Below are 228319 nucleotides of genomic sequence, written 5' to 3'. Positions count from 1 at the left end.
GGCCGAGGTCTGCGCCTGGTCGAGGCGTTGGCCCTGGAGTGGGGGAGTAGGCCACTGGCGGGCGAACTGCTGGTGTGGGCCATGATCGCGCGTGTCGACGCCGCGCGGCCGGCCTGACCGAGGACGCGGTCGGTGGTGGCGCGGGTTCGCGCGCCATCGGGTGACCGCCTGCCACGCGGGCTCACGTTCGCCCGACGGCCCGCGGCGCGGGTAGTGCCCGCCCGGGATGACGGTCTGCGGCGCGTTCGGCCATCGGCGCGAACGAGGCCGGATGGGAAGACGCGCCGGTGCTGTGACACCGGACCGGGGCGGTGCCGAAGTGCACGGTGCCGATCAGGGTCGTGCTCGGCGCCGGGCCCATGCGATCGCCACGCCCGACAACACGGCCCGGGCGGGGAACGTGCTCATCGCCCGCCGCGCTCGTGCTCGATCCGGCGGGCGAGTTCGCGCAGGTCCTCCAGCTCCGATACCTCCAGCCCGCCGACGAGTTGGGCGAGGGCCACCCGTCGGGCCGGTGCGGACGCCGCGGCGAGCGCCGAACTCACCGAGGAGGAGACGTAGTCGGCCTCGGTCACGGTCGGCCGGTACACGAACGCCTGCCCCTCCCGGGCCCTGGCCAACAGGCCGCGCTCGGCCAGCCGATTGCACACGGTCTGCACGGTCGTATAGGCGCCACGCGAGGGCTCGGCCAACTCGGCGCGGATGCGCTCGACGGTACCGGCTTCGATCCGCCACAACACGGACATGATCTCCGCCTGCAACTCCCCCTGCACCCGGGGCGACTCGTGCACCGCGTCCCTCCGTCCTCCGTGTCCGGGCATACCCGGCTCCCGGTCGGCTGCGGATCCCGACGGTACCTGTTCGCGGGCGTGGATCGATGCCCCCGGCTTGCCGTAAGTCGCGGATGTTGCGGTGTTTTACGTCGATTCACGGATGTCGGGTGCCAGAGCGCGGCCATCGGCGGGAGTGCGCGTCGGGCTCGCCGACACGGCCGCGGGATCGGTGTTCCCGAAGGTTCTTCGGCGCCGGCCTGCATCGGTGTCGGCACCGGCGAGTACGCACGCCTTCACCTCCGACAACCGGGACACCTCGCGTGCCCCGGCAAAAACCCCGTTCCACGTGCGTGCGCCGCGAGGCGATCGTGGAGATCGGCGTTCGCGGCGGCGCCGACGACTTCGGGCTGATCCGGTTGCTGACGGGCACCGGCCGCCTCGCTCCCCCCGACTGAGCGGGTGGGGCGGGCGGCCGGGTGGTTCGGGCCTCGGTGCCTCGGGCTTCGGGGCTCGGGTCGGCGACTCGGGGGCTCGGCCCGGTGGGTCAACGCGCGGCCGGGGCCGGGATCCGGGTCGCGACGGGGGAGGAGGTCACGGGCGAGGTCGCCGGGGCGGGGCGCTCACGCAGCAGCAGGCCGGCGGTCAGCGCGACCAGGACGGCGGTGAGGCCGTGGATGCCGAGAGCCTTCGCCGCCGAACCGTCGTTTGCCAGCACGATCACCATGTCGCCGGCGGGCACGAAGGTGATGGCCGCCAGCGCCCAGCCCAGTGCCCGCCGGTGGCCGGTCAGCAGCAGCGCGAAGACGACCAGCCCGGAGCCCAAATCACGCACACCCTTGACGGCCAGGAACGCGGTGCCCTCGTGCTCGGGCCAACTCGGCAGGCCGAACCCGGACGCGGTGGACTGCGGGGCGATCAGGTAGGCGAGCGCGATGTAGACGATGAACAGGCCACCGAGAGCGGCGAGGGTCGTGGTGAGGTTCCTGATGTTCATGAGATCTCCCGAATGAAGTGATGGTCCCGGTCGAGCGGTTCGTGAGCGAACCCGCCTTTCGGGAAGCGGTCTTCGTCTGCCTGGAAGAACTCTCGCCGGGGACTCCTGGAAGGCACATGGAGGCGACTTGGAGCGCGTTCGAGGACCCGGGGCAGTACCCGGGCAGTGCCCGGGGACCATGTTGGGGATCATCCGGCGCACCCACGACCGCGTGGCTTGACCGGCAAGTAGTTAGGGGCCATATTAGTTGCTGTGGAACATGAACCGATGCCTGAGGAAACCCCCACGCTCGACCAGGCGGCGTATCAGATCCGGCGCTACGGGCTCGATGTCGACCCGCAGGCGGTGCTGGTCGCCGTGCGTTTGATGGCGGCGGGGGCGCGGCTGGGCCAGGCGGTCGAGGTGCACTTCTCCAGGTTCGGCCTGTCCGCGGGGCGATATCGGCTGCTGGCGGCCCTGGAGGACGCAGACGGGGAGATGTCCCCTTCGGGCCTGGCGGACGTGCTCGGGGTGTCCCGGGCCACTGTGACGGGACTGCTCGGCGGTCTGGAGCGGGAAGGGTTGCTGCTTCGCCGACCCTCCGCCGAGGACGGCCGCTCCGCCGTGGCCGTGTTGACCGCGCGAGGGGCGCGGAAGATGCGTGACCTGGCCCCGGAGCACTTCGGTCGACTCCAGGAGATGGTCGGCGCGCTCGATCCCGAGGAGCGCGCCGTCTTCCTGGAGTTGCTCGGTCGTCTCGTCCGTGGGATCCCGGCGCTGACGCGGGAGTAGCGGGACCACGAGGCATCCCTGTTCGACGCCGTCCCGGCGTGTCGCGTCCGTGCGACGCGCCGCCGGGACGGCTTTTGTTCGGCCATATAATTAGGGAGCTAATCAAATGTCTGAAACGGAGACCGAAAACCGTATGGGACAAGGCCGTTCGTCCGCCCGGGGCTCCGGTCCGCCGCCGTTCACGCTGTGGCGCGAGGTGCTCGTCGCCTACCTCGCCCCCGCACTGACCGCCGGCGCCGGCGGCGTGGCCACCGGGCAGCGCGACCTGACCATCGCGGCCTGCACCTCGATCGCGGGCACCTCGGCGATCGTGGCCGCGCTGGTCGGCGCCCGCCTTCGGCGCCGCGGCGCGAGGCGCACGTGGCTGACCACGACGCCGCGCCTGGTCCCGACCGTCGTCCTGGCCGTCGCGGTCGCCACCCTCGCGGGCCTGGTCGGCTGGTTCGTCGGCGGCCACATACCGGAGCGGATCATCCCGCACCACGGCTCGTGGCCCGAACGCCTCCGTCTGGACCTGCCCATTTCGGCGGCCCTGGCCACCACCATCATCACGTGGCGCTGGCGCGGGGCGTCGAAACAGCGGCGACCGGGCCCGTAGCCCATCCGCAAACCCCGCCCGAACTCCCGCACCACCACCGACCAGGAAAGACGGAACACATGATCGTCGTCATGGGCGCCACCGGCGCCACCGGAAGCGCCCTCCTGCACCGCCTCGTCACCCTCGGCATACCGAGCCGGGCGCTCAGCCGCGACCCCGAACGGCTGTGGGCGGGCCTCGACGATACGGCGCGCCGCCTCGTCGAGGCCCGAGCGGCCGACGCGGGCGACCCGCAATCGTTGCGCGATGCCTTCCACGGTGCGAGTCGACTGTTCCTGGCCATGGCGAACAGCCCCGAACAGCCCGCGCTGGAGACCCGCGCCATCCACGCCGCCGCGGCGGTCGGCATCGAACACGTCGTCAAACTCTCCGCCCCGGCCGCGACCGCGGACTCCCCGGTCGCCGTCTCCCGATGGCACCACGCCATCGAGGAGACCCTGCGTGACTCCGGTCTGTCCCACACCGTGCTGCGCCCCTACGCGTTCATGCAGAAACTGCTCACCCTCGCACCGGCGGTCGCCGCTCAAAGCGTCGTCCACGGGGCGATGGCGGACGCGGCCTGCAACTACGTCGACTGTCGCGACATCGCGGACGTGGCCGCCGAGGTGCTGACCCGCCCCGAACTCACCGGGCGGACCTACACCCTCACCGGGAGTCGAACCTTCAGCCATCCGCAACTCGTCGAACTGCTCGGCCTCCTGCTGGGTCGGCCGATCCGCCACGTCGACCTGCCGCCCCGGGTCATGCGCGACCACCTGATCGAACGCGCCGGCCTGCCGGCCTGGCTCGCCGACCATGTGGTGGAGATCCAGCAACTGGCCGTGACCAGGCCGGAGGAACCCACCGACACCGTGGCGAGCCTGCTCGGCCGACCGCCCCGGACGCTGGAGGCCTTCCTCGGCGAGAACATCGAACAATTCCGCTGAGCCCGCTTCGCGACCCGCGCGTGCGCCCGCGCCGCAGAAAGCCCCGGGGGACGCCGGATGCCCGTTTCCGCCCCACATGCCGGCCAGGGCGTGCCGAAGCCGGGGGTCAGACGCCGTCGGGCGGCGGGTTCTGCCCTCGGTCGGGGTCGTGCAGGGCGGCGAAGTGCACGTTGGCGGTCAAGGACTGGAACGCGTAGGTGAGTTGCTCGTAGTCCTCGCGTCGGACTTCGAGCTGTTTGGTGACCTGCACGGTGCGCCGCCCGGTACCGGTGGCGGTGTTGGCGTCGGTGTCGGGGAAGAGCATCGCGGTGTGTACCGTGCCCGGTTCGCGGGGGTCGCCGGAGCGGGTGAAGACGATGAAGTCCCAGGTCTGGGCGCCGCCCGCGGCCGTGCCCGGGTCGCGCAGTCGCAATGCGTAGGCCGGCGGTTGTCGCCATACCTGGAGCGGTGCGAGAACGGTGAGCGTGGGGCCGACCGCGCGCCAGGTCGGCACCGGCCGGCCGATGTGGTGCATGTCGCCGAACAGGTCGCGGCGCAGTTCCGCGTAGCGGGGCGCGATGGCGGCCAGGCCCTCGACCGCGGCGGCGAGGTCCATCCGGCTGTCGCAATAACTCAGGCTGTGTTCACGGGATTCGAGTTGCCCGCGAAGCCACGGCTTGAGGACCGAGTCCAGTGCGCCGAGGCGGTACGCGTCCTCGGCGCACTCCGCGGTGAACAGGGCCGCGTGGTACAGACCTCGATACTGCGCCGCCAGATCCATGTGCTCCCCTTGGCCCGTCGCGGGATCGCCGGTGCCGTGGCCGGAACGTTTTCGCGTCCCGGTCCCGGCATCGGAGATCAGGCTATGCCTGTTCGCGAGGGCCGCCGGGGGCGGCGGTTGTCAGCGACCCAGTTGGGTGTAGGTCTTGAACGTGTACAGGCCGTCCAGCGTGACCGAGTTCGCACCGCCGGGCGAGGGCAGGTTGTTGCGGTGGTTGAGGACGGCGCCGAGCGGGCCACAGTCGGTCGCGGCGGGAATCGCGACGGTGTTGTCCCACAGCGTGCCCTTGAGAATGGGCGGGTCCTTGGAGATCCATTCGTTGGGGCCCTTGCGCATCATGGTCAGCCGGATCGGCTGCTCGGCGGTGCCGATCGAGCAGTGCTCGGGCAGGAGCGGACCGCTCAGGGCGAAGGTGACGTCCAGACCGCCGGCCGAGGTGCCGTGCGACAGGAAGTCGAACCAACCGCCGTACTTCGTCTCGACGTTCACCCCGAGCATCGGCGCGCGCTCGGGCAGTCCGGGAATGTTGGGCAGGCCGCCGGTCGCCGGGCTGGGCGTCGCGTGCATCGCGCCGAAGACCTGTCCGGTCGAGCCGTCCGGCAGCGGACCCTCCGCGTGCGTGATGGTCATCGGACGCAGCGGCACGGTGAGCCCGCCGAGCTTCATGTCGCCGGTGGCGACGTGTACTTCGCAGCGCCACTTGTCCGGATCCGCGCCTGCGGGCAGGGTCGGACAGTCGGTGAAGTCGAAGGTGGGCAGCGGTGCGGCGGCCGAGGCGGGCGCCGCCCGAGCCGCGGCCCGCCCGTCGGCGAGGGCGGGTGCGGCGGACAGTCCCAGGGCACCGAGTGCGAGCCCGGCACAGGCGGCGGTCCGGGCCCATCGACGGTTCCTCTTGCGATCCACAACGATCGTCCCCTTGATCGGTATGCACGACTGAGTCCCCTCGAAGGTAGGGAAGTCGACCCGCACGCAGAATCCGGCTACCCCCAGGGCAGGCACTGGTGCCGGCCCCATCCCGCGCCTGCCGCCTGCGCCATGGGCGTCAGGTGATCGGGGCGCCGGGCCGGAGCGGGGCGCCGGTGGGGGAGGTGGGAACGGCGGGACGGGGGAGCCGTTTGTAGTAGAACGTGCAGTCCCGGAGCGTGCCGTCCGGGGTGGCCGCGTATTCGGAGACCACGCCGTAGCGGGTCCAGCCGGCCCGGCGATAGAGGTGGTCGGCGGTGCTCTCGGCCTCGGTGTCCAGGAGCAGGAGGGGGTGGCTCCGGCGTGCGCGGCGGCCTGTTCGGCCGACTCCGGCTCGCTGCGGTGGCGCTCCTGGGTCCGCGTCGTGCGCAGCACCTCGGCGATCAACTCGTCCTTGCCGCCGAAGTGTTGGTACAGCGAGCGGCGGGCCACGTCCGCCTTCTTGAGGATCGCGTCGACGCCGACGTGGACGCCGTGCTCGTAGGTGAGGTCGCGAGCGGCGTCGAGCAGGCGTTCGCGCGGGCCGGCGATAGGCGCGGACCGTCCTCGACGCCGCCGGCCACGAGGTCGACGCGGGTCGTGCGGTGTCGCCGATCGGGGCCGCCGTCTCAGCGGCCGCGATGCCGGCCCCGGGCGGCGGGCATCGGCACCGGGGCGGCCCCGCCCTTGCCGGGCCCGCCCTTGCCGGGCCTGCCGTGATCGGCCGCCGCCAGGATCGCCGCCAGCGCGGTGGTCACCGGGACCGAGGCGACCAGGCCGATGCTGCCGACCAGGGTGCGGGCGATCTCCTCCGCGACGATCTCGCTGGTGGCCACGTCCAGGACGTCCCGACGGGCGATCGAGAACAGCAGCATCAGCGGCAACGCCGCGCCCGCGTAGGCCAATACCAGGGTGTTGACGGTGGACGCGATGTGATCGCGACCGATCCGGATGCCCGCCCGATACAACCGACGGGCCGTCATGGTCGGGTCGGCCTGCTTGAGTTCCCATACCGCCGACGTCTGAGTGACCGTCACATCGTCCAGGACGCCCAACGATCCGATGATGAACCCGGCCAACAACAGACCGTGCAACTCGATGTCGGGATACAACGCGTGCACCAGGCCGGTCTCGTCGGAGGTGTTGCCGGTCAGATGCGCCCAACCGATGAACAGCGAGCCCAGGACCCCGATCAGGGACAGCGATACCAGGGTGCCGACCACCGCGACCGAGGTCCGCGCGGATATCCCGTGGCACAGGTACAGGGCCACGAACATGATCGCACTGCCGCCGACGACCGCGACCAGGAGCGGATCGGACCCGTGCAGGATCGCGGGCAGGATGAAGAACGACAGGACCGCGAAGCTGATCGCCAAAGCGATCAGCGCGGTCAGGCCGCGCAGACGCCCGACCACGATCACCGCGACCGCGAACAGGCCGGCGAGCAGCAACATCGGCGGACCGCGCCGGACGTCGATCACCGAGTACCTCAGGTCCTCGGGCGCGTTGGGAGCGTACGCGAGCACCACCCCCTGCCCGACCGAGAACCGGCGCAACTCGGTCGGCCGGACCAGTTCGGTGACCGAGCGACCCTTGTCGGCGCCCGAGGTGACCTCGATCGTGGCCCGGTGGCAGTCGGCGCGCGCGGCGCCCGAGCCGGGCGCGGTGGAGGCGCCGGGGGAGGGCGGGGGCCAGGGCACGCCGCCCGGTTCGGCGGCGGGGTCGCCGGGCGGCGCGGCGTGCCCGTCGGCCGATCCGGGCGGGTCGGACGCGGCATCGGGGGCGGACGGGCCCGCCGCGCCGGCGAAGGCCTCGGCGTCGGCCCGGGCGCAGGGCAGTTCCTCGACCTTGGTGACCCGTCCGTCGCGGGTCTCCTGGTCGAAGCCCACCCCGGTACGCGGATGCGCCGGTGTGCTGCCCGGCCACAGCATCACCAGGCCCACCACCACGGCCGCCGCGAACGGGATCAGGACGGCGGCCACCAGGCGGCGCAGCCGGGCCGAGACGGGCGAGGGTGGTCCGTGCGCGTGACTGTGCCCGTGTGCGTGGCCGTGGCCGGCCGCGTGGTGTCGGTGGCCCGGCGCGTCGTCGGATGCGTCGGGGGCATCGTCCGTACCGCCGCGATGCGTTCGTGTGCCGCCCATGCCGCGTCCCCTCCCGGTCCGGTCGACGGGTCATCGTGCCGGAGTCCCGGCCGGAAGCGTATCGGGCCGGGCGCCCGGCTCCGGTGCCGCTCACCGCCGCGGCCCGGCGCGAGCATCCGGGTGATCGGCGCAAGCCCCTTGCGCGGAATCGGTTCGAAGCCGCAAGATTCTTGCCTGCCGGCCAGGTTCCGGGCCTGGAGTTTTGCGTGGGCAGTGCCGAGGAGTGGAGCGCCGAGCATGGCCGAGATCGACAGCATCGACCACAACATCCTGCGCATGCTGCGCGAGGACGGACGGCGGACCTTCTCCGAGATGGCGGGCCAGATCGGCCTGTCCGTCGCGGCGGTCAAGCGCCGTGTGGACCGGATGCGCGAGGAGGGTGTGATCACCGGCTTCACGGTCCAGATCGACCACGCCAAGCTCGGCTGGGGGGTGGAGGCGTTCACCGAGCTGCGCTACCCCGGCAGCATGCCGGTCAGCGAGATCGTCCGCACCGCGACGGACACGCCCGAGGTGCAGGCCGTGTACACGATCGCCGGCGACCCGGACGCCCTCATCCACGTCCGTGTTCGCGACATCACCCACCTCCAACAGGTCATCGACCACCTGCGCCGCAACGGCAACGTCACGGGCACCAAGACGCTCATGGTGCTCGGCTCCTGGACCAAGGAGAGCTGACGAGGAGGGCATCCGGGCCGGCCCACCCCACCCTCACCCGCGTCCGCGTCGTGCCGGCCCTCGAAACCGGTTGAGGGGATGTCCAGGGTTCGAGGCATGAGTGAGCGCGGTTTTCGCATCACGGTTCGCGGTGCCTTCGATGGACTGAGTGACGCGCAGCGGGCCGAGTTGCTCGCACGGGCGGCCGAGCACGACGTGCTGCGGGCCGCCTTCACCACGGAGGGGCAGCTGACCTACGATCCGGCGGCGCGGCCCTTCTTCACGTGCCGCTTCCTGGACTCCGGGGAGGCGGAAGAGGACATCGTCCCGGCGACCGCCCGGGCGCCGGCCGGCGCACAGGCGCGGCTGGACGAGCGCGGCTACGGCTACAAGAACCTCAAGACGCAGGCCGTGGACGTCTCCCAGGCGGCCCTGTCCGAGCGCCAACGCAAGGCCCGCGCGGCCGGCCGGGTCGGCGGTGGGCCGCTCTCGTAAGCCGGCCGGTCCCGCGATCGGCCGCGATCGACCGGTCCGGCAACCGGTCGGTCCCGGCAACCGGTCGGTTCGCGCGCGGCTAGGACGCGGTGGCGACACCGGTGTTCGTATCGGGTTCGGTGGTGCGCGGCGCGAACGGGAACGCCTCGCGGAGGACCCAGTTGCCGTCGTCGTCGCCGACGACCAGGTCGAGCCGGTCGACCCGGGCGGTCAACGGCAGTCGGCCGCTCACCTCCTGCGCCAGCGCCCGCAGTTCGTCGGGGCCCTGCCCCAGGGCGACGGTCAGGTGCGGACCGACGTCGTCGGGGTCGTCCAGGTACGCGCCGCCATAGGGGAGATGGTCCGGCCAGCGGTCGGATACCGCCTCGATCAGGCGCGACACCGGCTCGGCCGGATCGGGCGCGAGCCACAACCCGCGGTGGAACTGGCCGACCCGGGCGAAGACCAGGTCCAGCGCGGGGCACCCGGCGGCGATGTCGGCGAGCGCGGCCAGGTCCGCGGGCCCGATGTCGGAGGGCGGTAGCCAGGGATAGAGCACCGTGACATGCGCCGGGATGCCCTCGGCGCTGCGTGGGTCGTAGCGCTCGCGCCAGGGCTCGACGACCTGCTCGACGTCGGGGACCAGCAACACCAGGGCACTCGCCGCGTTCCGTTGGGCCATTCCCGCAGTGTACGGTCCGCGTCCGGGCATACGGGCGGATCGTCGGATCACCGGCCGAGGTGTTTCGCCGACCGGGAGTCGCCTCCGGCAGGGGTGGGTTCGAGGCGCGCGTTCCGGGGGCACTCGTCCCGGCATGGCTGTGTTGAGAACCTTCGCGCGTCCCATGCTGGCCTCGATCTACGTGCTGCAGGGGTACGACGCCGTGCTGCGTCCGGACCGCGTGGTGCCGGTCGCCGAACCGGTGGTGCGGCGGATCGCCGGGCTGGTGCCGATCGTGCCGGCCGACATCCGTACGGCGGTACGCCTGAACGGCGGCGTGCAACTGGTCGCCGGCACGCTGCTCGCCCTCGGCCGGGTGCCGCGCCTGTCCGCGCTCGCGCTCGCCGCCACCCTGGTGCCCACCACTCTTGCCGGACATCGCTTCTGGGATGCCGAGGACAAGCAGGAACGGGCGGGTCAGCGCGTCCACTTCCTCAAGAACGTGTCGATGCTCGGGGGTCTGCTGATCGCCTCCGCCGACACCGGCGGCAAGCCCTCACTCGCGTGGCGCAGCCGGCACCGGGCGCACGCCCTCCGGCACGACGTCGGCCTCGCCCGCCGAACCGCCCAGGCCGGCGCGGCGTCCACGAGCGTGGCTCATCGCCTGGGTGATCTGGTTCCCGGCCACTAGGGAGCCCCCACGTCCCCCTGGGCGGGCCGATGGGCGAGGTGGCGTGCCCTTCGGCACGTTGGTCCACCTCGCCCGTGTTCGGCGTGAGGGCGGCTCGCCCGCGCCGCGCTTCCCCCCGGTCGGCGCAGCGCGGGCGAACCGGCCCGATCAGCCCAGTGCGCGAGCGTCCGAGGCGATCAACCCGGCCCGGGGGGCCGGGATGGTGCGGCCGGCCTGGTTGTCGGCCCAGCGGGCGAGTGCCTGGTACTGGTCGTGGGCGAGCATCGTGGTCAGGGTCGCGATCGCGTTGCGGTCGGCGGCGGAGGTCAGGATCAGGTGGGCGAGGCCGGTCCGCGAGGCGGTGACGGTGAAGGTCGACTCCGTGACCGTGCTGCCGCCCGGGCCCTTGGCCTCGGCCCGCAGCGTGTGCGCGCCGAGCGGCAGCGTGCCCGAGTCGATCGGCGTACCGGCGGCGAATTCCCGCCCGTCCAGCGTGAGTCGGACCGTTTCGGCGCCTGTGGTGCGGAGCGAGGGGACCGGGTTGCTCGCGCGCTCGACCTGGGCGCCGGCGGCCGGTGCGAGCACCTCGACGGTGGGTGCGGCGGGCGGCTCGGGAGTGCCGGTCTGGCGCCAGGCGGCGTTCCAGCCGGCCAGCTCGGCGGGACGGTTGGTGATGATCGCGTCCGCGCCGCCCGCCTCCAGGGTCTTCCACCCGGTCGCGTCGTCGACCGTCCAGACCATGACCGCGACGCCGGCGCGGTGCAGGTCGGCGACCACACCGGGGCGCTTGGCCAGGCCGGCGGCCGAGGGGTTGTAGGCCTTGAGGTCGAGCTGTTTGGCGAGCGCGACCGGATCCGCGTCCAGGTTGCCGCGCAGCAGACCGAGCGGCAGATCGGGGGCCAGTTCGTGGGTGAGGGTGAGCGCGTCGACCTCGAAGCTCTGGACGAAGACCCGGCCGCTCATGCCGGTGTCGCGGATGTCCTCGACGATCCGGGAGACCTCGTCCTTGCTGTGCTTGCCCTTGATCTCCAGGAGCAGGTTGCCGCCGCGCGTGCGCAGGTCCTCCAGTTGCGCGCGCAGGGTCGGCACTCGGGCCCCGGTGTGCAGCGGGGAGAACCACGAGCCGGCGTCCAGGGCGGCGAGTTGAGCGGCCGTCAGGTTGCGGATCCGGCCCTTGCCGTCGGTGGTCCGGTCGACCGTGTCGTCGTGCAGGATGTGCGGGATGCCGTCCTTGCTGGGCTGGACGTCGTTCTCGATCCAGTCGGCACCGGCCCGGCGGGCGGTCTCGTCGGAGATCAGCGTGTTCTCCGGCGCGGCGGAGGACGCGCCGCGGTGCGCGATCACGGTGAGCGGGGCGCCGGGCGCGCGCAGGTAGGCGTTCGCCTCCGGGGCCAGTCGGGTGACCTTGACGTCGTCGAAGGAGACCCGCGAACCGTTGACGAGCAGCGCCTGTGCGCCGTCGGCGGAGCGCTGGACCCGGGTGCTGCGCAACGCCTCGCGGCCGTCCACGACCAGTCGTGCCCGGCTGCCGTGCACCTCCACCGCGACTCGCACGTCCCGGCCGGTCCCGGCGGCGGCCGGCGCCGAACCGGTGTCGGTCACATTCCACGCGTCGCCGGTGGTGCGCTGGGCGAACTCCAGGCCGTTGGCGGCGGTGGTACCGGTGCGCATGGTCGCGATGGACCACGGGGTCGTGCCGGCGGCGGGCACGTCCAGGCCGAACGCGGTCCAGCGTGCGGCGTCGACGGCGCTCTCGAAGCGGACGACCGCCTCGAAGCGGAAGTCGTCCAGATGCCGGCCGAAGGTGATCCGGCTCTGTTGGCCGGAGTTCGCCGAGGTGCCGACCAGGCGGCCGTTCTCGACCTTCCAAGCACCCTCGACCGCCCGCCACCCGGTGGGTAGCGCGGAGCCGGTGAAGTCCTCGGACACGACTACGTCGCCGGCGGGCGGCGCGGCGGGGGCGTCCGGGGCGGCTACCGAGACGCCGGTCAGGGTGGCGGTGGCGCCGATCCCGAGGGCGGCGACCACGGCGCCGACGCGGAGTCGGGAGCGATGCCGCCGAGGCAGCCGGAACGGGGACGAAGTTGTCTGCGAAGGCATGTTCGAAACGCTAGGGAGCGTGGGCGAACCCCCGATCACGCGACGCTGAAGCTCTGCCCAACGGTCGGGTACGCGCGGTGGTCGGCCGGTGGTTGTGCGTAGGTCGCCCGGGTGGCTCTCCGCCGCCACGAGGGGTGTCCGTGCCCCGGGAGCAGGCCCGAGCCAAGCGGGATGCAAGCCCGGGGCGGTACTTCTTGATGCACGGGCCGACGCGGCCCGCCGGCACGCAAGATCCACCGGCGCATGAGATCCACCGCACACGAGATCGACCGGCACGTGACACCCCTCGGGGCGTCGACCCACCGGCCCGAGTCAGGGGCGGCACACCCGCCGTACCGAAGCCACCGTCCGGGACGGCCGGGCCGCGCTCCCGATCGCCCGACCCGGGCGCGTCCGGACCGGCCCCGGCCCGACCGGACCGGACGCGACCAGCCCAGGCACGACCCGGCCGGCCGCACGCGGCCCGACCGGGCCCGATCCGATGCGGTCGGATCCAATCCGAAGCAGTCCGAAGCAACCGAAGCAATGCGCTTCCAATCCCGCTCAACCCCGTGCCCACAGCCCGCGACGGCGGCTTTCGGCCAACCCGAAGTAGTGGGGGACAGATGCTAGGCACAGTCAACTCTTTCCTCCACGATCTCCCCGGGAGTACATCGTCTGCGCCGCCGACCACGAATCGGCATCAGGACACCTCAGGAGAGTCGATGAGTCCAACCGCCCACCCAGTACTGGATCCGACCGCGTCCCTGGCCGCTCTGGTCGATGCCCGGATCGAGCACTCGCCCACGCTCATCGCCTTGATCGCCGGGGAACATCGGCTCTCCTATCGCGAGTTGGGTGCCATGGCCGATCGGGTCGGGGCGCGCCTGGCCGAGGCGGGCGTGGCCGCGGGCGACCTGGTCGGTGTCTGCCTGCCGCGCACCCCGTACCTGGTCGCGACGTTGGTCGCGGTCCTGCGCGCGGGTGCCGCGTACGTCCCGTTGGACCCCGAGTACCCGCGGGAGCGACTGGAGTGGGTGATCGGTGACGCACGGGCTCCCGTCGTGGTCACCGACCGCGCGCACGAACACCTGCTCGCCGACGCGTCGGCCGACCTGGTGTATGTCGACGCCGATGCCCCGGCCGATTCGGTACGTCCGGCCCGCGCGCACACCGGGCCGGACGAACTCGCCTACGTGCTCTACACGTCCGGGTCCACCGGGCGCCCCAAGGGGGTCCGGGTGACCCACCGAGGGGTCACCGCGATGCTGCGCTGGGCGGCCGACACCTATCGGCCCGACCAGACCCACAGGGTGCTGTTCTCCACCTCGGTGTGCTTCGACATCTCGGTGTACGAGCTGTTCCTCCCGCTCGTGGTGGGTGCGGGCGTCGTTATGGTGGACAACGTGCTCGCGCTCGCGGACGCGCCCGCGCGGGACGAGGTCACCCTGATCAACACCGTGCCCAGCGCGATGGCCGCGCTCTTACGCGGGCCCGGACTGCCGCCCGGGGCGTGCACGATCAACCTGGTCGGCGAGGCGCTCTCGCGTCGGGTCGCGGACCAGGTATACGCGTGTCCGCAGGTCGAGCAGCTCTACAACCTGTACGGGCCGACCGAGGACACCGTGTACTCCACCTGGGCCGTGGTCGACCGCACCGACCGGGCCGAACCGCTGATCGGCATACCGCTGCCCGGCACCACCGCGCACGTGCACGACGAGAGCGGCGAACCGATCGCCCCCGGCGAGCTCGGCGAGCTGTACCTGGCGGGCGATGGTCTCGCGCAGGGATATCACGGCCGCCCCGACCTGACCGCCGAGCGGTTCGTCACCGTGGCGGGGGAGCGTCGGTATCGCACCGGCGACCTGGTCCGCCGTCGACCCGACGGCGCGCTGGAGTATCACGGGCGGGTCGACCAGCAGGTCAAACTGCGCGGCTTCCGCATCGAACTCGGGGAGATCGAGGCGGTGTTGACCGGGCACCCCGGCGTCCAGGCGGCCGCCGTGGTGTTGCGCGAGGACGCGCTGGGGCCGTATCTGGCGGCGTTCGTGCAGGGCGCCGCACGCGGTCCCGAACCCACCCCGGCCGAGTTGCGCGCGCACTGTCTGACCCGACTCCCGGCCTACATGCTGCCGGACGCGGTGGCGCTGCTGAGCCCACTGCCGCTCACCCTCAACGGCAAGATCGACCGCAACGCGCTGCCCGTCGCGACCCGGACCCGTTTCCGGGACGTCGATTTCGTCGCGCCCGGGACGCCGACCGAGACCACCATCACCGACCTGTTCCGTGAGGTCCTCGGCGCCGATCGCATCGGCGTGCACGACCCGTTTCTGGAGTCCGGCGGCAACTCCCTGCTCGCCGTGGGGCTGTTGGCTCGGGTGCAGCGGGCCTGCGGAGTGCGGATCCCGCTCGACGTGTTCTTCGCCGACCCCACACCGGCCGCCCTCGCCGAGCATGTGCGGCAGGCCGACGCGTCCCCCGGGTCGGCCCGGCCCACGGTGTCGCCACCGTGCCGCGAACCGCACGCGCCGGCAACGGTCGGCACCGTGCAGGGCGAGTTCACAATGCACGAGATGGTCCGGCCGGGCAGCGCGCTGTACCACGTGCCGCTGCGGATCCAGGCCTGCGGCGACCTGGACGTGGCCGCGTTGGGCCGGGCACTGGGCGAGGTGGTTCGCCGGCACGAGGTGTTGCGCACCGCGCTGGTACACCGGGGCGGCCAACCGGTGGTGGAGATCCGGCCGCCCTACCCGGTCGAGCCGACCCTGCTGGATCTGCCGGGCGCGGACGAGGAGCGCCTGGACGCGGTCCTGCGGGCCGAGGCGCTGCGGCCGCTGGACCGGGCGGAGGGCCGGCTGTTGCGCGCGCTGGCCGTGCGGGTCGCCCCGGACCGGCACGAACTGCTGCTCACCGTGCACCACATCGCGATGGACGGCTGGTCGATCGGCCTGCTGCTGCGCGATCTGGCGCACGCCTACCAGGGGTTGCCGCTCGCCGAACCGGCCCTGCAGTACTCCGACGTGGCCCGCTGGGAACGACGGCACGCGGACGCCGAACACGACGAGGCGCGGCGCTGGGCGGGCCGACTCCGGGGTCTGGCCACCGAACAGCACCTGCCCGGCGACCGCACTCGGCCCGACCCGTTCGATCCGAGCGGAGCCCGGTTGACGCGCCGGCTGGATCCCGACCTCCTGCGCGCCGCCGAGGAATGGGCGGCGGGTGAGGGCGCCAGCCTGTACATGACCCTGCTCGCCGCGCTCGGCACGCTGGTGCACCGCTACACCGGCCGCACCGATCAGGCGGTGCTCAGTCCGTTCGCGGTCCGCCCGCTGCCCGAACTCGAAAACGTCATCGGTCCGTTGCTGAACACGGTTCCGCTGCGCTTCCGGGTCGAGGGCACCGACACGTTCCGGGAACTGGTGCGCCGACTGCGCCCGGTGGTGCTCGACGCGCTCGACCACAGCGCGCTGCCGTACCTGGAGCAGCTCCGCTTCGCCGGCGTCTCGGGTGCGGAGACCTCGACCCCCGTCTCGCAGATCCTGCTCGCGGTCCAGAACCACCCGGGCGCTTCGGTGGAACTGCCGGGCCTGACCCTGGAGTTCGTGAACGAGGTGTGCAACGGCGGGGCCAAGACCGATGTGTCGATGTTCGTCGAGTTCCCGGCGGCCGGACCGCTGTTGTCCGTGGAGTACCGCACCGGACGCTACGACGCCGCGTCGATCGAGACCATCGTGGACCACCTGCTGGCGGTGCTGGCCGAGGTCCTGACCGCGCCGGACCGGCCGATCGGCGAAACGATCATGCTCGACCCGGCCGAACGACACCGGCTGATCGAGGCCGTCAACCCGGCCCCGATCGCCCGGCCCGACCTGCGGCTGCCCGACCTGGTCGCGGCGCGGATCGCCCGCACCCCGAACGAGATCGCCGTCGTGGCGGACACCGGCAGCCTCACCTACGCCGAACTGGACGCCACCGCGAACCGGTTGGCACACGTCCTGCGCCGGCGCGGCGCCGATCGCGGCACCCTGGTCGCGATCGCCATGCCACGCACCCACCTGTTGCCCGCCGCCCTGCTGGGCGTGCTCCGCACCGGCGCGGCCTACCTGCCGATCGACACCGACCAGCCGATCGCCCGCAACCGGGCCCTGCTCGACGACGCCAAGGTCACCCTGATCGTCGGCCCGAGCGCGCCCGCCGCCGACATCCCGCTGTTGGCCGACCCCGGCTACGACGTGATCGCGGTGGACGGCACCGAGGTCGGCGCGGCCGACGAGAGCCCGCTCGACGGGCGGGCCGAGGCGGAGGACCCGGCGTACCTGATCCACACCTCCGGCTCCACCGGCCGTCCCAAGGCGGTCGCCGTACCGCACCGGGCGATCGTCAACTTCCTGCTCTCGATGGCCGAGGAACCCGGACTGACCGCCGCCGACACGATGGCCGCGGTCACCACGCTCACCTTCGACATCGCCGCGCTGGAGTTGTGGCTGCCGCTGGTGGTCGGCGCCCGGGTGGTGATCGCCGACCGGGCCACCGCCGCCGACGGCCGACGGCTCGCCGACTGGCTCGCGCAGCACCGGGTGACGGTCTGTCAGGCGACGCCGGCCACGTGGCGGATGTTGCTGGACGCGAACGGGACCTGGCCGGCCGCGCTGGTCGCGCTCTGCGGCGGCGAGGCGCTCACCGGGGACCTGGCCGGCGCGCTGCTGGATCGCTGCGCGCGGGTGTGGAACATGTACGGCCCCACCGAGACCACCGTGTGGTCCACCGTCCTGCGCGTCGACCGCTCGCACGCCGCGCTGCCCGTGGTCCCGCTCGGCGCACCTATCGCCAACACCCGCGTCTATGTACTGGACCCGGCCGGGCGTCCCGCGCCGGTCAACGCTCCCGGCGAACTGTGCATCGCGGGCGCCGGGGTCGCGCTGGGCTACCTCGGCCGGGCCGAACAGACCGCCGAACGCTTCGTCCAGGACCCGATGGGCCCACCCGGAACACTGATGTACCGCACCGGCGACCTCGCCCGCCGCCGACGCGACGGCACCCTCGAGTACCACGGGCGCGCCGACCATCAGGTCAAACTGCGCGGATTCCGGATCGAGTTGGGCGAGATCGAGGCGGAACTGACCGCGCTCGCGGGCGTCACGGCCGCGGTCGCGACCCTGTGGGACGGACCGGCCGGACCGACCCTGGTCGGCTACGTCGTCCCGGACGGCCCGTTCGACCCGACGGACCTGATCGCCGCGCTCGGCGAGCGGTTGCCCCGACACATGGTGCCCGGTGTGCTCGTCCCGCTCGACGCGCTGCCGCTGACCCCCGCCGGCAAGGTCGACCGGGCCGCCCTGCCCGAACCCCGGCCCGGCGGCAGCGGAGCGCCCCCCGAGGGCGATTGCGAGGAGATCCTGGCCGAGATCTGGTACGAACTGCTCGGCCCGGACCGGATCGGCCGCGACGACACCTTCCTCGCGCTGGGCGGCAACTCGCTGCTCGGGCTGCGCCTGATGGCCCTGGTGAGCGAGCGCTTCGAGATCGACTTCCCGCTGCGCGTGGTCTTCGAGGCGCCGACACTGGCCGCGATGGCCCGCCGCATCGAGGACATCCTGCTGAGCGAACTCGACGAACCCGAGTCCGACTTCGGCCACCCCAGCGGCCCGAACGTCGCGAACGGGCACACCGACTCGATCGACTCGACCGACCTGGAGGCGCGATGACCGACTCCGAGGAGATCCTGACCACGCGCCCCGAACCCGAACCCGACCGCGCACGCCGTGACCTGCTCCGCAGCCGGCTCGCCCGGGCCCGAGTCGCCGCACCCCGTGCCGACCTGGTGCCCAGGCCCGCCGACGTGCCCGCGCCGCTCTCCGCCGCGCAACGCCGGATGTGGTTCCTCGCCCAGTACGAACCCGACGGCGCCGCCTACAACATGCCGCTCGTGCTGCGCCTGACCGGTCGACCGGACCGGAACGCGCTGGTGACCGCGCTGAGCGACGTGGTCGCCCGGCACGAGGTGCTGCGCACGGTGTATCCCAGCGTGGACGGACATGTCCTGCCCACCGTGCACGACATCGACCAGTTCCGGGTGTCCGTGCTCGACGTGTCCGAGGCGGAGGTGACCGCCCGGCTCGCCGTCGAGGCCCGCCGCCCCTTCGACGTGTCCCACGAACTCCCGATCCGGGCAGTTCTGTTCCGTACGGGCGATAGGCACGTGCTGAGCCTGGTGCTGCACCACATCGCCGCCGACGCCTGGTCGGTGGGCGTGCTGTTCGACGACCTGGCCGCCGCGTACACCGCGCGTTGTGCCGGTCATCCACCCGAACTCGCGCCGTTGCCGGTCCAATACGCGGACGTCGCGTACCGGCAGCAGACCACCCTGGCCGCCGAACTCGACCGCCAGCAGACCTGGTGGCGGGCCCGGTTGCGGGGCGCGCCGGCCACGGTGAGCGTGCCGGTGGACCGGCCACGTCCGGCCGTCGCGGACACCCGGGGCGAGCGGATCGAGGTCTGCTTCGGCAGGGACCGCTCGCGCCGCATCCGGGCCCTGGCCGAACGCACCGGCGGTACCACGTACATGGTGCTGCTCAGCGCGCTGCAGGTCGTGCTGGCCCGGTACAACGGCGTCACCGACGTCACCGTGGGCAGCCCGGTCGCGGGGCGCACGCACCGCAGCACGGATGCCCTAATAGGCTGTTTCGTGAACACTTTGGCGATGCGTACCGACCTGTCCGGCGACCCGACGGTACGCGAGTTGCTCGGCCGGGTCCGCGAGGACACCCTCGCCGCCTTCGCGCGCCAGGAACTCCCGTTCGACCGGCTGATCGACGCGCTCGACCTGGATCGTGAACTCGCCTACACACCGCTGTTCCAAGTCCTGTTGAACGTGCACAACCAGGCGCCGGCCCGGCCCACGCTGCCCGGCGTCGAGGTCGAGTGGTGCGACACGCACACCGGCGCGGCGAAGTTCGACCTGTCGCTCGCCGTGCTCGACACCGGGCCCGCCGACGAACTCGTCGCCGACCTGGTGTGGCGCAGCGTGCTCTACGACGAGGCGAGCATCCGGCGGGTGTTCGGGCACCTGATCACCGTGCTGGACGCGATGATCGCCGACCCGGACCGCCCGGTGACCGAACTGCCGCTGCTCACCGCCGGCGAAAGGCGGCAGCTCGCGGGCTGGAACGACACCGCCCGGGACTGGGACACCGACGGCACCCTGCACGGCCTGATCGAGGAGCAGGCCCGCCGCACGCCGCACGCACCCGCCGTGCGCGGCGTGGACGGCGAGCTGAGCTATGCCGAACTCGACAGCCGTGCCGACGTGTTGGCGCATCGGCTGCGCGACCTCGGGGTGGGGCCGGATCGCATCGTCGGGCTGTTCGCGGAGCGCTCGACCGCGCTGATCGTCGGCATGCTCGGCATCCTCAAGGCCGGTGGCGCGTATCTGCCACTGGACCCGCTGTATCCCGACGAGCGGGTTCGCGCGCTGCTCACGGCCGCCGACGCGGTCGCGGTGGTCACGACGGAGGAACTGCGGTCCCGGGTGGCCGGGGTGCTGCCCGTGGTGGTGCCCGAGGAGGCGCCCGCGGACGCGGATCCGGGACCTCCGGTCGTGGACGTGCGGCCGGACCACCTGTGCTACGTGTTGTTCACGTCCGGATCCACCGGCGCGCCCAAGGCGGTCGCCGTCGAGCACCGCAACTACCGCAACTACCTGCACGGCCTGCGGGAACGGGTGGGCCCCGGACGGACGGCCGACGGGCGGCCGTGGAACTGGGCGCTGGTCTCCACGTTCGCCGCCGACCTGGGCACCACCAATGTGTTCGGCGCGCTCACCGGCGGTGGCTGCCTGCACCTGCTCACCCGGGATCAGGCCACCGATCCGGACGCGTTCGCCCGGTACCTGGGCACGCATCGCGTCGACGCGATGAAACTGGTGCCCAGCCACCTGGAGGGCCTGGCCGCGCTCGGCGATCGGCTCGCCGACGTGCTTCCGCGCGCGTTGCTGATCTGCGCGGGCGAGCCGTTGCGCGCGGACGCGGTGGACCGCCTGCGGGCGGCCCGGCCACAGTTGGCGCTGCACAACCACTACGGGCCGACCGAGACCACCGTGTCGATGCTCGGCACGCCGGTGACCGCGGTGCCGGCCGGTGCGGCGAGCGCGCCGCTGGGGCTGCCGTTCGGCAACGTCGGCGCGTACGTGCTGGACCCGCACGGGCGCGAGCTGCCGATCGGCGTGCCGGGGGAACTGTACGTGACGGGAGCGGGGTTGGCGCGCGGCTATCTCGCGCGCGCGGACCTGACCGCCGAGCGCTTCGTCGAGTGGGCCGGGCGGCGCGCGTATCGCACCGGGGACCTGGTCCGGCGTCGTGCGGACGGAGCGATCGAGTTCCTGGGCCGGGCCGATCAGCAGGTCAAGATCCGCGGTTTCCGGGTCGAGATCGGCGAGGTCGAGGTGGAACTCGGCGCGCAGCCGGGGGTGCGCGAGGCGATCGTGGTGGCCCGGGGCGAGGGCGCCGCACGCAAGCTGGTGGGGTACGTGGTCGCGGACGCCACGGCGGCGGTGGACGGGGGCACGATCCGGGCGGCCCTGCGAACCCGGTTGCCGGACTACATGGTGCCCTCGGCGGTGCTCGTCCTGGCCGCGCTGCCGTTGACCGGCGCCGGCAAGGTGGACCGGGCGGCACTGCCCGCGCCCGAACTCGCGCCGGCGGAGGAGGGCCGCGCCGAGCCGTCCACGCCCACCGAGGTGGCGGTGGCCGCGACCTTCGCCGACGTCCTGGCCACGACCGGGGTCGGCGCGGCGGACGACTTCTTCGCGCTCGGCGGAGACAGCTTCTCCGCCGTGCGCGCGGTCCGCACGATCGGCCGGGGCCTGTCCATCATCGACCTGTTCCAACACCCCACCGTGCGTGAACTCGCCGCCCTGCTCGACGAGCGCGCCGGTGCGGGCGGCCCGGCCGAGCGACCGCGCCCGCTGCTGCACCGGCTCACCAAGGACGCCGGACCGACCACGCTGACCCTGGTCTGTGTGCCGTACGGCGGCGGCAGCCCGATCACCTTCCAACCACTCGCGGACGCGCTACCCGCGGGACATCGGTTGTACGCGGTGGAGTTGCCCGGTCACGACCCCAGTCGGCCGGACGAGGAACCCGAGGATCTGGAGCAACTCGCCGACCGGCTCGCGGTACGGATCACCGAGCGGATCAGCGGGCCGATCCTGCTCTACGGACACTGTCTGGGCGGCGCGCTGGCCACCGCGCTGGCCGGGCGCCTGGAGGCGGCGGGCGCCGAACTGCGCGGTGTCGCACTGGGCGGGACCTTCCCGGCGGCTCGGCTTCCGGGTCGGTTCGCCGAGTGGGTGGCCAGGCGGCTGCCCGGCGACCGGTTGCTCTCGGACCGGGCCTACCTCGACTACCTGCGCGCGATGGGTGGTTTCACCGATGTCTACGACGAGGCCGAACAGCGTTTCCTGATCCGGGCGTTGCGGCACGACGTGCGCCAGGCGGAGGACTTCTACACGCGTGCCTACGGCGACGCGCGCCCGATGCCGGTGGCCGCGCCGATCCTGTGTGTGGTGGGCGACAAGGACCGCGCGACGTTGTTGTACGAGGAACGCTACGCGGAGTGGGAGCACTTCGGCCCCAGGGTCGAACTGGCGGTGATCCCGCGCGCGGGGCACTACTTCCTCAAACACCAGGCCGTCGAGCTGGCCGAGGTGCTGAGCCGCTGGTCGGCCGGTCCCGGCCCCGGGGCCGCCGACCCGCCTCCCGACCCGCGGGCCGCCTCGGCCCGGCCGAATCTGGCCACCTTCGCCAAGGTGGCGGGCGGCCAGTTCGTGTCGATGATCGGCACCGCGCTGTCCACCTTCGCGCTGGGGGTGTGGGTCTATCTGCGGACCGGTTCGGCCTTCGACTTCGCGATGATCTCGGTCGCCGCGGTGCTGCCCGCGGTGTTGTTGTTGCCGATCGCGGGCGCGGTCGCGGACCGGGTGGACCGGCGGCGGATCATGATCGTCACCGACACGGTGGCCGCCGCCGCGATGTTGTCGCTGGGCGTGCTGTTGTGGACCGACCATCTACAGCTCTGGCACGTGTACGTGGTCGCCTGCGTCGGCTCGGTGTGCAACGCCTTCCAACGGCCCGCCTACATCGCGGCGATCGCCCAGCTGGTGCCCAAGCGTTACCTGGGTCAGGCCAACGGCCTGGCCCAACTGGGCACCGGTTCCGGGGACATGCTGGCCGCGCTGGCCGGCGGCGTACTGGTCGCGGCGGTCGGCCTGCACGGCGTGGTGCTGTTCGACATGGCCACGTTCCTGATCGGGGTGAGCGTACTGCTGCGGGTGCGCTTCCCGGACACGCTGTTCGAGAAGCGCGAGGAGCCGCTGCTGCGCGAAGTGGTCACCGGGTGGCGCTACATCGTGCGCCGGCGCGGTCTGGTGGCGATGGTGGTCTTCTTCGTGGTGTTCAACTACCTCTTCGCGGTGGCCACCGTGCTGGTCACCCCGATGGTGTTGGCCGACGGCTCCGCGGTGACACTGGGCGTGGTCACCGCGGTCGGCGGGGTCGGCGCGGTGCTGGGCGCGCTGGTGATGGCGCTGTGGGGCGGGACCGCCCGGCGGGCGACCGGCATGATCGGCTTCACCTCGGTGGTGGGGGTGGCCGCGGTGTTCGCGGGCAGCCGGCCCGAGCCGGTGTTCGTGGCGATCGGGCTGTTCGTGTTGTGGGCGGCGCTGATGATCCTGAACTCGCACTGGATGGCTCTGATCCAGACCAAGGTCGGGATGGAGTTGCAGGGGCGGGTGCTGGCCACCAATCAGATGCTGGCGATGTCGATGATGCCGCTCGGCTTCCTGACCGCGGGACCGCTGGCGGACCGGGTGTTCGAGCCGCTGCTGCGCCCGGACGGCGCGCTCGCCGACTCGGTGGGCGTGGTGCTGGGCACCGGGCCCGGGCGCGGAACCGGCCTGTTGCTGGTCCTGGTCGGCCTCGCACTGGGTGTCTGGGGCCTGGTGGGGTTGTTGTACCGGCCGCTGAGTCGGATGGAGGACGTGCTGCCGGACGCGATCCCGGATGTGGAGATCGGCGACAAGGACACCATCCAGGCCGAGGCGGACCGGCGGCTGGCCCGCGCGGGCGAGGCGGGGGTGCCGGTGGCCTGACGGCACGCGTGCGCGGTGTGGGGGCGGGGCACGGAGTCCTCACACCGCGCGCCGCCGGGCTCGCGAACGATCGGCCCCACCTCGCGTGGCGGGGAGGCCGAGATGCCGGCGGCCGAGGCCCCGCCGGCGGCCCAGGGCTGCGGCGCCGAGGCCGCCGGCGGCAGCAGGATCTCGTCGATGTGGCGGGTCGACACGGCGGCCTCCACCGGGTGTTCGGCGAAGACCGTCGGCCTCGTGCTCGTCGCCCGCGCGCTACCGCCGGAGGCGGTCACCGGAGTGGCGGGTGTACCGCCTTCGCGGGCCGGGTGTGGGACGGTCGCGCGGGGGCGCGGACCGTCCCACACCCGGTCAGGACCGACCTGTCGGGTGCACCTCCACGGTGGTGCGCAGCGGCAGGTCGGCGCTGGATCCGCCCACGCGCAGGGTGTAGGTGCCGGGCTCGCTCTCGCGGCGGCCCGTCTCCTCGGACCAGTACTCGAAGGCGCGGGCCGGCACCCGCAGGTCGACGGTGACCTCGGCGCCGGCCGCGGCGGTCGCCGACGCGTGGCCGGCCAGCCACAGGACGGGGCGCTCGACACCGCCGTCGGCGCGACCGAGATAGGCCTGGAGTACGTGCCGGCCCGCGCGTGCGCCGGTGTTGCGCACCGTCACCCGGGCCACGAAACCGGCATCGGACGCGAGCGTTTCCATCCCGACGTGCTCCCACGTGGTCCAACCCAGGCCGTGCCCGAACGGGTAGGCCGGCGTGGCGCCCGCCCGCGCCCAGCCGCGGTAGCCGAGGTGGATGCCCTCGGCGTACTCCAGACGCCCCTCGGTCGGGATCGTGGACAACACCGCCGGGTCGTCCTCGTGCCCGGGCCAGGTCATCGGCAGTCGGCCGCCCGGCTCGGCGCGCCCGAGCAGCACGTCGGCCAGCGCCGCGCCGAACTCCTGTCCCGGGAACCACGAGACCAGGATCGCCGCGACGTCCTCGCGCCAGGGCAGCAGCACGGGTGAGCCGGCGTTGACCACCACCACCGTGTTCGGGTTGACCGCGGCGACCCGGCGGATCAACTCGTCCTGCCGGCCCGGTAGGGACAGGTGCGCCCGGTCGCGGCCCTCGCTGTCGCTCTCCTCGGTGCTGCCCACCACGACGATCGCCACTTCGGCGTCCGCCGCGAGCGCGACGGCGTGCTCCAGGTCCGCGTCCTCGTGCGCCGCCGGCCGATCGACGCCGAGCACGAACCCGGTGCCCGGGCGCTCCGCCTCGAAGTCGTGGCGCAGGTGCAACTCGACCTCCCCACCGGCCTTCAGGTCCACGACGGCCCACCGCTCGGGTGGGGTGAGGATGCCGCCGAGCGGGTCGTCGGTGACCAGGTCGTCGTCCACGAGCGGGACGCCGTCGGCCAGCAGTCGGAAGCGGCCCACGCCGGCCACGCCGATCCGGTGCGGCCCGTCCTCGCGGACCTCCAACACGCCGATCGCCTCGATCGCCACGGCCCGCGCGACGATCGGATCGTCGAGCCACAACAGCCGCCCACCGCCGCGTGCCTCCTCGTGCAGCACCTCGCCGCCGGGACCGATGAAGCGCACCCACAGACCGCGCTCGCCGGTCTTGGGATCGTGCACGTCCGCGCCGGTGACCGCGGGCAGCCGATGACGGATCCGGGCGCCGACGCCATGGGTGACCTCGATGTCGGGTCCCAGCGCGGCGCGCAGACCGGCCAGCGGGCCGATCGTGTACGGCGGTACGACCGTCGCGCTGCCGCCGCCCTGGATCCGCGCCGTGTCGGCGTTGGGTCCCAGCACCGCGACCCGGCGCAGGGTGCCGGGATCCAGCGGCAGCGCCGCGCCGGTGTCGCGCAGCAGCACCATGCCCGCCGCGGCGGCCTCGCGCAGCAGTACGGCGGGCTCGGACGCCAGGGGCGCCGGCGCGGGCGGTGCGATGTCGGCGAGCGCGCCGACCCGGGCGGCGAGCAACAACAGCCGGCGCACCTTGCGGTCGACCGCCTCCCGCGGGACCAGACCCGCGCGTACGGCGGCCACCAGTGCCGCGCCCCACGGCCGGTCCGGACCCGGGCCCGGCATCGCCAGGTCCAGCTCGGCGCTCGCGGCGCCCTCGGTCGAGCGGGTCGCGAACCAGTCCGAGACGGCCGGCCCGTCGAAGCCCCACTCGGTCCGCAACGGCGTCTCCAGCAGCGGGCTTTCGGTCATGGTGACGCCGTCCACGCTGTTGTAGGCGGCCATCAGCGCCCATACGCCGCCCGCGCGCACGATCTCCTCGAACGGCGCGAGATGGACCTCGTGCAGCGCCCGCCGCGACATCCGCACATCGACGGAGTACCGCTCGGTCTCCGAGTCGTTGGCGGTGAAGTGCTTGACGCAGGCGGCCACGCCGCCCGCCTGGACCCCGCGCACCAGCGCCGCGCCGATCCGACCGGACAGCAGCGGATCCTCCGAGTAGCACTCGAAGTGCCGGCCGGCGTACGGGCTGCGCTGGAGGTTGACGGTCGGGCCCAGCACGACGTCCACCTGCTTGCGGCGTGCCTCGACGGCGAGCAGGCCGCCGAGCCGCTCGACCAGGTCCTCGTCCCAGGACGCGGCGAGCGCGGTCGGACAGGGCAGGGACGCGGACGGCTCGCGTTCGTCGAAGCGCTCGCCGCGCACGCCCGCCGGGCCGTCGCACAACACCATCTCGCGCAGTCCGATCGCGGGTTCCGCGGCGGTTCGCCAGAATCCCGAACCGGTGAGCAGCCGGACCTTGCGTTCGAGGTCGAGTCCGGCCAGGGCCGCCTCGATGTGCTCGAGGATGTGGGCGTCCGGCGCCCTGGGACTGTGCATGGGGGTGGTTTCGAGCGGCTCGAAGGCGCCGGACGCCTCTTCGACCGAGGACAGGGGAAGGGTGCGGTCATCATGACCGTTGGCCTGCGACACGCGGGGCACACTACATTCAATATATTCCAGGTGGAATGCTTTCACGAGGGGAGCCGGACGGATGTCGGATCGCACGGGGGCACGGGGCCCGTACGCGCGCGGTGTCGCGCGGCGGCAGGAGATCGTGCACGCGGCGCTCGAGGTGTTCGCCACGCGCGGCTACGACGCGGTCTCGTTGCGCGAGATCGCCGCTCAGGTAGGCCTGTCGCACACCGGCCTGCGGCACCACTTCGCGTCGAAGGAGGAGCTGCTCACCGCCGTGCTGCGGTACAAGGACGAACTGACGCTGACCCCCGACGAGCCGGTGGACGTGTCCGGCATCGCGTGGGTGCGGGCCAGCCGGGACGTGGTCGCGCTCAACGCCCGACAGCCGTTGCTGATCCGGCTGTTCGCGACGCTGTCCGTGCAGGCCACCGATCCCGCGCATCCGGCGCACGCGTACTTCGTCGAGCGCTACCGGATCGCGCGCGAGATCGCCGCCGGGCACCTGGCCCGGGCGCGGGACGACGGTGACATCGCCGCCGACGTGGACGCCGAGCACTGCGCCGAGTTGATGCTGGCCGCGATGGACGGCCTCCAGGTGCAGTGGCTGCTGGAGCCGGACCGGGTGGACATGGTGGCCGCCTACGGCCAGTTCCTGGACCGCTTTCTGGCGGTGCTCGCCGTCCCGCTGCCGGAGGCGGGCGGGACGGCGAGGCAATGACCGGGCGGTGACCTCGTGCCGGGCGCCGGGATCCGGTGCCTCGGTGGCCGGCGGCCCCGCGCCGGCCCCGGGATCCGGTGCGCGTTCGCGGCTACGGGGCCGGTGGGTCCGCCCGGTGGATGGTGTGCCGTCCGGCGGGTCGGCGCCGACCGGCGTGCACGAACGGCACCGGGCTGTCCACCGTCAACAGGCTTGGCGTCACCACGACCTCGATCCGGCCCGCCGGGCACGGCACCGCGCCCGCGGCCCGGGTCAGGTAGCCGAGTTCGGGATCGATCCGGGCCACCGCGAACCCCGGTTCGGCCGGTTCCACGCCCAGGACGCGCGTCATCAGATCGCGCGTGGGCGTCGAGGACCAGCCGTGGCTGACCGTGCCGCCGTACCAGGTCTCGCTCCACGAGGTGTCGCTGCGCGCGAGCAGCGCGACCCAGTCCAGGCACAGGCCGGCGATCAGGTCGGCGCGGCCGGCCCGGGCCAGCGCGTCGTGCACCACGTAGCGGAAGAACGGCTGGGCGCGCACCACTTGACGTCCGGTGTCCCACCACGGCTTCGGCGGCCCGGCGCGCAGGTGCGCGCCGCCGACCTCGGTGTCCGAGCCGGGGTCGGCGGGGCCGTCCGGGGCGCTGAAGGCGGCGTGGACCAGGTCGTCCTCGGCGGTGAGCACCCGCACCAGCCGCTCGATCCGCTCGGCCGGCACCAGGCCGCCCACGATCGCCGCCGCCTGGCCGTGCTGGGACGCCATCGGACGGCGTTCGCCGTCCGCGATCGAGTCCGCGTAGCGCTCCCGCTCCGGGTCCCACAGCCGCTCGAAGCCCGCCACGAGCCGGGCGTGCGCGGCGCGTGCCCAGTCCGCCCGGCCCCGATCGCCGAGCCAGTCGGCCAGTTCGGCGAACTCCAGCAGGCCCCGGCCCCACAGACCGCACAGCGCCGCCGAGACGCCCTCGGTGTGCACCGCGGACCAGTCGATGATCACCCAGCCGAACACGTCGGTGGGCAGGCCGGTGTCGTCCAGGAACGGGACGAACCAGCGCAGCACGCGCTCGGCCACCGGCAGCAGTTCGGCGATCTCCTCCCGATCGCCCACGTAGCGGTACAGGTTCCACACCGAGTGCACCCAGTGCAGCGCCCAATCCGGGATCACCGTGAAGTCGGCCCACTCGGCGTCCCCGGCCACCGCCATCGGCAACATGCCGTCCGAGCGCGGGGAGGCGGCCAACCTCGGGTGCCAACGGGCCAACCGCCAGTCGGCGTTGGTGGTCAGGTCGACCAACTGGTGCACCACCGCGTCGCCGGTCCAGGCCCGCTGCTCGCGGGTGGGGCAGTCGACGTAGGCGTCCGCCGAGCACAGCGTCACCGTGCGTCGGCCGACCCGCCAGATTTGTTCCAGGCGAGGATCCGAGCAGGTGAACCACGCGCCGCCGGTGACCGGGTAGGTGCGTTCGCGGACGGCCACGCGGTGCACGGTGACGTCGTCCGGGGCCTCGACAAGGACGCCGCGCAGGCCGTAGGAGTCGAGCGATTCGAGCACGCGCCGGCCGCCGTCGGCGGTCACCGCCAGGCTCGCGTCGTGCTCGCCGGGCGCGGGTCGTCCGCTCGGGTCGAGGAACTCGGCGGTGTGCAGCACGACTTCGGCGCCGGCCGGGCCGTGGGCGTCGACGACCAGGGTGCCCGAGAGCACCTGCGCCGCGGTGTACCCGCCGCCGGGGCCCGGGGTCAGGACCGTCTCGCGCGGTTGCGGCCAGGTGATCGGCCGGCCGCCGAACGGGCCGCCCGGGTAGCTGGGCGGTTCGGGCCGGCCCGGTTCGCCGGTGGTCATCGCGCGTCGCAGCACGGCCGCCGGCCAGCCCGGATCGTGGTCCGGTAGCTGCCAGTCGGCGGGCAGCGCCCGGGCGTCCAGCAGTTCGCGGCCACGCCCGGAGACGGTGCCGCCTCCGGCGGTTGCGGTCCAGCCGTCCAGCAGGTGGGCCTGCCACCGCTCGTCGGTGACGAACCAGGTGTCCGGGCCCAGCCGGGCCTCCAGCACGAACGCGCCGTGCACCAGGTCGTTGGCGAACGGCGACGGCGGCAACCACCACGGGTTCGGCCCGTCGTAGACCCAGGCGAGCGCGGTCACCACGTTGGCCCCGGGCCGCAGCCGGCCGGCCAGATCGAGGTCGTCGTACGGCCGCACGCGCGGATTCGCGCGCACCGGCCCGCGGGCCACCTCGACGCCGTTCACGGACAGCGCGTATCCGGAGAGCGCGACCACTCGGGTGGGCACCCGCTCGGGGACGGCGTCGAGGTGGAGCTCGGCCCGCAACGCGACGGCGTGCCGGCCGGGCGGGCGGTCGTCCCGCGGCTCGGCCCAGATCCATCGGGCCCGCCACCGTCCGGGCGGAAAGTCGGTCTTGGCGATCACGCGATCGTTCCTTCGTATCGGGGAAGCGGGCGACTCGCGGCCGGGCGCGACTTCGCCCGGCCGGTGTTCGAGGCGCTACCGGGTCAGGTGCTCGTGAATCGCGTGCAGCCACGCCTGGGGTCGCTCCGTCTGCGGACTGTGTTTGGCTCCCGGGATCACCCGGAGCTCCGCTCCCGGGATGTCGGCGGCGAACCGGTCGGCCGCGCCCCGCAACCGCCGGTCGTGTTCGCCGACGACGACGGTGACCGGGCAGGACAGCTCGGCCAACCGGCCGACCAGGGACGGATACGCGCCGAGCGCCTCGGCGCAGCCGACGAAGGCGGCGCGGTCCATCCCGGTGAGCGCGCGGGTCTGTCGCTCGCGGCGGGCCAGGACGTCGGGGTCGGCGTCCGCCGGGGTGCGGGTGAACGGCTTCAGGACGGTCAGCAGCGGGGTCAGGCCGAACCGGCCGACCACCGCGTTCATGCCCTTGCCGAGCGCCCGCGACAGCGGCGTGCCGGTGGGTTCGGCGGCGGTGTCCATCAGGACCAGCGACCGCACCCGGTCCGGGTGGGCCAGCGTGTAGCGCAGCGCCAGGACGCCGCCCATCGAGTGGCCGAGCAGATCGATCGGCTTGGGCAGCAGGCGCTCGACGAAACCCGCCAGGTCGGCGGAGAGCAGGTCGAAGGTGTACGCGGATCGGTCGGCGAACTTGGTGCTGCCGCCGTGCCCGCGGTGGTCGTACGCCAGCACCCGCCGATCCCGGGCCAGGAGCGGCGCGACGCCGTCCCAGTCGGCCAGGCTGCCCGCGAATCCGTGCAGCAGGAGCAGGGGTGCCGTACCCGGTCGGGGGTCGGCCGGGGGCAGGTCGCAGTAGCGCAGATCCGCCCGCGAAAAGGGGGGACGAGAGGGGTCGAAGGTGTGCGATTCGGCCTCGCCGAGCGTACCGCCGGCGAGGAGTCGGGATGATGCCGTCCACGAAAGCCTTCCATCTGGCATGTATTCGATGTTAGCGTCCCGCCGTCGTGATGTGACACACAAATCCCCCCGGATTCGCCGGGGCCAGGGCCTCCCCGGCCGCCATTCCCACACTTCCTTCGAAGGACAGGTGAGCCGCTGTGTTGCTCCGAGGAGACCGACCCGCTCCGGCGCGACGTATCGCCGCAGGCGTCCTGCTCGTCGCTTTCGGCCTGACCGCGTCGGTCGGCTGCTCGGTCGAGAAGAAGTCGGACGACAAGAAGCCCACCGGGCCGGCCGCCGCCCCGAGCGGCCCCGCCAGGGGCGTCACCGACACCACCGTCAAGCTCGGCGTCGCGGCCACCGACCCCGCGCAACTCAAGGCCTTCGGCGTGCCGAGCGAGGGCCCGGCGAGCAAGGACCTGTACGCCGCCTGGATCGCCGCGCAGAACAAGCGCGGCGGCGTCCAGGGCCGCACCATCGAACTCGCCTTCCGCCCGTTCCTGCCCACCGGCCCGGCCGAGGCGCAGGCCGCGTGCGTGGAACTGAGCGAGGACAAGAAGGTGTTCCTGGCCATCGGCATCCTCACCGGGGACACCCCGCTGTGCTTCACCGAGACGCACGGCACGCCCTACCTCGGCCAATGGGGCCAGTCCGCCGAACGCGACCGCCGCTCCAAGGCACCGTTCGTCGCGCTGGAGATGGCCGACGACCGCCAGCGGGCCGCCGCCGTCAAGGCGCTGCTCGACCAGAAGCTGCTCCAGGGCAAGAAGGTCGCGCTGTACTGGGAGGCCCAGGACGCGGCCGTCACCAAGAACACCGTCAAACCGCTCCTGGACGCGGCGGGCGTCGACGTGGTCACGCAGACCCCGCTCGACGACTACGGCACCGACCAGGCGGCCGGCGACCAGGCGTTGGACACCCTGGTCCAGAAGATGCGCTCCTCGGGCGCCGACACGATCCTCAACACTTCCAACTTCTCCAACCTGATGATCGCGCTGCAACGCGCGAACTGGCTGCCCGAGCAGGTGTACGCGACCTCGGCCCAGGCGCTCAGCCCGGCGGTGGTCAAGACCACCGGGATCAAGCCGACGACGATGCAGCGGGTGACGGTGGCCGCGCCGTACATCCCGACCAAGGCCGAACTGCTCGCCGACCCGGCGGTGACGGCGTGCGTGGACGAGTACAACGCGGGCGGCGTCGGGGAGCGCTTCGACGCGGCGTCGGCCGGTCGGGAGGCGCTGAGCGCGGTGGCCAACTCGTGCGCCGCCTTCCGGCTGTTCGTCCAGGCGGCCGACGCCGCCGGGCGGGACCTGACCGCGGCGTCCTGGCAGCGCGGCGCCGAGTCGCTGACCAAGCTCACGCTGCCCGGTATGCCGCTCGCCTCGCTCGCACCCGGCAAGCACAGCGCCGGCGACGCGGTGGGCGTGTACCGATGGGACCCGGCCCAGAACCAGATGCTCCCGGCCGGGCCGCCGATCTCCGCGACGAAGTGATCGCACGCGTCGCGACGAACCGAGCACGCGGACCGCGATGACGTGAAGGCGTGCTCCGCGACGAAGTGGCGGCACGCGCGGTGCCGGAGTGACGGCACACGAACCACGAGAAAGGCCGATCAGATATGGACGGCGGCACCGCCGCACCCCAGCGGGACGACACCGGAGGCGAGCCCGGCAACCTGGCGGATCTCGCCGGTGCGGTCCTGGACGAGACACCCCGGGCGGCCGGGCGCACGTCGTCCGGCCGACGCAGGCCGACGAACCGGCCCGAGAACCCCGCCGCCGACGCCGATACCGCCGTCCCCGGCGTCGGCGGCGGCCCCGACCCGGCCGACCGGAAACCGCCCGCCGAACCGTTGACCCTGCGTCAGGGGCTGCGCAGGGGTGGCACCTCCGTGTTCACCGTGCTGCTGATCCTGACCGCGCTCGACGAACTCGAAGGCGCCGCGCTCGCGGTGCTCGCCCCCGACATCCGGGACAGCCTGGGCGTGGGCAACGGCACGATCGTCTTCCTCGGCGTCGCCGCGGGCGCGTTCACCGTACTCGGCGCGGTACCGATGGGCTGGATCGCGGACCGCTTCCGGCGCGGTCCGGTGATCGGCATCTCCACGGCGTTCTTCGCCGCGATGGTGTTCCTCTCCGGCTTCGCGATGAACGCGTTCATGTTCTTTTGGACCCGGTTCGGCGCGGGCGTGGCCAAGTCCAACAGCGGCCCCGTGCAGGGGTCGTTGCTGGCCGACACCTACCCGATCGGAATCCGCGGCCGGCTGGGTGCCTCGATCGGTGTGGGCGGCCGACTCTGCGCGGTGCTCAGCCCGCTGGTGGTCGGCGGGATCGCCGCGGCGGTCGGCGGACCCGACGGCTGGCGCTGGGCGTACTACCTGCTCGGCCTGCCGGTGCTGATCTTCGCCGCATTCGCCTTCTTCCTGCCCGAACCCCCGCGCGGGCAATGGGAGAAGGCCGACGTGCTCGGCGAGGTGATCGAGGACGAGAACCCGCCGCCGATCTCGATCGAGGCGGCGTTCGCCCGGCTCGGCCGGATCCGCACGCTCAAGACGGTGATCCTGGCCTTCGCCGCGATGGGCTTCGGCCTGTTCACCACGCCCGTGCTGGGCAACCTGTTCCTGGAACAGGAGTACGGCCTCGGCGCGTTCGAACGGGGCCTGGTCGGCACCGCCGGCGGGATCGGCGGACTGCTCGTGCTGCCGTTCATCGGCCGCTACTACGACCGCCGCTTCCGCGAGGACCCGGCGCAGGCGCTGCGCCTGATCGGGATGCTGATCGTGCCCTCGGCACTGTTCGCGCCGTTGCAGTACTTCTCGCCCAACCCGGTGCTCTACACCGTCTTCGGCGTGCCGCAGATCGTGCTCCTGTCCTGCGCGTTCGCGCTGATGGGTCCGCTGATGCAGACGATCGTCCCCTACCGGCTGCGCGGGCTGGGCACCGCGATGGCCTCCATCTACGTGTTCTTCATCGGCGCCACCGGCGGCGGCCTGGTCTCCGCGCCGCTGATCGACAGCTTCGGCCCGCGCACCGCGGTGCTGGTCACCCTGGTCCCGGCCACCGTCATCGGCGGCCTGCTGATCATCCGCGGCGCCGGCTACGTGCACGACGACCTCGCGCTGATCGTGGCCGAACTGCACGAGGAGCACGAGGAACACGAGCGCCGGCGGGCCCGGCCCGATCAGGTCCCGGTGCTCCAGCTCAACCACGTGGACTTCTCCTACGGCCAGGTGCAGGTCCTGTTCGACGTCGGCCTCGAGGTGCGGCGCGGCGAGGTGCTGGCGCTGCTCGGCACCAACGGCGCGGGCAAGTCCACCATCCTGCGGCTGATCGCGGGCCTGGCCACTCCCGAGCGCGGAGTGATCCGACTGGACGGACGCACCGTCACCTTCGTCGCCCCCGAGCAGCGGATCCGGCTCGGCATCGTGTCGTTGGCCGGCGGCGCGGGCGTGTTCCCCGGGATGAGTGTGCGGGAGAACCTGGAGATGGGCGCGTACATCCACCGCGCCGATCCCGAACAGGTGCGGGCCAGGATCGAGCGTTCGCTCGCGCTGTTCCCGCAGTTGGTCGAACGGGCGGGCGAGCCGGCGTCGGCGCTGTCGGGCGGGCAGCAGCAGATGCTCGCGCTGGCGATGGCACTGCTGCACGACCCCGAGGTGTTGTTGATCGACGAACTCTCGCTGGGCCTCGCGCCGGCGATGGTGGCCGAGCTGCTCGCGGTGATCGAGCGGCTCAGGGCCGAGGGGCTGGCGATGATCGTGGTGGAGCAGTCGCTGAACGTGGCGATGTCGATCGCGGATCGGGCGATCTTCCTGGAGAAGGGCCGGATCCGGTTCGAGGGGGCGGCGGCCGACCTGGCCGAACGCGACTTCGTGCGAGCGGTGTTCCTGGGCGGTGACGCGGAGGCGGGCGCCGCGGACGGGACCGCGGGTTCCTTCGACGCGGCACGGTCCGTCGGCTCGGCCGGGCCGGCCGGGCCGATCGGCTCCGTCGGCTCTGCCGGCTCTGCCGGCTCTGCCGGAAAGGGTGCCGACCATGGCTGATCTGATGACTCGCCAGATCGCTTTCGACGGCCTGGTCAACGGCCTCGCGATCGGCCTGATCGCACTCGGCATCGTGTTGGTGTACCGCTCCGGTCGGGTGATCAACTTCGCGGTCGGCAACCTGGGCGTGATCGGTGCGGCGCTGCTGCCGCTCGCGGTGATCAACTACGGTGTGCCGTTCTGGGCCGCGTTGACCGGCTCGCTCCTGGTCGGCACCCTGGCCGGGACGATCGTCGAACTCGCGGTAATTCGAAGGTTGTTCGACTCGGCTCGGGTGACCGTACTGATCGCCACCATCGGTGTCGCCCAGGCGTGTGTGGCGGCGGTGCGCGCGCTGCCCGACGTGGACGGCGCGGTCCGCGCGAGCTACCCGGTGGCGATCGACGCGCAATGGCAGCTCGCCGGCGTCCGGGTGACCGGCGCGCAGGTGTGCGTCCTGGTCGTGGTTCCCGTCGTGGCCGGCGCGCTGACCTGGTTCCTCGGCCGCACCACCCAGGGACGCGCGGTCACCGCCGCCGCCGAGAACCCGAATCTCGCCCGCACGGTCGGGATCAGCCCCAAGGTCGTGTCCACCGTGGTCTGGACGCTCGCCGGCCTGCTCTCCACGCTCGCGATGATCCTGATCGCCGGCCAGTCCGGCCGGGTCTCGGCCACCGCCGACCTGGGCCCCAACACCATGGTCCGGGCGATGGCCGCCGCGGTGATCGCGGGACTGACCTCGTTCCGCTGGTCGATGCTCGCCGGCGTGCTGATCGGCGTGCTCCAGGCGGCCATTCGATTCAACTTCGTCGAACAGACCGGCCTGGTGGACTTCCTGCTGCTGTGCGCGGTGGTCGTCGCGGTCTGGGTGCGGGCCCGACGCGACGCCCGCACCGACAGCCGGGGCGACGTGCGCACCTTCGCCACCGGGCCGCGCCCGGCACCGATCCCGGAACGGCTGCGCGGCGTGTGGTGGATCCGGCACCTGAACCGACTCGCCCTGGTCGTCCCTCTCCTGGTCGCCGCGCTACTGCCGCTCGTGGTCACCCAGGCGTCCCGGCATCTGCTCTACGGCACGATCCTGGCCTTCGCGATCTGCGCCTGCTCGCTCACCGTGCTCACCGGCTGGGCCGGCCAACTCTCACTCGGCCAGATGGCGTTCGCCGGGCTAGGCGCGTTGACCACCGCCGCGCTCACCCGAGGCGTGTCGATCGATATCGGCGGGGATCGTACGATCGCCTTCCAGGCGCTGCCGTTCGCGCTCTCCGCGCTGCTCGCCGCCCTGGTCACGGCCGCGCTGGCGGCGGTCGTCGGCGCCGGCGCGCTGCGGGTGGACGGCATGCTTCTGGCGGTCAGTACCTTCGCGCTCGGCGTCGCCGCGGCCGGCTACCTCTACCGGCGGCCGTTCCTCAGCGACGGCAACGCGTCCTCGGTGCCGCTGCCCCGAGGTGACCTGCTCGGTCTGGACCTCGCCGACGAACGCACCTACTACTACGTGTTGTTGGTCGTGCTGATGGTGGTCCTGGCGCTGATCGCCCGGCTGCGCGCGCACGGTACCGGGCGGCGCACCATCGCCGTTCGGGACAACCCGGAGGCCGCCGCCGCGTGTACCGTCCCGCCGCTGCGTACCAAGGTCACCGCGTTCGCGCTGTCCGGGGCGATCGCCGGGCTCGGTGGATCGCTGCTCGCGGGCTGTGTGCAGAGCGTGCCGCTGACCGAACGCTTCTTCCAGGTGTCGGATTCGCTGACCCTGGTGGCCATCGTGGTGATCGGCGGCCTCGGCTCCACGGTCGGCCCGGTGATCGGCGCGGTGTGGGTGATCGGCCTGCCCGCGTTCTTCCCCGGCAACTCGCTGGTGCCGATCTTCGCCTCCAGCATCGGACTGCTGGTGCTGCTGCTGTACTTCCCGGGAGGACTGACTCAGATCGCGAACGCGGCGCGCGCGGCCCTGCTGCGCTGGGCCGAGGGCAGACTGCCGGCCGAGAGCACGCCGTCGACGCCCGCGCCGAAACCGGAACGCGCCCTGCGAGTTCGGGAGCGCCGCGAGGCGGTCCCCTCCGACGCGCCGGTCCTGGCCACGCGCGACGTGTCGGTGCGCTACGGAGGCAACACCGCGGTCGACGCCGTGTCGATCCAGCTTCGCCCCGGCGAGATCCTCGGCCTGATCGGCACCAACGGCGCGGGCAAATCGACCCTGCTCAACGCGATCGGCGGCTTCGCGCCGGCCACCGGTACGGTCGAACTCCTCGGCCGGGACGTCTCGCGCCTGGCCCCCGCCCGGCGAGCCGCACTCGGCCTCGGCCGGACCTTCCAGGCCGCCCGCCTGTTTCCCGAACTCACGGTCCGGGAAACGGTGTTGGTCGCCCTGGAGGCGCGCCGCCGCTCGGGCCTGGTGTCCACCGCGCTCCTGCTGCCCGCCGCCACGCGCGCCGAACGACACCGCCGGGCGGAGGCCGTGGACCTGATCGACCTGGTCGGCCTGGGCCGCTACGCGGACACCCCGGTCGCGCGCCTGTCCACCGGCACCCGGCGGATCGTGGAACTGGCCAACCTGATCGCCCTGGACGCGCGCGTGTTGTGCCTGGACGAGCCGACCGCCGGCGTCGCACAGCGCGAGACCGAGGCCCTGGGTCCGCTGCTGCTGCGCCTTCGCCAGGAACTGGACGCCGCGATGATCGTGATCGAGCACGACATGCCGTTCATGATGTCGATCAGCGACCGGCTGTACTGCCTGGGCGCCGGGCGCGTGATCAGTGAGGGCACGCCCGAGCAGGTGCGCTCCGACCCGGCCGTGATCGCCGGCTATCTCGGCACCGACGTGCGCGCGATCGACCGATCGGGAGCGGCGACCGCCGATGCCGGGCCGACCGCCGGTACGACCCGCGCCGACACCCCGGTCCTGGCAGCATCCGCCGCCACCCCGCCGCACCCCGTGCCCGACCCCGCGATGGAGAGCTGACCCATGCCCCTGGACCCGCCGATTCAGCGCATCATCGACCTGCTCGCCGCCCACCGCGACACGAACGAGCCGCCCGGGACCCTGGACGAGCGGCGCAAGCTCGCCAACGCGACCATGCGACTCGCCTTCACCGGACGGCCCGACGACGTCACCGCCACCGACCACCAGGTGCCGGTCGCCGACGGCGAGATCACCGTGCGCATCCTGCGTCCGGCCGGACTGCCCGCCGCGGCACCGGTGTTCTACTTCATCCACGGCGGCGGCTGGTTCCAGGGCGACCTGGACACCGCCGAGGTGGAACTGGGGCCGATCACCTCGCTGGTGCCGTGCGCGGTCGCCCTGGTCGACTATCGGCTCGCGCCCGAACACCCCTACCCGGTGCCGCTGGAGGACTGCGTCGCGGGCTACACGTGGCTGCACGCCAACCACGCGGAGCTCGGGCTCGACCCCGAGCGGATCGCCGTCGGCGGGTGCAGCGCGGGCGGCAACCTGGCCGCCGCACTGTGCCTGATCGTTCGCGACCGCGAACTGCCTATGCCGTGCGCCCAGTTGCTTGACGTACCGTGCCTGGACCTGACCCGGATGGACACCGACGCCGACCCGGAGGCGATCCTCGACTTCGGCGGATTGACCCCCGAGGCTTGCAACGAGTTCTTCGGCCTCTACCTGGCCGGCGTCACCGACCCGCGTGATCCGCGGGTCTCGCCGATGTACGAGGCCGACCTGAGCGGCCTGCCGCCGGCCGTGATCACGGTCGCCGAATACGACCCGGTCCGCGACCAGGGCGAGCGCTACCTGACCCGACTGCACGAAGCGGGCGTGCCCGGCGCGGCCTTCCGCGTGCTGGCCCACCTGCACGGCGGCTGGGTCATTCCCGGCACCGTCACCCACGCCCTCGTCGGCGACCTCCGCGCCGCCTCCGTGCGCAGAGCCCTGACCGGGACACTCGCCCCCTGACCCACCCCTGAGACGGTCGTTTCGAACGCAGTCCGGCCTTGCCGAGGTTCGCTCCACCGAGCGGCCGCGGACCCGGCCGGGCGCGTTCGAGGACGACACCGGCCGCCGGTCGGGCTTCGAGAGCCGAACCGCCACGCGGCCATCCCGGCACGCCCGCCTCGCGGTCGTGCCCACCGCGCGTCGTCGAACCCACCCGGGCCCGACGCGATCCGACCACCCGTCCCACCCACCGCACTTCGCGCCACCGTCCCCCTCGTATGCGTGACCTTTTGGAGGTCAGGGTGTCCGTCCGCATCCCCATCCCCGTTCCCATTCCCCCGCGACGAACAGCACAAAGAGCGGCGCGCCGGCGTGTCGGCGTGGCCCTCGCCTCGACCCTCGCCCTGCTCGCCGCGCTCTTCGGCGCGGTACCGGCGACCTCGACGCCCGCCGGCGCGACGCCGCTCGTGCAGGGCAGCGTCGCGCAGTACGGCGTCGCCAAGCAGCAGAACCTGCCCGTCACGATGGCCGACGGCACGGTCCTGCGGGTCGACGTCTACACACCGGCCGCCGCCGGCACCACCACGCCGGCGACCGGGTCGTTCCCGGTGCTGCTGACCCAGACCCCCTACGGCAAGGGGTCCACCGAGGCCGAGTTGTCCTGGTTCGTGCAACGCGGCTACATCGCGGTGGCGGCCGACGTGCGCGGAACCGGCACATCCGCCGGTTCGTGGTCGCCGTGGGCGCCGAAGGAGGCCCAGGATGGCGCCGAACTGGTCGCCTGGGCAGCCGCGTTGCCGCACGCCGACGGCAAGGTCGGCCTCAACGGCGGCTCGTACGCCGGCATCAACCAGATCATGACGGCCGCGTCCGTCGGCCCGAACTCGCCGGTCAAGGCCATCTTCCCGCTGGTTGCGGGCAACGACCTGTACCGCGAACTGGCCACGATGGGCGGCATCCCGGACGCCGAGTTCATGTCCTTCTGGCTGACCTACACCGGCATCGCGCACCTGAGCGCACCGCTGGCCGAGGCACTGCGCCAGGGCTCGACGCAGAACATCCTGGACACCCTGGCCCTGGAGCTGCAGCACCTCGGCGGGGTCGCCTCGGCCAACCTGCCGATCCTGACCGGCCTGCTCGGCGGCGGCGAGCAGGCGTACGACGGCACGTTCTGGCAGCAGCGCCGCCCGGCGGACCTGCTCGCCGGCGTGGTCGCCAACGGCGTGCCCGCGTTCCTGGTCGGCGGCTGGTACGACCTGTTCCAGCGCGGCGCGTTGATGAACTACGCCGGTCTGCAGAACGCGTGGGCAGGCCGCCCGGTCGGCGCGCCGATGATCGCCGGCCAGCCGGTCACCGACCGCTACCAACTCCTGATGGGCCCGTGGTACCACGACCCGCGCCAGGACCCCACCTTGGACCTGCCCGGGCTGCAACTGCGCTGGTACGACAAGTGGTTGAAGGGCATCGACACCGGCATCACCGGCGGAGCCAACCCCAACCCGCTGCACGTGAAGGAACTGGGCAGCAACCGTTGGCTGGACACCCGCACCTACCCGTTCACGGGCGCCGACCCCACCCGCCTCTACCTGGACCAGGGCCGCACCGGCAGCGCCCCGGCGTCCGCCAACGACGGCCTGCTCACCCCGAACGCGCCCACCGGCAACGGCAGCGAGTGGATCAGTTGGACGGCGAACAACAGCCCGTGCACCCGCTCGACCGCGCAATGGCTCGGCGGCTTCCTCAAGGACCCCGCCTGCACCGACAGCAACACCGCCCGCGAGAGCGGCCCGAACTCGCTCGTCTACACGACCGCCCCGATGACCGAGACCAAGGTGCTCGCCGGCCCGATCGGCGCCACCCTGTACGCGCAGTCCAACACCCCGGAGACGCACTGGGTGGTGACCGTCACCGACGTCGCCCCCGACGGCTCCTCGGTCCCGCTCAGCTCCGGCGCCCTGGCCGGCTCGCACCGAGCCCTCGACCCGGCCCGTACGTGGTACGCGCCGGACGGCAGCACGCTGATGCCGTACCACCCGTCCACCCAGACCACCACGACCTCGGTACAGCCGAACCAGGTCACCCGCTACGACATCGAGGTCTTCCCGACCTTCGCCTCGATCGCCCCCGGGCACCGGATCCGGGTCAACGTGACCACGGCCGACACCCCGCACCTGGCCGCGACGCTGACCCAGACACCGGGCCTGCTGGCCGGCATCTGGCAGCTCAAGTCCGGTCCGGCCAATCCGTCCTCGGTCACCATCCCGCTCGCTTCGGCCACGACGTTCGGCACGCCGTGCACGAGCGTGTGCCCGTGACCGGGTGACGCACGGGTAACCCCCAGGGGCGCCCGGCCGGGGGTCGACACCCTCGGCCGGGCGCCCGCCTGCGTGCCTCGCGGCGCCGCGGCCCGCCGACCCGGGTCCGCGACGTCCGGGCCCCCGCCCGCCGGGCGGCGCCCCCGCCTGTCGCCCGCCGGCCCGGCGCCCGCCACCTGCCGCCCGCGGGCCCGGCGCCCGCCACCTGCCGCCCGCCGGCCCCCGGTGGGGCTCTGCGATCCTGGCGCCATGCAGGTTGCGCTGCTCGGAGGGGTCCGGGCCCAGGTCGATGACGGCACGCCGATCGAGATCGGTGGGGTGCGGCTGCGCATGCTGCTGGCCCGGCTGGCGTTGGACGCGGGGAACGTGGTGTCGATCGACGCCCTGGTGGACGGGCTGTGGGGTGCGGAGCCGCTCGCGGACGCCGGGAACGCGGTACAGACGTTGGTGTCGCGGTTGCGCAAGGTGCTGCGGCCGGCCGGCGTGTCGGTGGACCTGATCGGCGGCGGCTACCGGCTCGATGTGCGGGCCGAGAACGTGGACGCGCACCGGTTCGAGGAGCTGGCCGCGCGAGGGCGGCGGGAGCTGGCGGCGGACCGGGCGGACGAGGCTGCCGCGGTGCTGGCCGAGGCGCTCGCGTTGTGGCGCGGGCCGGCGCTGGCGGACCTGGTGGAGGCGCCGTTCGCCCGGACCTACGCCGCGCGGTTGGACGGGCTGCGGGTGGATGCCGCCGAGGACCGGTTCGAGGCCGAGCTGCGCTCGGGCCGGCACGCCGAGGTGCTGGCCGATCTGACCGCGGCCTGCGCGGCGCACCCGCTGCGCGAACGCACCGCGGCGATGCGGATGCGCGCGCTGTACGCGGCGGGACGCCAGGCCGACGCGCTGGCGGTGTACGAGGACATCCGGGGCCGACTGGCCGGGGAACTGGGTGTGGACCCCTCGGCCGAGCTGCGGGAGACCCATCTAGCGGTGCTGCGCGGCGAGTTGGCCCCACCCGCGGCGCGCCCCGAACCGGCCGCCGCGCCGCTGCCGGCCCGATTGACCGGCTTCTTCGGCCGGGACGACGAACTGCGGTTGCTCGCCGACCTGATGGCAGGCTCCCGGCTGGTCACGCTGGTCGGCGCCGGCGGTGCGGGTAAGACCAGGTTGTCCGTGGAGGCGGTGACCCGGCATCAGGCCTATCGGCGCGGGCGGGTGTGGTTCGTGCCGCTGGCCGGCGTGGGCACGCCGGACGGAGTGGCCGACGCCGTGCTGGCCGCGCTCGGTTCGTGGGAACTGCGCTCCTCGGACGGGCGACCGCGCCGCGCCGGCACCCCGGTGGACCGGGTCGCCGAACTGCTCGACGTCGGCGAGGCGGTGCTGATCCTGGACAACTGCGAGCATCTGGTGGAGGCGGCGGCGGAGCTGGCGTACCGCCTCCTGGACCGGTTGCCACAGCTCACCATCGTCGCCACCACCCGGGAGCCGCTGGGCATCACCGGTGAGGCGCTGTGTCGGGTCGGCCCGCTGCCGGTGCCGACGCCGGTCGGCGATCCGCGCGCGGATCTCGCCGCGGCGGGCGAGGCGGCGTCGGTGCGGCTGTTCTTGGACCGGGCCGCCGCGGTGCGGCCCGGGTTCACGCTGGACGCCGGCACGATCGAACCGGTGGTGGAGATCTGCCGACGACTGGACGGGATGCCGCTCGCACTGGAATTGGCCGCCGCGCGACTGCGTGCGATGAGCGTCGAGCAGATCGCCCGCCGCCTCGACGACCGCTTCCGGCTGCTCAGCTCCGGCAGTCGCGCCGAGGCACCGCGTCGGCGCACCCTGCTGGCGGTCGTCGAGTGGAGCTGGGACCTGCTGGTCGAGTCGGAACAGCAGCTCGCCCGGCGGTTGTCGGTGTTCCCGGGCGGTGCGACGGTGGCCGCGCTGGAGGCCGTGTGCGCCGACGAAATGTTGCCGGTGGACGACGTGTTCTACGTACTCGGCTCCCTGGTGGAGAAATCCATCGTGGACGCGGTCGGCGACGGCGAACCGCGCTACCGGATGCTGGAGACGGTGCGCGCCTACGCGGCGGATCGGTTGGTCCGGGCCGGGGAACGCGACGAGTTCGCCGGCCGCTTCGAGCGGTACTGCCTGGCGTTGGCCTGCGAACACGACCCGCTCCTGCGCACCGCCGCGCAGCTCACCTCGATCGCGCTCCTGGACGCCGAGTACGACAACCTGATGGCCGCGTTGCGGGCGTTCGTCGACGGCGGGGACGCGGCGGACGCGGCCCGGTTCGCCGGTGCGATGTTCTGGTACTGGGGGATGCGCGGGATCGGTGCGCCGTTCGAGACCATCGTGCCCGAGGTGCTGCGCTTCGGCGACGCGTTGCCCGAGCATGCGCGAGCCGCGTTCGCCGCGATGCACGTGCTGGCCGGGATCAACGCCCCACGTCTCGCGGACGGCGAGGAACTGCGCTCGGTGCTGCGGGCGTGCGCCATGGCCGACGTGTACGCGCACTATCCGGCACTGGTGGTGGGACTGCCGCTGGCCGCCTTCCTGTCCGGGAACACCGAGGTGGGTGAGCAGGAGCTGGCCCGGATGTCGGCCGGATCGGATCCGTGGGTCCGGGCGTGCGCGCACTGGATGACCGACTTCGTGTACACCGATCGCGGCGACTGGCAGGGCGGAGCGCCGGCGCGGAACGAAGCGCTGTCCGGGTTCGCGGCGGTGGGCGATCGATGGGGCCTGGGGATGGCGTTGATGGCCATCGGCGCGCACCACTCGATCCGGGGTGAACACCCGGCGGCGATCGCCGCGTTCGAGCGGGCGGTGGCACTGGCGAGTGAACTGGGCGCGGTGGACGATCTGTCGCTGTACCGGGGCACGCTGGCTGCCGAGCGCATGCGGGCCGGGGACCTGGCCGGCGCGCGGAGCGAACTGCACGCCGCGGAGCGGCAGGCGTGGGCGCGTGGGCATCGTTATCTGGAGATCGGCGTACTCACCGGGCGTGCCGAACTACACCGTCGAGAAGGGGAGTTCGCTACGGCCGAGGACATCCTCGACCGGGTGGGAGCACTCGCCGAGAGTCTGTCGTTGCCCGCCGAGATGGTCGGCGACCTGATCGCGCAGGGGCGGTTGGCGACACTGCTCGCAAGCGCCGCCGAGGGCCCCGATGTGCTCTCGCGGGCGCGGGAGTTGCTGCCGGCCACATCGGCGGCGGCGGTGTCCCGCCGTGACCTGGCGGATGTGGCGCCGACGGCGGAGCTGCTGGCCGCGGTGCTGGGGCGCGAGGGCGATCCGGTCGGCGCGGCCGAGGCGCTGGGGCTGAGCGCGGCGCTTCGCGGCATCTTCGACGCGGGTAGCCCGGAGCTGCGGGTGCTGGTGGACCGGCTCGTCACCGAGCTGGGCGAGGCGGGCTACCACGAGGCTTATGCTCGATGCGTCACGTTGTCCCGGGAGGAGGCACTCGGCGCCGTACTGGCCCGACTCGAACCGGCCGGGGTGCCGAACACGCCGTAGTTCGGGGGCAGATGCGTGGTGGCGGCGACAGCCGACCGACCCGGCCCGATCGGATTTTGCATTTGCCGGCCGAATGTCCATCATTGGGTAGCAAATGTGAACGAGAAGACCAGATTTGGCTTGCAGATGTATTTTGTGTTCCGGTCCGTCGGCATGGGCATGATCCGGAGCAGTGGCTGAACGGGTGATCACGCGATCGGAAGGGGAACCGGTGAACGATCGCGGGATCCGGGAGTTCGGGCTGGATCGGGAATTGACCCGGGTGGCGGGCGTCGAGGTCCGTATCGTCGTCGACGGCATCGCGGCCTGGGGCATCGAGTGGGTCGACGGCCCGACGGTGGACCGGATGCGTGGCCGGGTCGCCGCCGTGCGCCGCGAACGACGCCACGTGGCGCCGCCCGACCACCGGCTCGACTACCGTCGCCGGCAGAGCCCGCGCGCGTGGGCGGCGCGCGCGATATCGGCGATGCGCGACCCGAGTTCGGCCCGCGCGGTGGCGGCGGGCGCGGCGATGCGCCGAAACCATCCGGCCGCCCAGGGCCGTCGGGCCGGCGATCTGACGCCCGAGGACCACGCGCTGCTGGATCTGGTGCGTCGGTTGTCCGAGGGCATAGCCAATCCCGAGCGCGCGGACCGGCCGGAGGACGAGCCGCTGATCCGTCGATTGCTCGACGAGGGCAACCACTCCACGGAGGCGATGTGCCGTCTCCTCAACGAGGCACCCGGCGGCCTGGGCTTCGCTTTCGGCATCGGGGTCGCCGACGAGGGCGAGCGGGCGCGGCGGCGGTCGCGTCTGCGGCTGGTCTCGGGGGACTCCGGCCGCTGAATACGGCGGTCCGGATCGACGCGAAGGCGGCCGATCCGGTCGCGGCCGGTGGTTCCGTCGCACGAGCACCCGGCGGATCAACCGCCCGGCGGGTCAGCCTACGGATCAGCCGAACGCCGCGGCGAACCGGTCGCGCAGGTCGCCCAGACGCTCGACCGGTTCATTGGCGAAGACCAACCGCAGATACGAACTGCCCTGCGGTCCCCAGCCGTTCATCGGCGTGGCGGCGACCCGCCCGAGCCGGAAGAGCCGTTCGGCGGCTGTCTCGGGGGTCAGGCCCAGCGCGGTGGTGTCGATCAGCAGCGACCAGCCGCCGTGTGGACGCACGCACGGGTAGTCGGCGAGCCGATCCAGGATCCTCGCGCAGCGCTCGCGCCAGATCGCGGTCGCCGCGGCGACGTCGGCGTCCGCGTCGGGTGCGGACAGCGCGGCGGCGACGGCCGCCTGACCGATGCCCACCGGGCAGACCACGTTGCTCAGGCCCACGAGTTTGACGTCGGCCATGATCTCGGCGGGACCGACCACCCAGCCCACCCGCCAGCCGATCATGCGCAGTTCCTTGGACGCCGCGCCGCACGTGATGGTGCGGTGGGCCAGCCCGGGATGCGCGGCCGGATGGTCGGGGGCCTTGCCGTCGAAGCGGATGCGCTCCATCGCCGCGTCGTAGACGACCCAGCAGTCGTGCTCGGCGACCGCGCGGGCCAGTGCGTCCCAGTGGCTGCCGTCGAGCAGCGCGCCGGTGGGCATCGCCGGGGCCATCACCAGCACGGCGGCGGTGTTCGGGCCGACGGCGGCGGCGAGTTCGTCCGGATCGGTGCTCCAGCCGGCGGGGCCCGGGGTGGCCCGCACGTGGCGCGGGACGCCGCCGGCGAGGCGGATGCGATTGACCAGGCCGGCGTAGATCGGGTCGGCGATCACCACCTCGCGGCCCGGTTCGACGGTGGCGAGCAGGACGTTCAGGACGCCGTTGAGCCCGCCGGCCGCATTGACCACCTCGCCACCGGGGTCGTACCCGCGCCCGGCGAGTCGGCCCACGTGTGCGGCGGCGGCCTCCCGCAAAGCGAGCGAACCGTGGAAGGGCAGGTAGCTGTTCGCGGTGTCGTCGTCGATCGCGGCCCGGGTCGCGGCGAGCGCGACGGCCGGCGGGCGAAGGTCGGTATCGAGGTTCTCCAGGCGCAGCAGGTCCGGATCGTGCGCGGCGTCGGCGGCGTCGCCGACCTTGTCCACGCCGATGCCCGGGATGTGCTGGAGGCGGGAGACGCGCATGGTCGTGATCTCCATCCCTGGGGCGCGGTGCCGAGCGGTGCGGGGTGCTGTCGGCGGTGCCGGGGAACAGCGCATCGCGTGCCGCCCGTACCGGTAAACTGATACGTGGAGCCAGCATAATGAACGCCATGACCATCGCAAGGGATATCGGACACAACATCCGGACGCTCCGCGAAGCGGCGGGCCGCTCCCTGGCCGATCTCGCCACGAGCGCGGGCCTGAGCAAGACCACGCTGCACGGCATCGAACAGGGCGAGGCCAATCCGACGCTGAGCACGCTGTGGGCACTCGCGGGCGCGCTCGACGTCCCGCTGGGCGGCTTGCTCGAAGCCGGCGCGCCGGCGGTCACGGTGGTGCGGGCCGATCAGGGACCGCGGGTGAGCGGCGAGGCGGTGCGGGCCCGGCTGCTGCACCGGGTGCACGTACGCGGCTGGGTGGAGCTGTACGAGCTCGACGTGACCGAGGACGAACAGGTGTCCGAGCCGCACCGCCCCGGCGTCGAGGAGTGCCTGCTGGTCACCGCCGGCCGGATCGAGACGGGCCCGGTCGCCGACCGTCGGGACCTGTCGAGCGGCGACTCGATCCGCTTCGACGCGACCCGACCACACGTCTACCGGGGACTGGACGAGAGCAACCGGGCCGTGTTGCTGATGGTCCATCAATGACCGGAGGGGAACCGGGCCGCGGCGCACGTCGAGCCGCCGGGCGGATTCCCCGTTCGGGTTGCCGGAATCCCACCACTGTGACCGGAGTCTCCATTCTTTGGCCAAGTATTGCCCTGCCAAAGCGAGTTGGACAACGATTGACTCCACTCATGGCAACCACACTCGTACCCGAGAGTCCGGTGCGACCGGACCAGCCCGGTCACTTCAACATCGGCACCATCGAGTTCCCGTTCTGGACCGGTGGCCCCGGGTTCACGCTCGCCAAGATCAGCTACCCGGCGGAGTACGACGGCTGGCTGGCCCCGGCGGACAAATCCGAGGGCCCGTATCCGTCGATCGTCCTGGCGCCCGCGACCTGGACCGGTTCGAACATGTACGACTGGTTCACCGACTACGTGGTGCGGCACGGGTACATCGTCTTTCGCTACTTCCCGGAGAACATCCTCGCGCTCGACCCGCATGTGCACGCCGACACCGTCAGCGACGCCATCGACAAGCTGATCGACATCGACGACGACCGGTTCAACCCGCTGCGCGGCCTGATCAAGCAGGACGCGTTCGCGGCGGTCGGGGTGTCCCTGGGCGGGGCCGGCGCGCTGCTGGCGGCGGCCCGGGACAAGCGCATCCGCGCGGTCCTGGGTTTCGCGCCCGGTCGCAACGTCAAGGAACCCGACCTGTACGCGCGGATCGACGCCGAGGTCTGCAAGGTGGCCACGCCGACGCTGATCGTGTCCGGGCAGAACGACAGGATCTCGCCCGGATCCGGCGTGCACTACCTGGACCTGGTCCCGAAGGGCTACAAGGCGTACGTGGAGATCACCGGCGGCAATCACGTCCAGTTCCTCGACCCCAGCGACGTGGACATCCACCTGCCCGGCCTGCCCCGGGACGGCAAGCCCGGCATCACCTTCGCGGAGCAGCACGCGATCACCAACGTGTACGCGACCGCGTTCCTGCACGCGGCGCTGAAGGGGCACGGTCACTGCGAGGGGCTGGTGTCCGGCGAGGACGCGTTGATGGCGCTGAAGAACGGCCAACTCTCCGACCTGCGTTCGGAGTCCGGCCCGTTGCCCCTGCCGTTCCCGGCGGCGACGACCGGCGTACGCGGCGCGGCGGCCGCGGCAGTGCCCGCGGCGGCGTCCGGGAACCTGATCGAGGCGGCGACCACGGTCGCCTCGGCGGTGCTGCTGCGGGTCAACGGCCTCGTGCGGGACGTGGCTCGGGGCGTTGAGCGGGCGACGGTTGAGGTGGAGAAGCGCATCGTGAGGTAGGGGCGCGCCGTCCCGATAGGTCAGCCGTCCGCGTCGCGGCCGAAGGATTCGGCGGCGGCGCGGGCGAGTTCATCCTCGAACTCCGCCGCGTCCCCGCTGACTCCGACCCCGCCCACCGGGCGACCGTCGATCAGGAGTGGATGGCCGCCGCGCCCGAGATACCAACTCCCCTGTGCGACAAAGCTCTGCGCGAACACGGGCCGATCGCCGAGCAGTTCCTCCATGGCTGCGGTGGGCCGCCCGAACGCCGCCGCCGTGCGGGCCTTGGCCGCGGCGAGATCCGCGCTGAACCGCAGCGCGCCGTCCATGCGTTCGAACGCGACCGGTACGCCCGCGCCGTCCACCACCGCGACGCTCACCGCACGCCCGGCCGCCGACGCCGCGGCCACCACATCGCGCACGATCGCCCGCGCGGCGGAAGCGGCCACATCGTGGTGGGCAACGACCCAATCGACCCGGTCACGGTTCACCATCGCTGCTCCCGCGTCGAAGAAGTCGAGCCGCGCGTCCCGGCCGGACCGCGCGAGGCCGTCCCAAGAGTGCCGGCGCCGTACCGATCGTGGAAGGGCCGACGCCGGGCGGTCGCGATCGTGTCCGGACCGGGAGACTCGCCCATTCGGTGTGGTTCGGCGCGGTGCGCGTTTCCGGCTGTCGGCCCGCGTCGACCCTGAACTCATGGCCGACCGTGAACTTGTGAACCAAGCCGTGCTCGTACCTCCCGGCGCCGACCTTGTCGGTGCGCAGGGCATCCGGATCAGCGAACGTGTGTCCGCCGCGACGGTGGGCGCCGGACGCCTGTGCGGCTTCTTCGCCACCCTGGGACCGGGTGAGCGGACGGCGGTGCATCACCACGAGGACGAGGAGACGATCGTGCTGCTCACCGCGGGGAGCTGCGACGTGTTCTCCGGCGAGGGGTTGACCGGCGGGGTGCGCATGCGGGTGGGCGACGTGGTGTTCATCCCGTCCGGCTGTGTGCACCAGGTGTTGGCCGGGCCGCACGGCTTCACCGTTTTCGAGGTCCGCTCCGGCGCCACGGACCGCACGGTGGTGGTCGGTCCGCCGTGACCGGGGCGGACCCGGGTTTCGAGCGGTGCCGAGCCGACCCCGGGTCTCCGGCGGAGCCGAGCATGACCCGGGCTGGCGGTGGTGCCGAGCACGCTCCCGTCATCGATAACCATCGGCTATCACCGTCGGTCTTGGACGGCGGGCCGGCCCGCGCGGCAAGGTGATCACACGGGAAGCGCCGCCGACTCGCCGAGTCGGCGGCGCGATGCCGAGGGGAACCACACGATGAGCATCCTGGCCGCGCTCGCCGCCGAGGTCACGCCGCTGCGGCTGCCGCTGGGCGCGGACGCGGTGGACGCGGTCGTCGGGCACCTCGACAGCGTGCGGTCCGAGATCGACACGTGGGAGAAGGTCGCACGCGCCACCACGTTCGACTCCTGAGCCGGGTCCTGAGCCGGGTCCTGAGCCGGACCCCGAGCCGGGACCGCCGGGCCGATCCGGGTTGCCGACTCGGGCCGACCCGGGCCGACCCGGGCCGGTCGGGAGGCCCACGGGTCGCGGGCGGGCTCCTGGCGGTCGATACGGTGAGGATCCGGGTCGTACGTCCCGGTCCCGGACCAGGAGGCAGCATGCAAACGCGCGTGGTCGACAACCCGGCGCAGTCCCGCTTCGAGATCCATGCGGGCGGCGAGCCCGCCGAGCTCGCCGGGTTCGCCGAGTACTTCCTCGGCGACGATCTGATCGCGTTCATCCACACCGAGGTCGATCCGCGCTTCGCGGAGCGCGGTTTGGGCGACGTGCTGGTCCGGTCCGCGCTGGACGTCGCCCGCGAGCGCAAGGTCGGCGTGGTGCCCAACTGCGCCTATCTGCGGGCCTGGATGATCGAGCACCCGGAGTACCTCGACCTGGTTCCCGAGTGGCATCGGCCCACGCTGGGCCTGTGACCCGGCCGGGGGTGTCGGGGTCGGGGCCGTCCTGGCAATCTTGGCGTGTGAACGCCGCGGTTCGATCCGGGCCGTCGCCCGACGTCGGGAGGGGTCGATGACGAAATCCTTGCGGGACGAGATCGGACCGGAGCGGTTCGACGAGTTGATCGCCGAAGGGGTCCGGAAGGCGGTCGCGGAGTTGCACGCGGCGGGGCTGCCCGCGGTCGGCGGCGAGAACGGGCGCGTGTACAAGGTGTACGCGGACGGTACCAAGGTGTACGCCGACGAGGAGGAAGAGGGCGCGCGCGAATACCGGATATTCGCCGACGGAACCAAGGTGTACGTCGACGAAGCTCCGGCGTGATCCGCAGCACGTGCGGCGGGCGGCACGCGGTTCGGGCGGGTGGTGCCGGGGCGATCCGGGCGATGTGTCGGCCGGATACGGTGGGGTGCGCGGGCACGGTCGGCGGTGGGATCGACGTGCGTACGTGTGGACAGGAATGCCCGGGCCGCAAGTCCCGATCGTGACCCAGGAGGCAGCAGCATGGAAACGCGTGTGACGGACAACCCGGCGCAGTCCCGCTACGAGATATTCGTCGGTGTCGAGGCCGCCCCCGGAGCGTCCGTGGCTCCGCCGCTGCGGGCCACCGAACTCGCGGGCTTCGCGGACTACTTCGTCAGCGGCGACGAGGTCGCCTTCACGCACACCGAGATCGACCCGCGGTTCGGCGGCCGGGGTCTGGGCGGTCGGCTCGCGCGCGCGGCGCTGGACGCGGTCCGGGAGCGGGGTCTCGCGGTGCTGCCCTACTGCTCGTTCATCCGGGACTGGATCGCCAAGCACCCGGAGTACGTCGACCTGGTCCCGGAGGACCGCCGCGACGCGTTCGGCCTGTGATCCCGCCGGCGTCGGCTCACGACTCGACGGCCATCCGGATGCCCAGCGCGACCATGACCCCGCCGGATGTCTGTTCCAACCTGCGCCGGACCTTGGCACGGCTCAGCACGGTGCGCATCCGGCCGACGAACCAGACGTACAGGCCGTAGTAGCCGATCTCGTACACCGCCCAGATCGCGGCCAGCGCCACCATCGTGGGCAACTGCGGCGCGCCGTGCGGGACGAACTGGGGGAGGAAGGACATCGCGAAGACGGCGGCCTTGGGGTTGGCCAGGTTCAGGGTCAGCGCGGCACGGTAGGCGCGTCGGCCGCTGCCCGGCTCGCGCTCGGCGCCCGCCTCGGCCCCCGCCCGGGCACCGGCGTCGGTCGAGCCGGCCGCGGTGAATCCGGTCAGGCCGTCCCGGCGGGCCGCGCGGATGGCCTGGACGCCGAAGCCCACCAGGACGACGGCGCCGACGATGCGCATGATGTCGTAGGCGAGTTGGGAGGCGGCCAGCAGACCGGTCAACCCGAAGGCCGCGGCGAGGCCCCAGACGAAGACCCCGGTCTCGTTGCCGAGCACCGCCAGGAAACCGGCCCTACGGCTCTGCAACGAATGTCGGATGATCAGCACCGAACTCGGCCCGGGACTTGCCGCGATGAGGGTGCAGGCGCCGAGGAACGCCAGAAGAGTGTGCGTCATGCCCGCATCCTGGCCCTCCACCAGTCCTCGATGCCATCGAATTCGGGCGGACGGCCCGGTCCGGCGCCCGCCACCGGCCGCCGAACCGGCACTACCGTGCGGTGACCGGCTCGACCTGCTCGGCCGGCTCGACCGGCAGCCAACCACGCGGGTCGGCCACGACCTGCTCGCCGGAGGCGAGTTCCTTCACCCGATGCGTTTCGCCGCGGTCCGCGCCCGCGCCCGCGTTCGCCTCGGCCCAGGGGAACCACACGTATGCGATGCCCTTGCGCAGCGCGTACCGCAGTTGCTTCTGCAGCTTGTCCGGCTGGTGGTAGACCTCGGTGCGGATTCCGCGAGCGCGCAGCGTCGCGGCGGTCCGCACCGACAGCGCGAACGACTCGGCGTCGAGCACCGCGACCAGCACCTGGGTGGGGCACTTCGGTCCGATCGGCAGCCGGCCCTCGGCGACCAGCTTGGCGAAGATCCGGGTGAGGCCGATGGAGATGCCCACGCCGGGCAGGGCGCGCCGGATGAACGACCCGGCGAGGTTGTCGTAGCGGCCACCCGAGCAGATGCTGCCGTAATCCGGGAATTCGACGAACTTGGCCTCGTACACCGTGCCCGTGTAGTAGTCGAGGCCGCGTGCGATGGACAGGTCAGCGACGACCGAGCCGGGCGACAGGTCGGCCAACGCGTCCAGTACGAAAGCCAGTTCCGTGAGCCCTTCGTCGAGCAACGAGTGTTCGACGCCCAGCGCGCGGACCTCGGTCACCACCGACGCGTCGGTGCCGCGAATCCCGGCCAACTTCAGGCAGTTCGCCACCTGGACGGCGTCCAGGCCGAGTTCGCCGGCGAGCAGGTCGCCGACCCGGCCGAGGCCCACCTTGTCCAGCCGGTCGACGATGCGGATCGCGGCCACCGGGTCCGCAATCCCGAGCCCGGCGTAGAAGCCCTCGAGGATCTTGCGGTTGTTGAGGTGGATCGTGAACGGGCCGATCCGCAACGCGGTGAGGATTTCGTGTGCGATGCGCGGCATTTCGGCATCGAAGTACAGCGGAACCCGGTCGACGTTGATCACGTCGATATCGCATTGCACGAATTCCCGGTATCGGCCGGCCTGCGGGCGCTCGCCGCGCCAGACGCGCTGGATCTGATAGCGCTTGAACGGGAAGACCAGGTCGTTGAAATTCTGCGCGGTATAACGCGCGAACGGCACGGTGAGGTCGAAGTGCAGGCCGAGACGGGCATCGCTGTCGTCGCCCGGGTCCGCCTGGAGTCGGTGCAGCGTGTACACCTCCTGCGAGGTCTCACCCTTCTTGAGCAGGACGTCGAGCGCCTCCACGGCGGGCGTCTCGACGGAGGTGAAACCGTACGACTCGAACGTGTGCCGAATGTGGTCGAGCCACCGCGTCTCGACCAGACGGACCTCCGGAAGCCATTCCGGAAAGCCGCTCAGCGGAGTCGGACGCAGTGGCGGGTCAGCGCGCACGATGGACACCATTTCCGGTCGGGGGCGCGAATCCGGGGTTCGGATCCGAGGTCGGGATCCGGCCTCGAATCCGGGCTCCGGATTCCGATTCGAGATTCCGATTCGAGATTCGGGTTCGAGATTCGGGTTCGGTAACCCTCACAGGACCGACCGGGGTTGGGCAAGGCAATTCATGGGCCGCGACCGTCGGTCGACGGGGGTCAGGAGGAGGTGGTGGTTGGCTGGGGAAGGCCTTCGCGTACCACGTCGAGGTATTCGGCGATCGCGTCCCGGTTGCGGATGAGGCAGTTGACGCGTTCGGTCATGCGATCGCGTTCGTGCTCCAGGGTGGCGATCATCTCCGGTGTCGCGTCCGGGAAATGGATGATGCGAGGCTTGTCGAGGCAGGGCAGGATCTGTTTGATGATCCGGGTCGGCAGACCGGCGTCGAGCAGGCCCCTGATCTGCAGCACCCGGTCGACGAAGAACTCGTCGTAGTCCCGATAGCCGTTGGGCGAGCGGTTCGCGACGATCAGGCCCTGCTCCTCGTAGTAGCGCAGTAGTCGGCGGGGGGTGCCGGTGCGCTCGGACAACTCTCCGATACGCATGTGATCCACCTCACGTCTCGTCGCTTGACCTTCACATCAATGTGAGGGTTCGAGCATACGCGGCATGACAAGTCAAAGTACGGCACCAGGCCCCTCCCACACGGAAACCGACGACCGCAAGTTGCCGATGGCGGCGCTGTTGGCACTGGCCACGGCGGTCTTCGTGACCAGCCTGACCGAGACCCTGCCGGCGGGCGTCCTGCCCGCGATGAGTTCCGACCTGGGGGTCGGCGAGTCCGCGATGGGACAGTCGGTGACGATCTACGCGGTCGGCACCGCGCTTACCGCGATCCCGCTCTCCAGGGCGACCGCCGGGTGGCGCCGCAAGCGGTTGCTGCTCGCCGCGATGGCCGGCTTCGCGGCGGCCAACACGGTCACCGCCGTCTCCGGCAACTACCCGCTGACCATGGTGGCCCGCTTCGTCGCCGGCGTGGCGGCGGGCGTGGCCTGGGCGTTGCTGGCCGGGTACGCCCGCCGGATGGCACCCGCGCATCTTCAGGGCAAGGCGATCGCGATCGTAATGGCGGGTATTCCGATCGCACTGTCGCTGGGGGTGCCGGCGGGGACGTTCCTCGGCGACGAGTTCGGCTGGCGGGTCACCTTCTCGTTGATGACCGTGCTCGCCCTGATCCTGATCGGCTGGATCGTCGCGACCGTCCCCGAACACCCCGGACAACGACCGGAGGAACGAACGCCCCTGCTGCGCACACTGGCCATCCCCGGCGTGGCCCCGGTCCTGTTCGTCACCCTGGTCTTCGTCCTGGCGCACACCATCCTCTACACCTATATCGCCTCCTACCTGGACCGGCTCGACATGGGCGGCTCCACCGACGTGGTGCTGCTCGCCTTCGGCGGCGCGTCGCTGGTGAGCATCTGGCTGGTGGGCGTGTTGATCCACCAACGACTGCGGGCGCTCACCATCGCGGCCACGTTGTCGTTCGGCGCGGCGGCGGCCGTGCTGGCGGTGTTCTCGGACAGCCATGTCCTGGTCTACGGCGCGGTCGTGCTGTGGGGGCTCGGCTGGGGCGGCGTGCCCACTCTCCTGCAGACCGCCGTCGGCGACGCGGGCGGCGCCGACGCGGACGCCGCGCAGGCGATGCTGGTCACGCTGTGGAACGCGGCGATGGCCGGTGGCGGCGTGGCCGGAGCGATCCTGCTGGACCTGGTCGGCACCGGCTCCTTCCCCTGGAGCGTGCTGGTCCTGCTGGTACCCGTACTCGTGGTGGTCCTCACCGCCCGCTCGCACGGGTTCCCGGCCCGGCGCCCGAGCACGGCTTCCTGACCACCCGAGGCGAGACACGGCGACGCGGGGCGACGCGGGCCCCGGGGCGATGCGGGGCGCCCGGTGGCCGTGGTAGGGCGAGGTGGTGGGCGAGGTGGATCGGTGGCGCGGCGCGATTGCCGGCGATGCGGCCGGCCGCGGTCCGTCTAGGGTTCCGTCATGAGCACGCACGCATACCTTTCCGAACTGTTCTCGCTGGAGGGTCGGGTCGCCGTGGTGACCGGCGGGAGTTCCGGCATCGGCCGAGCGATCACCCGGGCGCTGGCGCGGGCCGGGGCGAGCGTGGTGATCATTGCCCGACGCGAGGTGGAACTCGCGGCCACCGTTGACGAGTTGACCGCCCTGGGTGGCAAGGCGGCCTGGGTGAGCGCCGATCTGGGCAGCAGGGACGCCGTGCGCACGGCGGCCGACACGGCGGCCGAGGTGTACGGCGAGCCCGACATCCTGGTCAACTCCGCCGGGATCAACCTGCGTCCGCCGATGAACGAACTCGGCGACGACGTGTGGGCCGCCACGATGGCGGTGAACCTGGAGGCGCCCTACCTGCTGGGGCAGCGGTTCGGGCCCGGCATGGCCGAGCGCGGCTACGGGCGCATCATTCACGTCTCCTCGCAGCAGGCGCATCGCGCGTTCGTCCAGAGCGGCGCCTACGGCGTATCCAAGGGCGGCCTGGAGTCGCTGGCCCGATCCCAGGCGGAGGCTTGGTCGCAGTACGGGGTCACCAGCAACACGCTCGTGCCCGGGTTCGTGATGACCCCGCTCAACGCGAGGCTGGCCTCCGACCCGGAGAAGTCGGCTGCGCTGGCCGCGCGCACGATGGTCGGACGCAATGGCCTGGCCGAGGACTTCGAGGCTGCGGCGCTGTTCCTGGCGAGCCCGGGATCGGGCTACGTGACCGGCCAGTCGATCTTCGTGGACGGTGGGCTCTCGGTCCACTGACACGCGGAGTAGCCGGGCCGGCCGGTGCACCGCCGGCCCGGCTACGACGATCGGGCGCCTCCCCGACACCCCGACACCCCGGAAATGGTGTGGACGACCGGTCGGTTGTCGCCGATGATCCCGGGATGACAGATCCTCTCGATACCTCCGCCGCGCGCCCGTCGTCCGCCCCCTCGGAGCGGCAGGTTCGCTGGGTCTACCTGGTCGGTCGACCCCTCGGCGCGCTGGTGGCAGGCGACCTGGCCGAGGCCCGCCGGCAAACCGGCCTGGACCTCCCCGAGTTCTTCGTGTCCGACCGGGCGCGCGGCCTCTGGCGTCGCCGCTTCGACCAGGTGACGGCCGAACCCGAGAGCGCTCCGTGGCTCGCCCGGGCCGCGGTGTCCGAACCGGACGGCGCGGTGGTCGGCTATGCCGGTTTCCACGGGCCACCGGACGAGTCGGGCATGGTGGAGATCGGCTACACCGTGGTGCCCGAGGCGCGCCGCCGAGGATATGCTCGCGCGATGCTCGCGTCGCTGCTGGAGCGCGCGGCGCACGAACCCGACGTGTCCACCGTCCGGGTCACCATCTCACCGGACAACGCCGCGTCGCTCGCGACCATCCAGGGCTTCGGATTCGTCGAGACGGGCGAACAGATGGACGAGGAGGACGGCCTGGAGATCATCTTCGAGGTACCGGCCGACCACATCCTGGGATCCTGACCGCCGTGGGGCCGTGACGGCTGCGAGGCCGCGACCTTCCGTCAGTTCGGCCGGGGCCCGGATCGGTCGGTTGAGATGAGGGCGCGATGGAGGCGCTCGATGCCCTCGACCGGGCGCGCGGGGCCCTCGGCGCAGGCGTAGCCGACCCGCAGGTGTGGCGCGGGCGGCTCGGCGATGAAGTACGCGTGCCCGGGGGGCACCGCGACACCGGCTCGCAGCGCGGCCGAGGTGAGCTCTCGTACGTCCCGGCCGTCGGGCAGCCGCAGCCAGCAGTGGTGGCCGCCGTACGGCAGTCGCTCCGGCAGCAACTCGGGCGACAGCCGGGCCGGCGCGCCGGCCACCACCTGCCGCCGATCGCCCAGCGCGGCGCGGCGCCCAGCGTGCGCTTCCCGGCGACCGTGGGGCGCTGGACGGATTCGGCCCGTGGACGGTCACCGGTCTGCGCGGTCTGCTCGCGGCCGGGTTCGCCGGGGCCGCCCTGCTGGTCGTGCGGGCACCGCTGCCCACTCGGGTGGACCGGTTCGCTTTCGCCGTGGTCGCGGTCGGGTGCGTGCTCGGCTTCCCGCTGCCCACCACGCCCGCGTCGCAGACCTCGTCGACGGCGCACTCGGCGGCGTGATCGGCCTGCTGCCGCTTGCCACCACGGTCTGCTCGGTGCTGCGCACCGGCGAGCGGTCGAGCCGGACGTTCTGGGCGGCGGCGGTCGCGGGCGCGGTCGTGGTGTTCGCGTTCGCCGTGCGGCAGAGCAGCGGCGGCATCGGGCTCGCGGATGTGTACCTGTTCGGCGCGCTGGTGTTGTGTGCGGCCGGCTACGCGGAAGGCGGCCGACTGGCCCGGCACATGCCCGGGATGGCAGGTGATCGCGTGGGGCGTGGCGGCGGCGCCGGTCACCGCGCTGATCTCGGTGTCGGGGTTGGCCATCGAGCCGGTACACCTCGATACCCGCGGGGTGAGCGGGCTGCTGTATCTCGCGGCGGTATCGCAGTTCCTCGGCTTCGTCGTGTGGTGCCGGGGCATGGCGGCGATCGGCGTGCCGGCCGCGAGTCGGCTGCAACTCGCCCAGCTGTTGCCGACGTTGGGCTGGGCGGTGCTGATCCCGGGCGAATCGTTGACGCCCGCGATGCCGATGGCCGCGCTCGGCGTGCTCGCCTGCATCCTGCTGACCCAGCGGACCAGGACCGCGCGCCCTTGACCCATCGCGGCCCGAACGCGAGCCGGTTCCGGGCGGGTTCGGCGGAACCGGTCGGGGCGACGGTGCGTCACATCCGCGTTGCGCCGTTCGGCGCGCGGGTGTGAGGGGCGACGTGAGGTGGGGCGCGTGTTCGGAGCGGAAGCAGGACGGGGCGGCGGGCCCGCGTCGGTAGCCTCGGCTCTTGCGGGGGTGTTGCTGGTGGCCGGGTGCGGTGCCGGCGATGGTGGCGGCGAACCGCGTGTGATGAGCGACCCCGCGTCCCTGCTGTACGCGCCCGCCGCACCGGGCGCCCAGGAGGCGGGCGCCCGGGCCAGGACGGCCCAGGCGGCGCATCGATGGATCCGGGAGCGGCGGATGGACGCACCGCGCCCCTTCACGGTGACCGGCGGCTACCGGGACCAGGTCGGGGACCGGGAACCGGACCGGGGTGGCCTCGAGCCATCCCCGGTCGGCGGATGCATCGCCGTGGCACCGGAGTTGCTCCCCGCCCGGTCCCGCGACGCGGAAATCCGCTGGGCGGACGGGACGGTCGTGCACCGCACGTTGCTGCCGCCGGAACGGGCGTACGGGGAAAGGAGCATGCCGGGCCGACGCGACGGCGGGTGCGACCGCGGGAGCACGGCGGTGCCGACCGTGACCTCGGTCACGGCGGTGACGCTGGAGGTGGACACCACGTGGGGTCGGGCGACCGTGCCCGGATGGGAACTGGCCTTCGCGGATACGACGGTTCGCGCCGTGCGGATCGCGGTGGCGACGGATCCGTCGCCGCGCCGGGCCGGGGTCTCGGGTCCGGCGCCCGACCTGGTCACCGTCTCGGCCGACGGGCGCGAACTGACCCTGCGGTTCGCCGGCGCGCCCGACGTGCCGGGCCGGTGCGGCGCGGACTACCGGGTGGAGAGCACCCAACGTCCCGACGTGGTCGCGGTGGAGGTCGTCGCACGGGCGCGAGCGGCCACGCCCGGTGCGAAGGACGCGGCCTGCCCCCTGAACGAGGTTGCCCGCACGGTGACGACGACCCTGGCCGCGCCACTCGGCGACCGCCCGGTGATCGACACCACGGCGACGGCGATCCGACGCTGAACGGCTCGAATCCGGCCACGCGCGAGCCGGCCCGAAGCTCGGCGCACCGAAAGCCTCCGAGGCACGGCTTCCTCAGGCGGCAGTCCCCGTGCCGAGGCCCCGTCCGGCGCCGCCCCCCGGCGCCCTGATCTCCCCGCACGAGGGCTTCCGTGCCCGGAGCCCTCGTGCGGGGGCTGACACCGACGCTTTCGGCTCGCGGGGCCGCTCGGCCCGGTCCGCCCCGGCTTCCCGGTCCCTCGGGCGACCCAGCCCCGGGGATGCCGGTTGGTACCCGGTCGCAGGGGTGTCGCGCGATCCTCTCGGCCGGGTCAGGCCACCGGGCGGATGCGGTCGACGCCGGCTCGGCGCAGTGCCGTCGCCAGGTTGTTCCGGGCCTCGGTCTGGGCCGCGATGCGGGCGTCCAGTACGGCCAGTCGGTCCAGCGCGATCCGCACGGCGGCGGCGGACGGCGGGCGGGCGACGACGTCCAGGCAGGGCAGGAAGGCGCGTACGTCGTCCAGGGTGAGACCGACGCCGAGCAGGTCACGGATCGAGCGGACCCGGGCCACGTCGCGCTCGTCGTAGACCCGATAGCCGTTCGCCGACCGGGCCGACTCGATCAGCCCCGCCTGCTCGTAGTGGCGCAACGCACGCGGCGTCGCGCCGGTCGCCTTCGCCAGTTCACCGATCCGCATCCGGACACCTCCGCTGCAACCACACCTATCACGAGCGCGCGCCGCGCATCCCACCCGGCACGGTGCGGGGAGTGAGCGCCCACCCGCCGCCCCCGCCTCGAACCGCCGCCGACTAGGAGATCACCGCACCCCCGTCGACGGGCAGGATCACGCCCGTGACGAAGGACGCGCCCGGTGCGGTCAGAGCCGTGACGGCCCAGGCGACCTCCTCGGGGTCGCCGATCCGGCCCAGCGGGGTGTGGGCGAGTTGCCAGGCGCGGATCGCGGCGCGTCGTTCGGGGCTCCAGCCCTGGTGGTCGGCGATCGGCGTGGTGATCGCGCCGGGTGCGACCGCGACGACCCGCACGCCGCGCGGAGCCAGCTCGACCGCCCAACTGCGGGTGAGCAGTTCGAGGGCGGACTTGCTCGCCGCGTACAACGAATTCCCCGGCCACGCGCGCTGCCCGACCGAGGTGGTGATGTTGACGATCATCCCGCCGGAGCTCTCCAGCACCGGCAGTGCGGCCTGGGTCAGCAGCACCGGCGCGACCAGATTGGTGGCGAGCAGCGGGTCGATCATCTCGCGCGTGTACGTGCCCAGATTGCCGGTGCCCACGATGCCCGCGTTGTTGACGAGCACATCGAGCCGCCCGTGGGTCTCGGCGACGGTACGCACGATCCGCTCCGGCTCGCCCTCGGCGGTGATGTCGGCGGCCAGCGGCGTGATGCGCTCGTACCCGTCCGCGGTCTCGCCGAGCGGCTCGGCCCGGCGCCCCACCGCGATCACCCAGGCGCCCTCGGCGGCGAAGGCTCGTGCGGTGGCCCGTCCGATCCCGGTGCCGGCACCGGTGACCAGGACGACGCGGGCGGGGCGGGAGTCGTTGTCGTTCGAGTTCATGCCGTGATGCTCCAACCCTGCCGCCAACGACAGGGTCAAGCAGCCGAGCCCGGGCCACGCCGTTCGGTCTCGCGACCAGCGCGAACCGCCGCGATCACCGCGGACGCCGCGACCGGACTCGACCTCGAGGTCGGCTCCTCGGTGACGGCACTGCTCGAGTCGACCGAGGTCTCGCCCGCCACCGTCCGACCCACGGCAGGACGCCCGCCGCCGGTGCACGGCGGCGGTACCGTTGCCGAAGTCGGCGGTGCCGACCGCGAGCTCGAAGCGCGCTCCCCCGTCGCCGATTTCCCCGGTGCGTCCCGCCCACGACGTTGCCTTGCGGCCGGGGGATCCGGGCCTGTGCGGCGTCCGGCGCCCTGCCGGAGAGCCCGCGGATGTTCCTCGACCACAACGGCTCCCGGACCCGCACCGCACGTGACCCGCACGTACACATCGACACCGTGCATCACCGCGCCGTGCACAACCGCGCCGTGCACAACCGCGTCGCCCGGGCAGAGCGCCCGGCCGACCGCGACCTCACCCGCCTCGACCTGCGTGCGGCGCTGCCGTTCCTGCGTTGCCGCCGCGCGCGGCGGGCGCGGGTGGTCGGGGCCGGAGGCATCGAACGTGGGTGCGGGTGGGGACGTAGGCTTGCGGATCGGTTCGATGGCTGATTCATCCGTAGGCGGAGGCTGTACATGTCCCAACCCGCTCCACGTTCGCGGACCCGGCCCCGGGTCGCGGTCTTCGGTGCCGGCAGTGTCGGCTGCCAGCTCGGTGGTCGGCTCGCCGCGTTCGCCGATGTCACGCTGATCGGCCGGCCGTCCGTGCTGGACGCGCTGGCGGACGGGTTGACCGTGACCGGCGCGGGCCGCCCGCCGACCGTGGTCGCGCCGGAGCTGTTGACCCTGGCCGAGTCGCCGGACGCGGTGGCAGGCACCGACTTCGTACTGGTCACCGTCAAGTCGGCGGCGACCGAAGAGGCCGGGCGGGCCCTGGCCGGGCGGCTCGATCCGGCCGCGATCGTGGTCAGCCTGCAGAACGGCGTCCGCAATCCGGCCGTACTGCGGGCCGCGTTGCCCGGGCACACGGTGTTGGCCGGCATGGTCCCGTACAACGTGCTGCGCACCGAGCCCGCCGTCTTCCATCAGGGCACGTCAGGCGCGTTGATGATCGACGCGAACCCCCGGGTGATCCCGCTCGTGGACGTGTTGGTCGAGGCCGGCATCCCGGTGCAGGTGCGCGAGGACATGCCCGAGGTGCAACACGCGAAGCTGCTGATGAACCTGAACAACGCGGTCAACGCGCTGTCCGGACTGCCGCTGCGCGATCAACTCGGTCAACGCGACTACCGCACCTGCCTGGCGCTGTGCCAGGGCGAGGCGCTGGCGGCGTTCCGGGCGGAGGGCATCCGGCCGGCCAAGCTCGGGCCCGCGTCCGCCGCGCGCAATCGGCAACTGCTCGCGCTGCCCGATCCGCTGTTCCGCCGGCTGGCGGGTTCGACGCTGCGCATCGACGCGAAGGCCCGGTCGTCGATGTGGGAGGACCTGCAGCGGGGCCGGCGGACCGAGGTCGACAGTGTGCAGGGCGAGATATTGGCGATCGCCGAACGCAACGGGCTGACCGCGCCCGCCAACGCGCGCATGATCGAACTGATCCGCGAGGCGGAGGCCGCGCCGGCGGGGCAGGCCCGACAGTGGAGCGGTCCGGACCTGCTGGCCGAACTCACCACGGCGGTCGCCGCCGGTTGACCCGGGTGTCCGCGCCCGTGGGGGTCGGCGGTGTCACCACGTGCGGGCCGCCCGGACCAGATGTTCGTGGACCATGGTCAGGTGCGGGTGGTCCGCGGTGCCCGCGCGGCGGACCAGAAAGCCGGTGTTGATGGGTGGGTCGTCGGGCGTGAGCAGCGGGACCAGCGCGCCGGAGGCGAGTTCCGCCGCGCACAGGTAGCGGGGGAGTACGGTCAGGCCCGCGCCGGCGACCACCGCGGTCAGCACGCCGCGCAGGTCCGGGACCGTGATGGCGGCTCGTTCGGTGAGCCGGGTGCCGAACACGTGACGCCAGTAGCGGCGGGCGATCGGCAGGTCCTCGGCGTAGCTGATCACCGGTACGCCGCGCAGCGCGACCGGGCCCTCGGCGGCGACTCGATCCGGCCCGATCCGCTCGGCCCAGGTCGGCGCCGCGACCAACACGAACTCCTCGTCCATCAGCGGTACGGCCGCCAGCGTGCGTCCGCGCGGCCGGATCGTGGCCAGGACCAGGTCGTGTCGACCGGCGCGGAGTCCGTCGAGCAGGTCGTCGGTCATTCCGGTGGTGATCCGCAACAACACGCCGCGCTCGATCAGCGGCGCGAGCGCGGGCAACGCGCGCACGCACAGGATCTCGGCGGGACCGGCCAGGTGCACCGGCTCCGCGGGAGTGTCCGCGCCGAACCGGTCCCGCTCGGCGACCTCGGCCAGCGCGTCCAGCGGGTCCGCGACCCGGATCGCCAGGTCGTCCGCGATCGGTGTGGCGGCCACGCCCCTGGGCAACCGCTCGAAGAGCGCCCGGCCCAGTCGGCGCTCGAGCGCGCGGATCTGGGTGGTGACCGTGGGCTGGGACAGGCCGAGGACGCGTGCGGCGCCGGTGAACGAGCCGGCGCGGTGCACCGCCAGGAAGGTGCGCAGCAGGGTCAGATCCAGCGGGCCGCGCGCGACCGGGTCCGGTATCGACGCCGACCCGGTGTCCGAAGGCAACCCATCGGAATCTTCATGGCTCATGGTGGAGAGCCTATTTGAATCCCGATGGGTCGGCGATCTAGGTTCGAGTCCGACGGCGCGACGCCACCGACGGCGGGTCGCACCAGAGGGCGCCGCACCGACGCGCCGCACCGACGCGCCGCACCGACGCGACGCACCGGGGCCGCCGCACCGGCCGCGACGACCGACCGGGTGGATTCGACGGCGAACATCCGACGATCCGAACGCCGCGACGATCCGACGCCGCGACGCACCCACACACCGACGAAGCGATCACATGATGGCTCCCGAGCGCACCCGCTCGGCGGCGCCGAATGGAGAGACTCATGGCGAAGATCCTGTTCGTGCTCACCGGTTCGGACCACTGGACGCTGGCCGACGGCACGCGGCACCCGACCGGCTTCTGGGCCGAGGAGGCAGCCGCCCCGTTCGAGGCGTTCACCGCGGCCGGCCACGAGGTCGTGGTCGCCACCCCGGGAGGCGTGGAACCCACCGTCGACCGGGCGAGCCTGGCGCCCGAGGTGAACGGCGGCCCCGACGGGGTGGCCGCGGTGACCTCCGCGCTGGAGCGGTTCACCGCGCTGCGCACGCCGATCGACCTGGCCGACGTCGACCTCGCCGACTACGCCGCCGTCTTCTACCCCGGCGGCCACGGGCCGATGGAGGATCTCGCGGTGGACGCGACCTCCGGTGCGCTGCTCACCGCGGCTCTCGACTCGGGCAAGCCGCTGGGGGTGGTCTGCCATGGGCCGGCCGCGCTGCTCGCCGCGAAGCGCGCCGACGGCACCTCGCCGTTCGCCGGCTACCGGCTGACCGCGTTCACCAACGCCGAGGAGACCCAGGCCGACTTCGCGGACCGGGCCGAGTGGCTGCTCCAGGACCGCCTGACCGAACTGGGAGTCGATTTCCGGGAGGGCACTCCCTGGGCGCCCTACGTGGTCGTCGACCGCAACCTGTACACCGGCCAGAACCCCTCCTCCTCCGCCCCGTTGGCCGCCGAACTGGTCAAGGCCCTGGGCTGACCCGAGCGCCGACCGGCGCCGCCCACGTGCGGCGGCGCCGGTCGGTTCCGTGCTCGGGTGTCACCGGCCGTCCGTCGGAAGGGGTGACACCGAGGTCACCGCGCCCGAGGTGGACGTGCCGACCAGGGCGGGCGGCGCCAGGTTGCCCGGAACGGAGGGTGCGTCGCCCGGGCCGGCCGGCCCGGTGTCCGTGCCGCGCGGGGCGGCCGTGGGACCGAGCATGCGGGCGGCCGGGATCAGGATCGCGGTGAGCACGGCGACCACCGCGAACGAGGCGCTCAGCGACGCGCGGTCGGCGATGCCGCCGACGAGGGCGGGGGCGATCAGGCCGGACGTGTAGGTGACCGTGGCCACGCCCGCGATGGACTGACTCGGGTCGTCACCGATCCGCCCGGCCGCCGCGAAGGTCAGCGGGAGGACGGCGGACACGCCGACGCCGAGCAGCGCGAAGCCGAGCGCGGCGGGCAGGGGGGAGTGCGCGGTCGCCACCAGGATCGCGCCGATCGTGGCCAGCACCGCGCCGGCCCGGACCGTACGGGTCACCCCGAACCGGTCCACGACCGTGCCGGAGGCCAGCCGGGCGATGGCCATCGTGCAGGCGAAGCCGGTGTAGGCGAGGGCCGCGACACCGGGGGAGGCGTCCGCGACCTCCCTGAGGTGTACCGCGCTCCAGTTCATCCCGGCGCCCTCGGCGAAGATCGCGCAGAAGCCGACCGCGCCGATCACGAGCACCGGGCGGGACGGCAGCGCGAAGCGTGGCGGGGCCTTCGCGCCGGCGGTGGGACGCGCGTCGAGCAGGTTGCGGCCGGCGAACCAACCCGCCGACGCGAGCAGCAGGGCCAGGATGGCGAGGTGTACGCGGGCGTCGAGCCCGGCGAACGCGGCGGCCGCGCCCAGGCCGGCGCCGATCAGCGCGCCCGCGCTCCACATTCCGTGCAGCAGCGGGAGCGTCGAGCGACCGAGCCGCCGTTCGACCACGAGTCCTTGCGTGTTCATCGCCACGTCGGACATGCCCGCGCCCACGCCGAACACCAGCAACGCCGCGCACAGCCACGGCAGACCCGGCGCGGAAGCGGGCAGCAGCGGCACCGCGCACCACAGCGCGATCAGGCAGCGCAGCGCGGTCCGGCCGCCGTGTCGGTGCACCAGCGACGCGGCCAACGGCATCGCCAGCGAGGCACCGACGGCGGGCGCGGCCAGCGCGAGTCCCAATTGGCCCGGGCTCAGATCGAGGTGGTCCTGAAGCCAGGGCAGGCGGGACGCGAAGCCGCCGCCGACCGCACCGTGCACGGCGAAGATCAGGCTTGCCGCGATCCGGGCCCGACCGGCCTCGGCGACCTCGGTGGTGGACGGATCGGGCGGTGGCGGTGGTGCCTCCGTTGCCGTGGGCGGCGGGGCGGAGGAGGCGAGCGGCGAGACGTCGGGCGTGTGCGACGGCGATCGCGGCGGTGTCGGTGAGGTTGCCGGCGCAGGCGTCTGCGAACTCGCCTGCGCGGGCTTCTGCGAAGGCGGGGTCGAGGGCAGGCCGGCGGTGTTCGGCGACATGGAAGTCTGCGTCATGGTGCGATAAATTATCAGGCAGGGTTCCTGAAAGAAAGAGTCTGCGAGGATCGCTATCCATGACAGCCGCCCACACCGCGACGCCGAGCACCGCCCGTGCGATCAACGACCGCCTGGCGCTCGATCTGCTGATCGAGCACGGCCCGTTGACCGCCTCCCAGCTCAAGACCCTCACCGGACTGTCCCGGCCCACGGTCGCGGATCTGGTCGAACGCCTCGGCGGCGCGGGCCTGATCCACCTGGTCGGCGAGGCGGGCGAGCGACAGCGCGGCCCGAACGCGCGGCTGTACGGCATCGTCGCCGAGCGCGCCCACATCGCCGGCCTGGACGTGCGTGTGGGCGGGGTGGAGGTGGCCGTCGCCGACCTGGCCGGCCGGACCGTCGCGACCGGCGCGCTGGCGATACCGCCGGATCGCGATCCCGTACAAGCCCTCGCCGATGTGCTCGAACTGCTCGACGACGCGGCGACCCGGGCCGGCGCCGACACCCTGCACACCTTCGGGATCGGCGCTCCCGGCCTGATCGACCCGGTCTCCGGCAACCAGCGCTCGGCCGACTTCCTGCCGGGCTGGCACGCCCTCCTGGTGACCGCGCTGCGCGAGCGCGGGCGAGTGGTCCTGGAGAACGAGGTCAACCTCGCCGCCATCGCCGAACAGCGCCTGGGCGCGGCCCAAGGTCTGGACACGTTCGTGCTGGTCTGGCTCGGTCAGGGCATCGGCGCCGGCGTGATGCTGGACGGGCGGCTGCGTCGGGGAGCGTCGGGCGGCAGCGGTGAACTGGGCTTCCTCCCGGTCCCGGGCACCGATCACCTGCCCTCGCGCACCGACTGCAAGGGCGGTTTCCACACGCTGGTCTCCGGTGTCGCGATCGAGGAACTGGCCGCCCGACACGGCTTCACCGGCAATGCCGTGGAATGCGTCCGGGCGGCGGCCGAGCAGGAGGGTTCGACGCGGCAGGCGGAGGCGGGTGCGGCGTTCCTGGACGAACTCACCGGCCGGGTGGTGCTCGGGGTCGCCGCGCTGGCGGTCATCCTCGACCCGGGTTGCGTGGTGCTGGGCGGCGAGACCGGACGGGCCGGCGGCACGGTGCTGGCCGATCGGGTGGAGGCCGCACTCGCCGAGGCGACTCCGCTGACCACCCGGGTACTGGCGGGCACGGTGCCCGGCAACGCGATTCTGGACGGTGCCGTGCTGATCGCCCTCGACGAGGCGCGCGACGACCTGTTCGGCCGACCTCGGCGCTGAGTCCGCCGGATGTCACGCCTTCCGGTGGGCGCCCGAAGTGCCGGACGTGCCCGAGGCGTCCGGGGCTCGCGTACTCACACCCGGTGGGAGCCGGAGAGCAGACCGGCGGGCGCGACCGCGCACCACGCGTCGAAGAGTTCGGTGACGTTCGGGTAGCGCTCGGCCGGGTCGCGTCGGGTCGCCCGCTCGACCACGGCGAGTTGCGCCAGCGTGCCGCGCCACGCGCGTTCCTCGTCGCCCGCGTCCAGCAGCAGGCGCAGCGTGCGGCCGAGCAGGAACACGGTGCCGGTGCGGGTGACCAGCGCGCCGCGCCTACTGTGCTCGGGCGGCATGTACCGGGTGGACCCGGACAGCCGCGCGCAGTCGAGCACGAACGGCGCGCTGCGGTATTCGTCCAGGTCGATCAGGTGCACGCGACGCGCGTCGAAGTCGTACAACACGCACCCGTCGTACCAGTCCACGCCCACATAGCCGGCCGCGTCGATCAGCCGGTGTGCGTCGAGGATCGCGTCCAGGGCGGCGTGTACGTCGTCCAACGGCAGCGCCCGGAAGCGGGCGAGCGGCGAGGCCGCACCGGTGCGCAACTGCTTGCCCGCGCGCTTGACCGTCGAGTGGTACAGCACCTCGCCCGTGCGCCACGGCCCCACCGTCACCGGAACACCATTGGCGCTGAACGTGTGCAGCACCGGCACGATCGCCGGGTGTCGTACGTGCGCGTGCAGGTCGATCGCGCGGCGCAGGCTGAGCGCGGACGCGGGGTTGGGGCCGGTCTTGACGAACCAGTTCCCCTCGGCGTGCACGCCGTAGGAGACCGCGCCGGAGTCCTGGTCGCCGAAAGTGGTGTGCACGGTCCCGATCGAGCGCAGGAAGTCGGCAGGGTCCTGCGCGGTGTCGATGGCGTCGAGCAATGGGTGCGGCACGGCGGTGGGCCTTTCCTGGCGGGTGTTCCGGACCCGCCGCCCGGGTGTCGGCAGCGTGGAGACGGATCGAGCCTGTGGGCATCGGGTCCTTGTAGGCGACGGTAGCGCCCTCGGGAAGGGCGATGGGGCGTTTTCGGTGGAAGCCCCGCAGATGAGGGGCCTGCCAGGGGTGCCAGGAAGGCGGAAAGGAACACGAATTCGGGGGACTGTGTCAGCAAGCGCGGCAATTGCGCGGCCGCTCCCCGGAGCGACCTCGCACCGTCTCGCGGCCTCGGTTTCCATGCCGGATCGGCCCGAGGAGGCGGAGCGCGGTGGGCCCGCCACATCCGCCTCGTCCGCCGTGCCGCGGATGGATACCTCCCCAAAGGTTCTCCACAGCGCTCTCGGATCGGTTCGGGTGGTTCCCGGGCCGACAGACGATTATCGGACACAACCACCAACTCCGCTGCCCCACCCGCCGCTGCGAACGAGCGGGGACCGAAGTCAGGCTCCCTGAAACGAGGTTCGGCACACTGCAACGAGGTTCGCCACGTCGAGCCGCGCTTGCCGACGCCCGATACCGCTTGACGGGCGAGGGGCCGCCGATGCGCCTCCGACAGCGGGCGGTCGTCGTTGCGTCGGTTGGGGACCCGGGGAGTTGCCCGCGGGTGTGTGGGGGGCGGGGTATGGTTGGGGGATGCGGTTTACAGCGGGTCAGAGTTGGTGGCGCTCCACTTAGGGGCGACCACCATTCGTGCATGACCAGGGTCGTTCGGACGGACGGCCCTTTTTTGTGCCCTGGATCAGGGATGGGTGCCGTCGGGACGGCGATCCGCCCACAGACCAGGAGACAGATCATGACCGGCACGCCGAACACCACGATGCACACCTCCGTTTCGGTCCTCCCGACCGAGTCGGCAGTGCCCACCGCCCCTACTGTCCCGATCGATCCGATCGACCCGATCGACCCGATGGGCACGAACGCCGCGCAGGCTCGAAGTGCCGTTGTAGAAGAGCGGATTCGTCGCGAACCGGGGCGCTTTCGAGTGCTCACCGGGGACCGCCCGACCGGACGGCTGCATCTGGGCCACTACTTCGGCACCCTGCACAATCGGGTGCGCCTGCAGAATCTGGGTGTCGAGCAATACCTGGTCATCGCCGATTACCAGGTGCTCACCGACCGCGACGTGGCCGACCGGCTGATGGAGCACGTCGACGGGCTGCTGCTCGACTACCTGGCGGTCGGGATCGACCCGGACCGGACCACGATCTTCACGCACAGCGCCATCCCGGCTCTCAACCAACTGCTGCTGCCCTTCCTGAGCCTGGTCTCGGTCGCGGAGCTGGGCCGCAATCCGACGGTCAAGGACGAGATCGCGCACTCGCGGCAGGCGGCGGTGAGCGGGCTGATGTTCACCTATCCCGCGCACCAGGCGGCCGACATCCTGTTCTGCAAGGGCAATCTGGTCCCGGTCGGCCAGGACCAGCTGCCGCACCTGGAGCTGACCCGCACCATCGCCCGCCGCTTCAACGACCGTTACCCGGCCGGTGGGCATCCCGTCTTCCCCGAACCCGAGGCGCTGTTGTCGGCCGCGCCGCTGCTGCTCGGCACCGACGGCACCAAGATGAGCAAGAGCCGGGGCAACGCGATCGCACTGGCGGCGACGGCGGACGAGACGGCGAAACTGATCCGCGGGGCCAGGACCGACGCCGACCGGCACATCACCTACGACCCGGAGGCTCGCCCGGAGGTGTCCGGCCTGGTCCTGCTGGCCGCGCTCTGCCAGGGCCGCGATCCGCGTCGGGTGGCGGAGGAGATCGGTACGGCGGGCGCCGCCGCGCTCAAGCGGACGGTCACCGAGGCGGTGAACGAGTTCCTGGCTCCGATCCGGGCCCGCCGCGCCGAGTACGCGCGCGACCCGGCCCAGGTCCGCCGCATCCTGCGCGCGGGCAACGAACGCGCGGACACGGTGGGCCGGGCGACGTTGCGCGAGGTGCGCGAGGCGATGATGAGCCTCTACTGAGCACAGGCCGTCCCACGGATACGACCGATGCACACCGACGGTGACCCGCCGGCCGCGTGCTCGGCGGGTCACCGGTCGGTGTGGAGGATGAGGAGGTGGTCCCGGTGATCCGGGATTCGTACGCGGTGCGACCCATCGGCAGGGTCGAATCGGTGCTCGTGGACCGGCGTTCGGCGCCCCGGCAGGCGGACGAGGGGGCGCCGGACGCGTGGTTGGTGTTCGCGGAGGAGGTGCGCGCGGGACTCGGCGACCTGCGCGCGGGCGACGAGGCGGTGCTGCTGACCTGGCTGGACCGCGCCGCCCGGGACGTACTGACCGTGCATCCGCGCGGCGACCGGGAGCGGCCGGCCACCGGCGTGTTCAGCACCCGCTCACCGGACCGGCCGAACCCGATCGGGCTGCACCGGATCGTGATCGTGCGGGTGGAGGGCCTCAGGGTGCACGTACGCAACCTGGAGGCGATCGACGGCACTCCGATCCTGGACCTCAAGCCCGTCCTGGGCCCGACATCCGAACGCTGAGGACGCCGACACACCCCCGGCGTACCCGCCGGGACGGGGTCCTGCACCGCGTACCCGGCCGGCCTGCGGTCAGCCGACGAGGTTCGCGATCCGGGCCGGGTCCTTCGCGGCCGGCCGCTTCGGCCGATCCCGCATCAGGTACGCCACCAGCACCGCGGATACCAGCAGCATCGCCGAGCCCGTCCACAGCGCCAGGTGCAGGCCGTCCATGAACGCGGTCGTCGTGGCGTCGCGCACGACCGCTCGACGATGCGGCGCGCGTCGTCCGCCGGGACCCGCGCGTCGGCCAACACCAACACGAAGGCGATCAGCGCACCGGCGGCCCGCGTGGCCGCGGCGAGCACCCGGACCGAGCCCCAGCCCTGGGTCGGGCCCTCGATCAGCGCGAACACCAGCGCGCCGATGGCCGGCACGCCCAGGACGAGCCCCGGCACATCGAACCGGCCGCGACGCTCGGCGAATTCGGGCAGGACCACGGCGCCGACCAGGATTCCGGCGACGCCGATCGGTACGTTGATCCAGAACACACTGGCCCAGCCGAACGCGTCCACCAGCGGGCCGCCGATCACCGGGCCGAGCGCGAGTCCGGCGCCGGACACCCCCGACCAGATTCCGATCGCCCGAGCCCGCTCGCGATCGTCGGCGAACACGTGTCGGATGATCGACATGCTGCCGGGCAGCAGCAGCGCGCCGCCCACGCCCTGCACCGCGCGACCGGCGATCAGCGCCGTGAGCGATCCGGCCGGTGCGCACCCGATCGAGCCCGCGGTGACAGCGAACAGCGGCCGGTCTCGGCCGCGGCCGCCGCCGGAGTGCCGATCGGCGAGGCGGTGGGCGCGATCGGCGACACCATCGAGGCATTGCCCGCGGACACCTACCCGAACCTGGTGGCGACCGCGCGTGAACTCACCGGGCCGGGCATCGACGCACGCTTCGAGTTCGTCCTCGAACGTTTTCTGGACGGCCCGGCCATGCTGCCCCGGACGACGAGGGCCGACCCGGACCCAACCGACCCGACCGGTTCGCCGGAACCAACCAACCGACTCGACCGACTCGACCGGCAAGACCTGACGACGAGCCACGAGGACCGGACGGTAGGCTCGCGTGCCCACTCCGTCATGATTCGACGGTGAATCACGCCTCTAATTCGGCGAGTTCACCAGGAATTAACCCGCCCTGTGCCCAACTGGGCGGTATTGGGTGGACGGTAGTGCCATCCATCCAGGACAATCCGCCGTCGGGCTGTCGGCAAGCGATGAGTTTCGGGGCGCCGCGCAGTCTGAACTCCTGTATGCAACACAACTATTTCGACACCGTCCGGTTGGCTCCGGACGGTGTCGTGGACAGTCTCGATCACCGGCCGTCAAACCCGGCGTCGAGCTGACTCCATGTTGTCGATCGACCGCTGCTTCCTTGGAATCAGCCCATCAGCTGGGGGAAACATGAACCGGATCAAGGCGCTTGCGGCGTTGCCGTGCGGGCGTCGATCCAAGTGGGTCGTGCTGGCCTTGTGGGTGGTGTTGCTCGTCGTGGCAATGCCGCTCTCGAGCAAGCTGACCGACGCTCAGAACAACGAGGTCTCGTCCTGGCTGCCCGCCGAGGCCGAATCCACGAAGGTCATTCACGAACAGAAGGACTTCCGTCCGGACACGACGGTTCCCGCCGTCGTGGTCTACGAGCGGGAGTCCGGTCTGACGCCGGACGACACGAAGGCGATAGCCGAGGACCAGGCCAAGTTCGGCACCGCCAAGGGTGTCACGAGCCAGGTCGAGCAGCCGACGTTCGATCCGCTGAACAAGGCCGCGCAGACCCTGGTCCCGATCACCGTCAAGGACGGCGGCTGGAACGACCTCGGGGACGCGGTCGATCAACTCAAGGAAGCCCTGAAGGACAATCCGGAGGGCCTGAAGTCGTACGTCACCGGCCCGGCCGGACTCGGCTCGGACCAGGCCTCCGCGTTCGAGGGCATCGACGGGACGCTGCTGTACGCGACGCTGGGCGTGGTCGTCCTGATCCTGCTGTTCACCTACCGCAGCCCGGTGTTGTGGCTGCTCCCGGTGATCTCGGCGGTCGCGGCGCTGTTCATGGCGCAGGCCGTGGTGTACCTGTTCACCAAGGCCGGTCTGGTCGTCAACGGGCAGAGCGCGGCCATCCTGACCGTGTTGATCTTCGGCGCCGGCACCGACTACGCGTTGTTGCTGATCGCGCGCTATCGCGAGGAGCTGCACCGGTACGAGGACCGGCACGACGCGATGGCGGCCGCGCTGCTTCGCGCCGGTCCGGCGATCGTGGCCAGCGCCGCGACGGTCGGCGTCGGCATGTTGTGCCTGATGGCCGCCGAGATGCAGTCCACCAAGGGCCTGGGGCCGGTCTGCGCGCTCGGTGTGCTGGTCGCCTTGGTCGCGATGACCACGCTGCTGCCCGCGCTGCTGGTGATCGTTGGCCGCTGGGTGTTCTGGCCGATCCGCCCGGCGTACGAGCCGGACGCCGTCACGCACGACGAGAACGGCATCTGGGCCAAGGTCGGCCGGCAGATCGCCCGCGGTCCGCGTGTGGTGTGGATCGTGACCGCGGTCATCCTCGGCGTGATGACCATCGGTCTGACCAACCTCAACGGCGACGGCATCGCCAACAAGGACTCGTTCACCAACAAGCCGCAGTCGATCAGCGGCCAGGAGGTCTCCGAGCGCTACTTCCCGGCGGGCTCCGGCGACCCGATCGTGGTGATCGGCCGGGAGTCGGCCGGGGCGACGCTGATGCAGACGCTTCAGGCGACCCCCGGGATCGCCCCCAACGGCGTGCGCCAGACCGGCGCGGCGAACGGGCGGGTGCAGATCGAGGGCGTGATGAGCGACTCGCCCGACTCGGCGGCGGCCAAGGCGACCGTCAACCGGGTCCGCACCGCGATGCACGCGGTACCGGACGGCGCGGCCAAGGTCGGCGGCGGCACGGCGACCCAGATGGACATCGCCAAGGCGTCCGAGCACGACGACAAGGTGATCATCCCGCTCATCCTCCTCGTGGTGCTGATCGTGCTCGGCCTGCTGCTGCGGGCGGTGATCGCACCGCTGGTGCTGATCGCCACCGTGGTGTTGTCCTTCGCCGCGGCCCTGGGTATCAGCGTGTTCCTCTTCGAGCACCTGTTCGGCTTCAAGGGCACGGACGTGAGCTTCCCGCTGTTCGTGTTCGTGTTCCTGGTGGCGCTGGGCATCGACTACAACGTGTTCCTGATGAGTCGGGTGCACGAGGAGTCGAAGAGGCACGGGACCCGGCGCGGCGTGCTGATCGGGCTGTCCGCGACCGGTGGTGTGATCACCTCGGCCGGCCTGGTGCTGGCCGCCACGTTCGCGGTGCTCGGCACGCTGCCGATCGTCTCGTTCGCCGAGATGGGCTTCACCGTCGCGCTGGGCGTATTGCTGGACACCTTCATCGTGCGCTCGGTCCTGGTCACCGCGCTGGGTCTGGACATCGGCCGCAAGATCTGGTGGCCGAGCAAGCTCGCGCAGCGCCCGGACGAGGAGGACGAGCCGAAGGCCGGCGGCGACGGCGACCGGGAAGGCGTCCTGGTGAGCTGATCCATCGCGGGGCCGGTTCCACCGGCACCGGATGATCGAGGGTGGTGGGCGGATCGCATTCGCCCACCACCCTCTTCGTGTTCGTACGGGGAATCCGTCGCGCCCGGGCAGGCAACGCGCGGGTCCGCCCACGGTGAGGCCGAACGCCGCGAACCTGCGCCGCCCGCGGCGTGCCGGGGACTAGGCGGTGCCGTTCCGGGCGCGGAGCGCGGCGAGGAACCAGGTGAAGACCGGCGTCATGCTCGGCCAGGACGGCCATCCGTTCATCACGCCCAGCAACTGCCAATAGCGTTCGGCGCGCGGGTCGGTGCCGATCTCGAAGCGCTCGACCAGCCAGGCGACGAAGGCCGCGTCGGGAGTGCGACCGAACGTGCCGGCGTACCGCGCGAGCAGGTCGGCGACCACCGGTTCGGCCTCGGGCGAGGTCGGCTCGACGCCGGCCGTACGGGCCGCCTCGACCAGTTCGCGGGTGATGGCGGTCAGCCGCTCGTGCGCGTCCGGCGCGACGTCGTCGCCGCGGCCGCGCGCCTGCGCCTGGTACTCGGCCATCCGCCGAATCGACGCGCGGAAGTCGGGATCGGCGACCAACTCGCCGAGCTCGACCCACGCCTCGAGCTGCTCGGAGGTCGGGTCGTCGGGCAGGTTCGGCAATCCGCAGCGCATCTTGGCCAGGAAATCCGGGTCGACGTCCAGGTCGGCGAAGGTCGCGTCGAGGAAGTCGGTGACGATCTTCCGGCGCTCCTCGTCGGACAGTTTCGCGAGCTTGTGCATCAGTTCCAACTCCTCGGGACTCGATCCCCGCCGAGCCACCGCGCGCAGCACGGCCCGACGCAGCCGTAGGGTGCGGATCTGCGTGTCCACCGCGTTCGCGTGCGCCCGCGCGACCTCGCCGACGGTGACCTCGCGCGCCAACACGCGACGAATGGTCTCCAGATCGATGTCGAGGTCGCGCAGCGTGCGTACGAGTTCGAGGCGGACCAGCGCGTCGAGGTCGTACAGCCGGTAGCCGGCGGGACTTCGTTGAGTGGGCGGCACGACACCCGCGTCCGCGTAGAACCGGATCGTGCGAACCGACAGGCCGGTCCGCCGCGCCAGGTCGCCGATCGAATACAGGGTCGCGCCGTCCATGTCCCTCACCGTGCCGTCTCCACCGGGTGGAGACTCAAGTCCGGAGCCCGAGCCTACGAGTTCGCGGCCCGGGGAGCGGCCCTGATCAGCCCTTGAGCCCGATCCGGTCCATCAGCACCATGCCGTCGTTGGTGAGCACCATGCCCACCACCGTCGACCGGTGGAACCCGGTGACCACGGACGACTGGTACGTCCACAGTGGCGCGTCCTGCTTGAGCTGCGCGGCGACCGCCGTGTACGCGGCCTTGCGCTGGGCCGGGTCGTTGGTGGTCCGGGCCTTGTCCAGGTTCTGGTCCACGGTGGGGTTGGCGTACAGCAGGTAGTTGTTCGGGCTGGTGCTGTACAGGTTCACGTACAGCCCGGGTTCGGCGTCCGAGAGGTAGTAGCTGAACATCGCGGCCTGGTAGTTCTTGTTGATCACGATGTCGGTCTGGAACGCGGCGATGGGCATCGGCGCGATCTTGACGCCGATGTTCTTCAGGCCCTGGAGCGAGGTCATGATGTACTCGGCGGTCCGCTGCGCGTTCGCGTTCTGCGGGATCGAGTACGTGAAGTCCAGCGGCTTACCCTCGGCCGCCAACTCGTTCAGCAGCCGCTGCGCCTCCGCACGGTCGGTGCGCTGAACGGTCTCGGTACCCGGCTCCACCAGCGGGCTGTCCGGCGGGAAGATGCTGTGCGTGGGCGTGCCGTTGCCGCTGAAGGAGATCTTGTTCACCTCGTTCGCGTCCAGCGCGAGCTGCACCGCGCGGCGGGCCCGGACGTCGTCGAACGGAGCACGCTTGTTGTTGAAGTAGAGCGACTCGCCGCCGATGATCGTGACGACCTTGGTCTCCAGGCCCTTCTGCTTGGCCTTGACCGGGTCCTCCGCGTTGACCGAGACCTTCAGGTCGGCGCCGCCGGAGTAGACCGTCTCCAGCGCCTGCGTGCTGTCCTGGATGATCTTGAACACCACGGTGTCCGCGTACGGCTTGGCCGCGCCCTGCCAGTAGCCCGGGTTCTTGACGAACGTCATGTGGTCGCCGTTGGTCCACTCCTTGAACGTGTACGGACCGGCGCCGACCGGGTTGCGGGCGAAGCCGGCCGGGTCCTTGCGGTACGCGGTGGGCGAGACGATGAAGGACAGATTGGACGCGACGATGTGGTCGAAGTTGGCGTTCGGGCCGCTCAGCGTGATCTTGAGCGTGGTGGGGTCGACCACCTCGGTGGCCTTGACCGCCTGGATCGTGCCCGCCTGGTACGACTTGCGCGCGGGCGCGGCGTGCTCGTCCCAGGTGAACTTCACCGCCGCCGCGTCGTAGGGCGTGCCGTCGGAGAACTTGACGTTCGGCTTGAGCTTGAGCGTCCACGAGGCGTTGCCCGGGTCCGGAGTCAGGCTCTCGCCGATTTGCGGCATCACCTTGCCGGTCTTTGCCTCGTGCCAGAAGAGCGAGTCGTAGACCGCGTTGAGCCGGGTGTTGTCGGTATAGGAGTTGCTCAGCGCGCCGAACGGGTCCATCGAGCGCATGTCGCTCGCCATCGCCACGGTCAGCGTCCCACCACTCTTGGGCATGACCGTGGAGGTGTCCGTGTCCTTGGCCGCCTTGTCCTCGCCGCCGCCGCACGCGCCCAGCAGCAGGCACGCGGCGACGGCGGGGATCACGGTACGGAAGGCGCGCCCGCCGGCGGGGCCCCGGGCCGGGGCGTCGGGGCCCGGTATAACGCGTTTCGTGTCCATGTCTGTGCCTCGCTTCGATCTGTGCGTCGACCCCCGAGGGGCAACCGGTGGCGGAGCATAATCGAAGCCGTGAACGATCTTTGTCGCGCTTTTTCGGGTACTGATGGATGTTTCGCCCGGCGCGGCTCCGGCGCGGTCTCGGCGGGGCCCCGACGGTGCTCGCGGGCAAGTTCCTTATCGCCTGGTCCGGTTGATCGACCGCGCCCGGAAGCCCTCGTCCGTGCGAGGGCTTCCGGGCGGTGTGCCGAGGTCGGGTGCCTGATGTCTGTCGGGTGCCCGGTGCCCGGTGCCCGGTGCCCGGTGCCAGGTGCCAGGTGCCGGATGCGCGGCGCCGCGGGTGTCAGCGCACCGGCCGCAGGGTCTTGCTCCACAGCACGGTGGAGGCGCCGTCGCGCAGATTGATCGTCAGATCGCCCGAGGGGCCGTCGATCTCGACCTCGCCGAAGTGCTGGAAGCCTTCCAGCGGCGAGTAGTTCGCGCGCGGCGGCGCGTGCACGAACTCGGCCTTCGGGCCGAACGTGCCGTCCAGCGCGTTGGGGCCGAACGCGCCCGCGTTCAACGGACCCGAGACGAACTCCCAGAACGGGTCGAAGTCCTTGAACGCCGCCCGCGCGGGGTCGTAGTGGTGCGCCGCGGTGTAGTGCACGTCGGCGGTCAGGAAGACGATGCCGCGCACGCCGCGTCGTTGCGCGGTGCGCAGGATCGTGGCGAACTCCATCTCCCGACCCAGCGGCTTGCCCGGGTCGCCCTGCGCGACGCCCTCCTGCGCGGCGGCGCCGTCCGGCACCACCAGGCCCAGCGGCAGGTCGTTGGCGATCACCTTCCAGGTGGCCCGGCTCTGCGACAGGCCCTCGATCAGCCACCGCCGCTGCCGGTCGCCGAGCAGCCCGCGCTCGGGGTCGGCGTAGCGGTTGTCGCCGTTGGGGTCCTTGTAGGTGCGCATGTCCAGGACGAACACGTCCAGGTGCCGGCCGTAGGAGAGCTTGCGGTAGACCCGGTCGTTACCGATCGGTACCCACTCGCGGAACGCCTGCCTGGCGCGTGCGGCGAGCACGTCGACGCGCTTCTCGGTGTAGCGCGCGTCGTCCAGGATCTGGCCCGGGTACCAGTTGTTGCGCACCTCGTGGTCGTCCCACTGGACGATCTGGGCGACCTCGGCGGCGAACGCCCGGTAGTTGCGGTCGAGCAGGTTGTAGGCGAACTGGCCCCGGTACTCGGTCAGCGACTCGGCGACCTTGGACTTCTCCGGGGTGACCACGTTGTGCCAGATCCGGCCGTCGGGCAGTGGGACGCTCTCCACCAGCGGGCCGTCCGAATAGACCGTGTCGCCGCTGTTGAGGAAGAAGTCCGGACGCAGGCGGCGCATCTGCTCGAAGATGGTCATGCCGCCGATGTCCGGGTTGCTTCCCCAGCCCTGGCCGACGGTGTCGCCGGACCACACGAACCGCACGCCGGAACGGCTGCGCTCGCTCGGCGCGGTGAGCAGCGAACCGGTCACCGCCTCGCCCGCCGCGCCGCGCTCGCCCTCGACCCGGACACGGTAGTGGATCCGCCGCCCCGCCGGCAGGTCGCGCAGACGAACCCGGCCGGTGAGGTCACCGGCCGCAGTCAGCCACGGACCCCGCACACGGTGCGCGTCGCGCAGGTCGGGCCGGGTGCCGTACTCGACGATCAGCCGACCCGGCCGATCAGCGCGGCCCCACACGATCGCCGAGGACGCGGTGGCGTCGCCGCTCTGCACACCGTGGCTCAGGCTCGGCCGGCCGGAGGCCACGTACGCGGGCGCGTCCGACGTCGAGGCCGAGGCCGCGCCCATAACCGGGGCGATCGCCAGGCCCGCGCCGACGACGGAACCGGTGCGCAGGAGGGTCCTTCTGTCCACTGAGGTCATGGACATGTGTGTAGTGGCGCCGGGCGACGTACCGGCGAACGCCGGCTTGCCGGCTCGTCAAGTCTGGTCGGCGGGCCGGGGGCGACCGAGCGGTCCGGCGCGCGGGCGGCGGCCCGGGCGAAGGGTCTCTTGTTTCCGTCGGCCGCTGCGCCGATGATCCGTTCCACGCGGGCGCCGGCCGCGGCGGGTGGCCGGCCGTGACGAAGGGTGGGCCACGGCATGGGCGCACGGTTCGACGGACAGCGGGTGCTCGTGACCGGCGCGTCCTCCGGGATCGGCGCGGCGACCGCACGCGCGTTCGCTCGCGAGGGCGCGGTGGTCGGGCTGTGCGCGCGCCGGACCGATCGGCTGACGCGGGCGCTGGCCGACCTTCGCGAGGACAGCCCCGACTCGCGGATGTGGCCGTTGGACCTGGCCGCGTTGGAGGCCCTCCCGGACTTCGCGGCGACGGTGGAGCGGGAACTCGGCGGGGTGGACATCCTGGTGAACAACGCCGGCATCCCCAAGCGGCGGCGCAGCGCGAAGTTGTCCGGCGAGGATCTGCGCGAGGTGATGACGGTCAACTACGAGGCGCCGGTCCGGCTGACCGCCGCGCTGCTGCCCGCGATGTTGGCCCGCGGCACCGGACACGTGGTCAACGTGTCGTCGATGGGCGTGCACATGTTCAGCTACGGCGTCGGCGCCTACGCCGCCTCCAAGGCGGCCCTCGAACTGTGGACCGAGGCGCTCTATCTGGAACTGGCCGGCACCGGCGTGGCCGCGCACCTGTTCGTGCCCGGTACCACGCTCACCGAGTTCAGCACCGAACGCGAGGGCAACGACCCGCCGTTCCCGGCCGACCCGAGGAGCGCCGCGACGCCGGAGCAGGTGGCCGCCGCACTCCTGGACTGCGTGGGCGACGACGCGTTCGTCACCTACGCCACCGCCGGGGACGCCGAGACGGCGCGGACCAAGAACGCCGACCCGAACGCCTTCCTGCGCGCGATGCGCGACCGTCTGACACCGCGCTGACCGGGGGATCGAAGACACGTCCCAGGCACGCGCTACCCGGGTTCGTCGGTGGTGCCGTGCTCGCGCCAGGGGTAACCGTGTGCTCGGAACGCCCGGGCCACCGCACGCCGTCCGACCCGCGGCAGGCCCCCGCCGAGCGGGTGGGCGTCGTGGTCGAACAGGACCACCCGCTTGCCGTCGGGCCGGACCGCGCCTATCCCGGTCCGCTCGATCGTGGTGGTCCGGTCGTTGTGCTCGAGCAGGACCCGGGTGTCGGTGAGGGTGAAGCGGGTCGACTCGGCGACGGCGACGAACGCGACGCCCAGGCCCAGGATCAAGCCGAGGGCCGCGCCAATGGCGACCTGCGACGGCTGCTCCGCCGTGCCGACGAGGCGCACGACCGAGCGCATCGGCAGGACCGGCAGTTCAAGCGCCAACCGCGCCAGCGGCGGCAGTACGAACCCGAGCAACAGTCCGAGCGCCGGTAGCCCGCCGAAGATCGCCACCCGATCCGCGCGCGAGTAGCCCAGGACCGTGCGCCTCTCGGCGGCCTGCGCCGCCCACCCGCCCGTGTGGGCGGATCGCTCCTCGGCCATGGCGTGCCCTTCCCTTTTCCCGGTGGGCGGCCGGATCGGTCCGCCTCCACCTCGATGCTAGGGAGACCCGGTCGGCGCCCGCAGCGGCCGAAGGTCGATCACGCGCAGACTTATGTCGAGAGCGCCGAGCCGAACCGCCGCGCACGTCGCCCGGCGGCCCCGCGCCGAGCGGGGTGCGGCGTGCGTGGGGGCCGATCGGCTCGGCCCCGGTGGCCCGACTACTCCACCACGGTCAGCACGATCTTTCCCGAGGTGCGCCCGCCCTCGCCCAGTTCGTGCGCCTTGCCCGCCTGCTCCAGCGGCAGCACCGCGTCGATCACCGGCCGCAGCAGACCCGCCTCGACCAGTGCCGCGATCTCCTTGAGCCCACCCTGATCCGGCTCCACGATGGTGAACCCCGCGCGCAGCCCCGCCGCCTCCGCGACCGGCACCAGGCCCACCTCCGCCGGCGACGCCAGCGAGACCACCAAGCCGCCCGGCCGCAGCGTGCGCAGCGAGCGCGGCCCGTACTCGCCGCCGATCGTGTCCAGCACCACGTCCACGTCGCGTACCGTCTCGGCGAAGTCGACGGCCGTGTAGTCGATCACCTCGTCCGCGCCGAGCCCGCGCACCAACTCGTGCTTGGCCGCGCGGGCGGTGCCGATCACGTACGCGCCGCGCGCCTTGGCGATCTGGACCGCGAGGTGGCCCACGCCACCCGCCGCGGCGTGGATCAGCACCCGTTGACCGGGGCGTACCCCGGCCGCGTCCACCAGCGACTGCCACGCGGTGAGCGCGGCCAGCGGCAGCGCCGCGGCCTGCACGTGCGACAGGCCGGCCGGCTTGCGGGCCAGGTGGCGCGCCGGGGACGTGACGAACTCGGCGTAGGCACCGGCCGGCAGCGGCAGTCGGGGCATCCCGAACACCTCGTCGCCGGGCCGGAAGACGCTGACGCCCAGGCCGACCTCCTCGACCACGCCCGATACGTCCCAGCCCAGCGGGACGGGAGTGTCGCCGATCAGCCCGCCGCTCGCCCGGTGCCAGTAGTCGGTCGGATTCACCCCGGCCGCGTGCACCCGGACCAGGACCTCGGCCGGCCCGGGCGACGGGCGCTCCACCGCGACCACCCTCAGCACCTCGGGTCCGCCCAACGTCTCCTGTCGAATGGCGCGCATCGTCATCACATTCCCCTGCCGTGTTCGGGTCGATCGTGCCCGGCGCGGTGACCGGGACCGTTCGCCGGTTCTCCGCGCCCGGCGTGGGACCAACCCTGTCGGGGCTGCCGGAGCCCATCGAGTGGCCCGATGGCCAATATGTGCAAGGATCAGGCCATGCATCGCGTCGTGGTCCTGGCCCTGGAAAACGTCTATCCCTTCGAACTGGGCATCCCGGTCCGGATCTTCGGCACCGCCACCGGCACCGACGGGGAACCGCTGTACGAGGTGATCACGTGCAGCCTCGACGGCCGACCGGTGCGCACCAGCGCCGACTTCACCATCGCCGTCGAGCACGGGATCGAGGCACTGGCGACCGCGGACACACTGGTACTGCCGCCCTTCGTGTGCGGCGTGGACGAGAACGACGAACCGGACTGGCTCCCCGAACCGCTGGGCCGGGCCCTGGCCGGGCTGCGCCCGGGAGTGCGGATCGTGTCCATCTGCACCGCGTCCTACGTGCTCGCCGCCGCCGGCCTGCTGGACGGTCGCCCGGCGACCACGCACTGGAACGAGGCCGACCGGTTCCGCAAGCGTTTCCCCCGGGTCGACCTCGACCCGGACGTGCTGTTCGTCGACGACGGCGACATCCTCACCGCCGCCGGCGTGGTCGCCGGCATCGACCTGTGCATGCACCTGCTGCGCCGCGACCACGGCAGCGAGGTGGCCAACCGGGTCGCACGGCGCTGCGTGGTGCCGCCGTGGCGCGAGGGCGGCCAGGCGCAGTTCATCGAACGCCCGGTGCCGGAGCCGTCCTCGGCGGCCACCTCGGCGACCCGGGAATGGGCGCTCGAACACCTGCACCGCCCGCTGTCGTTGGCCGAGTTGGCGGACCACGCGCGGATGAGCGTACGCACCTTCACCCGGCGTTTCCGGGACGAGGTGGGCATGACGCCGGGCCAGTGGTTGACCCGGCAACGCGTCGAGCACGCGCGGCGGCTCCTGGAGACCACCGACCTGACCGTGGACCGGATCGCCGACCGGGCCGGCTTCGGCACCGGCGCCTCGCTGCGTCAACACCTGGTCGCCACCATCGGGGTGCCGCCGATGACCTACCGCCAGACCTTCCGCACCCACGACCGGGCGCCCGCCGATCAGGTGCCCGCACGCGGGTGAGGGACCGTCCGCCCGCGTCGCCCCGACCGCGAGCGGGGTGGTCGGGGCGTCCTTCCGACGGGTGACCGGGATCAAGTCGGCCGACCGGGCGGCCGATACCTCCGACAACGTGCATACGTTCCGGAGGAGATCCACTCGTGCCGTCGCCGTCCCGTGTCGCCGTCTCCCTCGCCGCCGCCGCGACCCTCGCGCTCGCGGGGATCGCCGCGCCCTCGGCCGCGGCACCCGCCGCCGTCACGGCGCCCGAGGGCGGTTACGCGGCACTGGGCGACTCGTACAGCTCGGGCGTCGGCGCGGGCGGATACCTCGCGGGCGGCGGCGATTGCAAGCGCAGCGCGAACGCCTACCCCGCGCTGTGGCAACAGGCGCACGCGGTGGCCGCGTTCGACTTCGTCGCGTGCTCCGGGGCGACCACGGCGGAGGTGCGCGCACGGCAACTGTCCGTGTTGGACGGCGACACCACGCTCGTGACGATCAGCGCGGGCGGCAACGACGTCGGCTTCGCCGAGACGATCAGGACCTGCGTCCTGGGCGGGGACCGGGACTGCTCGGACGCGGTGGCCCGGTCGATGGCGTACACGCGCGACCGGCTTCCCGCGGACCTGGACGACACCTACGCGCGGATCCGCCGGCAGGCGCCGAACGCACGGCTCGTGGTGCTGGGCTATCCGCGCCTGTTCGAACTCGGCACCTGCCTCCTGGGGTTGAGCGAGAGCAAGCGACGCGTGCTGGACCAGGCGGCCGACACCTTGGTGGAGACCACGGCGGGTCGCGCGGCGGCCGGCGGCGCCGATTTCGCGGACGTCCGGGATCGGTTCGCGGGGCACGGGGTGTGCGGCGCGCAGGAGTGGCTGCACGGGCTGACGTTGCCGGTCGACGAGTCGTACCACCCGACCGTCACGGGGCAATCCCGGGGATACCTCCCGAGCCTGGTGGCGATCACCGGCTGAGTGTCCCGCCGGGTCGGTCCGAACCCGCGGCCAACACCTCGCCGAGGGCGGTCTGTTGGTAGTGCACCGAGCGGCCCACCCGGATGCCGGTGATCAGATCGGCGCGGCGCAGCACGGCCAGGTGGTCGCCGACCGTTCCCAGGCCGAGGCCGAGCCGGGCCGCGAGCTGGGTGGTGGTGGCCCGGGTGGCCAGCGCGCGCAGGATCATCGCCCGCGTGGTGCCCAGCAGATCGGCCAGCGCGGCGTCGTCGGCGCGGGCCGGAGCACCCAGGAGTTCGGCCACGCCGCGCGCCGGATACACGATGGCGTACGGCCACGGCGGCTCCACGTAGGCGATGAACGCACCGAACGCCGACGGGACGAACAGCAGTCCGGCGCCGTCGAGCTTCACCGTGTCGGCCGCGTGGCCGGTCACCTCGATCACGCCCTCGTCGCGCCACCGCAGCCGCGGCGAGAGATCGCTCAGCGCCGCACCCCAGCCGTACGCCGCCAACCGCCCGGCGGTACGCACCAGATCGCGCTCCAACACCGCGCGCAGCGCCGGCCACCGCGGCTCCAGCAGCGTCGTCCACGCGGCCTCGATCGCGTCCGCCAATCGGGCGACCACGTCGGGGGAGTCGAGCAGCGCCCGGACCGAGGCCGAGGGCGGGCGCAACCCTTCCAGGTTGCGCGCGATCTCGCCGTGGGCGCGGGCCGCCGACGTGGCCCGCACCGCGGCGAGCTCGTCCCCGATCCCGGCCGGGGTCCCCGAGGGCGGCGGGTGCAGGAAGTCCGCGTTGTAGGCGCCGCGCCGATACAGCGTCGTCATCGCCGCGACCGCCGGCAGCTCCCGCCGCAGTCGCTCGTACGCCGGCCGCAGCCGCTCGATCCACGGCCGCAGCGGCCCGGCCTGATGGTTTCCCGACAACGTCCGCAGCACCATCACCGTCTCGCCCAGCGGGGAGATGCCGAACCTGCTGCGGGCCACGTCGGCCGGCCCGACCTCGATCCTGAGCATGCCTGGCCTCCCACTCGGCAGCCTGCCAGGTTTCGGTGCTGCCCGAAAGGTTGGCCGGCGCGCGGCGTGGCGCGGCACGCTCGCCCCCATGATCGGCGACGACGTCAAACCGGCGACCTACCGCGAGGTCTTCGCGGTGGGCGCCTTCCGGGTGCTGTTCGGTTCCTATGTCCTGCTGCTGATCGGCGACACCGTGCGGATGCTCGCGCTCGCGGTGCTCGTCTACGAACGGACCGGGTCGCCGGCGCTGTCCGCGCTCGCGTACGTCGCCGGGTTCGTTCCGCAGGCGCTCGGCGGTGCGCTGCTGCTCTCGCTCACCGACCGGGTGCCGGTGCGCGCGGCGATGGCCGGGTACGACCTGATCCGCTGCGCGCTCGCGCTGGTGCTCGCGCTCGACGTACTGCCGGTGTGGACGGTCCTGTTGCTGCTCGCGAGCGTCGGACTGGTCAGCCCGGTCGCGGGCGCCGCGCGCCAGCGCACACTGCCCGAACTGCTGCACGGCGACGCCTACGTACTGGGGCGCTCGGTGTTCGGGATGACCGCCGGCGCGACGCAGGTGCTCGGCTTCGCGGTCGGCGGCCTGCTGCTCGCGCTGGTCGGGTCGAGCGGCGCGCTGCTGTTCGCGGCGGCGACCGCGCTGGCTTCCGCCGTGGTCGTGCGCCTGGGCCTGGCGCCGGGGCCGCGCACCGAGCGCACCGGGTCGACCCGGGCCGAGGGCACGGTGCGCGCGACGCTGCGGGTCAATCGCGAACTGCTCGGCGATCGCACGGTGCGCGGCCTGCTGCTGGCCCAGTGGATCCCGGCCAACCTGGCCGTCGCCGCCGAGGGCGTGGTCGTCCCGTACTCCCCCGGTCACGCCGGTGTCCTGTACGGCTCGGCCGCCACCGGGATGTTGCTCGGCGACCTGGTGGTGGGGCGCTTCGTACGCCCGGCCCGCCGCGAGCGCCTGGCGCTGTGGCTCGCCCTGCAACTCGGCGTCCCGCTGCTGTTCTTCGCCGCGGGTCCGCCGCTGTGGGTGAGTGCCGGCCTGTTCGTCCTGTCCAGCGCGGGTCTGTCCTACCAACTCGGCCTGCAACGCCGCTTCCTGGAGGCTGTCCCGAAGGCCGGCACCGGCCAGGCGATGGGTCTGGCGATGACCGGCACGATGACCCTCCAGGGCCTCACGATGGCGGGCGCCGGAGCACTGGCCGGGGTGCTGGAACCGGCTCATGTGATCGTGCTGGTCGGGGCGGCGTCGATCGCCGGCACGCTGGCGATTCACCGGGTGCTGTTGCCGGGCCGGGTCGCGCGGGCGGTGATACCGGCTCCGGTGGCCGAACCGGGTCGGGTCGCCTGACCCCCGGACCCCACTCCCGATCGGGACCCGGGTCGATGAGGATCCCGGGTCCGGCCTTCGGCCGGAGCCCGGTGCGTTCGGGGGCATCCGGGGGCGGCGTGGGAGGTGGTCGTTCGGGGAACCCCGGAGGGGTCCGGGAGGGCGGAACTCCGGAGGTTCCGGGAGGGCGCGAGCGTCCTCGGCGCATCGATCCGACATTCTGTGCGCCGGGATGTCGAGAACCGTCGGCCGGCTCCGACCCGGTTGCGAGTGGCCCGCCGGGGGGATTCGGGAGACCGACCCCGAGCACCCCCGATCGGGCCGCCGCCCGGATCGGACCGAGCGGGGGCGCGGACCGCGTGGATCGTGTGCACCGTGTGGGCCGACCCGAACAGACCAGAGCGACCAGGAGGCACCCGATGAAGTTCATGCTGCTGATCCACAACCGCCCGGGATTCGTGGAGGAACTCTCCGAGGCGGAGCGCACCGAGTTGTTCGGCGGGGTCGACGCCCTGATGGCGGAGCTGACCGCGTCCGGGGAACTGCTCGGCGGCGAGGCGCTCGCCGATCCGGCGCAGACCCGGACGGTCCGGGTCCGTGACGGTGTACCGGCGGTCACCGATGGCCCGTTCGTCGAGGCCAAGGAGCACTTCGCCGGCTACCTGCTGGTCGAGTGCGAGAGCACCGAGCGAGCCGTCGAGATCGCCGCACGCTGGCCGGACGCCCGGTACTGGGCGATGGAGGTACGCCCGGTGATGACGGATTCCGGGACGGAGATGTGAGCCCGGACGCGCACGTCGAGGGCCTGCTGCGGGAACTGACCCCGCAGGTCCTCGGCGTGCTCGTCCGCCGGCACGGCCAGTTCGACGCCTGCGAGGACGCGGTCCAGGAGGCGCTGCTGGCCGCCACCGTGCAGTGGCCCGAGGAGGGGATCCCGGACAGTCCGTGGGGCTGGCTGCTCACCGTGGCCGACCGGCGGCTGATCGACCACTGGCGCAGCGAGCGGGCGCGGCGCAACCGCGAGGAGCGGCTCGCCGCGCGAGCCCCGGCCGACGAGCACGTCTCGCCCGCACCCGACGACGACGCGCCCGGCAACCGCGACGACACGCTGACCCTGCTGTTTTTGTGTTGTCACCCCGCGCTGACGGGGGCCTCGCAGGTCGCCTTGACGCTGCGCGCGGTCGGCGGCCTGACCACCGCGCAGATCGCCGACGCGTTCCTGGTGCCCGAGTCCACCATGGCGCAGCGCATCAGTCGGGCCAAACAGCGGATCAAGGCCGCCGGCGGTCGGTTCGGCGGTGCGGTCGGGCCCGAGTCGATCGAGCGCCTGGGCGCGGTGCTGCACGTGCTCTATCTGATCTTCAACGAGGGCTACACCGCCGGCTCGGGCCCCGATCTGCTGCGCACCGACCTGACCGGCGAGGCGATCCGGCTGACCCGCGCGCTGCGCCGGTTGCGGCCGGACGACGGCGAGGTGTCCGGCTTGCTCGCGCTGATGTTGCTGACCGATGCCCGCCGGGCCGCGCGTACCGCCCGGGACGGCGGACTGATCCCGCTGGCCGAGCAGGACCGGAGCCGCTGGAACGCGGAGGCGATCCGCGAGGGCACCGAGTTGGTCACCGACGCGCTCACGTGGGGACCGCCGGGGCCGTACCAGGTGCAGGCCGCGATCGCCGCGGTGCACGCGGAGGCGGCGCACGCCGACGATACGGACTGGCCGCAGATCCTCGCGCTGTACCGACTGCTCGCGCACCTGTCGCCGGGCCCGATGGTCACCCTCAACCAGAGCGTCGCGGCGGCGATGGTGCACGGCCCCCGAGCCGGCCTGGATCTGCTCGACACACTGGCCGAGGACGAGCGGATGACCGGCCACCACCGTTTCTGGGCGGTCCGCGGCCATCTGCTCGAACTGGCGGGCGACGGCGAAGCGGCCCGGGAGGCGTACCGCACGGCTGCCCGCCGGACCACCAGCCTGCCGGAGCGGCGCTACCTGGAGATACGCGCGGCGCGGATGACCGGCGAGGGGTGATCCCGATGACCGGCGGGGTACCCGGGCACGGGGCACCTTCGCCCGCCCGTGCACCCGTTCGTGCAGGGGTTCGAAAACTTTTCCCGGGAATCCGCCGGGAGGTGTCGAGGACCGCGACCCGGCTCCGACCTCTCCGTGAGAACACCGAAGACCGACACTGCGGGAGCCCGACATGCGCAAGATCCTCTACATGGTCCACCAGTCGCTCGACGGTTACATCGAGGGCCCCAGGGGCGAATTCGACTGGCCGGTGATGGGCCCGGAGCTGTCCGACTTCGGGCAGACGCTGAACGCGGGGGTCGACACGTTCCTGTACGGCCGGGTCGTGTGGGAGATGATGGCCGGCTACTGGCCGAACGTCGAGACGATCTCCACCGACCCGCACGACCTGCGGTTCGCGCCGGTCTGGCGGGCGACCCGGAAGGTCGTCGTCTCGGCCACGCTGGAGCGGGCCGAGTGGGGCGCCGAGGTGATCGGCGCGAACCTCGCCGAGGACATCGCCGCGCTCAAGCGGGAGCCCGGCAAGGACATCCTGCTCACCGGCGGGGCCGGACTGGCCAACGCGCTCACCGGGCTCGGCGAGATCGACGAATACCTGGTCTTCGTGCACCCGGTGATCCTCGGCGGCGGCAAGCCGGTCTTCCGAGCCGACGAGACCCGGCACCCGCTGGCGCTGGTCGAGTCGCGGACGTTCGACGCGCGCACCGTCCTGCTGCGCTACGAACGAGTGGGCGAGTAGCGGTCGTTCCCGTTTCGGCGGCGGCCCCCGGCGGTTCGGCCCGGGAGCCGGCGGGCCGCGGCCCCCAGTCCTCGGCCCCCAGTCCTCAGCCCTCAGCCCGGAAGATTGCCGGCCGCGCGGTCGGCGAGCCAGCCGTCCAAGGCGGTTCGGGCCTCGGCGGCGTCCTGTTCGGTCAACGGGCGGGACTGGTGGGTGATTTCCAGGTGCACGCCGTTGGGGTCGAAGCAGTACACCGAGTACCAGACGCCTTCGTGGTCGATCGGGCCCCGGACCTCGACCCCGTGTCGACGGATCTGCTCGGCCATCGCGTCGACTTCGGCGACGGAGTCCACGGCGAGCGCGACGTGCCGGGTCCACCATTCGAGACCGTCGGGCACGGGCGCGTACGCCTTCGCCACGTCGAAGAACGCGATGCACTCACCGCTCGCGAGCGCGTAGAAGACGTGCAGGAAGGGCGCGGTGACCTCGCCGCTGCTGGTGGTCCGGGACTCTTCGCGGACCGCGCCCACGAGTTCGGCACCGACCGCCTCGGTCCAGAAGCGGTGTGTCGCGACCAGATCGCGGGTCTGGTAGGCGAGGTGGTTCAGCGCTACCGGTACGGCCATGCCGTGCTCCTGTTCGCCCGACGGTGAGCAACTTCGGTGCACCATGCACGATATCGAGAACACGGCCGTCCCGACACCGCGTCGACGACGACAACGGCGCGCCCGCCGCACCCGACGTCGCTTCCTCGAGTCGCCCGAACTCAGGGCGGCCCGCCGGCGGGCACGAGACCTTCCGGGTGATCGCCGAGGTGCTGGACTGCGGGGACCCGACCCGATAGCGGCCGACGCTTCCGGCGAACACCCACCGGTCCTGCCGGCGGTGCGCCGGAACCCTGTAGCCACCGCCCTCCGCCCGCCACCTGCCACCGGTCGGCGGTGGATCGGGGGGAGGCGCCGGCGCGTGGTTGTCGCACCCCTGGGTAGGTTTCGATCATGACTGCCTCAGCCGCCCGCCCGACACCGGGTCAGGATTCCGGCGGCCCCCGACCACCCGTCGGGACCGTCCCGTTGGCCCCGCGCCTGGCCTGGGCCGGAATCGCGCTACCCGTCTTCATCGTGGCCGCCACGCTGTGCGCCGTGGCCGCCGACATCGACTTGGCCGCCGCCCGAGCGTTGTGGATCCTTGCCGCGGCCCTCTGCGCGACCGCGGCCCTGATCGCCTGGGCCGACATCCTGGTCGTCGTACATCGTCGCCGCCCGGACCCCCGTGCCACCACGTCCGCCCCGCCGGTCGAGAACGCCGGACCCGCCTCGACGGCCGATTGAGAATGACCACCGCGGTTCGAAGCAAGCAGACGGCTCACCCGGGACGCGTCTGCCGGATCGGCGTGCGACTTCGCTGTGGCCGGCCGCGTGGTTGTGGGCCCGCGCGGTTGGCGCGGTGGGCCGCTACGCGTACGTGGGTGGCGCAGCGGGTGGTGCGGTAGCGCTGGGGGCTCGGCGGCCGGCGCCTTCTCGCTCGGGATGCCGGCCCCCGCCGAAGCGCCGGCCCCGGCCGAAGCCCCGCCTCAGCGCCGGGGCCGGCCCTCCTTCGGCTCCAGCAACTGCGCCCGCAGGGCCGTCAGTTGATGGGAGTGCTCGACCGAGCGGGTCTCGTCCAACGAGGCGACCGCCAGCAGCAGCGCGTCGCTGAGCACGATCGCGGACAGTGACTCGGCGGTTATGCCGGTCGGGGTGTGCGGCGCGTACAGGACCGCGTCCGCGGTGTCGGCCAGGCGTTCGACCAGTTCGTCGGTGACCACCACGATGCGGGCGCCGACCACCCGGGCGTGGTCCAGGAGCACCTCCATGTCGCGCAGGAAGCGGCCCGGGACGAACATCACCACCACATCCGCGTGGCGCAGCGTGAGTAGTTCGTCGGCCAGTCCGAAGCCCGTGGTGCCGACGAAGCGGGCCCGGCGGCCCATCCGGTTGAGCTTGAGCGCGAGGTGGCGGCCGGCCAGTTCGGAGGCGCCGACGCCGTACGCGAGCACCTCGCTCGCGTCGGCGAGCAACTGGGTGGCCAGCCGGAAGGCGTCCGCGTCGAGGTTGGCCCGGCCGTGCTCCAGTCGCTCGATCGCCTCGTCGTAGACCCGGGCCCGGATTCCGTCGAGGTCCTGGCCGACCTGGCTGATCCGCTGCCGGAGCCTGACCTCGGGGGCCACGTCCGTGCTGAAGTCGGCGGCGATGTCGCGCTTGAGCGCGGAGAGTCCGCCCAGGCCCAGTCGTTGCAGAGTGCGCACCACCGTGGCGTTGCTGACGCCGATGCTCGCGCCCAGGTCCTGCGCGCTGGCGAAGAGCACCTGCTCGGGGGAGCAGTTGGTCAGATAGCGGGCCACGTTCCGCTCGGCCGGCGACAGGTCGGCCCACTGATCGCGGATCGCCGCCCGGAGCCGAGCCAGCGCCGGATTCTGCGGTTGTTGTTCGCTCACGCCTCTTGACTCCCCGGTATCAACCATTACTCTCCTCATGCAACGTGCAATACATGTTACCGCGAACTCGTAATGAACATTACGACACGTGGTGCGACGAGCAGTGCGACGAGCGTTACGACACGTGTCACGACACGCGTCGCGGCGATCGTCACCGGACTCGCGGACCCCAGGACAGCGTGCAGCACCCGCAACGCTGCCGAACCCCCAGCACCCCAGGAGACGACGTGAGTGGCGTGTCCCTTCCCACCATCGAGATCGCCGGCGAGCCTCGAACCCGCGGTCGCCAGTACGGCGAAGGGGCGAGCGCGCTGATTCGTACCGCCGTCGACTACTACACCGAGGCCTTCGGCGCGGCCGGTGGCCTGACCTGGCGCCAGGTCACCGAGCGGGCCGAACACTGGCTCGCCCCCTCCCGCGCCTTCGCCCCCGACCTGGTCGAGGAGATGGCCGGGATCGCCGAGGGCGCCGGCCTCGACCTGCTCGACATCCTCGCGCTCAACGCCCGAGGCGAGATCATCTACGACGACACCTTCGCCGAGATGGGAGTACCCGCGCCGGCGGAGAATCCCGACGGCTGCACCTCCTTCGCGTTGCTCGACCAGGCCTCCGGTGACGGCCACGTGTACGCGGGCCAGAACTGGGACTGGCGCTACGGCGTGCGCGAGACGGTCATGGTCGTGCGTGTCGTGCAGCCCGGCAAGCCCACCGTGGTGATGCAGGTCGAGGCGGGCCAGATCGGCCGGCAGGGTGCCAACTCGGCCGGCATCGCGCTCAACGCCAACGGCCTCGGCGGGCGCTTCGACCACGCCGTCGGCATCCCGCAGACGCTGATCCGCCGCCGGGTGCTGGACTGCGCCAACCCGGCCGAGGCGCTCGACGTGCTCTTCCGCACCCGCGCGCACATCGCCAGCAACGCCCTGCTCACCCACCGCGAGGGTTTCGCGATCGACATCGAGACCACCCCCGGCGCGAACGGCTGGATGTACCCCACCGACGGCCTGCTCGTGCACGGCAACCACTACCAGGCCTTCATGCCGGCGCAACTGGCCGCGAGCTACCGTCCCTCGGCTCCGGATTCGCTGCTTCGCGTACCGCGCGCCGAGGCCGGACTGCGGCGCTGCCGGGACGCCGGCGACCCGGCCGAGACCCGCAAGCTGATCCACGCCGCGATGTCCGACCACCTCGGCTACCCCGAATCGTTGTGCACCCACCCGGATCCGGCCCGACCGGCGGTCCGGCAGTGGGCGACGCTGCTCTCCAGTTGCGTCGACCTGACCACGGGCGAATACCGCGTCACCGCCGGCACCCCGTGCGACCACGAATACGAACTCCTGCCCTGGAACCTGCACGACGGACCCGGCGGCGCCTGAAGGCCCCGCCCCGGCGGCGCCCGGAGGCCACCCGCCCCGACAGCGCCCGGAAGCCACCGGCTCCCGTGGCGCCCGAAGCCCACACCCGTCCCGGGCCGCGCCCGAAGCACGCCCGCCCCGGCGCCCCACCCCACCCTCCCCCCGCATCCCCCGGAGAGTCGCATGTCCCGCACTCGCACCCTCACCGCGCTCGGACTGGCCGCCCTGCTCGGCCTGACCACCGCCTGTTCCGCCAAGAACGCCGGCGGCAACAACGCGGCCGGCGCCCCCGGCAAGCCCGCCGACCTCGCGCTGACCGACACCACCGCCAAGGCCGCCGGCGCGGTGGACAACGTCAAATGGCTGCTGGCCAAGGAACCCAAGTCACTGGACCTGGACGTCAGATCCGACAGCGACTCCAACGCGGTGCTCGCCAACGTCTGCGAACGACTGTTCCAGACCCAGCCCGATCTGAGCATGCGCCCGCACCTGGCCGACTCGGGCATCTACACCGACCCCACGACGCTCGTGCTCAAGCTGCGCGCCGGCGTCACCTTCCACGACGGTTCGCCGATGACCGCCGACGACGTGGTGTGGAGCCTGCGCCGGCACGCGGCCGACGGCAACAACGAGTCGGACGAGTTCGAGCGCGTGCAGTCCATCGAGCGCACCGGCGACGCCGAGGTCACCGTGCGGCTCAAGGAGCCCGACGCGCTGTTCACCAAGGCGCTGGCGGGCAACGCGGGCATCGTGCTCGACCGCGAGCAGGCCGAGCCCGCGGGCAAGGACTACGGCACGCCCGGGCGCACCGACGCCTGCTCGGGGCCGTACACGCTCAAGGAGTGGAAGGCCGGCAGCCGGATCACCCTGGAGCGCTACGACGCCTACTGGGACAAGTCCCGCAAGCCGCTGGTGCGTTCGGCCACCTTCGGTTGGGCGGACGAGAACGCCATGGTCAACAGCATGACCACCGGCGCCGCCGACGGCACCTACCTCACCACGATGAGCGCGGTGCCGCCGCTGGCCGGCAACGGCGCGCTCACCGTCTCCTACGGCTCCTCCTCACGTGCCTGGACGCTGATCCCCACCGAGCGCGGCGGGATGAAGGACCCGCGCGTGCGGCGCGCGCTCTCGCTCGCGCTGGACCGCCAGGGCATCGCCAAGGCCGCCTTCGCCGGACTCGCCACGCCGTGGAAGACCCCGCTGGGACCGGGCGCGTGGGGCTACGAGAAGGCCACCTTCCAGGCCGGCTACGACGCTCTGCAAGGCGCTCCGGCGCAGCCCACCGCCGCCGACCTGGACGCGGCGAAGAAGCTGATCGCCGAGGTCGGCCCCGCCGCGCCGACCCTGGTGGTCGCCAACGACGGCACGCCCACCCGCAACCTGATCGCCAACGCGGTGGTGGACGCCGCCCGCAGAATCGGCCTCAAGGCCGAGATCAAGACCATGTCGGGCGCGGACTTCACCTCGCTGTACACCGACCAGGCGCTGCGCAAGAGCGTCGACATGTTCGCCGACGACTGGTACATCTCCAAGGCCGACCCGGCCGGCTTCTACGACAACGCGCTCACCGGCTCGAACAACAACTGGGTCGGCTTCAGCTCGCCCGAGTACGACAAGGTCGTCAACGAGGCACTGCGTACCACCGACGACGCGGCCCGGGCCAAGCTGCTGGTGGAGGCCGAGCGCCGGTTCACCGCGGACGCGGTGTGGTTGTCGCTGGTCCAGGTGCCCAACGTGCTGATCACCAGCGCCAAGCTGACCGGCGCGCCGGCCTCGATGGCCAACGTCGCCTACCCGTGGCTGGCCGACCTCGGCGCCAAGGGCTGATCCCACCAAGCCCGTTCCCGTCGCCTTCGGAGGTGTCACCACCATGCCCGCCCGCGCCCTGCGCATCACCCTTGGGCTGCTCGTCACCCTGTTCGCCGCGTCCTTCGTGATCTTCGGCGCGATCTACGCCGCCCCCGGCGATCCGGCCGCGTTCCTGGTCGGCGGACAGGAGGACGCGACGCCGGAGAAACTGGCCGCCGTCCGGGCCGCCTACCACCTCGACGACCCGCTGTGGGTGCAGTACGGGGACTGGATCGGCGGCGTCCTGCACGGCGACCTCGGCCGCTCGATGCAGTACCACGACCAGGTTGCGGACCTGGTGTCCTCGCGCGTGCCCACCACGCTGTTCCTGGTCTGCTATTCCGCCGTGCTGTTCGTGGTGGTCGGGATCGCCCTCGGCGTGTTGTCCGCGGTGCGCGGCGGGCGGGTCGACTCGATCATCGTCGCCGTCACCACGCTGCTCGCGTCCATCCCCAAGTTCGTCAAGGCCCTGGCCCTGGTCGCCTTCCTCGGCGTGCAGTTGGGCTGGTTCCCGGTCACCGGCGCCGGTGAGGGCTTCGGCGACCGGCTCTACCACCTCACGCTGCCGGCGCTCTCGCTCGCGCTGGGCGAACTCGCCGTGGTCAGCCGGGTGACCCGGCAGAGCATGCTGGAGCAGTACGCGCAGGACCATGTCACCGTGGCCCGTGCGGCGGGCCTGTCCGAGTTCAAGGTGATCCGTCGACATGTGCTGCGCAACGCGCTGGCGCCGGTGGTCACCATGTGCGGCCTGATCACCGCGAGCCTGTTCGCGGGCACCGTGGTGGTGGAGACCGCGTTCGGGATCAGCGGGATGGGCTCGCTGCTGGTCCAGGCGATCAACACGCACGACTTCCCGGTCACCCAGGCCGTGCTGCTGCTCATGGTGCTCGCGTACATGCTCGTCACCACGCTCGTCGACCTCGTCCACCCGCTGATCGATCCGCGGGTGCGCCTCGAAGGAAGCGCCGCATGACTCTTCTCCAAGCCGGCGCGCGGCCCGTCCCGGCGGCGCCCTCGAAGCCGGCCCGTCCCAGAAAGCGGACTTGGCCGATCTCGTTCCGGATCGCGGCCGGATTCCTGCTGCTGACCGCGTTGGCGGCGGTCCTGGCGCCGCTGGTGGCGCCGTACGAACCGGACGCGATCGACCTGAACGCCTCGCTCGCGGTGCCGGACGGCGCGCACGTGTTGGGCACCGACCAGTCCGGGCGGGACCTGCTCTCGCGGGTGCTGCACGGCGCCGGGCCGAGCCTGGTGGCGCCGCTGGCGCTGCTCGCGCTCGCGTCGGTGATCGGCATCGCGCTGGGCACGCTGGCCGCGTGGCACGGCGGCTGGGTGGACGCGTTCGTCTCGCGCGTCACCGACGTGATGTTCGCCTTTCCCGGGCTGTTGTTCGTGATCCTGATCGTGTCGGTGTTCGGCGACGGGCTGACCACCGCGGTGATCGCGCTCGCGCTGGCCTATTCGCCGGTGGTGGCGAAGTACACCCGCAGCATCGCGCTGGCCGAGCGGGCCAAACCGTACATCGACGCCTACCGGGTGCAGGGCATGGGCGGATTCGCGATCTGCGTACGGCGGTTGGTGCCCAACCTGGCGCCGTCGCTGATCGGCTACCTGGTGCTGATGTTCGGTCAGGTACTGATGGGCATGGCCACGCTCAGCTACCTGGGCTTCGGCGCCCAGCCGCCGAGCTCGGAATGGGGCCTGATGGTCAAGGAGGGGCAGGCCGCGCTGGTGCAGGGCGCGTTGTGGCCTGCCCTGGTGCCCGGCACCGCGATCGCCCTGGTCGTGGTGGCCTTCAATGTCGTCGGCGTGCGGATCTCCGACCGCCTGGGGGTGAGGGAACGTTGATGGTCGAAAACAAGACGGACGCGGTGGACGAACTGCTGGAGATCCGGGACCTGACGGTCGAACTCCCGGGCACGGGCGCGCGACGCCCGGTGCTGGACGGGGTGGACCTGCGGGTGCGCCGGGGCGAGGTGGTCGGCCTGGTCGGCGAGTCCGGATCGGGCAAGTCCACCACCGCCAAGGCAGTGTTGCGGATGCTCCCGCGCGACGCGCACGTCCACGGCCGGGTGGACGTGGCCGGGCGTGACGCGCTCACCCTCGACACCGGCGAACTGCGCGAACTGCGGGCCCATCGGGTGGCTATGGTGCACCAGGACCCGCGCTCCTCGCTCAACCCGGTGCGCCGGATCGGCGACTTCCTGACCGAACGACTGATCCACACCCTGGACCGGCCGAAGGCGCAGGCGTATGCCGAGGCGCTGCGCCTGCTGGAGGCGGTCGGCATCGTGCGCCCGGCCGAGCGGTTGCGGCAGTTCCCGCACGAACTGTCCGGCGGGATGCTCCAGCGGGTGGTGATCGCGGCGGCGCTCGCGGGCGATCCGGAACTGCTGCTCGCGGACGAGGCGACCAGCGCGCTGGACGTGACCACGCAGGCCGAGATCCTGGCCATCCTGCGCGAGCACCGGACCGGGCGCGGCCTGGGTCTGCTGTTCATCACGCACGACCTGCACCTGGCGGCGGCCTACTGCGACCGGGTGTACGTGATGTACGCGGGGCGCGTGGTCGAGGAGCGCACCGCCGCGAGCCTGTTCGAGGATCCGCGTCACCCGTACACCGCCGGTCTGTTGGCCTGCACGCCCGAGCTGGGCGACCCGCGCCCGATCCGGCCCATCCCCGGCCGGCCGCCGTCGCTGGACGACGCCTTCCCCGGCTGCCCGTTCGTGGCGCGTTGTCCGGTGGCGGAGACCGCGTGCGAGACCTGGCGGCCGGTCGCCCGCGAACTTCCCGACGGCGGCCGGGTGACGTGCCGCAGCACCGACCTGGACCACCCCGCGGAGAAGGTGCTCGGATGACCACCCCTGCTCTTGAAGTACACGGCCTGTGCCGCGAGTTCGCGCTCCCGGGTCGGCGCGCAGAGCGCACGGTCGCGGCGTCCGACATCTCCTTCACCGTGCCGCCGGGCGGCTCGCTCGGCCTGGTCGGCGAGTCCGGTTCGGGCAAGACCACGATCGCGCGGATGCTGGTCGGGCTGATCCGTCCGGACGCGGGCACCATCGCGGTGGACGGGCGCCCGCGAGCGGCGCGGGCCAAGGGCGGTCCGGAACGACTGCGTCGGGCCCGGGAGATCCAGATGGTCTTCCAGGACCCGTACGTCTCGCTGGACCCCAGGCTCACCGCCGCCCAGTGCGTGGCCGGCGTCCTGCGGCTGCACGGCGAGGCGGATCGCGATCGACGAGTGCGCGAACTGCTGGACCAGGTCGGTCTGGGCACCCGCGAGGCCGACGCCCGGCCGCACCGACTCAGCGGCGGGCAGCGGCAACGGTTGTCCATCGCCCGGGCGTTGGCGGCCCGGCCCAGGGTGCTGGTGCTGGACGAGGCGGTCTCCGCGCTGGACGTGTCGATCCAGGCGCAGATCCTGCACCTGCTCACCGAACTGCGCAAGGAGACGAACGTCGCGTTGGTCTTCGTCAGTCACGATCTCGCGGTGGTTCAGCAGGTCACCGACGACATCCTGGTGCTGTATCGGGGGGTCGCGGTGGAACAGGGACCCACCGCCGACATCCTGACCGACCCGCGCCACGCGTACACCCGCCTCCTGGTCGGATCCGCCCCGCGTCCGGGCTGGGACCCGGCCTCGGTGGCCGGATTGCGCAAGGCACTCACCGTGTGAGCAGGGTGCGCGGAGAGCGGTGAAAAACGGGCGTGGGGACGGGAATCGGACCGCTGCGGAGCGTAACCGGTTGGGGACGGCGAGGTAAACGGAGTCGGATCGCGGGGAAAACCTTGACACGCTCTATTGGTCTGGACCACTTTGGCCTAGACCATTAGCGCGCAGGGCGGGCTGACGCGCACGCGGTCGCACGACTTCCACCTACATCGCTTCTCCACGCACGGAGGCAGTAGTGGCACGCGTTTCGCACGTTCCGCGAGCGAAGTCCCCTCGCCGCGGACACCCCACCCTCGCCGCACTCGCGGCGCTCACCCTGGCCGGCGCCGGACTGACCGTCGCGGTCGCCGGCAGCGCGCAGGCCGCGGACAACCTGGTGAGCAACCCCGGCTTCGAGAACGGCCTCGCCGGCTGGACCTGTTCGGCCGGTTCCGGGGCCTCGGTGAGCACTCCGACGCATGCCGGCACCGGCGCGCTCAAGGCCACTCCGGCGGGCTCCGACAACGCCCGTTGCGCACAGACGGTCACGGTGCTGCCCAACTCGGCCTACACGCTGAGCGCCTGGGTCCAGGGCAGCTACGTGTACCTGGGGGCAACGGGCACCGGCACCACCGACCCGTCCACCTGGACGCCGGGTGCCGGAACGTATCAGCAACTCACCACCACGTTCCGCACCGGCGCCTCGACCACCTCGGTCACCGTCTACACGCACGGCTGGTACGGCCAACCGGCCTACTTCGCCGACGACATCGTGCTCTCCGGCCCCGGCGGCAGCACCCAGATCCCGGCGGTGCCCACCGGCCTGGCCGCCGGCGCGCCGACCTCGTCGAGCGTGCCGCTGTCGTGGAACCCCGTTCCCGGCGCCACCGGTTACAACGTGTACCAGAACGGCACCAAGGTGCAGTCGGTGACCGGGACCACCGCGAACATCACCGGGTTGACCCCCTCGACCGCGTACGGCTTCCAGGTCAGCGCGACCAACTCGGCGGGCGAGTCGGCCAAGTCGGCGACGGTCACCGCGACCACCACCGGCGGCGGCACCCAGATCCCGGCCACCCCCACCGGCCTCGCGGCCGGCGCGCCGACCGCCTCCAGCGTCCCGCTGTCGTGGAACTCCGTTCCCGGTGCCACCGGTTACAACCTCTATCAGGACGGCACCAAAGTGCAGTCCGTGACCGGGACCGGCGCGACCGCCGGCGGTCTGACCGCGTCCACCTCCTACAGCTTCCAGGTCAGCGCGACCAACGCGGCGGGCGAGTCGGCCAAGTCGGCCGCGGTGACCGCGACCACCACCGGCGGCGGGGGCGGCGGCCAACTGCCCAAGCACGTACTCACCGGCTACTGGCAGAACTTCAACAACGGCGCGACCGTGCAGACCATCGCCCAGGTGCCCGCCGAGTACGACATCATCGCCGTCTCCTTCGCGGACGCCACCGGCACCCCGGGCGGCGTCTCGTTCACCCTGGACCCGGCGCTGAACTACTCCGAGGCGGCGTTCAAGGCCGACATCGCGGCCAAGAAGGCGGCCGGCAAAAAGGTGATCATCTCGGTCGGCGGCGAGAAGGGCACCGTCTCGGTCAACAGCTCCGCGTCGGCGACCAACTTCGCCAACACGTTGTACACACTGATCCAGAACTACGGGTTCGACGGTGTGGACATCGACCTGGAGAACGGCATCAACTCCACCTACATGACCCAGGCGCTGCGCTCGCTGTCCGGCAAGGTCGGCGCGGGCCTGGTGATCACCATGGCGCCGCAGACGCTGGACATGCAGTCCACCGGCACCGAGTACTTCAAGACCGCGCTGGCGATCAAGGACATCCTGACCGTCGTCAACACCCAGTACTACAACAGCGGCGCGATGCTCGGCTGTGACGGCAAGGTGTACAGCCAGGGCACGGTCGACTTCATGACCGGCCTCGCCTGCATCCAGCTCGAAGGCGGCCTGGCCCCCTCGCAGGTCGGCCTCGGTCTGCCCGCGTCGCCGCGCGGCGCCGGATCCGGCTACGTGCCCCCGAGCGTGGTCAACAACGCGCTCGACTGCCTGACCAAGGGCACCGGCTGCGGCACGTTCAAGCCGAGCAAGACCTACCCGGGTCTGCGCGGTGCGATGACCTGGTCGACCAACTGGGACGCCCTGAACGGCAACCAGTTCTCCAACACGGTCGGCCCGCACCTCGACACGCTCCCGTAGCGCGTCGCGCCCGGGCCGGACCACGCGACCGGCCCGGGCGCGGCCCCATCCCGCTCGGCCCGGGCCGGCCCCCGCTCGGCCGGCCCGGCTCAGCTCAACCACGCTCGGTCCCGCCCCGCCCAGTCCCGTTCCGACCACGCGAGGATTCCCATGTCCGGATCCACCAGCGTTCGTCCCCCCAAACGGCTGCGCCCCCTCGTGGCCGCGGCAAGCACCGCCCTGTTGACCGCCGCCATGCTCACCGCCGCCGGCGGCACCGCCGACGCGGTCGATGCCGCCGAACTCGTCCGCAACGGCGGCTTCGAGTCCGGCATGTCCGACTGGACCTGTAGCGCCGGCAGCGGAGCCACCGTCAGCACCCCAGTGCACGGCGGCACTTCCGCCCTGAAGGCGACCCCGGCCGGCAGCGACAACGCGCGCTGCGTCCAGACCGTCACCGTGCAACCCTCCTCCGACTACGTGATCTCCGGCTGGGTACGCGGCAGTTACGTATACATCGGCGCGAGTGGCACCGGCACCACCGACCCGGCCACCTGGACCGGCTCCGCGCCGGACTGGACCCGGCTGACCACCACGTTCCGCACCGGCCCCAACACCACGTCGGTGACCCTGTACACGCATGGCTGGTACGGCACCGGCGCCTACTACGCCGACGACCTGGCCCTGACCGGCCCCGGCGGCGGCACCCAGATCCCGGCGGTGCCCACCGGGCTCGCGGCGGGCACGCCGACCGCCTCCAGCGTGCCGCTGTCGTGGACCGCGGTGCCCGGCGCGACCGGCTACAAGGTCTACCGCGACGGGGTGTTGGCCCAGACGGTCACCGGCACGAGCGCGACCGTCACCGGCCTGACCCAGGCGACGACGTACGGCTTCCAGGTCAGCGCCACCAATTCGGCCGGCGAATCGGCCAAGTCGGCGACCGTGAGCGCGACCACCTCCGGCGTCGTCGTGGTCCCGGCCACCCCCACCGGCCTGGCCGCCGGTACGCCGACCGCCACGACCGTGCCGCTGTCGTGGACCGCGGTGCCCGGCGCGACCGGCTACAACGTCTACCGCAACGGCACGTTGGCCCAGACGGCGACCGGGCCCAGTGCCACGGTGACCGGACTCACCCCGGCCACCGCCTACAACTTCCAAGTCAGCGCGACCAACTCGGCGGGCGAGTCGGCCAAGTCGGCGGCCGTCACGGCGACCACCGGCACCGACGGCGGAGGCGGCCAACTGCCCCCGCACGCGCTGGTCGGCTACCTGCACGCGAGCTTCGCCAACGGGGCGGGCTACACGAAAATGGCCGACGTACCCGCGAGTTGGGACGTGATCAACCTGTCCTTCGGCGAGCCGACGTCGGTCACCTCCGGCGACATCCGGTTCGTGCGCTGCCCGGTCACCGAGTGCCCGAGCGTGGAGAGCGACGCCGACTTCAAGGCCGCCATCAGGGCCAAGCAGGCGGCCGGCAAGAAGGTGCTGATCTCGATCGGCGGGCAGAACGGCCAGGTGCAACTGTCCACCACCGCCGCGCGGGACAAGTTCGTCGAATCGGTCGGCAGGATCATCGACGAATACGGACTGGACGGCCTGGACATCGACTTCGAGGGCCACTCGCTGTCGCTGAACACCGGCGACACCGACTTCAAGAACCCGACCACACCGGTGATCGTCAACCTGATCTCGGCGGTCAAGACGCTCAAGGCCAAGTACGGCAGCCGATTCGTGCTCACCATGGCGCCCGAGACGTTCTTCGTGCAGATGGGTTACCAGTACTACGGGTCGGGACAGTGGGGCGGCCAGGACCCGCGCTGTGGTTCCTACCTGCCGGTCATCTACGCCCTGCGCGACGACCTGACCCTGCTGCACGTCCAGGACTACAACTCCGGCTCGATCATGGGCCTGGACAACCAGTACCACAGCATGGGCGGTGCCGACTTCCACATCGCGATGACGGACATGCTGCTCGCCGGCTTCCCGGTCGCGGGCAACACCAACAACGTGTTCCCGGCACTGCGGCCCGAACAGGTCGCGATCGGCATGCCGGCCTCGGTCCAGGCGGGCAACGGCTGGGTGTCCACCACCGAGGTGAACAAGGCACTCGACTGCCTGACCAAGGGCAGCAACTGCGGAAGCTACACGCCACGCGGCGGCGTACGGCCGAACCTGCGCGGGCTGATGAGCTGGTCGATCAACTGGGACCGATTCAACAACCTCGAGTTCTCCCGCAACTTCGACAACTACTTCGGTAGCTGACCGGAGCACGGTTCCGCCGCTGGGGCGTGCCCCGGCCCGATCCACCCGATGCGACTCGGCTGCCGCCGTCCCCCGGCAGCCGAGTCTCCCGAAGCGACCCCCGCCGCCGGCACCCACGAGAGACCGGCGGCGGGCCGGTCCACCCCGCGTCCGGCGCGCCGGCCATTGTTCCCGTCGACCCGATGCGGCACCATCCGGCGGCATGGACATAGCGATGACCCTGCCGACCATGCTGCCCCACGGACGCGACGAGGTACTGCGCTGGTGTCGCGGCATCGACGAGGGTCCGTGGTCGAGCCTCGCGGTACCGGAGCGCATCACCTACACCAGCCACTCGCTCACCGTGCAACTCGCCGCGGCCGCCGCGCTGACGGAGCGGGTCCGGCTGTGGACCACGATCGTGATCCTGCCGTCGCACAACGCGGTCCGGATGGCCAAGGACCTGGCCTCGGTGGACCGACTGAGCGCGGGACGACTGACCGTCGGGATCGGGGTCGGCGGTCGTGAACAGGACTACCGCGCGGTCGGCGCCCCGTTCGAGCGGCGTTGGCAACGCATGGACGACCAGGTCGCGACGATGCGCTCGATCTGGGCCGGCGAGCCGCCCGCACCCGACCTGGAACCGGTCGGACCGCCCCCGATCCAGGCGGGCGGACCGCCGCTGGTCGCCGGGGCCATGGGCCCGATGGCGACCGCCCGGGCGGCGCGTTGGGCCGCCGGCGTCGACGACGGCTCCGCCGTGGCGGCACCGGATCCCGACACGCTGCGCGACGTCGCCGAGCGGGTCCGGGGCGCGTGGCGCGACGCGGGCCGCACCGACCGACCACACCTGTCCACGAGCCTGTGGTACGCCCTGGGTACCGACGCCGAATCCCGGCTGCGCGCCTACGCGTTCGACTATCTGAAGGTCTTCGGTGAGCAGATCGGCGAGGCCGTCGCCGAGAACGTCACCGCGTACACGCCCGAGGCGCTGCGCAAGGCCGTCGACACCGTCCGCGAGGCCGGTTTCGACGAACTCTTCCTGGTCCCCACCACGGCGGACCCCGACGAACTCGAGCGCACGCGCGAGGCGTTGGAGTCCTAGGACACGCCCCGGACGCACGGACCGCGAAGTGCCGGGATCCCACCGGCGGGAGCACTCCGGCCGGTGGGTGCCCGCGGCGGTGCCGGCTACGGAACGAGCCAGGTGCCGTCGCGCAGGAGGTCGCGGCCCTTGATCTCGTTGGCCTCGCGCCAGGCCTGGACCAGACGCGGACGGACCCGGAAGTAGTGGTAGGACGTGGTGAGTACACGCGGATCGAAACCGATCCTGGCGGCGAACGTGTCGCCGAGGTCGTCGGCGATGTCCGCCGCCGGGAACGCCTCGGCGGTGGCCTCGATCAGCACTACGTCCCGAGTGGGTCCGATACCGAGCCGCAGGGTGCCGCCGGCCAGCAGGTTGCGAGCGGTGGGGCTCGCCGAGGCGGTGGCCATCAGCAGCGTTTCGCCCTCCCACAGGAAGGACAGCGGTACCAGGTACGGCGTTCCGGTCTGCGCGTCGGCGGTGGCCACCCACGCGTCGACGTCGTTCTCGAGCCGATCGAGGGTGTCCTGCTTGCGCTGCTCGGCGGTACGGGCGGAGGGTGGCGGTGGGGTCACGATGACGGTGCCTCCGGATCGGTGCTCTCGGCTGTCGGGCGGTTCTCGCGAGTGATCGTCGCGGGTGGCCGAACTCGGTCGCGAGCGCGTCGAGTTCGGGCGTACCGAACTCCGCCTTCAGCGCCTCGAACGTGACCACCTTGTCGTCCCCGAAGCGGCGGATCCTGGCCGCGAACGTGTCGGGGCGCAGGAAGCGCGGCGGATTCGACTTGCTGTGGAACTTGTCCGCGTACATCACCAGCCGCTCCTCGGCGGACTCCGCGACGTAGTCGTCGACCGGGATCGGCAACTGTTGGCTCACCACGTCGTGTCGGGTCAATCCGACACCCGTGTGGCACGAGCAGAAGCGGTGCAGCGAGTCGTCCAGGCCCTCCTTGCGCAGGATCTCCGCACCGAGCAGCCCGTGGCGCACGTAGTTGGCGCCGTCCAGTCGGCCGTTCTCGTCGTAGAGGCGGTAGACCCCGATGTCGTGCAGCAGACACCCGGCCCGGACCAGATCGCGGTCCACGTCCGCGCCGCCGGGGCCGGCCGTCAGGTGATCGGCGATCCGCCAGACGATGTGGCAGTGCGTGTGCACCTTCTCGAAGATCGCCCGGCTCGGTGCGTAGGCCTTGTGCAGTGCGGTGATCTCGGCGACCGTCGGAAGTTGTGCCATTCGGGGAGCCTAACCGAGAGGCCGTCGGGTTTGTCCCCATGGGCGGCGGGCCCGCGTGGCGGCAACTGCCCGCGGCGCGACCGGCCGTCCCGTCGCGGGCTCGGCGCCGTGCCGGGAACGGTCCCGGAATGCGCCGTGTGCCCGTGTGAACGTGGCTTCACGCAGCGCGAGTTCGATGTTCGGCCGCCCCGACGGGTACCCTCGTGGTTGCCTGATGTTCGCCCGGTCGATCCTGCGGGGGCATCCCGGGATCGGGCAACGTGGAGGGGCGACGGCCGGCGACGTGCTCGCACGCTCGGGCGGGTCCGTCCGCGACCGACGGCCATCCCAGCGAACCAGGACACCGCGATGACCCCGACCACGCTCGCAGGGCGCGCTCCCGCCGGGCGCACCGACCACCACACGTTCATCGCGATCGAGGGACCGCCCGGAGCCGGCGGCGCCGCGCTGGCGGACACCCTCGGCACCGCGCTCGGTTGTACGCCGATCGCCGGGCGCGCCGAATCGATCCGCCTGGATGCCCGACCCGGCTACGGCCTGGGCCTGGCCGGGCTGCTCCGGGCCGACGCGCTCGTCAAGCGGCAGCGGCCGGCCGGGCCGGTGGTCGTGCACACCTGGGCGGCCGGAGTCGCCGCCGACGGTGCGGCGATCTACCGCGCCGACGGGACCCGGCTCAGTGCCCAGGTCGCCGAGTACCGGGCCGTGTTGGAGCAGCCGACCGTCACCGTCCACCTCACCGGGTCGGCCCGCACGCTGCGCGACCGGTTGTCCGCGCAGCAGGTGCTGTCCGCCGACGACCGGGGCTGGCTCACCCGCCGGGGCGCGCTCGAACGGGTCGCGGAGGCGCACGTCGCGCTCGCGCTCGAGGCAGATCCCCGGCACGCGATCGTGGTCGACATCGACGGATGCGGTTCGCGGTCGGTGGCGGACGTGGTGTTCGCCGGACTGCACGCGCGCGAGATCGGGGTCGTGGACGCGGCATAGGTCGTCGCGGGCCCGGCCGGCGATGGTGCCCCGGACCCCGGGGGAGTGCGCGTCGCCCGGCGCAGCACCCGACGCCCACCGCGGCGGTCTCCCGTAAGGTGCCGCGCATGAGCGGTGAGATGGGGCTGCGGGAGCGGAAGCGGTTGCGGATGGCGGCGAACATCTCCGACGTCGCGATCGGATTGTTCCTGGCCAGGGGCTTCGACGCGGTGTCGGTGGCCGAGGTCGCCGAGGCCGCGGAGGTCTCCAAACCGACGCTGTTCCGGTACTTCCCGACCAAGGAGGACCTGGTGCTGCATCGGTTCGCCGACCACCAGGACGAGGCCGGCCGGGTGGTGGCCGGGCGACCCGAGGACGTCTCCGCGCTGACGGCGCTGCGCCGCCACTTCCTGGCCGGGCTGGATCGGCACGATCCGGTGACCGGACTCAGCGACGACCCGCAGGTACTGGCCTTCCACCGACTGCTGTACGGAACCCCCGCGCTGCTCGCCCGCGTGTTCGCGTACACCGAGGGCGCCGAGGAGGCGCTGGCCGCCGCGCTGGGCGGCCCGGACGAGGTCGAGGCGCGCCTGGCGGCCGGCCAGATCATCGCGGTGCAACGGATCCTGGCCCGGGAGAACTGGCGGCGGATCGCGGCGGGCGAGCGCGCGGCGGACCTGCGCGCGGTGGCCGGCGCGACCGCGGAACGGGCCTTCGACCAACTGGAGGCGGGGCTGACCCGCTACGGAAGCGTTACTCGGTAACATATTTAACCGAGTTGCATTACCCTGGTCGGTATGACGTCACTCGATGCCGCACTCGATGCCGAACTCGGTCGGGAACGCGACTACCACGAGGTCTGCCGCGAGGCGATGGCCGCGATGGTCGCGGGCGCCGCCGAACACGTCGTCACCGGTGCCGACGTCTCCGCGTCCGGCGCGGACGCCGAGGCGCTGGGCTACACGCTGCGCAGCCGCGCCAAGGAGATGGGCGAACTCGCGCAGACCCCGCTGTTCTTCGGCCGACTCGACTTCGCCGGGACGGCGGCGGCGGGCGAGCACCGCGGTCGCCGCTACCACATCGGCCGGCGCCGGATCACCACCGACCTGGCCGCCCCGCCGCTGGTGGTCGACTGGCGCGCGCCGATCTCCCGGGCCTTCTACCGGGCGAGCGCCCGCGACCCGCAGGGCGTCGCGGTCCGCCGCCGGTTCGGCTGGGCGCCGTGGAGCACGGGCGCCGCCGAGGACCTGACCAGCCTGGAGGACGAACACCTCGACGCCCGGCCCGCACCCGGCGCGAGCGCACCCGGCGTCCCCGGCGCGATCCTGGCCGGCGAAATCGGCCGGCCCCGGGTCGGCCCCATGCGCGACATCGTCGCCACCATCCAGCCCGAGCAGGACGACCTGGTCCGCCGCGACCTGACCGCCTCCATCTGCGTCCAGGGCGCCCCCGGCACCGGCAAGACCGCCGTCGGCCTGCACCGCGCGGCCTACCTCCTCTACACCCACCCGCAACGCCTGCAACGCGGCGGCCTGCTGATCGTCGGCCCCAACCGGGCCTTCCTGCACTACATCGCCGAGGTGCTGCCCGCCCTCGGCGAGACCGGCATCCGCCAGGCCACCATCGACGACGAGGTCGGCCGACACCCGATCCGGGCCCGGGACGAACCGGCCGCCGAACTGGTCAAGCACGACGCCCGGATGGCCGGCGTGCTGCGTCGTGCGCTCTACGCGCGGATCGCCCCGCCCGGCGAACCGGTCGCCGTACCGGACGGCTCCTATCGACGGCGGATCACCCTGGAGGAGCTGGCCGAGATCGTCGAGGGGGTACGCGCCGAGGACACCCCCTACCAGGTCGGCCGGGAGCGGGTCCGGGCCCGCGCGGTGGCCGTGCTGCAACGCCAGGCCGAGCGCAACTCCGGCCCGCCGACCGGTGATTGGCTGCGCCGAATGGGCCGATCCAAGGCGGTCGGCGGCTTCGTCGACCGGTGCTGGCCGCAGACCGGCCCGGAACAGGTCCTGGCCGGGATCCTCGCCGACCCGGACGCGCTGGCCGCCGCGGCGGACGGCATCCTCACCGCCGACGAGCAGCGCGTGATCGGCTGGGCGAAGCCGCCGCGTTCGTGGCGCAGTGCCCGCTGGTCGGCCGCCGACCTGGTGCTGCTCGACGAGGTCGCCGGGCTGATCGAGCGCCCGGCCGGCTACGGCCACGTGGTGATCGACGAGGCCCAGGACCTGTCCCCGATGCAGTGCCGCGCGTTGGCCCGCCGGATCGGCTTCGGTTCGGTCACCGTGCTCGGCGATCTGGCCCAGGGCACCACGCCGTGGTCGGCCCGTACCTGGCCCGAACTGCTCGCCCACCTGGGTCGACCCGACGCCGAGGTGGCCCCGCTGACCGTGGGCTTCCGGGTGCCCGCGGTGATCGTCGCGCTGGCGAACCGTCTGCTCGCGAGCCTGGACGTGGACGTACCCGCGGCCCGATCGTTGCGCGAGGACGGCGCGCTGACCGTGCACGAGGTGGCCGACCCGGTCGCCGCGACGGTCGCCGCGGTGCGCGCCGCACTCGCCCACGAGGGCTCGATCGGGGTGATCGCGGACGGCGCGGGCACCGAACCGCTGCGCGCGGCGCTGGCCGAGGCGGGCATCGCCACCGGCACGGCCGACACGCCGGATCCCACCGGCGAGGTACGGGTGACCGTCCTGCCCGCGACGCTGGCCAAGGGCCTGGAGTACGACCACGTGGTGGCGGTCGAACCGGCCGCGATCGTGGCCGCCGAGGCGCGGGGCGCGGGCCGCCTGTACGTGGTGCTGACCAGGGCGGTGTCCCGATTGCACATCGTGCACAGCCGGCCGCTGCCGGACGTACTGCGCACGGCGGTCGGATGACGGGACGGGCCCGGGCGCTCACCACCCGTTCGCGGTAGTCGGGCGGGCGGCCCGGGGCAGTCGAACCTACCGTTTGGGGGAGGACCGGTGCCCGGACGCGGCCGGTGGATCGACCCGGGAGGCACGATGACGGGTGCGAGGCACGAGGTCCCGGTGATGATCGCCGGTGATTCGATCGGTCACGTCGGCAGCGGCGACCGGACCTGGCGCTACCGGCTGTGGCGCCACCTGCGCGCCCACGACGTGCGCCTGGACCTGGTCGGCTCCAAGGATCCGCTCGGCGACATCGGGGCCGAGGTGGCCGAGTACCGACCCGACTACCTCCTGGTCCTGATGAGTGTCGACGACCTGCGCCGACCCCCGATCGAGCCGGCCGCCTTCGAGGCCAAGCTGCGCGACTTCATCACCGAGGCCCGCCGAGCCGGGCCGAGCCTGCGGATCGTGCTCGGCCACGTCCTGCCCACCCACCAGGCGGGCCCGGATCCGGAGTTCGCCGCCCGCGCGGCGAGCTTCAACGCCCGCATCGACGCCATCGCGGCCGACCTGAACACCGACGAGTCCCCGGTCGTGGTGGCCCGCACCGACGCCGAATTCGTCGCGGCCGACCACACCGGCGACGGCCTGCACCCGAACCCGGCCGGCGAGTACCGGATCGCGGCGGCGTTCGCCGACGTCCTCGCCGACCGATTCCACCTCGGCGTGCACTACCCGCGCCCCTTCCCCAGGGTCCTGGACGCCTCGACGGACGCCCCGCCGCCGGACGACTGAGCACCGGGCCCGGGTCGGCCCGCGCCGCGCCGTCGGGCGACGCGCGGCTACGCCGGAGGGCTCCCGGCGGAGACGGGGTCGACGCCGCCCTACACGGAGGGGACGAGGGTCGAGTAGCGGTCGAGCACGTCGCGGTCGCCGGTGATCTCCAGCCGGTCCGCCGCGAGGCGTCCCCACACGAAGAGCATCAAGTCGGAGGCGGTGCCGGCCAGTTCGACATCGCAGGGTCGGTCGGTGTCGCCGAGCAGGACCCGATCGCCGGCGAAGCGCGCCGCCCAGACGCCCGGACCGTCGATCCGCCGCAGCCGCAGGCGCTCCCCGGACCCGGCCGCGGCCGCCACTCGGGCTCGCCGGGCCGGGATCATCACCTCGAAGTGCTGACCCACGGCGTCCGCCGCCAACTCGGCGTGCATCGGCGCCGCGGGCCCGACCGTGTTCTCGGCGTCCCAGCGGTGCACGGCGGCCTCGATGGTCTGCACGCGCAGCCAGAAGCCGACGGTCTGCTCGTCGGACCAGGTCCAGACCCGCTCCTCGGCCGCGGTCCGCGCGAACGCCCGAGCCAACTCGTCCGCCCCGGCGGCGAACCAGTCGACCAGCCCGGGCGCGAGCGGTCCCCACGTGGGCGTGGGCCCCACCGGGTCCGGCCAACCGGCGCGGTCCTCGGGCAGCGCGAAGATGCCGACGTCGGAGACATCCGGCGGTTCGCCCAGCCGCGCGTCGACGACCCGCGTCACGAAGCGATGTACACCCCCGAGGTGGACGACCAGATCGGACATGGTCCACTCCGGACAGGACGGCACGACGGGCGCGTCCCCGCCGTCGAGGCATCGTCGCGCGGCGGCCTCGAACGCGCGGACCTCACGACGGAAATGGCTGATGCGATCCATGCCTCGATTATCGGGTGGTTCGCGTTGCCGGACAGGTGGTTCCGTTCAGCCGGACGGGTGTGTGGTCTCGCGGGGGCGGGGATTGTTCGCGAGGGTGTTGGCGAGGCCGTCGGAAGAGAGCGCGTGTGTGGCGCGCGTCGGGTCGGTGGCCTATCGAGATCCAGCCGAGGAGCAGCGATGCAGCAGGACAAGCACCCGTCGTACGGTCCGGTGGTCTTTCGGGACAGGTCCGCCGGATACGCCTTTCTCACCAAGTCCACGGCGGTCAGCGAGGAGACGATCGAGTGGGACGACGGGAACACCTACCCCGTCGTCGACGTGGAGATCTCCTCGAAGAGCCATCCGTTCTACACCGGCAATGCCCGCACGGTGGACCCCGAAGGGGCGATCGCCAAATTCGAGCGCCGCTACGGCGGCCAGGGGAGCGAGGATACCGACGCGGGGGGCGAATCGCGGTGATCCGGGCGTGTTGATCTCCCGTCATCTCGCTTTATTCGCACGGGAGTTCGAGGACATTCCGGAGTGACGGGGGAGGGTGGGCGTTGGTCCTTGCCCCGGCCAACAAATCGAGTCCGGCACCAATAGGCTTGCCGTCAACGGGAACTGGTCATCACTCACCCCATGGTTGGAGCCTTTCATGGCAGACGACTCGCAAGCGGCGGGCAACTCTCCGGTCGGATCGGACGACGACTGGCGACCGGTCGGCATCGACATCTCCACGCCCAGCATCGCGCGGGTCTACGACGCGGTGCTCGGCGGCAAGGACAACTACCCGGTGGACCGGGCGATCGCCGAGGCGTCGCTGGCGATCGTCCCGGAGATAGGCGATGTCGGCCGGTACAACCGGGCGATACTCGGGCGCGGGGTCCGGTACATGGCGGAGCAGGGCATCCGTCAGTTCCTCGACCTGGGATCCGGCCTGCCCACCGTGCAGAACACCCACCAGGTGGCGCAGGAGCACTCGCCCGAGGCCCGTGTGGTCTACGTGGACAAGGACCCGATCGTGCTCGCGCACGGCCGGGCGCTGCTCGCGGAGAACGACCGGACCACCGTGGTCACCGCCGACCTGCGCGAGCCCGCCGAGATTTTGTCCCACCCGGACGTGCTCGCGCTGATCGACTTCGACCAGCCGATCGGCCTGATGCTCGTCGGTGTCGTGCACCACCTCAACGACGACGAGGGCCCCGAGGCGATCGTGGAGGCCTACAAGAAGGCGCTGCCGCCCGGCAGTTTCCTCTTCCTCACGCACTTCTGCGCGTCCAGCCCGGACGCGGTCGCGCTGGAGAAGGCGCTGCTCACCGACCTGGGTTCGGGACGATTCCGGACCATCGAGGAGATCTCCGCGTACTTCGACGGCCTCGAACCGGTCGAGCCGGGCGTGGTCTTCCTGCCGCTGTGGCAGCCCGAGGAATCGGTCGAGGAGCCGCTGACGGTCGGTCAGAAGCTGATGGCCGGTGGCATCGGCCGCAAGCCGACGGCCTGATCCGCCGGGGCGGAGCGTCGCGGCGCGCGACTCAGCGTGCCGCGGCGAGTTGTTGTTCGGCGCGGGCGACGATCTCCTGGAGGTACAGTCCGCGACGAACATCGCACACGTGCCGGCCGCCGTCGCGGACCAGGCTCGCGAACTCCGCGCGCAGCACCGCGAAGGCGGACCCGTCGATCGCCGTGGACAGGTCCAGCGTGGCGGCCCCGGCCGATCCGTATACGTCCACGTCGTAGCGGTGACCGCCTTCGGCCGAGCAGCACAACACCAGTTGGGACACCGCGCCGCCGGCGTGGACGAGCTGAAGCGCCGCCCAGCCCGCGCCCGCGGAGTCGGCCCGCAGGTCCACGATGTCGCCCAGCGCGACGCTCATCAGGTCGAACGCGTGCGGCCCCACGTCCAGGATCGCGCCGCGCGCCTGTCGCCACGGCGACGCCGCGAACGGACCGCCGAGGAACGCGCCGGTGACGCAGGTCAACCTGCCCGTGCGCCACGGCGTCTCGGCGCTCTCCAGGTGGGCCAGGAACTCCCGTACACGCGGCGCGTATCGTGCGCTCAGCGCGACCATCGAGCCGACCCCGGCCGTGTCGATCACATCGGCCAGGCGGCGTGCGGTGTCCGGGTCGGCCGCGATCGGCTTCTCCAGCAGCACCGCCTTGCCCGCCCGCGCCGCGCGCTCGGCGAGCGGGGGTTGGGCCTCGGGGGCGATCGCGAAGACCACCGCCTCGCACGCGTCGAGCAACTCGTCGAACTCCGCGCACGCCCGGGCGTCGTAGGACTCGGCGAGTTCCCGGGCCGCCTCCGGCCGGCGTGCCCACACCGCGGCGAGCCGGGTCTCCGGCCCGGCCGCGAACACCGGCGCGTGCACCAGCCTCGCCCACGGTCCGGCCCCGACCAGACCCACCGCGACCTGCTCGCTCATCGTCTTCGCCTCCGGTGTCGTGCTGCCCGCGCCCGCGGCGCTTCCCGCCGGCCGAGCGTACCGGGCGGTTCGCGTCGTGCGACCGCGCCACTCGGGTATCGAACGACGGACGGTGTCATGGCTCTGGAGAGCTCGCGAGGTCGCTGCTAGCTTCCGCCCGCATGAGGCTCTTCGGATGAGGTCGTGCGCATGAGGTTCTCCATGTCCCTGCCCGTGCTGCGCGATCCCGGTCACGCGCAGCCCTATCACCGCACGTTCGCGCTGGCCCGGATCGCCGAGGAGGCCGGTTTCGACACCGCCACCGTCGGCCACCACCATTTCATGCCGGGCAACATGAGCGACCCGCTCACGCTGCTGGCCGCCGTGGCCGCCCGGACGGACGTCCTGCGGGTGGGCACCGGCATCTTCCAACTCCCGGTGCACCATCCCCTGCGGGTCGCCGAACAGGTCGCCACGATCGACGAGATCTCGGGCGGACGGGTCACCCTCGGCGTCGGACTGGGCTGGTGGCCGCTGGAGTACGCGGCGCACGGATCCGAGTTCCGCACCCGGGGTGCGCGGATGGAGGAGGCGTTGGAGATCCTCCGTCTGGTCTGGACCCGGGAGAACGTCGCCTATCGGGGCCGCTTCCACGACTTCCCCGAACTGACCGTGTACCCGCGCCCGGTGCAGGAGGGCATCCCGCTGTGGGTGGCGGGCGTCGCGGACGCCGCCGTCGAGCGCGCCGCGCGCCTGGGTGACGCGTGGTTGTGCGGCCCGGTCCAGTCCCTGGCCAAGGCACGATCCTGCCTGGCGGTCTACCGGGCGGCGTGCGCGCGGCACGCCCGGCGACCCGACTGGGTGCTGCGCCGGTACGCGTGGCTCGGCAAGGACCGCCGTACCGTCGCCGAGGAGGTGCTGCCCGCGTACGTCGGCGGCCTGCTCGAGCACTGGCGCGAATCGGCCGAGGACGCCACGGAGCGCGAGTTGTTCCACCGCCTGGACGCCGGCGAACACGTCCCCGCCGAGGAAATCGCCCGGGACCGGCTGTTGTGGGGTGGCCCCGAGGACGTGATCGCCCAGATCGCCGACTACCGCGACCGTACCGGCAGCGACCACATCCACGCCGCCTTCGGCGCGGGCCTGCCGGGCGACACCGGCCCGACGTCCACGCGCGGCTCCTTCGACGAACTGGCCTCGATGATCGCACTGTTCGGCAAGGAGGTGATCCCGGCGTTCCGGTGACGCCGGCCGGGCGGCGCTGTCACCCGCCCGGCAGCGGGTGGGAGTGCCCACGGCGCTCGTGGCACGGCGCGGCATCCGCGGATCCCTCGTGATGGTCGGCCCGTCGCCGACTCCGAACCGGTCGCTCGAATGATCTACTGGACGTGGTCGGGGATGGGTGTCGGACGAAGGGTTCGCAGCGTGTTGATCGATCTTGCCGGGAAGAGCGCGTTGGTCACCGGGTCGACCCAGGGGATCGGGGCGGCGATCGCGGTGGGGTTGGCCCGGGCCGGGGCCCGGGTCGCCGTGAACGGGCGCACCCCCGAGTCCGTGGACGCGGCGGTGGAGCGCATGCGCGGCGAGGTGCCCGGCGGGGAGTTCCGGGCGGCGCCGGGGGACATCGCCACCGACGAGGGGGCCGCGCGGGTATCGGCGGCGGCGCCGGACGTGGACATCCTGGTGAACAACCTCGGCATCTTCGGAGCCCGGCCCGCGCTGGAGATCGACGACGCCGAGTGGCGGCGCTACTTCGAGGTGAATGTGCTCACCGCGGTGCGGATGATCCGCGCCCACCTGCCCGGGATGCGCGAGCGCGGCTGGGGGCGGATCCAGAACATCGCCAGCGACTCGGCGGTGGTCATCCCGGCGGAGATGATCCAATACGGCATGTCCAAGACGGCGTTGCTCGCGGTGTCGCGCGGATTCGCCAAAGAGGCGGCCGGTAGCGGGGTGACGGTCAACTCGGTGATCGCCGGGCCGACCCACACCGGCGGAGTCGAGGACTTCGTCTACGAGTTGGTCGACCCGGCGCTGCCGTGGCCACAGGCACAGCGCGAGTTCATGCGGCGCCACCGCCCCCAGTCGCTTATCCAGCGGTTGATCGAGCCCGAGGAGATCGCGCACATGGTGGTCTACCTCAGCTCGGACTTCGCGTCGGCGACCACGGGCGGTGCGTTGCGGGTGGACGGCGGGTACGTGGACGCGATCCTCCCCTGAGCGAGGCCGGGCCGGGTCGGGCCCGAGCGAACCCGGCCTCCCGGACAACACGGCGGTACCCCCACCGCAGATCCCCGGCACCCCCGGCACACTTCCGGCGTCCCCCGCCCCACCCCCATCCCACCCCCGGCACCCCCGGCCGCGGCGGGGCAACCCACCTCCCCTGTGGCCCGGCTCTCGGCCCCGCTCGACTGGAGCCCCATGCAGTCCCCCGACCCCCGGCTCCCGCCGGCCCGGCGCCGCACCACCCCCCGACGCGGCCTGCGGATCGCCGTTTCGTGCGCGGCGCTGCTCGCCGGCGTCGCCGGCACCCTCGTCGGCACCGACGCACAGGCCGCCTCCGGTGCCGACGCGAACGCGGGCGCGGTCAACCCGTACGGCTCCCTCGGCGCGCAGCGTCCGCACTGGCGGGTGTGCGACTGGTACACCTCGCCCGGCCCGCGCGATCCCGACTGGCGGGACCACCCGGTCACTTCCTGCGCGGACGTGCGCGCGCCGCTGGACTGGTACGACCGGAGCAAGGGCACGATCACCGTGCGGGTGACCCGGGTGGCGAGCACCGGCGGATCGGCGCGGCGCGGCGTGCTCCTGGTCAACCCCGGCGGCCCCGGCATCGACGGCTCGGCGTCGGCGACCCGGATCGCCCGGTCCCAGCCCGAGTTGTTGCGGACCCACGACATCATCGGCTTCGCGCCCCGGGGAGTCGCGCCCTCCACGAGCCTGGACTGCGACGTGGACTGGACGCGATACGACTCGGTCGCCGACGCCCGCGACCGCTCGCCGGCCAACGTCGCACGGCAGCTCGCGAACGCGCGCCTGGTCGGACAGGCCTGCGCGGACGCGGCGTTCGCCCCGTATGTGACCACCGATCAGACCGCGCGGGACCTGGACCTGATCCGAGCCGTGCTCGGCGAGCGCCGCATCGACTACCTCGGCTTCTCCTACGGCACCTGGCTGGGCGTGTGGTACGCGGCCGCGTTCCGCGATCGGGTGGACCGCTTCGTGCTCGATTCGAGCATGAACTGGTTGTCCACGCCGGAGGAGGTCTTCGTCGAGTCGTGGGCCCGCGGCTTCCGGCGCCGCTTCGACGTGCAGTTCCTGCCCTGGCTCGCCCGCCACCACGACCGGTACGGGTTCGGCGACACCCCGGAGGCCGCGGGCGCCGCGTACGAGGAGTTGCGCGCCGCCGTCGCCGGGCAGGGGCGCGGTACGGCGCTGGACGCCACGCAGGCGACCGTGCTGTACAACTCCGACGGTTGGCCGCGGTGGGCCGAACTGCTGGTCACGCTGCGCGGCGATCCGACCCGGGCGGTGGACCTGCTCGCCGCGCCCAGGGTGCCGGTCGGCATGCCGGACAGCGGAGCGCACTGGGCGATCCGGTGCGGCGACGCCCGGTGGCCGCGGGACCCGGCCCGCTGGGTCGCCGAGGGTGACCGGCTCGGCGCGCGCTATCCGTTGGCCGGCTCGCTCGCCACCGAACAGCCTTGTGCCTTCTACCCGTTCGCGACCGCGCACCCGGTCGTGCCGAACGCGGCCACGCTGCCCCGGATGTTGATGGTGCAGAACCAGCTCGACCCGGCGACGCCCGCCGACGGCGCGCTGATCGCCGCCGCCGAGTCGCACCAGCCGATGATCTTCGTCCGGGACGCGGGCAACCACATCGCCTACGACAGCGGCAACGCGTGTGTCGACGCCCGGGTCAACGCCTACCTCGCGCGCGGCGCCCGGCCGGGCACGGTGGTCTGCGAGGCACTGCCGCTCCCGCTGGACGACGTCGTGCACCCGGTCGGCGCGGCCGGTCCGCAACCCCCGCGTCCGGGCCGCGACCCTCGGCCGCCCGGACCCGGATAGCGGTCCCGGACACGGCGCGGGCCCCACCGCCGACGGCGATGGGGCCCGCGACCGAGGTGCCGTGAGGTCCGGAAGACCCGGCGGCACCGATCGTGCGGTCAGTGCACGAGCACCGGAACCGGCAACTCGTCCGCGTCGGTGTCCGCGTCCTTGTCGTTCGAGGCGACCACCGTGCTGTCGCCGTGCCCGACGGTGATGAACGTGAAGGCGATCGCCGAGGCCAGCGCCAGGATGCCGACCGCCCACCAGATGGCGGTGGCGTAGCCGTGCACCATGGCCTGCATCTTGAGCTGCTCCAGGCCGGCCGAACCGGCCGTGTGCGAGGCCACGTAGGCCGTGGTCGCGCTCGCCGCGATGGTGTTCAGCAGCGCCGTGCCGATCGCGCCGCCGACCTGCTGCGAGGTGTTGATCATCGCCGAGGCGACACCCGCGTCCCGCGGCTGGACGCCGTGGGTGGCCAGGCTCATCGCCGGCATGAACGCCGTGCCCATGCCCAGGCCGAGCAGGATCTGCGCGGGCAGGATCAGCCCGACGTACGAACTGCCGACCTCGATCCGGGTGAGCAGCAGCATGCCGACACCGGCGGTCAGGAAGCCGGGGCCCATCAGCAGCCGGGCCGGGACCCGGGTCATCAGGCGCGCGCCGATCTGGGTCGAGCCGGTGATCATGCCCGCGATCATCGGCAGGAACGCCAGGCCGGTCATCACCGGCGAGAAGTCCTTGACGATCTGGAGGTAGTAGGTGAGGAACAGGAACATGCCGAACATCGCGATGATGGCCAGGCCGAGCGAGAGGTAGATGCCGGCCCGGTTGCGCTCGGCGATCACCCGCAGCGGCAGGAGCGGGGCCTTGACCCGGCTCTCCACGAAGACGAACGACGCGAGCAGGACGGCCGCGGCGATGAACAGGCCCACCGTGCTGCCCGAGGTCCAACCGTGGCTCTCGGCGCGGGTGAAGGCGTAGACCAGGGTGCCCAGGCCGACCGAGGACAGCACCACGCCGGGGATGTCCAGCGGCGAGCGGTTGCGGGTCCCGGCGGGCTCACTGATGACCAGTACGGCACCGGCCGCGGCGACCGCGGCGAACGGGATGTTGACGAAGAAGGTCCAGCGCCAGTTCAGGTACTCGGTGAGCACGCCGCCCAGGATCAGGCCCACCGCGCCGCCACCACCGGCGATCGCGCCGAAGATGCCGAACGCCTTGGCGCGTTCCTTGGCGTCGGTGAACATCACCGCGAGCAGGGACAACGCGGACGGGGCGAGCAGCGCGCCGAACGCGCCCTGGAGCGCCCGGGCGCCGAGCAGCATGCCGGTGCTCGCGGCTATGCCGCCGAGCGCGGACGCGGCGGCGAAACCGGTCAGGCCGACGATGAAGGTGCGGCGTCGACCCCACAGGTCGGCGATCCGGCCGCCGAAGAGCAGCAGCCCACCGAACGCGAGGGCGTACGCGGTGATCACCCATTGCCGGTTGCCGTCGGAGATGCCCAGGTCGGTCTGGGCGGACGGCAGCGCGATGTTCACGATGGTGCCGTCGAGGACGACCATCAACTGGGCGATGGCGATGAACAGGAGCGCTTTCCAGCGCCTGGGATCGGGCACGGTGGTCTTGGGCGGGGCGGTTGCAGACATGGGGGTACTCACTTGGGGGGTGCGATGCGACGACGGACGTCGCGAGGGTGGACGGTGCTCCCTCGCCCGCGCGGAAACGGCGGGGCGACGGTGAGGTGTTCGTGGTCGTTACGCGGTCACGAGGTGCTGCGAAGGTTCGGGAAGTCGGTGGGGCGCGTCAGTGCCCGGAAGGCCGCCCCTCGTGTTCGGCGGCAAGCCGTTCGATGTCCCCCAGTGCCACGGCGGTGCCGGACAGCGGGGTGGGGTCGGGGGTGCTCAGACCGTCGAGCAGCACGTCCAGGTGACGGTGCACGAACCGGTCGTTCACCACGCAGCCGCCCATCCCGGGCAGCGGTCGGGTGAGCTGGGTGATCGCCATCAGCAGATCGCCCGAGCCGACGTCGGTACGCAGCCGGCCCTCGGTACGAGAGCGCTCCATCAGCGTCTCGACCAAGTGCTCCAACCGTGCCCGGGCGGCGACCATCTCGGGGTGCGTCTTGTCCACTCCGGCGGACATGAGCGTGCACAGAGCCCCGATCCGCTCCTCCGTCGCGCCGTGCGCGAAGCGCCGCAGGGCCGTGAAGGCCTCCGGCTCCTCGGCCAGGGCCAGCTCGCCCCGCTCGGTGATCCGTTCCAGGACGGAGAGGATCACCCGCTGCGCGAGCTCGTTGCGGTCGGCGAAGTGGCGGTACAGGGTCGCGTTGCCGACTCCCGCGCGGCGGGCGACCTCGTCGAACGGCACCTCGGCGCCGTGCTCGACGAACATCTCGCGTGCCGCGGCGACGATCCGCTCGCGGTTTCGCCGGGCGTCCGCACGAAGTCGCGGGCCACGGTCCTCGGCGACGTCGGTGGCAATGACGGTGCTGCCCATGATCCGGCTCCTTCCTGTCGGTACCCGAGCGATAACCGGGGAGTGATTCCCCGATTGTTGATTCGCTGGGTTAAACGGACAGGAAGTCCCCGGATATTTCGATCGATGATGTGACCTGGGTCACATCTCATTCCACCCGCTTGCGACCGGGTGACGGTGGGCCCGGCACCCGGTCGGCGACCGGCCCGCTACCAGGCGAAAGACTCCGGCGCGGGTCCCGGGCCGGGGAAGATCCGGTCCAGTTCGGCGAGTGTCTCCGGGCTCAACTCGACGCTCGTGGCCCGCAGCGCCGAGTCCAATTGGTCTCGTGTGCGCGGGCCCACGATCGGGCCGGTCACCCCGGGGCGGGTGAGCAGCCAGGCCAGCGCGACCTCCCCCGGCGGCGTACCGATCTTGCCGCACAGGTCCTCATACGCCTGGATCTGCTCGCGCCGCTCGGCCACCTCGCCCGCCGCCCGGTCCCCGGCGGAGCGGTGCCGACCGCCCGCGCGCTCCTTCTCCAGCACCCCGCCCAGTACGCCGCCGTGCAGCGGCGACCACGGGATGACCCCGAGGCCGTAGGCCCGCGCCGCCGGCAGCACCTCGGCCTCGGCGGCCCGCTCGGCCAGGTTGTACAGGCACTGCTCGCTGACCAGACCCAGCGAGGATCGGCGGGCCGCCGCCTCCTGGGCCTGCGCGATGTGCCAGCCGGCGAAGTTCGACGACCCGACGTAGAGCACCTTGCCCTGCGTGACCAGCAGGTCCATCGCCTGCCAGATCTCCTCCCACGGGACCCGGCGATCGATGTGGTGCATCTGGTAGACGTCGATGTGGTCGGTGCCCAGGCGGCGCAGGCTGTCCTCGCAGGCCCGGCGGATGTGCCGGGCGCTGAGCCCGCCCGAGTTGGGCCAGTCGCCCCAACTGCCGTAGACCTTCGTGGCCAGCACGACCCGTTCGCGCCGGTCGCCCCCGGCCAGCCAGCGGCCGACGAGTTCCTCGGTGTCCCCCCGGGCGCCGGCGCCGGTCAGTTGGGAGCGCCCGTACACGTTCGCGGTGTCGAACAGGTTGATGCCCGCGTCGAGCGCGGCGTCCATGATCTCGCCACTGTCGCGTTCGTCGGTGGCGGGCCCGAAGTTCATCGTGCCGAGCACGATGCGACCCACGGTCAGGCCGGTGCGGCCCAGTTCGGTGTACGGCATGGCGGAGGCGGAAGAGGTCATGTCCTTGTCGCTGCCCGGCCCGAGCAGGCCGGAACCCATGGGATTCACCACGCCGGCCGACGAAGGGGTCGGTGCCCGTCAGCGACTCGCCGCCAGTCGACGGGTGTGCTCCTCCCACGCGGCGGTCAGCCGGTCGACGGCCGACTCGAGGGTGGCCGCCGACTCGGCGAAGGACAACCGCACGCCGCGATGGTGTCGGCCGTCCACGCACGCGTCGGCGCCGGGCAGGACCAGCACGCCGTACCGCGCGGCCAGGTGCGCGAACGTCGTACTGTCCGCGACCGGCAGGTCCGCCCACACCGACAGCCCGGCCCGCGGCGCCTGCACCCGCCAGGCCGGCAACTGACCGGCCAGCAGGTCCAGCAGCAGATCGCGGCGTTCGGTCAGCGCTCGACGCAGTTCCTCCTGCCAGTGCGCGTCGGCGGCTCGCAGCAGGCGGGCGGCGAGCACCTGCGCGGGTACGCTCGCCGCCGCGCCGGTCGCGCGGGTCCGGGTCAGCCGGCCGCGCAGCGCGTCCGGCGCGCGCAGCCAGCCCACCCGCAGGCCGGCCCAGAACATCTTGGACAGCGAGCCGAACGCGATCACCGTGTCGTCGTCGGCCGCGGCCGGCGGTACGGGAGGGGCACGGTCCGGTCCCAGGCCCAGTCCGGCCTGGGTCAGGTCCTCCACCAGCACCGCGTCCCGGGCGCGCCGCACCGTGAGCAGGGCGCGGCGGCGGAGCTCGGCCAGCGGAGCGCCGGTCGGGTCGTGCGCGGCCGAGGCGGCCAGGATCACCGGTGCGTGCAGCCGGGCGGCGGCCCGGTCCACGGCGGCCACGTCCAGGCCCAGGGCGTCCACACCGACACCGATCGGCCGACCCCCGGCCGCCGTCACCGCCGCGGCCAGGCCGGGCGTGCCCGGGCAGCCGGTCAGGACCGCCCGTCCCGGTGACACCAGCGCCGCGAGCACCAGGGACAGCGCGTGCCGGGCACCGGCGGTGACGATCAACCGGTCGGGTGTGGTCGGCAGGCCCAGGTGCGTGGTGAGGTGGTCGGCCAAGGCCGCGCGCAGTTCGGGCAGGCCGTCCGGGGGCAGGCCGTGCCCGTCGTCCTGAGACAACACGAACGCGCCGTCCGCGGGCGGCAGATGCCCGGTCCCGGCGGGTACCGACAGGGACAGGTCGAGCACGTCGGCGTCGGCGACCAGGCGCCGCCGGACCGGGGCCGCGACCGGGGTGGGCGGATGCGTCCACCCGGGCCGGGGACACACGAACGTGCCCGCGCCCTGGCGCCGCTCCACCAGGCCGGCCTCGGCGAGCGTCTCGTAGCCGCGCACGACGGTGCCGCGGCCGACCCCCAGGGCGTGCGCCAACGGGCGCTCGGCGGGCAGCCGCGCGCCCGGGCCGGCGAGGCCGCGCTCGATCGCCTCGGCCAGCGACTCGGCGATCCGTCGATGGCGCGGTCCCGCGCGGGTGTGCCAGTCCTCCAGCGCGACGCGTACCCACCAGCTCGGATCCTGGTCCATTCACCCAGATTGGCACTGTTCCGGGAGTGGGACAACGGGCAGGCTCGTCGACGGGGCCGGCTCGTGGCTCGTGGTTCGTGGCCTGCCACGCCCGATCGTCGACCGCCGCCCCCGCTCCCCGTCGCCCGGTGAAAGGTGCCCATCGTGTCGGCCGCTCCCGCCCCCACCCTCGCCAGACGCTTCTGGGAGGCGATCGAACCCGTCCACGCCGTCGTGTACTTCGCGCCGGAACCGGCCGAGGCGGCCCGCGCGCTCGGGCTGATCGGGTGGTGGATGGGCTACTTCGCGGGTCGGCTCGCCCCGCTCGGCGCGGTCCGCGCCCCCGAGGCGAGCGCGCTGTGCTTCGCGTTCGCACCCGGCCGGGTGGCCCGTGCGCTGCCCGACGCGTGGGCGTACACGACGCCGGAGAAGATGCTCGACACCCGGATCGGCGCGGTCGAGACGGCGCTGGCCCGAAGCCTGCCGGCGGTGGGCGAACGGCACCTGGAGGCCCTGGTCGACCTGCTGGAACGCGCGGTCGAGGGCTGCGGGTACGAAGGACGCGCGCTCGCCGCGGCGTGGGCGGGTGTGCGGCGCCCGGACGGGGTGGCCGGCCGGTTGTGGTTGGCGAGTACGGTCCTGCGCGAACACCGCGGCGACGGCCATGTGATCGCGGTCGCGCACGCCGGCCTGACCGGCATCGAGGCGGGCCCGACCCACGCCGCCACCGGCAACGTCCCGCGCGAACTGCTGCAGAGCACCCGGGGCTGGAGCGACGCGCAGTGGGAACAGGCGCGCCGCCGCCTGGTCGCCAAGGGCCTGCTGGACCGCGACTCGCGACTGACCAGGAGCGGCGGGGCGCTGCGCCGCGACGTGGAACACGCCACCGATCGACTCGCCGCCGACCCCGTCACGCTACTGGGCGAGGCCGGGGTCGAGGAGGCCATCCGGCTGGCCGCGCCGCTGGGCCGACACCTCGTGGACAGCGGCCTGATCCCGGTACCCAACCCGATCGGGGCACCCCGCCCATGACCACGCACCCCTATTCCCGGACCGCGTCGAACCCGCGCATGGAACGGGACGGGCCGATCGCCGGGAGGCATCACCGCCGAGTGGAACGGTTCCGTACCCGAGCGCGTCCGTAGCAGGGGGAGTCGACGCAGATCTCCCGGGCCGGCGACCCGGGTCGCCGGCCCGGACACCCGTCCGCGGTCATGTGCGGCCCGCCGGCCACGACCGAGCGGTTCGCCGGCCCCCGACCCGGGCCCGAGAGCCACGACACAGGGGGGAGATCCGTATCGCCATCGCCGAACCGGGGCGGATTGCCGAGGAGAGCACCGCGCCAGGCCCGGACGAGCCCGCGGAGGTCGGTGCACACGCTGCGGCTGAGGGCGGGGTCGGCGACGCCGCCGAGCGCGACGCTCCCGCGGCGGAGCCCGACGTCCCCCCGCCACCGCGTGGGGGCCGGCTGCGGCGACGGTGGCGGTCGTGGAGTCGCCGGCGGCGGATCACCGTGATCCTGCTGATCCTGGTGAGTCTGCCGCTGCTGCCGGTGGGCGCGGCCGCGCTGGCGCTGCGGCTGGAGTACGCGGGCGATCCGTCGGACCAGGCCCGCACCCGCGGCCGGGACGCGATCTGGCTCGGCCACGCATGGGTGGACGGACGCAAGGGGGCGGCCGAACTGGCCGCACTGGCACAGCGGTTGCGGGGCACCGGCATCCACGACCTGTACGTGCACGCCGGGCCCCTGGAACACGACGGCACGCTGCCGCCCTCCGCCCACCCCGGGGCGCGGCAACTGGTGGACGCGGTCCACCGCGAACTGCCCGGCGTACGGGTGCAGGCCTGGCTCGGCGACATCGTCTCGCACGGCGGGCCCGGGCTGCGGCTGGAGCGCCCGCCGGTGCGCGCGGCGATCACCGCGTCGGCCGCGCAGATCCTGGACGCCGGCTTCGAGGGCGTGCACCTCGATCTGGAACCGGTGTGGTCCGGGAACGAGGACTTCCTGACCGTGCTCACCGCCACCCACGCGCTGACCCGTGCGCGCGGCGTCCCGCTGTCGGTCGCCGCCGCGCAGATCGATCCGCTGCCGTCCCTGCACAGCGTCTTCCAAGCGCTGCGCGATCACCCCAAGTGGTGGTCGCAGCGATACTTCGGCCAGGTCGCGCGGCGGGTCGACCAGATCGCGCTGATGTCCTATGACACCGCGATGCCGCTGGAGTCGCTGTACGGCGGCTACGTCGCGCAGCAGACCGAGCTCGCCCTGGAGGCGACGCCGGCCGGGGTCGACCTGCTGATGGGCCTGCCCGCCTACTACGCGAACAGTTGGGGTCATCACGGCTCGGCCGAGACGGTCGCGGCGGCGGTGCGCGGTGTCCGCCTGGGCCTGACCAGACACGACCCGCGCCGACCGAACTTCGGCGTCGCACTGTACGTCGACTTCGCCGCGACCGACACGGACTGGGCGTCCTACCGCCGGGATTGGTGTCGTCTCGACGGTCGAGCCGGGTGAGGCCGGGTGCCGAACGAGGTGTCCGATTGCCGCCGGCACCGTGTCCCGGCCGCGTCCACGCTGGAGGCATGACCACCTCCGCGGATACCCGCACCTTCGTCGTCCGAGCGATCCCCGCCGAGCTCCTCGCCTCGGTCCGGGCCACCGGCCTGGACGTCTCCGGCCACCCGGTCGAAGCGCACACGGCCGGCGGCGGCGAACCGTTGCGCTGCTGCCTGCGCGACGCCGAGCCGGGCGAGCGGCTCATGTTGTTCGGCTACGAACCGCCGCTCCCGGCGAGCCCGTACCGCGAGATCGGCCCGGTCTTCGCGCACGCCGACGCCTGCCCCGGCCCGAGCACCGACGCCTACCCGCCCCAGTGGCGGGCCCGGCCCCAGGTCTTTCGCGCCTACGACGCCCGGGGACGGATCCACCCCACCTCACGCCTCCACGACACCGACAACCCCGAGCCCGCCCTCGCCGAGATCCTCGCCGACCCCGAGGTGACCGAGATCCACTGCCGCAACATCACCTACGGCTGCTACATGTCCACCATCGTCCGCCCGTCCACCCCCGACCGCTGATCCCACGACCGGATCCCCGGTGGCGCTCGCCCCCGGCGCCGGGGGCGAGCGCCCGGCGCCGGCGCGTCCACCGGGGCGGCGACACCGTCGCGCCGGTCTCGGCCACGCCCGGGACGATCACCGTGTCGGGCCGGATTCCGTACCGGCCCGCGCGCGGGCGGCTCCGAGCCGATCGCTACCGTACGCGGATGGACAACGCAGTCGTGCGGAGCCCGTCGGCCCAGGTCGCGGCGCACACCGCCGCTCCCGGTCCGGGCCGTGTCCGGGGCGCCGCCCAGGTGGTCACCGACATCCTCCAGCCGCGCAACACCATCCTTGCCGGACTGTCCGGTTTCGGTGCGCTCGTCGCCCACTCGTGGACCGGCGCCGGATGGGGTCTGTTCGCGGCACTGTGCGCGGGCATCGTTCCGGCCGGGTACATCGAGTGGGAGCGTCGCCGCGGTACCTGGGGCGACCGGCACGTGGTGGACCGCCGGCAGCGTCCGCGCATCTTCGCGGTGATCCTGGCCTCGATCGGCATCGGCGCGGCGGTCATGCTCGGCGCCGGCGCGCCGTCCCGGCTGGTGTTCGCGATGTTCGCGCTGTGGGGCATGACGGTGGTGCTGCTGGTGGTGAACGCGGCGTGGAAGATCAGCGTCGACTGCGCGGTCGCGTCCGGCATCGTCGCGTTGCTCGCCGTCGCGGGCGGACCGTGGTGGTCGACCGGTTATCTCGCGGTCGGCGTCGTGTGCTGGTCGCGTGTCGCACTGCGTCACCACACCGTCGCGCAAGCCGTGGCTGGTGCGCTCTTGGGCGCCGCCACCGGGGCATCTCTGGTTTTCGGATGACCGATAGCGGTACATATCGGGCGGCCATCGACCCTCTCTATGGTGCACGTCACATGCCGGGTACCGATGGTCAGGAGGTCGTACGCACCGTAAACCGTCTTTTCACGATTCCTGCCCTGAGTAATCGAATACCCACTATATGTCATCGATTCGGGCACAATGCGTACGCTTCTCGGGACTTTAGGTCCCGATATTCCACCCTTCCGCCCTGATTCTTCTGTTTCGGCGAAACGTGATGTTTGGATCCGAGTCGAGGGTGTGCGTAGTTTGGTGCTTCGCCACACCGGTCCGGTGCTCGGCGAAATGGTCTCCCGGTTCGCCGAATCCTGCCGCCGGAGCGAGGCCACGGTACGAAACCCGAAAGGCAGGAGCGGGGGAACCAAGTGGAATGCCGTCCCGGGCGTCCGTGACACGGACGCCCATGACGACGGCTTGGGGTGAAGCCGTGCCCGTCCCTTCCTCAGGAGGGCCGAACACGGCCGGGCGAGACTCTCCAGCCCGAATCCGACAGCTCACTTCGTAGGCGTGGGAGAAGGAAAAATCTTCGTGCAGTCGTTCATCACCCCTGCCCGCATGCCCAAGAAGACGCGTCTCGCGCTGACCCTCGGCATGGCCGGCGCGATCGTCGCCGCCCCGCTGGTCACCGGTCTCGCCACCGCCAACGCCGCCTCCGTCTCCACCTGGGACAAGGTCGCCATGCTCGAGAGCTCGGGCAACTGGCACATCAACACCGGCAACGGTTTCTACGGTGGTCTGCAGTTCACCATCAGCACCTGGAACGAGTTCGGCGGTCAGCAGTACGCCCCGCGTGCCGACCTGGCCACCAAGGACCAGCAGATCGCCATCGCCGAGAAGGTTCTCGCCGTACAGGGTCCCGGCGCCTGGCCGAACACCTCCGGCCCGGCGGGCCTGACCAAGGGCAGCGCCGCGCCGGCCGTCTCGCCCGGCACCAAGTCCACGGTCAAGGTCACCCCGAAGGCCGCCGAGAAGCCGGCCGAGTCCGCTCCGGCCCCGAAGATCGAGGTCGTCCCGGCGGCCGCCGCGAAGTCCGCGTCGACCAGCACCTCGTACTCCGTGGTCAAGGGCGACACGCTCTCCAAGATCGCCGCCGCCAAGGATGTCGAGGGCGGCTGGCACAAGCTGTACGCCGACAACCGCTCGGTGATCGGTGGCAACCCGAACGTCATCCAGATCGGTCAGAAGCTCTCGCTCTCCGGTAAGGCCTCGGCCTCGACCGAGTCCGGCAGCACCAAGACCGAGACCGCTCCGGCCGCGCCGAAGACCGAGACCAAGACCACGGCGTCCGTGAAGGTCGCGCCGAAGGTCGAGGTCAAGGAGAAGGCCCCGGTCGCGGCCAAGGAGTCCTCGGCCAAGGCCGAGTCCACCACGGCCAACGCGTCCGGTTACGTCGCTCCCGTGAAGGGCGGCCTGGGCACCGCGTTCGGCACCGGCGGCAAGCTGTGGTCCAGCGGCAGCCACACCGGCCAGGACTTCGTGGCCGCCACCGGCACCTCGGTGAAGGCGATCACCTCGGGCACCGTGGTCAAGGCCGGCAACGGCGGCGCCTACGGCAACGAGATCGTGATCAAGCACGCGGACGGCAAGTACTCGCAGTACGCCCACCTGTCCAGCATCGGCGTGCGTGTCGGCGCCACGGTGAGCACCGGTCAGCAGATCGGCCTCTCCGGCGCGACCGGCAACGTGACCGGCCCGCACCTGCACTTCGAGATCCGCACCACGCCGAACTACGGCAGCGGCATCAACCCGGTCACCTACCTGCGCGCGCACGGCGTCAACCTCTGAGCCGAGCGTCATCAGGCGGTAACCACACCGCGATAGCCACACCAACGCGGTAGCCGTACCAGGGCCGGGCCCGTCGACCGAGTGTCGACGGGCCCGGCCCTTTTCGGCGTCCCCACCCCTGCGGACGCCGAAGTCTCCGGCGGATCGCGCCGATCAGCCGCGCGCCGGGTAGCGCTTGGGCAGCGACAGCCCACGTGCGGCCATCAACTCCCGCAGCCGGTCAGGGTAGTCGGTGATCAGACCGTCCACGCCGTCGTCCATCAGCTTGGCCATGGTCGCCGGGTCGTCGACGGTCCACGGCACGACCTTGATGCCCGACGCGTGTGCCCGGGCGACCATGTCGCGGGTCACGTAGGGACGGTAGTTCGGGTCGGTGACCTTGCCGTCCTGCGGGAAGCCGTGCACGGGCGAGAACGTGCCGGCGCCGAACGAGGAGATCGCGCGCAGCGGATCGCCGTCGAAGTCGTCGATGTCCAGGCCGCCCAGCCAGGGCGAGGCGCCGGGCTTGCCGACCTGGAGGAAGTCGTAGTTGGTCAACGCGACCAGCGGCAGGCGCGGTTCGACCTGCCGCATGCGCTTGAGCGCGCCCCAGTCGAAGCTCTGCACGGTGACCTGGCGCAACAGCCCGGCCCGGCGCACCTCGCGCGCCACGACCTGTACGAACTGCTCGCGCGGCGCGGTCTCCTGCGGCGCGCCGGCCTCGACCTTGGTCTCCACGTTGAGCTTCACGCCGCGCGCGTGCCGGTGGTTGACCAGGTCGAACACCTCGGTGAGCAGCGGCATTCGGGCTCCGGGCGAGGTGGTCTGCGCGGGGAAGCCGGGGAACTGCCGCGATCCGCAGTCCAGCGTGCGGACCTGCGCCAGGCTGAGCGTGTTGACGTACTTGCCGACGTAGGGGAACTCCGGGTCGCCGGCGCGTACCGGCTTGGTGTCCGCGCACTTGCGTCCGTCGACCTTGCGGTCGTGGGTGACCACGGCCCGGCCGTCCTCGGTGATCTGGACGTCCAGTTCGAGCGTGGACACCCCCAGGTCCAGACCCTTGGCGAAGGACGCGAGCGTGCTCTCCACGGTCAGCCCGAGACCGCCTCGGTGCGCTTGGAGGTCGAAGGACTTGCGGTGGTGGCCACCGTGACGATCCGCGGCGGCGGCCATTCCCGGGGCGGCGACAACGGCGGCCCCGGCCAGGATCGCGGCCGTGACGGTCTTCCATCCGGACATGGACGTCTCCTTCTCGCTCCGGTCGACGACGATCGACCGTCGACGCCCACACCCTGGCCCGCGCGAAGTGATGCGCGGGGAGTCGGATCATGGCGGTCGGGCGAAGAAGAGACGAAGAAGTGGCGAAGTACCCCGACGCGAGCGCGAATCCGGGCCCGAGCCGGAACTCGGACCGGCCCGGGCTCGCATCCGGACCGGGCCCGGGCTCGCATCCGAACCCGGGCCCGAGTGGAACCGCAGTCGCCCGGCGGGCGCCTCGATCCAGGCGCCGCACCGAAGCGGCCGCTCAGCAGCTCGCGTCGGATCCGTCGTCGGACCACCCGGGACGATGCGCGGCCAGCAGCCGGCCGGACGCGTCGTGCACGATCCGCCGGTCCTCGGCCGAGACGGCGGCGAAGAACGCGTCCTCGGCCGCGCTCAGCAACCGGGTGCTCTCCGCGACCAGTTCGCGTCCGGAGGCGGTGACCTGGATGACGTGCCGCCGTCGGTCGTGCGGGTTGCGCCGACGCTCGGCGAAGCCGCGCTCCTCCAGGTCGTCGAGCACGCCGACCAGGACGTTGGGGTCGATCCCGAGCAGTCGGCTGACGTCCTGCTGGGACAACGACTCGTAGGTCAGCAGGGTCTCCAGCACATGCACGTGCTTGGTCTTGACGCCCAGCGAGGAAAGCGTCTGATCGGCGAGCGCCAACAGGAGATCGGCCAGCTTGACCAGCCGGTACCCGGTCCGTGCTCCCATCGGCGGCCGCCCGGTGTTGGGTCGGTCCGTCATGTCCACATGTTAGCGGTCCGCGAACATATGTCATCTAGACGAAAGGCTTTGCATATCGTATGTTCCACATACGATCCATCGACTCTACGGAAGGGTTCGGCGATGTTCGCTGCCCTGGCCCGCCTGACCACCGCCCGGCCCCGGCTCTTGTTGATCACGGCCCTGTTCCTGCTGATCGGCGCCGGACTGCTCGGCCGCGGCGTCGGCGACCACCTGCTCGGCGGCGGCGCCGTCGACCCGAACTCGGCCTCGGCCCGTGCCGCGACCGCCCTCGACCGCGACTTCCCCGGCAGCCGCCCCAACCTGGTCCTCCTGGTCGGCGCCGACCGCCCCCTTGACGCACCTGAAGTCGCGCTCCAGGCAAAGGAGTTGACCGACCGACTCGGCGCCGAACCCGATGTCGCCGGGGTGGTCTCCTATTGGAACGGCGGCGCACCGACCCTGCGCACCGCCGACGGCCGACACGGACTCGTCCTGGCCCACGTCCGGGGTGAGGAGACCGCCGCCTCCGACACGTTCGAACGCCTGGCCGCCGACTACCGAGGCACCCGAGGCGCGCTGAAGGTCGAACTCGGCGGCAGCGTCGCGGTGCGCCACGACATGCAGAAGACCATCTCCGAGGACCTGGTCCGCGCCGAACTGATCGCGCTGCCGATCACCCTGCTGATCCTGATCCTGGTCTTCGGCAGCCTGGTCGCCGCGCTGCTGCCACTGGGCGTCGGCATCCTGGCCATGGTCGGCACCAACGCGGTGCTGCGCATGGTCTCCTCGGTCACCGACGTCTCGGTGTTCGCGCAGAACCTGACCACCGTGCTGGGCCTGGGCCTGGCCGTCGACTACGGCCTGTTCGTGGTCCGCCGCTACCGCGAGGAACTCGCCGCCGGCGCCCCGCCGATCCGCGCCGTGACGGTGATGCTGAACACCGCCGGGCGCACCGTGGTCTTCTCCGCACTCACCCTCGCCGTCTCCCTGGCCGCGATGCTCGTCTTCCCGCAGTACTTCCTGCGCTCGTTCGCGTACGCCGGAATCCCGGTCGTACTGCTCGCCGCGTTCGGCGCGCTGGTGATCCTGCCCGCCGCGCTGGTCCTGCTCGGCGACCGGGTGGACAGGGGCGACCTGCGCGTGCCGCTGCGCCGACTCGTCGGCCGGGCGCGGCCCGTGCGCCCGGCCGCGCCGCACGCGCAGCCGGAGAGCCGCTGGTATCGGATCTCCCAGGCGATCATGCGCCGGGCGCCGATCGTCGCCGTCCTCACCACCGGCGTTCTGGTCGCGCTCGGACTGCCTTTCCTGGGCGTGCAGTTCGGCACCGGCGACGATCGCCAACTGCCGAAGTCGGCCGAATCCCGGCAGGTCCAACAGGTGATCCGGGACCAGGTGGACGGACGCCCCACCGGCGCGATCGAGATCGTGGTGGGCGCGGCGCGGCAACCCGACGGCACCGCCGACTACAGTGCCCGACTGTCCGCGATCGACGGTGTGGCCCGCGTGGTCGGGCCCGCAGGCACCTTCGAGCACGGTGCCCGCAGCGCGGCCCCGGGTCCGGCCGAGGCCGGTCGGCGAGCCGCCGGCAGCGCGTACATCTCGGTGGTGCCCGCCGTCGAGGACCTCTCCGCCGCCGGTCAGGATCTGGTGCGCGAGGTGCGGGCCGTGCCCGCGCCCGGCCCGGCCCTGGTCGGCGGACAGAGCGCCGAGTTGGTCGACGCCAAGCACGCGATCGGCAGCCGACTGTGGCTCGCCGGCGGCCTGATCCTGCTCACCACGTTCGTCCTGGTCTTCCTGCTCACCGGCAGCGTGGTCCTGCCGATCCTGGCGATCGTGTTCGCCGCGCTGAGCCTGACCGCGATGTTCGGCGCGGTGGTGTGGGTGATCCAGGACGGCCACCTGTCCGGCCTGCTCGACTTCACCCCGACCGGGTCGATCGAGACCGCGCTGCCGGTGCTGATGTTCTGCATCGCGTTCGGACTGTCCATGGACTACGGCGTGTTCCTGATCTCCCGGATCAAGGAGGAGCACGACCGCACCGGCGACCACCGGGGCGCGGTCGCCACCGGACTGGCGCGCACCGGCGGCATCATCACCGCCGCGGCGTGTGTCCTGGCGGTGGTGATGTTCGCGATCGGCACCTCGCGGGTGACCAACACGATGATGCTCGGCGGCGGACTCGCGCTGGCCGTCCTGGTCGACGCGTTCGTGGTGCGCAGCCTGCTCGCGCCGGCGGTGTTGGCCCTCACCGGCCGGGCCACCTGGTGGGCGCCCGGGCCGCTGCGCCGGCTGCACGATCGCTTCGGACTCTCCGAGGGCGGTCCGGTCGAGCCGCCGACCGTGCCGGAGCCGCGCGTGCCGGTGCCCACACCCTGAACGGACCGGGCGCCGGGCGGGGCCGATTCCGGCCCTCCCGGCGCCCGATTTCCGACCGCGGCTTGAGAACACCCCATCAAGCCCGGCCGGTGCCCGATGCCGACCGGCTCATCGGCGGTACAGCACCGCCTCCGGCGCCGCCGCGGTCAACGTGACCGGCTTCTCGGGACGGACCGGCACTGCCCGCCCGGGTCGGTCGTCCTCGCCCAGCAGGAACGCCCGATTGACCCCGTTCACCGTGACCGTGGTGCCCGGGTCGACACCCGCCACCGTTCGGATCGCCACCACCTCGACGATGTCCGACGCCCGCGTCCCGTGCGGGAGTCGTACCGTGGTCGCCGCCGGATCGTCGCGCTGCAGCGACCAGTCCACCCGCCCGCGGTCCGAGCGGTACAGGGTCGGGTCGCCCTTGATCCGCACACCGAGCGCGACACCGGCCCAGCCGGCCGCGCCGGGCGGCGGTGCCGAGGTGGTCTTGCGGACCACCGCGTACAGGTAGTCCCGGGGGTCGGCGATCAGCGTCGTGGTGTCCGCCGGCGGGTCGGCGACGACCCGGCCCTCGCGGCGCACCTCGTCGGTCATCACCTGATACACCCACGGGTGCCGGTCCACCATCTCCTCGCGCGCGGTCTTCTTCGGATCGACCAGCCGCTCGACCGCCGCCGGCGCGAACCGCATCGGGTTGTCCACGACGTCGCACAGGTTGTTGTTCAGCGTGCACGTCTGCAGCAGCGGGTGGCCGTCCTCGTAGCGGCCGGCGAACAACTTCGTGCCGTGGTCGGGCGACTGGAAGTACGCGGTGCCCGGCACCGCCTTGCCTCGGCCGTCCACCTCGACGCGGTAGGCCCACTCGATGTCGGTGGTGCGGCCCCAGCGGGCCATCAGCGCCGGTGTCGAGGTGCCGCCGTCCTCGTTGCTCCACACGATCGTGTAGGTCAGCACCCGGTTCCCGGCGGTCGCCGCCGGGGTCTCCTGGTACCAGGCCGACACCGGCGTGTCGGAGACCGCGTTCTGGAACGGGCCGGTCGCCCCGCCGGGCACACCCGGGATGCCGCGGCCGTACAACACGGGCGCGTTCGCGGCCACGGCGTGCTCGCGGTCCGTCGTGGCGATGGTCTCGGTGCGCAGCCGGGAGACCCGGACCACCGATCCGGCCGGCGACGAGCGATCGGCCGCATAGCTCAGCGTCAGTTTGTGCCGGCCCCTGCGCAGCGCGCCGAGGGCGAAGCTACGCTCGGTGGGCGTGGCGCCGAAGACCACCACGTCACCGGCGGGCCGCCCGTCGACGAGCAGTTGCAGCACCGCCGACTCCTTGCCCGGCGTACCCCAGTCGAGGCCCGGTGCCGCGACGGTGAGCGTCACCAGGGCCTCGCCGTCGCGTCCGGTGCGGAACGGCACCACCACCGGGCGGCCGTCGCGGTGCACCCCGAAGGTGCCGTGCGCGCCCGCCGATCGGTCCGCCTCGGCGGCCTGCGCGGACGGACCGGGCCGACCAGTGCGGCCGAGGCGGCGAGTACGGCGGCACCGATCACGGATCGGCGCAGGCCATGGGTACGAGAACCAGCGAACACGAGCATCCCCCGAAGCACATCGGTGAGGCTGACCCGTCCACCGTGGTCGGCCGGCGGTGCGCGGGCCAACCCCCGGGCGGGCAAATTCCTCCAACCGTCACCGTCGGTCCGACGCCCCGACACGCCCCGGCCACGCAATCGGTGCCACGGCACGCCCCCGGCCGCGGCACGCCCGGTGTCCGATTCGTTCAAGACCGAGCGCGCTCGGCGGCCTAGCGTCGAGTCATGGACTGGATCACCCGAGACATGCTCGAGCGGGCCGAACGTTTCCTGTGGACGTCGGGACGGGTGCTGGAACAACGCCGTTTCGCATACCTGTTCGGCACAAAGGACGGCAAGGCCGAGCACGACGGGGCCGAGCACGACAGAGCGAGGGACCGCACGGGCGCCGGGCGCGGGAGCGGCAAGGTGGACGACGAACGGGCCGGAGTGCTGGCCGCGTTGTACGCCTACCGGAGCCCCGACGGCGGCTTCGCGTACGGCTTGGAACCGGACGTGCGCGGTCCCCTTCCGCAACCGGCCACGCTGCGCACCGCGATGCCGATCCTGGCCGAGACCGGCGCGCTGCGCAGTGCGGAGACGGCCCGACTCTGCGACTGGCTGGCGAGCGTGGCGACCGCGGCGGGCGGGGTGGCGCCGGCGTTCGCCGGCCTGCGCGACTATCCGCACCCGCCGTGGCTGGTGGTGCCGGACCCGCCGACCGCGGGCCTGATCCCGACCGGCTGGATCGTCGGGGCGCTGCTTCGCGCCGGCGTCGAGCACCCGTGGCTCCCGAGCGCGACACAGTTCTGCCGGACCGCCGTCGAGACTCTGGCCACCACCCATCCCTACGAGGTGGAGGCGGCCGTCACCTTCCTCGACGGCACACCGGATCGAGCGTGGGCCCGGCACCAGGCCGCGCGGCTGGGCGAACTGGTGCGGGAGCAGCGGCTCGTGCTGCTCGACCCGGCCCATCCGGAACAGGTCCGGCTCGCGCCGGGCTACGCGGTCGGCGAGTATCACCTGCCACACGACTTCGCGCCGTACCCGGACAGCCTGGCCCGGGACTGGTTCACCGATGCCGAACTGCGGGTCGGCCTACGGGCGCTGGTCCAAGCCCAGGAGGAAGACGGCGGTTGGCCGTTGCGCTGGGCCGAGTGGTCGCCCACCGTTCGGGCGGAGGCCCGGCCGGGCCTGACCATCGCGGCCCTGACCATCCTGCGGGCCTACGGGGAGGCGGTGCCGCCCAGGGCGGACTGAACGCATGTCGGGTCGGCGCAGGTCCGACCGGGCGCGGGCCGGGGGACCGCACGTGCGGCCGAGCACACGTACACCGCGCGTACGTCCGGCCCGGCGCCGGCCTCGAGTCCCGGCTCAGCAGACGGTGGCCCGCGCCCCGTCGATCAGCAGGGCCTGTCCGTCGCGCAGCGTGCGGTGCGGCACGCCGTGGGCACGATAGTCGGCCACGACGGCCGCGAGCAGCTCCGCCTCCGGGTGGCCGGGCGAGTCGATGTGCGGCACGACGGCGTGGTCGAGGACGGCCAACCCGTCCCAGGGGGCGGGTTCCCCGTGCAGCGCGGTGACCGCGTCCGCGTCGTCGCACCGTTCGAGGCCGCGCAGGCTCGGTGCGAGCACGCACGCGCCGGCGCTGTACCCGGCGTACACCAGCGCGTCGCGGCGCAGCAGGTCGAGGAGGACGCGGTCCGCGCCGCTGCGGGCAAGCGCGTGGCGCAGCACGAACACGTTGCCGCCGCGTACCCAGACCGCCGCGAAGTCGGCGAGCACGGCGCCGACTTCGGCGAACGGGCGGTCGAAGAACGTGCGCAGGTCGAGTTCGCTCGGCCGCAGTCCCAGGGCGCGGAGGCCGGCGACTTCCTGGTCGACGCCGGCCGCGCGGACGCCGGCCGGCCGATCGTCGGTCGCGTTGGCGATCACCGCGATCCGAGCGCCCGCCGGCGGGTCGAGCAACGCGAGCAGACGGTCGGGGTGTTCGCCGAATCGGAACGAGGAGAGATACATCCGCATCATCGGACCCTAATACCGCGACCGGAGACCGGGTCCGCCGGGCGGTACCTCGAGACGGTGCGCCGGTCGACACCGGAGCACTCCGGCGGTCGCGACACTGCTCCATCGGGGTGGCGCACGCGGTTCGGGGTTCACCCGCGCGGGTCGATCGGCATGCGACCCCGTCCTCGGCAATCGCCGGGAATCACACAGCGAACGTGACACGACACGCAGCGTGGCCGAGCGTACGCATACCGCTCTCTTGCGGTCGCAGCCCGTAAGGTCGCCGGCGTGACGCCTCTGGATCGCCGAAGCATGCTTCGCCGGCTCGCCCGGGCCGCCGCGCTGGGCGCTGCCGCCGGCGCGGCGGCGAGCGGGTGCGGCGACGGGTCCCCCCGCGCGTCGACACCCGCGTCCGCTCCGGCGTCCACGTCGGCCGGCGGCGGCAACAACCCGACGTCCGCCGCCGTTTCCGGTGCCCCGAGTGCCGCCGCCGGCGTCGGAGCGGGCCGGGAGCAGCCGCCGCTGCCTGCCGGTCTGCCGTTCGAGATCGGCTCGGGTCCACCGGATCGGCCCCAGGTGGCGCTGACCTTCCACGGGCAGGGCAGTGCGGAGACCGCCGACTCGCTGCTCGGCCTGATGGAGGCGGCCGGGGCACGCGGCACCGTGCTCGCGGTGGGCTCCTGGCTCGACGAACAGCCGCGGATGGCCCAGCGCGTGCTGACCGGCGGCCACGAACTGGGCAACCACACCATGCACCACGGCGACATCTCGTCGATGTCCGCCGATCGCACCTACGCCGAGATCGCCGACTGCGCCGACCGGCTCAACCGGCTCACCGGCTCGATCGGGCGCTGGTTCCGGCCCTCCCAGGCCAAGGACTGCACCCCCACCGTCGTCGCCCAAGCCCGCCGCGTGGGATACGCGCACTGCCTGGGCTACGACCTGGACTCACTCGACTTCACCGATCCCGGCGCCGCCACCGTCACCCGCACCGTGCTGAACGAGGTTCGGCCGGGCTCGGTGGTCAGCCTGCACTTCGGACACCCGGGCACCGTAGCCGCGATGCCCGCAATCCTCGACGGCCTACGGACCCGCGGACTGCGGGCGGTCACGATGTCGGAGCTCGTCACCTGATGACCACTCATCCCTTCCCCTCCCGCCGCCGCCCCGGCCGGACCTCGCTGTTCCTGGCGGGCTGTTGCCTGGTGGCGTCCGCCGCGTGCGGGTCCGCCACGAACGACGCGGCGAAACCCGAACCGGTCAAGTCCTCGATCGCCCCCGTCGACCCCGCACCCGCTCCCGCCGTACCGGTGGCGGAGAGCGCGAATCTGCTGCCCGGCATGCCGCCGCCGCTGGACCCGAACGACCTGTACGCGGCCGACCGCCCCGGCATGCTCGCGGACGTGGTCAAGGACTTCCCGTCCCGGGTGTACGTACCCAACACCGAGTCGAACACGGTCAGCGTGATCGACCCGACCACCTACAAGGTGATCGAGACGATCAAGGTCGGCCACCAGCCGCAACACGTGGTGCCCTCCTGGGACCTGAAGACCCTGTGGGTGAACAACGACCTGGGCGACACACTGACTCCGCTGGACCCGGCCACCGGCAAGGTCGGCACGCCGGTTCCGGTGGAGGACCCGTACAACCTCTACTTCACGCCGGACGGCAAGTACGCGGTCGTGATGGCCTCGATGGACCGCCAGGTGGTCTTCCGCGACGCGCACACGATGGCCGTGGTCAAGGCCATTCCCAGCGAGTGCGCGGGGGTCAACCACGCGGACTTCTCGCCCGACGGCAAGTACTTCATCGTCTCCTGCGAGTTCTCCGGCGAGCTGCTCAAGATCGACACCGCCGAGATGAAGCTGCTGGCCAAACAGAAGATCCCGATGTCCGGTGCGATGCCCCAGGACGTCAAGATCTCCCCGGACGGCCGCACCTGGTACATCGCCGACATGATGGCCGACGGCCTGTGGGTGCTCGACGGCGACACCTTCGGCAAGCCGACCAGGCTGCGCACCGGCAAGGGCGCGCACGGGCTGTACCCGAGCCGCGATTCCAAGAGCCTGTACATCTCCAACCGAGGTGAGGGCTCGATCTCGGTGCTCGACTTCGCCACCGGCGCGTTGACCGCCAAGTGGCACCTGCCCGGCGGCGGCAGCCCGGACATGGGCGGCGTCTCCGCGGACGGCAAGGTGTTGTGGCTCAGCGGGCGCTACGACTCCGAGGTGTACGCGATCGACACCACCGACGGCCATCTGCTCGCCCGTGTGCCCGTCGGCGCCGGCCCGCACGGGCTGTGTGTCTACCCGCAACCCGGCCGCTACTCGCTCGGCCACACCGGCGTCTTCCGCTGACCGAGGACGCGGTGCCGTGCCGAGACGGGCGGCGGGGTGCGACTCCCCGCCGCCCGCTCATCGCCGACTCGGGCGGGCCGGGCGGCCCGACCCGCGCTCGGCGAGATCCGGGTCGCCCGGTCCGAGGCCGTTCAGGACGAACGGACGTCCCGGGTCGAGCGCGTGTCGATCAGTACGGCCGCCACCGCGGCGGCGCCCAGCATGATGCCCGTGGCCACGAGCAGGGCCACGCCGAATCCGTGCACGGTGCCCGCCGTGATCGTGTCCGGCCCGCCTTCGTGGGTGCGCAGATAGCTCGCGGTGACGCTGGTGGCGACGGTGTTGAACAACGCCGTGCCGAGCGCTCCGCCCACCTGTTGACCGGCGTTGAAGGTCGCCGCGGCGGTCCTGGACTGGCGGGCGACCATGTTGCGGCATCCGTGGTCGGCCGCGCTCCTGCAGCGACCCACCCTGGGCCCGAACGTGCTCGCCCGCATGGAGTTCCTCCAGGCGGCCCTGGTCCGAGCCGGCTTCACCGGCCGCCGGCTGAACTCGGCGACCTGGGCGCTGTACAACCACCTCATGGGCGCGACGGTGGCCCGGGCCGGCTTCGCGTTGTCCGTCGAGGACCGCGAGGCTGCCCAGCGGCAACTGCACGACCTGAGCGACCGATACCCGACGCTCAGCGCAAACGACTACATGCTCCAGGACGACTGGGACGCCACCTTCACCAGCGGCCTGGCCTACGTCCTCGACGGCATCACGACATCTTCCGACGCCGCGTCGGACGCGCCCTCCGCGACCTGAGGTGTGGCCCGTGTCCCGGCGGCGAGGGCCGGGACACCCGGCCGGCGGTCCCGGCGTGGCCGTGGTCGTGGTCGACTCGCGCAACGACGCGGCCCGGCCCCGGGGACGCGTGCCCGCCGCCGGGCACGTCCGGCCGCGCCGCGCTCGGGTGTCGCCCGCGCCTGCCGAGTGGGACGGGGCCCGGGCCGGGCACGGCGCACGCGGCTCCCCCCGTGTGGAGTCGCATGCGCCGAACTCGTCCCGGGCCCTGCGGCTTTCGGGCTCAGCCCGGTCCCGCACTCCCGTCGTCCACGCGGAACTCGGTGAGGAACTCGGCGAGATGGACCGCGCGCACCCGCGACTTGCGGCGGCGCAGGCCGGTGCGGAGTTGGCGCAGGCAGCCGGGATTGACCGCGACCACGACGTCGGCGCCGGTCGCCTCGATCGCGGTCAGCTTGCGGTCCAGGATCCGGCGGGACTCGGCCGGCCGCAGCAGCGCGTATGTGCCGGCCGCGCCGCAACATTCGGCGGCGCCCGGGGTTTCCACGAAGTCGGCTACCCGGGAGAGGAGTTCGCGCGGCCCCCGCCACACGCCCAGACCGTTGCGCAGGTGGCACGAGTCCTGGAGGGTGACCTTGATCCGACGCCCGGACGGCCCGCCCTCGGTGAGCGTGGCCGGGTCGATCGCCTCGGAGAGTTCGGTGACCCGGTCCCGGCCGAGTACGTCGGCCAGGTGCGCGGCGCAACCACCGGAGGTGGTGACGATCCGGCCGGGCAGCCGTTCGCCCAGCCGGCGGGCGAGTGCGCGGCCCTTGTGCAGCTCGCCGTTGTGCGCGTGCAGAGCACCACAGCAGCCCTGGCCGTCGGGTACCGCCAGACCGGGCAGCAGGGTGCGCGCGGCGCGGGCCACCTTCGGGAACAGGGCCCGCTCGAAACAGCCCAGCATGAGCGAGGCACCGGCGCCGGTACTCGTGGCGGTACTCGTGGTCGTGCCGCCATCGAGACCGGGAGCCGGCGCGTCGGTCGTCACGGTGGGGGCCGGCGTCGTCGGCTTCGATCGCCCGGGTCCTCGGCCCGACGGCAATACGAACCGCCCCCATCCCATCGCCCTCACCACCGCCGGCATGCTCACCACGACCGTCAGCAGCCGGGCCAACGGCGGTCGACGCCGGCCGCGCCACTGGTGTTCGCGCCACTGTTCGAGCAGCGAGCCGTACGGCACGCCCGCCGGGCAGACCGGTTCGCAGGCCCGGCAGCCCAGACAGGCCGAGGACTGTTCGAGCAGGGTCGGGTCGTCGCCGTCCAGCCGACCGGTCTCCAGTGCCCGCATCAGGTTGATCCGGCCGCGCGGCGAGGACGCCTCGTCGCCGGTCTCGGCGTACGTCGGGCACGCGGGCAGGCAGAAGCCGCAAGAGATGCAGCGGGAGAGTTCCTCGGGATCGAACACACCGGTCATGAGCCGAGCTTTCCGGGATTGAGGATGTGGGTGGGATCGAAGGCGGTCTTGATCCGGCGCAGCAGATCCGTCTGGGCATCCCCCAGTTGGGCCCGCAGGTGGGGCAACTTGGCCGCGCCGACGCCGTGTTCACCGGTGATCGTGCCACCCAGTTCGATCGCGGTGCGGAAGATGTCGTCGAACGCGGCGTGGGCGCGTTCGATCGACTCGGTGTCGTTCGGGTCGGCCACCACACAGGTCGGGTGCAGGTTGCCGTCGCCGGCGTGACCGAAGGTGGCGATGGTGACCGTGTGCCGGTCCGCGATGGCGTCGATCCGGTCGACCATCTCGGCGATCCGGGGCCGGGGCACGGTGGCGTCCTCCAGGATGGTGAGCGAGCCGAGCCGGGACAACGCGGGCAGTGAACAGCGGCGCGCGGTGAGCAGCGCCTCGGCGCCGGCCACGTCCTCGGCCAGGGTCCACTCGGTGGCGCCGGCCCGGTCGCACAGGTCGGCCATCCGGGCCAGGTCGTGACGTACCGCGTCCGGCGCGCCGTCGTCGCCGAACAGCAACAGCGCGCCCGCGTCCCGGCGCAGCCCCAGGTGGGCGAAGTCCTCGACCGCGCCGATGCAGCGCCGGTCCAGGAATTCCAGGGTCGCCGGGACGATGCCGGCGGAGAGGATGTCGGCGACCGCGCGGCCCGCGTGCGCCAGGTCGGGGAAGTAGGCGATGCCGGTGCCCGTGTCGGCGGGCGCGGGCAGCAGTGCCATGGTGATCTCGGTGATCACCGCGAGGGTGCCCTCCGAGCCGGTGAGCAGCCGGGTCAGGTCGTAGCCGGCCACGTCCTTCCAGAGCCGGCCGCCGGTGCGGATCACCTCGCCGGTGGGCAGCACCGCCTCCAGGCCCAGTACGTAGTTGCGAGTCACCCCGTACTTGAGCCCGCGCAGCCCGCCCGCGCAGGTGGCCACGTTGCCGCCGACGGTGGAGACCGTGCGGCTGCCCGGGTCGGGTGGGAACAGCAGGGCGTGCTCGGCGACCGCGCTCGCCAGTGCGGCCGTGGTGACGCCGGGTTCGACCACGGCGAGCAGTTCGGCGGGGCTGATCTCGCGGATCCGGTTCATCCGGGTGGTGACCAGGACGATGCCGCCGTCCAGGGCGACGGTGGCCGCGCACAGGTTGGAGCCCGCGCCCCGGGGGACGACCGGGATGCGGTGGCCGCTCGCCAGGCGCAGTACGGCGGCCACCTCGGCGGTGTCGGCGGGAAAGACCACGGCGTCCGGGAGCCGGTCGAACAGCGGCGTGGCGTCGCGCGCGTAGGGCACGAGATCACCAACGGCGTGCCGGACGTGTTCGGCGCCGACGATCGCGCCCAGGCGGTCGATCAGGTCCGTGGACAGGGGCATGCGACGTGCTCTCCCTCGGGTGCGGCAGGTGGATCCGGCAGGCGGTCGGGCAGGCGGGGGCAGGCAGGGGCGATTCCCGTCACATGACCGCGAGTTGGCCGCCGTCGACGACCAGTTCCGCGCCGTGCACGAAGGCCGCGTCGTCGGAGGCGAGGAACGCGTACGCGGCGGCGACCTCCTCGGCCAGGCCCGCGCGCCCCAACGGGATCCGGTTGGCGATGTAGTCGCTCTCGAAGTCGTCATCGCCCATCGCGCCGGCGATCGAGGCGTTCAGTGGTGTACGGATGTATCCCGGGCACAACGTGTTCACCCGGATCCCGTGTCGACCCAGTTCCACCGCCATGGTCTTGCCGAGCAGGAGGACACCTCCCTTGGAGGCGTTGTAGTGCGCGTAGTCCTCCTCGCCGGCGATCCCGTTCGTGGACGACATGTTGACGATCACCCCGCCGCCGCGGTCGACCATGTGCCGGCCGACGGCCTGGGCGACCAGGAACATGCCGCGCAGGTTGACCGCGAGCATGCGGTCGAAGTGCTCGGGGGTGATCTCCAGGAAGGGTTCGCGCCACGCGATGCCGGCGTTGTTCGCGAGCACGTCGATGCCGCCGAGGGCGTCCACGGCGGCGGTGACCAGGGCGCTCACGTCCGGTTCGTGGCTGACGTCGAAGGCCTGACCGGTGATGTCGCCGTACGGGTGAAGCGCGGTGACGGCCGCCTGGACCTCGGCGGGGTCCAGGCCGCTGACGAAGAGGCGACAACCCTCGTCGAGGAAGCGCCGGGCGGCCGCGAGGCCGATCCCGCTGCTGCCGCCGCTGACCAGTACCCGCATACCGATGAGTCCGCGCATCGCTTCTCCTCCGTGGGCTCCGATGAGCCGGGACGGTATCAGCGCTACGCGATACGGTCTATCATTCCATCAGACGGAACGCCATCCCATTACCGACTCGTCCCTAGGGGGGACCTTGACCGGCAACAGCGATTCGCCCGTGATCAGCGTGGATCGAGCACTGCGGATCCTGATGCGTATGGGGGAAATGCCCCGAGGCATCACATTGGAGGAGCTCGCGGGGGACCTGGACGTACCCAAGAGCACGCTGCACCGCCTGCTCGGTGCGCTCAAGCACCGGGGTTTCGCCTCCCAGCCCGAGCCCAACGGCCCGTACTTCATCGGGAGCCAGTTGCTGGCGACCGCGTTCCGCTTCCACGACGACATAGATCTGCGCTCGATGGTGCATCCGCTGCTGGCGGACCTGCGCAGGCTGATGGACGAGACGGTGCACGTGGCCATCCTGGACGCCGGTGAGGTGGTCTATCTGGACAAGGTCGAGGCGTCCGGCGCGATCAAGCTCTCGTCCGTGATCGGCGGCCGAAATCCCGCGCACAGTACGGGAGTCGGCAAGGCGTTGCTGGCCTGGACGTACCCGACCGACGAGGCGCTGCGGGCCTGGGCGACGCCGCGGCTGCCGCTGCGCGCGGCGACCCGGCACACGCTCACCTCGGTGCCCAAGCTGGCCGCCGAACTCGAGGAGGTGCGCGGCCGCGGGTACGCGACCGACCTGGAGGAGAACGAACTGGGCCTGCGGTGCGTGGCGGTGCCGCTGTTTCTGGGGCGGTCGGCGCCTGCGGCCGCGATCAGTGTGACCGGACTGAAGTCGCGGATGACCTCGGCGCGGATGGCCGAGCTGGCCGAGGCGCTGCGCTCGCGCGTGGCGGAATGGGCCGGCGCCGCCGGCTAGGACGGCGTGCGGCCGAGTGTCGTCGAACGCCGGGCGGGCTGGAATGTTCGACCCGGGCGCGTCTCGAAGTACCCGGAAGCGACACGCAGTGTGATCTGAATTCCCTGCACAGTAAGCGAATTGCCCGAGACCCCCGAACCGGAGAGTTGCCGGTTCGGGGGTCTCTTGACATCTTCGACGGCCCGTTGTTTTACTCACCACGCCACTTGGAATTGCGTTCCGCTAGACGGAACGGCGAATGACGGGGGAGTGGGAATGAGACTGGCGACAGTCGAGTACGAGGGTCGGCCGGTGGCCGTCGTCGAGCGTGAGGGCGGGCTGTACCGACTCGACGGGCCCGGCGACGGCACGCTCGGCGCGCTGGTCGCGGCCGGTCCCGAGGCGCTGCGCGACGCGGCGCTCGGCGCGACGGAAGAGATCGAGGCCGGCCGGCGGCTGGCCCCGTTGCGGCCCGGGAAGATCGTCGCGATCGGGCTGAACTACCTGGACCACATTCGCGAGGCCGGGGTGCAACCGCCGGAGAGCCCACTGGTGTTCGCCAAGTTCCCGTCCAGCGTGATCGGCACCGGGGAGGCGATCGTGATCGACGCCGAACTGACCGGGAACGTCGACTGGGAGGTCGAGCTCGGCGTGGTGATCGGCCGCACGCTGCGGCACGCGGACAAGGACGAGGCGATGGCCGGCATCGCCGGCTACACCGTCGCCAACGACGTCTCGGCACGCGATCTCCAGTTCGCCGACGGCCAGTGGGTGCGCGGCAAGAGCCTGGACACCTTCTGCCCGCTCGGGCCGGTTCTGGTCACCCCCGACGAAATCGCCGATCCGCAGGCGCTGGTGCTGCGCACCCGGGTCAACGGCGAGACGGTGCAGGACTCCTCGACCGCCGAGATGGTCTTCGGCATCGCCGAGTTGTTGTCCTACTGCTCGCGGGCCTTCACCCTCGAACCCGGCGACCTGGTGCTCACCGGAACCCCGTGGGGGTGCGGCGCGTTCATGAACCCGCCGCGCAGGCTGGTGCCGGGTGACGTGTTGGAGACCGAGGTCGAGGGCATCGGGGTGCTGGTCAACCCGGTCGTCGACGTCGACGCGTTGCCGGGCCGTCGGTGATCGTCGGCGGTTCCGTCCCCGGCGCGGGGGCGGGGCCGACCCTGCTGTCGCCGCCGGCGGCGGTGCTCGGCGAGAGCCCGTGCTGGGACCCGCACACCGCCCGCCTCCTGTGGGTGGACATCCCGGCGGGCCGGATCCACTACCTGGTGCCCGACACCGACCTGCACGGCTGGTACGACGTCGGCACACCGGTGAGCGCGGTGGTCCCGCGCGCGGCCGGCGGCTACGGCCTGGCGGTGCGCGAGGGGTTCGCCGTACTCGACCCAAACGGCACGGTGCGCGTGGTCGCCGAGGTGGAGGCCGACCGGCCGGGCAACCGGATGAACGACGGGGCCTGTGACGAGGCGGGCCGGTTCTTCGCCGGCACCAAGGCCGAGGACGACACCCCCGGCGCGGGCGCCCTCTACCGACTCGACCCGAGCACCGACACCGGCCACCGGCGCGAGCCGGTACGGGTGTTCGCCGACGTGACCAACTCCAACGGGATCGCCTGGAGCCCGGACGGGCGACTCGTCTACTACGTGGACACCGGGACCCGGCGGATCGACGTCTGCGACTACGACCCGACGACCGGCACCGTCTCCGACCGCCGACCCTTCGCCGAGATCGGCGCCGAGGCCGGTTGGCCGGACGGACTGGCCGTGGACGCCGAGGGCGGTGTGTGGGTCGCCCTGTGGGAAGGCGGCGCGGTCCGCCGGTACACCCCCGACGGCCGACTGCACCGGACCCTGTACGTCCCGGCCCGCCGGGTCACGAACTGCGCGTTCGGCGGCGCCGACCTGGATGTGCTCTATGTGACCACCGCCGCGACCGACGACCGGGAGCCGCTGGGCGGCCGGTTGTTCGCGTTCCGGACCGGGATCCGCGGTCTGCCCGCGCACCCCTACCGAGGCTGACCTCCCGTCGCGGGCGCACACCGCCGCGACCCACGAACGACACGACGCCCGCCCCAGGGTGAGATGGAGAGTGCACGTGAACCGCAACCGCACCGGCAACGGCGCGACACAGGGGGCACGACGGTGAGGGCGCTCGTGTTCACCGGCCCCTCGACCGTGGAGATGGACGACGTCGCCGAACCCGAGGTGGGCGAGGACGACGTGCTCGTCCACGTACGCAGCGCGGGCATCTGCGGCAGCGAACTGCACGGCGTGCGCACCCCGGGTTTTCGGGTCCCGCCCCTGGTGATGGGCCACGAGTTCGCGGGTGTCACCGACGACGGCGTCCCGGTGACGGTCAACCCGATCCTGTCCTGCGGCACCTGCGACCTGTGCCGCGACGGTCTGCGTCAGGTCTGCCGCGAACGCCGGATCATCGGCGTGCACCTGCCCGGCGCGTTCGCCGAGCGGGTCGCCGTCCCGCGCTCCGCGCTGCACAAGCTGCCCGAGGAGATGTCCTGGGAGGCGGCCGCGGTGGTGGAACCGGCGGCCAACGCGGTCCACGCCTGGCGGCTGGCCGACGTCGCGCCCGGCGCCCGGGTCGGCGTGATCGGCGCCGGTGCGATCGGTCTGGTCTGCGTGCTGGCCGCGCTGACCGAGGACACCGCGAGCATCGCGGTGGCCGACCGCTCGCCCGAACGCCGCCGGATGGCCTCCCTGTTGGGCGCCGCCACGGTCGGCGGCGAACTCTCCGGCGAGTTCGACGTGGTCCTCGACGCGGTCGGCACCGGCGAGACCCACGAGCAGTCGGTACGGCTGCTGCGCCCGGGCGGGGTGGCGATCTGGCTCGGCCTGGCCGACGCCGGCGCGGGCTTCGACGCGACCATGCTGGTGCGTACCGAGAAGCGGGTGCTGGGCTCGTTCGCCTACACCGACGACGAGTTCGCCCGGGCCGCCGAACTCGTCGGCGGCTGGGGCCTGGGTTGGACCGCCAGTTACCCGCTGGAGTCGGGCGCGGAGATCTTCACCGATCTGATGCGCGGTGGCAGCCACCCGGTCAAGGCGATCCTGCGCCCGTGACGCGGCCCGTGACCAACCTCCCGCCCGACCCGACGCCCACAGCGAGGTGACCCGAACATGGCAAGGATCGTGCTCATCGGAGCCGGCAGCATCACGTTCGCCAAGAACCTGCTTTCCGACCTGCCGACCTACCCCGAACTGACCGACGAGATGACCGTCGTGCTGCACGACATCGACGTCGATCGGCTGAACACCGCGGAACGGATGACCCGTTGGATGATCGAATCGCTCGGCGTCGGGGCCCGGGTCGAGGCGCACCTGGGCCGCCGCCGGGCGCTGGCCGGCGCCGACTACGTGATCAAAACACCGGCACGCAGCGGGTGGCCTTCCACGGCAGCCTGCCGGAGAGCTGGGTGCCCAACCTGACCGTCGTCCAGCAGTAGGCCCCGAACGGGCATCCCGGCCGCCGTCCATGGCCGGGATGCCCTCGACGACACGACAACGCCTGCCCGGCCCCGGAACCTCGGGGCCGGGCAGGCGTTGTCGTGTCACGGCCGACCCGCTCGTGGCCGGCGCGGGTGGGGGCGTCCCGTCCGGCGGGACGGAACGCGGCACCGGACCGGGCCGGCCCGGGCCGACGGTTGGTCCTCAGACCGCGGCCGACAGCGCCTCGAACTGCTCGTCGGACAAATCGATCCCGGCCGCCTCGATGTTCTCCTCCAGGTGCGCGACGCTGGAGGTGCCCGGGATCGGCAACATCACCGGGGAGCGGTGCAGCAGCCAGGCCAGTGCCAACTGCGACGGCGCCGCGCCGTGTTCCTTGGCGGCCTGGTCCAACGGTCCGCCCGGGCGGGCGAGTTCGCCGGTGGCCATCGGGAACCACGGGATGAACGCGATGTTCTCCCGCGCCGCGTAGTCGAGCACGGCCTCGGCGTTGCGCTCGGCCAGGTTGTACAGGTTCTGCACGGAGACGATCTCGACGATCTCCCGGGCCTCGCGCAGTTGCTCGACGGTGACCTCGGACAGGCCGATGTGTCGGATCTTGCCCTCCTCGCGCAGCCGGCCGAGTTCGCCGAGCTGGTCCGCGAGCGGGACCTGCGGGTCGATCCGGTGCAGCTGGTAGAGGTCGATCCGGTCCAGGCCGAGGTGCCGCAGGCTCAGTTCGGTCTGCTGGCGCAGATACTCGGGCCGGCCGAGCACGCGCCACTCGCCCGGCCCGGTGCGGGCGAAGCCGCCCTTGGTGGCGATCACCACGTCCTCGGCGTATGGGTGCAGGGCCTCGCGGATGAGCTGTTCGCTGACGAACGGGCCGTACGAGTCGGCGGTGTCGATCAGGTTCACCCCGAGTTCGACGGCGCGGCGCAATACCCGGATCGCCTCCCGGCGGTCCTTGGGCTCGCCCCAGACACCGGCCCCGGTGAGCTGCATCGCGCCGAACCCGAGTCGGCGCACCGGCAGGTCGCCGCCGATCGGAAAGACACCGGACGCGTGGGCGGGGCCGGACGCGGACGAGACGGTCATGTGTGCTCCGTAGGGGTCGGGCGGCCCGGGCGGGCCGGACGGTTCGGACGAGGTCGTGGCCATTGTGCACCGGTGGGGCGAGTGCGGTCGCTGGGCGTCACCGACTCGCATGTCACGGCTACGGGCCGGAATGTCCATCCGCACGGTGACCAAGTTCGCGTGTCTATTTGTACACAACGACGCGTTCGCGGCACCGCTACCCTCCCTACTGTTTGCCACTCGTCGAGGCACTCGATCCACGGATGGAGCTGTTCATGGTCTGGCTCATACAGGACTACCGCGAGGAGGACCTCGCAGCGGTGGTGCACCTCATCGACACCACGACCGGCCTCGGCCAGGAGTCGGTCTTCTCGCTGTCGGAGTGCATCAACGCGCTGACCTCGCGGCAGCCCGCGATGGTGGCGCGCCGGGACGGCGCGGTGGTCGGGGCGGCGCTGGCCACGGTGTCCGAGGGGCGGGCCTGGGTGATGCGGATCGCCATCTCGCCCGCCGCGCGCGGTCTGGGCCTGACCAGCACGCTGTTGCTCGCGCTGGAGCGCAGGCTGGTCGAGGAGCGGGTGCGGCGGATCGCCTACGTGCTGCCCGAGGAGGACTCGCGGGAGCAGGGCCTGCGCAACGCGGGCTACGAACGGCGCCCGGCGGTCGCCTACTTCGAGAAGGTGGAGCCGGTCGACGACCACGCGGCGGAGACCCTGGACCGGCTCGGCGGGCGGATGTTGCCAGGCGACCTGTGGTCGAAGGTGGCCGGCATGGAGGTGGAGAAGAACCTGATCGAGCGGCGGGTGGTGCTGCCGTTGGCCGACCCCGAGCGCGCGCTTCGGCACGGGGTGGAACCGCCCAGCGCGATCGCGTTGTTCGGCCCGCCCGGAACCGGCAAGACCACCTTCGCCCGGGCCATCGCCTCGCGCCTGGGCTGGCCGTTCGTGGAGTTGTTGCCCTCGCGACTGGCCGACGGCGGCAACCTGGCGGCGGCACTGCGCGAGGCGTTCGGGCGGCTGGCCCGGCTGGAGCGCATCGTGGTGTTCATCGACGAGGTCGAGGAGATCGCGCCGGTACGGCACGCCCGGGCCGGCGCCGTGCACGCGGTGACCAACGAACTGCTCAAGCTGATCCCGGCGTTCCGCGAACACGGCGACCGGCTGCTGGTCTGCGCGACCAACTCGGTGCGCTCGCTGGACCCGGCGTTCCTGCGACCCGGCCGGTTCGACTACATCATCCCGGTGGGCACGCCGGACGCGGACGCGCGCCGGGCGATGTGGACCCGGTACGCGTCCGCCCGTCCGGACGTGGACCTGGACGCGTTGGTGGCGGCGAGCGAGTTGCTCACGCCCGCCGACATCGGCCACGCGGCGCGGATCGCCGCCCAGGCCTCCTTCGAACGCGACCTGTTCGACGAGGCCGCCGGCGGCGACGGTCCGGGCGCGGGCACCGACGACTACCTGGACGCCCTCGCCCAGTCCCGCCCCACGGTGACCGCGAGCATGGTCGAGCTCTTCGAGGAGGACATCACCACCCACGCCCGGGTGTGACGGCTTCGCCGCGCCGACCGGGACTCCCCGGTCGGCGCGGCGACGACGGCGTGCACCGGATCGGCAACGCGCACCCGTGCGCCGAGTTCGCTGACCCGACGGTCGCGGATCAGCAACTCGCGTACAGGTAAGCCGAGTTGCCGGGTGCGGTGACCTGACGGTCGCGGAGCACGACGGAGACCTTGCCGCCCCAGCCGCGGCACGCGGTGTCGAAGTCGGCCCGGGAGTACTCGACGACGAAGACACGATTGGCGAAGGCCGAGGCGTAGGCGCCGCACTCGTCGTAGTGGCCGCACTCCTCGGCGACCGCGAAATCGAAGCCGATCTCGGCGCGGCGGCCGGCCAGTTCGACGGTGTTCTTCTGCCCGATGGCCAGGCCCGCGGCATGGGCGCGCCCGGTCAGCAGCCGGGCGAACGCGGCGTCGTGCTCGAGGGTCAGCAGGCCGCCCGAGCGGCTGTAGGAGTCCAGGTTGTCGGGTTCGACGGCCTGGAAGCCGCTCTTGGCGCAGTCGTCGATCCAGGGCCCGACCACCCCGATCAGCTTGGCGCGCTTGGCCTCGGTGGACACGTCGAGCAGGGCCTCGCCCCAGTCCTCGTCCAGCACCACCTTGCCGCCCTTGCGCAGGAGCAGGTCCGGGTGCTCCTTCTCCCACCACGCCCGCGCGTCCGGCTGGGTCTGGAAGGCGTTGACGTAGCAGATGTTGTATCGCCCGGGTTCGGGTCGCGCGCCCCGATCGCGGATCAGCACGCGCACGTTCGCCGGCGGCGGGTAGGGGCCGCCGATCTGGTAGTCGAACGGGGCGTCGGCGGCGGGCGGCACGACCTGCTTCGCCGAGCCGCCGGGTGCCGCCTGCCCGGGCGGCGCGGGGGTGTTCGGGGCCGGGGCGGCCCCCGGCGCCGTCGGATTCGCCGTTGCCGTCGGGCTCGCCGACGTGGTCGGGACCTCCGGAGCCGTCTCGCTCACCGGCGCGGCCGGGCTCGCCGCCGTCGATGCCGCCGACGGCGAACCGGCCGCCACCCGGGGCGGATTCGCGTCCGCGTCCGACCCTCCTTCGGACCCGCAACCCGCCACGGCGGCCAGCGCCAGGGTCAACGCGACCGCCGCGCGGGCGACTCCGCGGCGTCCGTGGCGTCTGCGGTGGCCGTGGCGTCCGCGGTGGCCGCGGAAAATGAACGAACCTGACACGTGCACTCCTTGCGTGACGGGCCGAAACCGCGCTCACCCGGCGCGGCGAATTCCCGCCGGTGGATATCTGATCCCGGTAATAAATCGAGGTTCGCGCGGGAACGCTTCCGCGTTCCACGACTATAGCCCGATTGCCGGGAGCAAATTATCGCCGAGAATGATCATGCCCGGGAATCACGCATCCGGATAAACGACCCTGCCGGAATCCACCCGCGCCCGGCCGAATCCGTCATATCAGGCCGCGGTGCGCATCGGTGCGGAAAGGGCTTTCGGGTCGAAACCGCTCGCGGTGACCGTGCCATTCGCATCCAGCAAACCGAACACCGGATATCCGGCGACCGCGAATCCCCGGCCCAACGGCCCGTCGGCAGGCTCCACCACGACCCGCGCGACCGCGGTCAGCGCGGCGACCTGCTCACGGGTGTCCGCCTCGTCGCCGTGCACCACCGCGAGCACCCGCCGGCCCTCGCCGCCCGCCTTGCGCGCGGCCTTCACGAACAGCGGCAGCCGCTCCGCGCAAGCCGGGCACCCCGGCGAGAAGAAGCCGAACAGCACGGCCCCCAAACCGTCCCGGGACACCGCCTCACCTGCGGTGGTGACCGCGGCGAAGGCGGGCACCGTCGCGCCCACCGGCAGCACCAGGTCCGCGATGTCCGCATCGTGTCCGCCGTGCCCCTGCCCGCGTCGCGCGCGCAGCTTGCGCACGACACCGAAGGTGAGCAGCAGGTTCAACAGGCACAACACGGTGACCAGGACCACGGCGGCGATCAGCAACGGCATGGCGACTCTCCCGAGGCGGCGAAGGATGTCGGCCGACCTCAGGGCCCGCCACACACGGGCGAACGGGATCGGCGTAGAGGATCCGTGAACGGGACCGCGAACACGACCGGGCGAAATGTATCCCCGGGCCCGCCAATGGCATCAGTGCTCACCCGGAGCCGTTCCGAAACAAAGAAGATACTCGTCGATTCGGGCCGCTCGCATTCTCTTGCCACTCGGCGTCGAACGGGTTTAGCGTCGCCTCCGGCAGAAGCACACCCCGCTTCCGTCGAATCGACCCTGCAATGGAGGTCCACGATGAACCGTGTGATCGGCACCATGGGCGACAAACTGTTGGGGCTCGTCCTCCGCGAGAAACGCGCCGGGGCGTGTGTCCCGGAACACGGCCAGTTCTGCGCCTGCCGTAGCCACTACCGCTACGTGTACAGCTGCAACGGTCCGTGCGTGAAGACCGCCACCCGCTGTTGATTCCGCCATCGCACGGGACCCCGGAGGGCGGTACGCCCCCGGGGTCCCGGTTGCGCCCCCGCGCGGTCAAGGTCGCCCTCACCCTCCAGTTCCGGGCCGCGCCGGTGGGCGCCGCGCTTTTGTTGGCCTGTACCGTGCTGATCGGCGTGCTGCCCGCCCTGGTCGCCTGGTCGACCAAACTGCTCTTCGACGAGTTGGGCCGAGGCGCGCAGGTCGACTCCGGACGGGCGGTGGCACTGGGCCTGGTGCTCGCGACGCTCGGCGCGGTGCTCGCCGTCCTGATGCAACTGGCCGCCTACCTGGACGAGGTGGTCCGGCGTCGACTGGTGGTCACCGTCGAGCGGGACCTGTTCGCCAAGGTCAACGAGTTCCGCGGACTGCGGCGCTTCGAGGACCCGGCGTTCCACGACCGGCTGCGGCTGGCCCAGCAGGCCTCCGAGGACGCGCCGCACAACATCACCATGTTCAGCCAGGAGGTGGTGCGTTCCGCCGCCGCGCTGAGCGGGTTCACCGGAGTGTTGTGGGCCGTGTGGCCGCCGATGGTGGGCCTGCTGTTCCTGGTGGGCGTCGCCGCGTTGTCGGCCCGGCTGTCGATGGCACGCGGGCAGGTGGCGGTGCTCGAACTGACCTCCGGGAAACAGCGCCGCCGGCTGTTCTACCGGTCGCTGCTGACCGACCCGCGTGCGGCCAAGGAGATCCGGCTGTTCGGGTTGGGCGACTTCCTGCACGGTCGGCTGGTACGCGCGCTCGCCGAGGCAACCGACGCCGAACTCGCGGTGGCCCGACGCGGCATGCTCGTCCAGGCCGGATTCGCCGCGCTGAACGCGGTGGTGGCGGGTCTGGGCATGGTCGTGGTGGTCGCGGGCGCCGCGCGCGGGCGATTCACCGTCGGCGACGTGATGCTGTTCACCGCCGCCGCCGCGGGTGTGCAACAGGCCTTCACCGGCGTGGTCTCCCAGGCCGGGATGGCCGCCGAGGCGATCCGGCTGTTCGGCCACTTCCTGGACCTGATGGACACCCCCGACGACTTGGCCACCGCCACCACCGGTACCGGGCAGGTGCCCGCGCTGCGCGGAGCGGTCGAGTTCGACGACGTGTGGTTCCGCTACGACGAGCACGGGCCGTGGGTGCTGCGCGGCGTCCGCTTGGTGATACCGGCCGGCGGCGCGGTGGGACTGGTCGGGCGCAACGGCGCCGGCAAGAGCACGCTGATCAAGCTGCTCTGCCGGTTCTACGACCCGGACCGGGGCACGATTCGCTGGGACGGCGTGGACATCCGCACGATGGACGTGGCCGCGCTGCGCCGCCGGATCGGGGTGACCTTCCAGGACTACATGACCTACGACCTCTCGGCGGCGGAGAACATCGGCATCGGCGACCTGGCCCACCGCGAGGACCTGGTCCGGATCCGGGCCGGCGCGGTGTCGGCGGGCATCGACGCGGACCTGTCCGCGCTGCCGGACGGCTACCGCACCCAGTTGAGCCGGGTACACCTGGACGAGGACGACGACAAGGCCGGCGTCACGCTGTCCGGCGGCCAGTGGCAGCGGGTCGCGCTGGCCCGCTCGCTGATGCGCGCCGACGCGGACCTGCTGATCCTGGACGAGCCCAGTTCGGGCCTGGACCCCGAGGCCGAACACGACGTGCACCGCACACTGCACCGGCATCGGGCCGGCCGGACGAGCCTGCTGGTGTCGCACCGGCTCGGCGCGCTGCGCGACGCGGACACCATCGCCGTGCTCGCCGACGGCCGGATCACCGAACTGGGCTGCCACGATCAGTTGATGGCGTTGGCCGACGGGCACTACGCCCGGCTGTTCGGGCTCCAGGCGGCCGGCTACCGGGACTCGGACGGACAGGACGACTCGACCAGGATCGCGGAGGACGCGCAGTGAACCCGAGAACACGCGGCGCCCTGGTGCTCGCCGCGGTCGTGGCGACCGCGACGCCGATCCTCTGGGCGGTGCGCTCGCGGGTCGCCCTGGTACGGGTGACCGGAATGAGCATGGCGCCCACGTTCGTGCACGGCGAGCGGTTGATCGTACGCCGGACCACCACGGTGCGACGCGGCGACGCGATCGTCTTCCGCAACCCGGTCCGGTTCGGTGCGGAGGACGAACTGCGCTGGTTGGTCAAGCGGGTGGCGGCGGTCCCCGGCGATCCGGTGCCGCGCGAGGTGCGCCAGGCGGTGCACGCGGTGCGCGGGACGCGGGTGCCGCAGAGTTCGCTGGTGGTGCGCGGGGACGCGGCGCGGACCCAGGACTCGCGGCACTTCGGGTACGTGCCGACCTCGACCGTGCTGGGCGTGGTGGTCGGCGGACGCTGAGGCCCGGCGTGCCGCGCCCCGACCGGGGCCGCCGAGGGACCGCTCCCTTGACGGGTTCGACCGTGGGGTCGTACGTTCCCTTGCATCGAATTGAAACGTTTCATTTTCTGTGCGTCAGGAGAGTGCTCCCATGCCGGACCACACGATGGTGCGGGCCGCCCTGCGCGCCCAGCGGATCGAGACCCCCTCGTGGGCCTACGGCAATTCCGGCACCCGGTTCAAGGTGTTCGCCCAGGAGGGCGTGCCGCGCGATCCGTTCGAGAAGATCGCGGACGCGGCCCAGGTGCACGCCTTCACCGGGGTGGCGCCGATCGTGTCGCTGCACATCCCGTGGGACCGCGTCGAGGACTACGCGGAACTGGCCGAACACGCGCGGAACCACGGCGTACGGATCGGCGCGATCAACGCCAACGTGTTCCAGGACGACGACTACATGCTCGGCAGCGTGACCAACCCCGACGCACGGGTGCGGCGCAAGGCGATCGACCACCTGCTCGCGTGCGTGGACGTGTTGGACGCGACCGGATCGCGCGACGTGAAGTTGTGGTTCTCGGACGGCACCAACTACCCGGGGCAGGGCGACATCGCCACCCGGCAGGGGCACCTGGGCGAGGCACTGGCCGAGGTGTACGCGCGACTCGGCGCGGACCAGCGGATCCTGTTGGAGTACAAGCTCTTCGAGCCCGCGTTCTACATGACCGACGTACCGGACTGGGGCACGGCTTACGCGCACTGCCTCAAGCTCGGCCCCAAGGCCGTGGTGTGCGTGGACACCGGACACCACGCGCCGGGCACCAACATCGAGTTCATCGTGGCGTTCCTCTTGCGTGAGGGCCGGCTCGGCGCGTTCGACTTCAACTCCCGCTTCTACGCGGACGACGACCTGATGGTGGGCGCGGCGGACCCGTTCCAACTGTTTCGGATCATGCACGAGGTGGTACGTGGCGGTGGGCTCGATCCGGCCGTCGGAGTCAATTTCATGCTCGACCAGTGCCACAACATCGAGCCGAGGATCCCCGGCCAGATCCGCTCGGTGACCAACGTCCAGGAGGCCACCGCCAAGGCGCTCCTGGTCGACGCCGAGGCTCTGGCCGACGCGCAGCGGGCCGGCGACGTCCTCGGCGCGAACGCCGTGCTGATGGACGCCTACAACACCGATGTCCGCCCGCTGCTGAGGGAGTTGCGCGAGGAGCAGGGGCTCGCGCCGGATCCGGTCGCGGCGTATCACGCGTCGGGTCACGGCGATCGCATCCGGGCCGAGCGGGTCGGGGGCACACCGGCCGGCTGGGGCGCCTGAGCCCGGGTCCGCTTCGCCCGCCTCCGGCACTGCGCCGTGACGCGTTTCCGCACCGCCGCACCGCGTCGTACCACACCGCATCGCACCGCATTTCCGCATTTCCGCGCCGCGCCGTACCGCATTTCCGCGCTTGCGCGCAGCGCCGCAGTTCCGTACTTCCGCACCGCGCCGTACCGATGTACAAGGAGCCCGCCGATGTCCGGCACCCCGTCCGAGGTCGATCGTCTGCTCAGTCGTTCCCGTGCGCTGGGCGCGGATCCGCGCAACACCAACTACGCCGGAGGCAACACCTCCGCCAAGGCCGACGGGATCGACCCGGTCACCGGCGCGGCGGTACCGCTGATGTGGGTCAAGGGGTCGGGCGGAGACCTGGGCACGCTGACCGAGGACGGGCTGGCCGTGTTGCGGCTCGACCGGCTGCGCGCGTTGGTGGGGGTGTACCCGGGCGACGAGCGCGAGGACGACATGGTCGCCGCGTTCGACTTCTGCGCGCACGGCAAGGGCGGCGCCGCGCCGTCCATCGACACCGCGATGCACGGTCTGCTCGACGCCGCGCACGTGGACCACCTGCATCCCGACTCGGGCATCGCCCTGGCCACCGCGGCGGACGGCGAGAGGCTCACCGCCGAGTGTTTCGGCGACACCGTGGTGTGGGTGCCATGGCGCCGACCCGGATTCCGCCTCGGCCTGGACATCGCGGCCATCCGGGCGGCCAACCCGCACGCGATCGGGTGCGTGCTGGGCGGGCACGGGATCACCGCATGGGGTGACACCAGCGCCGAGTGCGAGCGCAACTCGCTGCACATCATCCGGGGCGCGGAGAAGTTCATCGCGTCGCGGCGCGACCCGGCTCGGCATGCGTTCGGCGAGCTGCTGGCCGAACCGCTGCCCGACACGCAACGGCGGGCCCGGGCCGCCGCGTTGGCGCCCGTACTCCGCGGACTCGCCGGCACCGACCAGCGCCGGGTCGGCCATTTCACGGACAGCGCCCCGGTGTTGGAGTTCCTGTCCCGGGCCGAGCACCCCAGGCTCGCGGCGCTGGGCACCTCGTGCCCGGACCACTTCCTGCGTACCAAGGTGCGGCCGATGGTGGTCGACCTGCCGGCCCACGCGCCGATCGAGGACGTGCTCGCCCGACTGCCCGAGTTGCACGCGAAATATCGTGCCGAGTACGCCGCGTACTACGCCCGGCACGCCGAACCCGACTCGCCGGCCATCCGCGGCGCCGACCCGGCGATCGTGCTCGTGCCCGGCGTGGGCATGTTCTCCTTCGGCCCGGACAAGCAGACCGCCCGGGTGGCGGGCGAGTTCTACGTCAACGCGATCAACGTGATGCGCGGCGCGGAGACGATCTCGACCTACGCGCCGATCGACGAGCGGGAGAAGTTCCGGATCGAGTACTGGGCCCTGGAGGAAGCCAAGTTGGCCCGCCGCCCCGCGCCGCGGGCGCTCGCCGGTCGGGTGGCCCTGGTCACCGGTGCGGGTTCGGGGATCGGCAAGGCGATCGCCGAACGGCTGGTCGCCGAAGGGGCGTGCGTGGTGGTCGCGGACGTGAACGCGGCGACCGCCGGCGAGGTCGCCGAGGCGCTCGGCGGTCCGGACCGGGCCGTCCCGGTCACCGTCGACGTGACCTCCGAGGAGGGCATCCTGGCCGCGTTCGCCGCGGCGGCACTGGCCTTCGGCGGCGTGGATCTGGTGGTCAACAACGCGGGCCTGTCCATCTCCAAACCGCTCCTGGAGACCACGGCCCGCGACTGGGACCTCCAACACGACGTGATGGCGCGCGGCTCCTTCCTGGTCTCGCGCGAGGCGGCCCGGACGATGATCGCGCAGGGCACGGGCGGCGACATCGTCTACATCGCCTCCAAGAACGGGGTGTTCGCCGGCCCGGACAACATCGCCTACGGCGCGACCAAGGCCGACCAGGCACATCAGGTGCGGTTGTTGGCGGCCGAGTTGGGTCCGCACGGGATTCGGGTCAACGGCGTCAACCCCGATGGTGTGGTGCGCGGATCGGGCATCTTCGCGGCCGGGTGGGGTGCGCAGCGCGCCGCGGTGTACGGGGTCGAGGAGGACAGGTTGGGCGAGTACTACGCGCGGCGGACGTTGCTGGGGCGCGAGGTGTTGCCGTCGCACGTGGCCAACGCGGTCTTCGCGCTGACGGGTGGGGAGTTGTCGCACACGACCGGCCTGCACATCCCGGTGGACGCGGGCGTCGCGGCGGCGTTCCTTCGCTGAGTCCGTCGAGTCCGTCGAGTCCGTGGGCCCGTCGGGCCCGTCCGGTTCGGCGAGACCATCGAGTTCGTCGTGTAAGTCGCGTCCGTCGAGTCCGTATCGACGAGGTAAGAGGAGGTGTTGGGCATGCATACGCCGCGGACCTTTGTGGCCGTCGATCTCGGGGCTTCCAGTGGGCGAGTGCTGGCCGGGCGGGTGGGTCCGGAGTCGCTGACGGTGAGCGAGGCGCATCGTTTCGTCAACCGGCCGGTGCGCGTCGCCGGCACACTGCACTGGGACGCCCTGGCGTTGTACGGCGGCGTTCTGGACGGGCTGCGGGCCGCCGGACGCACCGCCGGGACGCCGGTGAGCGTGGGAATCGACGCGTGGGCCGTCGACTTCGGGCTGCTCGACGCAAGCGGGGCGCTGCTCGGCAATCCGGTGCACTATCGCGACGGTCGCACCGAGGGGGTGCCCGAGCGGGTGTACGCCCGCGTGCCCGCTGCCGAGCTGTACGCGATCACCGGGATCCAGCACGCGGGCTTCAACACCGTCCACCAACTCGTCGCGGCGGCCGACACGCCGCAATTCGCGGTCGCCCGGCAGGCGTTGCTGATTCCGGACCTGATTTCCCACTGGCTGACCGGGGTGGCCGGCACCGAGGTGACCAACGCCTCCACCACCCAGCTCCTGGACCCGGTCTCCGGGCACTGGTCGACCGCGATCATGTCGGCGCTCGGGCTGGATCCGAACCTGTTCCCACCGCTGCGGTTGCCCGGCGAGGCCGCGGGTGTGCTCGACGCCGAGGTGCTGGCCGAGACCGGACTGCGCGGACCCGTCCGGGTCACCGCCGTGGGATCGCACGACACCGCGTCGGCGGTGGTCGGCGTGCCCGCGCGCGGCGATCGCTTCGCGTACATCTCCAGCGGGACCTGGTCCCTGGTCGGTGTCGAACTCGACGCGCCGGTGCTCACCGAGGAGAGTCGGCGGGCCAACTTCACCAACGAGCTGGGCGTCGACGGCACCGTGCGCTACCTGCGCAATGTGATGGGGCTGTGGCTGCTCCAGGAGTGCATGCGGCACTGGGACCGGCTCGGTCGACCGCATTCGCTGGAGCGCCTGCTGGACGACGCGGCGAAGGTGCCGGCGCTGCGCTTTCTCGTGGACGCCGGTGATCCGGTGTTTCTGGCGCCCGGCGACATGCCGGACCGGATCGCGGCGGCCTGCCGTCGCGCCGGTGGGCCGGTGCCCGGCACGCCCGGCGAGACGGTGCGCTGCATCGTGGACAGCCTGGCGCTCGCCTACCGCACGGCCGTCCTGGACGCGCAGCGCCTGTCCGGACACGTCGTCGACGTCGTACACGTGGTCGGCGGCGGAGCACTGAACACGCTGCTGTGCCAGACCACCGCCGACGCGTGCGCACTGCCGGTGGTGGCCGGGCCGACCGAGGCCGCGGCGCTGGGCAATCTGCTGGTGCAGGCGCGGGCCGCCGGGAGCGTGACCGGTTCACTCGCGGACCTGCGCCGGCTGTTGCGGACGACCCAGCCGCTGCGCCGGTACGAGCCGCGGGACGGGGCCGGCGGGGGCGACTGGGCGAGGGCGGCGGATCGGCTGCCGGTGCGACCGGCCCCGGTCGGCTGAGGGGGCGGGGCGCGGCGTCCCGGGCGGTACGGGCTCGGGCGGTGGGGGCTCGGGGTGCGAATCGTGCGGACGTGCCCCGGGTGTCGCCCGGTCCGCACGTGCGGTCGGCGCCGATCCGGGGCGCGCGGCGACAACCGTTAGGCTGCCCTGATGGCGCCCGCCGGAGATTACCGGCCTGGAGGAGCGGATCGATCCCGGATGACGACGTCGAGCATCAAAGAGGTGGCCCACCGGGCCGGTGTGTCGGTGGGCACCGTGTCCAACGTGCTCAATCACCCCGAGCGGGTGGCCGAGTCGACCAGGACCCGGGTGCTCGAAGCGGTGGCGCTGCTCGGGTTCGTCCGCAACGACTCGGCCCGTTCGCTGCGTTCGGGCGTCGCGAACACCGTGGGCCTGATCGTCCTGGACGTGGCGAACCCGTTCTTCACGGATGTCGCGCGCGGTGTGGAGGACGCCTGCAACGAGACCGGCTCGGTGGTCATCCTGTGCAACTCGGACGACTCCGGGGCCAAGCAGGAGCGGTATCTGCGGGTGCTCCAGGAACAGCGGGTCCGCGGCGTGCTGGTCACTCCCGCGCGGGACGCCGAGTTGCCGGTGGCGGAGTTGCGGGCGCGGGGCCTGGCCGTGGTGCTCCTCGATCGCACCGACGACCGGGCCGACCTGTGCTCGGTCGCGGTGGACGACGTGGTCGGCGGCCGGTTGGCCGCGGAGCACCTGGTGGCCGAGGGGCATCGCGAGTTCGCGTTCGTCACCGGTCCCCTGGGCATCCGGCAGTGCGAGGACCGCCGTCGGGGTATGCGGGCCGCGCTGCGGGACGCGGGACTGCGACTGGGTACGTCCACCCGGGACGTGGTGGTGCCGGCGATGAACGCGCGCTCGGGCGCGGAGGCCGCCGGGCGGCTGCTCGCGGCGGGCCGGCTGCCGTCGGCGGTGTTCTGCGCCAACGACCTGCTCGCGATGGGGCTGATGCGCGAACTGCTGCGCGCCGGGGTGCGGATTCCGCGGGACGTCGCGGTGGTGGGCTACGACGACATCGAGTTCGCGGCGGCGTCTGCCGTCGCCTTGACCTCGGTGCGTCAGCCCACGTATCGGCTCGGGCGTACCGCCGCCGAACTGCTCTTCGAGGAGAGCGGGCAGCCGCGCTCGCATACCCATCGACAGGTGGTGTTCCGGCCCGAGTTGGTGGTGCGCGAGTCGACGACGAGCGGCGGCGGGACCGGGTAGGTCCCGCCGCCGCACGGTGTGGCGCTGTGCTGTCGCTCGGTGGTGTCGGTCAGAAGGTCGTGGTGACCGATGTGCCGGCGAAGGTCTGCTTCGCGTGCAGGGTGATGTAGTGGTACCCCTCGTGCGGCGCCGTGATGGTCAGCGTCTCGGCGTTTGTGCTCTGGGTGGACTTGGCGGTGTAGGCGGTGTTCGTGGCCCACACGGTGCTGTTGTAGTAGAGATCGGCGTTGCCGGTGCCGCCGGCGGTGGTGATGTTCAGGCGGGCGGTACCCGCCGGGATGTAGATGTAGAAGTAGAGCTTGTCGTTTCCACCCGTCGCCGCGGACAGCGCGCTGCGCCGGCAGTTCTTGGCCAGGGCGCGGATGTCGGGATCGGTGCACTCGGCGGTGCCGCCGCCGGTGACCGTGACGTTGTGGGTGACGGTCGCGGTGGCGCCCCCGTTGTCGGTCACGGTCAGTCGTACGGCGTAGGTGCCGGCGGCGTAGGTCTTGGTCGGGTTGATCGCGGTCGAGGTGGTGCCGTCGCCGAAGTCCCAGGCGCGGGTGGCGATGGTGCCGTCGGGGTCGGTGGAGGTGTCGGTGAAGGCGACCGAGGTGCCGTTGACGGCACTGGTGAACTGCGCCACCGGCGGCCGGTTGGCGGGAGTTCCGCCGCCGCACTCGCCGGCCGCGCAGGCGGCCAGCCACGTGTACCAGTCGCTGTCGTAGCGGTTGCCGATGGTGCTCGTCAGGAACGTGCGGGCGCCGGTCCAGTCGCCCGCGCGGTAGTAGCCCAGCAGCCGGGTGACGTCCGCGGGGTGCTTTTGCAGCATGTACCGCACCGCGAGGTAGCCCCAGCGGTAGATGCGGGTCGTGTCGTGGGAGTAGGTGGTGTCGAACACCGTGCTCAGCGCGTAGGTGTGCTTGCCCGCCTCGGTGATCGCCGCGTCGTAGGGCAGGTTGCGGTAGGAGTAGGAGACGTACTCCGCGAAGCCCTCGATCCACCAGATGGTCGGGGTGCTGACGCCGGCGTCGAAGTCGCCGGCCATGTCGAAGCGGCCGTCGAGATAGTGCGTGTACTCGTGGTTGAGGTTCCAGATCTCGAACGCGGGGCGCGTCCACTCGGCCTCGTAGGCGATGAAGCGCGGCTGGTTGCCGGCCGCGCTCGGGTCGCCCTCCAGGTACATGCCGCCGTTGTTGGTGTCGATGCCGAAGATCGCGCCGGCGTAGGTCTGGTAGTCGGTGCTGGAGTCGAAGACCACGACCTCGATCTTGGTGTTGAGATCGCCTGCCACCGGGCCGTTGTCCGCGACCACGCCGTGGAAGTAGGCGTCCTGGTTGCGCAGGCTGGTGCACGCGGCGGTGAGGTTGGCCGGGGTCATCTCCTGCGCGCGGATGCGGATGCTCGTACTGCACGTGTAGTCCACGGTCAGCACGGCCGCGGTCAGTCGGGCCTGGAGGTTGCAGGTGTTGTAATAGGCACACTGTGCCTTGTCGTAGTAGTCCGTTCCCGAGGCCAGTGCGACCCACAGCGGCGCGGTCGGCCCGGTGATCGAGGTGGCCGCCAGGTGCGTGCGCACCATCGGGCGCACCTTGGCCTGGAGGGTCGGATACTGGACGAACCGGACCAGTTCGCGACCCGCGTTGGTGGTCAGGTATGCGCGGTCGGTCCCGAGCAGGTCGCGGTGCGCGGTCGCGAATCTGTCGACCGCGTCGATGACGCTCTGGTCGGCCTGCACCGCGGTGACGAACTCGGGAACCTGGTGGCCCCGGAAGAGCACGGTGAAGACGTTGTTGACCGCGGCCTTCATCCACCAGGACGCGTCGTACGAGCTGTTGTAGCCCGCCAACAGGCGCTTGACCACGGACAGGTAGCGGGCGTTCTCCTGGGCGCTGTCGATCAGGGTGACGGCCTCGGCCAATGTCTCGCCGTTGGCGTCGGTGACGTCGGAGGAGTGTGCGTTGGCGTAGAAGGCGTCCAGACCGGACCGGATGGCGGTCTGCAACGTGGGGCCGTAGGTGCCGACGGTGGATTCGTTGTACCAGTGCACGTAGTAGCCGGCCCGCAGGAAGAGCACGATCTGCGGGGCGCCGGTGCTGCCGTTGCCCGGATAGGAGCCGGCGAGGTCGCGCAGGGCGTAGGCGACCGTGGTCATCTGCGCCTCACGGAAGATCGAGGCGGCGTCGGGCCCGGTGACCGTGAACAGCGTGTTGACACAGTCCGTGGTCGACGCCTTGATCTGCTGGACGAGCGCGGCGCCGGTGCGGCTCGCGAAGTCGGCGACCGTGCAGGCCGCTGCGGCGCGTCGCTCGCCGGCCATGGACGGGCGAGCCGGCAGTACGGCGCTCGACGGGTCGCCGTAGTCGCGCCGGGCGCTGTCCGGCGCGCTCGCGGACAGCGGCGGTTGGTCGGGTACCGCAAGCGGTTTGCCCTGGGTGTGCGTGGTTCGGTCGGCCGATGCGCTGGGGGCGGTGCCGGCCGACGGGCCGGAGGTGGAAGCGGAGGTGGAGGTCGCCTGGGCTGTCGACGTCGTCGCAGCCGGATCGGAGGGGGCGGCCGATCCGGGCTGGGTGAACAACCCGAAGCCCATGGCGAGCGAGATGGTGACCACCGCGATGCGGCGAAGTCCCTGTCGTGCCGGTTTGGTTCGCAAAGACCGTCTCCTTGCGGAACAGAGGTCGCGCGCACGCGCGCCTCCGATGGGGGTGGTGCCACGGCATGAGCGGTTCGACGTCGGCCCCGATCTGGGACTTCGGAGTCGGCGCGAGTGTGGTCCTGGTACCTGCCTCACCGCAAAGTCCAACGGTGGCAAGGCAGTTGGTGCCGTAGCGGACCGGAAGGGGAGCGTCCGGGCCGCTGCGTGACATGTACCATGTCACAAATCACATTTTGCGTGAAGGCCTGTCGAACACCGAATGCGGCCAACGAAACGGCAGCCGTCGGGGCGGCGTTCGGCGACGGTGGGGCCGTCGGGATCGACGGGGGTGGTGGTGCTCCCGTGGCGACAGGGACGGCGGGGTGGCAGTCGGTCGCGCGGGCGATCCGATTCGGTCGCGGGCGTGTGCCGAATCGATCAACGGCCCTGTGTCCAGCCGGAATTGCCGCGTCGGTGGGTGCATTCCGATCGATCCCGGTCCGCGCTGATCCCTACTGGTCTAGACCTTGATTATTGGTCCAGACCTTCACTACGCTCGCTCTACTGTGTGAGCCGGACATCCCGGCTCATTGTGGGGCGCAGGTTCTCCATCGGATCCCAAATCCAGGAGCACCCATGGCCATCGGAACCGTGAGGCGCACCAAACGCACCAAGCCGGGCAAGAGGTTCGTCGCGATCTTCGCGGCCCTGCTGCTCCCGCTCGCCGCGATGGTCGGCCTGTCGGCCGCGCCCGCGCAGGCCGCCGCGGGCGCGACCGCCACATTCGTCAAGACCTCCGACTGGGGCAGTGGCTTCCAGGCGGAGTGGACGATCAAGAACACCGGTACCGCCACGATCACGGGCTGGACCGTCGAGTGGGACTTCCCCACCGGCACCAGCGTGGGTGCGTACTGGGACACGCTCATCACCAAATCCGGAACGCGGATCACCGCGAAGAACCGGGAGTACAACGGCTCTCTCGCGCCCGGCGCCGGCGTCAAGTTCGGCTTCGTCGGCAGCGGACCGGGAAGTCCGAGCAACTGCAAGGTGAACGGCGGTCCCTGCGACGGCGCGCCGCCGACGGACAACCCGCCGAGCGCCCCCGGGCAGCCCACCGCGACCGCGACCACCGTCGACTCGATCTCGCTGAGCTGGGCGGCGGCCACCGACGACAAGGGCATCCAGAACTACGACGTCTACCGAGGCAACACCGTGGTCGGCACGACCGCCGGCACCGCCTACACCGACACCGGGCTGACCGCCGACACCGCCTACGTGTACAAGGTCGTCGCCCGGGACACGATCGGCCAGACCGGGCCCGCCGGGCCCACGGGCACGCTGCGCACCAGGCCCACGGGCGGCCCGGACACCCCACCGACCGCGCCGGGCACGCCGACGGCGAGCGCGGTCACCGACACCTCGCTGACGATCAACTGGGCGGCGGCGAGCGATGATCACGGCATCAAGAACTACGACGTCTACCGGGGCGCGACCAGGATCGCGACGGTGACCACCACCACCTACGGGGACACCGGTCTGACCGCGAACACCACGTACACGTACACGGTGGTCGCCCGGGACACCATCGACCAGACCGGCCCGGCCAGTGCGCCGCTGACGGTCAAGACCACCGGTGGGGGCACCCCCGGCAACGACTACGTGCGCGTGGGCTACTTCGTGCAGTGGGGCATCTACGGACGCGCCTACACGATGAAGTCGCTGGACACCTCCGGTGCCGCGGCCAAGCTGACCCACCTCAACTACGCCTTCTCCAACATCGATCCGACCAACCTGACCTGCATGAACGGAGTCACCCGAGCCACCCTCCCGGGGCCCCAGGATCCCAACCAGGGCGACGGCGCGGGCGATTCCTGGGCCGACTACGAACGCTCGGTCGGTGCGGGCGAGTCCGTCAACGGGACCGCGGACACCTGGAACCAGCCGCTCGCCGGAAGCTACAACCAGCTTCTTCAACTCAAGGCCAAGTACCCGAAGTTGAAGTCGCTGATCTCGATCGGCGGCTGGACGTACAGCAAGTACTTCTCGGACGCCGCCAAGACCGACGCGTCGCGGCAGAAGTTCGTGAAGTCCTGCGTGGACATGTACCTCAAGGGCAACCTGCCGGTGACCAATGGACGCGGCGGCACCGGTGTCGCGGCCGGCGTCTTCGACGGGTTCGACATCGACTGGGAGTGGCCCGGCGCCGAGGGCCACGCCGGCAACCACATCTCGACCGCCGACAAGAACAACCTCACCCTGCTGATGGCCGAGTTCCGCAGGCAGATGGAGGCGCTGACCGCGACCACCGGCAAGAAGTACCTGCTCACCGCGTTCACCCCGGCCGACCCCGGCAAGATCGACGCCGGTTGGGACATCACCACGAACGACGGCACGCCCGGCGTGTTCGACTACATGGACTTCGCCAACGTGCAGGGCTACGACTTCCACGGTTCCGGCAGCGACAACAGTTGGGAACCCAACCGCACCGGCAACCAGGGCAACCTGTACGTCGACGCGGGTGACCCGTACCCGACCAAGTTCAGCGTGGAATCCACCGTCCAGTACTACCTGGACCAGGGTGTCGACCCGCGCAAGCTCGTGCTCGGGCTGGCCTTCTACGGCCGTGGCTGGCAACAGGTCACGGACGGCGGGGCGCACGGCGAATGGCAGGCCGCCAACGGGGCCGCACCGGGCCAGTTCCCGGAGGAAGCCGGCACCAGGGGCTACGCCAACCTGGTCGCGTCGGTACCGAACCTGACCGTCTACCACGACGAACAATCGGTCTCGACCTATGGCTACACCGGCAACAACGGCCAGTGGTGGACCTTCGACGACACGTGGTCCATCGGCAAGAAGACGGCCTGGCTCCGTACAAAGAACCTCCTGGGCGCGATGCTCTGGGAGATGAGCGGAGATACCGGGGTGTTGATGACCGCGGTCGACAACGGGCTCAAGTAGCCCACCTGATCGGAAGGTCGGGACGCCGGTGAGTGGCCGCTCCCGACCTTCCTTCCGTCCGGCCCGCCCGGCGGACCCCGACCCCGCCCACCGCATCCGGTGGGCGGGGTCGGGGTGTGCTGTACGCCGGGGCGTGCCGGGGCCAGGGGTTGGCTCGTTGGAGTTGGGCGGCGATCGCGAGCAAGAGGGGTTCGCCGGCGGGGCGGCCGACGAGTTGCACGGCGGTGGGCAGGCCCTTGGGGCCGGTACCCATCGGCACCGTGGCCAGGCCGCAGTTGGCGGCCGGTATTCGGATCGAGCCGGCCCCGTCGTTGCCGTGCGCGAACCGGCGGTCAGTGCTCCGCGTTGCCGGCGGCTGCCGGGAGGGACTCGCGCAGGGCTCGCTTGAGGATCTTGCCGGTGGGGCCGAGCGGGAGTGCGTCGACCGGGCGGATCACGCGTGGGTACTTGTGCCGCCCGAGGTGCTCGCGGGACCAGGCGATCAATTCCTCGGGGGTGGGCGCCGGTGTGCCCGTCGGCGCGGGGCGCAGCACGACGGCGGCGTGTACCTCCTCGCCGAGCGCCTCGTGCGCGGCCCCGTACACCGCGACCTGGGCGATCGCCGGGTGGCGGGCCAACACCTCCTCGACCTCGCGGGGATAGACGTTGTAGCCGCCCCGGATGACCAGGTCCTTCTTGCGGTCGACGATGGACAGGAACCCGTCCTCGTCGACCACGCCGAGGTCGCCGGTGCGGAACCAGCCGTCCACGATCGCCGCCGCGGTCGCCTCCGGGTCGTCGAGGTAGCCCGCGAAGACGTTGTGACCGCGGATCACCACCTCACCGACCGTTCCGACCGGCAGCAGGTCGATGCGCGCCTCCACGTCGGCGGCGGCCACCGCCACCTCCACGCCGCGGATGGCGTGCCCGACCGTCCCGGGCCGGCGGCCGAGCACGCGCTGATTGAAGGTCGCCGCTGGGGACGTCTCGGTGAGTCCGTACCCCTCGAACACATGCGCGCCGAACGCCGTCTCGAAGCGTTCCAGCACGGCGACCGGAAGGGCCGCGCCGCCGGACACCGCCAGGCGCAGGCTCGGCATGGTGCGCCCGCTCGCCGCCTCGGCGAGCGCGTGGAACATGGTCGGCACGCCCATGAAGACGCTCACCCCCTCGCGGACGATCAGGTCGAGCGCGTCGGCCGGGTCGAAGCGCGGCATCAGGACCAGCGTGGCACCGGCGCGCAGCGCGGCGTTCATCGCGCAGGTCTGGCCGTAGCTGTGGAACAGCGGCAGGCAGCCCAACACGACGTCTTCGGGGCCGAGTTCGTGCAGGTCCTGAGCGCAGACGGTGGCGTTCAGCACGAGGTTGAGGTGGGTCAGCCTGGCGCCCTTGGGCCGACCCGTGGTGCCGCTGGTGTACAGGATGGCCGCGATGTCGTCGGCCGCGGTCGGATGCGCGGCGGCCGACGGCTCGCCGGGCTGCTCGTGGTCGGCCTCCAGCACGGGTATGCCGGCCGCTTCGGCGGCGGCCAGCGCGGTCGGCCACAGCGGCCCGCCGCTCACCGCGAGCACCGAACCGCTGTGCCGCAGGACGAACTCGACCTCGTCCGCGACGAGCAGCGCGTGGATCGGCACGACCGAGGCGCCGGCCGCGATGATCGCGTAGTACACGCGCGGGAACAGCGCGATGTTCGGCAACATCAGCGCGACCCGATCGCCCGGCCGGACGCCGCGTGCGCGCAGCGCCGCCGCGCAGCGCAGCACGTCGTCCCACAACTGCCGGTAGGTGACCCGGGTTTCGCCCTCGACGACGGCGACGTGGTCCGGGAAGCGCAGCGCGGAATCGCTCAACAGAGCGGCCACACCGAGTTGTTGCTGCACGAGGCACTCCAGGGGTATGCGGCGCCGGGCGCCGATCGGGGAGCGGAGCAGGGCAGGAAGCGGAGCAGGGAAGGAAGCCGAGCGGAGCAGCGGGATCAGGGCTTGGCAGGGCAGGGCTTGACCAGTCCGGGCGGGGTGTGCGGGGTGGCGGTGGTCATGGCCGACCGCGATTCATGCCCCGGGCCGGGCGCTCGGCCGGGGGGCCTCCAGGAGCGCGTCGAACGTGCCCGCGGGATGCTCGGCGACGCTGCCGTCCCGGGCCACGAGCACGACGGGGGCCGGGGATCGCACGTGTACGCGGGTGCCCTCGACGCGGACGTGGACCGGCCCGTGCGGGGTGGGTACCACGCCCTCGACCCAGTCCAGCCCGCCCGGTCGCGGGGCGACGCGGACCTTGGCGTAGCCGGGTTCGGCCGGGGTGACGCCGAGCGTGTACACCAGCAGGTCGCGGCTGGGCGTGGAGGACCAGCCGTGGCAGTAGGTGCCGCCCTCCCAGGTCTCCCGCCACGCGGTGGGACCGGTGGCCAGCAGGCGCTCCCAGTCGCGGTACAGCCCGGTGAGCGTGTCGGCGGCGCCGAGCAGGGCCAGCGCGTCGTGCACGACGTAACGGAAGAAGGGCTGGGCGCCGACGACCCGACCGCTGACGTCCCAGGTCACCGCGGGCGGCACGAAGAGCGCGACCTCGTGTCCGGTCGGTGCGCCGTCCGCGTCGCCACCGTGCGCGGCGACCGGGGCGAGGGTGAACATCGCCTCGCGGTCGAGCAGGAAATCCCGTACCCGGTCCGCGCGTTCGGCCGGGACCAGGCCCGCGCAGACGGCCGCGGCGGTGGTGTGCTCGCTCATCGCGGGCCGCACCACGTCCCGGACCGCGTGATCGCGATAGCCGCCGCGTTGGTGATCCCAGAAGATCTCGAAGCCGGCGCGCACCGCGTCGTGCAGACCGCGGGCCCACGCGGCCCGGTTGGCGTCGCCGAGCCAGTCGGCCATCTCGGCGAAGTCGCCCAGGGCGCGCGCCCACAGCGCGTTCAGTGCCGCGCTGGTCCCCTCGACCTGTACGGGCGACCAGTCGATCAGGACCCATCCGGTGACGTCCCGGGCCAGGCCGTCCGGGCCGAGGAAGGCGGTGAACCAGTCGAGCACCGCCTCCGCGGTGGGCAACAGCCGGGCGACCAGCGCCCGGTCGCCGGTGTAGCGGTAGAGGTTGTGCACTGAACGCACCCAGTGCAGCGACCAGTCCGGAATGGTGACCAGGTCCGGATCGCCGGCGTCGCCCGCGACCGCCATCGGCAGCAGGCCGTCCACCCGCGGGGTCGCGGTGAGCAGCGGCTGATGCCGGGCCAGGCTCCAGTCGGCGTTGTTGACCAGGTCGACCGACTGGTGCACGACCGCGTCGCCGGTCCAGGCCCGCTGTTCGCGACTGGGGCAGTCGATGTAGGCGTCGTGCGCGGTCAGGTCCACGGTGCGCAGACCCACCCGGTGGATCTCCTCCAACAGCGGGTCCGAGCAGGCGAAGTACGGGCCCGGTGGGCGCGGGCGCAGCCGCTCGGCAACGGTCGGCGCGATCCGGGTCGGGCCGGTGCCGCAGACGACGAGCACGATGTACCGTCCACCCGCCGGATCTCCGAGTTCGAACCGCTCGCCGTCGCCGCCGCGAGCGGTGTAGGCGAACAGCGCCGCGCCGGCGAGCGCGGCCAGGGTCGGCGACTCGGTGAGCGCGCCGAACAGCAGGGTGTCCGGGGCTGCTTCGAGGTCGATCCGCAGCGTGCCGCTGACCATCATGCCGAAGTCGGCGACCACCAACCGGTATCCGGCCGCCAGCGCCAACGACGGGGGCGCGGGTGCGTCGCCCGCGTCGGGCAGGCGGTCGGGCCGGGCCTCGGGGCGGATCTCGGCGAGTGCCTCGGCCAGGGCGGCGTGTATGTCCGTGAAGCCGAGCGGGCCCTGCGGACGCGCGGTCGCGGTCGGTGTGGCGGTAACGAAGGAGGCGGGCTCGCGGATCGAACCGCCGGGCTTGGACAGCGGGTTGGGCAGCAGTGCGCCGTACGGCTCGGCGGGCGGCCGGGTGGCGCCCGCGCTGCCCACGTGCGAGGCGGGCAACACCGTTGCCGCGGGCCAGTGTTCGTCGTCGAACTCGGCGCCCTTCCAGGCCGGGTCGAGCCGTCGGCCGTCCAGGATCTCGGGGATCTGTGGGGAGACGGTGGACTGCGGCGCGCACGGTGTCCAGGCGTGCGATTCGAGGCAGCGCCAGGACGTGTCGGTGGCGATCCAGGTGTCCGTGCCGACGCCGAACTCGGCGACCAGCGCGCCGCCGCCGAGAGTGTAGGTGGTCGGGGAGGGCGCCCACCACGCGGTGCGGTGGCCGTAGAACCGGACCAGGACCGCGATCACGTTGCGCCCGGGGCGCAGTGCCGCCGCCGCGTCGCCGACGTCGTAGTACAGCCGCCGCGCGCCGTGCCGGATCGGGCCCCGGGTCAGTTCGACGCCGTTGACGTAGAGCACGTGCCGGGAGTCGGAACTGATCCGGAACGGCGCGAGCCGGGGAATCTCGGTCAGTTCGAAGGTGCGCCGGAACAACACCCGGCGGTCGAATCGCTCGGGGTCGAGGGATCCGTTCATCGGGTTCTCGGGTGGTGGCGCCCCCACCGCGCCGTGCTCCGTCCAGAGCCACTGGCCCTGCCAACGACGGTTCGCGAACGTGTCTCGCATCGCGCGTGTCCTCCCGATTTCTCGACCCTCGGTTCCCGGCATCGCACGCGGGACTCCCGGATCCCGAACGGCGGGGACCCCCGGACCGCCGCTCGGCGGACCACACCCTAACCCCGTTTTTTACTAACCACTAGATAAAAATGCTAGGGTGCTCACCGTGACTGAGAGAACACGCGGAGATGACGAGGGTCGCGGGAAGCCGTCCCGGCAGAGCCCCCAGCCCCGCCGCGGCCCGGGGCGAAGCGAGCGCGGCGCGCGCCGGCGCGAGGAACTGGTGACCATCGCGAGCGAACTCTTCGCCCGCAGCGGCTTTCGCGGCACCGGGCTGGCCGAGGTCGCGGCCCGCGCCGGGATCACCCAGCCCGCCCTGCTGTACTACTTCGGCAGCAAGGAGGGCCTGTTGCAGGCGGTGATCGAGCGCCGCGGCGCGCAGAGCATCGAGTTCGCCCAGGAGTCGGTGGCCGTCGGTGGCCTGCGGGCGATCCGGGAGCTGCCCGCCTCCGCGCATCGCAATCGGCGCGAACCGGGTCTCGCGCGCCTGTTGGCGGTGCTGACCATGGAGAACCTGGACCCGGAGGATCCCGCCCACGACTACTTCGTGCAGCGCTATCGGCGACTGCGCGCACTGGTCGCGCGGATCATCACCGATGCCCAGGCCACCGGCGAGATCCGCGCCGAGATCGACCCGGCGCACAAGGCCGCCGAGCTGCTCGCCACGATGGACGGCCTGCAACTGCAATGGCTGCTCGACCCCACCGAGGTCGATTTGGTCACCGCCATCGAGTCCTACGCCCTCACCCTGATCCGCGACCTGGCCGCCGACCCGGCGGCGTACGCCACCGCGACCGCCGGCACCGCCGGCACCGCCGCGGACCCCGCAGACCACGATTGATCCCGGCGCCGGGCACGCGAAAGGGCGCCCTCGACGGCGAGGGCGCCCGGTGGCGCGGTGGCGCGGTGGCGCGGTGGGCGGGATGGGTTCGGTGACCGGACGAGTCGACGCGCAGCCGCTCGCGCACGGCCGCGATGTGCTCGACCGTGACGCCCGAACGCGGCGAGCAGGCTGGTGAAACCACCCCGAGTGGTGCCCGGTTCGCTCGGGCACGTGCGCATGGCGGCAGCCGGCGCACGCTGGATGACCGCGGGCATCGCGGCGTGGTCGAGGCCGGGAACGGCGATGCCGTTGCCGGCCCGGAGCGCGGGCAGCGCGTCCTCGGCGCGGGTGTAGTCGGCGGTGATCGATTCGGCGGTCGCGCCGACCGGTGATCGATTCTGCGGTCGCGCCCCGGAGTTCGAGCACGGCGGCGATCACGATGCCGGTGCGGTCCCTGCCGGCGGTGCAGTGGATCAGCGTGGGGCGGGCAACTCGGGGCGGCCGGGAGGTGCACGGCCTCGGCCGGGAGGTCGGCGTAATGCACGGCCGACTCGGCATACCAGCGGCCGAATTCGACCGCACCGAAGGGTTCCGGGCAGGCCGTCGCGCCGGTGCTCGGCGCCGGGGTGACGGGCAGCGGGTGCACGCACACGCCCGAGGGCAGTTCGGGCCACGGGCGGGCGGTGCCCTCGATCGGGCCGCGCAGGTCCGGGAGCAGGCCGATGCCCAGGCCGTCGAGCAGGCTCTCGGCCTCCGGCGGGCCGGGTTCGAGCCCGACGGCCGGCGGACCGTGCTGGTACAAACGTGACCGCGGCTCGGGGACGCGGCACCGGGACGCGGAACCGGGACGCGATCGCATCGAAACGAACGACGGGGGACGGCCATGGACGACAAGGACACGGGTGCGCCGGGCGCGCCGGACCGGTGCCCGGCCGGTGAGGAACTGCGGGAACTGTTGGGGAAGCTGACAGGGCGTCGGATCACCGGGCGGGATCGGGAGGCCCTGCGCGAGTTGGCCGGGCGACTGCGCGCGGCCGGCGAGGTCGCCGACGTCCTGGCGGCGGTCGAGGTCAAGCGCCGGGGCACCTTGCCGGACCGGGACGTGGACCTGGATCTGCTGGACGCCGCGCTCGACGCCGGTGTGCCGGTGGCCGACCCGCCGGCCGACGTCGCGCTTCGTCTCGCGCCGTGGTTGGACCTGCGCAAGCGTCGGGGCGGACTCGCCGCCGTGTGCGCCGACCCGAGATTTCGGCCGCTGCTGCGGGACGCGGTCCTGGATCGGCGGGCCGACCTGCTCGCGCTGGGTTGCCCGGTCTTCGCGCTGCTGCGCACCCGCCCCGAGGCCGTCGACGCGGCCCTGGCCTCGCCCGGCCTGCTGGACGTGCTGCTCGAAGCCCTGCACACCTGGGTCGCCGCGGTCCGGGCCGGCAGCCTGCCCGCGCTGCACGAGGCGGTGTACTACCTGGACCTGTTGGGTCCGGCCCGGCTGGTCGACGCGCACCCGGCGGCGGGCCCGCCGGTCGGCGAGTTGCTGGGCACCGACCCGGCCGCGCTGCTCGCGCGCACCTGGCGCGCCGGACTCGTCGACGAACTGGGACACCGGGCGCTCGACCGCTTCACCGGGTTCGACTCCGGTGACGACGTCCACCCCGTGGATCTCGTGGACGGGGAGAACGCCGACGCACGCGCCGGGTTCGCGGTGATCGGTGGCATGCGCGCTCTGGTCTTCGACGCCCGACGCCGGGTGGCCGGCCCGCTGCGCGTCCGGCTCCCCAAGACCGGGGGCTCCTCCGTCGTCGCCACGCACCGCCACCGCTTCGAGGCCGGCCTGCTCACCGCGGTCCGGATCGGCCCGAAGGAACCCCGGCCGGCCGATTGCTCGACCTTCGTCCCGGTCGGTGGCGAGCGGGTCCGGGCACTGCGCCGGACCGTGGCCGGGTGGTGGGAACTGGCGGACGCCGACGGGGTGATCACCGCCCGGTGGTACCAGGGCCCATCCCGGCCGCACGGCTCGTCCGGGTCGCACAGCGTGGGTCGGCGCAGGCACCGCTGGGCGGCCGGTAGCGAACTCGTGCCGCCCGCGCACCTGTGGGCGGACCTCGTCCCCCGCGACAAGGCCGGCTCGCGGGTCCTGCGGGCCGCCGACCGGGCCCTGGCCGACCGCATCCTGGCCGCCGTGGACCGCGAACTCGGCGCCCGACTCACCGAGATCGGCCGCCGGATCGAGGTCGGCTCCCCGTCCCGCGAGGTGGCCGACGCCTATCGGGCGCTGCGCGAAGTACTGGACCCGCTGCTCCCGGGGATCCGCGCGGACCGCCTGCTCGAAGGCATCGCCGGTACGGTCTGGACCGCCGTCGAATGCCGCGAACTGGCGGCGCGTCACCTGGACCGGCCCGCGGCCGGGGACGCCGCTTCGACCGCCGTGGTGTTGCGTACCGAGCCCCGGCCCCATCCGCGGGCCGACGCGGGCGACCTGCGGGCGCGGTACTACACCTCGATGCAGGACATGTTCGAGCGCGTCGTTCGGGTCGCGACCGTGTGCGCCGACCCGACCGTCGACGTGCCGCCGCAGACGGTGCACCTGGTCGACGCCCTGGGCTGGGAGAGGACGTTGGGCCGGCTCGGCAATCGGGCGTTGCGGCTCGCGCTGATCCCCGGCTCCGGGAGCCTCGAGCACCAACGCGAACTCGCCCGCGACCACCTGCGGATCTGGGCGGTACCGGAACTGGGGGACCCCGGCGGTCGCTGGCGGGTGCTGGAGGTCGAGGTGGACTCCGGGTACCCACCCGAGCAGGACACCGTGTGCCGCACCGTACGCGGTTGCGCGATCGTGCTCCAGCGTTCGCGTGCGCCGCGCGGCAAGATCGTTTCGGTGCTGGAGTACGAACCCGACGGCCGGTTCGGCGCGGCGCCGTTCGGGGCGATCGTCACCGAGCGGGTCTGCGCCGGCTGGGGCGGCATGGCCCGGATCGCCGCGCTGTTGCGCCTGCATCACGACCGGGGAACGGCGCGGTGGCCACACCGTTCGGTCGCCGCGTTCGCCGCCGCGACCGGGATGTCATCGGCCCGGGCGGCCGTCCTGACGGCGGGATTCGACCCCTACGACACGTATTTGGTCCGGAGGGGCCAGGGCGTGGACGCGGGTCTGGCCGAGTGGTCCGGGACGGATCCGGGCGAGATCGCGGACGCGGCGCGGGAGTTGTCGCGGGAAGTGGAGCCCGAGCAGCGGTTGACGATTCCCGAACTGCTGATGCCCGACGACCCCGAGGACGTCTGGGCGGACCGACTCGCGGTCGATCGGGCCGCCGCCTGGTGGCACGCGACGACCGGCACGCCGGCGGCTCGGCCCGGCGACCCGGGTACGTCGGTTTTCTCCAATACCCGCCCGTAGCCGGCCCGGCAGCCTGGTCACGCCCCGCACGGAGCCTCACCCCCCGAGGTCGGGCGGCCCGACCGGTGCCCCGGTCGGGCACGGGCATTACGCGGGGCGGGCCCGATGGGGGAGGCCCGCCCCGCGTTCCGCCTCACGGCCGGGGAGGCGGCAGCAACACCGTGGTGACCGTGCCGTCGAGGCGCGTGGGTCGGGCCGACGTGTGCGGTGCGTGGGCGAGGAAGCCGCCGGGAGTGAGCCCGGTGGCGGCCCTGACCTCGCGGTTGAGGTGAGACTGGTCGTAGAACCCGGTGCGGGTGGCGACCTCGGCCAACGGCCGCCCCGCCATCACCATGCGCAGCGCGTCCTGCAACCGCAGCACCCGGGCCACGGCCTTGGGCCTCAGACCCAACTGCTCCCGAAACCTGCGCTCCAACTGCCGCTCACTCCAACCCAGTTCCGCAGCCAGGCCACCGATCGACAACCGACCCGCCGACACGGACAACAACTCCCAGGCACGCAGTACCCGGGGCGCGGGCCCGGGACCACTCGCCTGCCAGCGCAGCAGGGTGGCGTCCAGCAGCGCGAACCGGGCGGGCCAGTCGGGCAGTTCGGCGAGCCGTTCGGTCAGTCGGCGGATCCGCGCGTCGGCGAACTCACTCGGATCGACCAGATTTTCGGCCAACTCGTGCATCGATACCCCGAACATCGCGTACGCCGCCCACGGATGCATCACCACCTCGATGCCGTGCACGAACCCCCGATGCTCGCCGATCACCGCCTTGGTCCGGATGCCCGCGAACAACGATGTGAACGTGCCGGCCCGGCTCGACGCGGCATCCGCGGCCACCGGCCCGACCCGGATCCGCTGATCGAACCCGAGCACCAACGTGGCGAAGCCCACCGGCAACTCCAGCCGCCGTCGCGGCCGATCGAACGCGACCCGCAAACCCCGGTAGAACCGCACACCGGGCCGCAGCAACGGATGCGGCAGAACCTCGACGATCGGCGCGGCGGCGCGGGATCCCCGATCGAACGCGCAGGCGGCCGAGGCGCCGAGGCCGGCCGGGGCGAAGGCGGGTGCGAAAGGGCCGGACGAGAACCTGTCCGGCACCGAGGATCCCGACCCGAGCGGGTCCGGCGGAAGGAGAACGGGCCTCGCGGGGACGGGCGAGCGGTGCGGCATGACCAACGCCTCCGGGACGATCGGACCGTGCCGCGCCCGCCCGAGACGTTCCCGATACCGGGTGTGGTATCGATGTTCGACCGTTCGTGGCCGGGCGACGTCACGGAGTAGCGGAATCCCGGCATGCTAGCGACGCCCGCCCCGTCCCGACAGCCCTCCGCCGGCACTTTCCCGTGCCTTGCCGGAACCCTTGCCTCCGCTGCGCACGGCCGACCGGGGCGACGCCGTTCACGGCGCACGATCCGGTCGGCGAACGGGCGTCGTGGTCACTCGCCGTCGTACGCCTTGCGCAGGGCGGCGATGTCGAGCTTGCCCATCTTGAGCATGACCGCGGTGGCACGGGCCGCCTTCTTCTGATCCCCGTCGGTGAGCATGTCGATCAATTCGGTGGGGACGACCTGCCAGGAGACGCCGTACTTGTCCTTGACCCACCCGCAGGGGCCCTCCTGGCCGCCCTCGGAGAGCTTGTCCCAGTAGTAGTCGACCTCTTCCTGGTCGGCACAGGGCACCTGGAACGAGATGGCCTCGTCGAAGGTGAACTGGGGTCCGCCGTTGAGGCCGACGAACTGCTGCCCGTTGATCTCGAACTCCACGGTGATCACCGAGCCGGCCGGACCCGGGCCGGCCTCGTTGTAGCGGGCGATCCGGCCCAGCTTGCTGTCCTCGAAGATGGTCAGGTAGTGGTTCGCGGCCTCCTCGGCCTGTCCGTCGAACCACAAGCAGGTGGTGAGGGCCTTGCCGGTCATCGCGACCTCCGGTACTGGGTGCTGGGATTGTGTTCACCAGTACCGACCTGTCCCGCACCACAAACTCATCGGTGCCCGGCCGACGAATCCCCCGAATTTCCCGACCCGGTCGACGGGGCCGTCGATCAGCGCTTGCGGGCGGCCTCGACCACGTCGCGGATCCCCTCCGCCGAGGTCACCCGGCGGGAGTATTCCGGTTGGCGCAGCGCACCGCCCATGTACGGGTACGGGTTGCGGTGGGTCGCCGTGCTCTCCAGCACCGCACCCGCCGCGAAGTGCACCTCGCGCGCGCCGGTGGCGGCCAGGACGCGGTCGATGTTGCGGGCGGTGATCCCGCCGCCCGGCATGATCACGATCCGGCCCGCGGCCTGTTCGACCAGCCGGGCGATCAGCGGTGCCCCTTCGAGCACGCTGCTGTCCTGACCGGAGGTGAGCACCCGGTCGACGCCGAGCTCGATCAACTCCTCCAGCGCGGCGTGCGGGTCGCGGGTCATGTCGAAGGCGCGGTGGAAGGTCACCGAACGGTCGCCGGCGGCGGCCATCAGCTCTTCGATCGCCGGCCGGTCCAACTCGCCGTCCGGGGTCAGCGCGCCGATGACCACCCCGTGCGCACCGGCCGCCCGGATCGCCTCGACGTCCCGGCGCATCGCGGCGACCTCGTACTCGTCGTAGACGAAGTCGCCGCCGCGCGGACGCACGATGACATGGACCCGGATGGCCTCGACGGCGGCCAGGGTGGTCTCGATCAGGCCGAGACTCGGCGTGATGCCGCCCTCGAACAGGTCCGCGCACAGCTCGACGCGGTGCGCGCCCACGCGCTCGGCGGCGAGCGCGCCGGGAACGTCGTCGATGCAGATCTCGTAGGTCAGGGCGGGGGTGGGACCGGCGGTGACGATCATGTCGTGAGTCTCCTGGAGGACAACGGGAGTAGGGGGAGCCAACGGATGTACGGGAGAGCTTGGGGGCGGGCCGGACCCGGACGGCCCGGCGAGGCGACCGCGTCGGGAGGCCGCCGGGCAGGGCCTAGTTCGGGAGGTCGGCCGTCACCCGGACCTCGCCGACCGGCAGACCGCCGCCGAGCACCGGTACGGAAGCCCACTCGCGCGCCGCCTCCGTGTCCACGCCCAGCGCGCGCAGTGCCGCCAGCGCGAGAGCGGTGGTGGCCCGCGGGCTGCCGTCGATCACCTTGACCGCGACCGCGTGCCCGGCCGTCGTCGCGGCCACGAACACGCCCTCGGCGCCGCCCTTGACCAGCGCGCCGGGCAGCAGCCGCATCACCTCGGTGTTGGCCTGCCCTTCCCCGCCCACGAATTCCGGGTGCGCACGCATCGCCTCGGCGACCGTACGCTCGGGCCCGCTCGTCGCGACGGCCAACGCGCGTGCGCCTCGGGCCAGTCCGGTCAGCGTCATCGCGAACACCGGTGCGCCGCAGCCGTCCACGGCGGTGTGCGCGACCGGTTCGCCGGACAGTTCCTCGATGCCCTCGCGGACCAGCCGCTGCAACGGGTGCGCCGGATCGAGGTAGCCGTCGGTGGGCCAACCGGCCGCGACACACGCGGCCAGCATCGCGGCGTGTTTGCCGGAGCAGTTCATCCGCTCGCGCGAGTCCCCCTCACCGCGCCCGATCATCGCCCGGTACGCCGCCTCGTCCTCCGGGCGGCTCGGCGGACACCGCAGCGCGTCCGCGGTCAGGCCGGCCGCCGTCAGGATCTCGTGCACCGCGTGGACGTGGAAGTCCTGCCCGGTGTGGCTGCCCGCCGCGATCGCCACGTGCGCCCCGTGCAGCGGCGCGCCCGCGCGCAGGCAGGCCAGCGCCTGGAACGGTTTGGCCGAAGAGCGCGGGATCACCGGGTCGTTCGGGTCGCCCACCTCGATCGCGGGCCGCCCGTCCGGGGCCAGCGCGACCAGACTGCCGAAGTGCCGGCTCTCCACGAAGCCGGAGCGGACCACCTCGGCCAACTCGGCGTAACGCGGGCTGGGTTCGGGGCGCACGGTGTCCTCCTGGCGGATCGGGTCCTGCGGGGCCTGCGACCGAGTGGCCGCCGGTGACGGGGGTGTCGCGGGTGTTCGAGGGCTCGTCGTCGCGGCGGTCACCACCGGCACGGTCGTCACAGCCGCGCGTCCGAGCGCGCACGAGCGCGCACCAGCGTGCGCAGGCTCCGGCGACCCGCCGGTCGGAAGCCCTGCCGGGCCTCCAGCGTGCGGGCCAGCTTGGACAACGACGCGTTGAGCACGATGTAGACGAGCGCGATGATGATGTAGGTCTGGATCAACAACCGGTTGTAGCTGGCCAACACCCGCCCGCTGTACAGCAGTTCGGAGTAGCTGACGATGAAGCCGAGCGAGGTGTCCTTGAGCAGGCCGACCGACTGGCTGACCAGGGACGGCAACAACCGGCGTACCGCCTGCGGCAGCACGATCAGCCGCATCGTCTGTGTGTCGGTCAGCCCGACGGCCAGGCCCGCCTCGCGTTGCCCCCGGTCCAGGGACAGGATCCCGGCCCGGAAGATCTCCGCGAAGATCGCCGCCGCGGACACCGACAGCGGCAGCACCAGCTTCCAGAACAGCGGCAGGTCCACGCCGTAGTGCGGCAGCCCGAACAGGACCAGATACACCAGCAGCAGCACCGGAACCGTGCGCATCACCTCGATGTACACGGTGGCCGGCCACCGCAGCGCGCGCCGCCGGGACAGCCGGCCCAGGGCCAGCACGATGCCACCGGCCACGGACAGCGCGGTGGCGACCGCCGCGGCGCGCAGCGTGGCCCACAGGCCCTCCAGGAGGTAGCGCCACATCGGCCACGTGGTGTACGGCCGCCACTTGTCCGCGTCCAGCTGACCGTGGTCGGCGAACCGCCGTACGGCCAGGGCCAACAGCGCGGCCACCGCGACGGCGACCACGATGCCGGCGATCCGCATCCGGCGTCGCGCGATCGGGCCGGGCTCGTCGAACAGCACTCGGGACGCGCTCATCGCACGATCGCCACCTTCCGCTCGATGACGCCGGTGAGCAGACCCGCCGCGGCGCAGATGACCATGTAGCCCAGACCCGCACCCACGAACACCGGGATGGGCTGGGCCTCCAGCAGGTTGACCCGGTTGGCGGCGGAGGTCAGCTCGACCACCCCGACCGCCGCCGCCAACGAGGTGTTCATGGTCAGCGCGATGAAGATGTTGCCGATCGGCTGGACCACGCCGCGCAGCGCCTGCGGCAGGATCACCAGGCGCAGCGACTGGCCGAAGGTCAGTCCCAGCGCCCGCGCCGCCTCGGCCTGGCCGATGGACACGGTGTTGATCCCCGAACGCACGGCCTCGGCGATGTAGGCCGCCTCGTAGAGCGCGATCACGATCACCGCGGTGGTGAACAGCGGGAAGATCACCCCGACTTCGGGCAGGCCGAAGACGAACAGGACGAGCAGGACCAGCAGCGGGGTGTTCTGGAAGGTCTCCACGTACACGGTGCCCACTCCGCGCAGGGCGGCGACGGGGGACACCCGCATGGCGGCCACCACGATGCCGATCACCAGGGCGCCGGCGAAGGACAACGCGGTGAGTTCGAGCGTGGTGGTGATGCCGTCGGTGAAGGCGGAGAGATGTCGCAGCACGACATCCATCGGCGATGGCCTTTCGGGAGAGGGCGGAGAGAGGGCGCGGGCGGGTCCCGCCGCGCGGGAAGACCGCTTCGGGGCGCCGGCCGGCGGCTTGGGGCCGGATGCCCGGGCCGGCAGGGGATCCGGCCCGGGGCGGCCCGGGCCGGGAGGGCGTGGCGTGCCGCCCTCCCGACCCGGGGGATCAGGAGCCGGGGACGCCGCCGATCGCGGGCGGCGTCGGCGGGTTGCCCTCGACGACCGTGCCGAGGGTCTGCTTCCAGACCGTCTGCCACGCGCCGTTCTGGCCGATCTTGCGCAGCCAGTCGTTGACGAACGTCTTGAACGCGGCGTCGTCGTGCTTGAGCCCGATGCCGTACGGATCGGCCGTGAACGGCTCGCCCACCACCGTGGTGTCGGGGTTCTGCTTCACGTCCGCGACCAGGAGCGCCTGGTCCTGGACGTACGCGTCGCCGCGGCCCTGGCGCAGCGCCGTGACGCACTCGGGGTCGCTGCCGAAGGTGACCACCTTCGCGTCCGGCGCGACCTGCTTGATCGCGGCGATCGCGGGGGTGTTGGCGCCGGCGATGACGGTCTTGCCGTTCAGGTCGGCGGGCAGCTTGATGCCGCCGGTGCCCTTCTTGACCAGGATGGCCTGGCCCGACGAGTAGTACGGGCCCGCGAACGCGACCTGTTCGGCCCGCTTGGGGGTGATCGTATAGGTCTGGAAGACCACGTCGACGGTGCCGTTCTGGAGCAGCGCCTCACGGGTCTCGGTGGCCGAACTGACGATCTTCACCTCGGGCTTGCCGATGATGTACTTCGCGAGCAGCCGGCCCATCTCGGCGTCGAACCCGTCGGTCTTGCCGGATATCGGGTTGAGCTGCGACCACAGCGGGGCGTCCTGGGAGCCGCCGACGATCAGGTAGCCGCGCTCCTTGATCTTGGCCATCGTGGAGCCGGGCAGGATCGCGGTGTCCGGCGCGACGTCGGCCTGCTTGGCGACGTCCTCGCCGGCGGGCTTGGCGCCGCCGGGGACGTCCGAGGAGGAGCCGCCGGAACAGGCGGCCAGCGCGGTCAGGGACAGTGCCGCGAGGACCGCCGGGGCGGCGGTGCGCAGGCGACGCGGGGACGCGGCGGTGCGCAGGCGACTCAGGGGGAAGCCGGACATCGGGGGGCCTTCCTTCGCAGGTGGGTGTGGGGGACGAGGGCGTTCGGGGCCGGGGAGCGGAGCGGTGGCCCCGACGCTCGGCGGTGCGGTGCCGCGATGGGCCGGGGTCGGTGCCGGCGCGGTGACCCGGGAACCGGGGCTGCGGACTGGCCGGCGGGCGGTGGCGCGGCGGCCGGGGCGGTCAGTGGTTGAGCACCTTGGACAGGAAGTCCCGGGCGCGTTCGGTGGTCGGGGTGGTGAAGAAGGTCTCCGGCGTGCCGACCTCGACGATTCGGCCGTCCGCCATGAAGACCACCCGGTCGGCGGCCCGGCGGGCGAAGCCCATCTCGTGCGTGACCACGACCATGGTCATCCCCTCGCGGGCCAGGTCGACCATCACGTCCAGGACCTCGTTGACCATCTCCGGGTCCAGCGCGCTGGTCGGCTCGTCGAACAACATCACCTTGGGTTGCATGGCCAACGCCCGGGCGATGGCCGCGCGCTGCTGTTGGCCGCCGGACAGCTGCGCCGGGTAGTGGTCCGCCTTGTCGGCGATGCCGACCCGGTCCAACAGCGCCCGGGCCTGCCGGTCCGCGTCGCTCGCGGACAGCCCCTTGACCCGGGTCGGCCCGAGCGTGACGTTCTGCAGCACGGTCTTGTGCGCGAACAGGTTGAACTGCTGGAAGACCATGCCCACTTCGGTGCGCAGCCGGGCCAATGCCCGACCCTCGGCGGGCAGTTCCTCCCCATCCAGTAGAACCACGCCCGAATCGACGTTTTCCAGCCGGTTCAGACAGCGGCACAGCGTCGACTTGCCCGCGCCGGAGGGGCCGATCAGCACGACCACCTCGCCGGCGGCGACGGTCAGGTCCACATCGGTCAGCACGCGGACCGCGCCGAACGACTTGTTGATGGCGCGTGCCTCGACCATGGGCGTCAGTACGGCGGAAGAAGGCGACGCGGACTTCATCAACGCTCCATCTTTGTTCGGAATCGAAGTTTCGTGTGACAGTAGAAGCGAAATTCGAAGGAAGTCAATGCCTTGCTGGTTATTACCTGGTGTGCTATTCCTGTCACAGCCGTACCGCAGCAGGTGTGCCTCGAACGGGAGTGGGACGTTGGCTGGAAGCGCGGGTGACCTGGTGCGACTGGTGGCCAAGGGGCACGGTCGATCCCGGGCGGAACTCGCCCGATTGAGCGGCATGGCCCCGTCGAGCGTCTCGCTGCGCGTGGAGGAACTCATCGACGCGGGCCTGCTGCGCGAGGACGGCGAGGGCGCCTCGCGGGGCGGCCGTCGTCCCCGGCAACTACGGCTGCACGAGAACGCGGGCGTGGTGGTGGCCGTCGACGTGGGTACCCACCACGTGCGGATGGCGGTGCTGGACCTGGCCGGCCGTGTGCTTTTGGAACACGAACTCCCGGGCGACATCGCCGAGGGTCCCGAGCGGGTGAGCGAACGCCTGCTGGAGCACATCCGGGTGACGCTCCGTCAGGCGACGGTCGAGCGACTGCCGCTGCTCGGGGTCGGCATCGGCATGCCCGGTCCGGTCGACCCGGGCGCCGCCAAGGTGGTCGCACCCTCGCGGATGCCGGGCTGGAACGAGTACCCGATCGGCCGCCGGATGAGCGAATTGCTGGGCGTACGCGTGGTGGTGGAGAACGACGCCAATCTGATGGCGGTGGGCGAACACCGCTACGGCTGGCCGGACCGGGACAACCTGATGGCGGTCAAGGCCGGCACCGGGATCGGCTGCGGCATCATCGCGTCCGGGAAGCTGCACCGGGGGCGGGGCGCGGCCGGCGACATCAGCCACGTCCCGGTGCACGTCCCCGAACCGGTCACCTGCTCGTGCGGCCACTCCGACTGCCTGGAGGCGCACGCGAGCGGCGCGGCGCTGCGGCGGACGCTGCGCGCGCAGGGGATCGAGGTCTCCTCGTCGCGGCAACTCGTCGAACTGGTCAACGACGGCGTCCCGGAGGTGACCACACTGGTGCGCAACGCCGGCCGCCTGGCCGGTCAGGTGCTGACCCCGCTGGTGAACTTCTTCAACCCCGACGTACTGGTCCTGGGCGGCGGCCTGTCGGCGGCCGAACCGTTCGTCGCCGCCGTCCGCGGAGCCATCTACGAACGCTGCCTGCCGCTGGCCACCCGCGACCTGGAGATCGCCACCGCCGTGACCGGCCGAGACGCGTGCATGCTGGGCGCCGGGGCACTGGTTCTGGACGAGGTACTGGCCAGCGAATGGGTGGACGACACCCTCAGCGCCCGCTGAGCCGCCGCGGCCGGTGCGCGCGGACGGATCTGTGCAACCCGGTGGTATGGAGCCATCGTGGCGTGCGTTAAGTGACGCTATGTCACCGCGTGGAGGTCCACCGCACCGCCCTGGTGGTCCTGGCCCAGTCCACCGCCGACGTGGTCACCGCCGAGGAGTTCCTCGCGCGGGTACGAGAGCCCGCGGTCGACCGGGAACGGTAGGGCGCCGGCTCAGGCGCCGCCCTCCAGCGCGGCGCGCGCCGGCAGCAGGGCCAGGAGTTGCCGCGTGTGGCCCGGGAGTTCCGCTTCCGCGAGGCCGGTCAACAGGTCGCGCAACGGTACCGGCCGATCTACCAGCGCCGCGTCGTGGGACAGGAGCACCGTGGGCATCGGGGTGTCGAGTTCGGTCTCGCTCAACGTCGGTCCGCTCAGTGCGCACAGGGCTTCGCCCTGGACGCGGATGCGTTCTCGGATCCCGGTATTGCCCCCGGCGAGCGTGAAGACGCGGTCGAGGGTCCAGGTGTCGTGCGCCAGTCGGTTGTCGTACGTCGCGATTGTTCCGGTGGCGACGGAGGAGACGGCCGCGATGGCGCCGGCGCCGACGATGGCGATGTGCGCGAGGATCTCGTCCGCGTTCCACTCGCCCGTCGGTGGGACCGGGCTCGGATCGCCGGAGTCGGCCACCGTGGCGGCGGCGTCCAGCAACGCACGGTAGGCGTCCCGAAGCGGGGTGGTGTCCATTGTGTCCTCATTCTTTGTGATCCTGCGCGGAAGGGGGAGCGCCGGCCGGGAACGGCGGGAACGACTGCGGGACGGGCGGCGACGCCCGCCCGCTCAGTCGTGCGCGGGGGACATCTCCCACGGCGCCTGCGGAAGGACCTCGCCGGTCTCCAACAGGGACTTGAGGTTCGCCAGCACCGCCGGCCACCCCCGGGAAATGCCGCCGAGCATCTCCAGGTTGGGGAGGTTCTCGTGGGTCACGGTGAGTCGGACGATGTCGTGGTGTGGTTCGACGAGGAAGGTGACCACGGACGGCTCCCTGGGCGCCTCGGCGTCGGGGGTGTCCTCGAAGGTGACGACCAGGCGCGTCGGGGGCTCGGTCGCCAGCACGCGACCGACGGCGTCGACGGCACCCGACCCGTCGACGCGTCGGTGCTCCCAACCCGAGCCCGGCTGCCAGTCCGAGACGTTGGCGTGTCCCCAATAGCGTGCCGTCAGGTCCGCGTCGGTCAGGGCCCGCCACACCTGCTCCGCGCTCGCGCGGATGTAGGTGACGTAGACGTAGGTCGGCACGGATGCGGATTCGTCGGTCATGGCGTACTCCTCTGCCCGATTCCTGATGGCACTGATCGTTTGTAGGCGCGGCTTGTCGAACCCCGAGATCCAGCGCTCCTCGATCTCGTGGATCGGCCCGGGATTGAGGTAGTGCAGCCGTTCCCGTCCGCGTCGCACGACGGTCACGAGGTTGGCCCGCTGGAGGATGTCGAGATGTTGCGTCGCCGACTGGCGTGCCATGTCCAGGCGCTCGCACAACTCGCGCAGAGTCTGCCCGTTGTGCTCGTGCAGGCGGTCGAGCAGGAGTCGCCGCGTGGGGTCGGCCAGCGCCTTGAAAACCGAGTCCATCGCTCTCCCTTCCAGGCTCACGCCCAATTATGCAGGTGAATGCCTGCCTATTGTCAACGACGCCGCCACGCCCCACCTCACGCGCTGCCCACCCACGCCTCGGCGCCGAAGGTCGCCTTCACCTCGGAGGCGATGCCCGCCGCGTGCACCGTGGCCGCCAGGGCGTACACGGTGGTCTTGTGCACGCCGCGCACGGTGAGCTGGACCGGGCTGTCGCCCGGATGGGCGGCGAGGATGCGCTTCAGCTCGGCCACCGCGTGCTCGGTGACCCGGTGCTCGGGCAGCGCGAGCCGCACGGGAGGTCGCCCGCCGTGCTCGGCGGAGGACACGTCCAGCACCGTCACCTCCCGGCCGAAGACGTTCACGGTCCCCTCCCGGTCCTCGACCCTGCCCTTGACCGAGACGACGTGGTCCTCGACCAGCGTGTGCTGCACGAGTCGATAGGCGGCCGGGAAGAACAGGACCTCGACGGTCGCGTCCCGGTCCGCGAGGTTCGCGATGGCCCACGCGTTGCCCTGTCTGGTCATCTTGAGCTGGACACCGGTGATCAGCCCGGACAGCCGTACCTCCCCGGTGGTGCGCTCGGAGGCGAGCAGTTCGGCGATCGAGCAGTCACGCGCGCCGGAGAGGATGTGTTCGGCGCCGTCCAGCGGGTGGGCGGAGACGTACAGACCCAACATCTCGCGTTCGCCGGCCAGCAGTTGCCTGCGCGGCCACTCCGCGTCGTCGACGGGGAAGTCGAGGCCGAAGGCCGGCCCCGTGCTCGCGTCCCCTCCCGGGTCGGCGAAGAGATCCTCCTGCCCGAACCCGGCCGCGCGCTTGACCGGGATGATCGCGTCGATCGCCTCCTCGTGGACGGCGGTCAGGCCCTTGCGCGAATGACCCAGCGAATCGAAGGTGCCGGCCTTGATCAGCGACTCCACCGCCCGCTTGTTGAGCGCGGGCAGGTCGGCCTTGGCCAGGAAGTCGGCGAACGAGGCGAACTTCCCCTTCCGCCGACGTGCGTCCACGACGGCCTCGATGACGTTGTCGCCCACGTTGCGCACGGACCGCAGCCCGAACCGCACGTCCTCGCCGACGGCGGTGAACTCCGCGACGGACTCGTTGACATCGGGTTGCAGGACGCGAACGCCGTTCTTGCGGGCATCGGCGAGGTAGACCGCCGCCTTGTCCTTGTCGTCGCCGACGGAGGTGAGCAGCGCGGCCATGTACTCGGCCGGGTGGTTGGCCTTGAGGTAGGCGGTCCAGTACGAGACGAGACCGTAGCCGGCGGTGTGCGACTTGTTGAACGCGTACCCGGAGAACGGCAGCATGACGTCCCACAGCGCCTTGATCGCCTCCTCGCCGAAGCCGTTGGCCCGCATCCCGTCGTGGAACCTGTCCCACTCCGCGGCCAGCACCTCCGGCTTCTTCTTGCCCATCGCGCGCCGCAGCAGGTCGGCGCCGCCGAGCGTGTAGCCGGCCAACTCCCGGGCGATGGCCATGATCTGCTCCTGGTAGACGAGCAGATGGAAGGTGTTCCCCAGGATCGGCTCCAGCGCCTCGCGCAGTTCCGGGTGGATCGGGGTGATCGCCTGGCGACCGGTCTTGCGATGCGCGTAGTTGGTGTGCGCGTTCGCCGCCATCGGGCCGGGCCGGTACAGGGCGTTGACCGCCGCGATGTCCTCGAACCGGGTGGGTTCCATCTGCCTGAGCAGCACGCGCATGCCGCCGCCGTCGAGCTGGAAGACCCCGAACGTGTTGCCCTCCGCGAGCAGTCGGTACGTCCTGGCGTCGTCCAACGGGATCACGACGGTCGCGGGGTCGCCGTCCATCGGGTCCACGGTGGCCAGCGCGATGCCCCGGTTCTCCCGGACGTTCTCGATGGCCTGGTCGATCACGCCCAGGTTCCGCAATCCCAGGAAGTCCATCTTGATCAGCCCCATCGCCTCACACGAGGGGTAGTCGAACCCGGTGATCCGCACCCCGTCCGAGGCGCGCATGTGCAGCGGGATGCGGTCGGTGAGCCGGGTCTTGGACAGGATCACCGCGGCGGCGTGCACTCCGGTGCCGCGGATCAGACCCTCCACCCCGCGGGCGGTGTCGATCACCCGCCGCACGTCCTGCTCTTCCTCGTACATCCGCCGCAGCTCGCCGGCCTCGGCGTACCGCTCGTGCGCCGCGTCGAAGACGGCGGCCAGCGGAGCGGACTTGCCGTTGTTGTCCGGCGAAAGCGCCTTGGTGATGCGCTCGCCGTGCGCGTACGGATAACCCAGGATGCGCGAGGAGTCCTTGATCGCGTTCTTGGCCTTGATCCGGCCGAACGTGTTCACCATGGCGGTGTACTCGTCGCCGTACTTCTCGGTGACGTAGCGCACCATGCGGTCGCGCCGGCGGTCGTCGAAGTCGAGGTCCACGTCGGGCGGGTTGATCCGCTCGGGGTTGAGGAACCGCTCGAACAGCAGGCCGTGTTCCAGCGGGCACAGCTCGGTGATGCGCGTGGCATAGGCCACGATCGAGCCGGTGGCCGAGCCGCGTCCGGGACCGAGCGGGATCCGGTTCTCCCGGGCGTGCCGGCAGATGTCCGCCACGACCAGGAAGTACGAGCTGAAGCCCATCGGGCCGATGACCGACATCTCGGTCTCGAAGCGGTCCAGCACATGCTCGGGGACGGGGTCGCCGTAGCGCAGGGTCAGGCCCGCCAGGACCTCCTTGCGCAGCCACGACTCCTGGCTCTCGCCCGCCGGCACGTCCGGAAAGTGCGGCATCTCGTCGACGTAGTCGAAGACGTCCTCGTAGGACTCGACGCGCTCGGCGATCAGCAGGGTGTTGTCGCAGGCCTGGGGCAGCTTCGCGAACAGGGCGCGCATCTCGGCGGCGGTCCTGAGGTGGTAGCCGGAGCCGTCGAAGCGGAATCGCCGGGGATCGTCCTTGTTCTTGCCGACACCGATGCACAGCAGGCTGTCGTGCGCGTCGGCCTGGTCCTCGGTGACGTAGTGCGCGTCGTTGGTGGCCAGGAGCGGGAGGTCCAACTCCCGGGCCAGGCGCAGCAGGCCGTCGCGGACATCGCGCTCGATGGCCAGGCCGTGGTCCATCAACTCCAGGAAGTAGTTCTCCCGGCCGAAGATGTCCCGGTAGGCCGCGGCGGCGGCCCTCGCCTCGTCGTACTGGTTCAGCCGCAGTCGGGTCTGGACCTCGCCGGACGGACAGCCGGTGGTGGCGATGATGCCGTCCGGCCGTTCGGCGATCAACTCCCGGTCCATCCGCGGCTTGCCGGCCGGGAACTGGCCCTGGTAGCCGGCCTGGGTGCTGAGCCGGAACAGATTGCGCAGGCCCTGGACGTTGCGCGCCCACATGGTCATGTGCGTGAACCGGCCGCCACCGGAGACGTCCTTGGAACCCTCGCCGTCGTTGCCCACGGCGCGTCGGCCGCCCGGTCCCCAGAACTCCTGCCTCCGGGAGAACCGCGAGGACGGCGCCACGTACGCCTCGATGCCGATGATCGGTTTGACGCCCTCGAAGCCCTTCGCGACCTGCGCGAACTCGTAGGCACCGAACATGTTGCCGTGGTCGCTCATGGCGATCGCGGGCATCCGCTGCCGGGCCACCTCGGCGAACATCGGCTTCAGCTTCTGTGCGCCGTCCAGCATCGAGTACTCGGTGTGGTTGTGCAGGTGGACGAAGGAATCGGGCATGCGTGAGTCATCTCCGAGGGCGAGGGGGCGGGCGCCATCCGCGAAACCGAGCGTTGACCGGAGACATCCAATCGGGCATCGCGCAGGGGGATCAAACAACCATCTCGCCCATTGCCTACAACCCTTGGTTGTGTCCCTAGGATGTGCGGCGTGGACCCCATCGCCGTGCGCACCTTCGTCGCCGCCGTGGACGCGGGGCAGTTCCAGACCGCCGCCGCCCGGCTGTCGATCACCCAGCAGGCCGTCTCCAAGCGCATCGCCGCGCTGGAGCGGGAACTCGGGGTGCGGCTGTTCGTGCGCACCGCGCGCGGGGCCCGATTGACCATCGACGGCCAGGTGTTCCTGCCGCACGCGCGGGCCCTGCTCCTGGCCGAGGAGCGGGCCGCGGCCTCCGTACGTCCGGGCCGGCGCATGTTGCGGGTGGACGTGGTCGGCCGACGGGCCGCGCCGGCCGGTCTGCTGCGCGGCTTCCACCGCGCGCACCCGGACATCGGGCTCGACGTGGTGACCCTGTTCGGTGCCGACGCGGCCGTCGACGCCGTGCGGTCCGGTGCCATCGACGCGACCTTCCGCGCGGTCACCATGCCCGGGCGACAACTGCCGGACGGCGTCGAGGCCACCCCGGTCCTGGACGAGCCGCTGCGGCTGTTCACCGGTCCCGACCACGAGTTCGCCACGGCGACGGCGGTCGAACTCGGCCGGCTCGCCGGACACCGAATCTGGATGCCGAGCAACACCCGCGGCACCGAGTGGGCCGCCTACTACGACGAACTCGCCGCCGCGTTCGGGTTCACCATCGACACGGTCGGCCCCGACTTCGGCCTCGAGGCGCTGCTCGACACGATCGCCGACTCCTCGACCCTGGCCACCTTCCTCAGCGAGCGCACGCCGCTGGTCTGGCCCGTCGGGCACGATCTGCGGCTCATCCCGCTGCGCGATCCGATCCCGGTCTATCCGCACTCGTTGGTCTGCCGCGCCGACAACCCGCACCCCGCGCTGAGCACGCTCCGCGAGTACCTCGCCGGCCTGAAACCCGAACGCCTCGACTCCCAGGTCTGGACACCGACCTGGGCCCGGCGCCGCAGCCGGGCGCGCCGGCCGGACGGCGGCAGCGGCGGCCGTGCCGCCGGCCCGGTGAGGCATGTGGGCGGAGCCGGCATCTAGTGTCCCGACCCGCGCGTCCGCGACCCGTACGGTCGTGCCGACCGGGTCCTGTGGGCGCCGATCGTGGCCGGTGGGCACCGGCCGGTCGATCTCCCGGTCGGGGTCAGCGTTCGAGCCGGCTCAGTTCCGTCTCGATCGCCTCGGTGAGGAGGTCCCGGGCGTGCGATATCGGGAGGATCCCGGCCAGCCAGCGGCCGCTGAGGCCTTCGAGGAGGGCGGTCAGGCGCTCGGCGGCGGCCCGGGCCGCCCGCGGGGGCGCGCTCGGGACGGCCTCGGCGATCAGGTCGCCGATCTCGACCGACCACTCCGCGGTCGCGTTCGCCAGGTCGGTCCGGAGGGATTCGTCGAACACTGCACTGGCGCACAGTTCGTTCCACGCGGTGCTGTTCTCCCGGACGATCGGGTCGTCCTGCAACTCCAGCAGCAGCCGGTGGCTCAGCTCGGCGCGCGCCGGCATCGGTGCCGCGCCCGGCTCCCGCTCGGTCGTGTACCGGTCGGCGCGGTCGTTGATGAAGCCCAGGGTGGCCCGCAGGACTCCCGTACGGTCCTTGAAGTGGTAGTAGATCAGGCCCGTCGAAACGCCGGCTTCGGCCGCCAACTCCTCGACGCGCAGCCCTCGTACCCCCCGGCGTGCGATGACGCGTGCGGCGGCTTCCATGATCGTGATGCGACGGTCGGACACAAATCGACACCCTAGCGCGTGTCCTCATTTCCCCATCCGACCCTCGCCAGGACATCCGGGAGGCGCCGGTCACGATCGCCACCGCGTCACGATCGAGACCGGCCGCGAGCGATCGTGGTCGGACAGGAAACGCGAGCCGTACAGCAAACTGTCGCCCAAACGAATCAACCGGTTACCGGGTGTCGTGTGTGCCGTGGGGCGGGGTAGCTATCGAGATGCTCGACGGGCAACCACGGGACGTCGATGTCGACTGGGGGGCGAACATGATCCGGGTTCTATTGGTGCACGACACGGAGCTGATCCGTTCGGCGCTCGCCGCGCTGCTCGATCGGGAGGAGGACATCGAAGTGGAGGCGGAGAGTTGGGACGGGGCCGCTCGACGGGCGCGATCCCAACTTCCGCACGTGTGCGTGGTGGACGTGGACTGTCCGGGGGCCTCGCTGTTACCGATGCGGCCGGTCGACCCGGACTGCGCGCTCCTGGTCCTGGCCACCACCGCCCGGCCCGGCAGTCTGTGCCGGGCGGCCGAGGCCAAGGCCCTCGGCTTCGTGGACAAGGACGCCCAACCACCGCAACTACCACGTGCGATAAGACTGGTGGCCGCCGGTCGGCGCTACGTGGACGGCTCGCTCGCGCTCGACCTGTTGCAGGCCGCGACCGCGCCGCTGACCCCGCGCGAGCTGCGCGTACTCTCACTTGCCGCCGAAGGGGCCTCGGCCCCGGAGATCGCCCGCAACTTGCGGCTGAGCATCGGCACGGTGCGCAACTACATGTCCGCGATCACCCGAAAGACGGGTGCGCGCAACCGGATCGACGCGATCCGGATCTCACAGGACGCGGGCTGGGTTTAGACCGGCCCGGTCGGATTCGGGCACCGCGCCGGAGCCCGGGTTCGACCGCACTCGGCGTGCGGGTATCCGCACGGACGCCCCGCCGAGACCGCGATCCGGACGCTGTTCGACTCGGATCCGTTCGACTCGGATGCGTTCCCCGCAGGACCGTTTCCCTCGGATGCATTCCGCCGGGATCCGCCGTGTCCGGATTCGCCGCCTTCGGATCCGCCGCGTCGGTCGCGTCCGGGGATCCGTTCCGCTCAGATGCGTTCGGCATGCCAGTGTCCGACCAGATCGCGGTAGAGCGGTGAGCGGTCCAGGAGTTCGCGATGGGTGCCACACACCGCGTGTGCGCCGTCCAGGACCAGGATGCGATCGGCGCGGCGGGCCGACGTGATCCGGTGGGCCACCACGATCAGCGTCCCGGGCCGGGCGGCGAAGGCCCGTTCGGCCCGCTCCTCGGCGATCGGGTCCAGATGACAGGTCGCCTCGTCCAACAACACCAGCGGGGCCGGCGACAGATGTGCCCGGCCCAGCGCGATCAACTGGCGCTCGCCCTGGGACAGGGACGCGGGGTCCACGAGCGCGTCCAGGCCGCCCAGTCGACGAACCAGCGGAAGCAGGCCGACCGCTTCCGCCGAGGCGGTCAGCGCCGCGTCCTCGGCGCCGTCCGGGCACAGGTACAGCAGGTTCTCCCGCACGCTGCCGGTGAACACGTACGCCTGCTGCGGGATGAGTACCCGCAGCCGGGACGGATCGCCGCCGACCGGACGCACCGAGCGACCCCCGACGCGCACCTCGCCCCGGTCCGGGGCCAGTAGAGCGGCGACCAGCGCGACCAGCGTCGACTTGCCGATCCCGCTCGGGCCGACCACCACGACGTGTTCGCCGGACTCGATGCTCAGATCGAGGTCGCGCAGGACCGGCTGCGCGTTCGGCCCGTAGGCGAAGGTCACCCCGCGCAGCTCCACCCGGGGTGGCCCATCCGCGTCCGGGACCGCCCGCGCGGCCGGCGCCGGAGGGTTCGCGGGGGGCTCGGTGAGCCGGTCGAGCACCACCAGGAGCCGGGTGCCGGCCGCGCCGAGCGCGTTCATCAAGGTGTGCAGGGCGGGCAACAACGACTGGGTCAGGTAGGTCAACGCGCCGAGCAGGGCCCCGGCGGTCAGTCCTCGGCCCAGCAACCACGGGGTGCTGATCAGCAACAACAACACCGGAAGTTGCCCGGCCACCGCCAGGGCCAGGGCCCGGGCGGCGGCCCAGCGGGCGAGCGAGCGCGCCGCCCGGGCCTCGGCCTCGATCAGCGTGTGGGTCCGGGCCGCGACCGGCTCGCGAGCGCCCGCCGCGAGCACGTCGCGCAGGCCCTCCGCGACCTCGCCGAGGCGCGTCGACAGTGCCTCGTCGGCGTCCAGGAAGGTGCGCTGCCGGGCCGCCATCGGCACCAGCGTGGCCACGAAGAGCAGCAGACCGAGCACCAGCGGCGGGCCCACCACGAGCAGCAACTCCGGCGCCAGCGCGCCCAGTCCGATCAGCGCGCCGAGCGCGGTGAAGACGAACGAACGGGCCACCAGGACCAGTCCGGCGAAGCTGTCCCGGGCGATCTCGGTCTGATTGGTCAACCGGGACACCACCGCACTGTCCGACCCGCGGGAGGGCGCCGCGATCGCATCGCCCAGCGCCCGTGCCGCCACGCGCCGCACCAGACCGTCGCGCAACGGCTCGACCAGATCCGCCAGACCGCGAAAGATCCCACCCGTGGCCAGGCCGCCGAGCACGATCGCCGCCGCCGCGACCGCCAGCCAGACCAGGCCGAGCGCGGTATTCCCGGCCAGGAACCCCTGATCGACGGCCATCGCCACGCCGTAACCGACCAGGAACGTCTGCGCCGCCTCCAGCAGCGACCAGGCCGCGAGCCGGGCCACCACCAGCCGCCGTCGGCTCACGAACCGCCGAGCCAGGGCCCACACGCGAGACCGTTCGCCCCTCATGCGCGGTCCCCGTCGGGCCCGGTCGCGTCGACCCGTTCGCCGGAAGTCCGCCCCACCGCGTCCGGATTCGCCGCAGCCGGATTCGCGAACACCGCCCGGTAGTCCGGGTCCTCCCACAACAGTTCGTGCGTTCCGATCGCCCGCACCCGGCCGCCGGCCAACCACACGACCCGGTCCGCCCGGGCGGCCGAGGAGGCCCGGTGGGCGACCAGCAGCCGGGTGCCCGCGCGCACGTCTCGGACCAGCGCCCGGCCGACCCGCAGTTCGGTGACGCTGTCCAGACTGGATGTGGCGTCGTCCAGCACGAGAAGTCGACCGGCGTGCGCGAAGGCCCGGGCCAGACCGAGGCGTTGCAGTTCGCCGCCGGACAGTGGCGCGGTGCCCAGGGGCTCCGCGTATCCGGCCGGCAACAACCGGATGAAGGTATCGGCCCCGGCCGCCTCGGCGGCGGCCTCGATCTCGACGGCGGATGGCGCGTACGGCCCGAAGCCGATGCCTTCGCCGATCGTGTCGCCGAACAGCGCCGGTCGCTCGAACGCGTAGCCGACCTCCCGGCGCAGCAGCTCCGGTTCGATCTCGGTCAGCGGCACCCCGTCCAGCAGCACCGTGCCCGCGTCCGCGTCGGTCAGCCGTCCGGCCACCGCGGCGAGCACGGACTTGCCCGCGCCGGAGTGGCCGACCACGGCCATCGTGCTCCCGCCGGGCACGACCAGGTCGACGCCGCGCAGCACCGGTGTCCCGCCGCGTACGACGGTGACCCCGCGCAGTTCCAACCGGCCCGGGCCCCCCGGCGGCAGGTCGCGGTCGCCGGAGCACAGCGCGGGTACGGCGAGCAACTCGGCGATCCGGCCGGCGGCGGCGCGGCTGCGCACGAGCGAGTCGAGGGCGCCGACGGCGGCGCCCAGACCGGCGGCGAGCACCGCGTAGCGTGACGCGGCGAGCAACTCGCCGACGCTCAACTCGCCCTGGGCCAATCGCGTTCCGCCCATGGCGAGGACCGCCGTGGTGAGCAGCGGCACCAGCACGCCGGTGCCGGCCATGGCGCGCCCGTAGACCTGCCACATCCGCCGCCCCTGCGCGCTCAGTTCGGGCAACGGGGCCAGGATTCGATCGAGCTCGCGCCGTGAGCCGCCGGCCGCGGCGACCGAGCGGGCGCCGCCGAGGGCCTCGACCAGGCGGGTGGCGATCTCGGCCTGGACGCGCTGATAGTGCGACACGCTGTCCGAGGAGCCGCGGACGAAGACCCGCAACAACCAGAGCAGCAGCGGTACACCGGCCAGGAACACCGCGAGCAGGCGCAGGTCGATCAGCGCGAGCGCGACCAGTCCGCCGAGCGGCACGCACAGCGCGGCCAGTCCGTTCGCCGCGGTGGTGGGCGCGGTGCTCGCCTCGGCGACGTTGCCGGTCAGCCGGGTGACCAGGTCGCCGGGTGTGCAGCGGGCGGCGGCGCGATGGGGGGCCAGGGTCAGCAGATGGTCGACGCCCCGGCGGCGCAACCAGGCGGCGGTACGCGCCCCCGTGACCCCGCCGAGCAGGGTCTCCAGGGTGTCGAAGACGACCCCGGCGACGATCAGGAGCACGCACAGGGTGACCGCGCCGCGCTGCCCGGGGGCGTCGTCGAGCAGCAGGTCGAGGGTGTGGCCGAGGACGGCGGGCAGTGCGATCGCGACACCGGCGGAGCCCGCGCCGCAGACGAACCCGGCCGAGATGCGGCCCGCGCTGTGCCGCAGCGCGCCGGCCAAGAGCCGCCCGGTACCGGAGTACGCGGGCGGCGGCGGGTCGGGGGTCCGGCGCGAGTCGGCCATGCTGGTGCGGTTCCTCGCCTTCGGGAGAGGGGTACGGCATGGGCAGGTCCCGGGCGGAATGCCGCCGCCCGGGACCGCGGTGCCCTCGTCACCTCGGGGTACTCACCCCTGGGTGCGGGTGCGTCAGTGGCAGGTGATCAGGCTCAGGCTGCTGTTGCCGCAGAGCAGGACGCTGAGGTAGCTGCCGCCACCGCCGCCACCGCCGCCACCGTTCAGCTCAACCTCTTCGGTCTCCATCGTCTGCAGGTCGAGAAGTGCCATGGTGTTGTTTCCCTTCGGTTGTCGTACTCGATGGTTCGAGATGGTGCGCCGGCCCCGTGCGGGGCCGGTCTTGCCTCGATCCCGCAAGGGATCGGCTTCAGGGCCGCCGGGTCGGCGGCGGGAGGAAGGGCAGGTGCACGGGTCGGTCGTGCAGCGCGCTGCCCAATGCGAGCAGGCAACCGGCGGTGCCGGTGCTCAGGTCCATCGACAGCCGCATCATCTGCTCGCCGGCGAAGGCCAGTTCCCCCCGATAGGGGAGCGCCCCCCAGGCCAGCGAGTCGATCTGGCGGCGGATGTCGCCCGGTTCGACGCCGGGTCCGTCGGTGGTGGTACGGCTCAGGTGCAGAACCATGCCCGCCGCGCCGCGGAACAGTCCGGGTTGGGCGTAGAACCTGGCCTGCGCGGCCCGGACGATCTCGCCTCGGGCGGCCTCGAACTCGGCGTCGGCACGATGCGCGAGGTAGTCGTCGAGCACCATGCCGATGCCGACGCTGCCGGCCCCGAGGTAGGGCATCGTCCGTCGACCCTCGTCGACCTGGAGGGTACCGCCGACGGCGACCACACAGCGGGCCAGATCACGGCGCAGCGCCTCCGCAGCGGCTTCCAACAGATCCGGCTCGCCCACGCGTTCGTACAGCCGCAGGTACAACAGCGCACTTCCGGCGGCGCCGTACAGCAGCCCGGCCCGGGTCGGTGCGGGTTCGCTGCGGGTCCGCTCGGCCAGCTCCTCGGCGCACGCGAACGCGTGCGCTTGCAGAGCGTGTTCGCCGGTGGAGGCAGCGAGCGCGTCGAGCGCCAGGCCCAGGCCGGCCAGGCCGCTGTGCAGATCGCGGGCCAGCGTGCGTCGGTCCTGGGCGAGGATCAGGTCGACCAGTTCCAGGGCCTGTTCGCGATGACCGAGTCGGTCCAGCGTCCAGGCCACTCCGGCCAGGCCGTCGTAGAACCCGATCGGGGTGCCGGACCGCGGGTTCTTGGCGGCGCGCAGCAGCCATTCCTCGCCCTCCGGACAGGCCGCGGCGCCGGTCTCGGCCAGCGCGTACAGCACCCCGGCCGCGCCGTGTGCGAAGCACGCGCCTCCGCCCGGAATGGCGAACTGCGCGATGTCGCCCGGGAAACAGCGGTCCTCGCGATCCGGGGTGGCCGACGCCCGGATCGCCCGCGCCATCGAATCGCGGCTCTGCGGCCAGTTCGCGGGAGTCACCGGAAGGTAGTCGTGCGTCGACCCCGTCCCGCGCGACACCGCCGGCACCGCGAGCCCGGCCTCGCCGGCGGGCCCGTCCGGGTGCGGGTCGCGCAGGATCTCCTCGACCGCGGAGTCCAACCAGCCCTCGGGGATCGGGAATTCCGCCATGGCGATCCGGACCAGGTGCCGGGCCTTGCCCCGATCCACGGTGAACAGGCTGGTCAGCGGTAGGAACAGGGCGATGCGCAGGCACGCGAGCGCGTACCGGTCCACATCCGCGCCGCGCCGGTCGGCGGGAGCCAAAAAACCCGGGTTGGCGACCACTTGCCGGCGGGTCTCGTCGTCGACCGTGGCGGCCTCGAAGTCGAGCAGCGTCACCGAGCTCTCGTCCTCGGACATCATGATGTTGAACAGGTGCAGGTCGTTGAACACCACACCGCGTGCGTGGATCTCCGCCACGGCGTTCTCGACCAGCCCGTACACCCGCATCGCCCACTGTGTGTACTCGGCGAGGCGCTCGGGCGAGGGATCCGTCTCGATCAGCGGGTGGCGGTGCGCGAAGAAGGTGTTCAGCGGGCTGCCCTGGACGAACTCCAGGACCAGGAAGCGATGATCGCCGAGGGTGAACCAGTCGTGCACCTCGGGCGTGCACACGAGCCCGCTCAGTCGGCGCAGGGCGTCGCGTTCGCGCTCCAGGCGGGTGACCGCGTCCGCGCCGTCCGCGCCGAGTCCGGCGTAGGGGCGGGCCTCCTTGAGCACGACCTGCTCGTCGGTGCGCAGGTCCCGGCCGATGTAGACGCCGCCGCCATTGGAGAAGTGCAGCGCGCGCTCGATCCGGTACGGGAGTTCACCGACGGTGGTGGCGGTACGGGCGGCCAGGTGTGGGGCCAGGAAGGCGGGCAGGGTGAGCCACGAGGGTACGTGGAAGGTGGGTTCCCTGCGGTCCGGGACCAGGGTGCCGGTGTCGTCCTCGATCGCGGGGCACAACACGCCGTTCGCGTCGTGACACGTGCGGTCGGCGAAGCTGCCGTAGCGCACGAACACCGGGCCCTCGCCCCAGCGCAGATCGCTGAGGATGTACGGCCCCGGTTCGCCGGCCAGCAGCGCGGCCAGGTCCGTCGCGACGACCCGACACTGCTCGTCGTCGGCCGGGTAGACGGTGACGAACTTGCCGCTCGCGGCCCGATCGGCGTACTTGGCGTTGCGGGTGTGCAGCAGGTACGGACTCGGCATGCACTTGAAGGCGATGCCGCGCGGGACGCAGTGGTCCCAGATCGCGGCGAGCACCCTGTCGGCGTTGTCCAGGCACGCCGACACGTGGATCTTCCAACCCTGGTCGGGCAACCGGCAGTCCACCGGGCGGAACGCGAGCCAGTCGCCGGAGCGGTGGCGCAGCCAGCCGTCGGGGAGTTCACGACGGGCGGTCTCGTAGTGCGCCGCCGGGCCACCCTCGTCCGTGCGAAGGCGATGCGGCGCGTCGTAGAACTGCCGATCGGCGTCGCAGTAGGCCGCGTAGCCCTTGTTCATCGTGCTCCCTTCCCGGTGGCCGGGGTGCCGTGGGGAACACTGCCGGCGGGTGGGAGCGGCGGACAGTCGCAAACGTCACGAATCATCGGTGAGGAACGAATGCCTCCGGTCGTGAGGAACTCACGTTCGCGGCGGTCGAGTTGCCGGTCACCTGCGGCGGAGTACCGGACCGACGCACCGGCGTCGCCGGTGCGCGGTGCCGGTGAGGCACACACGAAAGCGCCGCGCCGTCGATGCACGATGCCGGTGAATCGCACGGAAGCGCCTGTGCGGTCGGTGCGCGGTGACGACGACGATGATGACGGCGAGCGTGGGCGCCCGTGCCCTCGGCACGTGGTGACGGCGCCGCGGACGGGCGCCCGCGCCGTCAGCGCGCGGTGACGGTGAAGCGCACCGGAGTGCCCGGAACCGCCTGGGCGGCGTGGGCGAGGTACTCCTCGGGGACCACGCCGATCACCGGATAGCCGCCGGTGACGGGGTGATCGGCCAGGAAGAGCACCGGACGCCCGTCCGGAGGCACCTGAACCGCACCCAACACCATTCCCTCGCTGGGCAGTTCGTCGGTGCGTGCCCAGCTCAGCGCAGGTCCCTCGGTGCGCAGCCCGATCCGGTTGCTCGCCGACGCCACCGTGTAGCGCGCGGCTCCGAGCGAGGCGAGGGCGCCGGGAGTGAACCAGTCCTGCCGGGGGCCCGGGATCAGCGGCAGCACCAGTTCGGTGGGCGGCCCCGGCCGCCGCGAGACGTCCGCGCCCGCCGGAGTGGGTCCGGACGGCTCGCCCAGCGCGAGCACGTCGCCGTCGGCGAGCGGCGCCGGTCCCAGGTCGGACAGCAGGTCGGTGGAGCGGCTGCCCAGGATCGGCTCGACCGCCACCCCGCCGGCGAAGGCCAGATACCCGCGCAGCCCGGCGGTCGCGGGGCCGACGTCCAGCACGGCACCGGCCGGCACCCGGATCGCCGCGCCCCACGCGACCGGGCGGCCCTGTACCCGGACCGTGCAGGGTGCGCCGACCACCGCGGCCACGGTGGTCGTGCGCACCCGCACGGCGGTGCCGGTCAGCGTGGTCTCCAGGGTCGCCGCGCCGGACGGATTGCCGACCAGATGGTTGGCATGGCGGTGCGCGGGCTGGTCCAGGGCCCCCGAGCGTGGCACACCCAGGTGCGCGAACCCGTCCCGGCCCAGGTCCTGAACGGTGGTCAGGGCCCCGGCCCGGACCACCTCGACGGCGCGCGCGTTCATCGCTCCACCGCCACGAAACGCACCCGGACGCCGGGCGCGAACAACGCGGCGGGCTCCCGGGCGGCGTCCCACAACACCGCGTCGGTGCTGCCGATCAACTGCCAGCCGCCGGGCGACGAGCGCGGGTACACGCCCGCGTACTCGCCGGCCAGCGCCAGCGAGCCGACCGGCACGGACGTGCGCGGGGTGGCCCGGCGGGCCAGGTGGTAGCGCTCGGGCAGGCCGGTCAGGTAGCCGAAACCGGGCGCGAAGCCGCAGAACGCGACGCGGAAGGTGATCCCGCCGACGATCTCGGGGACGCGTTCGACCGGCACCCGCCACAGGTCGGCCACCTCGGCCAGGTCGGGCCCGTCGTAGCGGACCGCGATCTCGATCCGGTCGCCCGCCTCGGCGGACAGCGGCGGGATCCGCCAGCCGGGCACGTCGGCGGCCAGCGCGGCGGGGTCCGCGAGCCCGTCGAGCAGCACGGTGCGCGCGGCCGGGACGATCTCGCGTACCGCCGGCAGCGTGCCCGCGGCGCGTCGGCGAAGCAGCTCGGCGTGCAGCGCCTCGGCCCGGTCGGCCGTGTCCACCTCCAGGAGCAGCGCGTGTCGGCCCACCGGCAAGGCCCTCACGCGAACGGCTCCAGGGACACTCCGGCGGCCGACAGCGCGCGGCGGACCCGCAGCGCCAGCTCGGCCGCGCCCGGGGTGTCGCCGTGCAGGCACAACGACCGGGCCGAGACGGCGACCCGCTCTCCCGTGATGGCGACGACGGCGCCCTCACGCGCCATCGTCAACGAGCGGGACACGACCCGGTCGCCGTCCTGGACGACGGCACCGGGCTCCCCGCGCGGCACCAGGGTGCCCTGCGCGGTGTATGCGCGGTCCGCGAACGCCTCGGGTACGCAAGGCAGTCCGGCGGACTCGGCGGCTTCGAGCAGACGTGAGCCGGGCAGCCCCAGAACCGGCAGCGCACCACCGGCCAGCAACACGCCGGCGACCACCGCGCCGGCCTGATCCCCGTCCCACACCGTGCGGTTGTACAACGCGCCATGCGGCTTGACATAGGCCACACGGGCTCCGGCGGCGCGCGCGAACACCTCCAACGCGCCGATCTGATAAGCCACTTCGGCGGCCAGCTCGGCGGCCGGCACGTCCATCGCGCGGCGGCCGAAACCGGCCAGGTCGCGGTAGGAGACCTGCGCGCCGATCCGCACGCCGCGTTCGGCGGCCAGTTCGCACACCCGGCGCATGGTGACCGGATCCCCGGCGTGGAAACCGCATGCGACGTTGGCGCTGGTCACCGCGGACAGCAGCGCCTCGTCGTCGGTCAGCGTCCAGCGACCGAAGCCCTCGCCCAGGTCGGCGTTGAGGTCGATCACGGTGTCACTCACGCGCCGTCCATTCGCATCGCCGCGCAGATCATCTCGCACGCGTCGTCCAGATACCGCTCCAGGACCACCGCCGCGCCGGGCGTGTCGCCGGCCGTGAGCAGGTCGACGATCTCCCGGTTGCGCCGCAGGAACGGCTCGTGCAGCGCGCGGGCCGAGGGCATGGCCAGGAAGGCCAGGCGCAGTTCGGCGATCAGCCGGGTCATGTACTCGTCCAGGCGCGGGCTGCCCGCGAGCGCGACCAGCGCCCGGTGGAAGCGCAGGTCGGCGGTGCCGACCTCGGGCCAGTCGCCGATCTCGGCCGCGGCCTCGCCGCCGGCGACCGCCGCGTGCAGCGTGGCGAGCCGTTCCGGGCCGGCCGACGCGGCTGCTCGCAGGCCGGTACCCTCCAGGGCCCGACGGACCGCGTAGATGTCGGTCACATCGTCGGGGTCGAGCATCCGGACGAAGACGCCGCGATTCATCTCGTGGACGACCAGGCGGCCGTCCACCAGCGTGCGGAACGCCTCGCGCAACGTGTTGCGGGAGACGCCGAGGGCCGCGCCCAGGGCCTGTTCGGACAGTCGGGTGCCGGGTGGCAGCGCGCCCTCGGCGATGCGATCCCGCAACACCTCGGCGACGCGTTGTGCGGTGCCGGCGCGTCCGAGCAGGTCGCGATCGGCGGCAAGGCGTCCGAGCGTGTCGTCGGCCGACGGCCGGGCGAGGTCGACGTCTTGGCCCATGTGGGGTCCCCCAGAATGCGACGAGCGGTGCGGGAGGAGTAGATCAAGTTCCCGTACCGTTCACAAGGTCTTGTGGGATTGTTCAACAATAGCTTAGCCTCCTCGGCACCTCCTCGTCCCCCTGTTCGAGGACCCGAGCGTGGAAGGCTGCGCAATGATTGTGCTCCTCGGCGTCCTACTGGTGATCGTAGGGTTCGCCACACGACGCAACCCCCTGCTGGTGGTCGGTGTCTCCGGCGTGGCCACCGGCCTGCTCGGTGACCTGTCACCGCGCGAAGTGCTCGCCGCCTTCGGCAACGGCTTCGCGTCCAGCCGGGGCGTGACGATCTTCGCGATCACCCTGCCGGTGATCGGCCTGCTGGAGCGCAACGGCCTCCAGGAGCAGGCCCGGACCCTGATCGCACGGTTCGGCAAGCTCACCACCGGGCGCTTCCTGGTGTTGTACCTGGGCCTGCGCCAAGTCACCGCCGCCGTCGGCCTGGTCAGCCTGGGCGGCCCGGCCCAGACGGTCCGGCCGCTGGTGGTTCCGATGGCCGAGGGCGCCGCCGAGCGCAGCCACGGCGCGCTCCCGGACAAGACGCGCGAGAAGATCCGTTCGCACGCCGCCGGCGCCGACAACGTCGGCCTGTTCTTCGGCGAGGACTGCTTCCTCGCGGTCGGCTCGATCCTGCTGATCACCGGCTTCGTGAACACCACCTACCACCAGCACATCGAGCCGCTGCACGTGGCGCTGTGGGCGATTCCCACCGCCGTCTTCGCGTTCCTCATCCACGGCGGACGACTGCTGCGGCTGGACCGCACGCTGGCCCGCGAGTTCGCGGCGGTGTCCGCCGCCGGGCCGCCCGCCGAGACCGCCGCCGTATCCGCCGCCGCAGGTTCCGCCGCCGGCACCGTCGCCGAGGGGAAGCTCAAGTGATCAAGGTCGAGTGGTTCTTCTGGCTCGTCGGCGCCGTCTTCCTGGTGATGGCCGCGCAGATGCTCGTGGACCGCAGCAATCCCAAGCGATTCGGCAGCGCCGCGTTCTGGGGCCTGCTCGGCGCGGGTTTCATCTACAGCACGCGGGTCGTGGAGAAGACCTCCCCGGCCGAACCGCTGGGCGTGGCCGTACTGGTGATGGTGTGTCTGGCCGGCTTCGGCTTCACCGGCAAGGGCACCGTGCACACCACCGACCGCGAGCAACGGGTGGCCATCGCCGCCCGACTCGGCAGCCGGATCTTCATCCCGGCACTGACCATCCCCGTGGTGGCGATGGTGTGCGCGGTGCTCGTGAAGAAGTGGCACATCGGTTCCGAACCGATCCTGCAAAAGGGCAGCGAGACCATCCTGGGCCTGGGAGTCGGCGCGATCGTCGCGCTCGTGGTGGGCATGCTCGTGGTCCGCGAGAAGCGGGTCAGCGTGCCGATCCACGAGGGCCGTTCGATGCTGGAGGCGATGGGTTGGGCCCTGCTGCTGCCGCAACTCCTGGCCACCCTCGGCTCGATATTCCAGGTCTCGGGGGTCGGCAAGCAGGTCGGCGTGATCACCTCGAAGGTGTTGCCGGACGGCAAGATCTACATCGCGGTGATCGTGTACTGCCTGGGCATGTTCCTGTTCACCACGATCATGGGCAACGCGTTCGCCGCGTTCCCGGTGATGACCGCGGCGGTCGGCTGGCCGGTGCTGGTGGTCGAGGGCGGCGGCGACCCGGCGGTGGTCCTCGCGCTGGGCATGCTCGCCGGCTTCTGCGGCACGCTGTGCACCCCGATGGCGGCCAACTTCAACATCGTTCCCGCGGCACTGCTGGGACTCAAGGACCAGTACGGACCGATCAAGGCGCAACTGCCCACGGCGGGCGCGCTGCTGGTCGTCAACATCGGCATCATGTCGGCATTCGCCTTCTGAGCCGACCGCACTCCGCCCCTCCACCCGCCCAGCCGTCCCAGGAGACAGCAGCCATGACCCGCGTACTCGTCACCGGATTCGACACCTTCGCCGGTGAGGCCACCAACCCCTCGTGGGAGGCGGTCCGCCTGCTCGCGGACCTGCCCGAACCGGGCCTGGAGGTCACGGCGGTACGGCTGTCCTGCGTGTACGGGGTCGCGTTGGAGGAACTGCGGGCAGCCGTGGAGCGGGTAGATCCCGACCTGGTGCTGTGTGTGGGCCAGGCCGGCGGCCGGCCGGACGTCACCGTGGAACGCGTCGCGATCAACGTCGACGACGCGCGGATCCCGGACAACGCCGGCCGGCAGCCGATCGACGTCCCCATCGTCGAGGCCGGTCCCGCCGCGTACTTCGCCACGCTGCCGGTCAAGGCGTGCGTGGCCGCGGCCCGCGCGGTAGGGGTGCCCGCGTCGGTGTCGCAGACCGCGGGCACCTTCGTCTGCAACCACGTCTTCTACGGGCTGATGCACCTGCTCGCCACCGAACGCCCGACCACCCGGGGCGGCTTCGTGCACGTCCCGTACTCCTCCGACCAGGTCACCGAGCGTGCGGCCCCCTCCCTCCCGCTGCCCACGATCGCCGCCGGCCTGCGCGCCGTGATGACCACGGCCGCGACCCGCACCCAAGACATCACCGCCGCCGGCGGCGCCACCCACTGAATCCAGGCCGTCCGGTCAGGCGTCCGCGGCCGACCAGAACACCCCGACCTCGTCCTCGGCGACCACGACCGGTCCGACATCGCCGGCCACCGTCACCAGGCCGTTCGAGCAGCGCACGGGGTCGTGGTCGCGGGCCGCCAACGGGGTGGGGCTGTCGTTGGCGTAGTAGCGGGCGCGGCGACCGAAGCGGCCGAGCAGCGTCTCCGCGGCCTCGATCGCCCGCTCGTCGGCACGGGCGACCGCCTCCCACGCGAGTGTCCTGAGGCACTCCGAAGCCGCGCGCCAACCCACCTCGTTCAATTGCGCCATCAGCGTGTGCCCGTCGGTGACGGTGAACTCGACCCAGTCGGTGACCAGATTCGCCCATCCGCGCGGGTCACCGTCGTACGTCACGGTCGCGAACCACGAGCGGGGGCCGCGTGCCCGCCGATCCGGCTCGGGCAACTCCGGGTTGTGTCGCCGCATCACCTCCGCGGCCACCCGCGCCCAACCCCGGTTGTCGGGCAGGTCCGCGACAGGGAACGGATACGTGTCCGCGAGCTCCAGCGCGGACGAGCGCCACGGACTCCGACGCGCTCCCCGGGCCGCGACGCGAACCACCTTGAGGTGGTCCCGCAACTCGCCCGACGCGGCCTCCCAGGCCACGGCCTCCCGTGTCGTGCCGGTGCTCATGACCGCGAAACGATCACGACCCGGGACCTGTTCCCACCGGCGGCGCGCCCCGGTCGATACTGGTGATCGGTCATCGCGCTCGCTCCCGAAGCCGATGGCTCGATGGTCCGGGCCGACCGCCGACGCGTCCCCGACCGGCATCGCACGCCGGATGCGGCCGTCGGGCACCGGGGCGGCATCGCGACAGGACCCGCCACCGCGCGTCGCGGTTCGGCGAAACCCGGGTCATCGACGAAGGACCCAAGCCGGGGGAACGGCCTCGAATCCCGACGCCGGAACGCCTCGCGGCGTCGGTGGTCACCCGTTCGGGTAGGCCGGCGCCGAGTTGTGCGAACCGCGCTCGCGGACCCGGTCTCGCGCGGAAACTCCGGGGCCGTGCGCGTGACACAGTGTAGCCGGCCGGCCTCGCCACGGCATTCTCGGCATGCGTGGGGTCGGACGCCCGGCTTGGCTGGAGGTCGCGAGCACGGCTGTCCCAGCGGTAGGTCGCTACCGCGTCCGGGCTCGCCGGAGGTTGCATCATGCGTTCGATGAACAGGCTTGCGGGCGCCGCGCTGCTCGGCACGAGCCTCGCGCTGGCCGCCCCGGCGGTCGGCCACGCCGCCCCCGCCCGGTCCCAGGTCAACCCGGCCGACTGCGCGAAGGCGGTCGCCGCCGCGGCGAAGGCCCAACTGCAGTACGACGCCGCGCTCGCGGAATACGGCAAGGACGCGGCCGCCGCCGGCGGGAAGCCCGACAGGTCCCGGCAGGAGCAACTCGAGCGCGCCAAGCACGAGTTCGACGCCGCGGCATCGGCCGCCGCCAAGGCGTGCCCGAAGGTCGAGTCCGCCGGCGAGAAGAACGGTTCCGGCGAGAAGGCCGGCACCGGCGAGAGCGGCCACGACAAGGACCGCGCGGACTCCGCCGAGGATGCGCAAGGCGGCACCGGCGGGTACCAGGGCAGCCACGCCGCGGCTCCCTCGGGCAGCATGCACACCGGTGCCGGCGGGACCTCCACCGGCGCCGGCGGCAGCGAGATCGCACTCGGCGCCGGCCTGTTCGCGGCCGGCGCCGGCGTCCTCGTGCTGCATCGTCGTCGACGCGCGGGCGGCCGGATCTGAGCGGATCCTTCCCGGCCGCAACGCCGCAGCACCGCAACGCCGCAACGCCGCAGTACCGCGTTCCCGCACCGCCCGACCACGGTCGCGCGGTGCGGGAACCGGGCGGAACACACCCACCACGCGGGCGACTTCAGGCCGAGGCCGGTCGCCGGGCACAGTTGTTCGGGAGCATTCGTGGAACCTTCGGCGCCGGCCGACGCCGCACCCGAGCGCAAGCGCGGCAGGGGACCGGTGGGCGCCGCCGCAGCCGCGATGTGCCTGGGTCTCGTACTGATCGTCAACGGCACCGGGGCCGTCGACCCGCCGCCGCAGCCCGGCCAGGCCCGGGTCTATCCGGACCAGCCGCGCCCGGCGCCGCACGATCCGCCTCCGCTGGCCCCCCTGCCGACCGCGGCGCCGATCCGGGTGCGGATCCCGGCGATCTCGGTGGACGCCCCGCTGACCGGGCTGGCGCTCGAGGACGGCGGCCGACTCGCGGCCCCGCCGGACGACGAGGGCAATCTCGCCGGCTGGTACCGCGAGGGCACCGCGCCGGGGGCCGGCGGCACCGCGATCATGGCCGGACACGTGGACACCCGGCAGGGTCCGGCGGTCTTCTACCACCTCGGCGAGCTGCGCCGGGGGAACACCGTCGAGGTCGATCGGGCCGACGGCGACACCGCGATCTTCACCATCGACGCCATCGAGGTCTATCGCGCCGAACGATTCCCCGATCGACGGGTCTACGGTGCCGCGAAAGGGGCGGAGTTGCGGCTGATCACGTGCGGGGCGGGCTTCGACGAGGTCGAACAGCGCTACCGGGGCAACGTGGTCGCGTTCGCCCACCTGACCGGCCGCCGCCCGGCCGACGCACCGGACGGATGACATGCCGCCGCCCCGCCGACCGGGTGGCCGTCGGGGCGGGCGAACAGCGTTGCGATTCGGATCAGTTGGCCGTACCCGCGGCGACGGCGAGCTTGTTCGTGTCCGCCTGGTCCGTGTCCGTGTCCGTGTCCGCGCCGGCGCGTCGGACCCGGACGCGTCGGACCTGGGCTCGCGCATCAGGATCAGGGCGAGTGCGGCGGCGGCCCGGAAGTCGGCGGCGCCGGCCCGGAAGCCGGCCGACATCGCGCTGGTGAAGGCCTCGCGGGCGGCGTCCGCCAACCCGTGGTCACCGGAGGCGACCAGGATCCGGCACGGGTCCGCGACGAGAACTTCGACGACGGCCTCCAGCGCGTGCCGGACGGCTTGGCCCTTCGGCTGGGCCAGGTCCTGTCCGGCGGATCCTGGTGGGTCCGCGCCGCCCGGCACCGCGCCTCGCCGCACCGGAGAAACAGCCGAAGAGAACCACTATGCGGCTGCTTCTCCGGCACGCCGATGCACGGCATCCGCCCTTCGGGCTCCTCGCTGCGCTCACGACGCGGCCCGATCCACCAGGATCCGCCGGACAGGGCCTGTCCGCACCGGCGGGTCCCGCGGTCCGGCCGCGGTCCCCGGCGGCGCATCATCGAATGCTCGGCCGGGTCCCGGCGCGCACCGGTACCCGGCTCGCGGCCGAGGCCGGGGATCGATGATCCCCGGCCTCGGCCGTGCCGTGCGCGTCGGTCAGTCCCGGTGCGAGCCCTTGACGTCGACGAAGATCGGGTTGCTGTAGAACCAGATGTCGCGCCACGGGTCGCCGTCGTTGTTCGGGTGCTGGATCGGCCCGGCCGGGTCGACCCGCGGACCGAACGGGCCGACGCCGTGCCGGTTTCCGTCGCTGCCCCGGAGCCGGATGTAGTACGGCTTGTTCCGGCGCGGCAGCTGCACCTTCAGGGTGTAGGTGCCGGTCCGGCCGGCCACGTCGATGCGCTTGCTCACGCGTGTGTCCGGGGCCTGCCACGAGTCGGCGTCGCGGGACTTGCCGGTGACGGTTCCGGTGATCACGTCCACATGCGCGAGTCGGGGAATCTCGCCGTGGTAGTTCGGCCGGCTCGCCGTGGTGACCCGGATGTAGAGCGTGGCGCCCCGGTTGGCCGCCAGCGGCAGCCGGCCGCCCAGGGTGACCGGCTCGGTGCGACCGTTGTCCGCGACCAGCCACACGTCCAGACCGTCCAGCAACTGGCCGTGGTCCACCCACACCCGCCCGGCGCGCAGGCCCGCCATCACGTCGCGGTAGCCGAAGCGCTCCACACCCACGTGGGTGCGGCTGAACTGCCCCGGCCAGAAGTCGCTGCCGGGCTGCGGGACCCCGGTGTCCACGGGCAGCGGCTTGGAGCCGAGATCGTCGAAGCCCTTGCCGGGCGGGTAGGCGCCGTCCGCGTAAGTGTCGAACATGGTGCGGTGGTTGTCCGAGTTCGAGGTGACCGACCACAGCCGGCCCTCGGCGAGCAACGCGTCCCACATGCCGCCGACCGTCGCGGTCATCCAGTCGAAGCCGCCGTGCGTGCGATAGCTCTCGATCGGGTACCTCGGCCAGCTCTGCGGCGACGGCGCGTTCTGGTACTCGCCGCGCTGGAAGCTGCCCGGCCCCGACTGCCCCTCGCGAAACTTCACCCATTCCGGGTCGGCGTTGGCCTGCGAACCGGGCGCGCCCTCGAAGCCGAGGAAGATCGACGGGTCCGCGTCCTGCCACGCGCGCAATTCGTGCGGGGAGACGATGCCCAGCCGGCTCGGGTGGTTGGCCAACACCAGCACGTCGTCCACGTAGCCCTCGCGCCGGCGCTGCCCGAGCCAGCGGATCGCCTCCACGGCCTTGGCCTCGTTTGCGGCGGTGGCCGGGTCGCCCACCGCGCCGACGTCGAACTTGTTCAGCTTCGCGTCGAACTTCAGCTCGAACTGCCGCAGCAGCTCCACCTCGTTGGCGCCGGGCGCGACCATCAGGGTGGCGTGCTCGGCGGCGGGCACGTACCACTCCAGGCCCTGGAAGATCAGGACCCGGGGGTTCTCCTTGCGTGCCTTGACGATCTCCTCGTGCTCGCGCTGGGCGCCGCCCGCATTCGCGTGGCCGAAGTTGGCGTGCTCGGTGTAGACGATCCAGTCCAGGCCGAACTGGCGACCCTGCGCCGCCGACTGGGCGAAGCCGTACTTGGCGTCGTGGCTGTAGACGGTGTGCACGTGGTGGTCGCCCACCAGGTAGGCGTACTTGGCGGGCGGACCGTCGTGACCGGGACGCGAACTCGCCTGCACCCCGTCGTCGGACTCGGCCGCGGCGGCCGAGCCGGCGCCGACCGCACCGAGCGCCGACGCGCCCAGGAAACCGGCCCCGAACAGCCCCGCCCGACCGATCAGGTCGCGTCGGGACACGCCCTGCGCGTCGAGCCGGTCCTCGGCCACCTCCGGGTCGGCCCACTCGGGCAGTCGCACTGCGGGGTGATCGGGTTGGTTCGAGTGATCGGCGGTCGCCATGTGGGGTCCTTGCGGTCGGGGGCGTCGGGGGATGCCGCCGTGACGCTATGGGCCGCAGGTGGCGAACGGGCGACGAACATCCCGCGCGCACGTGACGGGCGGAATGATCTTCGGGTGCGCGCCCCCCGCGAGCCCGGGCCTTGCGACGAGACGGAGGGCCCCTGCTCGACGTCGCCGTGTTCCCTCCCCCGCACCGGGGCCCGTCTCACCCGGTCCGAACCAGCGAATCGGGTGTGTCGCCGGGACGCCGCCGCGACGTCGACCGGCCCCGCCCGTTCCGGCGCAGCAGCAGCTCGACCACGATCAGGTTGGGCACCCAGCACAGGAACGGGACCACCTTGTACGCGCTGTCGAAGTCGGTGAACGGGACCAGGATCACCAGCCACAGCCGCAACGTCACCGCCGCGTAGGTGAACGCGAAGGTCCGGTGCATCCACCGGCGGTGCTCCTCGACCGCGCCGCGCCGAATGGCCCGTACGGCCGCCAGCGCGCAGGTCGTCCACAACACCGCGAGCATGCCGAACCCGGCCGTGCCCACCGCGCCGGCGTAGCTCATCGGCGCGAGGGTCAGGCCGGCGACGCCGCCGACCACGATGCACGCCACCACCACCCGACCGCAGACCCGGTGCAGCCTCGGCGCGCGGGCCCGGGCACGGGCCGAGAGCTGTGCCGGGGACAACAGCAGGGCCACGGCGGCGGGCACGATGTGGGCGTAGAAGGCGGCGCGGACCCACGCGGGTCGGTCCGCGTAGTTCGCGGCGATGTCGCCGTCGTCCGCGGCCAGCTCGGCCAGTGAGGTGGTCAGGTAGGGCAGCGGCGCGAAGACCGCGATGGCCAGGGCCGTCAGGGCCAGCCACCAGACCCCCGCCGTGCGCCCTCGGGTCGAGTCGTGCGTCACCGCCGTCATGTCCGTGCGTCCTTTCGCTGCATGCCGGCAACGCTAGGAAGCACGGGGTGCCGCGCTCGCCCCTCGGGGCGGGGGAACCGTCTCCCTCCTGCGAGGGAGGGTGGTCTCCGCCGAGGGGAGGTGGACCGATCCGGCTCCGATCGGTGCAGGATGGGCCATGCGCATTTCCGACGCCTGGCTGACCGTGGCATTCGTGGTCTGCGCGGCCTCGGTGACCGTGTTCATGCCGGCCGGTTCGCCCTATCGCGGCCCGGACGCGGCCGGCCTGGCACTGGCGGTCGCGGCGGCGGTCTGCCTGTGGTGGCGCCGGACCGCGCCGGTCGTGGTGGTCGTCGTCGCGTCGGTGCTGGTGGTGGTCAACTCGGTGGTGGGTTATGCCACCACGGTGACCCAGTGGCCCGCGTGGATCTCGCTGTTCACCCTCTTCTCGCTGCGCGGCGCGCTCGATCGATGGGTCGGCGCGGTGGCGGGGCTGGCCGCGGTGAGCGGCTACGTGTTGTCCGATCGCGAACCGGTCGGCGCGGTGGAGGTGTTCAGCCTGTTGGTGTGCTTCCTGATCGCCACCGTCACCGGCGACGCGGCGCGCAGTCGACGGGCCGCCACCACCGCCGAGCACGCCCGGGTCCGGGCCGAGGAACGCACCGAGTTGGCCCGTGAGCTGCACGACTCGATCGGGCACGCGGTGAACGTGATGGTCATGCAGGCGGGGGTCGGCCGCCGGGTGTTCGCGGCGGATCCCGCCTTCGCGCGCGAGGCGCTCGGCAACATCGAGAGCGTGGGCCGCGAGGCGCTCGGTGAACTCGACCGTCTGGTCCGGGTGATGCACGCGGCCGAGCCGGTGACGGACCTGACCGGCCTGGTCGATCGGGTCCGGGCCGCCGGACGGGAGCTGCGGCTGGACGCCGCGGAGGTCACGATGAGCGCCGGTGTCGCCCGGGCACTGCACCGGATCGTCCAGGAGGCGCTGACCAACGCACTGCGCCACACCGAGGCGGGCCGGATCGACGTGCACCTGGCCCAGGTCGGCGCCACCGTGGTGCTGGAGATCGTCAACCACGGCGGAAACCTTCGGATCGGCCGGCCAGGTCGCGGTCTGGCCAACATGCGCGAACGCGCCCGCCTGGTCGGCGGCGAGGTGGAGGCGGGCCCGATCCGCACCGGATTCCGGGTACGCGCGACCCTGCCCGCACAGGCGCCCTCGTGATCCGGGTCCTGCTGGCCGACGACGACGCGCTGGTCCGCGGCGGCCTGAAGGCGCTGCTTCGGGCCGAGCCCGGCATCGAGGTGGTGGGCGAGGCCGCGAACGGCGTCGAGGCGGTGCGCGCCGCGCTCGCGCTGAAACCCGACGTGGTGGTGATGGACATCCGGATGCCGGTCCGCGACGGGGTCTCCGCCACCCGCGACCTGATGGCCGCGCCGGATCGCCCGAGGGTCCTGGTGCTCACCACGTTCGACCTGGACGAGGTGGTGGACGACGCGATCACCGCCGGCGCGGACGGATTCCTGCTCAAGCGGGCCACCCCCGAGGAACTGGTCACGGCGATCCGCGCGGTCGCCGCCGGCGACGCGGTGGTGTCGCCGGCGGTGGCCCGCAGGTTGTTCGCCTCGCACGCCGCGCGGGTGGGTCCCGACCACGAGCGCGCGGCCCGGCTCACCGAGCGTGAGGCGGACGTGCTGCGGGCGATGGCGCTGGGCCTGTCGAACACCGAGATCGCCCGTTCGCTGCACCTGTCCGTGGAGACGGTCAAGACGCACGTCAAACACGTGCTGGCCAAGCTCGACGTGCGCGATCGCACCCAGGCCGTGGTGTGGGCCTACCGGACGGGCTTCGCCTATCGCGGCACGTCCACCGTCGTGGAGTGAACCGGGATCCCGTCCCCCGGGACGGGACCCGGGTGCGGGGCTGCGCCCGCAGGCGGAGCCCCGCACCCTTCTCGACCGCTACGCCGTGCCGGCCTTGGCCAGGATCGTGTCCGCGACGTGTCCGGGCACCGGTGCGTACGAGTCGAACTCCATCGTGTAGCTCGCCCGACCCGAGGTCCGGCCCCGCAGGTCGCCCACGTAGCCGAACATCTCGGCGAGCGGCACCAGCGCGGCGACCACCTTGGCGCCGGAGCGCTCCGACATCGTCCTGACCTGTCCGCGACGGGCGTTGAGGTTGCCGATCACCTCACCGAGGTAGTCCTCGGGCGTGGTCACCTCCACCGCCATCATCGGTTCGAGCAGGGTCGGCGACGCCAGCCGCGCGGCCTCCTTGAAGGCCAGCGATCCGGCGATCCGGAAGGCCATCTCGGACGAGTCGACGTCGTGGAAGTCGCCGTCGAGCAGGGTGACCCGAAGTCCGGTGAGCGGGTAGCCGGCCAGCACCCCGAACTCCATCGCGGCCCGGCAGCCCGCGTCCACCGACGGGATGTACTCCTTCGGAATCCGCCCGCCGGTGATCTTGTCGACGAACTCGTAGCCGTCTCCCTCCAGTGGTTCGATCGCGATCCGGACCTTGGCGTACTGGCCCTTGCCGCCGGTCTGCTTCCGATAGGTGTAGTCGTGCCCGGGTACCGCCGCGCGCACCGTCTCGCGGTAGGCGACCCGTGGCCGGCCGACGTCGGCGGCCACGTCGAACTCCAGCCGCATCCGGTCGACCAGCACCTCCAGGTGCAGTTCGCCCATGCCCGATACGACGGTCTGGCCGGTGTCCCGGTCGGTCTTGACCCGGAACGACGGGTCCTCCTCGGCCAGGCGCTGGATGGCGGCGCCCAGCTTCTCCTGGTCGGCCCGGGACTTGGGCTCGATGGCCACCTCGATCACCGGGATCGGGAAGTCCATCGATTCCAGCACCACCGGGTGCGCCGGGTCGCACAGCGTCTCGCCGGTGGTGGTCTGGCGCAGCCCCATCACCGCGACGATGTCGCCCGCGCCCACGGACGCGATCTCCTCTCGTTTGGCGGCGTGCATTCGGTAGATCTTGCCGACCCGCTCCTTGCGGCCCTTGACCGAGTTCTGCACCTGGTCGCCGGTGCGGAGCCGGCCCGAGTACAGCCTGATGAAGGTCAGCTTGCCCAGGTGCGGATCACTCGCGATCTTGAACGCGAGGGCCGCGAGCGGCTGTTCGTCCGAGGGCAGGCGGACGACCTCGGGCCGCGTCGGGTCGACCGCGTGGCCCTCGATCGCCCGCACGTCCAGCGGGGACGGCAGGTAGCGTGCGACGGCGTCGAGCAGAGGTTGAACTCCCTTGTTCTTGAACGCTGTTCCACAGAGCACGGGGGTCACGGTGCGACCCTCGTGGAGACCGGAGGCGATGGTGATCCGGCGGATCGCGGCGTGCAACTGCGCCTCGGTGGGCTCCTCGCCCGCCAGGTACGGCTCCAACATCGCCTCGTCGTGTTCGGCCGCGGTCTCCAGCAGTCGGGCACGCCATTCGAGCGCGGTCGCGCGATGCGCGGCCGGGATCTCGACGTCCTCGTACGCCTCGCCCAGTCCGGTCTCGGCCGACCAGAGCAGGGCACGCATGCGCACCAGGTCGACGACGCCGCGGAAGTCGGCCTCGGCGCCGATCGGCAGTTGCAGCACCAGGGCCACCGCGCCCAGTCGTTCGCCGATCATCTCGACGCAGCGACGGAAGTCGGCGCCGGTGCGGTCGAGTTTGTTGACGAAGCAGATCCGGGGCACCCGATAGCGGTCCGCCTGACGCCACACCGTTTCCGACTGCGGCTCGACGCCGGCGACCCCGTCGAAGACGGTCACGGCGCCGTCGAGGACGCGCAGGCAGCGCTCGACCTCGACGGTGAAGTCGACGTGGCCGGGCGTGTCGATGAGGTTGATCCGGTGCCGCACACCCTCCAGTGTCCAGTCGCACGTGATCGCGGCGGACGTGATGGTGATGCCGCGATCGCGTTCCTGGGGCATCCAGTCCGTCGTGGTGGTGCCGGCGTGTACTTCGCCGATCCGGTGCGAGGCGCCCGTGTAGAACAGGATCCGCTCGGTGGTGGTGGTCTTGCCGGCGTCGATGTGGGCCATGATCCCGATGTTGCGGATGCCGGCGAGGTCGCGGGCGGTTCCGGTCATGACTGGTTCTTCTCTCCTGCTCGATGGATGGGTGGAGACGAATCCGGGCAGCCGCCATCGACCCGTGACCCCGTCGGCGAGACCCGGCACCCGGCGGCGCCGCGTGCGGTGGGCGAACGGTACGAAGGGGAAACGGACTTCGTCACATGGCAGGTGCGGTGCGGACGCAAGCGCAGACGCAGAGGCAGGCGCAAGCGCGGACACACAGGCAGGCGCAGGGGCCGCCGGGGCCGGTCGGGACACGACCGGGCACACCTCATCGACCCATGGGCGCACCGCGTGCAGCGGTCGACGACACCGGCGCGCGCCGTCGGGACGGCGTGGCGGTGTGGCCGGACCGGTGCGGCGCGGGGGCGCGGCATGGGGGCCGGTGAGGGTTCGACGTGCGCCGGCGAAGCCGGGACGAGCCGGGCTCAGCGCGGGGCGGCGGCCTTCGGGTCGGCTCGGTGGCGGCTGTGGCGTCGCGGGCCGGCGGGTGGGACGACGGGTGTCGTCCCCCTGGCTACCGGTGGCGAATCAGCCGCGAGGCGACCCGGAGCGATCGGGCCAACGGCCCTTCCACGGCTCCCGGTTCGACGTCGGACGCGCGCTTCGCGGCCGGGTGCCGAACGCGGGGCGCGGCGCTCCGATCCGCTTGCAGGTCACGTCCATGCGGCCACCATAGATCGACAACTCCGGCGCGGTCACCTGGATTTCCGGAGGGACCGGCCGAGGGGCCCGCGGGTGGGGAGGGTGATGGGTCGGCAGGCGGTTCCCGCACCCGCCGTCGGGCCGGGGCGTGCCGGTGTCGGATCGGGCTCGCCCACAGGAGAGCGGGCGAGGAAGCGATGCCGCACAGGGCGGCGAGGGCGCCCCGGTTGCCCGGTCAGGTGGCGGTCGGACCCACGGTCGGCGCCCGATCGCCCCCGGACGGGCCGCGGCGAACCGGTCGAGCGGCAGCGCGCAGGCGGCAGCACATCGGGTCATGCCGGGTCACGCCGAGTCGTGCGGGCGTCGCGCGATGTGGTCGAGTTCGGCGAAGTCGGCGTGTTCGAGCGCGGATGTGGGCAACAATGCGCGCAACGGCGGGCCCGGGAGGACGGACTCGGCGACGACACGGTTCGGGCGGGGCGCGCGTGGGTCCACCCGTCCCGGTGCGGACGGCTACGGGGGGCGGCGTGGAAGCGGAACTGATGACGCTGGCGACATCCGGCGCGACCACGATGGTGGGCCTGATGGTCTCCGAGTCCTGGGCTCAGGCCCGGGCCCGGATCGCCACCCTGTTCGGTCACGGGGATCCGGCCCGAGAGACCGAGATCGAGGAGGACCTCGAACTCTCGCAACGCGAGTTGATCGTGGCTCGGGACGCCGGCGACGACCTGGTGGCGGCGGACATCGAGGCCGAGTGGCGGACCAGGCTGCGTCGACTGCTGCGGGAGGATCCGGTCGTGGCGGCGGAACTGCGCGCGCTGCTGGACGAGTTGGCCCCGGCGGGAGAGGGCGGGTCGGGCGCGGTGCACAACACGATCAGTGGCGGGACCCAACTCGGTCCGGTCGTCCAGGGCCGGGACTTCGACAGATTGACCTTCAACGCGCCCGGAATCCCGCCATCGGTCGATCGGGACCCGGGCGGTCCGGGAGCGCGCCCCTGATCGAGGTCGCCGGATCGATCGGTGACGTGGTGCGCACCGGCCGTTGTCAAGACCGAGTGGGCCCGGTCCGCGCCGCCGTCTCGCCGCGCGCGGCGGGCCCGGGCGTACCAGGGTGGGATGTGGCGGCCTCGTATCCCGTGCCACCCGCCGCACCGCAATCGCCTGGATGTCGAGGACCTCGAGATGAACGACTCCCACGACCACGACCACGGTCTCGGCTCCGGCCGATGGATCACCGTGCCGACCGGCGACGGTCCGATGCGGGTCTACGCGGCACACCCGCACGGCCCCGACGGCGGCCACGACAACCCCACCGCCCGAGTCGCCGGTGCCGTCGTGGTGCTCCAGGAGGCGTTCGGAGTCAACGAGCACATCCGGGACATCACCCGCCGGTTCGCCGCCCGCGGCTACCTGGCCCTGGCACCCGACCTCTTCCATCGCAACGGGGTGCGTACGCTCGACTACGAACAGCGCGCCGAGGCGATGTCGCTGATCGACGCGATCGGCCCGGCGGCGATCGCCCTCGACATCCGCGCGGTGTTGGCCCACCTCGCCGAGCACGAGTCGATCGGCACCGGCCGCACCGCACTGGTCGGCTTCTGCTTCGGGGGCCGGGCCGCGTTCACCGCGGCCACAGCGATCGCCGGCCTCGCCGGCACCGTGGTCTTCTACGGAACGGGCATAGCCTCGGGGCCGCACGCCGTACTGGGCCGGGCCAAGTACCTGGACGCACCGCTCCTGCTGCACGTGGGAGCCGAGGACTCGACCATTCCCGCACCCCGGGTCGAGGCGATCGACGAAGCGCTGCGCGCGGCCGGCGCGAACTTCGAGAGCCACGTGTACCCGGACGCGGGTCACGCCTTCGCGTGCGAGGCCCGCCCGCAGCTGTACCGTGCCCGGGCCGCCGAGACCGCGTGGGCCCGTACGTACGCCTTCCTCGATCGCCGACTGCCCGTGATCGGCTGACCGCGCCGAGCCGTCCCTACAGGCCCATCCGGGCCACCTGGGCGGACAGTTCGGCGGCCGCGGCGCAGACGGCCGCGACGTACTCCGGCACCCGATCGTCGGAAACCCGGTGCGACAGCGCGGCGATGCTCACCGCGGCCACGACGGCGCCGTCCTCGCGGCGCACGGGGGCGCCGATGCCCAGCACGTCCGGGTCGAGTTCACCGCGCGCCACCGTGTACCCCTCGGCGCGGATGTCGGCGAGGCGTCCGCGCAGTTCGTCGGGATCGGTGACGGTGGCGTCGGTGAAACGGGGGAGCGGGCGGGCGAGCAGTCGCTCCACCTCGGCGTGATCGGCCCAGGCCAACAACGGCAGCGCCGCGGCGCCGGCGTGGACGGGCAGTACCTGACCGCGCTCGTAGGACAGGCGCAGCGTGTGTGTCGCCTCCTCGCGTTCGAGGCACACCACCGCCTCGCCGGCCCGCCGGGTCAGCAGCACCGGCTGGCCGACCGCGCGGGCCAACCCGCGCATCAACGGCCGGGCCAGGTCGGACAGCCCGACCCCCTTGCGGGCCAGCCGGGCCAGGTCCAGCACCCGCGGCCCGAGCCGGAAACCGGAGCCGCCGTCGTTCTCCTCCAGGAACCCGTTGGCGGTCAGGCTCTGCAGGTAGCGGTACGCGGTGGAACGGGCGACGCCCAGGTGTTCGGCGACCTGGTTCGCGGACACCGCGAGTCGCTCCTCGTCGAACAGCAGGAGGATGTCCAAAGCGCGATCCGCGGTGGAGTTGCGCCCGCGGTAGGCCTGGCCATTTCCTGTTTCCCGGGGAATGGTTCCTGACATGCGAAAACGGTATCAGCGGGGGCGCCGGCCGCGGCCCGCCGAACTCCCCGCCGCGCCGGTCCCGGTCGGTTGGAGCGGCCGGATCGGCGATTGCCCGGAACGGGGCGAGCCGGTCGGCGCGCGCCGGGTCAGCCCTGTGCGGGCAGGGACTGCTCCGCCCAGATCGTCTTGCCGTCACCCGTGTAGCGGGTGCCCCAGCGCTGGGTGAACTGGGCGACCAGGAACAGCCCGCGCCCGCCCTCGTCGGAGGTGCGCGCGTGGCGCAACCGGGGGCTGGTGCTGGTGGCGTCGGACACCTCGCAGATCAGCGTGGCGTCGCGGATCAGCCGCAGGCGGATCGGCCCCGAGGCGTACCGGATCGCGTTGGTGACCAGTTCGCTGACCACCAATTCGGTGGTGAACGCGATGTCGTCCAGTCCCCACTCGGCGAGTTGCCGTCCGGCCAGCGTGCGCGCCTCGGCGACGATGGCCGGATCGGCGGGCAGGTCCCAGGACACCACCTTCGAGGAGTCGAGCGTGCGGGTGCGCGCGACGAGCAGTGCCACGTCGTCCCGCGGCGGATTGTGCGACAGGGTGCCCAGGACCGAGCGACACAGCTCGTCCAACGGTCGGTCGGGGTCGGCCAGCGACGCGCACAGTCGGTCCATCCCGAATTCCACGTCCCGATCGCGCGTCTCGACCAGACCGTCGGTGTAGAGCACCAACAGGCTGCCCTCGGGCAGTTCGAACTCGGCCGATTCGAACGGCAGGCCGCCCAGGCCCAGGGGCGGTCCGGCGGGCAGGTCGAGGAACTCCACCGCGCCGCCGGGCCGGACCAGAGCGGGCGGCGGGTGCCCGGCGCGCGCGATCGTGCACACCCGGCCGACCGGGTCGTATACCGCGTACAGGCAACTGGCGCCCAGCGCGGTGGTGTCCACGCCGCCCTCGCCGATGCCCTCCTCGTCGACGAACCGGATGACCAGGTCGTCGAGGTGGGCGAGCAACTCGTCCGGTGGCATGTCCAGATCGGCCAGCGTGTGTACGGACGCGCGCAACCGGCCCATCGTCGCCGCGGCGTGCGTGCCGTGCCCGGCCACGTCGCCCACCACCAGCGCGACCCGCGCCCCGGACAGTGGGATCACGTCGAACCAGTCGCCGCCGACCCCGGCCCGGTCGTCGGCGGGCAGGTAGCGACTGGCCACCTCGACCGCGGTCTGTCGAGGCAGCCCGTGCGGCAGCAGGCTGCGTTGCAGGGCCAGTGCGGCGGCGTGCTCGTGGGTGAAGCGGCGCGCGTTGTCGATGCACACGGCGGCGCGCGAGACGAACTCCTCGGCCAGGATCAGGTCGTCACCCTCGAACGGGTCGGGGGTGTCCCGGCGGAAGAAGTGCGTCACGCCCAGGATGGTGCCGCGGGCCCGGATCGGGACCACCATCATCGAGTGCAGACCCACCGTGCGGGTCCGGTCCGTGGACACCGTGTCCTCGGCCAGCCAGGGCAGGATCTCCGGGTCCAGGACCGGTTCCAGGACCGCCTTGCCGTCGACCAGGCAGCGGGCGCCGGGGGAGTTGGGGGCCACCGGGGCGGGCTCGCCGATCCGGGCGATCGACTCGGCCAGGTTGCCGCCCGCCCCCGCCGCCGCACCGTCGCGCCCCTCGCGGGCCGAGCGCTGGCCGAGCCGGATCAGCTCGGGGTTGTCCCGGCGGACCGGGCCCGGCGCCGGCTCGACTCCGCTGAGCACCGGCTCCAGCAGGTCGACCGCGACGAAGTCGGCCAGGTCGGGGACCGCGACGTCGGCGAGTTCCTGCGCGGTGCGCGCGACGTCCAGGGTGGTGCCGATCCGCGCGCCGATGTCGCTGAGCAGCGCGAGCCGCTGCCGGGCCCGCCACCGGTCGGTCACGTCGATCACGAGGTAACACACCCCGGCCGGCGCCCCCGCGCCGTCCTCCAGCCGGAAGAACGAGGTCGAGTACGCGTGCACGTGGTCGGGATCGCTCGCGGTGCGGCCCTGGTACTCGTGGTCGATCAGCGGGACGCCGGTCTCCAGCACGTCGCGCATGACCGCCTCGATGGTCTCGGCCGGCAGGCCGGGCAGCACCTCGCTTATCCGCCGACCCAGCCGCAGCGCGCGCGGGATCCCACCGCTGCGTTCCAACTGGTCGTTCAGCCACACGCAGCGCAGCTCGCGATCGACCACCGCCATGCCGATGGGTGCCCGGTTGAGCAGGTGGTCGAGCAGCGCCCGGTCCGCGCCCCAGGGCACGGCGGACGCGTCGGCACCGCCATCGTCGGCACCGGCGGTGTGGGGTGTGCCCATCAAGCCCTCCTGTTCCTCCTCTTTCCATGGTCGCGCGTTTGCCGCTCAGCGCAGATCGGCCGCCGCTCCCGGGTCCGTGCCGGTTCCGGCCGACCCCGGCGGCCCGTCCCGGGGCGCCGGCCAACGGGTCAGCAGTACGGCCACGTCGTCGGCCCGCTCGGTCAACCTGCCCGCGTCGCGCAGCATTCGATCCGCGAGCTCGGCCAGGCTCGCGTCGGCGGCGCGCGACAGGGACGCGCGCATGCGGTCGATGCCCAGGTCCAGGTCGGCGCCGACGTCCTCGACGAGGCCGTCGGTGTACAGCGCCAGGACCGAGCCGGGATCCAGGGCCAAACGGGTCACCGGGTACTCGGCGGCCCGATCCACCCCGAGCAGGGTGCCGCCGGCCAGCTCGAGCACCGTGGTCCGCCCGTCCGGGCCGCGCAGCAGCGGCGGCGGATGACCCGCCCGCACCGCCTCGGCCGTGCCGTGGGCCGGGTCCAGTTCGATGTAGCAGCAACTGGCGAACAGGCCGGTGTCCAGATCGGCGAGCAGCCGGTTGGTGCACCGGACCACTTCGTCGGGCCGCTGCCCGCCGGTGGCGAACGCCCTTACCGCGCTTCGCAGTTGACCCATGATGCCGGCCGCGGCCACGCTGTGCCCCTCGACGTCGCCGATCACCAGGACCACCCTGCTCCCGGTGTCGATCACGTCGTACCAGTCGCCGCCGATCTCCATGCCCTGAGTGCCGGGGAGGTAGCGGGCGACCACCTCCAGGTTCGGCAGATTCGGCAGCCGGTGCGGGAGCAGCGCGTGTTGGAGACCGCGGGCGAGGGCGAATTCCGCGTCGTAGAGCCGGGCCCGCTCCAGCGCCTGGGCGATCAGGCCGCTCAGCGCGGTGAGCACCGAGCGCTCCTCGGGGGTGAACGCGTGCCGCCGGTCGAAGCCGAGGATGCAACTGCCCACCGGGCGGTCCGAGGCGATCAGCGGCAGGAACGCCCACGCGGACATCTCGTCGAGCGGGATGCCCGGATACGCCGCGGACAGCTCCTCCGCCGATTCGAAGAAGATCGGCACGCCCTGGGTGAGCGCCTCGACGCCGGGCAGCGCGGCGTCGAGTCGTACGCCCTCGAACCGGTCCAGGAAGCCCTCGGGATAGCCGGTCTGCAGGGCCAGGAAGAAGCGCTTGTCTTGGACGATGTAGACGGCCAGTTCCCGGCCGCCGAACGCGGGCAGGATCTGGTCGGCGACCACCTCGCACACCTCGCCCACCGACACGGCCTCGGTGAGCGCGCCGGCCATCTGGAGCACGTGGTAGATCGCGCCGAGCCGGGGTGGCGCGGCCTCGGTGTCCACCCGGGTCGCCTCGCCGCCGACCGTGCCCCCCGCACCCGGCGGCGCGCCCACCGGGACCACCTTGCCGGTCAGGCCGTACGGGTCCGGATACAGCGAGAAGGCCAGCCAGCGGTCGCGCGGGGTGCGGGCCAGGAAGGATCCGGGCTGTTGGGACAACATCGCCGCCCGATAGCGGTCCTCGTAGGAGGGGTCGGCCAGCCACGGCAGCGCATCCCACGGGGTGCGGCCCAGCACGTCCTCCACCGCGACGCCGAGCAGGTCCGCGAGGTTGCGGCTGGCGTAGGTGATCCGGCCCTCGGGGTCGAGCGAGAACACGCCGTCGCGCAGCCGCTCCACCGCCTCGGCCGCCGCCGCCCCGGTGCCCAGGTCCAACACCGCGCCCACCAGGTGCCGCGCCCGACCGGCGACCTCGTCGTCGGGCACCCGCCCCCACACCTCCAGGGGGCGGTTGGCGCCGTCGGGGCCGGTCACCTGGAGTCGCCAGGCGAGTACCCGGCCGGTGCGCACGGCCTGCTGCGCGGCCTCGCGGAACTCGCGCCCGCCGCCGGAGACCACCCGGGCGGCCAGCGTCGTCGCGCGTCGATCGAAGCGGGCCGGGTCGACGCCGAACAGCTCGCACAGTTCCTCGTCGGCGTCGAAGTCGCCGGTGGCCACATTCCAGTCGAACAGGCCGACCCGGATCAGCGGGAAGGTGTTGGCGGGCAGCAGCGTCACCGTCGGCGGGCCGTCGTACTCGATGCGCGCGCCGCGGTCGGCCCGTGCGCCCAGCGCGTTGCCCAGCCGCTTGGCCGCCGCGCGCAGTCCTCGGCGCCGGGAGGCGGGCAGGCCCCGGCCGGGCGAGGCGGGCCACATCACCGTCACCACGCCGAACGTCTCGGTGCCCGCACGCACCGGCGCGGACGCGGACGCGTAGGCGTACGGCATGCCCAGCGCCAGTTGCGGGAAGCGCCGCATGGTGTCGCCGTCGTCGGCGAGGAAGACCGTGTGCCCGGTGCGGTACGCCTCGGGGGCGGGCAGCGCGCCGGTCACCGGGACTCGGCTCCACGGGCCGAGCAGCGACACGGCCAGCCCGGCGACCTTGGCCAGTACCAGCGAGCGCCGATCGGGCGAGCGCAGGTAGACCACCCCGGCGTAGGCGCCGGTGGCCCGCACCGCCATGTCCAGCGAGGTCGAGCACTCGGCCAGGATCGCGTCGGGCTCCTCGTGGCGATCGGCCTCGGTCCGCAACGCGCGAAGGGGATGGGAACCGGGTCCGGGCACGGTTCCGGTCATGGGCGCCACCCACGTCCGTGGGCCGGGCGTCTTTCCACCGTGCGGCGCGGCGGCCGCTCCGCTGCTTGCGCGCGCATAGTCTCGGAGTACGCCTGCGCGCAGCCGATGTCAAACGGGCGCAATCGTGGTGAGACAGGCATATCGCCGAGTGTGGCACGGGTGCGGTGACGGACCGCGACGGGCGCCGCACGGTGGGGCATACGGGTGAAATCAAGGCGGGGCGGCGCGTGTCGCCGGTGGGGCGATGTGTGGGCGCGTCACGGTCGAAATGTCCCGTCTTCAGGTGATTCGACGATCCGTCGTCCACCCTCCCCGTGGAGTGCCATTGTGATGCCATCCCCCAGCCCCAGTCCGTCCCCCCGCCTACGGCGGCTGACCGTCGCCGCGATCGCGGCGGGCGCCGCCACGTTCGCCGGTGCCGGCACGACGCACGCGCTCCCGATGGCACCCGGGGACAACGGAGACGTGAAGGTGCACAAGAGCACCACTTCGCCGACGAACCAGAGCAACGAGCCCAAGGTGTGCCAGTTCCACCTGGCGGCCTTCAACTTCGACGGACTCCAGGCGGTCACGTACACGATCGCCGCGCAGCCGGCCGACGGCAACGGGACCGTGCTCGGCGGCAACATCACCCTCGCGGCGGACGGGACCGGGCACACCTCGACGCTGTCGCTGCCGAACGGGCAGTACAAGCTGGTGTGGACCTTCGAGGGCGAGCAGGGGGCGGGCAAGCAGAAGGTGTTCCAGGTCGATTGCCCGAACGGCACCACCAACGGCGGGACCACGAGCGGCAGCACCGGCGGGCGGCCGGTGGGCAGCGTCAACGCCGGTGGCGGCGGTGGTAGTTCGCAGGTCGACACGGGTGAGGTGACGGCCGGCCTGCTGGTCGGGGGCGTGGCCCTCGGTGGCTTCGGCTTCTACCTCCACCGTCGTCGCCGGGCCACCGGCGATGGGTCGAACTGAACCCAGGCCGGCGCACCGCAAGCGTCGCTCCGGCCCGTTCGCGGCCGGAGCGACCGCGTTGGCGCTCGTCGTCGGACTGTGGCTGGTACAGCACGGAACCGGTGACGGCACGGTCGAGCGGCCGCCGGCTCCCGTCTCGGACGTGGCGCCCGCTCGCGCCCGCGTCCCGAACGACGCGGGACACCGGGTGGACGTCACCCCGATGTCGGCGTCGGTGGCCACCCGGATCAAGATCCCGTCGATCGGCGTCAACGCGCCGATGAGCCCGCTGGGCATCGGTCCGGACCACCGGCTGGCCACGCCCCCGGTGGGCAACAAGAATTTGGTCGGTTGGTATCGCGACGGCGTCGCCCCCGGCGCCCGAGGAAACGCGATCACCGTGGGCCACGCGGACACCCGCTCGGGCCCGGCGGTGTTCTTCAAGCTCGGCCTGCTCCGGGTGGGCGATCGCATCGAGGTACAACGGCGGGACCGACACACCGCGGTCTTCTCCGTCGACGCGGTCCGGTCCTACCCGAAGGACGACTTCCCGGACGACGTCGTCTACGGCCCGACCGACGCCGCCGAGCTGCGGGTGATCACCTGCGGCGGTCGCTACGACAAGCACACGGGCTACGCCGCGAATGTCGTCGTCTTCGCGCACCTGACGGGCAGCCGCTGAGATATCCCGGGGGCTGCTCGATACGCCCGCGACGCCCGACCCGCACCCGCCTTCGCGCGGGGCGGGATCGGCGCGGGCGTATCGGCCCGGCCGCCGCCCCGGGCTCGGGTCGTCCGAGTCCCGGGCGGCGGCCGAGGAGCCGAGCCCGCCCGGACTCGGCGCGGGTGCCCGTGCGGCGGCGGGGTCGGGGCGGACGCGAATCGACCGTCAGGCGTTCGCGGCGCGGAACCAGGCGACGGTGCTCGCGATCGCCTCCGCGTGCGGGGTCGCGGGCAGCGGTCCGAAGGTCTCGGTGAACTTGGTGGAGTCGACCACGAACGGGCGGTCGTGCTGGTACCAGGTCTCGCCGAGGGCGCGCACGGTCGGATTCACCAGGCCGAGCACGCGCTGCATGGTGCGGCTCACCGAGGCGGACTTGTCCGGGCCGCCCGACTCGGCGAAGACCAGATCGAGGAACCGCCGCCCGGTCAGCGGCTCGGCCGTGGGGATGTGCCACACCTGTCCGTCCGCCCGCGCGTCCTCGCCGAGCAGGACCAGACCCTTGGCGAAGTCGGGGAGGTAGCTGAACGAGTGCGGCTGGTCCAGGGGCCCCACCCAGCGCGCGACCTTGCCCCGCACCGCCGCGCCGAACACGGTCTCGCCGACCGTGGTGTCGACCCCGCGCGGGCCGTAGTAGTCGGACGCGCGCCCGATCGCCACCCGCAGCTCGCCGGCCTCGTGCGCGGCCGGCAGCGAGCGCGCCATCGCGGCCCGGACCCGGCCCTTGGGATTGCTCGCGGCGGACGGCATGTCCTCGGTCATCGGCGCGCTCACCGGCCCGTACGCGAACAGGTTGTCCGCGAAGACCAGCTTGGCCCCGGCGGCCGCCGCGCCGCCGCGGATCGCGTCGGTCATCCGCGGAAACTCGCTCACCCACGCGGTGTAGGCCGGAGCCGCGCAGTGGTAGACCACGGCGGCGCCGGCGCAGGCCGCCTTCGCACCGTCGGTCGTGGCGATGTCGCCGCGTCGGACCTCGACGCCGTCGGGAACGGTGAGCGCGCCACCTGATGTTCGGCCGCCCGATCGCCGACTACCGTCCCGACGAGGCGGATCTGGCCCGGATCCAGGGCACCTTCGAGACCCTGGTGCGCACCGTCGAGCGCTGCGTGGCCGCCGGCCGGTTCGCGCCGACCGATCCGTACGACACGGCCACCCATCTCAGCGCCCTGGTGCACGGCCTGGCCGGCCTGGAACTGCGCGGCGCGCTGGGCGACGAGGAACGGGCCGAGCACCAATGGCGGGTCGCGCTGGAGGCGGCGTGCCGAGGCCATCGCGCGACACCCGGAGCCGTCGTGTCGGCGGCCGACGCGTCCGGCTGACGTCGGATCGGATCTCCCCGGCCGGCGCTCGCGCCGAAATCCGCTCGCCGTTGTCGGTGCGCTTGCCTACGCTCGTGCCATACCACGCGACGACACCTCGGGGGAACCCTCATGAGCATGCCGAACTACACCCAGGACCCACTGGTTCGACTCGACCGCCACCGGATCGAGTTCACCACCTACCCCGGAGACCACGCCGCACTCGGCTTCGTCGCCACCCGCGCGACCTGCTCGTGCGGTACGTGGGCCTCGAACCGCCCGTGGGAGCGCGGCGATCACCTGCGCGCGTTCGGTCGGCACATGAACGACGTCCAGGTGATCGCGCACACCGTGCCCCGCGAGTACGAGCAACTCGCGGTGGTGCCGCTGCGCTGCGTGGACGCCGACCGGGCCGCGGCCGTGGTCCGCGACTGGCCGGAACCACAGGACGCCGAACACGGGTTGTTCCGGCGCGAGGAGACCGTGTTCATCGCCTACCGGGACGGCGAGTTCCCGTGCTCCGTCGCGGTCTGGGCGCATCTGCGAGGCCACGTGAGCGACGTGTACGCCGGGCGCCTGTTGCGTGACGTGTCCTGACCGATCCGGCCGGCCGCAACGCACGGGTAGGCTGAGACCATGATTTGACGCCTGCCCGGCTGCCGGGCACCCCCATCACCTCCTTCGTACCCGTGAGAATCCGGAACCCACGAAGGAGAAACCCGATATGAGTACGTCGATTTCCGTCGGCGTTCCCGCCGCTTTCGCCCGCTCCTACGGCCGCCAGGGCGCCCACGCCCTGGCCTGGCTCGACGCGCTGCCGAGGCTGGCCGCGGACACCCTGGATCGCTGGTCGCTGCGGCCGGACGGCCCCGCCGGGCACGGCATGGCCGCGCTGGTGCTGCCGGTGACCCGCGCGGACGGCACACCGGCGGTGCTGAGACTCCAGCAGCCCACCGAGGACAACGCCGGTGTCGCGCTCGGTCTGCGGACCTGGAACGGCGACGGCGTCGTGCGGCTGCTCGACCACGACCCGGACGACGGCACCATGCTGCTCGAACGACTGGACGCGACCCGGTCGTTGTCGTCGGTGCCCGATGACGACGACGCGATGCGAACCCTCGCCGAGTTGATGGCACGCCTGGTGGCGGTGCCGGCGCCGGCGGGCCTGCGGCACCTGGCGGACATCGCCTCGGCCATGCTCGACGAGGTGCCGCGTGCGGTGCCGGCCCTGCGCGACCCGGCCGAACAACGCCTGGTGCGCACCTGCGCGGGCGCCGTCGCCGAATTGATCGGCGAACCCGGCGACCGGTTGCTGCACTGGGACCTGCACTACGACAACGTCCTCGCCGCGGCGCGCGAACCCTGGCTGGTGATCGATCCCGAACCGCTGGCCGGCGACCCGGGGTTCGAGTTGTGGCCGGCGCTGGACAGCCGATGGGCGGACGCGGTGGCCGGCGGTGACGTGACCCGCACGGTGCTCCGCCGCTTCGACCTGTTGACCGAGGTCCTGGACCTGGATCGGCGGCGGGCGACCGGGTGGACGCTCGGCCGGGTGCTCCAGAACGCGCTGTGGGACATCGAGGACGGCGAGACCGCGCTGAACCCCGCGCAGGTCGCCGTGGCGGAGGCGCTGCTGGGCAGATGACGCGCGGCCGTGGATGGGCGCCCCGGTGCGCGGGGTCTTCGGCGCCGATCGCCGGGGTGGGGCCGCACCTGCGGGCCCGCCGTACCGTCTCCGCTCGGGGTCGGTACGGCGGGCGAGGGCGGTGCCGGGGCTATCGGTTCGCGGCCGGGCCGACGATCGGGTCCGACCGGAACGGGCCGTCCAGGGCCGCCCATTGGAGCAGCATGATGGTCTTCGCGTCGGCGATGGAGCCGTCCCGGATCATCGCGAGCGCGTCGGCGAAGGGAAGTTCGAGGACGCTGATGTCCTCGCCCTCGGCGGCGATCCCGCCGCCGGCGTCGGTGGCGGTCCCCGAGCCATAGGGCGCGGCGAAGAAGTGCACGCGTTCGGTGACCGAGCCGGGGCTCATGTAGACGGCGAAGACGTACTCGGGTTTGCCGACGGTGTGTCCTGTCTCCTCCGCCGCCTCGCGCCGGATGGCCTCCTCGGGGCTGTCGCCGTCGAGCAACCCGGCGGCGGTCTCGATCAGCATCCCGTCGGGGTGCCCGTTGACGTAGGCGGGCAGGCGGAACTGGCGGGTGAGCAGCACGGTGCGGCGATCGGCGTCGTAGAGCAGGATCGTGGCGCCGTCGCCCCGGTCGTAGTTCTCACGCTGCTCACGACTCCAATGCCCGTCGGCGTGTCGGTAGTCGAAGGTGGTCTTGCGCAGTACGTACCAGTCGCAGGCCAGTACCTCGACGTCGCGGATCCGCACCCTCGGGTTGCCGGTCGGGGGGGGGGGGGGGGCGCCCCCCGCCCCCCCCCCCCCCCCCGCCCCGGGGGGGGGTGCAGCGCAGAAAAGCGATGCGGGGGGGGCGGCGCGCCTAGC

At 72.2% G+C, this 228319-nt stretch carries 186 protein-coding genes, 3 pseudogenes and 1 riboswitch (1 of these 190 cut by a window edge); of the genes and pseudogenes, 106 read left to right on the top strand and 83 right to left on the bottom strand.

Features of this window, described 5'->3' with window-relative positions; genetic code table 11:
- On the top strand, positions 1 to 117 hold the final stretch of the coding sequence (locus ACIRL2_RS08855) for an ATP-binding protein (protein ID WP_402231133.1). It extends 399 nt beyond the left edge of the window; only the last 117 of its 516 coding nucleotides appear in the window; the start codon falls outside the window, past its left edge; it ends in the stop codon at positions 115 to 117.
- 287 nt (positions 118 to 404) lie between these two features.
- On the opposite strand, the gene ACIRL2_RS08850 is transcribed toward ACIRL2_RS08855, so the two are convergent.
- Positions 405 to 791: a BlaI/MecI/CopY family transcriptional regulator gene (locus ACIRL2_RS08850; protein ID WP_395858766.1), complete on the bottom strand. Its 387-nt coding sequence runs from the start codon at positions 789 to 791 to the stop codon at positions 405 to 407.
- Between the two features lie 302 nt (positions 792 to 1093).
- On the opposite strand from ACIRL2_RS08850, the gene ACIRL2_RS08845 reads away from it, so the two are divergent.
- A complete protein-coding gene (locus tag ACIRL2_RS08845) occupies positions 1094 to 1228 on the top strand; it encodes a hypothetical protein (RefSeq protein WP_402231131.1) in 135 nt (44 codons plus the stop codon).
- A gap of 89 nt (positions 1229 to 1317) precedes the next feature.
- Here the strand turns inward: ACIRL2_RS08845 and ACIRL2_RS08840 are convergent, their stop codons facing one another.
- Positions 1318 to 1767 (bottom strand): DUF4267 domain-containing protein, encoded by a 450-nt coding sequence (locus tag ACIRL2_RS08840; RefSeq protein ID WP_402231129.1) that lies wholly within the window; start codon positions 1765 to 1767, stop codon positions 1318 to 1320.
- 267 nt (positions 1768 to 2034) lie between these two features.
- Here ACIRL2_RS08840 and ACIRL2_RS08835 point away from each other — a divergent pair, with 267 nt between their 5' ends.
- The 3 genes from ACIRL2_RS08835 to ACIRL2_RS08825 all read left to right on the top strand — a co-directional run bounded on the left by ACIRL2_RS08835 (position 2035) and on the right by ACIRL2_RS08825 (position 4062).
- The gene (locus ACIRL2_RS08835) at positions 2035 to 2538 is read left to right on the top strand and encodes a MarR family winged helix-turn-helix transcriptional regulator (protein ID WP_395858764.1); all 504 of its coding nucleotides are present in this window, start codon (positions 2035 to 2037) and stop codon (positions 2536 to 2538) included.
- 133 nt (positions 2539 to 2671) lie between these two features.
- On the top strand, positions 2672 to 3136 hold the full coding sequence (locus ACIRL2_RS08830) for a hypothetical protein (protein WP_402231127.1): 465 nt from the start codon (positions 2672 to 2674) through the stop codon (positions 3134 to 3136).
- Between the two features lie 59 nt (positions 3137 to 3195).
- A complete protein-coding gene (locus ACIRL2_RS08825) occupies positions 3196 to 4062 on the top strand; it encodes an NmrA family NAD(P)-binding protein (RefSeq protein ID WP_395858762.1) in 867 nt (288 codons plus the stop codon).
- Positions 4063 to 4168: 106 nt separating this feature from the next.
- Here ACIRL2_RS08825 and ACIRL2_RS08820 read toward each other — a convergent pair whose 3' ends face one another.
- From ACIRL2_RS08820 to ACIRL2_RS08805, 4 genes are all read right to left on the bottom strand, one after another.
- A complete protein-coding gene (locus tag ACIRL2_RS08820; RefSeq protein WP_402231124.1) occupies positions 4169 to 4822 on the bottom strand; it encodes a hypothetical protein in 654 nt (217 codons plus the stop codon).
- 120 nt (positions 4823 to 4942) lie between these two features.
- Positions 4943 to 5725, bottom strand: coding sequence for a hypothetical protein (locus tag ACIRL2_RS08815; RefSeq protein ID WP_402231561.1), 783 nt, complete (start codon positions 5723 to 5725; stop codon positions 4943 to 4945).
- A gap of 139 nt (positions 5726 to 5864) precedes the next feature.
- Positions 5865 to 5999, bottom strand: coding sequence for a hypothetical protein (locus ACIRL2_RS08810; RefSeq protein WP_395859337.1), 135 nt, complete (start codon positions 5997 to 5999; stop codon positions 5865 to 5867).
- A gap of 394 nt (positions 6000 to 6393) precedes the next feature.
- Complete coding sequence (locus ACIRL2_RS08805) at positions 6394 to 7908, bottom strand: YibE/F family protein (RefSeq protein ID WP_402231123.1); 1515 nt, start codon at positions 7906 to 7908, stop codon at positions 6394 to 6396.
- Between the two features lie 237 nt (positions 7909 to 8145).
- Here ACIRL2_RS08805 and ACIRL2_RS08800 point away from each other — a divergent pair, with 237 nt between their 5' ends.
- Together ACIRL2_RS08800 and ACIRL2_RS08795 are read left to right on the top strand one after the other, a co-directional pair.
- Complete coding sequence (locus tag ACIRL2_RS08800) at positions 8146 to 8586, top strand: Lrp/AsnC family transcriptional regulator (RefSeq protein ID WP_395858759.1); 441 nt, start codon at positions 8146 to 8148, stop codon at positions 8584 to 8586.
- Between the two features lie 96 nt (positions 8587 to 8682).
- Positions 8683 to 9060, top strand: a complete 378-nt coding sequence (locus ACIRL2_RS08795) for a DUF6204 family protein (protein WP_402231121.1) — start codon at positions 8683 to 8685, stop codon at positions 9058 to 9060.
- A gap of 79 nt (positions 9061 to 9139) precedes the next feature.
- On the opposite strand, the gene ACIRL2_RS08790 is transcribed toward ACIRL2_RS08795, so the two are convergent.
- Positions 9140 to 9721: a 2'-5' RNA ligase family protein gene (locus tag ACIRL2_RS08790; RefSeq protein ID WP_395858757.1), complete on the bottom strand. Its 582-nt coding sequence runs from the start codon at positions 9719 to 9721 to the stop codon at positions 9140 to 9142.
- 133 nt (positions 9722 to 9854) lie between these two features.
- Between ACIRL2_RS08790 and ACIRL2_RS08785 the strand changes: the two genes are divergently transcribed.
- Entirely contained in the window at positions 9855 to 10391 is a 537-nt protein-coding gene (locus tag ACIRL2_RS08785) for a DoxX family protein (RefSeq protein ID WP_395858756.1), read from the top strand.
- Positions 10392 to 10538: 147 nt separating this feature from the next.
- Here the strand turns inward: ACIRL2_RS08785 and ACIRL2_RS08780 are convergent, their stop codons facing one another.
- Entirely contained in the window at positions 10539 to 12470 is a 1932-nt protein-coding gene (locus ACIRL2_RS08780) for a glycerophosphodiester phosphodiesterase (protein WP_402231118.1), read from the bottom strand.
- A 704-nt stretch (positions 12471 to 13174) separates the two neighbouring features.
- Here ACIRL2_RS08780 and ACIRL2_RS08775 point away from each other — a divergent pair.
- A complete protein-coding gene (locus ACIRL2_RS08775) occupies positions 13175 to 18154 on the top strand; it encodes an amino acid adenylation domain-containing protein (RefSeq protein WP_402231115.1) in 4980 nt (1659 codons plus the stop codon).
- A complete protein-coding gene (locus ACIRL2_RS08770) occupies positions 18151 to 23595 on the top strand; it encodes an amino acid adenylation domain-containing protein (RefSeq protein WP_402231112.1) in 5445 nt (1814 codons plus the stop codon). Before ACIRL2_RS08775 ends, ACIRL2_RS08770 begins: the two co-directional genes overlap by 4 nt.
- A gap of 348 nt (positions 23596 to 23943) precedes the next feature.
- Here ACIRL2_RS08770 and ACIRL2_RS08765 read toward each other — a convergent pair whose 3' ends face one another.
- Positions 23944 to 26508, bottom strand: coding sequence for a beta-glucosidase (locus ACIRL2_RS08765; RefSeq protein WP_395858751.1), 2565 nt, complete (start codon positions 26506 to 26508; stop codon positions 23944 to 23946).
- Between the two features lie 61 nt (positions 26509 to 26569).
- Here ACIRL2_RS08765 and ACIRL2_RS08760 point away from each other — a divergent pair, with 61 nt between their 5' ends.
- Positions 26570 to 27211 carry a helix-turn-helix domain-containing protein gene (locus ACIRL2_RS08760; RefSeq protein WP_331770830.1) on the top strand — a complete coding sequence of 214 codons (642 nt, stop codon included), beginning with the start codon at positions 26570 to 26572 and terminating at the stop codon, positions 27209 to 27211.
- Positions 27212 to 27302: 91 nt separating this feature from the next.
- Here ACIRL2_RS08760 and ACIRL2_RS08755 read toward each other — a convergent pair whose 3' ends face one another.
- Complete coding sequence (locus tag ACIRL2_RS08755; RefSeq protein WP_402231110.1) at positions 27303 to 29609, bottom strand: hypothetical protein; 2307 nt, start codon at positions 29607 to 29609, stop codon at positions 27303 to 27305.
- A gap of 75 nt (positions 29610 to 29684) precedes the next feature.
- Positions 29685 to 30587, bottom strand: a complete 903-nt coding sequence (locus ACIRL2_RS08750) for an alpha/beta fold hydrolase (RefSeq protein WP_402231107.1) — start codon at positions 30585 to 30587, stop codon at positions 29685 to 29687.
- Positions 30588 to 30706: 119 nt separating this feature from the next.
- On the opposite strand from ACIRL2_RS08750, the gene ACIRL2_RS08745 reads away from it, so the two are divergent.
- The 7 genes from ACIRL2_RS08745 (at position 30707) to ACIRL2_RS08715 (ending at position 45091) form a co-directional block, all read left to right on the top strand.
- Complete coding sequence (locus ACIRL2_RS08745; protein ID WP_402231105.1) at positions 30707 to 32041, top strand: ABC transporter substrate-binding protein; 1335 nt, start codon at positions 30707 to 30709, stop codon at positions 32039 to 32041.
- A gap of 125 nt (positions 32042 to 32166) precedes the next feature.
- Positions 32167 to 34590 carry an MFS transporter gene (locus tag ACIRL2_RS08740; RefSeq protein ID WP_402231103.1) on the top strand — a complete coding sequence of 808 codons (2424 nt, stop codon included), beginning with the start codon at positions 32167 to 32169 and terminating at the stop codon, positions 34588 to 34590.
- Positions 34583 to 37528, top strand: coding sequence for an ATP-binding cassette domain-containing protein (locus ACIRL2_RS08735; protein ID WP_402231100.1), 2946 nt, complete (start codon positions 34583 to 34585; stop codon positions 37526 to 37528). The genes ACIRL2_RS08740 and ACIRL2_RS08735 overlap by 8 nt, the downstream gene beginning before the upstream one ends.
- 3 nt (positions 37529 to 37531) lie before the next feature.
- On the top strand, positions 37532 to 38485 hold the full coding sequence (locus ACIRL2_RS08730; protein ID WP_402231097.1) for an alpha/beta hydrolase: 954 nt from the start codon (positions 37532 to 37534) through the stop codon (positions 38483 to 38485).
- A gap of 359 nt (positions 38486 to 38844) precedes the next feature.
- Complete coding sequence (locus tag ACIRL2_RS08725; RefSeq protein ID WP_402231094.1) at positions 38845 to 40779, top strand: CocE/NonD family hydrolase; 1935 nt, start codon at positions 38845 to 38847, stop codon at positions 40777 to 40779.
- A gap of 249 nt (positions 40780 to 41028) precedes the next feature.
- Positions 41029 to 44265, top strand: coding sequence for a BTAD domain-containing putative transcriptional regulator (locus tag ACIRL2_RS08720; protein WP_402231092.1), 3237 nt, complete (start codon positions 41029 to 41031; stop codon positions 44263 to 44265).
- 211 nt (positions 44266 to 44476) lie between these two features.
- Positions 44477 to 45091: a hypothetical protein gene (locus ACIRL2_RS08715; RefSeq protein WP_395858741.1), complete on the top strand. Its 615-nt coding sequence runs from the start codon at positions 44477 to 44479 to the stop codon at positions 45089 to 45091.
- A 105-nt stretch (positions 45092 to 45196) separates the two neighbouring features.
- On the opposite strand, the gene ACIRL2_RS08710 is transcribed toward ACIRL2_RS08715, so the two are convergent.
- Positions 45197 to 46357, bottom strand: a complete 1161-nt coding sequence (locus tag ACIRL2_RS08710) for a pyridoxal phosphate-dependent aminotransferase (RefSeq protein WP_395858740.1) — start codon at positions 46355 to 46357, stop codon at positions 45197 to 45199.
- A gap of 128 nt (positions 46358 to 46485) precedes the next feature.
- Between ACIRL2_RS08710 and ACIRL2_RS08705 the strand changes: the two genes are divergently transcribed.
- The gene (locus tag ACIRL2_RS08705) at positions 46486 to 47022 is read left to right on the top strand and encodes a helix-turn-helix domain-containing protein (protein WP_395858739.1); all 537 of its coding nucleotides are present in this window, start codon (positions 46486 to 46488) and stop codon (positions 47020 to 47022) included.
- 149 nt (positions 47023 to 47171) lie between these two features.
- Entirely contained in the window at positions 47172 to 48293 is a 1122-nt protein-coding gene (locus ACIRL2_RS08700) for a dienelactone hydrolase family protein (RefSeq protein WP_402231090.1), read from the top strand.
- A gap of 20 nt (positions 48294 to 48313) precedes the next feature.
- Here the strand turns inward: ACIRL2_RS08700 and ACIRL2_RS08695 are convergent, their stop codons facing one another.
- Positions 48314 to 48766: a heme-binding protein gene (locus ACIRL2_RS08695; RefSeq protein WP_395858737.1), complete on the bottom strand. Its 453-nt coding sequence runs from the start codon at positions 48764 to 48766 to the stop codon at positions 48314 to 48316.
- Between the two features lie 202 nt (positions 48767 to 48968).
- On the opposite strand from ACIRL2_RS08695, the gene ACIRL2_RS08690 reads away from it, so the two are divergent.
- From ACIRL2_RS08690 to ACIRL2_RS08670, 5 genes are all read left to right on the top strand, one after another.
- Complete coding sequence (locus tag ACIRL2_RS08690; protein ID WP_331770816.1) at positions 48969 to 49358, top strand: cupin domain-containing protein; 390 nt, start codon at positions 48969 to 48971, stop codon at positions 49356 to 49358.
- A gap of 225 nt (positions 49359 to 49583) precedes the next feature.
- The gene (locus tag ACIRL2_RS08685) at positions 49584 to 49739 is read left to right on the top strand and encodes a hypothetical protein (RefSeq protein WP_395858736.1); all 156 of its coding nucleotides are present in this window, start codon (positions 49584 to 49586) and stop codon (positions 49737 to 49739) included.
- Between the two features lie 188 nt (positions 49740 to 49927).
- Positions 49928 to 50242, top strand: coding sequence for a GNAT family N-acetyltransferase (locus ACIRL2_RS08680; RefSeq protein ID WP_395858735.1), 315 nt, complete (start codon positions 49928 to 49930; stop codon positions 50240 to 50242).
- Positions 50243 to 50339: 97 nt separating this feature from the next.
- Entirely contained in the window at positions 50340 to 50588 is a 249-nt protein-coding gene (locus tag ACIRL2_RS08675) for a hypothetical protein (RefSeq protein WP_402231086.1), read from the top strand.
- Between the two features lie 180 nt (positions 50589 to 50768).
- Positions 50769 to 51119: a GNAT family N-acetyltransferase gene (locus ACIRL2_RS08670; RefSeq protein ID WP_395858733.1), complete on the top strand. Its 351-nt coding sequence runs from the start codon at positions 50769 to 50771 to the stop codon at positions 51117 to 51119.
- Positions 51120 to 51135: 16 nt separating this feature from the next.
- On the opposite strand, the gene ACIRL2_RS08665 is transcribed toward ACIRL2_RS08670, so the two are convergent.
- The 3 genes from ACIRL2_RS08665 to ACIRL2_RS08655 all read right to left on the bottom strand — a co-directional run bounded on the left by ACIRL2_RS08665 (position 51136) and on the right by ACIRL2_RS08655 (position 53859).
- The gene (locus tag ACIRL2_RS08665; RefSeq protein WP_395858732.1) at positions 51136 to 51801 is read right to left on the bottom strand and encodes a LysE family translocator; all 666 of its coding nucleotides are present in this window, start codon (positions 51799 to 51801) and stop codon (positions 51136 to 51138) included.
- A gap of 91 nt (positions 51802 to 51892) precedes the next feature.
- Complete coding sequence (hisS, locus tag ACIRL2_RS08660) at positions 51893 to 53272, bottom strand: histidine--tRNA ligase (RefSeq protein WP_402231083.1); 1380 nt, start codon at positions 53270 to 53272, stop codon at positions 51893 to 51895.
- A 200-nt stretch (positions 53273 to 53472) separates the two neighbouring features.
- Positions 53473 to 53859 (bottom strand): MerR family transcriptional regulator, encoded by a 387-nt coding sequence (locus ACIRL2_RS08655; protein ID WP_331770809.1) that lies wholly within the window; start codon positions 53857 to 53859, stop codon positions 53473 to 53475.
- Positions 53860 to 53923: 64 nt separating this feature from the next.
- On the opposite strand from ACIRL2_RS08655, the gene ACIRL2_RS08650 reads away from it, so the two are divergent.
- The 3 genes from ACIRL2_RS08650 to ACIRL2_RS08640 all read left to right on the top strand — a co-directional run bounded on the left by ACIRL2_RS08650 (position 53924) and on the right by ACIRL2_RS08640 (position 56781).
- The gene (locus ACIRL2_RS08650; protein WP_402231081.1) at positions 53924 to 55141 is read left to right on the top strand and encodes an MFS transporter; all 1218 of its coding nucleotides are present in this window, start codon (positions 53924 to 53926) and stop codon (positions 55139 to 55141) included.
- Positions 55142 to 55300: 159 nt separating this feature from the next.
- Positions 55301 to 56080 (top strand): SDR family NAD(P)-dependent oxidoreductase, encoded by a 780-nt coding sequence (locus tag ACIRL2_RS08645; protein ID WP_402231078.1) that lies wholly within the window; start codon positions 55301 to 55303, stop codon positions 56078 to 56080.
- A gap of 125 nt (positions 56081 to 56205) precedes the next feature.
- Entirely contained in the window at positions 56206 to 56781 is a 576-nt protein-coding gene (locus ACIRL2_RS08640; protein WP_395858728.1) for a GNAT family N-acetyltransferase, read from the top strand.
- Between the two features lie 41 nt (positions 56782 to 56822).
- On the opposite strand, the gene ACIRL2_RS08635 is transcribed toward ACIRL2_RS08640, so the two are convergent.
- Complete coding sequence (locus tag ACIRL2_RS08635) at positions 56823 to 57125, bottom strand: hypothetical protein (RefSeq protein WP_402231074.1); 303 nt, start codon at positions 57123 to 57125, stop codon at positions 56823 to 56825.
- A gap of 62 nt (positions 57126 to 57187) precedes the next feature.
- Between ACIRL2_RS08635 and ACIRL2_RS08630 the strand changes: the two are divergent.
- Both ACIRL2_RS08630 and ACIRL2_RS08625 read left to right on the top strand, forming a co-directional pair.
- A pseudogene (locus tag ACIRL2_RS08630) lies at positions 57188 to 57973 on the top strand (DMT family transporter).
- A gap of 243 nt (positions 57974 to 58216) precedes the next feature.
- Complete coding sequence (locus tag ACIRL2_RS08625; protein ID WP_402231071.1) at positions 58217 to 59053, top strand: hypothetical protein; 837 nt, start codon at positions 58217 to 58219, stop codon at positions 59051 to 59053.
- A gap of 308 nt (positions 59054 to 59361) precedes the next feature.
- Here ACIRL2_RS08625 and ACIRL2_RS08620 read toward each other — a convergent pair whose 3' ends face one another.
- Positions 59362 to 59727: a MerR family transcriptional regulator gene (locus ACIRL2_RS08620; protein WP_402231069.1), complete on the bottom strand. Its 366-nt coding sequence runs from the start codon at positions 59725 to 59727 to the stop codon at positions 59362 to 59364.
- Positions 59728 to 59839: 112 nt separating this feature from the next.
- Complete coding sequence (locus tag ACIRL2_RS08615; RefSeq protein WP_395858722.1) at positions 59840 to 60604, bottom strand: SDR family NAD(P)-dependent oxidoreductase; 765 nt, start codon at positions 60602 to 60604, stop codon at positions 59840 to 59842.
- A gap of 680 nt (positions 60605 to 61284) precedes the next feature.
- Here ACIRL2_RS08615 and ACIRL2_RS08610 point away from each other — a divergent pair.
- A complete protein-coding gene (locus tag ACIRL2_RS08610) occupies positions 61285 to 62337 on the top strand; it encodes a 2-dehydropantoate 2-reductase (RefSeq protein WP_395858721.1) in 1053 nt (350 codons plus the stop codon).
- Positions 62338 to 62370: 33 nt separating this feature from the next.
- Here ACIRL2_RS08610 and ACIRL2_RS08605 read toward each other — a convergent pair whose 3' ends face one another.
- Positions 62371 to 63345, bottom strand: a complete 975-nt coding sequence (locus tag ACIRL2_RS08605; protein ID WP_402231065.1) for a LysR family transcriptional regulator — start codon at positions 63343 to 63345, stop codon at positions 62371 to 62373.
- 305 nt (positions 63346 to 63650) lie between these two features.
- Between ACIRL2_RS08605 and ACIRL2_RS08600 the strand changes: the two genes are divergently transcribed.
- Positions 63651 to 64346 (top strand): type 1 glutamine amidotransferase domain-containing protein, encoded by a 696-nt coding sequence (locus ACIRL2_RS08600; protein ID WP_395858719.1) that lies wholly within the window; start codon positions 63651 to 63653, stop codon positions 64344 to 64346.
- A gap of 60 nt (positions 64347 to 64406) precedes the next feature.
- On the opposite strand, the gene ACIRL2_RS08595 is transcribed toward ACIRL2_RS08600, so the two are convergent.
- Positions 64407 to 65906: an MFS transporter gene (locus ACIRL2_RS08595; protein ID WP_402231061.1), complete on the bottom strand. Its 1500-nt coding sequence runs from the start codon at positions 65904 to 65906 to the stop codon at positions 64407 to 64409.
- Between the two features lie 59 nt (positions 65907 to 65965).
- Between ACIRL2_RS08595 and ACIRL2_RS08590 the strand changes: the two genes are divergently transcribed.
- Entirely contained in the window at positions 65966 to 67150 is a 1185-nt protein-coding gene (locus ACIRL2_RS08590) for an ROK family protein (protein ID WP_402231059.1), read from the top strand.
- A gap of 74 nt (positions 67151 to 67224) precedes the next feature.
- Here ACIRL2_RS08590 and ACIRL2_RS08585 read toward each other — a convergent pair whose 3' ends face one another.
- On the bottom strand, positions 67225 to 68070 hold the full coding sequence (locus tag ACIRL2_RS08585) for a serine/threonine protein kinase (RefSeq protein ID WP_402231056.1): 846 nt from the start codon (positions 68068 to 68070) through the stop codon (positions 67225 to 67227).
- 950 nt (positions 68071 to 69020) lie between these two features.
- Between ACIRL2_RS08585 and trpS the strand changes: the two genes are divergently transcribed.
- Positions 69021 to 70073, top strand: a complete 1053-nt coding sequence (gene trpS, locus ACIRL2_RS08580) for a tryptophan--tRNA ligase (RefSeq protein WP_402231548.1) — start codon at positions 69021 to 69023, stop codon at positions 70071 to 70073.
- Positions 70074 to 70177: 104 nt separating this feature from the next.
- On the top strand, positions 70178 to 70594 hold the full coding sequence (gene tsaA, locus ACIRL2_RS08575; RefSeq protein ID WP_395858715.1) for a tRNA (N6-threonylcarbamoyladenosine(37)-N6)-methyltransferase TrmO: 417 nt from the start codon (positions 70178 to 70180) through the stop codon (positions 70592 to 70594).
- A gap of 134 nt (positions 70595 to 70728) precedes the next feature.
- On the opposite strand, the gene ACIRL2_RS08570 is transcribed toward tsaA, so the two are convergent.
- Positions 70729 to 71316, bottom strand: coding sequence for an MFS transporter (locus tag ACIRL2_RS08570; protein ID WP_402231546.1), 588 nt, complete (start codon positions 71314 to 71316; stop codon positions 70729 to 70731).
- Between ACIRL2_RS08570 and ACIRL2_RS08565 the strand changes: the two genes are divergently transcribed.
- Positions 71245 to 71727 carry a hypothetical protein gene (locus ACIRL2_RS08565; RefSeq protein WP_402231559.1) on the top strand — a complete coding sequence of 161 codons (483 nt, stop codon included), beginning with the start codon at positions 71245 to 71247 and terminating at the stop codon, positions 71725 to 71727. The genes ACIRL2_RS08570 and ACIRL2_RS08565 overlap by 72 nt on opposite strands.
- 309 nt (positions 71728 to 72036) lie before the next feature.
- Complete coding sequence (locus ACIRL2_RS08560; RefSeq protein ID WP_395858711.1) at positions 72037 to 74169, top strand: MMPL family transporter; 2133 nt, start codon at positions 72037 to 72039, stop codon at positions 74167 to 74169.
- A gap of 180 nt (positions 74170 to 74349) precedes the next feature.
- Here the strand turns inward: ACIRL2_RS08560 and ACIRL2_RS08555 are convergent, their stop codons facing one another.
- From ACIRL2_RS08555 to ACIRL2_RS08545, 3 genes are all read right to left on the bottom strand, one after another.
- Positions 74350 to 75297, bottom strand: coding sequence for a MerR family transcriptional regulator (locus tag ACIRL2_RS08555; protein ID WP_395858710.1), 948 nt, complete (start codon positions 75295 to 75297; stop codon positions 74350 to 74352).
- 85 nt (positions 75298 to 75382) lie between these two features.
- Positions 75383 to 77011, bottom strand: a complete 1629-nt coding sequence (locus ACIRL2_RS08550) for an ABC transporter substrate-binding protein (RefSeq protein ID WP_402231052.1) — start codon at positions 77009 to 77011, stop codon at positions 75383 to 75385.
- 340 nt (positions 77012 to 77351) lie between these two features.
- Positions 77352 to 78902: an alkaline phosphatase D family protein gene (locus ACIRL2_RS08545; protein WP_402231049.1), complete on the bottom strand. Its 1551-nt coding sequence runs from the start codon at positions 78900 to 78902 to the stop codon at positions 77352 to 77354.
- A 219-nt stretch (positions 78903 to 79121) separates the two neighbouring features.
- On the opposite strand from ACIRL2_RS08545, the gene ACIRL2_RS08540 reads away from it, so the two are divergent.
- Positions 79122 to 79913 carry an SDR family NAD(P)-dependent oxidoreductase gene (locus ACIRL2_RS08540; protein ID WP_402231047.1) on the top strand — a complete coding sequence of 264 codons (792 nt, stop codon included), beginning with the start codon at positions 79122 to 79124 and terminating at the stop codon, positions 79911 to 79913.
- Positions 79914 to 79945: 32 nt separating this feature from the next.
- On the opposite strand, the gene ACIRL2_RS08535 is transcribed toward ACIRL2_RS08540, so the two are convergent.
- Both ACIRL2_RS08535 and ACIRL2_RS08530 read right to left on the bottom strand, forming a co-directional pair.
- Complete coding sequence (locus ACIRL2_RS08535) at positions 79946 to 80488, bottom strand: hypothetical protein (RefSeq protein WP_395858706.1); 543 nt, start codon at positions 80486 to 80488, stop codon at positions 79946 to 79948.
- A gap of 218 nt (positions 80489 to 80706) precedes the next feature.
- Positions 80707 to 81642, bottom strand: coding sequence for an NADP-dependent oxidoreductase (locus ACIRL2_RS08530; protein WP_402231044.1), 936 nt, complete (start codon positions 81640 to 81642; stop codon positions 80707 to 80709).
- 156 nt (positions 81643 to 81798) lie between these two features.
- On the opposite strand from ACIRL2_RS08530, the gene ACIRL2_RS08525 reads away from it, so the two are divergent.
- On the top strand, positions 81799 to 82797 hold the full coding sequence (locus tag ACIRL2_RS08525) for a GlxA family transcriptional regulator (protein WP_402231041.1): 999 nt from the start codon (positions 81799 to 81801) through the stop codon (positions 82795 to 82797).
- Between the two features lie 137 nt (positions 82798 to 82934).
- The gene (locus ACIRL2_RS08520; RefSeq protein WP_395858703.1) at positions 82935 to 83747 is read left to right on the top strand and encodes an SGNH/GDSL hydrolase family protein; all 813 of its coding nucleotides are present in this window, start codon (positions 82935 to 82937) and stop codon (positions 83745 to 83747) included.
- On the opposite strand, the gene ACIRL2_RS08515 is transcribed toward ACIRL2_RS08520, so the two are convergent.
- Positions 83737 to 84744 (bottom strand): DUF5937 family protein, encoded by a 1008-nt coding sequence (locus tag ACIRL2_RS08515; protein ID WP_395858702.1) that lies wholly within the window; start codon positions 84742 to 84744, stop codon positions 83737 to 83739. The genes ACIRL2_RS08520 and ACIRL2_RS08515 overlap by 11 nt on opposite strands.
- Before the next feature lie 88 nt (positions 84745 to 84832).
- On the opposite strand from ACIRL2_RS08515, the gene ACIRL2_RS08510 reads away from it, so the two are divergent.
- The 4 genes from ACIRL2_RS08510 (at position 84833) to ACIRL2_RS08495 (ending at position 88827) form a co-directional block, all read left to right on the top strand.
- The gene (locus tag ACIRL2_RS08510; RefSeq protein WP_402231037.1) at positions 84833 to 86080 is read left to right on the top strand and encodes an MFS transporter; all 1248 of its coding nucleotides are present in this window, start codon (positions 84833 to 84835) and stop codon (positions 86078 to 86080) included.
- Between the two features lie 398 nt (positions 86081 to 86478).
- Positions 86479 to 86841, top strand: coding sequence for a YciI family protein (locus tag ACIRL2_RS08505; RefSeq protein WP_402231034.1), 363 nt, complete (start codon positions 86479 to 86481; stop codon positions 86839 to 86841).
- The gene (locus tag ACIRL2_RS08500; protein WP_402231032.1) at positions 86838 to 88088 is read left to right on the top strand and encodes an RNA polymerase sigma factor; all 1251 of its coding nucleotides are present in this window, start codon (positions 86838 to 86840) and stop codon (positions 88086 to 88088) included. The genes ACIRL2_RS08505 and ACIRL2_RS08500 overlap by 4 nt, the downstream gene beginning before the upstream one ends.
- 172 nt (positions 88089 to 88260) lie before the next feature.
- Positions 88261 to 88827 carry a dihydrofolate reductase family protein gene (locus ACIRL2_RS08495; RefSeq protein WP_402231030.1) on the top strand — a complete coding sequence of 189 codons (567 nt, stop codon included), beginning with the start codon at positions 88261 to 88263 and terminating at the stop codon, positions 88825 to 88827.
- Positions 88828 to 88919: 92 nt separating this feature from the next.
- Here the strand turns inward: ACIRL2_RS08495 and ACIRL2_RS08490 are convergent, their stop codons facing one another.
- The gene (locus ACIRL2_RS08490) at positions 88920 to 89432 is read right to left on the bottom strand and encodes a VOC family protein (protein WP_395858698.1); all 513 of its coding nucleotides are present in this window, start codon (positions 89430 to 89432) and stop codon (positions 88920 to 88922) included.
- A 372-nt stretch (positions 89433 to 89804) separates the two neighbouring features.
- Between ACIRL2_RS08490 and ACIRL2_RS08485 the strand changes: the two genes are divergently transcribed.
- On the top strand, positions 89805 to 90137 hold the full coding sequence (locus tag ACIRL2_RS08485) for a hypothetical protein (protein WP_402231028.1): 333 nt from the start codon (positions 89805 to 89807) through the stop codon (positions 90135 to 90137).
- A gap of 242 nt (positions 90138 to 90379) precedes the next feature.
- Here ACIRL2_RS08485 and ACIRL2_RS08480 read toward each other — a convergent pair whose 3' ends face one another.
- Entirely contained in the window at positions 90380 to 91309 is a 930-nt protein-coding gene (locus ACIRL2_RS08480) for a MurR/RpiR family transcriptional regulator (RefSeq protein WP_395858689.1), read from the bottom strand.
- A gap of 200 nt (positions 91310 to 91509) precedes the next feature.
- On the opposite strand from ACIRL2_RS08480, the gene ACIRL2_RS08475 reads away from it, so the two are divergent.
- From ACIRL2_RS08475 to ACIRL2_RS08435, 9 genes are all read left to right on the top strand, one after another.
- Entirely contained in the window at positions 91510 to 92655 is a 1146-nt protein-coding gene (locus ACIRL2_RS08475) for a C45 family autoproteolytic acyltransferase/hydolase (RefSeq protein WP_395858688.1), read from the top strand.
- Positions 92656 to 92817: 162 nt separating this feature from the next.
- Positions 92818 to 94464: an ABC transporter substrate-binding protein gene (locus tag ACIRL2_RS08470; RefSeq protein ID WP_395858687.1), complete on the top strand. Its 1647-nt coding sequence runs from the start codon at positions 92818 to 92820 to the stop codon at positions 94462 to 94464.
- A 43-nt stretch (positions 94465 to 94507) separates the two neighbouring features.
- On the top strand, positions 94508 to 95458 hold the full coding sequence (locus ACIRL2_RS08465; RefSeq protein WP_395858686.1) for an ABC transporter permease: 951 nt from the start codon (positions 94508 to 94510) through the stop codon (positions 95456 to 95458).
- Entirely contained in the window at positions 95455 to 96333 is an 879-nt protein-coding gene (locus ACIRL2_RS08460; RefSeq protein WP_331770766.1) for an ABC transporter permease, read from the top strand. The genes ACIRL2_RS08465 and ACIRL2_RS08460 overlap by 4 nt, the downstream gene beginning before the upstream one ends.
- On the top strand, positions 96333 to 97343 hold the full coding sequence (locus tag ACIRL2_RS08455) for an ABC transporter ATP-binding protein (protein WP_402231023.1): 1011 nt from the start codon (positions 96333 to 96335) through the stop codon (positions 97341 to 97343). Before ACIRL2_RS08460 ends, ACIRL2_RS08455 begins: the two co-directional genes overlap by 1 nt.
- Positions 97340 to 98161 (top strand): ABC transporter ATP-binding protein, encoded by an 822-nt coding sequence (locus ACIRL2_RS08450; RefSeq protein WP_395858684.1) that lies wholly within the window; start codon positions 97340 to 97342, stop codon positions 98159 to 98161. Before ACIRL2_RS08455 ends, ACIRL2_RS08450 begins: the two co-directional genes overlap by 4 nt.
- A 232-nt stretch (positions 98162 to 98393) precedes the next feature.
- Positions 98394 to 100352, top strand: coding sequence for a fibronectin type III domain-containing protein (locus ACIRL2_RS08445; protein ID WP_395858683.1), 1959 nt, complete (start codon positions 98394 to 98396; stop codon positions 100350 to 100352).
- Positions 100353 to 100502: 150 nt separating this feature from the next.
- The gene (locus ACIRL2_RS08440) at positions 100503 to 102593 is read left to right on the top strand and encodes a fibronectin type III domain-containing protein (protein WP_402231020.1); all 2091 of its coding nucleotides are present in this window, start codon (positions 100503 to 100505) and stop codon (positions 102591 to 102593) included.
- 202 nt (positions 102594 to 102795) lie between these two features.
- Positions 102796 to 103677: an LLM class flavin-dependent oxidoreductase gene (locus tag ACIRL2_RS08435; protein ID WP_402231017.1), complete on the top strand. Its 882-nt coding sequence runs from the start codon at positions 102796 to 102798 to the stop codon at positions 103675 to 103677.
- 86 nt (positions 103678 to 103763) lie between these two features.
- Here the strand turns inward: ACIRL2_RS08435 and ACIRL2_RS08430 are convergent, their stop codons facing one another.
- Complete coding sequence (locus ACIRL2_RS08430) at positions 103764 to 104231, bottom strand: pyridoxamine 5'-phosphate oxidase family protein (protein WP_395858680.1); 468 nt, start codon at positions 104229 to 104231, stop codon at positions 103764 to 103766.
- A gap of 64 nt (positions 104232 to 104295) precedes the next feature.
- Positions 104296 to 104886 (bottom strand): annotated as a pseudogene (locus ACIRL2_RS08425) (HD domain-containing protein); the annotation flags it as partial.
- A 348-nt stretch (positions 104887 to 105234) separates the two neighbouring features.
- On the opposite strand from ACIRL2_RS08425, the gene ACIRL2_RS08420 reads away from it, so the two are divergent.
- The 4 genes from ACIRL2_RS08420 to ACIRL2_RS08405 all read left to right on the top strand — a co-directional run bounded on the left by ACIRL2_RS08420 (position 105235) and on the right by ACIRL2_RS08405 (position 109502).
- On the top strand, positions 105235 to 105870 hold the full coding sequence (locus tag ACIRL2_RS08420) for a hypothetical protein (protein WP_395858678.1): 636 nt from the start codon (positions 105235 to 105237) through the stop codon (positions 105868 to 105870).
- Positions 105871 to 105977: 107 nt separating this feature from the next.
- Positions 105978 to 106613 carry a TetR family transcriptional regulator gene (locus ACIRL2_RS08415; protein ID WP_395858677.1) on the top strand — a complete coding sequence of 212 codons (636 nt, stop codon included), beginning with the start codon at positions 105978 to 105980 and terminating at the stop codon, positions 106611 to 106613.
- A 33-nt stretch (positions 106614 to 106646) separates the two neighbouring features.
- Positions 106647 to 108734, top strand: a complete 2088-nt coding sequence (locus tag ACIRL2_RS08410; protein ID WP_402231014.1) for a HelD family protein — start codon at positions 106647 to 106649, stop codon at positions 108732 to 108734.
- A 126-nt stretch (positions 108735 to 108860) separates the two neighbouring features.
- Positions 108861 to 109502, top strand: coding sequence for an SGNH/GDSL hydrolase family protein (locus tag ACIRL2_RS08405; RefSeq protein WP_402231011.1), 642 nt, complete (start codon positions 108861 to 108863; stop codon positions 109500 to 109502).
- An 89-nt stretch (positions 109503 to 109591) separates the two neighbouring features.
- On the opposite strand, the gene ACIRL2_RS08400 is transcribed toward ACIRL2_RS08405, so the two are convergent.
- Positions 109592 to 110389 carry a maleylpyruvate isomerase family mycothiol-dependent enzyme gene (locus ACIRL2_RS08400; RefSeq protein WP_395858673.1) on the bottom strand — a complete coding sequence of 266 codons (798 nt, stop codon included), beginning with the start codon at positions 110387 to 110389 and terminating at the stop codon, positions 109592 to 109594.
- A gap of 177 nt (positions 110390 to 110566) precedes the next feature.
- On the opposite strand from ACIRL2_RS08400, the gene ACIRL2_RS08395 reads away from it, so the two are divergent.
- Together ACIRL2_RS08395 and ACIRL2_RS08390 are read left to right on the top strand one after the other, a co-directional pair.
- Positions 110567 to 110848, top strand: a complete 282-nt coding sequence (locus ACIRL2_RS08395; RefSeq protein WP_402231008.1) for a type B 50S ribosomal protein L31 — start codon at positions 110567 to 110569, stop codon at positions 110846 to 110848.
- A gap of 178 nt (positions 110849 to 111026) precedes the next feature.
- Positions 111027 to 111872 carry an SAM-dependent methyltransferase gene (locus ACIRL2_RS08390; RefSeq protein WP_395858671.1) on the top strand — a complete coding sequence of 282 codons (846 nt, stop codon included), beginning with the start codon at positions 111027 to 111029 and terminating at the stop codon, positions 111870 to 111872.
- Positions 111873 to 111903: 31 nt separating this feature from the next.
- On the opposite strand, the gene ACIRL2_RS08385 is transcribed toward ACIRL2_RS08390, so the two are convergent.
- Positions 111904 to 112794 (bottom strand): Gfo/Idh/MocA family protein, encoded by an 891-nt coding sequence (locus ACIRL2_RS08385; RefSeq protein WP_395858670.1) that lies wholly within the window; start codon positions 112792 to 112794, stop codon positions 111904 to 111906.
- A 189-nt stretch (positions 112795 to 112983) separates the two neighbouring features.
- Here ACIRL2_RS08385 and ACIRL2_RS08380 point away from each other — a divergent pair, with 189 nt between their 5' ends.
- From ACIRL2_RS08380 to ACIRL2_RS08370, 3 genes are all read left to right on the top strand, one after another.
- Positions 112984 to 114018: an LLM class flavin-dependent oxidoreductase gene (locus tag ACIRL2_RS08380; protein WP_402231005.1), complete on the top strand. Its 1035-nt coding sequence runs from the start codon at positions 112984 to 112986 to the stop codon at positions 114016 to 114018.
- A gap of 180 nt (positions 114019 to 114198) precedes the next feature.
- Positions 114199 to 114993, top strand: coding sequence for an SDR family NAD(P)-dependent oxidoreductase (locus ACIRL2_RS08375; protein WP_395858667.1), 795 nt, complete (start codon positions 114199 to 114201; stop codon positions 114991 to 114993).
- Positions 114994 to 115194: 201 nt separating this feature from the next.
- Positions 115195 to 116844, top strand: coding sequence for an alpha/beta fold hydrolase (locus ACIRL2_RS08370; RefSeq protein WP_402231001.1), 1650 nt, complete (start codon positions 115195 to 115197; stop codon positions 116842 to 116844).
- Positions 116845 to 116942: 98 nt separating this feature from the next.
- Here the strand turns inward: ACIRL2_RS08370 and ACIRL2_RS08365 are convergent, their stop codons facing one another.
- The 4 genes from ACIRL2_RS08365 to ACIRL2_RS08350 all read right to left on the bottom strand — a co-directional run bounded on the left by ACIRL2_RS08365 (position 116943) and on the right by ACIRL2_RS08350 (position 122024).
- On the bottom strand, positions 116943 to 118472 hold the full coding sequence (locus ACIRL2_RS08365) for an MFS transporter (RefSeq protein ID WP_395858665.1): 1530 nt from the start codon (positions 118470 to 118472) through the stop codon (positions 116943 to 116945).
- Between the two features lie 157 nt (positions 118473 to 118629).
- The gene (locus tag ACIRL2_RS08360; protein ID WP_402230998.1) at positions 118630 to 119322 is read right to left on the bottom strand and encodes a TetR/AcrR family transcriptional regulator; all 693 of its coding nucleotides are present in this window, start codon (positions 119320 to 119322) and stop codon (positions 118630 to 118632) included.
- A gap of 188 nt (positions 119323 to 119510) precedes the next feature.
- Positions 119511 to 120500 carry an aldo/keto reductase gene (locus ACIRL2_RS08355; RefSeq protein WP_395859305.1) on the bottom strand — a complete coding sequence of 330 codons (990 nt, stop codon included), beginning with the start codon at positions 120498 to 120500 and terminating at the stop codon, positions 119511 to 119513.
- A 99-nt stretch (positions 120501 to 120599) separates the two neighbouring features.
- Entirely contained in the window at positions 120600 to 122024 is a 1425-nt protein-coding gene (locus tag ACIRL2_RS08350; protein WP_402230995.1) for a PLP-dependent aminotransferase family protein, read from the bottom strand.
- Positions 122025 to 122168: 144 nt separating this feature from the next.
- Here ACIRL2_RS08350 and ACIRL2_RS08345 point away from each other — a divergent pair, with 144 nt between their 5' ends.
- The 5 genes from ACIRL2_RS08345 to ACIRL2_RS08325 all read left to right on the top strand — a co-directional run bounded on the left by ACIRL2_RS08345 (position 122169) and on the right by ACIRL2_RS08325 (position 127708).
- Positions 122169 to 123035: a hypothetical protein gene (locus ACIRL2_RS08345; RefSeq protein WP_402230993.1), complete on the top strand. Its 867-nt coding sequence runs from the start codon at positions 122169 to 122171 to the stop codon at positions 123033 to 123035.
- Positions 123036 to 123294: 259 nt separating this feature from the next.
- Positions 123295 to 124515, top strand: a complete 1221-nt coding sequence (locus tag ACIRL2_RS08340) for a hypothetical protein (RefSeq protein WP_395859304.1) — start codon at positions 123295 to 123297, stop codon at positions 124513 to 124515.
- 68 nt (positions 124516 to 124583) lie between these two features.
- Positions 124584 to 125078 (top strand): DUF1203 domain-containing protein, encoded by a 495-nt coding sequence (locus ACIRL2_RS08335; protein ID WP_402230990.1) that lies wholly within the window; start codon positions 124584 to 124586, stop codon positions 125076 to 125078.
- A gap of 188 nt (positions 125079 to 125266) precedes the next feature.
- Complete coding sequence (locus tag ACIRL2_RS08330) at positions 125267 to 125905, top strand: hypothetical protein (protein WP_395858660.1); 639 nt, start codon at positions 125267 to 125269, stop codon at positions 125903 to 125905.
- A 307-nt stretch (positions 125906 to 126212) separates the two neighbouring features.
- Positions 126213 to 126446: riboswitch (cyclic di-AMP (ydaO/yuaA leader) on the top strand.
- Between the two features lie 32 nt (positions 126447 to 126478).
- The gene (locus ACIRL2_RS08325) at positions 126479 to 127708 is read left to right on the top strand and encodes a transglycosylase family protein (protein ID WP_395859303.1); all 1230 of its coding nucleotides are present in this window, start codon (positions 126479 to 126481) and stop codon (positions 127706 to 127708) included.
- Positions 127709 to 127861: 153 nt separating this feature from the next.
- On the opposite strand, the gene ACIRL2_RS08320 is transcribed toward ACIRL2_RS08325, so the two are convergent.
- Entirely contained in the window at positions 127862 to 128926 is a 1065-nt protein-coding gene (locus ACIRL2_RS08320) for a glycerophosphodiester phosphodiesterase family protein (protein ID WP_402230986.1), read from the bottom strand.
- 286 nt (positions 128927 to 129212) lie between these two features.
- Positions 129213 to 129695, bottom strand: a complete 483-nt coding sequence (locus ACIRL2_RS08315; RefSeq protein ID WP_395858658.1) for a MarR family winged helix-turn-helix transcriptional regulator — start codon at positions 129693 to 129695, stop codon at positions 129213 to 129215.
- 102 nt (positions 129696 to 129797) lie between these two features.
- On the opposite strand from ACIRL2_RS08315, the gene ACIRL2_RS08310 reads away from it, so the two are divergent.
- Positions 129798 to 132053, top strand: a complete 2256-nt coding sequence (locus tag ACIRL2_RS08310) for an MMPL family transporter (protein WP_402230983.1) — start codon at positions 129798 to 129800, stop codon at positions 132051 to 132053.
- Between the two features lie 108 nt (positions 132054 to 132161).
- Here ACIRL2_RS08310 and ACIRL2_RS08305 read toward each other — a convergent pair whose 3' ends face one another.
- Positions 132162 to 133457: a hypothetical protein gene (locus ACIRL2_RS08305; RefSeq protein WP_402230980.1), complete on the bottom strand. Its 1296-nt coding sequence runs from the start codon at positions 133455 to 133457 to the stop codon at positions 132162 to 132164.
- 392 nt (positions 133458 to 133849) lie between these two features.
- On the opposite strand from ACIRL2_RS08305, the gene ACIRL2_RS08300 reads away from it, so the two are divergent.
- Positions 133850 to 134863, top strand: a complete 1014-nt coding sequence (locus ACIRL2_RS08300) for a hypothetical protein (protein WP_395858655.1) — start codon at positions 133850 to 133852, stop codon at positions 134861 to 134863.
- Positions 134864 to 134977: 114 nt separating this feature from the next.
- Here ACIRL2_RS08300 and ACIRL2_RS08295 read toward each other — a convergent pair whose 3' ends face one another.
- Positions 134978 to 135628: a Type 1 glutamine amidotransferase-like domain-containing protein gene (locus ACIRL2_RS08295; RefSeq protein WP_402230978.1), complete on the bottom strand. Its 651-nt coding sequence runs from the start codon at positions 135626 to 135628 to the stop codon at positions 134978 to 134980.
- 270 nt (positions 135629 to 135898) lie between these two features.
- On the opposite strand from ACIRL2_RS08295, the gene ACIRL2_RS08290 reads away from it, so the two are divergent.
- On the top strand, positions 135899 to 136744 hold the full coding sequence (locus ACIRL2_RS08290) for a polysaccharide deacetylase family protein (RefSeq protein ID WP_395858653.1): 846 nt from the start codon (positions 135899 to 135901) through the stop codon (positions 136742 to 136744).
- The gene (locus ACIRL2_RS08285; protein ID WP_395858652.1) at positions 136744 to 137967 is read left to right on the top strand and encodes a beta-propeller fold lactonase family protein; all 1224 of its coding nucleotides are present in this window, start codon (positions 136744 to 136746) and stop codon (positions 137965 to 137967) included. Before ACIRL2_RS08290 ends, ACIRL2_RS08285 begins: the two co-directional genes overlap by 1 nt.
- 131 nt (positions 137968 to 138098) lie before the next feature.
- On the opposite strand, the gene ACIRL2_RS08280 is transcribed toward ACIRL2_RS08285, so the two are convergent.
- The gene (locus ACIRL2_RS08280; RefSeq protein ID WP_402230975.1) at positions 138099 to 138374 is read right to left on the bottom strand and encodes a hypothetical protein; all 276 of its coding nucleotides are present in this window, start codon (positions 138372 to 138374) and stop codon (positions 138099 to 138101) included.
- Between ACIRL2_RS08280 and ACIRL2_RS08275 the strand changes: the two genes are divergently transcribed.
- Positions 138373 to 138753 (top strand): TetR/AcrR family transcriptional regulator C-terminal domain-containing protein, encoded by a 381-nt coding sequence (locus ACIRL2_RS08275; protein WP_395858650.1) that lies wholly within the window; start codon positions 138373 to 138375, stop codon positions 138751 to 138753. The two genes, ACIRL2_RS08280 and ACIRL2_RS08275, sit on opposite strands and share 2 nt — an antisense overlap.
- A 262-nt stretch (positions 138754 to 139015) precedes the next feature.
- Here ACIRL2_RS08275 and ACIRL2_RS08270 read toward each other — a convergent pair whose 3' ends face one another.
- The 3 genes from ACIRL2_RS08270 to ACIRL2_RS08260 all read right to left on the bottom strand — a co-directional run bounded on the left by ACIRL2_RS08270 (position 139016) and on the right by ACIRL2_RS08260 (position 142414).
- On the bottom strand, positions 139016 to 140188 hold the full coding sequence (locus ACIRL2_RS08270) for a (Fe-S)-binding protein (protein ID WP_395858649.1): 1173 nt from the start codon (positions 140186 to 140188) through the stop codon (positions 139016 to 139018).
- Positions 140185 to 141570: an FAD-binding oxidoreductase gene (locus ACIRL2_RS08265; protein ID WP_402230971.1), complete on the bottom strand. Its 1386-nt coding sequence runs from the start codon at positions 141568 to 141570 to the stop codon at positions 140185 to 140187. Before ACIRL2_RS08265 ends, ACIRL2_RS08270 begins: the two co-directional genes overlap by 4 nt.
- A gap of 79 nt (positions 141571 to 141649) precedes the next feature.
- Positions 141650 to 142414 carry an SDR family NAD(P)-dependent oxidoreductase gene (locus ACIRL2_RS08260; RefSeq protein ID WP_402230968.1) on the bottom strand — a complete coding sequence of 255 codons (765 nt, stop codon included), beginning with the start codon at positions 142412 to 142414 and terminating at the stop codon, positions 141650 to 141652.
- 115 nt (positions 142415 to 142529) lie between these two features.
- On the opposite strand from ACIRL2_RS08260, the gene ACIRL2_RS08255 reads away from it, so the two are divergent.
- From ACIRL2_RS08255 to ACIRL2_RS08235, 5 genes are all read left to right on the top strand, one after another.
- The gene (locus ACIRL2_RS08255) at positions 142530 to 143303 is read left to right on the top strand and encodes an IclR family transcriptional regulator (RefSeq protein ID WP_395858646.1); all 774 of its coding nucleotides are present in this window, start codon (positions 142530 to 142532) and stop codon (positions 143301 to 143303) included.
- 255 nt (positions 143304 to 143558) lie between these two features.
- Entirely contained in the window at positions 143559 to 144410 is an 852-nt protein-coding gene (locus ACIRL2_RS08250; RefSeq protein ID WP_395858645.1) for a fumarylacetoacetate hydrolase family protein, read from the top strand.
- Positions 144407 to 145306, top strand: coding sequence for an SMP-30/gluconolactonase/LRE family protein (locus tag ACIRL2_RS08245; protein ID WP_402230965.1), 900 nt, complete (start codon positions 144407 to 144409; stop codon positions 145304 to 145306). The genes ACIRL2_RS08250 and ACIRL2_RS08245 overlap by 4 nt, the downstream gene beginning before the upstream one ends.
- 123 nt (positions 145307 to 145429) lie before the next feature.
- A complete protein-coding gene (locus tag ACIRL2_RS08240; protein ID WP_402230963.1) occupies positions 145430 to 146365 on the top strand; it encodes an alcohol dehydrogenase catalytic domain-containing protein in 936 nt (311 codons plus the stop codon).
- A gap of 57 nt (positions 146366 to 146422) precedes the next feature.
- Positions 146423 to 146731: a hypothetical protein gene (locus ACIRL2_RS08235; RefSeq protein WP_395858642.1), complete on the top strand. Its 309-nt coding sequence runs from the start codon at positions 146423 to 146425 to the stop codon at positions 146729 to 146731.
- A 222-nt stretch (positions 146732 to 146953) separates the two neighbouring features.
- Here the strand turns inward: ACIRL2_RS08235 and ACIRL2_RS08230 are convergent, their stop codons facing one another.
- A complete protein-coding gene (locus ACIRL2_RS08230) occupies positions 146954 to 147826 on the bottom strand; it encodes an aldo/keto reductase (protein WP_402230962.1) in 873 nt (290 codons plus the stop codon).
- Between the two features lie 254 nt (positions 147827 to 148080).
- On the opposite strand from ACIRL2_RS08230, the gene ACIRL2_RS08225 reads away from it, so the two are divergent.
- Positions 148081 to 149355, top strand: a complete 1275-nt coding sequence (locus ACIRL2_RS08225; RefSeq protein WP_395858640.1) for an ATP-binding protein — start codon at positions 148081 to 148083, stop codon at positions 149353 to 149355.
- Positions 149356 to 149464: 109 nt separating this feature from the next.
- Here ACIRL2_RS08225 and ACIRL2_RS08220 read toward each other — a convergent pair whose 3' ends face one another.
- Positions 149465 to 150319: an endo alpha-1,4 polygalactosaminidase gene (locus ACIRL2_RS08220; protein WP_402231543.1), complete on the bottom strand. Its 855-nt coding sequence runs from the start codon at positions 150317 to 150319 to the stop codon at positions 149465 to 149467.
- Between the two features lie 456 nt (positions 150320 to 150775).
- Entirely contained in the window at positions 150776 to 151321 is a 546-nt protein-coding gene (locus tag ACIRL2_RS08215; RefSeq protein WP_395858639.1) for a TlpA family protein disulfide reductase, read from the bottom strand.
- 297 nt (positions 151322 to 151618) lie between these two features.
- Here ACIRL2_RS08215 and ACIRL2_RS08210 point away from each other — a divergent pair, with 297 nt between their 5' ends.
- The 7 genes from ACIRL2_RS08210 (at position 151619) to ACIRL2_RS08180 (ending at position 160491) form a co-directional block, all read left to right on the top strand.
- A complete protein-coding gene (locus ACIRL2_RS08210; protein ID WP_395858638.1) occupies positions 151619 to 151789 on the top strand; it encodes a hypothetical protein in 171 nt (56 codons plus the stop codon).
- 50 nt (positions 151790 to 151839) lie between these two features.
- Positions 151840 to 153684, top strand: a complete 1845-nt coding sequence (locus ACIRL2_RS08205) for an ABC transporter ATP-binding protein (protein ID WP_402230960.1) — start codon at positions 151840 to 151842, stop codon at positions 153682 to 153684.
- Positions 153681 to 154115: a S26 family signal peptidase gene (locus ACIRL2_RS08200; RefSeq protein ID WP_402230957.1), complete on the top strand. Its 435-nt coding sequence runs from the start codon at positions 153681 to 153683 to the stop codon at positions 154113 to 154115. Before ACIRL2_RS08205 ends, ACIRL2_RS08200 begins: the two co-directional genes overlap by 4 nt.
- Before the next feature lie 130 nt (positions 154116 to 154245).
- Positions 154246 to 155412 (top strand): L-rhamnose isomerase, encoded by a 1167-nt coding sequence (gene rhaI / locus ACIRL2_RS08195; protein WP_402230955.1) that lies wholly within the window; start codon positions 154246 to 154248, stop codon positions 155410 to 155412.
- Positions 155413 to 155607: 195 nt separating this feature from the next.
- Positions 155608 to 157650 carry a bifunctional aldolase/short-chain dehydrogenase gene (locus ACIRL2_RS08190; RefSeq protein WP_402230952.1) on the top strand — a complete coding sequence of 681 codons (2043 nt, stop codon included), beginning with the start codon at positions 155608 to 155610 and terminating at the stop codon, positions 157648 to 157650.
- A gap of 123 nt (positions 157651 to 157773) precedes the next feature.
- Positions 157774 to 159267, top strand: coding sequence for a rhamnulokinase family protein (locus tag ACIRL2_RS08185; RefSeq protein ID WP_395858632.1), 1494 nt, complete (start codon positions 157774 to 157776; stop codon positions 159265 to 159267).
- A gap of 198 nt (positions 159268 to 159465) precedes the next feature.
- Complete coding sequence (locus ACIRL2_RS08180) at positions 159466 to 160491, top strand: LacI family DNA-binding transcriptional regulator (protein WP_402230949.1); 1026 nt, start codon at positions 159466 to 159468, stop codon at positions 160489 to 160491.
- Between the two features lie 49 nt (positions 160492 to 160540).
- Here ACIRL2_RS08180 and ACIRL2_RS08175 read toward each other — a convergent pair whose 3' ends face one another.
- Positions 160541 to 163123: a collagenase gene (locus tag ACIRL2_RS08175; RefSeq protein WP_395858629.1), complete on the bottom strand. Its 2583-nt coding sequence runs from the start codon at positions 163121 to 163123 to the stop codon at positions 160541 to 160543.
- Between the two features lie 618 nt (positions 163124 to 163741).
- On the opposite strand from ACIRL2_RS08175, the gene ACIRL2_RS08170 reads away from it, so the two are divergent.
- Positions 163742 to 166063: a glycosyl hydrolase family 18 protein gene (locus tag ACIRL2_RS08170; RefSeq protein ID WP_402230946.1), complete on the top strand. Its 2322-nt coding sequence runs from the start codon at positions 163742 to 163744 to the stop codon at positions 166061 to 166063.
- Positions 166064 to 166395: 332 nt separating this feature from the next.
- On the opposite strand, the gene ACIRL2_RS08165 is transcribed toward ACIRL2_RS08170, so the two are convergent.
- Together ACIRL2_RS08165 and ACIRL2_RS08160 are read right to left on the bottom strand one after the other, a co-directional pair.
- Complete coding sequence (locus tag ACIRL2_RS08165; protein WP_402230944.1) at positions 166396 to 167922, bottom strand: long-chain fatty acid--CoA ligase; 1527 nt, start codon at positions 167920 to 167922, stop codon at positions 166396 to 166398.
- A gap of 171 nt (positions 167923 to 168093) precedes the next feature.
- A complete protein-coding gene (locus tag ACIRL2_RS08160; RefSeq protein ID WP_402230942.1) occupies positions 168094 to 170628 on the bottom strand; it encodes an alpha-L-rhamnosidase C-terminal domain-containing protein in 2535 nt (844 codons plus the stop codon).
- A 157-nt stretch (positions 170629 to 170785) separates the two neighbouring features.
- Here ACIRL2_RS08160 and ACIRL2_RS08155 point away from each other — a divergent pair, with 157 nt between their 5' ends.
- Positions 170786 to 171520, top strand: a complete 735-nt coding sequence (locus ACIRL2_RS08155) for a TetR/AcrR family transcriptional regulator (RefSeq protein ID WP_402230939.1) — start codon at positions 170786 to 170788, stop codon at positions 171518 to 171520.
- A gap of 384 nt (positions 171521 to 171904) precedes the next feature.
- Here the strand turns inward: ACIRL2_RS08155 and ACIRL2_RS08150 are convergent.
- Positions 171905 to 172060, bottom strand: a pseudogene (locus ACIRL2_RS08150) (tyrosine-protein phosphatase); the annotation flags it as partial.
- Positions 172061 to 172385: 325 nt separating this feature from the next.
- Here ACIRL2_RS08150 and ACIRL2_RS08145 point away from each other — a divergent pair.
- Complete coding sequence (locus ACIRL2_RS08145; RefSeq protein WP_402230937.1) at positions 172386 to 174893, top strand: hypothetical protein; 2508 nt, start codon at positions 172386 to 172388, stop codon at positions 174891 to 174893.
- A gap of 133 nt (positions 174894 to 175026) precedes the next feature.
- Here the strand turns inward: ACIRL2_RS08145 and ACIRL2_RS08140 are convergent, their stop codons facing one another.
- From ACIRL2_RS08140 to ACIRL2_RS08105, 8 genes are all read right to left on the bottom strand, one after another.
- The gene (locus ACIRL2_RS08140; RefSeq protein WP_402230934.1) at positions 175027 to 175986 is read right to left on the bottom strand and encodes a helix-turn-helix domain-containing protein; all 960 of its coding nucleotides are present in this window, start codon (positions 175984 to 175986) and stop codon (positions 175027 to 175029) included.
- A gap of 338 nt (positions 175987 to 176324) precedes the next feature.
- A complete protein-coding gene (locus tag ACIRL2_RS08135; RefSeq protein ID WP_395858620.1) occupies positions 176325 to 176804 on the bottom strand; it encodes a VOC family protein in 480 nt (159 codons plus the stop codon).
- 125 nt (positions 176805 to 176929) lie between these two features.
- The gene (locus tag ACIRL2_RS08130) at positions 176930 to 177703 is read right to left on the bottom strand and encodes a copper homeostasis protein CutC (RefSeq protein ID WP_395858619.1); all 774 of its coding nucleotides are present in this window, start codon (positions 177701 to 177703) and stop codon (positions 176930 to 176932) included.
- Positions 177704 to 177827: 124 nt separating this feature from the next.
- Entirely contained in the window at positions 177828 to 178796 is a 969-nt protein-coding gene (locus tag ACIRL2_RS08125) for an asparaginase (RefSeq protein ID WP_395858618.1), read from the bottom strand.
- Between the two features lie 116 nt (positions 178797 to 178912).
- Positions 178913 to 179776, bottom strand: a complete 864-nt coding sequence (locus ACIRL2_RS08120; protein WP_395858617.1) for an amino acid ABC transporter permease — start codon at positions 179774 to 179776, stop codon at positions 178913 to 178915.
- Complete coding sequence (locus ACIRL2_RS08115) at positions 179773 to 180417, bottom strand: amino acid ABC transporter permease (RefSeq protein WP_331770682.1); 645 nt, start codon at positions 180415 to 180417, stop codon at positions 179773 to 179775. Before ACIRL2_RS08115 ends, ACIRL2_RS08120 begins: the two co-directional genes overlap by 4 nt.
- A 178-nt stretch (positions 180418 to 180595) precedes the next feature.
- Positions 180596 to 181561, bottom strand: a complete 966-nt coding sequence (locus ACIRL2_RS08110; protein WP_331770681.1) for a glutamate ABC transporter substrate-binding protein — start codon at positions 181559 to 181561, stop codon at positions 180596 to 180598.
- Positions 181562 to 181742: 181 nt separating this feature from the next.
- Positions 181743 to 182510 (bottom strand): amino acid ABC transporter ATP-binding protein, encoded by a 768-nt coding sequence (locus tag ACIRL2_RS08105; protein WP_395858615.1) that lies wholly within the window; start codon positions 182508 to 182510, stop codon positions 181743 to 181745.
- Between the two features lie 148 nt (positions 182511 to 182658).
- On the opposite strand from ACIRL2_RS08105, the gene ACIRL2_RS08100 reads away from it, so the two are divergent.
- Positions 182659 to 183813, top strand: a complete 1155-nt coding sequence (locus ACIRL2_RS08100) for an ROK family protein (protein ID WP_395858614.1) — start codon at positions 182659 to 182661, stop codon at positions 183811 to 183813.
- 212 nt (positions 183814 to 184025) lie between these two features.
- Here ACIRL2_RS08100 and ACIRL2_RS08095 read toward each other — a convergent pair whose 3' ends face one another.
- The 3 genes from ACIRL2_RS08095 to dnaE form a co-directional block, all read right to left on the bottom strand.
- Complete coding sequence (locus tag ACIRL2_RS08095; RefSeq protein WP_395858612.1) at positions 184026 to 184535, bottom strand: hypothetical protein; 510 nt, start codon at positions 184533 to 184535, stop codon at positions 184026 to 184028.
- Between the two features lie 93 nt (positions 184536 to 184628).
- Positions 184629 to 185417, bottom strand: coding sequence for an ArsR/SmtB family transcription factor (locus tag ACIRL2_RS08090; RefSeq protein ID WP_402230929.1), 789 nt, complete (start codon positions 185415 to 185417; stop codon positions 184629 to 184631).
- 77 nt (positions 185418 to 185494) lie between these two features.
- Entirely contained in the window at positions 185495 to 189091 is a 3597-nt protein-coding gene (gene dnaE / locus ACIRL2_RS08085; protein ID WP_402230926.1) for a DNA polymerase III subunit alpha, read from the bottom strand.
- A gap of 150 nt (positions 189092 to 189241) precedes the next feature.
- Between dnaE and ACIRL2_RS08080 the strand changes: the two genes are divergently transcribed.
- Positions 189242 to 190255, top strand: coding sequence for a LysR family transcriptional regulator (locus ACIRL2_RS08080; protein WP_395858609.1), 1014 nt, complete (start codon positions 189242 to 189244; stop codon positions 190253 to 190255).
- Positions 190256 to 190358: 103 nt separating this feature from the next.
- On the opposite strand, the gene ACIRL2_RS08075 is transcribed toward ACIRL2_RS08080, so the two are convergent.
- Positions 190359 to 190937, bottom strand: coding sequence for a TetR/AcrR family transcriptional regulator (locus tag ACIRL2_RS08075; RefSeq protein WP_402230924.1), 579 nt, complete (start codon positions 190935 to 190937; stop codon positions 190359 to 190361).
- A 263-nt stretch (positions 190938 to 191200) separates the two neighbouring features.
- Here ACIRL2_RS08075 and ACIRL2_RS08070 point away from each other — a divergent pair, with 263 nt between their 5' ends.
- Positions 191201 to 191788 (top strand): LuxR C-terminal-related transcriptional regulator, encoded by a 588-nt coding sequence (locus ACIRL2_RS08070; RefSeq protein WP_395858607.1) that lies wholly within the window; start codon positions 191201 to 191203, stop codon positions 191786 to 191788.
- A gap of 242 nt (positions 191789 to 192030) precedes the next feature.
- Here the strand turns inward: ACIRL2_RS08070 and ACIRL2_RS08065 are convergent, their stop codons facing one another.
- From ACIRL2_RS08065 to ACIRL2_RS08030, 8 genes are all read right to left on the bottom strand, one after another.
- Positions 192031 to 193755, bottom strand: coding sequence for an ATP-binding cassette domain-containing protein (locus ACIRL2_RS08065; protein ID WP_395858606.1), 1725 nt, complete (start codon positions 193753 to 193755; stop codon positions 192031 to 192033).
- Positions 193752 to 195560 carry an ABC transporter ATP-binding protein gene (locus ACIRL2_RS08060; RefSeq protein ID WP_402230920.1) on the bottom strand — a complete coding sequence of 603 codons (1809 nt, stop codon included), beginning with the start codon at positions 195558 to 195560 and terminating at the stop codon, positions 193752 to 193754. The genes ACIRL2_RS08065 and ACIRL2_RS08060 overlap by 4 nt, the downstream gene beginning before the upstream one ends.
- A 123-nt stretch (positions 195561 to 195683) precedes the next feature.
- Positions 195684 to 195821 carry a SapB/AmfS family lanthipeptide gene (locus ACIRL2_RS08055; protein WP_395858604.1) on the bottom strand — a complete coding sequence of 46 codons (138 nt, stop codon included), beginning with the start codon at positions 195819 to 195821 and terminating at the stop codon, positions 195684 to 195686.
- A gap of 97 nt (positions 195822 to 195918) precedes the next feature.
- Positions 195919 to 198531, bottom strand: a complete 2613-nt coding sequence (gene lanKC, locus ACIRL2_RS08050) for a class III lanthionine synthetase LanKC (protein WP_402230918.1) — start codon at positions 198529 to 198531, stop codon at positions 195919 to 195921.
- A gap of 367 nt (positions 198532 to 198898) precedes the next feature.
- Positions 198899 to 199768: a biotin-dependent carboxyltransferase family protein gene (locus ACIRL2_RS08045; protein ID WP_402230915.1), complete on the bottom strand. Its 870-nt coding sequence runs from the start codon at positions 199766 to 199768 to the stop codon at positions 198899 to 198901.
- Positions 199765 to 200382, bottom strand: coding sequence for an allophanate hydrolase subunit 1 (locus ACIRL2_RS08040; RefSeq protein ID WP_402230914.1), 618 nt, complete (start codon positions 200380 to 200382; stop codon positions 199765 to 199767). Before ACIRL2_RS08040 ends, ACIRL2_RS08045 begins: the two co-directional genes overlap by 4 nt.
- Entirely contained in the window at positions 200379 to 201143 is a 765-nt protein-coding gene (locus ACIRL2_RS08035) for a LamB/YcsF family protein (RefSeq protein WP_395858600.1), read from the bottom strand. Before ACIRL2_RS08035 ends, ACIRL2_RS08040 begins: the two co-directional genes overlap by 4 nt.
- Positions 201140 to 201862 carry a GntR family transcriptional regulator gene (locus ACIRL2_RS08030; RefSeq protein WP_395858598.1) on the bottom strand — a complete coding sequence of 241 codons (723 nt, stop codon included), beginning with the start codon at positions 201860 to 201862 and terminating at the stop codon, positions 201140 to 201142. The genes ACIRL2_RS08035 and ACIRL2_RS08030 overlap by 4 nt, the downstream gene beginning before the upstream one ends.
- Positions 201863 to 202016: 154 nt before the next feature.
- Here ACIRL2_RS08030 and ACIRL2_RS08025 point away from each other — a divergent pair, with 154 nt between their 5' ends.
- The 3 genes from ACIRL2_RS08025 to pcp are packed head-to-tail and all read left to right on the top strand — an operon-like array spanning position 202017 to position 204441.
- Complete coding sequence (locus ACIRL2_RS08025; protein ID WP_395858597.1) at positions 202017 to 202778, top strand: DUF969 domain-containing protein; 762 nt, start codon at positions 202017 to 202019, stop codon at positions 202776 to 202778.
- Positions 202775 to 203743 carry a DUF979 domain-containing protein gene (locus ACIRL2_RS08020; RefSeq protein ID WP_395858596.1) on the top strand — a complete coding sequence of 323 codons (969 nt, stop codon included), beginning with the start codon at positions 202775 to 202777 and terminating at the stop codon, positions 203741 to 203743. The genes ACIRL2_RS08025 and ACIRL2_RS08020 overlap by 4 nt, the downstream gene beginning before the upstream one ends.
- A 53-nt stretch (positions 203744 to 203796) precedes the next feature.
- On the top strand, positions 203797 to 204441 hold the full coding sequence (gene pcp, locus ACIRL2_RS08015; RefSeq protein WP_402230910.1) for a pyroglutamyl-peptidase I: 645 nt from the start codon (positions 203797 to 203799) through the stop codon (positions 204439 to 204441).
- A gap of 15 nt (positions 204442 to 204456) precedes the next feature.
- On the opposite strand, the gene ACIRL2_RS08010 is transcribed toward pcp, so the two are convergent.
- Entirely contained in the window at positions 204457 to 205113 is a 657-nt protein-coding gene (locus tag ACIRL2_RS08010; RefSeq protein ID WP_402230907.1) for a hypothetical protein, read from the bottom strand.
- 530 nt (positions 205114 to 205643) lie between these two features.
- Between ACIRL2_RS08010 and ACIRL2_RS08005 the strand changes: the two genes are divergently transcribed.
- Both ACIRL2_RS08005 and ACIRL2_RS08000 read left to right on the top strand, forming a co-directional pair.
- Positions 205644 to 206213 carry a hypothetical protein gene (locus ACIRL2_RS08005; protein WP_402230905.1) on the top strand — a complete coding sequence of 190 codons (570 nt, stop codon included), beginning with the start codon at positions 205644 to 205646 and terminating at the stop codon, positions 206211 to 206213.
- Positions 206214 to 206387: 174 nt separating this feature from the next.
- Positions 206388 to 207077: a class F sortase gene (locus tag ACIRL2_RS08000; protein ID WP_402230902.1), complete on the top strand. Its 690-nt coding sequence runs from the start codon at positions 206388 to 206390 to the stop codon at positions 207075 to 207077.
- Positions 207078 to 207797: 720 nt separating this feature from the next.
- Here the strand turns inward: ACIRL2_RS08000 and ACIRL2_RS07995 are convergent.
- The gene (locus ACIRL2_RS07995) at positions 207798 to 209579 is read right to left on the bottom strand and encodes a histidinol-phosphatase (protein WP_402230901.1); all 1782 of its coding nucleotides are present in this window, start codon (positions 209577 to 209579) and stop codon (positions 207798 to 207800) included.
- Positions 209580 to 209784: 205 nt separating this feature from the next.
- Positions 209785 to 210486 (bottom strand): DUF2306 domain-containing protein, encoded by a 702-nt coding sequence (locus ACIRL2_RS07990; RefSeq protein ID WP_402230899.1) that lies wholly within the window; start codon positions 210484 to 210486, stop codon positions 209785 to 209787.
- Between the two features lie 157 nt (positions 210487 to 210643).
- Here ACIRL2_RS07990 and ACIRL2_RS07985 point away from each other — a divergent pair, with 157 nt between their 5' ends.
- Positions 210644 to 211690 (top strand): sensor histidine kinase, encoded by a 1047-nt coding sequence (locus ACIRL2_RS07985; protein ID WP_402230897.1) that lies wholly within the window; start codon positions 210644 to 210646, stop codon positions 211688 to 211690.
- Entirely contained in the window at positions 211687 to 212349 is a 663-nt protein-coding gene (locus ACIRL2_RS07980; protein ID WP_395858588.1) for a response regulator, read from the top strand. Before ACIRL2_RS07985 ends, ACIRL2_RS07980 begins: the two co-directional genes overlap by 4 nt.
- Before the next feature lie 78 nt (positions 212350 to 212427).
- Here the strand turns inward: ACIRL2_RS07980 and fusA are convergent, their stop codons facing one another.
- Positions 212428 to 214548: an elongation factor G gene (gene fusA, locus ACIRL2_RS07975; RefSeq protein ID WP_402230894.1), complete on the bottom strand. Its 2121-nt coding sequence runs from the start codon at positions 214546 to 214548 to the stop codon at positions 212428 to 212430.
- A gap of 1157 nt (positions 214549 to 215705) precedes the next feature.
- Between fusA and ACIRL2_RS07970 the strand changes: the two genes are divergently transcribed.
- Complete coding sequence (locus ACIRL2_RS07970; protein WP_402230892.1) at positions 215706 to 216179, top strand: hypothetical protein; 474 nt, start codon at positions 215706 to 215708, stop codon at positions 216177 to 216179.
- A gap of 183 nt (positions 216180 to 216362) precedes the next feature.
- Positions 216363 to 217145: a dienelactone hydrolase family protein gene (locus ACIRL2_RS07965; RefSeq protein ID WP_402230890.1), complete on the top strand. Its 783-nt coding sequence runs from the start codon at positions 216363 to 216365 to the stop codon at positions 217143 to 217145.
- Between the two features lie 16 nt (positions 217146 to 217161).
- Here ACIRL2_RS07965 and ACIRL2_RS07960 read toward each other — a convergent pair whose 3' ends face one another.
- From ACIRL2_RS07960 to ACIRL2_RS07950, 3 genes are all read right to left on the bottom strand, one after another.
- Positions 217162 to 217965, bottom strand: coding sequence for an IclR family transcriptional regulator (locus ACIRL2_RS07960; RefSeq protein WP_395858584.1), 804 nt, complete (start codon positions 217963 to 217965; stop codon positions 217162 to 217164).
- Positions 217966 to 218093: 128 nt separating this feature from the next.
- A complete protein-coding gene (locus ACIRL2_RS07955; RefSeq protein WP_395859301.1) occupies positions 218094 to 220259 on the bottom strand; it encodes a SpoIIE family protein phosphatase in 2166 nt (721 codons plus the stop codon).
- 45 nt (positions 220260 to 220304) lie between these two features.
- Positions 220305 to 222866, bottom strand: coding sequence for a SpoIIE family protein phosphatase (locus ACIRL2_RS07950; protein ID WP_395858583.1), 2562 nt, complete (start codon positions 222864 to 222866; stop codon positions 220305 to 220307).
- Between the two features lie 330 nt (positions 222867 to 223196).
- Here ACIRL2_RS07950 and ACIRL2_RS07945 point away from each other — a divergent pair, with 330 nt between their 5' ends.
- Entirely contained in the window at positions 223197 to 223829 is a 633-nt protein-coding gene (locus ACIRL2_RS07945) for a hypothetical protein (RefSeq protein WP_402230886.1), read from the top strand.
- On the top strand, positions 223816 to 224490 hold the full coding sequence (locus ACIRL2_RS07940; RefSeq protein WP_395858581.1) for a class F sortase: 675 nt from the start codon (positions 223816 to 223818) through the stop codon (positions 224488 to 224490). Before ACIRL2_RS07945 ends, ACIRL2_RS07940 begins: the two co-directional genes overlap by 14 nt.
- Positions 224491 to 224697: 207 nt before the next feature.
- On the opposite strand, the gene ACIRL2_RS07935 is transcribed toward ACIRL2_RS07940, so the two are convergent.
- Positions 224698 to 225486 carry an NAD-dependent epimerase/dehydratase family protein gene (locus ACIRL2_RS07935; RefSeq protein WP_402231541.1) on the bottom strand — a complete coding sequence of 263 codons (789 nt, stop codon included), beginning with the start codon at positions 225484 to 225486 and terminating at the stop codon, positions 224698 to 224700.
- Positions 225487 to 225536: 50 nt separating this feature from the next.
- Between ACIRL2_RS07935 and ACIRL2_RS07930 the strand changes: the two genes are divergently transcribed.
- The 3 genes from ACIRL2_RS07930 to ACIRL2_RS07920 all read left to right on the top strand — a co-directional run bounded on the left by ACIRL2_RS07930 (position 225537) and on the right by ACIRL2_RS07920 (position 227472).
- Entirely contained in the window at positions 225537 to 225848 is a 312-nt protein-coding gene (locus ACIRL2_RS07930) for a TetR-like C-terminal domain-containing protein (protein ID WP_402230883.1), read from the top strand.
- Positions 225849 to 225959: 111 nt separating this feature from the next.
- On the top strand, positions 225960 to 226424 hold the full coding sequence (locus tag ACIRL2_RS07925; protein WP_331770643.1) for a hypothetical protein: 465 nt from the start codon (positions 225960 to 225962) through the stop codon (positions 226422 to 226424).
- A gap of 127 nt (positions 226425 to 226551) precedes the next feature.
- The gene (locus tag ACIRL2_RS07920) at positions 226552 to 227472 is read left to right on the top strand and encodes an aminoglycoside phosphotransferase family protein (protein WP_395858578.1); all 921 of its coding nucleotides are present in this window, start codon (positions 226552 to 226554) and stop codon (positions 227470 to 227472) included.
- Positions 227473 to 227602: 130 nt separating this feature from the next.
- Here the strand turns inward: ACIRL2_RS07920 and ACIRL2_RS07915 are convergent.
- Positions 227603 to 228319, bottom strand: a 717-nt coding sequence (locus ACIRL2_RS07915; protein ID WP_402230880.1) for an NUDIX domain-containing protein, incomplete at its 5' end; no start/stop codon positions are given.

Source organism: Embleya sp. NPDC127516, assembly GCF_044765325.1.
Classification (GTDB): Bacteria; Actinomycetota; Actinomycetes; order Streptomycetales; family Streptomycetaceae; genus Embleya.
Note: the sequence above shows the minus strand (reverse complement) of the source record. Positions and strands in the feature narration are given on the sequence as shown.

What these genes read in the sequence shown, in the direction of transcription:
- ACIRL2_RS08330 (WP_395858660.1), top strand. Translation starts at nt 125,267, where the DNA reads ATGGACAACGCAGTCGTGCGGAGCCCGTCGGCCCAGGTCGCGGCGCAC.
- ACIRL2_RS08775 (WP_402231115.1), top strand. Translation starts at nt 13,175, where the DNA reads ATGAGTCCAACCGCCCACCCAGTACTGGATCCGACCGCGTCCCTGGCC.
- ACIRL2_RS08790 (WP_395858757.1), bottom strand. Translation starts at nt 9,721, where the DNA reads ATGGCCCAACGGAACGCGGCGAGTGCCCTGGTGTTGCTGGTCCCCGAC.
- ACIRL2_RS08380 (WP_402231005.1), top strand. Translation starts at nt 112,984, where the DNA reads ATGAGGTTCTCCATGTCCCTGCCCGTGCTGCGCGATCCCGGTCACGCG.
- ACIRL2_RS08735 (WP_402231100.1), top strand. Translation starts at nt 34,583, where the DNA reads ATGGCTGATCTGATGACTCGCCAGATCGCTTTCGACGGCCTGGTCAAC.
- ACIRL2_RS08030 (WP_395858598.1), bottom strand. Translation starts at nt 201,862, where the DNA reads ATGGGCCAAGACGTCGACCTCGCCCGGCCGTCGGCCGACGACACGCTC.
- ACIRL2_RS08505 (WP_402231034.1), top strand. Translation starts at nt 86,479, where the DNA reads ATGAAGTTCATGCTGCTGATCCACAACCGCCCGGGATTCGTGGAGGAA.
- ACIRL2_RS08385 (WP_395858670.1), bottom strand. Translation starts at nt 112,794, where the DNA reads ATGAGCGAGCAGGTCGCGGTGGGTCTGGTCGGGGCCGGACCGTGGGCG.
- ACIRL2_RS08710 (WP_395858740.1), bottom strand. Translation starts at nt 46,357, where the DNA reads ATGCGCGTCTCCCGCCTCCAGCACATCCCGGGCATCGGCGTGGACAAG.
- ACIRL2_RS08760 (WP_331770830.1), top strand. Translation starts at nt 26,570, where the DNA reads ATGTCGGATCGCACGGGGGCACGGGGCCCGTACGCGCGCGGTGTCGCG.
- ACIRL2_RS08110 (WP_331770681.1), bottom strand. Translation starts at nt 181,561, where the DNA reads ATGTCCGGCTTCCCCCTGAGTCGCCTGCGCACCGCCGCGTCCCCGCGT.
- lanKC (WP_402230918.1), bottom strand. Translation starts at nt 198,531, where the DNA reads ATGAACAAGGGCTACGCGGCCTACTGCGACGCCGATCGGCAGTTCTAC.
- ACIRL2_RS08825 (WP_395858762.1), top strand. Translation starts at nt 3,196, where the DNA reads ATGATCGTCGTCATGGGCGCCACCGGCGCCACCGGAAGCGCCCTCCTG.
- ACIRL2_RS08675 (WP_402231086.1), top strand. Translation starts at nt 50,340, where the DNA reads ATGACGAAATCCTTGCGGGACGAGATCGGACCGGAGCGGTTCGACGAG.
- ACIRL2_RS08470 (WP_395858687.1), top strand. Translation starts at nt 92,818, where the DNA reads ATGTCCCGCACTCGCACCCTCACCGCGCTCGGACTGGCCGCCCTGCTC.
- ACIRL2_RS08005 (WP_402230905.1), top strand. Translation starts at nt 205,644, where the DNA reads ATGAACAGGCTTGCGGGCGCCGCGCTGCTCGGCACGAGCCTCGCGCTG.
- ACIRL2_RS08390 (WP_395858671.1), top strand. Translation starts at nt 111,027, where the DNA reads ATGGCAGACGACTCGCAAGCGGCGGGCAACTCTCCGGTCGGATCGGAC.
- ACIRL2_RS08645 (WP_402231078.1), top strand. Translation starts at nt 55,301, where the DNA reads ATGAGCACGCACGCATACCTTTCCGAACTGTTCTCGCTGGAGGGTCGG.
- ACIRL2_RS08720 (WP_402231092.1), top strand. Translation starts at nt 41,029, where the DNA reads ATGCAGGTTGCGCTGCTCGGAGGGGTCCGGGCCCAGGTCGATGACGGC.
- ACIRL2_RS08730 (WP_402231097.1), top strand. Translation starts at nt 37,532, where the DNA reads ATGCCCCTGGACCCGCCGATTCAGCGCATCATCGACCTGCTCGCCGCC.
- ACIRL2_RS08010 (WP_402230907.1), bottom strand. Translation starts at nt 205,113, where the DNA reads ATGAGCACCGGCACGACACGGGAGGCCGTGGCCTGGGAGGCCGCGTCG.
- ACIRL2_RS08685 (WP_395858736.1), top strand. Translation starts at nt 49,584, where the DNA reads ATGAGCATCCTGGCCGCGCTCGCCGCCGAGGTCACGCCGCTGCGGCTG.
- ACIRL2_RS08025 (WP_395858597.1), top strand. Translation starts at nt 202,017, where the DNA reads ATGATTGTGCTCCTCGGCGTCCTACTGGTGATCGTAGGGTTCGCCACA.
- ACIRL2_RS07990 (WP_402230899.1), bottom strand. Translation starts at nt 210,486, where the DNA reads ATGACGGCGGTGACGCACGACTCGACCCGAGGGCGCACGGCGGGGGTC.
- ACIRL2_RS08270 (WP_395858649.1), bottom strand. Translation starts at nt 140,188, where the DNA reads ATGACCGGTGTGTTCGATCCCGAGGAACTCTCCCGCTGCATCTCTTGC.
- ACIRL2_RS08185 (WP_395858632.1), top strand. Translation starts at nt 157,774, where the DNA reads ATGCATACGCCGCGGACCTTTGTGGCCGTCGATCTCGGGGCTTCCAGT.
- ACIRL2_RS08115 (WP_331770682.1), bottom strand. Translation starts at nt 180,417, where the DNA reads ATGGATGTCGTGCTGCGACATCTCTCCGCCTTCACCGACGGCATCACC.
- ACIRL2_RS08440 (WP_402231020.1), top strand. Translation starts at nt 100,503, where the DNA reads ATGTCCGGATCCACCAGCGTTCGTCCCCCCAAACGGCTGCGCCCCCTC.
- ACIRL2_RS08465 (WP_395858686.1), top strand. Translation starts at nt 94,508, where the DNA reads ATGCCCGCCCGCGCCCTGCGCATCACCCTTGGGCTGCTCGTCACCCTG.
- ACIRL2_RS07945 (WP_402230886.1), top strand. Translation starts at nt 223,197, where the DNA reads ATGCCATCCCCCAGCCCCAGTCCGTCCCCCCGCCTACGGCGGCTGACC.
- ACIRL2_RS08525 (WP_402231041.1), top strand. Translation starts at nt 81,799, where the DNA reads ATGCATCGCGTCGTGGTCCTGGCCCTGGAAAACGTCTATCCCTTCGAA.
- ACIRL2_RS08590 (WP_402231059.1), top strand. Translation starts at nt 65,966, where the DNA reads ATGACAGCCGCCCACACCGCGACGCCGAGCACCGCCCGTGCGATCAAC.
- ACIRL2_RS08680 (WP_395858735.1), top strand. Translation starts at nt 49,928, where the DNA reads ATGCAAACGCGCGTGGTCGACAACCCGGCGCAGTCCCGCTTCGAGATC.
- ACIRL2_RS08555 (WP_395858710.1), bottom strand. Translation starts at nt 75,297, where the DNA reads ATGGACGGCGCGACCCTGTATTCGATCGGCGACCTGGCGCGGCGGACC.
- ACIRL2_RS08275 (WP_395858650.1), top strand. Translation starts at nt 138,373, where the DNA reads ATGTTGCGGCATCCGTGGTCGGCCGCGCTCCTGCAGCGACCCACCCTG.
- ACIRL2_RS08130 (WP_395858619.1), bottom strand. Translation starts at nt 177,703, where the DNA reads ATGATCGTCACCGCCGGTCCCACCCCCGCCCTGACCTACGAGATCTGC.
- ACIRL2_RS08770 (WP_402231112.1), top strand. Translation starts at nt 18,151, where the DNA reads ATGACCGACTCCGAGGAGATCCTGACCACGCGCCCCGAACCCGAACCC.
- ACIRL2_RS08055 (WP_395858604.1), bottom strand. Translation starts at nt 195,821, where the DNA reads ATGGCACTTCTCGACCTGCAGACGATGGAGACCGAAGAGGTTGAGCTG.
- ACIRL2_RS08420 (WP_395858678.1), top strand. Translation starts at nt 105,235, where the DNA reads ATGACCCCGACCACGCTCGCAGGGCGCGCTCCCGCCGGGCGCACCGAC.
- ACIRL2_RS08625 (WP_402231071.1), top strand. Translation starts at nt 58,217, where the DNA reads ATGAGCGACCCCGCGTCCCTGCTGTACGCGCCCGCCGCACCGGGCGCC.
- ACIRL2_RS07940 (WP_395858581.1), top strand. Translation starts at nt 223,816, where the DNA reads ATGGGTCGAACTGAACCCAGGCCGGCGCACCGCAAGCGTCGCTCCGGC.
- ACIRL2_RS08495 (WP_402231030.1), top strand. Translation starts at nt 88,261, where the DNA reads ATGCGCAAGATCCTCTACATGGTCCACCAGTCGCTCGACGGTTACATC.
- ACIRL2_RS08170 (WP_402230946.1), top strand. Translation starts at nt 163,742, where the DNA reads ATGGCCATCGGAACCGTGAGGCGCACCAAACGCACCAAGCCGGGCAAG.
- ACIRL2_RS08605 (WP_402231065.1), bottom strand. Translation starts at nt 63,345, where the DNA reads ATGAGCCATGAAGATTCCGATGGGTTGCCTTCGGACACCGGGTCGGCG.
- ACIRL2_RS08435 (WP_402231017.1), top strand. Translation starts at nt 102,796, where the DNA reads ATGGACATAGCGATGACCCTGCCGACCATGCTGCCCCACGGACGCGAC.
- ACIRL2_RS08820 (WP_402231124.1), bottom strand. Translation starts at nt 4,822, where the DNA reads ATGGATCTGGCGGCGCAGTATCGAGGTCTGTACCACGCGGCCCTGTTC.
- ACIRL2_RS08280 (WP_402230975.1), bottom strand. Translation starts at nt 138,374, where the DNA reads ATGGTCGCCCGCCAGTCCAGGACCGCCGCGGCGACCTTCAACGCCGGT.
- ACIRL2_RS08830 (WP_402231127.1), top strand. Translation starts at nt 2,672, where the DNA reads ATGGGACAAGGCCGTTCGTCCGCCCGGGGCTCCGGTCCGCCGCCGTTC.
- ACIRL2_RS08395 (WP_402231008.1), top strand. Translation starts at nt 110,567, where the DNA reads ATGCAGCAGGACAAGCACCCGTCGTACGGTCCGGTGGTCTTTCGGGAC.
- ACIRL2_RS08460 (WP_331770766.1), top strand. Translation starts at nt 95,455, where the DNA reads ATGACTCTTCTCCAAGCCGGCGCGCGGCCCGTCCCGGCGGCGCCCTCG.
- ACIRL2_RS08750 (WP_402231107.1), bottom strand. Translation starts at nt 30,587, where the DNA reads ATGCCAGATGGAAGGCTTTCGTGGACGGCATCATCCCGACTCCTCGCC.
- dnaE (WP_402230926.1), bottom strand. Translation starts at nt 189,091, where the DNA reads ATGCCCGATTCCTTCGTCCACCTGCACAACCACACCGAGTACTCGATG.
- ACIRL2_RS08190 (WP_402230952.1), top strand. Translation starts at nt 155,608, where the DNA reads ATGTCCGGCACCCCGTCCGAGGTCGATCGTCTGCTCAGTCGTTCCCGT.
- ACIRL2_RS08405 (WP_402231011.1), top strand. Translation starts at nt 108,861, where the DNA reads ATGACGGGTGCGAGGCACGAGGTCCCGGTGATGATCGCCGGTGATTCG.
- ACIRL2_RS08595 (WP_402231061.1), bottom strand. Translation starts at nt 65,906, where the DNA reads ATGACGCAGACTTCCATGTCGCCGAACACCGCCGGCCTGCCCTCGACC.
- ACIRL2_RS08700 (WP_402231090.1), top strand. Translation starts at nt 47,172, where the DNA reads ATGGCAACCACACTCGTACCCGAGAGTCCGGTGCGACCGGACCAGCCC.
- ACIRL2_RS08600 (WP_395858719.1), top strand. Translation starts at nt 63,651, where the DNA reads ATGGCGAAGATCCTGTTCGTGCTCACCGGTTCGGACCACTGGACGCTG.
- ACIRL2_RS07995 (WP_402230901.1), bottom strand. Translation starts at nt 209,579, where the DNA reads ATGGCGACCGCCGATCACTCGAACCAACCCGATCACCCCGCAGTGCGA.
- ACIRL2_RS08535 (WP_395858706.1), bottom strand. Translation starts at nt 80,488, where the DNA reads ATGGCCGAGGAGCGATCCGCCCACACGGGCGGGTGGGCGGCGCAGGCC.
- ACIRL2_RS08210 (WP_395858638.1), top strand. Translation starts at nt 151,619, where the DNA reads ATGAACCGTGTGATCGGCACCATGGGCGACAAACTGTTGGGGCTCGTC.
- ACIRL2_RS08650 (WP_402231081.1), top strand. Translation starts at nt 53,924, where the DNA reads ATGACAAGTCAAAGTACGGCACCAGGCCCCTCCCACACGGAAACCGAC.
- ACIRL2_RS08510 (WP_402231037.1), top strand. Translation starts at nt 84,833, where the DNA reads ATGATCGGCGACGACGTCAAACCGGCGACCTACCGCGAGGTCTTCGCG.
- pcp (WP_402230910.1), top strand. Translation starts at nt 203,797, where the DNA reads ATGACCCGCGTACTCGTCACCGGATTCGACACCTTCGCCGGTGAGGCC.
- ACIRL2_RS08060 (WP_402230920.1), bottom strand. Translation starts at nt 195,560, where the DNA reads ATGGCCGACTCGCGCCGGACCCCCGACCCGCCGCCGCCCGCGTACTCC.
- ACIRL2_RS08620 (WP_402231069.1), bottom strand. Translation starts at nt 59,727, where the DNA reads ATGCGGATCGGTGAACTGGCGAAGGCGACCGGCGCGACGCCGCGTGCG.
- ACIRL2_RS08300 (WP_395858655.1), top strand. Translation starts at nt 133,850, where the DNA reads ATGGACTGGATCACCCGAGACATGCTCGAGCGGGCCGAACGTTTCCTG.
- ACIRL2_RS08095 (WP_395858612.1), bottom strand. Translation starts at nt 184,535, where the DNA reads ATGGACACCACCCCGCTTCGGGACGCCTACCGTGCGTTGCTGGACGCC.
- ACIRL2_RS07950 (WP_395858583.1), bottom strand. Translation starts at nt 222,866, where the DNA reads ATGACCGGAACCGTGCCCGGACCCGGTTCCCATCCCCTTCGCGCGTTG.
- ACIRL2_RS08705 (WP_395858739.1), top strand. Translation starts at nt 46,486, where the DNA reads ATGACCATCGCAAGGGATATCGGACACAACATCCGGACGCTCCGCGAA.
- ACIRL2_RS08360 (WP_402230998.1), bottom strand. Translation starts at nt 119,322, where the DNA reads ATGGGCAGCACCGTCATTGCCACCGACGTCGCCGAGGACCGTGGCCCG.
- ACIRL2_RS08410 (WP_402231014.1), top strand. Translation starts at nt 106,647, where the DNA reads ATGACGTCACTCGATGCCGCACTCGATGCCGAACTCGGTCGGGAACGC.
- ACIRL2_RS08670 (WP_395858733.1), top strand. Translation starts at nt 50,769, where the DNA reads ATGGAAACGCGTGTGACGGACAACCCGGCGCAGTCCCGCTACGAGATA.
- ACIRL2_RS08695 (WP_395858737.1), bottom strand. Translation starts at nt 48,766, where the DNA reads ATGGTGAACCGTGACCGGGTCGATTGGGTCGTTGCCCACCACGATGTG.
- ACIRL2_RS08335 (WP_402230990.1), top strand. Translation starts at nt 124,584, where the DNA reads ATGACCACCTCCGCGGATACCCGCACCTTCGTCGTCCGAGCGATCCCC.
- trpS (WP_402231548.1), top strand. Translation starts at nt 69,021, where the DNA reads ATGGGCACGAACGCCGCGCAGGCTCGAAGTGCCGTTGTAGAAGAGCGG.
- ACIRL2_RS08805 (WP_402231123.1), bottom strand. Translation starts at nt 7,908, where the DNA reads ATGGGCGGCACACGAACGCATCGCGGCGGTACGGACGATGCCCCCGAC.
- ACIRL2_RS07965 (WP_402230890.1), top strand. Translation starts at nt 216,363, where the DNA reads ATGAACGACTCCCACGACCACGACCACGGTCTCGGCTCCGGCCGATGG.
- ACIRL2_RS08365 (WP_395858665.1), bottom strand. Translation starts at nt 118,472, where the DNA reads ATGTCTGCAACCGCCCCGCCCAAGACCACCGTGCCCGATCCCAGGCGC.
- ACIRL2_RS08415 (WP_395858677.1), top strand. Translation starts at nt 105,978, where the DNA reads ATGAGCGGTGAGATGGGGCTGCGGGAGCGGAAGCGGTTGCGGATGGCG.
- ACIRL2_RS08090 (WP_402230929.1), bottom strand. Translation starts at nt 185,417, where the DNA reads ATGGACTCGGTTTTCAAGGCGCTGGCCGACCCCACGCGGCGACTCCTG.
- ACIRL2_RS08615 (WP_395858722.1), bottom strand. Translation starts at nt 60,604, where the DNA reads ATGAACTCGAACGACAACGACTCCCGCCCCGCCCGCGTCGTCCTGGTC.
- ACIRL2_RS08800 (WP_395858759.1), top strand. Translation starts at nt 8,146, where the DNA reads ATGGCCGAGATCGACAGCATCGACCACAACATCCTGCGCATGCTGCGC.
- ACIRL2_RS08045 (WP_402230915.1), bottom strand. Translation starts at nt 199,768, where the DNA reads ATGAACGCGCGCGCCGTCGAGGTGGTCCGGGCCGGGGCCCTGACCACC.
- ACIRL2_RS08315 (WP_395858658.1), bottom strand. Translation starts at nt 129,695, where the DNA reads ATGACGGACCGACCCAACACCGGGCGGCCGCCGATGGGAGCACGGACC.
- ACIRL2_RS08655 (WP_331770809.1), bottom strand. Translation starts at nt 53,859, where the DNA reads ATGCGTATCGGAGAGTTGTCCGAGCGCACCGGCACCCCCCGCCGACTA.
- ACIRL2_RS08260 (WP_402230968.1), bottom strand. Translation starts at nt 142,414, where the DNA reads ATGCGCGGACTCATCGGTATGCGGGTACTGGTCAGCGGCGGCAGCAGC.
- ACIRL2_RS08550 (WP_402231052.1), bottom strand. Translation starts at nt 77,011, where the DNA reads ATGGACACGAAACGCGTTATACCGGGCCCCGACGCCCCGGCCCGGGGC.
- ACIRL2_RS08235 (WP_395858642.1), top strand. Translation starts at nt 146,423, where the DNA reads ATGGCAAGGATCGTGCTCATCGGAGCCGGCAGCATCACGTTCGCCAAG.
- ACIRL2_RS07955 (WP_395859301.1), bottom strand. Translation starts at nt 220,259, where the DNA reads ATGGGCACACCCCACACCGCCGGTGCCGACGATGGCGGTGCCGACGCG.
- ACIRL2_RS08285 (WP_395858652.1), top strand. Translation starts at nt 136,744, where the DNA reads ATGACCACTCATCCCTTCCCCTCCCGCCGCCGCCCCGGCCGGACCTCG.
- ACIRL2_RS08480 (WP_395858689.1), bottom strand. Translation starts at nt 91,309, where the DNA reads ATGGTTGATACCGGGGAGTCAAGAGGCGTGAGCGAACAACAACCGCAG.
- ACIRL2_RS08540 (WP_402231047.1), top strand. Translation starts at nt 79,122, where the DNA reads ATGGGCGCACGGTTCGACGGACAGCGGGTGCTCGTGACCGGCGCGTCC.
- ACIRL2_RS08105 (WP_395858615.1), bottom strand. Translation starts at nt 182,510, where the DNA reads ATGAAGTCCGCGTCGCCTTCTTCCGCCGTACTGACGCCCATGGTCGAG.
- ACIRL2_RS08455 (WP_402231023.1), top strand. Translation starts at nt 96,333, where the DNA reads ATGGTCGAAAACAAGACGGACGCGGTGGACGAACTGCTGGAGATCCGG.
- ACIRL2_RS08215 (WP_395858639.1), bottom strand. Translation starts at nt 151,321, where the DNA reads ATGCCGTTGCTGATCGCCGCCGTGGTCCTGGTCACCGTGTTGTGCCTG.
- ACIRL2_RS07930 (WP_402230883.1), top strand. Translation starts at nt 225,537, where the DNA reads ATGTTCGGCCGCCCGATCGCCGACTACCGTCCCGACGAGGCGGATCTG.
- ACIRL2_RS08135 (WP_395858620.1), bottom strand. Translation starts at nt 176,804, where the DNA reads ATGACCGGCAAGGCCCTCACCACCTGCTTGTGGTTCGACGGACAGGCC.
- ACIRL2_RS08835 (WP_395858764.1), top strand. Translation starts at nt 2,035, where the DNA reads ATGCCTGAGGAAACCCCCACGCTCGACCAGGCGGCGTATCAGATCCGG.
- ACIRL2_RS08320 (WP_402230986.1), bottom strand. Translation starts at nt 128,926, where the DNA reads ATGTCCGGATGGAAGACCGTCACGGCCGCGATCCTGGCCGGGGCCGCC.
- ACIRL2_RS08120 (WP_395858617.1), bottom strand. Translation starts at nt 179,776, where the DNA reads ATGAGCGCGTCCCGAGTGCTGTTCGACGAGCCCGGCCCGATCGCGCGA.
- fusA (WP_402230894.1), bottom strand. Translation starts at nt 214,548, where the DNA reads ATGACCGGAACCGCCCGCGACCTCGCCGGCATCCGCAACATCGGGATC.
- ACIRL2_RS08780 (WP_402231118.1), bottom strand. Translation starts at nt 12,470, where the DNA reads ATGCCTTCGCAGACAACTTCGTCCCCGTTCCGGCTGCCTCGGCGGCAT.
- ACIRL2_RS08370 (WP_402231001.1), top strand. Translation starts at nt 115,195, where the DNA reads ATGCAGTCCCCCGACCCCCGGCTCCCGCCGGCCCGGCGCCGCACCACC.
- ACIRL2_RS08350 (WP_402230995.1), bottom strand. Translation starts at nt 122,024, where the DNA reads ATGGACCAGGATCCGAGCTGGTGGGTACGCGTCGCGCTGGAGGACTGG.
- ACIRL2_RS08665 (WP_395858732.1), bottom strand. Translation starts at nt 51,801, where the DNA reads ATGACGCACACTCTTCTGGCGTTCCTCGGCGCCTGCACCCTCATCGCG.
- ACIRL2_RS08640 (WP_395858728.1), top strand. Translation starts at nt 56,206, where the DNA reads ATGACAGATCCTCTCGATACCTCCGCCGCGCGCCCGTCGTCCGCCCCC.
- ACIRL2_RS08065 (WP_395858606.1), bottom strand. Translation starts at nt 193,755, where the DNA reads ATGAGGGGCGAACGGTCTCGCGTGTGGGCCCTGGCTCGGCGGTTCGTG.
- ACIRL2_RS07960 (WP_395858584.1), bottom strand. Translation starts at nt 217,965, where the DNA reads ATGTCAGGAACCATTCCCCGGGAAACAGGAAATGGCCAGGCCTACCGC.
- ACIRL2_RS08070 (WP_395858607.1), top strand. Translation starts at nt 191,201, where the DNA reads ATGATCCGGGTTCTATTGGTGCACGACACGGAGCTGATCCGTTCGGCG.
- ACIRL2_RS08485 (WP_402231028.1), top strand. Translation starts at nt 89,805, where the DNA reads ATGACTGCCTCAGCCGCCCGCCCGACACCGGGTCAGGATTCCGGCGGC.
- ACIRL2_RS08160 (WP_402230942.1), bottom strand. Translation starts at nt 170,628, where the DNA reads ATGCGAGACACGTTCGCGAACCGTCGTTGGCAGGGCCAGTGGCTCTGG.
- ACIRL2_RS08295 (WP_402230978.1), bottom strand. Translation starts at nt 135,628, where the DNA reads ATGCGGATGTATCTCTCCTCGTTCCGATTCGGCGAACACCCCGACCGT.
- ACIRL2_RS08530 (WP_402231044.1), bottom strand. Translation starts at nt 81,642, where the DNA reads ATGCGCGCCATTCGACAGGAGACGTTGGGCGGACCCGAGGTGCTGAGG.
- ACIRL2_RS08490 (WP_395858698.1), bottom strand. Translation starts at nt 89,432, where the DNA reads ATGGCCGTACCGGTAGCGCTGAACCACCTCGCCTACCAGACCCGCGAT.
- ACIRL2_RS08265 (WP_402230971.1), bottom strand. Translation starts at nt 141,570, where the DNA reads ATGCCCCTGTCCACGGACCTGATCGACCGCCTGGGCGCGATCGTCGGC.
- ACIRL2_RS08560 (WP_395858711.1), top strand. Translation starts at nt 72,037, where the DNA reads ATGAACCGGATCAAGGCGCTTGCGGCGTTGCCGTGCGGGCGTCGATCC.
- ACIRL2_RS08180 (WP_402230949.1), top strand. Translation starts at nt 159,466, where the DNA reads ATGACGACGTCGAGCATCAAAGAGGTGGCCCACCGGGCCGGTGTGTCG.
- ACIRL2_RS08515 (WP_395858702.1), bottom strand. Translation starts at nt 84,744, where the DNA reads ATGCTCAGGATCGAGGTCGGGCCGGCCGACGTGGCCCGCAGCAGGTTC.
- rhaI (WP_402230955.1), top strand. Translation starts at nt 154,246, where the DNA reads ATGCCGGACCACACGATGGTGCGGGCCGCCCTGCGCGCCCAGCGGATC.
- ACIRL2_RS08355 (WP_395859305.1), bottom strand. Translation starts at nt 120,500, where the DNA reads ATGCCGTACACCGAACTGGGCCGCACCGGCCTGACCGTGGGTCGCATC.
- ACIRL2_RS07920 (WP_395858578.1), top strand. Translation starts at nt 226,552, where the DNA reads ATGAGTACGTCGATTTCCGTCGGCGTTCCCGCCGCTTTCGCCCGCTCC.
- ACIRL2_RS07925 (WP_331770643.1), top strand. Translation starts at nt 225,960, where the DNA reads ATGAGCATGCCGAACTACACCCAGGACCCACTGGTTCGACTCGACCGC.
- ACIRL2_RS08450 (WP_395858684.1), top strand. Translation starts at nt 97,340, where the DNA reads ATGACCACCCCTGCTCTTGAAGTACACGGCCTGTGCCGCGAGTTCGCG.
- ACIRL2_RS08785 (WP_395858756.1), top strand. Translation starts at nt 9,855, where the DNA reads ATGGCTGTGTTGAGAACCTTCGCGCGTCCCATGCTGGCCTCGATCTAC.
- ACIRL2_RS08795 (WP_402231121.1), top strand. Translation starts at nt 8,683, where the DNA reads ATGAGTGAGCGCGGTTTTCGCATCACGGTTCGCGGTGCCTTCGATGGA.
- ACIRL2_RS08610 (WP_395858721.1), top strand. Translation starts at nt 61,285, where the DNA reads ATGTCCCAACCCGCTCCACGTTCGCGGACCCGGCCCCGGGTCGCGGTC.
- ACIRL2_RS08400 (WP_395858673.1), bottom strand. Translation starts at nt 110,389, where the DNA reads ATGGATCGCATCAGCCATTTCCGTCGTGAGGTCCGCGCGTTCGAGGCC.
- ACIRL2_RS08250 (WP_395858645.1), top strand. Translation starts at nt 143,559, where the DNA reads ATGAGACTGGCGACAGTCGAGTACGAGGGTCGGCCGGTGGCCGTCGTC.
- ACIRL2_RS08840 (WP_402231129.1), bottom strand. Translation starts at nt 1,767, where the DNA reads ATGAACATCAGGAACCTCACCACGACCCTCGCCGCTCTCGGTGGCCTG.
- ACIRL2_RS08740 (WP_402231103.1), top strand. Translation starts at nt 32,167, where the DNA reads ATGGACGGCGGCACCGCCGCACCCCAGCGGGACGACACCGGAGGCGAG.
- ACIRL2_RS07985 (WP_402230897.1), top strand. Translation starts at nt 210,644, where the DNA reads ATGCGCATTTCCGACGCCTGGCTGACCGTGGCATTCGTGGTCTGCGCG.
- ACIRL2_RS08310 (WP_402230983.1), top strand. Translation starts at nt 129,798, where the DNA reads ATGTTCGCTGCCCTGGCCCGCCTGACCACCGCCCGGCCCCGGCTCTTG.
- ACIRL2_RS08225 (WP_395858640.1), top strand. Translation starts at nt 148,081, where the DNA reads ATGGTCTGGCTCATACAGGACTACCGCGAGGAGGACCTCGCAGCGGTG.
- ACIRL2_RS08145 (WP_402230937.1), top strand. Translation starts at nt 172,386, where the DNA reads ATGGACGACAAGGACACGGGTGCGCCGGGCGCGCCGGACCGGTGCCCG.
- ACIRL2_RS08230 (WP_402230962.1), bottom strand. Translation starts at nt 147,826, where the DNA reads ATGACCGTCTCGTCCGCGTCCGGCCCCGCCCACGCGTCCGGTGTCTTT.
- ACIRL2_RS08325 (WP_395859303.1), top strand. Translation starts at nt 126,479, where the DNA reads ATGCCCAAGAAGACGCGTCTCGCGCTGACCCTCGGCATGGCCGGCGCG.
- ACIRL2_RS08545 (WP_402231049.1), bottom strand. Translation starts at nt 78,902, where the DNA reads ATGACCTCAGTGGACAGAAGGACCCTCCTGCGCACCGGTTCCGTCGTC.
- ACIRL2_RS08690 (WP_331770816.1), top strand. Translation starts at nt 48,969, where the DNA reads ATGGCCGACCGTGAACTTGTGAACCAAGCCGTGCTCGTACCTCCCGGC.